This is a genomic window from Faunimonas sp. B44, assembly GCF_052655945.1.
This window is the reverse complement of record NZ_JBQYEX010000003.1, coordinates 335,076-556,944: the sequence shown is the minus strand read 5'-3', so window position 1 is coordinate 556,944 and position 221,869 is coordinate 335,076. Positions and strand designations below refer to the sequence as shown.

218 protein-coding genes, 1 tRNA gene and 4 pseudogenes (2 of these 223 only partly in view) are annotated in these 221,869 nt (G+C 69.3%); 142 read left to right on the top strand and 81 right to left on the bottom strand.

Annotated features, from left to right (window positions below):
- From tcuA to ACUN0C_RS08795, 7 genes and pseudogenes are all read left to right on the top strand, one after another.
- Positions 1 to 173 carry the final stretch of an FAD-dependent tricarballylate dehydrogenase TcuA gene (tcuA, locus tag ACUN0C_RS08825; RefSeq protein ID WP_445465960.1) on the top strand. Its footprint begins 1,342 nt before the window's first position, so the window shows 173 of its 1,515 coding nt (coding positions 1,343-1,515); its start codon lies beyond the left edge, outside the window; its stop codon occupies positions 171 to 173.
- A gap of 75 nt (positions 174 to 248) precedes the next feature.
- Positions 249 to 1,346: a Bug family tripartite tricarboxylate transporter substrate binding protein gene (locus ACUN0C_RS08820; RefSeq protein WP_445465959.1), complete on the top strand. Its 1,098-nt coding sequence runs from the start codon at positions 249 to 251 to the stop codon at positions 1,344 to 1,346.
- A 91-nt stretch (positions 1,347 to 1,437) separates the two neighbouring features.
- Complete coding sequence (locus tag ACUN0C_RS08815; protein ID WP_445465958.1) at positions 1,438 to 3,423, top strand: tripartite tricarboxylate transporter permease; 1,986 nt, start codon at positions 1,438 to 1,440, stop codon at positions 3,421 to 3,423.
- Positions 3,424 to 3,433: 10 nt separating this feature from the next.
- A complete protein-coding gene (locus tag ACUN0C_RS08810; RefSeq protein ID WP_445465957.1) occupies positions 3,434 to 4,510 on the top strand; it encodes an ornithine cyclodeaminase family protein in 1,077 nt (358 codons plus the stop codon).
- A gap of 10 nt (positions 4,511 to 4,520) precedes the next feature.
- Positions 4,521 to 5,390, top strand: coding sequence for an isocitrate lyase/PEP mutase family protein (locus ACUN0C_RS08805; protein WP_445465956.1), 870 nt, complete (start codon positions 4,521 to 4,523; stop codon positions 5,388 to 5,390).
- Positions 5,387 to 6,763: an MmgE/PrpD family protein gene (locus ACUN0C_RS08800; RefSeq protein ID WP_445465955.1), complete on the top strand. Its 1,377-nt coding sequence runs from the start codon at positions 5,387 to 5,389 to the stop codon at positions 6,761 to 6,763. The genes ACUN0C_RS08805 and ACUN0C_RS08800 overlap by 4 nt, the downstream gene beginning before the upstream one ends.
- An 86-nt stretch (positions 6,764 to 6,849) precedes the next feature.
- Positions 6,850 to 7,110 (top strand): annotated as a pseudogene (locus ACUN0C_RS08795) (integrase core domain-containing protein); the annotation flags it as partial.
- Between the two features lie 318 nt (positions 7,111 to 7,428).
- Here the strand turns inward: ACUN0C_RS08795 and ACUN0C_RS08790 are convergent.
- A complete protein-coding gene (locus tag ACUN0C_RS08790) occupies positions 7,429 to 8,736 on the bottom strand; it encodes a DHA2 family efflux MFS transporter permease subunit (protein WP_445465954.1) in 1,308 nt (435 codons plus the stop codon).
- 159 nt (positions 8,737 to 8,895) lie between these two features.
- Between ACUN0C_RS08790 and ACUN0C_RS08785 the strand changes: the two genes are divergently transcribed.
- Positions 8,896 to 9,513, top strand: a complete 618-nt coding sequence (locus ACUN0C_RS08785) for a TetR/AcrR family transcriptional regulator (RefSeq protein ID WP_445465953.1) — start codon at positions 8,896 to 8,898, stop codon at positions 9,511 to 9,513.
- Between the two features lie 192 nt (positions 9,514 to 9,705).
- Here the strand turns inward: ACUN0C_RS08785 and ACUN0C_RS08780 are convergent, their stop codons facing one another.
- From ACUN0C_RS08780 to ACUN0C_RS08760, 5 genes are all read right to left on the bottom strand, one after another.
- Positions 9,706 to 10,842 carry a 2OG-Fe(II) oxygenase gene (locus ACUN0C_RS08780; RefSeq protein ID WP_445465952.1) on the bottom strand — a complete coding sequence of 379 codons (1,137 nt, stop codon included), beginning with the start codon at positions 10,840 to 10,842 and terminating at the stop codon, positions 9,706 to 9,708.
- Positions 10,843 to 11,101: 259 nt separating this feature from the next.
- Positions 11,102 to 11,779: an isopentenyl-diphosphate Delta-isomerase gene (locus ACUN0C_RS08775; RefSeq protein WP_445465951.1), complete on the bottom strand. Its 678-nt coding sequence runs from the start codon at positions 11,777 to 11,779 to the stop codon at positions 11,102 to 11,104.
- Complete coding sequence (locus ACUN0C_RS08770; RefSeq protein WP_445465950.1) at positions 11,776 to 12,324, bottom strand: TIGR02444 family protein; 549 nt, start codon at positions 12,322 to 12,324, stop codon at positions 11,776 to 11,778. The genes ACUN0C_RS08775 and ACUN0C_RS08770 overlap by 4 nt, the downstream gene beginning before the upstream one ends.
- Positions 12,321 to 12,809, bottom strand: coding sequence for an Rrf2 family transcriptional regulator (locus ACUN0C_RS08765; protein WP_445465949.1), 489 nt, complete (start codon positions 12,807 to 12,809; stop codon positions 12,321 to 12,323). Before ACUN0C_RS08765 ends, ACUN0C_RS08770 begins: the two co-directional genes overlap by 4 nt.
- A 37-nt stretch (positions 12,810 to 12,846) precedes the next feature.
- Complete coding sequence (locus tag ACUN0C_RS08760; protein WP_445465948.1) at positions 12,847 to 13,332, bottom strand: GNAT family N-acetyltransferase; 486 nt, start codon at positions 13,330 to 13,332, stop codon at positions 12,847 to 12,849.
- A gap of 274 nt (positions 13,333 to 13,606) precedes the next feature.
- Between ACUN0C_RS08760 and ACUN0C_RS08755 the strand changes: the two genes are divergently transcribed.
- The 7 genes from ACUN0C_RS08755 (at position 13,607) to ACUN0C_RS08725 (ending at position 21,284) form a co-directional block, all read left to right on the top strand.
- Complete coding sequence (locus ACUN0C_RS08755) at positions 13,607 to 16,582, top strand: xanthine dehydrogenase family protein molybdopterin-binding subunit (protein ID WP_445465947.1); 2,976 nt, start codon at positions 13,607 to 13,609, stop codon at positions 16,580 to 16,582.
- The gene (locus tag ACUN0C_RS08750; protein ID WP_445465946.1) at positions 16,579 to 17,400 is read left to right on the top strand and encodes an FAD binding domain-containing protein; all 822 of its coding nucleotides are present in this window, start codon (positions 16,579 to 16,581) and stop codon (positions 17,398 to 17,400) included. The genes ACUN0C_RS08755 and ACUN0C_RS08750 overlap by 4 nt, the downstream gene beginning before the upstream one ends.
- On the top strand, positions 17,400 to 17,927 hold the full coding sequence (locus ACUN0C_RS08745) for a (2Fe-2S)-binding protein (RefSeq protein WP_445465945.1): 528 nt from the start codon (positions 17,400 to 17,402) through the stop codon (positions 17,925 to 17,927). The genes ACUN0C_RS08750 and ACUN0C_RS08745 overlap by 1 nt, the downstream gene beginning before the upstream one ends.
- On the top strand, positions 17,917 to 18,987 hold the full coding sequence (locus tag ACUN0C_RS08740; protein ID WP_445465944.1) for an MBL fold metallo-hydrolase: 1,071 nt from the start codon (positions 17,917 to 17,919) through the stop codon (positions 18,985 to 18,987). Before ACUN0C_RS08745 ends, ACUN0C_RS08740 begins: the two co-directional genes overlap by 11 nt.
- A 32-nt stretch (positions 18,988 to 19,019) precedes the next feature.
- Positions 19,020 to 19,490, top strand: a complete 471-nt coding sequence (locus ACUN0C_RS08735; RefSeq protein ID WP_445465943.1) for a cupin domain-containing protein — start codon at positions 19,020 to 19,022, stop codon at positions 19,488 to 19,490.
- 32 nt (positions 19,491 to 19,522) lie between these two features.
- The gene (locus tag ACUN0C_RS08730; RefSeq protein ID WP_445465942.1) at positions 19,523 to 20,311 is read left to right on the top strand and encodes an alpha/beta fold hydrolase; all 789 of its coding nucleotides are present in this window, start codon (positions 19,523 to 19,525) and stop codon (positions 20,309 to 20,311) included.
- A gap of 70 nt (positions 20,312 to 20,381) precedes the next feature.
- Positions 20,382 to 21,284 (top strand): alpha/beta fold hydrolase, encoded by a 903-nt coding sequence (locus ACUN0C_RS08725; RefSeq protein ID WP_445465941.1) that lies wholly within the window; start codon positions 20,382 to 20,384, stop codon positions 21,282 to 21,284.
- Between the two features lie 52 nt (positions 21,285 to 21,336).
- Here the strand turns inward: ACUN0C_RS08725 and ACUN0C_RS08720 are convergent, their stop codons facing one another.
- The 5 genes from ACUN0C_RS08720 to ACUN0C_RS08700 all read right to left on the bottom strand — a co-directional run bounded on the left by ACUN0C_RS08720 (position 21,337) and on the right by ACUN0C_RS08700 (position 26,493).
- Positions 21,337 to 22,140 (bottom strand): enoyl-CoA hydratase/isomerase family protein, encoded by an 804-nt coding sequence (locus tag ACUN0C_RS08720; RefSeq protein ID WP_445465940.1) that lies wholly within the window; start codon positions 22,138 to 22,140, stop codon positions 21,337 to 21,339.
- Between the two features lie 8 nt (positions 22,141 to 22,148).
- Positions 22,149 to 22,784 carry a UbiX family flavin prenyltransferase gene (locus ACUN0C_RS08715; protein ID WP_445465939.1) on the bottom strand — a complete coding sequence of 212 codons (636 nt, stop codon included), beginning with the start codon at positions 22,782 to 22,784 and terminating at the stop codon, positions 22,149 to 22,151.
- Complete coding sequence (locus ACUN0C_RS08710) at positions 22,781 to 23,272, bottom strand: MaoC family dehydratase (RefSeq protein WP_445465938.1); 492 nt, start codon at positions 23,270 to 23,272, stop codon at positions 22,781 to 22,783. Before ACUN0C_RS08710 ends, ACUN0C_RS08715 begins: the two co-directional genes overlap by 4 nt.
- Positions 23,269 to 24,831, bottom strand: a complete 1,563-nt coding sequence (locus ACUN0C_RS08705; RefSeq protein WP_445465937.1) for a class I adenylate-forming enzyme family protein — start codon at positions 24,829 to 24,831, stop codon at positions 23,269 to 23,271. The genes ACUN0C_RS08710 and ACUN0C_RS08705 overlap by 4 nt, the downstream gene beginning before the upstream one ends.
- A 66-nt stretch (positions 24,832 to 24,897) precedes the next feature.
- The gene (locus tag ACUN0C_RS08700) at positions 24,898 to 26,493 is read right to left on the bottom strand and encodes a UbiD family decarboxylase (RefSeq protein WP_445465936.1); all 1,596 of its coding nucleotides are present in this window, start codon (positions 26,491 to 26,493) and stop codon (positions 24,898 to 24,900) included.
- Between the two features lie 240 nt (positions 26,494 to 26,733).
- On the opposite strand from ACUN0C_RS08700, the gene ACUN0C_RS08695 reads away from it, so the two are divergent.
- The 8 genes from ACUN0C_RS08695 to ACUN0C_RS08660 all read left to right on the top strand — a co-directional run bounded on the left by ACUN0C_RS08695 (position 26,734) and on the right by ACUN0C_RS08660 (position 35,145).
- Positions 26,734 to 27,576, top strand: a complete 843-nt coding sequence (locus ACUN0C_RS08695) for an ABC transporter ATP-binding protein (protein WP_445465935.1) — start codon at positions 26,734 to 26,736, stop codon at positions 27,574 to 27,576.
- Positions 27,576 to 28,346, top strand: a complete 771-nt coding sequence (locus ACUN0C_RS08690) for an ABC transporter permease (protein ID WP_445465934.1) — start codon at positions 27,576 to 27,578, stop codon at positions 28,344 to 28,346. Before ACUN0C_RS08695 ends, ACUN0C_RS08690 begins: the two co-directional genes overlap by 1 nt.
- Positions 28,347 to 28,400: 54 nt before the next feature.
- Positions 28,401 to 29,441, top strand: coding sequence for an ABC transporter substrate-binding protein (locus tag ACUN0C_RS08685; protein WP_445465933.1), 1,041 nt, complete (start codon positions 28,401 to 28,403; stop codon positions 29,439 to 29,441).
- A gap of 34 nt (positions 29,442 to 29,475) precedes the next feature.
- A complete protein-coding gene (locus ACUN0C_RS08680; protein ID WP_445465932.1) occupies positions 29,476 to 30,462 on the top strand; it encodes a tripartite tricarboxylate transporter substrate binding protein in 987 nt (328 codons plus the stop codon).
- A gap of 87 nt (positions 30,463 to 30,549) precedes the next feature.
- A complete protein-coding gene (locus ACUN0C_RS08675; RefSeq protein ID WP_445465931.1) occupies positions 30,550 to 30,996 on the top strand; it encodes a tripartite tricarboxylate transporter TctB family protein in 447 nt (148 codons plus the stop codon).
- On the top strand, positions 30,987 to 32,528 hold the full coding sequence (locus tag ACUN0C_RS08670) for a tripartite tricarboxylate transporter permease (protein ID WP_445465930.1): 1,542 nt from the start codon (positions 30,987 to 30,989) through the stop codon (positions 32,526 to 32,528). Before ACUN0C_RS08675 ends, ACUN0C_RS08670 begins: the two co-directional genes overlap by 10 nt.
- Positions 32,525 to 33,589 carry an ornithine cyclodeaminase family protein gene (locus ACUN0C_RS08665; RefSeq protein WP_445465929.1) on the top strand — a complete coding sequence of 355 codons (1,065 nt, stop codon included), beginning with the start codon at positions 32,525 to 32,527 and terminating at the stop codon, positions 33,587 to 33,589. The genes ACUN0C_RS08670 and ACUN0C_RS08665 overlap by 4 nt, the downstream gene beginning before the upstream one ends.
- Before the next feature lie 26 nt (positions 33,590 to 33,615).
- On the top strand, positions 33,616 to 35,145 hold the full coding sequence (locus tag ACUN0C_RS08660; RefSeq protein ID WP_445465928.1) for a UbiD family decarboxylase: 1,530 nt from the start codon (positions 33,616 to 33,618) through the stop codon (positions 35,143 to 35,145).
- 66 nt (positions 35,146 to 35,211) lie between these two features.
- Here ACUN0C_RS08660 and ACUN0C_RS08655 read toward each other — a convergent pair whose 3' ends face one another.
- Positions 35,212 to 35,808, bottom strand: a complete 597-nt coding sequence (locus ACUN0C_RS08655) for an SAM-dependent methyltransferase (protein WP_445465927.1) — start codon at positions 35,806 to 35,808, stop codon at positions 35,212 to 35,214.
- Between the two features lie 319 nt (positions 35,809 to 36,127).
- Between ACUN0C_RS08655 and ACUN0C_RS08650 the strand changes: the two genes are divergently transcribed.
- Both ACUN0C_RS08650 and ACUN0C_RS08645 read left to right on the top strand, forming a co-directional pair.
- Positions 36,128 to 37,669 (top strand): UbiD family decarboxylase, encoded by a 1,542-nt coding sequence (locus ACUN0C_RS08650; protein WP_445465926.1) that lies wholly within the window; start codon positions 36,128 to 36,130, stop codon positions 37,667 to 37,669.
- A gap of 69 nt (positions 37,670 to 37,738) precedes the next feature.
- On the top strand, positions 37,739 to 38,485 hold the full coding sequence (locus ACUN0C_RS08645; RefSeq protein WP_445465925.1) for a TSUP family transporter: 747 nt from the start codon (positions 37,739 to 37,741) through the stop codon (positions 38,483 to 38,485).
- 3 nt (positions 38,486 to 38,488) lie between these two features.
- On the opposite strand, the gene ACUN0C_RS08640 is transcribed toward ACUN0C_RS08645, so the two are convergent.
- The gene (locus tag ACUN0C_RS08640; RefSeq protein WP_445465924.1) at positions 38,489 to 40,123 is read right to left on the bottom strand and encodes a benzoate-CoA ligase family protein; all 1,635 of its coding nucleotides are present in this window, start codon (positions 40,121 to 40,123) and stop codon (positions 38,489 to 38,491) included.
- Positions 40,124 to 40,460: 337 nt separating this feature from the next.
- Here ACUN0C_RS08640 and ACUN0C_RS08635 point away from each other — a divergent pair, with 337 nt between their 5' ends.
- The 11 genes from ACUN0C_RS08635 to ACUN0C_RS08585 all read left to right on the top strand — a co-directional run bounded on the left by ACUN0C_RS08635 (position 40,461) and on the right by ACUN0C_RS08585 (position 51,851).
- Positions 40,461 to 42,425, top strand: coding sequence for a TRAP transporter permease (locus tag ACUN0C_RS08635; protein ID WP_445465923.1), 1,965 nt, complete (start codon positions 40,461 to 40,463; stop codon positions 42,423 to 42,425).
- Positions 42,422 to 43,438 carry a TAXI family TRAP transporter solute-binding subunit gene (locus ACUN0C_RS08630; RefSeq protein WP_445465922.1) on the top strand — a complete coding sequence of 339 codons (1,017 nt, stop codon included), beginning with the start codon at positions 42,422 to 42,424 and terminating at the stop codon, positions 43,436 to 43,438. Before ACUN0C_RS08635 ends, ACUN0C_RS08630 begins: the two co-directional genes overlap by 4 nt.
- A 61-nt stretch (positions 43,439 to 43,499) precedes the next feature.
- Complete coding sequence (locus tag ACUN0C_RS08625) at positions 43,500 to 44,690, top strand: ABC transporter substrate-binding protein (RefSeq protein WP_445465921.1); 1,191 nt, start codon at positions 43,500 to 43,502, stop codon at positions 44,688 to 44,690.
- A 13-nt stretch (positions 44,691 to 44,703) separates the two neighbouring features.
- Positions 44,704 to 45,582 carry a branched-chain amino acid ABC transporter permease gene (locus ACUN0C_RS08620; RefSeq protein ID WP_445465920.1) on the top strand — a complete coding sequence of 293 codons (879 nt, stop codon included), beginning with the start codon at positions 44,704 to 44,706 and terminating at the stop codon, positions 45,580 to 45,582.
- Positions 45,579 to 46,577, top strand: a complete 999-nt coding sequence (locus ACUN0C_RS08615; RefSeq protein ID WP_445465919.1) for a branched-chain amino acid ABC transporter permease — start codon at positions 45,579 to 45,581, stop codon at positions 46,575 to 46,577. Before ACUN0C_RS08620 ends, ACUN0C_RS08615 begins: the two co-directional genes overlap by 4 nt.
- Positions 46,574 to 47,320: an ABC transporter ATP-binding protein gene (locus ACUN0C_RS08610; protein WP_445465918.1), complete on the top strand. Its 747-nt coding sequence runs from the start codon at positions 46,574 to 46,576 to the stop codon at positions 47,318 to 47,320. Before ACUN0C_RS08615 ends, ACUN0C_RS08610 begins: the two co-directional genes overlap by 4 nt.
- A complete protein-coding gene (locus ACUN0C_RS08605) occupies positions 47,313 to 48,011 on the top strand; it encodes an ABC transporter ATP-binding protein (RefSeq protein ID WP_445465917.1) in 699 nt (232 codons plus the stop codon). The genes ACUN0C_RS08610 and ACUN0C_RS08605 overlap by 8 nt, the downstream gene beginning before the upstream one ends.
- Positions 48,012 to 48,142: 131 nt before the next feature.
- The gene (locus ACUN0C_RS08600; RefSeq protein WP_445465916.1) at positions 48,143 to 49,363 is read left to right on the top strand and encodes a S41 family peptidase; all 1,221 of its coding nucleotides are present in this window, start codon (positions 48,143 to 48,145) and stop codon (positions 49,361 to 49,363) included.
- Between the two features lie 74 nt (positions 49,364 to 49,437).
- Positions 49,438 to 50,484, top strand: a complete 1,047-nt coding sequence (locus ACUN0C_RS08595) for a serine hydrolase domain-containing protein (RefSeq protein WP_445465915.1) — start codon at positions 49,438 to 49,440, stop codon at positions 50,482 to 50,484.
- Positions 50,485 to 50,724: 240 nt separating this feature from the next.
- Positions 50,725 to 51,153: a c-type cytochrome gene (locus ACUN0C_RS08590; RefSeq protein ID WP_445465914.1), complete on the top strand. Its 429-nt coding sequence runs from the start codon at positions 50,725 to 50,727 to the stop codon at positions 51,151 to 51,153.
- Positions 51,154 to 51,161: 8 nt separating this feature from the next.
- A complete protein-coding gene (locus ACUN0C_RS08585) occupies positions 51,162 to 51,851 on the top strand; it encodes a hypothetical protein (RefSeq protein ID WP_445465913.1) in 690 nt (229 codons plus the stop codon).
- A 49-nt stretch (positions 51,852 to 51,900) separates the two neighbouring features.
- Here ACUN0C_RS08585 and ACUN0C_RS08580 read toward each other — a convergent pair whose 3' ends face one another.
- The 3 genes from ACUN0C_RS08580 to ACUN0C_RS08570 are packed head-to-tail and all read right to left on the bottom strand — an operon-like array spanning position 51,901 to position 54,508.
- Entirely contained in the window at positions 51,901 to 52,335 is a 435-nt protein-coding gene (locus ACUN0C_RS08580; protein ID WP_445465912.1) for a hypothetical protein, read from the bottom strand.
- 41 nt (positions 52,336 to 52,376) lie between these two features.
- Positions 52,377 to 53,351 (bottom strand): YVTN family beta-propeller repeat protein, encoded by a 975-nt coding sequence (locus ACUN0C_RS08575; protein WP_445465911.1) that lies wholly within the window; start codon positions 53,349 to 53,351, stop codon positions 52,377 to 52,379.
- Between the two features lie 26 nt (positions 53,352 to 53,377).
- Positions 53,378 to 54,508 (bottom strand): ABC transporter substrate-binding protein, encoded by a 1,131-nt coding sequence (locus ACUN0C_RS08570; RefSeq protein ID WP_445465987.1) that lies wholly within the window; start codon positions 54,506 to 54,508, stop codon positions 53,378 to 53,380.
- 667 nt (positions 54,509 to 55,175) lie between these two features.
- On the opposite strand from ACUN0C_RS08570, the gene ACUN0C_RS08565 reads away from it, so the two are divergent.
- The 7 genes from ACUN0C_RS08565 (at position 55,176) to ACUN0C_RS08535 (ending at position 65,415) form a co-directional block, all read left to right on the top strand.
- Positions 55,176 to 58,805, top strand: a complete 3,630-nt coding sequence (locus ACUN0C_RS08565) for a class I SAM-dependent DNA methyltransferase (RefSeq protein ID WP_445465910.1) — start codon at positions 55,176 to 55,178, stop codon at positions 58,803 to 58,805.
- A gap of 44 nt (positions 58,806 to 58,849) precedes the next feature.
- Positions 58,850 to 60,472, top strand: coding sequence for an ATP-binding protein (locus ACUN0C_RS08560; RefSeq protein WP_445465909.1), 1,623 nt, complete (start codon positions 58,850 to 58,852; stop codon positions 60,470 to 60,472).
- Positions 60,473 to 60,485: 13 nt separating this feature from the next.
- The gene (locus tag ACUN0C_RS08555) at positions 60,486 to 61,184 is read left to right on the top strand and encodes a response regulator transcription factor (RefSeq protein ID WP_445465908.1); all 699 of its coding nucleotides are present in this window, start codon (positions 60,486 to 60,488) and stop codon (positions 61,182 to 61,184) included.
- A 71-nt stretch (positions 61,185 to 61,255) separates the two neighbouring features.
- Positions 61,256 to 62,407: a DNA recombination protein RmuC gene (locus ACUN0C_RS08550; protein WP_445465986.1), complete on the top strand. Its 1,152-nt coding sequence runs from the start codon at positions 61,256 to 61,258 to the stop codon at positions 62,405 to 62,407.
- A gap of 91 nt (positions 62,408 to 62,498) precedes the next feature.
- The gene (locus ACUN0C_RS08545; RefSeq protein WP_445465907.1) at positions 62,499 to 62,726 is read left to right on the top strand and encodes a hypothetical protein; all 228 of its coding nucleotides are present in this window, start codon (positions 62,499 to 62,501) and stop codon (positions 62,724 to 62,726) included.
- Positions 62,727 to 62,944: 218 nt separating this feature from the next.
- On the top strand, positions 62,945 to 63,586 hold the full coding sequence (locus tag ACUN0C_RS08540) for a LysE family translocator (protein WP_445465906.1): 642 nt from the start codon (positions 62,945 to 62,947) through the stop codon (positions 63,584 to 63,586).
- A gap of 173 nt (positions 63,587 to 63,759) precedes the next feature.
- Positions 63,760 to 65,415: a histidine kinase N-terminal 7TM domain-containing protein gene (locus ACUN0C_RS08535; protein ID WP_445465905.1), complete on the top strand. Its 1,656-nt coding sequence runs from the start codon at positions 63,760 to 63,762 to the stop codon at positions 65,413 to 65,415.
- Positions 65,416 to 65,425: 10 nt separating this feature from the next.
- Here the strand turns inward: ACUN0C_RS08535 and efp are convergent, their stop codons facing one another.
- Positions 65,426 to 65,992, bottom strand: coding sequence for an elongation factor P (efp, locus tag ACUN0C_RS08530; protein WP_445465904.1), 567 nt, complete (start codon positions 65,990 to 65,992; stop codon positions 65,426 to 65,428).
- Between the two features lie 83 nt (positions 65,993 to 66,075).
- On the opposite strand from efp, the gene epmA reads away from it, so the two are divergent.
- The 4 genes from epmA (at position 66,076) to ACUN0C_RS08510 (ending at position 70,709) form a co-directional block, all read left to right on the top strand.
- Complete coding sequence (gene epmA, locus ACUN0C_RS08525) at positions 66,076 to 67,188, top strand: EF-P lysine aminoacylase EpmA (RefSeq protein ID WP_445465903.1); 1,113 nt, start codon at positions 66,076 to 66,078, stop codon at positions 67,186 to 67,188.
- Positions 67,185 to 68,252 (top strand): lysine-2,3-aminomutase-like protein, encoded by a 1,068-nt coding sequence (locus ACUN0C_RS08520; RefSeq protein WP_445465902.1) that lies wholly within the window; start codon positions 67,185 to 67,187, stop codon positions 68,250 to 68,252. Before epmA ends, ACUN0C_RS08520 begins: the two co-directional genes overlap by 4 nt.
- 98 nt (positions 68,253 to 68,350) lie before the next feature.
- On the top strand, positions 68,351 to 69,229 hold the full coding sequence (locus tag ACUN0C_RS08515) for an ImuA family protein (protein WP_445465901.1): 879 nt from the start codon (positions 68,351 to 68,353) through the stop codon (positions 69,227 to 69,229).
- On the top strand, positions 69,147 to 70,709 hold the full coding sequence (locus ACUN0C_RS08510) for a Y-family DNA polymerase (RefSeq protein WP_445465985.1): 1,563 nt from the start codon (positions 69,147 to 69,149) through the stop codon (positions 70,707 to 70,709). Before ACUN0C_RS08515 ends, ACUN0C_RS08510 begins: the two co-directional genes overlap by 83 nt.
- A 10-nt stretch (positions 70,710 to 70,719) precedes the next feature.
- Here the strand turns inward: ACUN0C_RS08510 and thpR are convergent, their stop codons facing one another.
- Positions 70,720 to 71,256 (bottom strand): RNA 2',3'-cyclic phosphodiesterase, encoded by a 537-nt coding sequence (gene thpR / locus ACUN0C_RS08505; protein WP_445465900.1) that lies wholly within the window; start codon positions 71,254 to 71,256, stop codon positions 70,720 to 70,722.
- Positions 71,257 to 71,607: 351 nt separating this feature from the next.
- On the opposite strand from thpR, the gene ACUN0C_RS08500 reads away from it, so the two are divergent.
- Complete coding sequence (locus ACUN0C_RS08500) at positions 71,608 to 71,985, top strand: DUF2794 domain-containing protein (RefSeq protein WP_445465984.1); 378 nt, start codon at positions 71,608 to 71,610, stop codon at positions 71,983 to 71,985.
- Between the two features lie 72 nt (positions 71,986 to 72,057).
- Here the strand turns inward: ACUN0C_RS08500 and ACUN0C_RS08495 are convergent, their stop codons facing one another.
- From ACUN0C_RS08495 to ACUN0C_RS08485, 3 genes are all read right to left on the bottom strand, one after another.
- Entirely contained in the window at positions 72,058 to 72,798 is a 741-nt protein-coding gene (locus ACUN0C_RS08495) for a Bax inhibitor-1/YccA family protein (RefSeq protein WP_445465899.1), read from the bottom strand.
- 118 nt (positions 72,799 to 72,916) lie between these two features.
- The gene (locus tag ACUN0C_RS08490) at positions 72,917 to 75,466 is read right to left on the bottom strand and encodes an ABC transporter permease (RefSeq protein WP_445465898.1); all 2,550 of its coding nucleotides are present in this window, start codon (positions 75,464 to 75,466) and stop codon (positions 72,917 to 72,919) included.
- Positions 75,463 to 76,176, bottom strand: coding sequence for an ABC transporter ATP-binding protein (locus ACUN0C_RS08485; RefSeq protein ID WP_445465897.1), 714 nt, complete (start codon positions 76,174 to 76,176; stop codon positions 75,463 to 75,465). The genes ACUN0C_RS08490 and ACUN0C_RS08485 overlap by 4 nt, the downstream gene beginning before the upstream one ends.
- A 48-nt stretch (positions 76,177 to 76,224) precedes the next feature.
- Here ACUN0C_RS08485 and ACUN0C_RS08480 point away from each other — a divergent pair, with 48 nt between their 5' ends.
- Positions 76,225 to 76,872, top strand: a complete 648-nt coding sequence (locus ACUN0C_RS08480; protein WP_445465896.1) for an arylesterase — start codon at positions 76,225 to 76,227, stop codon at positions 76,870 to 76,872.
- A gap of 33 nt (positions 76,873 to 76,905) precedes the next feature.
- On the opposite strand, the gene ACUN0C_RS08475 is transcribed toward ACUN0C_RS08480, so the two are convergent.
- Both ACUN0C_RS08475 and acnA read right to left on the bottom strand, forming a co-directional pair.
- Entirely contained in the window at positions 76,906 to 77,637 is a 732-nt protein-coding gene (locus ACUN0C_RS08475) for a DUF1223 domain-containing protein (protein WP_445465895.1), read from the bottom strand.
- A 124-nt stretch (positions 77,638 to 77,761) separates the two neighbouring features.
- The gene (gene acnA, locus ACUN0C_RS08470) at positions 77,762 to 80,464 is read right to left on the bottom strand and encodes an aconitate hydratase AcnA (RefSeq protein WP_445465894.1); all 2,703 of its coding nucleotides are present in this window, start codon (positions 80,462 to 80,464) and stop codon (positions 77,762 to 77,764) included.
- A 226-nt stretch (positions 80,465 to 80,690) separates the two neighbouring features.
- Between acnA and ccmA the strand changes: the two genes are divergently transcribed.
- The 6 genes from ccmA (at position 80,691) to ACUN0C_RS08440 (ending at position 84,278) form a co-directional block, all read left to right on the top strand.
- Positions 80,691 to 81,290, top strand: coding sequence for a heme ABC exporter ATP-binding protein CcmA (gene ccmA / locus ACUN0C_RS08465; RefSeq protein ID WP_445465893.1), 600 nt, complete (start codon positions 80,691 to 80,693; stop codon positions 81,288 to 81,290).
- Positions 81,290 to 81,958 (top strand): heme exporter protein CcmB, encoded by a 669-nt coding sequence (gene ccmB, locus ACUN0C_RS08460; protein ID WP_445465892.1) that lies wholly within the window; start codon positions 81,290 to 81,292, stop codon positions 81,956 to 81,958. The genes ccmA and ccmB overlap by 1 nt, the downstream gene beginning before the upstream one ends.
- Positions 81,959 to 82,015: 57 nt before the next feature.
- Positions 82,016 to 82,786, top strand: a complete 771-nt coding sequence (locus ACUN0C_RS08455) for a heme ABC transporter permease (RefSeq protein WP_445465891.1) — start codon at positions 82,016 to 82,018, stop codon at positions 82,784 to 82,786.
- The gene (ccmD, locus tag ACUN0C_RS08450; protein WP_445465890.1) at positions 82,783 to 82,944 is read left to right on the top strand and encodes a heme exporter protein CcmD; all 162 of its coding nucleotides are present in this window, start codon (positions 82,783 to 82,785) and stop codon (positions 82,942 to 82,944) included. Before ACUN0C_RS08455 ends, ccmD begins: the two co-directional genes overlap by 4 nt.
- Positions 82,941 to 83,549 (top strand): DsbE family thiol:disulfide interchange protein, encoded by a 609-nt coding sequence (locus ACUN0C_RS08445; protein WP_445465889.1) that lies wholly within the window; start codon positions 82,941 to 82,943, stop codon positions 83,547 to 83,549. Before ccmD ends, ACUN0C_RS08445 begins: the two co-directional genes overlap by 4 nt.
- 99 nt (positions 83,550 to 83,648) lie before the next feature.
- A complete protein-coding gene (locus ACUN0C_RS08440; RefSeq protein ID WP_445465888.1) occupies positions 83,649 to 84,278 on the top strand; it encodes a hypothetical protein in 630 nt (209 codons plus the stop codon).
- Here the strand turns inward: ACUN0C_RS08440 and ACUN0C_RS08435 are convergent.
- From ACUN0C_RS08435 to dapF, 4 genes are read right to left on the bottom strand one after another with little or no spacing between them, the layout of a single operon-like run.
- Positions 84,247 to 84,837: a septation protein A gene (locus tag ACUN0C_RS08435; protein ID WP_445465887.1), complete on the bottom strand. Its 591-nt coding sequence runs from the start codon at positions 84,835 to 84,837 to the stop codon at positions 84,247 to 84,249. The genes ACUN0C_RS08440 and ACUN0C_RS08435 overlap by 32 nt on opposite strands.
- Positions 84,834 to 86,036 (bottom strand): signal recognition particle-docking protein FtsY, encoded by a 1,203-nt coding sequence (gene ftsY / locus ACUN0C_RS08430; RefSeq protein WP_445465886.1) that lies wholly within the window; start codon positions 86,034 to 86,036, stop codon positions 84,834 to 84,836. The genes ACUN0C_RS08435 and ftsY overlap by 4 nt, the downstream gene beginning before the upstream one ends.
- Positions 86,036 to 87,304, bottom strand: coding sequence for a tRNA (N(6)-L-threonylcarbamoyladenosine(37)-C(2))-methylthiotransferase MtaB (gene mtaB / locus ACUN0C_RS08425; RefSeq protein ID WP_445465885.1), 1,269 nt, complete (start codon positions 87,302 to 87,304; stop codon positions 86,036 to 86,038). The genes ftsY and mtaB overlap by 1 nt, the downstream gene beginning before the upstream one ends.
- Positions 87,301 to 88,188 (bottom strand): diaminopimelate epimerase, encoded by an 888-nt coding sequence (gene dapF, locus ACUN0C_RS08420; protein ID WP_445465884.1) that lies wholly within the window; start codon positions 88,186 to 88,188, stop codon positions 87,301 to 87,303. The genes mtaB and dapF overlap by 4 nt, the downstream gene beginning before the upstream one ends.
- A gap of 180 nt (positions 88,189 to 88,368) precedes the next feature.
- Between dapF and ACUN0C_RS08415 the strand changes: the two genes are divergently transcribed.
- From ACUN0C_RS08415 to rplS, 7 genes are all read left to right on the top strand, one after another.
- Positions 88,369 to 89,598 carry a YihY/virulence factor BrkB family protein gene (locus tag ACUN0C_RS08415; protein WP_445465883.1) on the top strand — a complete coding sequence of 410 codons (1,230 nt, stop codon included), beginning with the start codon at positions 88,369 to 88,371 and terminating at the stop codon, positions 89,596 to 89,598.
- 156 nt (positions 89,599 to 89,754) lie between these two features.
- Entirely contained in the window at positions 89,755 to 91,269 is a 1,515-nt protein-coding gene (gene ffh / locus ACUN0C_RS08410) for a signal recognition particle protein (RefSeq protein WP_445465882.1), read from the top strand.
- A 104-nt stretch (positions 91,270 to 91,373) separates the two neighbouring features.
- Positions 91,374 to 91,754 carry a 30S ribosomal protein S16 gene (gene rpsP / locus ACUN0C_RS08405; RefSeq protein ID WP_445465881.1) on the top strand — a complete coding sequence of 127 codons (381 nt, stop codon included), beginning with the start codon at positions 91,374 to 91,376 and terminating at the stop codon, positions 91,752 to 91,754.
- Positions 91,755 to 91,793: 39 nt separating this feature from the next.
- Entirely contained in the window at positions 91,794 to 92,303 is a 510-nt protein-coding gene (rimM, locus tag ACUN0C_RS08400) for a ribosome maturation factor RimM (RefSeq protein ID WP_445465983.1), read from the top strand.
- A 30-nt stretch (positions 92,304 to 92,333) separates the two neighbouring features.
- On the top strand, positions 92,334 to 92,633 hold the full coding sequence (locus ACUN0C_RS08395) for a putative quinol monooxygenase (protein WP_445465880.1): 300 nt from the start codon (positions 92,334 to 92,336) through the stop codon (positions 92,631 to 92,633).
- A 9-nt stretch (positions 92,634 to 92,642) separates the two neighbouring features.
- Positions 92,643 to 93,335: a tRNA (guanosine(37)-N1)-methyltransferase TrmD gene (gene trmD / locus ACUN0C_RS08390; protein ID WP_445465879.1), complete on the top strand. Its 693-nt coding sequence runs from the start codon at positions 92,643 to 92,645 to the stop codon at positions 93,333 to 93,335.
- 169 nt (positions 93,336 to 93,504) lie between these two features.
- Entirely contained in the window at positions 93,505 to 93,975 is a 471-nt protein-coding gene (gene rplS / locus ACUN0C_RS08385) for a 50S ribosomal protein L19 (protein WP_445465878.1), read from the top strand.
- A gap of 84 nt (positions 93,976 to 94,059) precedes the next feature.
- Here the strand turns inward: rplS and ACUN0C_RS08380 are convergent, their stop codons facing one another.
- A complete protein-coding gene (locus ACUN0C_RS08380) occupies positions 94,060 to 95,091 on the bottom strand; it encodes an aspartate-semialdehyde dehydrogenase (RefSeq protein ID WP_445465877.1) in 1,032 nt (343 codons plus the stop codon).
- A gap of 356 nt (positions 95,092 to 95,447) precedes the next feature.
- Between ACUN0C_RS08380 and ACUN0C_RS08375 the strand changes: the two genes are divergently transcribed.
- The gene (locus ACUN0C_RS08375) at positions 95,448 to 95,825 is read left to right on the top strand and encodes a DUF6152 family protein (RefSeq protein WP_445465876.1); all 378 of its coding nucleotides are present in this window, start codon (positions 95,448 to 95,450) and stop codon (positions 95,823 to 95,825) included.
- A 9-nt stretch (positions 95,826 to 95,834) separates the two neighbouring features.
- The gene (locus ACUN0C_RS08370; protein ID WP_445465875.1) at positions 95,835 to 96,314 is read left to right on the top strand and encodes a DUF6644 family protein; all 480 of its coding nucleotides are present in this window, start codon (positions 95,835 to 95,837) and stop codon (positions 96,312 to 96,314) included.
- A 55-nt stretch (positions 96,315 to 96,369) separates the two neighbouring features.
- Here ACUN0C_RS08370 and ACUN0C_RS08365 read toward each other — a convergent pair whose 3' ends face one another.
- The 6 genes from ACUN0C_RS08365 to ACUN0C_RS08340 form a co-directional block, all read right to left on the bottom strand.
- The gene (locus ACUN0C_RS08365) at positions 96,370 to 97,125 is read right to left on the bottom strand and encodes an outer membrane protein (RefSeq protein WP_445465874.1); all 756 of its coding nucleotides are present in this window, start codon (positions 97,123 to 97,125) and stop codon (positions 96,370 to 96,372) included.
- Between the two features lie 448 nt (positions 97,126 to 97,573).
- Positions 97,574 to 98,323, bottom strand: a complete 750-nt coding sequence (locus ACUN0C_RS08360; protein WP_445465873.1) for an outer membrane protein — start codon at positions 98,321 to 98,323, stop codon at positions 97,574 to 97,576.
- 269 nt (positions 98,324 to 98,592) lie between these two features.
- Complete coding sequence (leuB, locus tag ACUN0C_RS08355) at positions 98,593 to 99,702, bottom strand: 3-isopropylmalate dehydrogenase (protein ID WP_445465872.1); 1,110 nt, start codon at positions 99,700 to 99,702, stop codon at positions 98,593 to 98,595.
- Positions 99,703 to 99,789: 87 nt separating this feature from the next.
- The gene (locus tag ACUN0C_RS08350; RefSeq protein ID WP_445465871.1) at positions 99,790 to 100,299 is read right to left on the bottom strand and encodes an OsmC family protein; all 510 of its coding nucleotides are present in this window, start codon (positions 100,297 to 100,299) and stop codon (positions 99,790 to 99,792) included.
- A gap of 51 nt (positions 100,300 to 100,350) precedes the next feature.
- Entirely contained in the window at positions 100,351 to 100,956 is a 606-nt protein-coding gene (gene leuD / locus ACUN0C_RS08345; RefSeq protein WP_445465870.1) for a 3-isopropylmalate dehydratase small subunit, read from the bottom strand.
- A gap of 49 nt (positions 100,957 to 101,005) precedes the next feature.
- Positions 101,006 to 101,431 carry a metallopeptidase family protein gene (locus ACUN0C_RS08340; RefSeq protein WP_445465869.1) on the bottom strand — a complete coding sequence of 142 codons (426 nt, stop codon included), beginning with the start codon at positions 101,429 to 101,431 and terminating at the stop codon, positions 101,006 to 101,008.
- A gap of 214 nt (positions 101,432 to 101,645) precedes the next feature.
- Here ACUN0C_RS08340 and ACUN0C_RS08335 point away from each other — a divergent pair, with 214 nt between their 5' ends.
- The gene (locus tag ACUN0C_RS08335) at positions 101,646 to 102,023 is read left to right on the top strand and encodes a hypothetical protein (protein WP_445465868.1); all 378 of its coding nucleotides are present in this window, start codon (positions 101,646 to 101,648) and stop codon (positions 102,021 to 102,023) included.
- Between the two features lie 88 nt (positions 102,024 to 102,111).
- Here the strand turns inward: ACUN0C_RS08335 and leuC are convergent, their stop codons facing one another.
- The 5 genes from leuC to ACUN0C_RS08310 form a co-directional block, all read right to left on the bottom strand.
- Complete coding sequence (leuC, locus tag ACUN0C_RS08330; RefSeq protein WP_445465867.1) at positions 102,112 to 103,527, bottom strand: 3-isopropylmalate dehydratase large subunit; 1,416 nt, start codon at positions 103,525 to 103,527, stop codon at positions 102,112 to 102,114.
- Between the two features lie 62 nt (positions 103,528 to 103,589).
- Positions 103,590 to 103,757, bottom strand: coding sequence for a hypothetical protein (locus tag ACUN0C_RS08325; protein WP_445465866.1), 168 nt, complete (start codon positions 103,755 to 103,757; stop codon positions 103,590 to 103,592).
- 69 nt (positions 103,758 to 103,826) lie between these two features.
- On the bottom strand, positions 103,827 to 104,519 hold the full coding sequence (locus ACUN0C_RS08320) for a carbonic anhydrase (RefSeq protein WP_445465865.1): 693 nt from the start codon (positions 104,517 to 104,519) through the stop codon (positions 103,827 to 103,829).
- A gap of 74 nt (positions 104,520 to 104,593) precedes the next feature.
- Entirely contained in the window at positions 104,594 to 105,466 is an 873-nt protein-coding gene (locus tag ACUN0C_RS08315; RefSeq protein WP_445465864.1) for a PfkB family carbohydrate kinase, read from the bottom strand.
- Positions 105,466 to 106,647, bottom strand: a complete 1,182-nt coding sequence (locus ACUN0C_RS08310; RefSeq protein ID WP_445465863.1) for an NAD(P)/FAD-dependent oxidoreductase — start codon at positions 106,645 to 106,647, stop codon at positions 105,466 to 105,468. The genes ACUN0C_RS08315 and ACUN0C_RS08310 overlap by 1 nt, the downstream gene beginning before the upstream one ends.
- A gap of 102 nt (positions 106,648 to 106,749) precedes the next feature.
- On the opposite strand from ACUN0C_RS08310, the gene ACUN0C_RS08305 reads away from it, so the two are divergent.
- From ACUN0C_RS08305 to ACUN0C_RS08275, 7 genes are all read left to right on the top strand, one after another.
- The gene (locus ACUN0C_RS08305) at positions 106,750 to 107,628 is read left to right on the top strand and encodes an HpcH/HpaI aldolase/citrate lyase family protein (RefSeq protein WP_445465862.1); all 879 of its coding nucleotides are present in this window, start codon (positions 106,750 to 106,752) and stop codon (positions 107,626 to 107,628) included.
- A complete protein-coding gene (locus tag ACUN0C_RS08300; protein ID WP_445465861.1) occupies positions 107,625 to 107,843 on the top strand; it encodes a DUF1737 domain-containing protein in 219 nt (72 codons plus the stop codon). Before ACUN0C_RS08305 ends, ACUN0C_RS08300 begins: the two co-directional genes overlap by 4 nt.
- A gap of 99 nt (positions 107,844 to 107,942) precedes the next feature.
- The gene (locus ACUN0C_RS08295) at positions 107,943 to 108,464 is read left to right on the top strand and encodes a superoxide dismutase family protein (protein WP_445465860.1); all 522 of its coding nucleotides are present in this window, start codon (positions 107,943 to 107,945) and stop codon (positions 108,462 to 108,464) included.
- Positions 108,465 to 108,606: 142 nt separating this feature from the next.
- Entirely contained in the window at positions 108,607 to 109,005 is a 399-nt protein-coding gene (gene sdhC / locus ACUN0C_RS08290; RefSeq protein ID WP_445465859.1) for a succinate dehydrogenase, cytochrome b556 subunit, read from the top strand.
- 13 nt (positions 109,006 to 109,018) lie between these two features.
- Complete coding sequence (sdhD, locus tag ACUN0C_RS08285) at positions 109,019 to 109,393, top strand: succinate dehydrogenase, hydrophobic membrane anchor protein (RefSeq protein ID WP_445465858.1); 375 nt, start codon at positions 109,019 to 109,021, stop codon at positions 109,391 to 109,393.
- A gap of 1 nt (position 109,394) precedes the next feature.
- The gene (gene sdhA, locus ACUN0C_RS08280) at positions 109,395 to 111,230 is read left to right on the top strand and encodes a succinate dehydrogenase flavoprotein subunit (RefSeq protein WP_445465857.1); all 1,836 of its coding nucleotides are present in this window, start codon (positions 109,395 to 109,397) and stop codon (positions 111,228 to 111,230) included.
- A gap of 3 nt (positions 111,231 to 111,233) precedes the next feature.
- On the top strand, positions 111,234 to 112,010 hold the full coding sequence (locus tag ACUN0C_RS08275) for a succinate dehydrogenase iron-sulfur subunit (protein ID WP_445465856.1): 777 nt from the start codon (positions 111,234 to 111,236) through the stop codon (positions 112,008 to 112,010).
- On the opposite strand, the gene ACUN0C_RS08270 is transcribed toward ACUN0C_RS08275, so the two are convergent.
- Positions 111,979 to 112,506 (bottom strand): hypothetical protein, encoded by a 528-nt coding sequence (locus ACUN0C_RS08270; RefSeq protein WP_445465855.1) that lies wholly within the window; start codon positions 112,504 to 112,506, stop codon positions 111,979 to 111,981. The two genes, ACUN0C_RS08275 and ACUN0C_RS08270, sit on opposite strands and share 32 nt — an antisense overlap.
- Positions 112,507 to 112,758: 252 nt before the next feature.
- Between ACUN0C_RS08270 and ACUN0C_RS08265 the strand changes: the two genes are divergently transcribed.
- A complete protein-coding gene (locus ACUN0C_RS08265) occupies positions 112,759 to 113,151 on the top strand; it encodes a VOC family protein (RefSeq protein ID WP_445465854.1) in 393 nt (130 codons plus the stop codon).
- A gap of 10 nt (positions 113,152 to 113,161) precedes the next feature.
- Here the strand turns inward: ACUN0C_RS08265 and ACUN0C_RS08260 are convergent, their stop codons facing one another.
- Both ACUN0C_RS08260 and fabI read right to left on the bottom strand, forming a co-directional pair.
- Positions 113,162 to 113,632 (bottom strand): PaaI family thioesterase, encoded by a 471-nt coding sequence (locus tag ACUN0C_RS08260; RefSeq protein ID WP_445465853.1) that lies wholly within the window; start codon positions 113,630 to 113,632, stop codon positions 113,162 to 113,164.
- Between the two features lies 1 nt (position 113,633).
- The gene (gene fabI, locus ACUN0C_RS08255) at positions 113,634 to 114,455 is read right to left on the bottom strand and encodes an enoyl-ACP reductase FabI (RefSeq protein WP_445465852.1); all 822 of its coding nucleotides are present in this window, start codon (positions 114,453 to 114,455) and stop codon (positions 113,634 to 113,636) included.
- 125 nt (positions 114,456 to 114,580) lie between these two features.
- On the opposite strand from fabI, the gene ACUN0C_RS08250 reads away from it, so the two are divergent.
- The 5 genes and pseudogenes from ACUN0C_RS08250 to ACUN0C_RS08230 all read left to right on the top strand — a co-directional run bounded on the left by ACUN0C_RS08250 (position 114,581) and on the right by ACUN0C_RS08230 (position 117,820).
- Positions 114,581 to 116,005 carry an FAD-binding oxidoreductase gene (locus ACUN0C_RS08250; RefSeq protein ID WP_445465851.1) on the top strand — a complete coding sequence of 475 codons (1,425 nt, stop codon included), beginning with the start codon at positions 114,581 to 114,583 and terminating at the stop codon, positions 116,003 to 116,005.
- A pseudogene (locus tag ACUN0C_RS08245) lies at positions 116,002 to 116,403 on the top strand (NUDIX domain-containing protein); the annotation flags it as partial. The gene ACUN0C_RS08250 and the pseudogene ACUN0C_RS08245, both read left to right, overlap by 4 nt.
- A 153-nt stretch (positions 116,404 to 116,556) precedes the next feature.
- Complete coding sequence (locus tag ACUN0C_RS08240) at positions 116,557 to 116,937, top strand: PRC-barrel domain-containing protein (RefSeq protein ID WP_445465982.1); 381 nt, start codon at positions 116,557 to 116,559, stop codon at positions 116,935 to 116,937.
- Between the two features lie 109 nt (positions 116,938 to 117,046).
- The gene (locus ACUN0C_RS08235; RefSeq protein ID WP_445465850.1) at positions 117,047 to 117,481 is read left to right on the top strand and encodes a TIGR02301 family protein; all 435 of its coding nucleotides are present in this window, start codon (positions 117,047 to 117,049) and stop codon (positions 117,479 to 117,481) included.
- 81 nt (positions 117,482 to 117,562) lie between these two features.
- On the top strand, positions 117,563 to 117,820 hold the full coding sequence (locus ACUN0C_RS08230; RefSeq protein WP_445465849.1) for a hypothetical protein: 258 nt from the start codon (positions 117,563 to 117,565) through the stop codon (positions 117,818 to 117,820).
- On the opposite strand, the gene ACUN0C_RS08225 is transcribed toward ACUN0C_RS08230, so the two are convergent.
- Entirely contained in the window at positions 117,812 to 118,450 is a 639-nt protein-coding gene (locus tag ACUN0C_RS08225) for a LysE family translocator (protein ID WP_445465848.1), read from the bottom strand. The two genes, ACUN0C_RS08230 and ACUN0C_RS08225, sit on opposite strands and share 9 nt — an antisense overlap.
- Positions 118,451 to 118,558: 108 nt before the next feature.
- Here ACUN0C_RS08225 and ACUN0C_RS08220 point away from each other — a divergent pair, with 108 nt between their 5' ends.
- A complete protein-coding gene (locus ACUN0C_RS08220) occupies positions 118,559 to 119,590 on the top strand; it encodes a hypothetical protein (protein ID WP_445465847.1) in 1,032 nt (343 codons plus the stop codon).
- A 3-nt stretch (positions 119,591 to 119,593) separates the two neighbouring features.
- Here ACUN0C_RS08220 and ACUN0C_RS08215 read toward each other — a convergent pair whose 3' ends face one another.
- Together ACUN0C_RS08215 and ACUN0C_RS08210 are read right to left on the bottom strand one after the other, a co-directional pair.
- Positions 119,594 to 121,015: a lipopolysaccharide biosynthesis protein gene (locus tag ACUN0C_RS08215; protein WP_445465846.1), complete on the bottom strand. Its 1,422-nt coding sequence runs from the start codon at positions 121,013 to 121,015 to the stop codon at positions 119,594 to 119,596.
- Positions 121,016 to 121,100: 85 nt separating this feature from the next.
- Entirely contained in the window at positions 121,101 to 122,432 is a 1,332-nt protein-coding gene (locus ACUN0C_RS08210) for a dihydroorotase (RefSeq protein WP_445465845.1), read from the bottom strand.
- 84 nt (positions 122,433 to 122,516) lie between these two features.
- Between ACUN0C_RS08210 and ygfZ the strand changes: the two genes are divergently transcribed.
- From ygfZ to glgP, 11 genes are all read left to right on the top strand, one after another.
- Positions 122,517 to 123,362 carry a CAF17-like 4Fe-4S cluster assembly/insertion protein YgfZ gene (gene ygfZ, locus ACUN0C_RS08205; protein ID WP_445465844.1) on the top strand — a complete coding sequence of 282 codons (846 nt, stop codon included), beginning with the start codon at positions 122,517 to 122,519 and terminating at the stop codon, positions 123,360 to 123,362.
- On the top strand, positions 123,362 to 124,003 hold the full coding sequence (locus tag ACUN0C_RS08200) for a hydrolase (RefSeq protein ID WP_445465843.1): 642 nt from the start codon (positions 123,362 to 123,364) through the stop codon (positions 124,001 to 124,003). The genes ygfZ and ACUN0C_RS08200 overlap by 1 nt, the downstream gene beginning before the upstream one ends.
- Positions 124,004 to 124,026: 23 nt before the next feature.
- A complete protein-coding gene (locus ACUN0C_RS08195; RefSeq protein WP_445465842.1) occupies positions 124,027 to 124,545 on the top strand; it encodes a tyrosine phosphatase family protein in 519 nt (172 codons plus the stop codon).
- Complete coding sequence (locus ACUN0C_RS08190) at positions 124,538 to 125,542, top strand: NUDIX hydrolase (RefSeq protein ID WP_445465841.1); 1,005 nt, start codon at positions 124,538 to 124,540, stop codon at positions 125,540 to 125,542. Before ACUN0C_RS08195 ends, ACUN0C_RS08190 begins: the two co-directional genes overlap by 8 nt.
- A complete protein-coding gene (locus tag ACUN0C_RS08185) occupies positions 125,539 to 125,892 on the top strand; it encodes a hypothetical protein (RefSeq protein WP_445465840.1) in 354 nt (117 codons plus the stop codon). The genes ACUN0C_RS08190 and ACUN0C_RS08185 overlap by 4 nt, the downstream gene beginning before the upstream one ends.
- Before the next feature lie 78 nt (positions 125,893 to 125,970).
- Positions 125,971 to 127,506, top strand: a complete 1,536-nt coding sequence (locus ACUN0C_RS08180) for an FAD-dependent oxidoreductase (RefSeq protein WP_445465839.1) — start codon at positions 125,971 to 125,973, stop codon at positions 127,504 to 127,506.
- A gap of 100 nt (positions 127,507 to 127,606) precedes the next feature.
- Positions 127,607 to 128,782, top strand: coding sequence for a 4-hydroxybenzoate 3-monooxygenase (locus ACUN0C_RS08175; RefSeq protein ID WP_445465838.1), 1,176 nt, complete (start codon positions 127,607 to 127,609; stop codon positions 128,780 to 128,782).
- A 93-nt stretch (positions 128,783 to 128,875) separates the two neighbouring features.
- Positions 128,876 to 129,409 carry a methanogen output domain 1-containing protein gene (locus ACUN0C_RS08170; RefSeq protein ID WP_445465837.1) on the top strand — a complete coding sequence of 178 codons (534 nt, stop codon included), beginning with the start codon at positions 128,876 to 128,878 and terminating at the stop codon, positions 129,407 to 129,409.
- Entirely contained in the window at positions 129,399 to 130,430 is a 1,032-nt protein-coding gene (locus ACUN0C_RS08165; protein WP_445465836.1) for a histidine kinase dimerization/phosphoacceptor domain -containing protein, read from the top strand. Before ACUN0C_RS08170 ends, ACUN0C_RS08165 begins: the two co-directional genes overlap by 11 nt.
- Positions 130,430 to 131,020, top strand: a complete 591-nt coding sequence (locus tag ACUN0C_RS08160) for a response regulator (RefSeq protein WP_445465835.1) — start codon at positions 130,430 to 130,432, stop codon at positions 131,018 to 131,020. Before ACUN0C_RS08165 ends, ACUN0C_RS08160 begins: the two co-directional genes overlap by 1 nt.
- Before the next feature lie 82 nt (positions 131,021 to 131,102).
- Complete coding sequence (gene glgP, locus ACUN0C_RS08155; RefSeq protein ID WP_445465834.1) at positions 131,103 to 132,794, top strand: alpha-glucan family phosphorylase; 1,692 nt, start codon at positions 131,103 to 131,105, stop codon at positions 132,792 to 132,794.
- Here glgP and folK read toward each other — a convergent pair.
- Both folK and folP read right to left on the bottom strand, forming a co-directional pair.
- A complete protein-coding gene (gene folK, locus ACUN0C_RS08150) occupies positions 132,782 to 134,245 on the bottom strand; it encodes a 2-amino-4-hydroxy-6-hydroxymethyldihydropteridine diphosphokinase (RefSeq protein ID WP_445465833.1) in 1,464 nt (487 codons plus the stop codon). The two genes, glgP and folK, sit on opposite strands and share 13 nt — an antisense overlap.
- A complete protein-coding gene (gene folP / locus ACUN0C_RS08145; RefSeq protein WP_445465832.1) occupies positions 134,242 to 135,150 on the bottom strand; it encodes a dihydropteroate synthase in 909 nt (302 codons plus the stop codon). Before folP ends, folK begins: the two co-directional genes overlap by 4 nt.
- Positions 135,151 to 135,256: 106 nt before the next feature.
- On the opposite strand from folP, the gene ACUN0C_RS08140 reads away from it, so the two are divergent.
- From ACUN0C_RS08140 to phoB, 9 genes are all read left to right on the top strand, one after another.
- Positions 135,257 to 136,465 (top strand): glycosyltransferase family 4 protein, encoded by a 1,209-nt coding sequence (locus tag ACUN0C_RS08140; protein WP_445465831.1) that lies wholly within the window; start codon positions 135,257 to 135,259, stop codon positions 136,463 to 136,465.
- Between the two features lie 68 nt (positions 136,466 to 136,533).
- Positions 136,534 to 137,184: a class I SAM-dependent methyltransferase gene (locus ACUN0C_RS08135; RefSeq protein WP_445465830.1), complete on the top strand. Its 651-nt coding sequence runs from the start codon at positions 136,534 to 136,536 to the stop codon at positions 137,182 to 137,184.
- Positions 137,185 to 137,238: 54 nt separating this feature from the next.
- Entirely contained in the window at positions 137,239 to 138,543 is a 1,305-nt protein-coding gene (locus tag ACUN0C_RS08130; protein ID WP_445465829.1) for an ATP-binding protein, read from the top strand.
- Positions 138,544 to 138,681: 138 nt separating this feature from the next.
- On the top strand, positions 138,682 to 139,725 hold the full coding sequence (locus ACUN0C_RS08125) for a PstS family phosphate ABC transporter substrate-binding protein (protein WP_445465828.1): 1,044 nt from the start codon (positions 138,682 to 138,684) through the stop codon (positions 139,723 to 139,725).
- Positions 139,726 to 139,790: 65 nt separating this feature from the next.
- Positions 139,791 to 141,170 (top strand): phosphate ABC transporter permease subunit PstC, encoded by a 1,380-nt coding sequence (pstC, locus tag ACUN0C_RS08120; RefSeq protein ID WP_445465827.1) that lies wholly within the window; start codon positions 139,791 to 139,793, stop codon positions 141,168 to 141,170.
- A complete protein-coding gene (gene pstA / locus ACUN0C_RS08115; protein WP_445465826.1) occupies positions 141,163 to 142,443 on the top strand; it encodes a phosphate ABC transporter permease PstA in 1,281 nt (426 codons plus the stop codon). The genes pstC and pstA overlap by 8 nt, the downstream gene beginning before the upstream one ends.
- Before the next feature lie 23 nt (positions 142,444 to 142,466).
- Positions 142,467 to 143,342, top strand: coding sequence for a phosphate ABC transporter ATP-binding protein PstB (gene pstB / locus ACUN0C_RS08110; protein WP_445465825.1), 876 nt, complete (start codon positions 142,467 to 142,469; stop codon positions 143,340 to 143,342).
- A gap of 14 nt (positions 143,343 to 143,356) precedes the next feature.
- Entirely contained in the window at positions 143,357 to 144,064 is a 708-nt protein-coding gene (gene phoU / locus ACUN0C_RS08105; RefSeq protein ID WP_445465824.1) for a phosphate signaling complex protein PhoU, read from the top strand.
- 1 nt (position 144,065) lies between these two features.
- Complete coding sequence (gene phoB, locus ACUN0C_RS08100) at positions 144,066 to 144,767, top strand: phosphate regulon transcriptional regulator PhoB (protein WP_445465823.1); 702 nt, start codon at positions 144,066 to 144,068, stop codon at positions 144,765 to 144,767.
- Positions 144,768 to 144,802: 35 nt separating this feature from the next.
- On the opposite strand, the gene ACUN0C_RS08095 is transcribed toward phoB, so the two are convergent.
- Positions 144,803 to 145,309: a GcrA family cell cycle regulator gene (locus tag ACUN0C_RS08095; RefSeq protein ID WP_445465822.1), complete on the bottom strand. Its 507-nt coding sequence runs from the start codon at positions 145,307 to 145,309 to the stop codon at positions 144,803 to 144,805.
- Positions 145,310 to 145,715: 406 nt separating this feature from the next.
- Here ACUN0C_RS08095 and ACUN0C_RS08090 point away from each other — a divergent pair.
- The 3 genes from ACUN0C_RS08090 (at position 145,716) to ACUN0C_RS08080 (ending at position 148,362) form a co-directional block, all read left to right on the top strand.
- Positions 145,716 to 145,801 (top strand) — tRNA-Leu (locus tag ACUN0C_RS08090).
- Between the two features lie 165 nt (positions 145,802 to 145,966).
- Complete coding sequence (locus ACUN0C_RS08085) at positions 145,967 to 146,797, top strand: endonuclease/exonuclease/phosphatase family protein (protein WP_445465821.1); 831 nt, start codon at positions 145,967 to 145,969, stop codon at positions 146,795 to 146,797.
- A 41-nt stretch (positions 146,798 to 146,838) separates the two neighbouring features.
- Entirely contained in the window at positions 146,839 to 148,362 is a 1,524-nt protein-coding gene (locus ACUN0C_RS08080; RefSeq protein WP_445465820.1) for a phospholipase D-like domain-containing protein, read from the top strand.
- 13 nt (positions 148,363 to 148,375) lie between these two features.
- On the opposite strand, the gene ACUN0C_RS08075 is transcribed toward ACUN0C_RS08080, so the two are convergent.
- The 13 genes from ACUN0C_RS08075 to ACUN0C_RS08015 all read right to left on the bottom strand — a co-directional run bounded on the left by ACUN0C_RS08075 (position 148,376) and on the right by ACUN0C_RS08015 (position 161,187).
- Positions 148,376 to 148,639 carry a hypothetical protein gene (locus tag ACUN0C_RS08075; protein ID WP_445465819.1) on the bottom strand — a complete coding sequence of 88 codons (264 nt, stop codon included), beginning with the start codon at positions 148,637 to 148,639 and terminating at the stop codon, positions 148,376 to 148,378.
- Positions 148,581 to 149,621 carry a class I SAM-dependent methyltransferase gene (locus tag ACUN0C_RS08070; protein ID WP_445465818.1) on the bottom strand — a complete coding sequence of 347 codons (1,041 nt, stop codon included), beginning with the start codon at positions 149,619 to 149,621 and terminating at the stop codon, positions 148,581 to 148,583. Before ACUN0C_RS08070 ends, ACUN0C_RS08075 begins: the two co-directional genes overlap by 59 nt.
- Positions 149,618 to 150,613 (bottom strand): GNAT family N-acetyltransferase, encoded by a 996-nt coding sequence (locus ACUN0C_RS08065; protein WP_445465817.1) that lies wholly within the window; start codon positions 150,611 to 150,613, stop codon positions 149,618 to 149,620. The genes ACUN0C_RS08070 and ACUN0C_RS08065 overlap by 4 nt, the downstream gene beginning before the upstream one ends.
- Positions 150,610 to 151,665: a glycosyltransferase gene (locus tag ACUN0C_RS08060; protein WP_445465816.1), complete on the bottom strand. Its 1,056-nt coding sequence runs from the start codon at positions 151,663 to 151,665 to the stop codon at positions 150,610 to 150,612. Before ACUN0C_RS08060 ends, ACUN0C_RS08065 begins: the two co-directional genes overlap by 4 nt.
- Before the next feature lie 34 nt (positions 151,666 to 151,699).
- A complete protein-coding gene (locus ACUN0C_RS08055; RefSeq protein WP_445465815.1) occupies positions 151,700 to 152,629 on the bottom strand; it encodes a beta-xylosidase in 930 nt (309 codons plus the stop codon).
- Positions 152,626 to 153,399: a TIGR04290 family methyltransferase gene (locus ACUN0C_RS08050; protein ID WP_445465814.1), complete on the bottom strand. Its 774-nt coding sequence runs from the start codon at positions 153,397 to 153,399 to the stop codon at positions 152,626 to 152,628. The genes ACUN0C_RS08055 and ACUN0C_RS08050 overlap by 4 nt, the downstream gene beginning before the upstream one ends.
- Before the next feature lie 4 nt (positions 153,400 to 153,403).
- Positions 153,404 to 154,219, bottom strand: a complete 816-nt coding sequence (locus ACUN0C_RS08045) for a nucleotidyltransferase family protein (protein WP_445465813.1) — start codon at positions 154,217 to 154,219, stop codon at positions 153,404 to 153,406.
- A gap of 2 nt (positions 154,220 to 154,221) precedes the next feature.
- Positions 154,222 to 155,325, bottom strand: a complete 1,104-nt coding sequence (locus tag ACUN0C_RS08040; RefSeq protein ID WP_445465812.1) for a CgeB family protein — start codon at positions 155,323 to 155,325, stop codon at positions 154,222 to 154,224.
- A gap of 16 nt (positions 155,326 to 155,341) precedes the next feature.
- Positions 155,342 to 155,941 carry a histidine phosphatase family protein gene (locus ACUN0C_RS08035; protein ID WP_445465811.1) on the bottom strand — a complete coding sequence of 200 codons (600 nt, stop codon included), beginning with the start codon at positions 155,939 to 155,941 and terminating at the stop codon, positions 155,342 to 155,344.
- Positions 155,938 to 157,035, bottom strand: a complete 1,098-nt coding sequence (locus ACUN0C_RS08030) for an inositol-3-phosphate synthase (protein WP_445465810.1) — start codon at positions 157,033 to 157,035, stop codon at positions 155,938 to 155,940. Before ACUN0C_RS08030 ends, ACUN0C_RS08035 begins: the two co-directional genes overlap by 4 nt.
- Before the next feature lie 201 nt (positions 157,036 to 157,236).
- The gene (locus ACUN0C_RS08025) at positions 157,237 to 159,297 is read right to left on the bottom strand and encodes an amylo-alpha-1,6-glucosidase (RefSeq protein WP_445465809.1); all 2,061 of its coding nucleotides are present in this window, start codon (positions 159,295 to 159,297) and stop codon (positions 157,237 to 157,239) included.
- Positions 159,284 to 160,945 (bottom strand): alpha-amylase family glycosyl hydrolase, encoded by a 1,662-nt coding sequence (locus tag ACUN0C_RS08020; protein WP_445465808.1) that lies wholly within the window; start codon positions 160,943 to 160,945, stop codon positions 159,284 to 159,286. Before ACUN0C_RS08020 ends, ACUN0C_RS08025 begins: the two co-directional genes overlap by 14 nt.
- Positions 160,870 to 161,187 (bottom strand): hypothetical protein, encoded by a 318-nt coding sequence (locus ACUN0C_RS08015; RefSeq protein ID WP_445465807.1) that lies wholly within the window; start codon positions 161,185 to 161,187, stop codon positions 160,870 to 160,872. The genes ACUN0C_RS08020 and ACUN0C_RS08015 overlap by 76 nt, the downstream gene beginning before the upstream one ends.
- Positions 161,188 to 161,293: 106 nt before the next feature.
- On the opposite strand from ACUN0C_RS08015, the gene ACUN0C_RS08010 reads away from it, so the two are divergent.
- The 7 genes and pseudogenes from ACUN0C_RS08010 (at position 161,294) to ACUN0C_RS07980 (ending at position 169,527) form a co-directional block, all read left to right on the top strand.
- Entirely contained in the window at positions 161,294 to 161,791 is a 498-nt protein-coding gene (locus ACUN0C_RS08010) for a YciE/YciF ferroxidase family protein (protein ID WP_445465806.1), read from the top strand.
- A gap of 54 nt (positions 161,792 to 161,845) precedes the next feature.
- Positions 161,846 to 162,769 (top strand): annotated as a pseudogene (puuE, locus tag ACUN0C_RS08005) (allantoinase PuuE); the annotation flags it as partial.
- Positions 162,770 to 162,786: 17 nt separating this feature from the next.
- Positions 162,787 to 164,037 (top strand): allantoate amidohydrolase, encoded by a 1,251-nt coding sequence (locus ACUN0C_RS08000; protein ID WP_445465805.1) that lies wholly within the window; start codon positions 162,787 to 162,789, stop codon positions 164,035 to 164,037.
- Entirely contained in the window at positions 164,034 to 165,269 is a 1,236-nt protein-coding gene (locus ACUN0C_RS07995; protein WP_445465804.1) for an ArgE/DapE family deacylase, read from the top strand. The genes ACUN0C_RS08000 and ACUN0C_RS07995 overlap by 4 nt, the downstream gene beginning before the upstream one ends.
- Before the next feature lie 126 nt (positions 165,270 to 165,395).
- The gene (locus ACUN0C_RS07990) at positions 165,396 to 167,582 is read left to right on the top strand and encodes a malate synthase G (protein WP_445465803.1); all 2,187 of its coding nucleotides are present in this window, start codon (positions 165,396 to 165,398) and stop codon (positions 167,580 to 167,582) included.
- Between the two features lie 118 nt (positions 167,583 to 167,700).
- The gene (locus ACUN0C_RS07985; protein WP_445465802.1) at positions 167,701 to 168,381 is read left to right on the top strand and encodes a hypothetical protein; all 681 of its coding nucleotides are present in this window, start codon (positions 167,701 to 167,703) and stop codon (positions 168,379 to 168,381) included.
- A 66-nt stretch (positions 168,382 to 168,447) separates the two neighbouring features.
- Complete coding sequence (locus ACUN0C_RS07980) at positions 168,448 to 169,527, top strand: AI-2E family transporter (RefSeq protein WP_445465801.1); 1,080 nt, start codon at positions 168,448 to 168,450, stop codon at positions 169,525 to 169,527.
- 34 nt (positions 169,528 to 169,561) lie between these two features.
- Here ACUN0C_RS07980 and ACUN0C_RS07975 read toward each other — a convergent pair whose 3' ends face one another.
- On the bottom strand, positions 169,562 to 170,971 hold the full coding sequence (locus ACUN0C_RS07975) for a ferredoxin reductase family protein (RefSeq protein WP_445465800.1): 1,410 nt from the start codon (positions 170,969 to 170,971) through the stop codon (positions 169,562 to 169,564).
- Positions 170,972 to 171,183: 212 nt separating this feature from the next.
- Between ACUN0C_RS07975 and ACUN0C_RS07970 the strand changes: the two genes are divergently transcribed.
- The gene (locus tag ACUN0C_RS07970; protein ID WP_445465799.1) at positions 171,184 to 172,269 is read left to right on the top strand and encodes a polyheme membrane-associated cytochrome C; all 1,086 of its coding nucleotides are present in this window, start codon (positions 171,184 to 171,186) and stop codon (positions 172,267 to 172,269) included.
- 50 nt (positions 172,270 to 172,319) lie between these two features.
- Here the strand turns inward: ACUN0C_RS07970 and ACUN0C_RS07965 are convergent, their stop codons facing one another.
- Entirely contained in the window at positions 172,320 to 172,940 is a 621-nt protein-coding gene (locus tag ACUN0C_RS07965) for a L,D-transpeptidase (protein ID WP_445465798.1), read from the bottom strand.
- Positions 172,941 to 173,164: 224 nt separating this feature from the next.
- Positions 173,165 to 173,983 carry a L,D-transpeptidase family protein gene (locus tag ACUN0C_RS07960; protein WP_445465797.1) on the bottom strand — a complete coding sequence of 273 codons (819 nt, stop codon included), beginning with the start codon at positions 173,981 to 173,983 and terminating at the stop codon, positions 173,165 to 173,167.
- A gap of 181 nt (positions 173,984 to 174,164) precedes the next feature.
- Between ACUN0C_RS07960 and ACUN0C_RS07955 the strand changes: the two genes are divergently transcribed.
- The 5 genes and pseudogenes from ACUN0C_RS07955 to hisG form a co-directional block, all read left to right on the top strand.
- A complete protein-coding gene (locus ACUN0C_RS07955) occupies positions 174,165 to 174,800 on the top strand; it encodes a DNA-3-methyladenine glycosylase I (protein WP_445465796.1) in 636 nt (211 codons plus the stop codon).
- A gap of 41 nt (positions 174,801 to 174,841) precedes the next feature.
- The gene (locus tag ACUN0C_RS07950; protein ID WP_445465795.1) at positions 174,842 to 175,201 is read left to right on the top strand and encodes a GFA family protein; all 360 of its coding nucleotides are present in this window, start codon (positions 174,842 to 174,844) and stop codon (positions 175,199 to 175,201) included.
- A 124-nt stretch (positions 175,202 to 175,325) separates the two neighbouring features.
- Complete coding sequence (gene hisS / locus ACUN0C_RS07945) at positions 175,326 to 176,852, top strand: histidine--tRNA ligase (protein ID WP_445465794.1); 1,527 nt, start codon at positions 175,326 to 175,328, stop codon at positions 176,850 to 176,852.
- 10 nt (positions 176,853 to 176,862) lie between these two features.
- Positions 176,863 to 177,969, top strand: a complete 1,107-nt coding sequence (locus ACUN0C_RS07940) for an ATP phosphoribosyltransferase regulatory subunit (RefSeq protein ID WP_445465793.1) — start codon at positions 176,863 to 176,865, stop codon at positions 177,967 to 177,969.
- A pseudogene (gene hisG, locus ACUN0C_RS07935) lies at positions 177,966 to 178,649 on the top strand (ATP phosphoribosyltransferase); the annotation flags it as partial. The gene ACUN0C_RS07940 and the pseudogene hisG, both read left to right, overlap by 4 nt.
- Before the next feature lie 65 nt (positions 178,650 to 178,714).
- Here hisG and ACUN0C_RS07930 read toward each other — a convergent pair.
- Positions 178,715 to 179,176, bottom strand: a complete 462-nt coding sequence (locus ACUN0C_RS07930; RefSeq protein ID WP_445465792.1) for a DoxX family protein — start codon at positions 179,174 to 179,176, stop codon at positions 178,715 to 178,717.
- A gap of 264 nt (positions 179,177 to 179,440) precedes the next feature.
- Here ACUN0C_RS07930 and ACUN0C_RS07925 point away from each other — a divergent pair, with 264 nt between their 5' ends.
- Positions 179,441 to 180,325 (top strand): hypothetical protein, encoded by an 885-nt coding sequence (locus ACUN0C_RS07925; protein WP_445465791.1) that lies wholly within the window; start codon positions 179,441 to 179,443, stop codon positions 180,323 to 180,325.
- A 72-nt stretch (positions 180,326 to 180,397) separates the two neighbouring features.
- Here the strand turns inward: ACUN0C_RS07925 and groL are convergent, their stop codons facing one another.
- The 4 genes from groL to ACUN0C_RS07905 form a co-directional block, all read right to left on the bottom strand.
- The gene (gene groL, locus ACUN0C_RS07920; RefSeq protein ID WP_445465790.1) at positions 180,398 to 182,035 is read right to left on the bottom strand and encodes a chaperonin GroEL; all 1,638 of its coding nucleotides are present in this window, start codon (positions 182,033 to 182,035) and stop codon (positions 180,398 to 180,400) included.
- 30 nt (positions 182,036 to 182,065) lie between these two features.
- Positions 182,066 to 182,380, bottom strand: a complete 315-nt coding sequence (groES, locus tag ACUN0C_RS07915; RefSeq protein WP_445465789.1) for a co-chaperone GroES — start codon at positions 182,378 to 182,380, stop codon at positions 182,066 to 182,068.
- A 160-nt stretch (positions 182,381 to 182,540) separates the two neighbouring features.
- Positions 182,541 to 183,542, bottom strand: coding sequence for a bifunctional riboflavin kinase/FAD synthetase (locus tag ACUN0C_RS07910; protein WP_445465788.1), 1,002 nt, complete (start codon positions 183,540 to 183,542; stop codon positions 182,541 to 182,543).
- A gap of 43 nt (positions 183,543 to 183,585) precedes the next feature.
- Positions 183,586 to 184,443 carry a TIGR01459 family HAD-type hydrolase gene (locus ACUN0C_RS07905; protein ID WP_445465787.1) on the bottom strand — a complete coding sequence of 286 codons (858 nt, stop codon included), beginning with the start codon at positions 184,441 to 184,443 and terminating at the stop codon, positions 183,586 to 183,588.
- A 206-nt stretch (positions 184,444 to 184,649) separates the two neighbouring features.
- Between ACUN0C_RS07905 and ACUN0C_RS07900 the strand changes: the two genes are divergently transcribed.
- From ACUN0C_RS07900 to ACUN0C_RS07890, 3 genes are all read left to right on the top strand, one after another.
- Positions 184,650 to 186,020, top strand: a complete 1,371-nt coding sequence (locus tag ACUN0C_RS07900) for a M16 family metallopeptidase (protein ID WP_445465786.1) — start codon at positions 184,650 to 184,652, stop codon at positions 186,018 to 186,020.
- Positions 186,020 to 187,330: a M16 family metallopeptidase gene (locus ACUN0C_RS07895; RefSeq protein WP_445465785.1), complete on the top strand. Its 1,311-nt coding sequence runs from the start codon at positions 186,020 to 186,022 to the stop codon at positions 187,328 to 187,330. The genes ACUN0C_RS07900 and ACUN0C_RS07895 overlap by 1 nt, the downstream gene beginning before the upstream one ends.
- 170 nt (positions 187,331 to 187,500) lie before the next feature.
- Positions 187,501 to 188,034 carry a hypothetical protein gene (locus ACUN0C_RS07890; protein ID WP_445465784.1) on the top strand — a complete coding sequence of 178 codons (534 nt, stop codon included), beginning with the start codon at positions 187,501 to 187,503 and terminating at the stop codon, positions 188,032 to 188,034.
- 72 nt (positions 188,035 to 188,106) lie between these two features.
- Here the strand turns inward: ACUN0C_RS07890 and wrbA are convergent, their stop codons facing one another.
- Positions 188,107 to 188,706 carry an NAD(P)H:quinone oxidoreductase gene (gene wrbA, locus ACUN0C_RS07885; RefSeq protein ID WP_445465783.1) on the bottom strand — a complete coding sequence of 200 codons (600 nt, stop codon included), beginning with the start codon at positions 188,704 to 188,706 and terminating at the stop codon, positions 188,107 to 188,109.
- Positions 188,707 to 188,994: 288 nt separating this feature from the next.
- Here wrbA and ileS point away from each other — a divergent pair, with 288 nt between their 5' ends.
- From ileS to mutL, 4 genes are all read left to right on the top strand, one after another.
- Positions 188,995 to 191,934 (top strand): isoleucine--tRNA ligase, encoded by a 2,940-nt coding sequence (gene ileS / locus ACUN0C_RS07880; protein WP_445465782.1) that lies wholly within the window; start codon positions 188,995 to 188,997, stop codon positions 191,932 to 191,934.
- Positions 191,935 to 192,420: a signal peptidase II gene (lspA, locus tag ACUN0C_RS07875; protein WP_445465781.1), complete on the top strand. Its 486-nt coding sequence runs from the start codon at positions 191,935 to 191,937 to the stop codon at positions 192,418 to 192,420.
- Positions 192,421 to 192,507: 87 nt separating this feature from the next.
- Positions 192,508 to 193,140: a hypothetical protein gene (locus tag ACUN0C_RS07870; protein ID WP_445465780.1), complete on the top strand. Its 633-nt coding sequence runs from the start codon at positions 192,508 to 192,510 to the stop codon at positions 193,138 to 193,140.
- Between the two features lie 72 nt (positions 193,141 to 193,212).
- On the top strand, positions 193,213 to 194,994 hold the full coding sequence (gene mutL, locus ACUN0C_RS07865) for a DNA mismatch repair endonuclease MutL (protein ID WP_445465779.1): 1,782 nt from the start codon (positions 193,213 to 193,215) through the stop codon (positions 194,992 to 194,994).
- 126 nt (positions 194,995 to 195,120) lie between these two features.
- Here the strand turns inward: mutL and rsmD are convergent, their stop codons facing one another.
- Together rsmD and ACUN0C_RS07855 are read right to left on the bottom strand one after the other, a co-directional pair.
- On the bottom strand, positions 195,121 to 195,675 hold the full coding sequence (gene rsmD, locus ACUN0C_RS07860) for a 16S rRNA (guanine(966)-N(2))-methyltransferase RsmD (RefSeq protein ID WP_445465778.1): 555 nt from the start codon (positions 195,673 to 195,675) through the stop codon (positions 195,121 to 195,123).
- The gene (locus tag ACUN0C_RS07855) at positions 195,650 to 196,768 is read right to left on the bottom strand and encodes a pseudouridine synthase (RefSeq protein ID WP_445465777.1); all 1,119 of its coding nucleotides are present in this window, start codon (positions 196,766 to 196,768) and stop codon (positions 195,650 to 195,652) included. The genes rsmD and ACUN0C_RS07855 overlap by 26 nt, the downstream gene beginning before the upstream one ends.
- A gap of 63 nt (positions 196,769 to 196,831) precedes the next feature.
- Here ACUN0C_RS07855 and ACUN0C_RS07850 point away from each other — a divergent pair, with 63 nt between their 5' ends.
- Complete coding sequence (locus ACUN0C_RS07850; protein WP_445465981.1) at positions 196,832 to 197,260, top strand: nucleoside deaminase; 429 nt, start codon at positions 196,832 to 196,834, stop codon at positions 197,258 to 197,260.
- 2 nt (positions 197,261 to 197,262) lie between these two features.
- Here ACUN0C_RS07850 and ACUN0C_RS07845 read toward each other — a convergent pair whose 3' ends face one another.
- The 4 genes from ACUN0C_RS07845 to purD form a co-directional block, all read right to left on the bottom strand.
- Positions 197,263 to 198,129 carry a patatin-like phospholipase family protein gene (locus ACUN0C_RS07845; RefSeq protein ID WP_445465776.1) on the bottom strand — a complete coding sequence of 289 codons (867 nt, stop codon included), beginning with the start codon at positions 198,127 to 198,129 and terminating at the stop codon, positions 197,263 to 197,265.
- Between the two features lie 71 nt (positions 198,130 to 198,200).
- Positions 198,201 to 199,298 carry a phosphotransferase family protein gene (locus ACUN0C_RS07840; RefSeq protein WP_445465775.1) on the bottom strand — a complete coding sequence of 366 codons (1,098 nt, stop codon included), beginning with the start codon at positions 199,296 to 199,298 and terminating at the stop codon, positions 198,201 to 198,203.
- Positions 199,291 to 200,208: an alpha/beta fold hydrolase gene (locus tag ACUN0C_RS07835; RefSeq protein ID WP_445465774.1), complete on the bottom strand. Its 918-nt coding sequence runs from the start codon at positions 200,206 to 200,208 to the stop codon at positions 199,291 to 199,293. Before ACUN0C_RS07835 ends, ACUN0C_RS07840 begins: the two co-directional genes overlap by 8 nt.
- On the bottom strand, positions 200,201 to 201,478 hold the full coding sequence (purD, locus tag ACUN0C_RS07830; RefSeq protein WP_445465773.1) for a phosphoribosylamine--glycine ligase: 1,278 nt from the start codon (positions 201,476 to 201,478) through the stop codon (positions 200,201 to 200,203). Before purD ends, ACUN0C_RS07835 begins: the two co-directional genes overlap by 8 nt.
- Positions 201,479 to 201,662: 184 nt before the next feature.
- On the opposite strand from purD, the gene ubiA reads away from it, so the two are divergent.
- Positions 201,663 to 202,595 (top strand): 4-hydroxybenzoate octaprenyltransferase, encoded by a 933-nt coding sequence (ubiA, locus tag ACUN0C_RS07825; RefSeq protein WP_445465772.1) that lies wholly within the window; start codon positions 201,663 to 201,665, stop codon positions 202,593 to 202,595.
- Between the two features lie 6 nt (positions 202,596 to 202,601).
- Here ubiA and ACUN0C_RS07820 read toward each other — a convergent pair whose 3' ends face one another.
- The gene (locus ACUN0C_RS07820) at positions 202,602 to 203,336 is read right to left on the bottom strand and encodes a DUF6101 family protein (protein ID WP_445465771.1); all 735 of its coding nucleotides are present in this window, start codon (positions 203,334 to 203,336) and stop codon (positions 202,602 to 202,604) included.
- Between ACUN0C_RS07820 and ACUN0C_RS07815 the strand changes: the two genes are divergently transcribed.
- Genes ACUN0C_RS07815 through lpxK form a run of 6 tightly spaced genes read left to right on the top strand, consistent with a single transcriptional unit; the run spans position 203,319 to position 209,233 of the window.
- The gene (locus tag ACUN0C_RS07815; RefSeq protein WP_445465770.1) at positions 203,319 to 204,134 is read left to right on the top strand and encodes a 3'(2'),5'-bisphosphate nucleotidase CysQ; all 816 of its coding nucleotides are present in this window, start codon (positions 203,319 to 203,321) and stop codon (positions 204,132 to 204,134) included. The two genes, ACUN0C_RS07820 and ACUN0C_RS07815, sit on opposite strands and share 18 nt — an antisense overlap.
- An 18-nt stretch (positions 204,135 to 204,152) precedes the next feature.
- Positions 204,153 to 204,407 (top strand): DUF4170 domain-containing protein, encoded by a 255-nt coding sequence (locus tag ACUN0C_RS07810; protein ID WP_445465769.1) that lies wholly within the window; start codon positions 204,153 to 204,155, stop codon positions 204,405 to 204,407.
- Entirely contained in the window at positions 204,394 to 206,232 is a 1,839-nt protein-coding gene (locus ACUN0C_RS07805; RefSeq protein WP_445465768.1) for an ABC transporter ATP-binding protein, read from the top strand. The genes ACUN0C_RS07810 and ACUN0C_RS07805 overlap by 14 nt, the downstream gene beginning before the upstream one ends.
- Positions 206,233 to 206,240: 8 nt before the next feature.
- On the top strand, positions 206,241 to 206,933 hold the full coding sequence (locus tag ACUN0C_RS07800; RefSeq protein ID WP_445465767.1) for a lysophospholipid acyltransferase family protein: 693 nt from the start codon (positions 206,241 to 206,243) through the stop codon (positions 206,931 to 206,933).
- Entirely contained in the window at positions 206,926 to 208,230 is a 1,305-nt protein-coding gene (locus ACUN0C_RS07795; RefSeq protein WP_445465766.1) for a 3-deoxy-D-manno-octulosonic acid transferase, read from the top strand. Before ACUN0C_RS07800 ends, ACUN0C_RS07795 begins: the two co-directional genes overlap by 8 nt.
- Positions 208,214 to 209,233, top strand: a complete 1,020-nt coding sequence (lpxK, locus tag ACUN0C_RS07790; RefSeq protein WP_445465765.1) for a tetraacyldisaccharide 4'-kinase — start codon at positions 208,214 to 208,216, stop codon at positions 209,231 to 209,233. Before ACUN0C_RS07795 ends, lpxK begins: the two co-directional genes overlap by 17 nt.
- On the opposite strand, the gene ACUN0C_RS07785 is transcribed toward lpxK, so the two are convergent.
- From ACUN0C_RS07785 to ACUN0C_RS07775, 3 genes are read right to left on the bottom strand one after another with little or no spacing between them, the layout of a single operon-like run.
- Positions 209,230 to 209,460, bottom strand: coding sequence for a DUF2093 domain-containing protein (locus ACUN0C_RS07785; RefSeq protein ID WP_445465764.1), 231 nt, complete (start codon positions 209,458 to 209,460; stop codon positions 209,230 to 209,232). The genes lpxK and ACUN0C_RS07785 overlap by 4 nt on opposite strands.
- 58 nt (positions 209,461 to 209,518) lie before the next feature.
- Positions 209,519 to 211,354: a monovalent cation:proton antiporter-2 (CPA2) family protein gene (locus ACUN0C_RS07780; RefSeq protein WP_445465763.1), complete on the bottom strand. Its 1,836-nt coding sequence runs from the start codon at positions 211,352 to 211,354 to the stop codon at positions 209,519 to 209,521.
- Between the two features lie 55 nt (positions 211,355 to 211,409).
- Positions 211,410 to 211,910 (bottom strand): invasion associated locus B family protein, encoded by a 501-nt coding sequence (locus ACUN0C_RS07775; RefSeq protein ID WP_445465980.1) that lies wholly within the window; start codon positions 211,908 to 211,910, stop codon positions 211,410 to 211,412.
- A 282-nt stretch (positions 211,911 to 212,192) separates the two neighbouring features.
- On the opposite strand from ACUN0C_RS07775, the gene coxB reads away from it, so the two are divergent.
- From coxB to ispH, 9 genes are all read left to right on the top strand, one after another.
- Positions 212,193 to 213,116 (top strand): cytochrome c oxidase subunit II, encoded by a 924-nt coding sequence (gene coxB, locus ACUN0C_RS07770; RefSeq protein ID WP_445465762.1) that lies wholly within the window; start codon positions 212,193 to 212,195, stop codon positions 213,114 to 213,116.
- 41 nt (positions 213,117 to 213,157) lie between these two features.
- Positions 213,158 to 214,807: a cytochrome c oxidase subunit I gene (gene ctaD / locus ACUN0C_RS07765; protein ID WP_445465761.1), complete on the top strand. Its 1,650-nt coding sequence runs from the start codon at positions 213,158 to 213,160 to the stop codon at positions 214,805 to 214,807.
- Between the two features lie 90 nt (positions 214,808 to 214,897).
- Positions 214,898 to 215,815, top strand: coding sequence for a heme o synthase (locus ACUN0C_RS07760; protein ID WP_445465760.1), 918 nt, complete (start codon positions 214,898 to 214,900; stop codon positions 215,813 to 215,815).
- Complete coding sequence (locus ACUN0C_RS07755; RefSeq protein WP_445465759.1) at positions 215,812 to 215,955, top strand: hypothetical protein; 144 nt, start codon at positions 215,812 to 215,814, stop codon at positions 215,953 to 215,955. The genes ACUN0C_RS07760 and ACUN0C_RS07755 overlap by 4 nt, the downstream gene beginning before the upstream one ends.
- A complete protein-coding gene (locus ACUN0C_RS07750) occupies positions 215,952 to 216,533 on the top strand; it encodes a cytochrome c oxidase assembly protein (RefSeq protein WP_445465758.1) in 582 nt (193 codons plus the stop codon). The genes ACUN0C_RS07755 and ACUN0C_RS07750 overlap by 4 nt, the downstream gene beginning before the upstream one ends.
- 47 nt (positions 216,534 to 216,580) lie before the next feature.
- Positions 216,581 to 217,417, top strand: coding sequence for a cytochrome c oxidase subunit 3 (locus ACUN0C_RS07745; protein WP_445465757.1), 837 nt, complete (start codon positions 216,581 to 216,583; stop codon positions 217,415 to 217,417).
- 41 nt (positions 217,418 to 217,458) lie between these two features.
- Entirely contained in the window at positions 217,459 to 217,848 is a 390-nt protein-coding gene (locus tag ACUN0C_RS07740) for a DUF983 domain-containing protein (RefSeq protein ID WP_445465756.1), read from the top strand.
- The gene (locus tag ACUN0C_RS07735) at positions 217,848 to 218,627 is read left to right on the top strand and encodes an SURF1 family protein (protein ID WP_445465755.1); all 780 of its coding nucleotides are present in this window, start codon (positions 217,848 to 217,850) and stop codon (positions 218,625 to 218,627) included. The genes ACUN0C_RS07740 and ACUN0C_RS07735 overlap by 1 nt, the downstream gene beginning before the upstream one ends.
- A 19-nt stretch (positions 218,628 to 218,646) precedes the next feature.
- Complete coding sequence (gene ispH / locus ACUN0C_RS07730) at positions 218,647 to 219,606, top strand: 4-hydroxy-3-methylbut-2-enyl diphosphate reductase (protein WP_445465754.1); 960 nt, start codon at positions 218,647 to 218,649, stop codon at positions 219,604 to 219,606.
- Positions 219,607 to 219,615: 9 nt separating this feature from the next.
- Here ispH and ACUN0C_RS07725 read toward each other — a convergent pair whose 3' ends face one another.
- On the bottom strand, positions 219,616 to 220,509 hold the full coding sequence (locus ACUN0C_RS07725) for a DMT family transporter (protein WP_445465753.1): 894 nt from the start codon (positions 220,507 to 220,509) through the stop codon (positions 219,616 to 219,618).
- Between the two features lie 118 nt (positions 220,510 to 220,627).
- On the opposite strand from ACUN0C_RS07725, the gene thrB reads away from it, so the two are divergent.
- Positions 220,628 to 221,593 (top strand): homoserine kinase, encoded by a 966-nt coding sequence (thrB, locus tag ACUN0C_RS07720; RefSeq protein ID WP_445465752.1) that lies wholly within the window; start codon positions 220,628 to 220,630, stop codon positions 221,591 to 221,593.
- Positions 221,593 to 221,869: the 5' portion of a ribonuclease HI gene (rnhA, locus tag ACUN0C_RS07715; protein ID WP_445465751.1), read on the top strand. The gene runs 200 nt beyond the window's last position; 277 of the gene's 477 nt are visible here — the first part of the coding sequence; its start codon is at positions 221,593 to 221,595; its stop codon lies beyond the right edge, outside the window. The genes thrB and rnhA overlap by 1 nt, the downstream gene beginning before the upstream one ends.

The following is a 221,869-nucleotide window of genomic DNA, read 5'->3' as shown; positions in this document are numbered from 1 at the left end:
TGGAGGACCTCTACGGGCGGCCGATCCCGGGCCTCTTTGCGGCCGGCGAGATCGTCGGAGGGCTCTTCTTCAACAACTACGCCAGCGGCACCGGCCTCATGTCCGGGGCCACGTTTGGACGCCTGGCGGGACGATCCGCGGCCATGGCCAGCGCACGGCAGGCAGCGGCCTGAGACCCGAACCTGCCCCTTCGGCGCGGGCAGGACAGCGCGAAGAACAGCCGAGGGGAAAACAGAATGGAGGAAATGATGTTAGGCAAGGCCATCCGCCGCATGGCGCTCTTCGGGGCGGGCATTGTCGGCGTCGCGATGTTCGGGGCGCTCGGAGCGGCGCACGCGCAGGAAACCACGTTCGACGAGGTCCAACTCATCGTCCCGTATCAGGAGGGCGGCGGCTCGACGATCCACGCCCGCCTGCTCGCCCCGGCGCTCGAACAGGCCCTTCCGGGCAATCCCAAGATCCTCGTCCGCAACATACCGGGCGCGGGATCGGTGAAGGGCATCAACGAGTTCTACAACGCCGCCAAGCCCGACGGGAGGATGATCGCCTCGCTCGGCACCGGCACTTTCTTCCAGTACCTCCTGGAGGATCCGGCGGTGAAGTACCCGCTGGCCGAGTTCCGTCCGTTCCTGACCTCGCCCTTCGGCCTCGTCGTCTATGCCCGCAAGGACCAGGGCCTCAAGGGCGATCCGATCGCCGACATCAAGAAGCTCCGCGAAGGACGGCCGGTCTATGGCGGCGCGAACGCGACGTCGTCCGACCTTCCGGCGCTGCTCGCGATCGACCTCCTCGGCATCAAACCGCAGTACCTCTTCGGCCTCTCGAACGCGGAGGCGCAGGCGGGCTTCGACCGCGGCGAACTCACGCTCAACTACGACAACATGGCCTCCTGGGCGAACTCGGTGAAGCCGATGATCGACGAGGGCACGGCCGTCGCCCTCTTCACCTTCGGCTTCGAGAACGAGAACGGCGACATCGTGCGCGACCCGATGGCGCCGGAGCTGCCGACCTTCCTCGAGGTCTACGAGGAAATCAACGGCGAGCCGCTCGAGGGAACGGCCTACGACGTGTGGAAGACGCTGTTCGACATCCGCGTCATGGGATCGAAGATGTTCTCGCTGCCGCCCGGCACACCCGACCACATCTACAATGTCTATGCCGAGGCGATGAAGAAGGCGCTCGAATCCGATCGCCTGAAATCCGAGCAGGCCGAGGCCGTGCTCGGCAACTACCCGCAAACGGTCGGCACGCAGGCCGAGAGGACGCTGGCCGGCGCGACGAAGATGGAGGGCGAGCAGCGGGAGTGGCTGAAGACCTGGCTCAAGGAGACCCACGACGTCGACTGAGACGGAGGGCTGACGGGCGGGATCTCCGCCCGTCACCCGCCCGCCGTTACGGCGAACGCCACCGCCCCAGCCGCGCCCCCTGGAACGCCCGATGGACCTCACGCTCTTCGACTTCGCCATGCAGGCCCTCGGACAGCTCCTGGGGCCGCATCTCGTCTATCTGCTGCTCGGCGTGGTCCTCGGCCTCGCCGTCGGCATCCTGCCCGGGCTCGGCGGCATTTCCGGCATGGCGCTCATCCTGCCCTTCGTCTACGGCATGGACCAGGGCGCCGCGCTCGCGATGATGATCGGCCTGACCTCCGTCACCACGACCTCCGACACCTTTCCCTCCGTCCTCCTGGGGGTGCCCGGCAGCTCAGGCTCGCAGGCGACCGTGGTGGACGGCTTTCCCCTCGCCAAGCGGGGCGAGGGCGCGCGCGCCCTTTCGGCGGCCTTCGCCTCTTCCCTGCTCGGCGGCGTGTTCGGCGCGCTCCTCCTCACCTTCGCCTTCGTCTTCGCGCGCCCCCTGCTCCTGGCGGTCGGCTTCGCGGAACAGATGATGCTGGTGCTGCTCGCTCTGTCGCTCGTCGGCATGCTTACCGGCCAGAGCATGCTGAAGGGCCTTGCCTCCTGCGGCCTCGGCCTGCTGATCGGCACGATCGGCGCTTCGGTGGCCACCGCCGAGTACCGCATGACGTTCGGGTCGGTCTACCTGACCGACGGCCTGCCTCTGCTCATCATCGGCCTCGGCCTGTTCGCGGTGCCGGAGATCCTCGACGTGCTGCGCCATCGGATCGCCATCTCCGATCGCGGCAGCATGGGGCATGGTTGGATCCAGGGCCTTAAGGACGTCATCGCCAACAAGTGGCTCGTGCTGCGGTGCTCGGCGATCGGGTCGATCATCGGCGCGCTGCCGGGCCTCGGCGGCACGGTCATCGACTGGATCGCCTATGCGCACGTGGTGCAGACCTCGAAGGACAGGTCGAAGTTCGGGCACGGCGACATACGCGGCGTCATCGCGCCCGAATCCGCCAACAACGCCAAGGAGGGCGGGGCGCTGATCCCGACGCTCTTCCTCGGCATACCGGGCTCCGGCACGATGGCGCTCCTGCTCGGTGGCCTCGTTCTCATCGGGGTCACGCCGGGGCGCAACATGGTCAACCAGCACGTGGACCTCGTCTACGTGATCATCTGGTCGATCGCGCTGGCGAACGTCTTCGGCGCAGTGATCTGTATCGGCCTCGCCCGGCCGATTGCCTCGCTGACGGCGGTGCCCTACGCGCTGATCGCGCCCTTCATGATCGTGCTGATCTACTTTGCCGCCTTCCAGACCTCGCGCGACTGGGGCGACCTCGTCGCCCTTCCGGCGCTGGGGCTGCTCGGGGTCTTCATGAAGCGCTTCGGCTGGTCGCGCGCGGCGCTGCTGATCGGCTTCGTCTTATCGCAGTCGCTCGAAGATTCCGTCTCGCGGACGGTCCAGATCTACGGCTTCTCGATCCTGCAGCGACCGGTCGCGCTGGCGATCCTGCTCGCCGCCTTCGCCTCGGCCTATCTCGCCTGGCGCAGCCGCGCCTCGACGGCCCTGGGCGAGGCGGCCGCCAGCGTCCTGTCGCGCCGTCGGAAGGGGCCACAGCTGGCCTTCACGCTCTTCGTCCTGGCCTTCGCGGTGGTCGTGATCATCGACACGGTGGACCTGCGGTTCCTGGCCTATGTCTTCCCCGTCACGGCGGCCGTCGTGACCCTGGCGCTGGGCCTCGGCATTCTCGGCTTCATGCTCCTGCGCCCGGCCACTTCCGGCGTCCTCTACGACGCGGAGGCGGAGCGGCGCGAGGGAGAGGGGCAGACAGGCTCCACGACCTATTACTTCGCTTGGTTCCTCGCGCTGCCGGCCCTCACTCTGGCGGTCGGCTTCTTTCTCGCCTCGCCGCTCTACATCGCGGCCTTCCTGCGCATCCTCGGGCGGCGATCGTGGCTTTCCTGCGCCGCGGGCGGGGCGGCGGCGGCGCTGCTGTTGTGGGTCCTCGCCCGCTTCCTGTCGCTCCACTACCCCCAGGGCTGGATCGAGACGATCGTGCCGGTCTCGCGATGGCTTCTCTGAGGTGACCGAAATGCTCCTTCTGGACAACGAGGCGATCGAGCCGCTGCTCGACCCCCGCGAGATGGTCGACGTGATCGAGAACGCGTATCGTGCCTATGCGGGCGGCGAGGGCGTGTCGGCGCCACGCAATGACCTCCAGGCGCCGGGTCCCGGGCGCGAGACCTACCAGCTCGGCACGGTCGCTGCGGTCGCCGGCCCTTACGCTTGCGTGCGCATCAAGTCGGATATGACCTATTTGCGCGAGGTGGACGGTCTCCCGCGCAAGGAGAAATACGCCGTCGAGCCCGGCCGCTATTGCGGGCTCGTGCTTCTCTTCTCGGCCGAGAACGGCGCCCCGCTCGCCATCCTCCACGACGGCCATATCCAGCACATGCGGGTGGGCGCCGACTCCGCCATCGGCATCCGCCTGATGGCGCGGCCGGGCTCGCGCGTTCTCGGGATACTCGGCGCCGGCGGCATGGCCCGCTCCCACCTTCGCACCATCGCCGCAACTAGCCCCGTCCGTCAGTTCCGCGTCTACAGCCCGACGGTCGGGAACCGGGAACGGCTGGCCGAGGAGGCGCGCGCGCTGGGTCTCGACGCGGAGGCCGTCGCACGTCCCGAGGAAGTGATGGAGACAGCCGACATACTCTGCTCCTGCACGAACTCGGTCGAGGAGGTGGTGCTCGGCCGGCACCTGCGGCCAGGCACCCACGTCACCGCTATCGGCGGAAGGCTCGACCAGGAAGCCTCCGACCGCGTCGACCGCTGGCTCAGGCTCGGCCTCGCCATTGCGGCGCCGGAGTGGGGCGGGCAGAAGATCGAGGAAGAGTGCCTCTCCTTCTCCGCCAGCGGCGAGAAGAGCCGCTCCGGCGGCACACGGCGCTTCGCCAGCATCCCTCTCGGGCGGCGCATCATGCTCGGAGATCTCCTGGAGGATCCTTCGCTCGGGCGGACGGGCGACGCCCAGATCACCTTCTCCGACCGCGGCAACGTGCAGGGGCTCCAGTTCGCCGCCGTCGCCGGCCGCGTTTACGAGAAGGCGATGCAGGCGGGGCTCGGCCGGCCGTTCAGCAGCGACGACTTCACCCAGACCGTCCGCAACTGAAGGGGCCGGCATGCTTCGCGACCACCTGTACGGCGACACGATCCTCGTCACACCCGGGGTCTACGACTGCTACAGCGCGCGCCTCGCCGAGGCCGCCGGCTTCAAGGCCGTCTCGACCACCGGCGCCGGCCTTGCGAATGCCCGCACGGGCGTGCCCGATGTCGGCATCTTCTCCCTGCGCGACAACGTCGACGCCTGCCGCGTTATCGCGCGCAGCGTCTCGGTGCCGGTCTCGGCCGACGCGGAAACCGGCTACGGGAACGCCGCGACCGTCCACCATGTCGTCCGCGAGTTCGAGGCGGCCGGCGTGAACGCGCTGTCGATCGAGGACCAGACGATCCCGAAGCGCTGCGGACACATACCGGGCAAAGGGGTGATCCCGACCCGGGAGATGGTCGGTAAGATCGAGGCGGCGGTCTCCGCGCGAGGATCCGGCGACTTCCTTATCATCGCGCGGACCGACGCGATCGCCACCGACGGGATCGAGGAGGCGTGCCGCCGGGCACAAGCCTACCGGGACGCGGGCGCCGACGTCATCTTTCCCGACGCGGTGCGCGGGCCCGACGACATCGAGCGGATCGTTAGCGCGGTCGACATCCCCATCCGGATCAACATGGGCTTCGGCCTGCGCACCCGGGACACCACGCCGCTGATGTCGATGTCGGACCTCAAGGCGATCGGCGTCCGCTGGGTGAGCCTGTCGCGCCTCCTGCCGGCTGCCGCGATCCGTGGCATGACGAACGCGCTGGCCGCGATGCGGGAGTGCGTCGAGACGGGCGAGATGCTGGAGCGGCCCGACCTCGTCGCCGACATGAGCGACATCCAGAAGCTGATGGACTACGAGAGCTATTTCGACATCGAGCGTCGGTTCGTGCGATGAGCACGGCAATCGGAATGGGCGCAGGCGGCGAGAGCGCGGCCGCCACGCTCGCGCGCCATGCCTGTGATCTCATGGCCGCAGACCTGCCGGAGCCGGTCTGGACAGCCGCCGAGACTTGCCTGGTCGACACGGTGGGCTGCATTCTGCTCGGCAGCCGGTTTCCCTGGTCGCAGATCGTGCGGGACCACGCGCTGGCCTCGGGCGCGAGCGGAAACTGCTCTCTGCCCGGGCTCGACCTGCGGGGCCTGCACGCCGAGCAGGCGGCACTCATCGGCGGCGCGTACTGCCACGCCTTCGAACTCGATAGCCTGCGCAAGCCGGGGGCGGGCGTTCATCCCGGCGCCACCGTGGCGGCGCCGGCGCTCGCCGTGGCGCAGGAAGTCGGGGCGAGCGGCCCGGATCTGCTGCGTGCCATCGTGGCGGGCTGCGAGGTCATGTTCCGCATCGGCGACGCCACGCTTCATTCCGCCGAGAGCCGCGGCTTTCACGCCCCGGGCATCACCGGTGTCTTCGGCGCCGCCGTGGCCGCCGGCCTGCTGCGCGGGCTCGACGCTCCCGCTTTGGCGAACGCGATGGGGGTGGCAGGCTCGTTGGCGGGCGGTCTCCTCGCCTTCGCCGGATCAGGCGAAGGCGGCATGGTGAAACGCCTGCATCTGGGCCGTGCCGCGCAAGGCGGCATCATGGCCGCCGACCTCGCGGCACGCGGCTACGAGGGGCCCGGAGCTGTGCTGGAGGGCCGGTACGGCGTGCTCGAGGCCTTCTGTCCGAAATCTGACCCTGCAAGGCTAACCGCGTCGCTCGGCTCTGTCTTCGAGATCGAGCGAATCTGCATCAAGCGGTATGCCTGCCACGTCACCGCGCAGGCGCCGATCCAGTTCCTGCGGCAGGCGATGGGAGAGCACGGCTTCGCGGCGTCCGACATCGAGGCGATCGAGCTCGGCGTGAGCTCCAAGATCCTGTCGCATCACGCGAGCATCAGCCCGCGCGACGTCGCCGGTGCGCAGTACAGCGTGCCGTTCGCGCTCGCCACCGCCGCCTGCCACGACCCGGACGACCCTCTGAGCTTCGCGCGCGACAACATATCGGACCGCGAGGTCGCCGCGCTCGCCGGACGCATATACCTCTCGCCTGCCGAGCCTGGCGGCGGGAAATGGGGTGCCGATGTCACGGTCAGATTACGGGACGGCCGTTCCGTTACCGGCCGGCAGGAGACGTTCCGAGGATGTCCCGAGGACCCGATGTCTCCCGACGAGGTGGCGGGGAAGTTCGTGAGGCTCGCCGCGGCCTCCGGCGTCGGAAAGCCCGCGACGCTTCTTGCGGATTTGCGGGGGTTGCGCGAAGGCGGCTCCCTTGAGGCGTTGTCCCGGCGCTGAGGGCCGGGACACGTGGCCTGGCTGCAGCGGAAGAACGGTTCTCGCATAAGGGAGTACTGGTTTTCCGCGGCGACGCTGTACGATTGGGCAGGATGCGCGAGCTGCTCAACGAGAGCCTGTTCTTCGGCCTCGATCACGCCGGGAATGCCATCGCCGAGTGGGTCAGCGACTGCAATACCGAGAGGCCTCACTCGGCCTTGGCCTACGCCACCCCGGCCGAGTTCGCCACCACCATCACCGCGACCGACACCGACGCTCCGCCGGATGAAAGCTCTGCGACGGCGCCGATTGCTCAGCCCGAGCCGAATGGTGCATCAACAGTCGAGACTCCAGTCGCCGCTGGATGAATGTTCAGTGGCAGGTCACGTCCTCGCAAGGCCGTGATGTCGCCCTCGTTCAGAACTGGATTCTGTTCTCGTTGTGGTCCGATCTGGACCGGGTTACGAACTCGTCCGAGGTGAGGCCGCGCAGGCTCGTCTGCGGCCGGTGCTCGTTGTAGTCGGTTCGTCGGGAGCCTCAAGGCCGTGCCCGTGATGAAGTCCTGGACGAGCAAGACATCCGCCAATCCAGGTCAGTAGTAAAGATAACAGCGGACGTGAACACATCTTGGCGTGCTGTTTAGATCCGTTGAATACGTAGTGAACGCCGTCGGTGCACGTTTCCGATCATAAGCAATCACGATCGTGGTGTGACGCCGCTATTCGTGTTGCCGCGAACAGCGCGCCAGCTGCAAGGGCGACCAGCATACCGAACGCGACCCGGTAGGCCGTTGCCGAAGCCGAGTGTCCGACCTGCTCGATGACGGCGACCACCGTAATTGCCCCGATTGCACCTCCAAGGCGTTGGGCAATGTTGATCAAGGTCGCTGCGTCGCCGGTTTCAGTCTTCTCGACTTCGTTATATGCAGCTGTAATCGCGGGCATTTGGGCGAGAGCCAGCCCCGCCCCTCGTGCCACCAGTAGGACTGCGAGGACTCCATAAACAAGCGGCGCTGATGCGAGAAAGGGAGCGGTCGTCAAGGTCAGCAACGCTCCCCCGGCCAGTGAGACACGCTTCGGTCCAAAGCGATCCGTCAGCGTCCCGGCGACAGGCAGAACGAAGGCCGAACCGAGCCCCATTGCCAGAAGCATGAACCCGGCCGCGGTTGGCGTTTGTCCAACGCTGCGTTGCAAGAAGATCGGCAGGAGAAGCAATCCCCCGTACATCGCGGCGCCGGTTAATCCTGCGGTGATAACCGGGGCGGAAAAACCTGTCCGCATCAGCAGTCCGATATCAATCAGCGGTTCATCGGTGCGAACGGAATGAACAACAAATAGGGCCGATAGGCTGGCACCGAGGGCTGAACTGGCCGCGGTCAGCATGCTGACGTTGCCCGATCCCATCTCGGCAGCGCCGTAAAGCAGGAGCGGGAGCCCCAGACCAATCAGCGCGAATCCTAGTGTATCGATCTGGGCCTCCGAGGACCCCTCGCCAAACGCGACGAGGCGCTTTGCGCCGACCAGAGCAGCCATTCCCACCGGGACGTTTATAAGGAAGAGCCACCGCCAGGAGGTGGTATCGATCAGAACACCACCGAACGCGGGTCCCAGTGCTGGTCCGAGCGCAACGGCGAAACCCAAAGCACCCATGAGCCGACCCAATTGGCGCCGATCCGCGGTGGCGGCCAGGATCGCCTGTCCGGCGGGCACCATGAGCCCCGCAGCGAGACCTTGCAAGCAGCGCGACGCAATCAGCAGCGCCAGATCGTGGGAAACCGCGCAGAGGATCGAAGCCAGAACAAAGATCAGGACGCTGCCCGCCCACAGGCGGCCATATCCGAACCGTCGGCCCAGCCAGCCCGTCAGGGGTAGCGAGACGGCAAGCGCTATTAGGTATCCGGTCGCCACCCACTGCACGCCGGACAACGAAGCGTCGAGGTCGGTCCGGACCGTCTCCAGGGCGAGGTTGGCTATGGTGGAATCAAGCATGGCCATGAAGGCACCTGAACCGGTGATGGCGGCTATGGCCCAGAGACGGCTAGGGATTTCGGGAGGAGACAGCGACATAGGGTCCAACGCTGCGCAGATGGCAGGGACGACGTTTTATGATACGTGCGTACCATAAAAGGCCATGCGAAGCGAGACTCCTCTCCGATGCCGCGAACCGTCGACCACGACCAACGTCGCTCTGTCATCCTGAAAGCCTTTATCGCGGTGGCGGCGCGTGCGGGGCTCCATGCCGTTTCGCTGCGGGCCGTTGCCGCCGAAGCCGGTGTCTCGCTGCGGCTGGTGCAGTACTACTTCGATACAAAGGCAGGATTGATGCAGTCGGGCCTCACCTATCTCGAGGATGTGAGCAACAAGCGCCTGATGGTGCGACTTCAGTCGTCCGGGCGGTCTCCCACTGCTCGTCGGACGCTTGAAGCATTGTTTGCCGTGGCGCTTCCCACCGATGTTGAGAGCCGCCAGTTCCATCTGCTCTGGACGTCATATGCGATGCTCGCAATGACGGACCCGGATATCTCGGATCGAACTTTTGTCGATAGCCCCATGCGGCTGCACGAGCGGATCGCGTCAATATTGGAGTACGGTAAGGCTGAAGGGGAGTTTTCTAATCAAATCGATCACACCGCCGAAGCCAGTATACTTGTGGCTCTAATTCACGGTCTCGGCACTGCTGTTCTTGTAGGGCAACAGTCTACGGATACCGCATACGCCAGCTTTACCTATCATCTCGACGGCCTGGCCGCCAAGAGATCAGCCCATGAGTGAGCCGAACGGCGATAGAGGTCGGCCAATCCCGGTGCATTGTCGCTGCGGCGGAGAATGAGCGTTTCCGACGAGCCGCAAGTCGCTGCGGCTGCCGCAGTCCAGCGTCAGCCCCCGTCCGCCGCCGGCTCGCGAGGCGCTCGCTGAGCAGGGCAAGCCCGGCCGTTCCGGCCGGATCGGCGGGGCGCATCGCCCTCACGCCTCGGCGGGCGCCAGTCCGCTCCGGTAGCCGGACCTTTCTTCGCTGAGGAAGCGCGCATTCGCCTCTCTCACCCGGGCAGCGTCGTCGTCGTAAAGGAACGGGAGGAAGGCATAGCGTCGTCCGCGCGTGACGGTGGATACGGCGTGCAGCAAGGAACAGGAGAACACGACGGCACCGCCGGCAGGCGCCTTGAAGCTCCGTTCGCCGAATTCGGGGAAGCTCACTTCGCCGCCCTCGAAATCGTCGTTGAGATTGACCGAGACGGCGAAGCGCCGGTGCGCGGTGCCCTTGGTGGTGTTGTCGCGGTGGGCGCGAAAATGGGCCGCGTCTTCGGCCGCGTAACAGGACACGATGTAGCGCTCCATGCGCGTCGCCTTGAACTGGTACGCGCGTTGAACGAACGGGACGACGCGGCGCATGAAGCGGGCCTGCGCCTCTCGGATCACGTCCGGATCCTCGATCGTATGGTCCCTGCGGCGCTTGTGCCCATGGTCGTGAACGGCGACGGTCCGACCGTCGACTTCGCGCATGAAGCCCGATTCCTGACCGCCATCCGCCTCGTAGAGGCCGATCAGCTTTCGACAGAATTCGGGCTCGAAGACGTTCGGCAGCACGAGAATTGGCGCTTGGACGTCGATGCCCGCGAACCGCGCCGGCGGGGGCAACGCGTCCAGACAGGCGAGCAGCTCCGCAAGATCCGACCGATCTTCGGCGAAGGGGATCACCTTCACGACGCGCAGCGTCGGATCGAGCACGACCCACAATCGTCGAACGGCCACGCGCGTGTCTTCGATCTCGCGCGGCACCGCGCCGTAGAGCCGTCCGACCGTGCCGTCGAAATCCCAGAAATAGCGATAGCCGGGATATTGGTCGGCAACCCGCTTCTCGCTCTCGTCGCGCGCGTCGAGGCTCACGCCGAAGAAGGAGGCCGTCACATCGTCGAAGAAGGCCTGGCGCCTGCGCACTGCACCGATTGCGGCCTGGGCATGGGCGTCGCCGGCGGAGCCGAAGAAACAGAGGACGATGTAGCGGCCGGCCGCAGTGTCGAAGGCATAGCGCGGATTGGCGTAGGACCGCTGGTGAAACCAGGGAGCCGGGTCGCCGGGCGTCAGTTGCACATAGCTCGGCACAGCGTCACTCCTCTCCCTGCCGCGCGTTCTGCCCGCCGGAAGACCAGCGTAGTCGAACGCGCGCGACGGCAAGTCAAAGCGCGGATGAAATCCCATTCGTACCATAACACCGTCGGCGAAAAGCGTCGATCCGTGGAGGAGAAGCGCGTGCCGACGGGCATTCTCGGTCCCCGCCCAACGGATCGACAGATCGCTTCCGGACAGCGACGTGGGGTGCAAGCCGCGAAAGGATCTGAAGAGATCCGAATCGTGCGATGCCTCAGGTCAGGTCGAAGAAGCCGCGATCCGCAATGCTGCCGGCCTTGCTCATGGCCTCGAGGGCCGCGCCGTCCCCCGATCCGAACAGCTCGGCATAGAGCCTGAACCACGGCGTCGTCTGACCGGAGGCGACCGCCCGTTCGATTTCGGCGGCGGACCACCAGCCTGCCGCCTCCACCTCGTCCGGATCCGGATCGACCGCGCCGGCATACCGGCCGACGAAGAGATCGACGCGCTCGTGCTCGGTCAGGAACGTCGCCGGCCCCGGGGCGGCTGCGAGCCCGGGCCGAGCGGCGGCGGGTGGCGTGGGTGGCGCCTCGCCGCCCACAATTGGATCGGCGGCGCCGGCCGGCACCCGCGCCCGATACCTGACGGTGCCGATCGCGGCGAGCTGCGCCGCGATGCCGAGCTCCTCGCGCAGCCGCCGCACGGCCGCTGCGGCCGGCGCCTCGCCGGGGCGCGGATGGCTGCAGCAGGCGTTCGACCACAGCCCCGCCGCGTGATACTTCCCCGCGGCTCGCCGCTGCACGAGCTGGCGGCCCTCGCCGTCGAAGATGAGGACGGAGATCGCCGCGTGGTAGCGGCCTGCGCGATGTGCCTCGAGCTTCTCCATCGTGCCCGTCGCGCGATCGGTTTCCGGATCGAGCAGGACGACCATCTCCGGTGCCGGCGCGCTCACGCCGGCACCGCGTCGGCGGCTTCGGCGATGCGCGCCACGGCTTGCTCCAGCGCGGCTGCGGCGGGGTCGTCCGCGCCGGCCGAATAGAACGCGACCACCGCGCGGATCACGGCCGCGCTGTCGGCCGGCCCTTCGCCGGGCGCCATTGCGGCGACCGCGCCGGCGAGCACAGCCTGCTCGAGCTGCTCGGCGGCGAGCTCGGCGGCCTTCACCCTGTTGCGGACCATCTCGCCGTCGCCTCCGAAGACCGCAGCCTCGCTCTTCATCGCACGCCGTACGACCCTGAGCGGCCGGACCACCTCCTCGCGCCAGCGCGCGATGGCGGCATCCGCCGCCGCGATCCCGGAGGGGGAGAGCGGGCGCCCGGCCCGCGCCGAGAAGAGAGCGACGAGCAGGACGTTCACGTCGACGCCGCAGGAGTCCTGGAGAAGCAGACAGGCTTCGGCGACGCCGGGCCTGCCGTACACGGCCAGGGCGAAGCGCCAATGCGGGCCGGCGAGGTCGAGGCTCGCCGCGCCCCCGGCGATGCGGTGGTCGCCGGTCATGCGCCGCGCGCCCTGGCCTCGGCGAAAGGCGCCGCCGCCGCCTCTTCGAGCGCCTGCTGCTCGGCGGCCTCCCGCCGCCGCCGCCGCGCGGCATTGTTGATCAGCGTCTGGATGGTGACGGAGCGGAGCGTCGCCGAGGTGATCCGGTCGATCTCGCCGAGCACGCGGGCGACTTCGTCGGCAACGCTCGTTCCGCCGCCCTCGCGGCTCGCGCCCTCGCTGTTCCACCAGTCGTTCTCGAAGAGGGCGACGATGTCGTAGAGGGTGAGGCGGCGCGGATCCGCGATGAACATGCAGCCTCCCGCCGGGCCGCGCGTGGAGCTGACGACCTTGGCGAGCGCGAGCGTGCGCAGCACCTTGGCGAGATGGTGCTGCGAGACGCCGAATTTCGCCGCGAGGTCGCCGGCCGAGACGAGTTCGCCCGGACGCGAGGCCGTTTCCACCGCGGCCCAGATTGCATAGCGCGTGGCCTGTTGAAGCTTCATGCGTCGCCTCCCGAGCGGTCAGGAGTCCTCGAAGATCTCATGTCTCGTCCGCCGCCATCTCGAGCTCGATGAACGGACCGGCCGCCATGCCGTGCGTGCGGAAGAACGACATCAGAAGATGGTCGTCGATGTGGAGCATGGTCCGGATCGTGCTGCCGCCGGCGCTGCGCAGGAACTCGACCATGTCGGCGAAGAGGCGCGTGCCGACGCCGTGTTTCCGCCCCGCGGGATCGACGCCGATCGCGTGGATCCAGCCCGAAGGCGGCGAACCGAACTCCCAGGCGCGCACCGTGCCGATAATGTAGCCGACCACGACGCCGTCGAGGCGCGCAACCAGAAACGCCCGTCTCGGGTTCGACCCTTGCCCGCTGAAGAAGGAGTACCAGAATTCGCCCTTGGGCTCGCCCGTGATCCTTGCATCGATCTCGATCACCCGCGGAACGTCCTCGAGAACGGCCGGGCCGATCTGGACTTCGTCGGGGCCGTGGCTTCGAACGGCTCTTGCAGGGTGTTGCACCGCCATCGGGCACGCGCTTTCGTTGTATTCGGTTCCGGTAAGATAGCCAGCGCGCATGCGCCTCACAATGGGGATTGGCTAATTTGGTGTTTAATTACGAAAATCCCTTTACGGCCGGTGCCGCTGTTGGTAGGTCTTGCGGCAACTGGCCGCCGCCTGACGGCCGGATCGACAAGACGGGAATGCCGAGGTGAACGACAGGGCGAGTGCGCATTCCGGGGCCGGAGACTTCGGTGGAGGTCCGTTCCAGCCAGTCGGACGCGCCGACGGATCGGCGCGATTGCTCGGAAAGCCTGTCCCGCGCATCGAGGACGCGGCGCTCCTCATGGGCAAGGGGCGCTATGCGGACGACCTGAGTGCGCCGCCCGGGACCTTGCATGCCGCCATCGTCCGTTCGCCGGAGGCGCATGCCCGCCTGGCGCGGATCGACGTCTCCAAGGCCGTCGCGCATCCCGGCGTTGTGCGGGTCATCACCGGCGAGGAGATCCGGGCGATCTCCGATTCCTTCCTCGTGGCCGTCAAGCAGCCGATCGACCAGTGGAGCCTCGCGGTGGACCGCGTGCGCTACGTCGGCGAACCGGTCGCGCTGGTGCTCGCGCAGGACCGCTATGTCGCCGAGGACGGCGCCGACCTCGTGGAGGTGGAGTACGAGCGGTTGCCGGCCGTCGTCCGGATTGCGGATGCGATCGCGCCCGGGGCGCCGCTCGTCCACGAGGAGGCGAAGAGCAACGAGCTCTCCGCGCGCAGCTTCGTCTACGGCGATCCGGCGGGCGCCTTCGCGCGCGCCCACGCTCGGGTCGGGCTCACGGTCGAGTTCCCGCGCAGCTCCTACACGCCGATGGAATGCTTCGTCGTCGTTGCCGAGCATCTTCCAGGCGACGGCAGCTACGACGTGCTGGCGAACTTCCAGGGGCCGTTCAGCGCGCATCCGGTCATGGCGCGTGCGCTGCGGGTGCCGAGCAGCAAGCTGCGGCTCCGTACGCCGCCCGACAGCGGCGGCAGTTTCGGCATCAAGCTCTCCGTCTTTCCCTACATCGTCTTGATGGCGCTGGCCTCGCGGCTCGCCGGCCGGCCGGTCAAGTGGGTCGAGGACCGGCTCGAGCACCTCGTCTCCGCCAATTCCAGCCCGAACCGCATCACGGAGGTCGAGGCGGCGGTGGAGGCCGACGGCCGCATCATCGGCCTCAGGATGGACAATCTGGAGGATTACGGAGCGTATCTGCGCGCGCCGATGCCCGGGCCGCTCTACCGCATGCACGGCGCGGTGACCGGCGCCTACGACATCCGCAACGTGGAGGTCGTCAACCGGCTGGTGCTGACCAACCGCATGCCGGCGGCGCTGGTGCGCGGTTTCGGCGGGCCGCAGCTCTATCTGGCGCTGGAGCGCCTGGTGCAGCGGATTGCGGTGGAACTCGGCCTCGATCCTCTCGACGTGATCCGCCGCAACCTCGTGCGGAAGGACCAGTTTCCCTACAAGGCGGCGGCGGGCGCGCTCTACGATTCCGGCGACTACGGGAAGGCGGTCGAGCTGACGCTCGCCGACGGCCGGTTCGACGACCTCAAGCGCCGCCGCGACGAGGCCCGCGCGGCCGGTCGCCTCTATGGCATCGGCTTTGCCGCAATTGTCGAGCCGGGCATGTCGAACATGGGCTATCTCAGCACCATCATCCCGGCCGCGGTCCGGGAGCGTGCGGGCCCGAAGAACGGCGCCGTCTCCATGGTGACCGTGAACATCGATCCGCTCGGCTCGGTGAGCGCGACGGCCGACGTGACGGTGCAGGGGCAAGGGCACCGGACGGTGCTCGGCCAGATCATCGGCGAGCAGCTCGGCCTGCAACCCTCCGAGATCCAGGTCAACCTGGAGATGGATACGCAGAAGGACCAGTGGTCGATCGCCGCCGGGACCTATTCCTGCCGCTTTTCCCCGGGTACGGCCGTCGCCGCCCACATCGCGGCCGGAAAGCTGCGCGAGAAGCTCGCGCGGATCGCCGCAAAGCAGCTCAACATCCTGCCGGATGATGTCGATTTCGGCGACGGCCGGATCTTCTCCAGGACGAACCCCGACAACGGCATGCCGTTCGGCCGGGTCGCCGGCACAGCCCACTGGTCCCCGGTCCTGATGCCCGAGGGCGACGATCCGGGCCTGCGCGAGACCGGGGTCTGGTCGCCGCCGGAGCTCGAGCCGCCGTCGAGCAAGGACGAGATCAACACCTCGCTCACCTACGGCTTCGTGTTCGACGTCTGCGGCGTGGAGATCGATCCGGTGACCATGGAGGCCCGCGTCGACCGCTACGTCTCCATGCACGACGCCGGCCGGATCCTGAACCCGCTCATCGCGGAGGGGCAGATCCGCGGCGCCTTCGTCCAGGGCGTGGCGACGGCGCTCTACGAAGAGTTCGTCTACGACGACGGCGGGTCGTTCCTCTCCGGGACCTTCGCCGACTATCTCATCCCGACCGCCTGCGAGATCCCGGAACTCGAGATCCTGCACATGGAGAGCCCGTCGCCCTTCACGCCGCTCGGCGCCAAGGGCCTTGCCGAAGGCAATTGCATGAGCACGCCCGTCTGCATCGCCAATGCGGTGGCCGATGCGCTCTCCATCCGCGACGTGCCGCTGCCGATCACGCCGAACCGGCTGAACGCGATCATGGGCGGAGAGGAGCCTGCCGCTCCGCAGCGGCTCAGGCGCGCGACTGCGCCGGTCCCGGAGGCGGCTTCCGGAGGCCGCGCCCTCACGGGCCAGGGCACCTTCGAGGTGGCGGCGCCGCCATCGGCGATCTGGAACGCGCTTCTCGACCCGGAGACCCTGCGCAGGGTCATCCCGGGCGCACACACGGTCGACGTCGTCGGGGAGAACCACTATCGCGCCGAGGTTTCACTCGGCGTCGGCCCGATCAAGGGCCGGTTCGTCGCCGACGTCCGGCTCAGCGATCTCGAGACGGAGCGCTTCGCACGCCTTGATGGCGGCATGAGCGGCCCCCTCGGCGGGTCGACCGGATCGGGCGAGGTGACGCTGACGCCGACCGCGGACGGATGCAGGCTCGACTACACCTATTCCGTGGTGGTCAACGGCAAGGTCGCGTCCGTCGGCGGGCGCATGATGGAGCGGGCCGCCCAGATCGTCATCGGGCAGTTCTTCGAGCGTCTCGCCGGGACGGTCGGCGCGCCGGTGGCAGGCCGGTCGCCCGGGGCCGGAGGGGGCATCTTCGCCCGGGTGGCGGCGCTGCTGCGCGGGCTGTTCGGGGGTGGTCGATGAAGCCCAGGGCCTTCACCTATGTCCGGCCGGATTCGGCCGAGGAGGCAATCGCGCTGCTCGCCGAGCATGGCGACGAGGCGCGCGTGCTGGCGGGCGGCCAGTCGCTGATGGCGATGCTCAATCTCAGGCTGGTGGAGCCCGGGATCCTGGTCGACATCGCGCGGCTCGAGGAACTCTCCCACATCCGCGTTAGCAACGGAGCGATCGAGGTCGGCGCCGCCGTCACCCAGGCACGCCTGGAGGCCTGGCCGGAGCTGCGGGAACAGGCGCCTTTCATCGCGCTCGCGTTGCCCTGGGTCGGCCATTTCCAGACGCGCAACCGCGGCACCGTCTGCGGCTCGATCGCCCATGCCGATCCGAGCTCGGAACTGCCGCTCGCCCTTCGCCTTCTCGGCGGCGAGGTGGTGCTGCGCTCCCGAAAGGGCGAGCGGGTCGTCGGCGCCGCCGATTTCCAGCACGGCCTGCTGACCACTGCGCGCCGCCCCGATGAGCTGGTCACTGCCGTGCGCTTTCCCGTCGGCGTCGGGCGCGAGGGCTCGGCGTTCCGGGAGGTGGCCCGCCGCCACGGCGATTTCGCCATCGCCGCCATCGGCGCGGTCAGGCTTTCCTCCGGGATGGTGCGGATCGCCGTCGGCGGCGTCGCCGACCGGCCGCACGTGCTCGAGCTGCCCAAAGGGCAGCCGGAGGAGGATCGGCGCCAGGCGATCGAAGACTTCGCCTGGGAGCTCGGCGGCTACGACGACATCCACGCGAGCGCCCGCTATCGCCGCGACCTGTTGCGGCGGCTCGCGCCCATCGTGATTGCAGAGGCTGCCTGATGCGCCGGATCGAACGCGACGAGATCGTGCCGGTCACGATCGAACTGAACGGCAAGCGCATGGTCGGGAACGCGCAGCCGCGCACGCTGCTGTCCGATTTCCTGCGCCAGACGCTCGGCGCGACCGGCACCCATGTCGGCTGCGAGCACGGCGTCTGCGGCTGCTGCACCGTGATGATCGACGGCATCGCGCAGCGGTCCTGCCTGACGCTTGCCGTGCAGGCGGACGGCCGCCGCGTCGAAACCGTGGAGTCGCTCGCCGACGACGAGGGCCGGCTCGACGCGCTGCAGCGCGCCTTCAACCGGCATCACGCGCTCCAGTGCGGGTTCTGCACGCCGGGCATCCTGATGTCCTTCACCGATTATCTCCGGCGCAACCCCGATCCTGCCGAGCAGGAGGTCCGGGAGGTGCTCGGCGGCCACATCTGCCGCTGCACCGGCTATTCGGGGCTGGTGGCGGCGATCATGGACGCCGCGCGGGAGATGCGTGGCGAGGCCGGACCGGAAGAGGAAACGGATGCCGCCTGATCCCGCAAGCGGCACCCTGGCGAGGGACGCAGCGCCGCCTTCCTTCGAGGCCGAGGTCCCGATCGGGCATTGGCGCGAGATCGCCGACGGCCTCTTCCGCATCAGCATACCCGTGCCGTTCCGCGGCCTGCGGCAGGTCAATCTGTGGCTGCTGGCGGATCGCGGCGGCTGGACGATGATCGATTGCGGCTGGGGCGACGAGCAGACCCGCGATCTCCTGTCCGACGCCTGGCGCGACATCCTCGGCGGCAGGCCGGTCACCCGGCTGGTCGTGACGCATTTCCATCCCGACCACATGGGGAACTGCGGTTGGATCAGCGGGCAGTGGAAGCTGCTGCCGCAGGTGACGCAGACCGAGTGGATGGCCGCCAACCTCGCAGTCCGGAACCTCTACAGCGACGACACGGAGACGAGGGCGCGCTTCTTCGTCCAGAACGGGATCCCGCCCGAGCTGCTGCAGGTCTTCCATGAGGGCGTGATCCTCTACCATCTCGGCGTCGATCTGCCGGAGCAGTACTGCCGCATTCGCGACGGCGACCGGATCGGGATCGGCGGAGCCGACTGGCGCGTCATCACCGGCTCCGGGCACTCGCCGGAAATGGCGACGCTCTACGACGCTGGCCGCGACGTCTACATCGCCGGCGACCAGGTGCTTCCGAAGATCACCAGCAACGTCAGCGTCTGGCCGTGGGAGCCGCTCGCCGACCCGCTCGGGGACTTCCTGTCCTCGCTGCGCCGCATCGCGGGCATCGTCCCGGACAGCGCGATCGTGCTGCCGTCCCACCGCGATCCGTTCCGCGGCCCGCGCCGGCGCATCGACGAGCTCGAGCGGCATCACGAGCATCGCCTCGCGAACCTCAAGGCGGAGATCCGCCGGCGTGGCGAGGCCTCTGCCGGCGAATGCCTCGGCGCGCTCTTCCAGGGCGAACTCGACGGGCACCAGGTCGCCTTCGCCATGGCCGAGGCGCTCGCCCATCTGAATTACCTGGTGCGTGGCGGGGAGGCGGAGCGGATCGAGCGCGCCGACGGCTCCGTCCGCTTCAGGCTGACCACAGGCTAGAACGCGCTCGTTCACAAAGACGGAGGCTAGAGATGAGCAACACCCCGACCCGCGAACTCGTCACGATCGACGGCGTGAACGTCGTCCTGCAGCGCGACCAATCCCCGATGATCAACGGCGGCGTGCTGGAGATGGCGGAAGCGCTCCGCCTCTTCAACATCTTCGACCCGAAGTTCCAGCCGAGCAATCTGAACCTCGCCGACGGCAAGCCGCTCCGCCTCTACGACGGCAAGACGGTGAAGGTCGACCTCTCCAAGCGCAGCAAGGAGGACATGGGCTTCTGGCACCGGAACATCGACGCGCACGAGATCATCTTCTGCGTCAAGGGCGCGCTCGACTGGGAGACTGAGATGGGCGAGCGGACGGTGCGCCCCGGCGACATGCTCTTCATCCCGCGCGGGATCGCCCACCGCTCCAAGCTGTCCGCGGAATCGGCCGACGAGAACGTGCTTCTCGAGCTGAAGATCAGCGAGCCCGTGACCTACGTCGCCGAGAACAAGTGAGCCCGGCGGCCTCTGCAAGGGAAAGTCGCAACATGTTCGTGGAATCGAATGGCGTGAAGTTCCATTGCGAGCTGTCCGGCCCGGTCGGCGCGCCGTGGGTCACCTTCTCGCATGCGCTCGCCAATAATCTGACCCTCTGGGACGACGTGGCCGAGAGGCTGAGCGACCGCTACCGTGTGCTGCGCTACGACCATCGCGGCCACGGCCAGACCGAGGCGGTGCCCGGCCCGTACACGTTCCCGATGCTGATCAAGGACGTGCTCGGCATCTGGGACGAACTCGGCGTCGACCGGAGCCACTGGGTCGGGCTCTCGATCGGCGGCATGATCGGCTACGGGCTCGGCATCGAGCATCCGGAGCGGCTGCGCTCGATCGTGGCCTGCGACTCGCGTCCGGACGCGCCACCGGACTACGCCGCCTACTTCCAGTCGCGCATCGACAAGGCTCGCGAGAAGGGGATGGAAGGGGTCGTGGAGCCGACGATCGAGCGCTGGTTCACGCCGGAGACCCGCGCGAAGAACCCGCCGGTGCTCGACAAGGTGCGCGACATGATCCGCACGACCAACCCGGTCGGCCACGAGGGCTGCTGCGAGGCGCTGAAGACGCTTTCGTTCGGCCCGAGGCTCCACGAGATCAAGGTGCCGACGCTCATCCTAGGCGGTGCCAAGGACAAGGGCGCCCCGCCCGAAGCGCTCGCCGAGGCGGCCGCGAAGATCCCGGGCGCCGAGCACGTCGTGATCCCCGACGCCGGGCACATCACCGCGCTCGAGAACCCGGACGCCTTCATGGCCGCGCTGGAAGCGTTCCTCGCCAGGCACTGAGCCGGCCGCCTTGCCACTGTCGCCGCCTGCGTCATTCGCGGGCGGCGGTCCTCCAGAAACGGAAGCACGAATGCCGGCACCCGCACCGATCGAGACACTGACCGCCACCATGAGCGACGGCCTGGCGGTGCCGGTCCGGCGCTATGGCAGGCCGGGCGCGACACGCCTCGTCGTCAGCCACGGCAACGGCTTCGCCGTCGACGGCTACCGCGTGTTCTGGGAGCCGCTCGCCGAGCGCTTCGACGTCCTGGTCTTCGACATGCGCAATCACGGTCGCACCGAGCCGAGCGGCGCCGACGGCCATCACTATCAGCAGATGGCGCGGGACATCCAATCGGTCGCCGCCGAAATCGAGGCCGCGCTCGGGCCGGGCCGGACCGTGGGCGTGTTCCACTCCATGTCCTCGCGCGCGGCGATGAAGCAGGCGGTGGAGCGCGGCTCGCCGTGGGACGCGCTCGTGCTGTTCGATCCGCCGAACGTCCCGCCGCGCGACCATCCGCTCTACGAATCCATGCGCGTCTTCGAGCTGAGGCTGCTCGACTTCGCCGCCAACCGGCCCGACCGCTTTCAGGCCGTCGACGATCTCGCGCAGCTCTTCCGGGACAACAAGGCGAGCAGCCGGTGGGACGACGGGGCGAAGCAGGACATGGCCGAAGCCGTGCTCCGGCCGTGCGCGGACGGCGGCTACGAGCTGGCCTGCCGGCGCGAGCTCGAGGCCTCCATCTACCTCGCCGCGCTCACCCTCGATCTCTGGCCGAAGGCGACGGAGTTCGGCGGCCCGATGAAGATGATCGGCGCCGATCCCGAGCTCGTCCCGAACACGGCGACCGCCAAGGCGAACCACGCGCTCGCCACCGAGAACGGCTACGAATACGAGGCGGTGCCGCAGACGGGACACCTCCTCCAGATCGAGCGGCCCGAGGCCTGCCGCGCCGCCATGCTCTCGTTCCTTGAAAGGCTGAAGCTCGCCTGAGCAGGGCCGCAGGGCTGGATGGGCGCCGCGGAGCGCGCGCCCTCGATCTCCGTCAGCGGCCGGTGAAGTTCGGCGGGCGCTTCTCGAAGAACGAGGTCACGCCCTCGCGGAAATCCTCCGACGAGCGCAGGCGGCCATAGGCGCCGCCCTCGAGCTCGATCGCGCCGCGCACGGAGAGGTGCTGGCCCTCGTTGAGCGTCCGCTTGATCGTGCGCTGCGCGAGCGGGGAGAAGGCCGTGAGCTCCGCCACGAGTCTGTCCACGGTCGCCTCGAGATCCGAATCTGGCACGCACTCGGTCACGAAGCCGTAGGCCTCCGCCTGCCGGCCGGACACGCGCCTGGAGCGCATCACGATATCCTTGGTGCGAGCGATCCCGATCATGTGCAGGAGCCGCGCCGAGCCGCCCGAGCCGGGAATCATACCGATGCGCATCTCCGGCAACGCGAAGAGCGCCGTCTCCGAGGCGATCCGGAAGTCGCAGGCGAGCGAGAGCTCGAAGCCGACGCCGAAGCAATAGCCGCGCACCGCGCAGACGACCGGCTTGCGGCAGCGTTCCGGCGCCGCGACGTTGTCGGCGAGTTCCGCCACCACCTCCGGCGGTGCCTCCAGGAAGCCGCGGATGTCGCCGCCGCTCGAGAAATTCTCGCCGTTGGAGCGGAGCACGATGACGCGCACGCTCTCGTCCGCGTCCAGCGCCTCGAAGGTGCGGCGCAGCTGCGTCCGCTCCTTCATCGAGATCACGTTGAGCGGAGGGCGGTCGAGGACGATGTCGGCACGCGGACCGGAGCGCTCGACGCGGAAGCCGTCTAGCGCTTCGTCCTGCGGGCCCGCCGCCGCGGGTGCTGCCTCGGTCATTTCGGTCCTCAGGTCTTGCCGTGAAGTGCGGGTTCGGGGCGGGCAGCGGCGGCGTCGCCCGCCGCGCCGCCCGCGCCGTCCGTCTCTTCCTTCCAGCGTTTCACGATGTGCGCGTCGATGTCGAAGAGGTCGAGCGCGCGGCCGACCGTCTGGTTCACGATGTCGTCGATCGTCTGCGGCCGGTGGTAGAAGGCCGGGACCGGCGGCATGACGATCGCGCCGTTGCGTGTCGCCTGCTCCATGAGCGCGATGTGTCCGGCATGGAGCGGCGTCTCCCGGAAGAGGAGCACCAGGCGGCGGCGCTCCTTGAGGCAGACGTCGGCGGCCCTGACGACGAGTTCGTCATTGTAGGAATTCGCGATGCCGCTCAGCGTCTTGGCGGAGCAGGGCGCGACGAACATGCCGAGCGTCTTGAACGAGCCCGACGAGATGCCGGCGCCGATGTCGCGGAACTGGTAGAGCCGGTCGGCGAGGCCGCGGACTTGGTCGAGGCCGTAATCCGTCTCCTCCGTGATGGTCCGTGCCGCCGAGGGCGAGATGATGACGTGGCTTTCGATGTCCTCGATCATGCGGAGGACCTGGAGCGTGCGGATGCCGTAGATGACGCCGGACGCCCCGGTAAGCGCCACGATAAGCCGTTTCATGCTGCCTCACCTGCGCGCGGAACGAGAAGGGTGGGGCGCATCCGCTGCACGAGCGCGCCGTTCTGGTTGAAGGTCTCGACCCGCAGCACGACCTTGCCCATGTCCGGGCGCGAGCGCGATGCCAGCATCTCCTCGACCGTTACGGTCACCGTCAGGACGTCTCCCGGACGCACCGGGCGCGGCCAGGCGATCTCGCCGACGCCCGCGCCGATCAGGCCGCCTGCGATCGGTAACGCCTCGACGAAGAGCCGCATGGTGACGGCGGCGGTGTGCCAGCCGCTCGCCACCAGCGTTCCGAAGAAGCTGTGGGCGGCCGCGTCGGGATCGGTGTGGAACGCCTGCGGGTCGTAGGCCCCGGCGAAACGCCTGATCTCGTCGAGCCGCATCTCGTATGCCGAGGACGAGAAGGTCTGCCCCACGGACAGGTCCTCGAACGTCAGCGCTCCGCCCGCGCCCGCCGTCTCGGCGGATCGGTTCGCCGCGCTCATGCCGTCGCTTGGAGGCTCGGCAGCGTCTCGCGCAGCTTGTCGCGCAGCACCTTGCCCCGGTCGTTCTTCGGCAGCGACTCGGCGATGTAGACGCGCTTCGGCACCTTCGCGTGCGGCAGCCGGCTCTTGCAGTACTCGGCGATCTGTTCGGCGGTGACGTCGGCCCGCTTCGGGACGACGACGCAGACCACTTCCTCGCCATAGATCGGGTCCGGCACGCCGACCGCCGCGCCTTCGAAGACGAGGTCGCTCGCCATCAGCACGTTGTCGATCTCCACCGGAGAGATGTTCATGCCGCCGCGGATGATGAGGTCCTTGGTGCGGCCCGTGACTGTGATGAAGCCCTCCTCGTCGCGCACGGCGAGGTCGCCGGTCTTGACGCGCAATCCGCGGACGGGATCGATGCTGCCGTCGTCGCGGAGCGTGCCGAGCGCGGTCTGCGGCCCGCCGATCGTCACCTCGCCCTCCACGCCCGGCGGGCAGACGTTTCCGGCCTCGTCGACGATGGCGAATTCCTGGTGCTTGGCGGGCAGGCCGACGGTGCCGCGCTTCCACCTGTAGTGGCGGTTGCCGCAGATCCAGCCGGCTTCCGACATGCCGTAAAGCTGCAGCAGCTTCACCCCATACATTGTCTCGAACTTCGTCCATTGCTCGGGACTGAGCGGCGCCGTCGAGCAGGTCATGAGCCGCAGCGTCGGGATGTCGTCGCTCGTATAGCCGAGCGGCTTGTTGAGGAGCATGTTCACCACCGTCGGCACGCCGGCGGAGAAGGTGATGCCGTGCTTCTGGATCCACTCGAAGAAGCGGCTGTGCGAGAAGCGCTTGGCGATGTGGAGGGTGAGCCCGGTCTCCAGGAACGGCATCAGGCTCAGGACCTGCGCCGAGTTCCAGCCGAACGAGCGGTATTCGAGCGTGCGGTCGTCCGCGGTGAGGCCGAGCATGTCGAGCGTCGAGAGCCCGCTCAGCCAGTAGGCGGCATGGTCGTAGACCACCATCTTCGGCCGGCTGGTGGTGCCGGAGGTGCAGAAGATGCAGGCGAGGTCGGCCGGCTCGTTCCGCTCCGGCAGGCTGGCCGGCTCGGTGCCGGCCGGCAGGGCCGCGAAGAACTGGTCGGCCTCGTCGGGCGGGCTGGCGCCCCAGCGGCCGAACCGGATGCAGCGGGCCTCGGCGGCGAGCTCGCTGCAGTCGAGATCCTTGTGGTGAAGCACGAGCTTGGGCTGCACCAGCCGGGACAGCTCCACGAGGTGCTCGCGGTTCAGCTCGATGTTGAGCGGACAAACGACGGCGCCGATGCGCCAGATGCCGAACCAGATCAGGAGTTTCTCGAGGCACTCGTCGGAGAGGAGCAGGACGCGGTCGCCCTTCGTCACGCCGAGCGCCTTCAGATGGGCGGCGATGCCGTCGACCACCGTCTCCAGGGCTCCGAACGTGATCTCGCTCTCCTGATCGAGATCGACGATCGCCGGCTTGTCCGGGTCGCGCGCCGCATAGCGGGCGAGGAGGTCGGCGAGCGACTGGAAGGGAATGTCCAGCTGGTGGTCGCCGAAGGGGCTCTGCATTCCTTGTCCTCCCAAAGGGGCCAAGAAGCGGCCGGGCGGCATTTCTCCGCCGGCCGCGTTCCCGCCTCAGTAGCCGGTGCGCGCGAGAATTTCCGTCCAGCCCTTCATCCGGCCCTTCACGTTGGCGATCTGCTCCTGGGACAGGAAGTCCTCGAGCTTCACCTTGTCGACCGGATATTGCGGCCGCAGGAAGTCCTGCTCGTAACCGTAGGGGACGGTCGCGTCGATGCCCATGCCGCCCTCGTAGCTCGTGTTGGTCGCCGTCCATTCCTTGTCGCCCGCCGTCATGCGCTCGGCCGGCATGAAGGTCTGGCCGCGGCCGCCCGGCGTCGGGTTCAGGATGTCGGTGCGCGGATTGACCCGGGTGGTGAGGCACCACATCACGTCGTCCATGGAATAGATGTTGGTGTCCTCGCTCACCGCGATCGCCACCCGCATGCCCTGCGAGGTGGAGAGCAGCGCGGACAGGAAGTTGCGCTGCCAGCCCTCCTCGATGCGGTTGCGCTTCTTCACCTGGATGATGACGCCGCCCCAGTCGGTCATGCAGTAGGGGATGTTCACGTCCTGCACGATGCCCGGCTGCATGCGGTTGCAGAGCTCGAACATCGCCGCCTCGCGGATGGAGGTGTCGATGTTGTGCTCGTCGAGCGTGTGGGCGCCGAGCGCGAAGATGATCGGCTTCGATTCCGGCTTGCGGGTCGTGACCGCGGTGACGTGGAAGGTGGGCGCGCGGTAGGACTTGCCCATGTAGCCGGCCCATTCCGGATGGAAGTGATGGCGGCCCTGGGTCTGGTCGGCCTCGGCCTCGGCGGTCTCGTAGCGCTTGTCGCGCGGGTCGATGTAGCCCTCGATCACCACCTCGGCGTCGGCGAGCGCCCAGGCGTCGACCGTGCGCGCCTTCACGACGCGGACGGGGAAGCCCTGCGCCGCCCCGGCAACGCCGATCTCGTCGCAGCCATAGGGCAGGATCACGTAATCGAAGGCGGCGCCGGCAAGCAGGGTGCAGGCGGCCGGCACGCCGAAGCAGAAGGTGAGCGGCACCCGCTCGTTCCGCCGGTACGCCTCGCTCACGACCTGCCACATGTGCGAGCCGGGCGAGATCTGGAAGGTGCCGACATTGCCCCAGCGGAAGTTCATCCGGTTGTAGCCGAGATCGGTGCCGCCGCCGAAGGCGGCGCCGGAGACGACGCGGATGCCGGAGCCGACCGTCATCTCCTTCTCCAGATCCGTGTGCCGGATCGGGACCAGGAACGGATTCACGTCGTCCGGCTTCTCGATCACCACCTCCTGGCAGGGCGCCTCCGACTGCGGGATTTCGCGCGGCGGCATCGGGTGCGACAGCGCGTAGGCGAGCTTCTGGGTGCGCTCCTTGTCGGAGGCCCAGCCAAACATCTTGTTGATGACGTCGATGTCGCCGAAGAGGTTCGTCAGCAGGCGATGGTTCGGCTTGCCGGTCACGTTGTTGAAGAGCGCCGGGCAGGAGCCGTCCATCAGCTTCTGCAGGCCGGTCAGCTCGAGGTCCGGGTCGACCTCCTTGTCAGTGACGACGAGATCGCCCTGCGCCTGCAGCCAGTCGAGCGTGCTGCGCAGATCCTGAAGATGCCGGTTCGGGTGCGTCTGGGCTCCTTCAGGGGCCGCTGTTTCCATGCGTACGATGCTCATCGGTCAAGCCTCCCGCTATATCCGCAATTTCGCGCCTGTTTACCCGTAAGCGCGCTTCGGCGCAACGTCTCCAGCGTCCGGAAAGCACGGTGGGCAGATCGGAAACTCGATCTGCGCTCCGCCTCCCTGGAGGCAATTCTTTCCGCCGACAGTACCGGGAAGCAGGATCGCGCTCTGGACCGTACAAGAATTTCGGTATAGATATGCGTGAAAAGGAACCACAGGGGAGGCGACAGCTTGATGGCTGCTGCGCGCAGAGGGCTGCAGGTCATTCCGGGCAGTGCCGGCGGCAGGCGCGAAGCCGTGCGGATCGCGAGGCTCAGCTATCGCCTTTTCGACCGGCAGAAGCGCCCGCTCCCCATTCTCGCCGAGGTCGACCTCACCCTCGGCGAGGGAGAGTTCGTCTCCATTGTCGGGCCGAGCGGCTGCGGCAAGAGCACGCTCCTCAATTTCGTGGCCGGCCTCCTGCCGGTCCAGTCGGGCACCGTGGAGGTTTTCGGCAAGGCTCCCGGGGCGCGCGACGCGGCAATCGGCTACGTCTTCCAGCAGCATGCCCTGCTCCCCTGGCGCTCGGTGCTCCACAACACCGAGATCGCGCTCGAGGTGAAGGGGGTCCCGAAGGCCGAGCGGCAGCGCCGCGCGCGGGAGATGCTCGGGGTGATGGGGCTCGACGGCTTCGAGGACCATTATCCGCGGGAGATCTCGGGCGGCATGCGGCAGCGCGTCTCGCTCGCCCGCACGCTCGTGGACGATCCCAACCTTATCCTGATGGACGAGCCCTTCGGGGCGCTCGACGCCCAGACCAAGCTCCTCATCCAGGAGATGTTCCTCGCCTATTGGGAGGAGCACCGGAAGAGCGTTCTGTTCGTGACGCACGACCTCGCCGAGGCGATCGCGCTCTCCGACCGGATCCTCGTCATGAGCTCCCGGCCCGGCCGCATCATGGCGGAATACGATGTCGGCATCCCGCGGCCCCGCAAGCTCGACCAGGTCCGCCACATGCCCCGCTTCACCGAACTGCATGACAGCATATGGGAGAACCTCCGCGGCGAGGCCGTCAAGGCGATGCAGGGGAGGGCGTGATGGAGCCGGACCGCTCGCGGCAGATCGCGCTGCTCAAGGTCTTCATGCTTGTCTTCGTGCTCGGCGGCTGGGAGCTCGGCGCCCGCACCGGCTTCATTCCCACCTTCTGGACCAGCAGCCCGTCGCTGATCGCGGCCAATTTCTGGAAGTCGCTGCTCGCCAACGAGATCTCCTATCATACCTGGGTGACCATGCAGGAGGCGCTGGCGGGGCTCGCCGCGGGCGCGGTCGTCGGCATCCTGCTCGGCCTGCTCCTCGGCGTCAGCCGGGTGTTCGGGGCGGCGCTCGAGCCGTTCGTGATCGCGCTGAACAGCCTTCCGCGCGTCGCGCTCGCGCCCCTCATCGTGATGTTCGTCGGGATCGGCTTCGCCTCGAAGTTCCTGCTCGCCTTCTCGCTGGTCGTCGTGCCGATCATGCTCAACACCTATGAGGGCATCAAATCCGTCGATCCGCAGCTCGTGAACATGATGCGGGTCGTTCATGCGCGGCGCGACCAGGTCTTTTTCAAGGTGCTCCTGCCGAACTGCGTGCCGTGGATCTTCTCCGCGCTGCGCGTCTCGATCTCGTTCGCGATCATCGGCGCGATCGTCGGCGAGTTCATCTCGGCGCGCGCGGGCATCGGCTACATGATCGACACCGCCGCCGGCGGTTTCGACACGACCGGCATGATCATGCCGCTGTTCGTCCTGATGATCATCGCCTTCGCGCTCGACCGCGTGTTCGTCGCATTCTCGAACAGGCTCCTGCGCTGGCGGGAAGACGTCCGGTAGGCGCCGGGGCGGGGACCCGGGCGCTCGGGAAACGATAAGGAAAGGGAGGTGGACATGTTCTCGAAAGATCGTGTGAAGCGGAGGTCCGTGCTGGCGGCCGCGCTGGCGCTGGGCGTGGTGGCGCTGGCCGGGCCGAGCGGGGCGGAGGCGCAGGAGAAGCTGAACGTCGGCATCTCTGTGAAGTCGATCTTCGGCCTGCCCCTCGTCGTGGCGCGCGACAAGGGCTTCTTCCAGGAAGAGGGCCTCGACGTCACGGTCGAGTACTTCGCCGGCGGGCCGCCGGCCACGGCGGCGCTGATGGGCGGCTCGCTGCAGTTCCTGAACGCGGCGTTCGAGAACAACGTGAAGACGGTGAAGCTCGGCCAGCCGATCGTCACCATCATGAACATCCAGTCGGACTTCGCCGGCGCCGTCATCATGCGCAAGAACGTGGCCGAGAAGCTCGGCCATGATCCGAAGGTCGAGGATCTGCGCGGAATGCGCCTCGGCACACTCGCGCGCGGCGGCTTCACCGACGTGTCCTCCCGCTACATCCTCAACGCCGCCGGCCTGGAGCCGGAGAAGGACGTCGAGCTGATCCCGATCCGCGGTGCCGACCGGCAGATCGCCGCCGGCCAGGCGGGCGAGATCGACGCGGCGATGGTGACCGAGCCCTGGGGCCCGATCGCGGTCGAGGGCATGGGCGACTGGGTCTACGTCGTGAACATGACGGTGGGCGAGGGCCCGGACGTGTTCCACGACATGGGCTACGTCACCCTGCAGACCACGAAGACCTACCTCGAGCAGAACCGCGAGACCGCCGAGAAGGTCGTCCGCGCCGTCGTCAAGGCGCAGAACTACATCGCCGATCCGGCCAATCTCGACGAGCTCACCGAGATCTCTAAGAAGGAGTACGGCGACCTCGGCGGCGACGCCATGCGCATCTCCGTCGAGCGCCAGGCGACGTCCTACGTGCCCTTCATGCACGAGGACATGGTCACGAAGACCATGGAACTCCTCGTCCCGAACGGGCTGATCGAGGAGCCCGCGCCGGCCTATGCCGACGTCGTCGACACCGGCTTCGCGCCCCTGTGGGATGCCTACGAGAAGAAGTAGGACGGCAGGCAAGACAAGAGTCGAGGAACACCTGATGAGAAAATCTCTTTCGATACGTATCCGGGCTGCGACGGCCGGGTGCCTGATGGCTGCTTCGGCGGCCGTCATGGCGGCCGCGCCCGCAGCCGCGGAGTTTCCCGAAAAGCCGATCAAGCTGGTCGTGCCGTTCGCGCAGGGCGGCGCCACCGACCAGGTCGGCCGCATGATCGCGCAGCCGCTCGAGCAGGTCCTCGGCCAGCCGGTTGCCGTGGTGAACCAGGCGGGGGCGGGTGGCGCGGTCGGCCTGGCGAACCTCGCCAAGACCCGCGCCGACGGCTACACGCTCGCGATCGGCTCCGATTCGAGCCTGGCCGCCCGTCCCCTGATGACGGAGAGCGGCTACACGATCGAAAGCTTTGCTCCGATCGCGCGGCTCGTCGAAGCTCCGACCGGGATCGCGGTTGCAGCCAACAGCGAGCACCAGGACCTCAACAGCCTGCTCGAGGCCATGAAGTCCGGCGAGCTGACCTGGTCGAGCCCCGGCGTCGGCTCGGGGCCGCACCTCGCCATGGAGATCTTCTTCGACCAGATCGGCGCGCGGGCGACCCACATCAACGCGCAGAGCGGCAAGGAGGCGCTGGTCAAGCTGCTGTCGGGGGAGGTCGACTTCGTCTCCGCCGCCGGCTCCAACTTCCCGGCCATGGTCTCCGAGAACGAGGGTGCGATCAGGGTCTTGGGCCTCGCCGGCGAGGAACGCTGGCCGCGCATGCCGGACGTGCCGACCTTCAGGGAGCAGGGCGTGGATTACGTGCGTGCGCAATGGTTCGGCCTGGTCGCGCCGGCTAAGACGCCGCAGGAGGCCGTGAACCGTCTCGCCGAGGAAATCGAGAAGATCATGAACGATCCGAAGAGCGACGAGCTGCTGGCGAAGTTCCATTTCAGCAGTGCGTTCCAGGGTCCGGAGGCCTTCGCCGAGCAGCTGCGGGTCGAGAGCGAGCAGCTCGCTCCGGTGCTCGCGCGGATCGGCATGGCGAAGAAATAGGGGGGCGGGCGTGCCCACCTCCGCATCGGCGCCGCAGGCCTTGTCGGCGGCGCCAATACTGCATCCGGGAGAGGATCTGAGAGCGGGATGAGAAGGCTCCTTCATCACCCGGATTCCGTCGCCGGCCTGGCGCTCGTCCTGGTCGGCGGCGTCGCGACGTACCTGTCGTTGCAGGTCGACGCGGGTCCTTCGGCCCTGACCCTGCCGCCGAACTTCTTTCCCCTCCTGTGCACGATCGGCACGGTTGTGATCGGGGTCGCACTCATGGTTCAGGCGGCGCGCGCCGAGCCGCAGCCGCAGCCGAGCCTGCTTGACCGGCGGGTGGCTGCGGTGCTCGGCCTCATGCTCGTCTATTTCGTCACGTTCGAGCATGTCGACTTCAGGGTCGGGTCGTTCGTCTTCGTGCTGGCGACGATGCTCGTGATGGGCTGCAGGAGCCTCGCTCAGCTCGCCCTCGTGCCGCTCGGCGTCGTGGCGGCCGTCTACTTCACCTTCACCTCCCTCTTCTCGATCCTCCTTCCGACATGGAACTGATCTCCGGTCAGGATCTGACGGCCGGCCTCTCGGTCCTGCTCGATCCCTACGTCCACGTCTTTCTCGTGATCGGCGCGATCGTCGGGATGATCTTCGGCGCGGCGCCGGGGCTGACCGCGCCCGCCGCGGTCGCACTGATGCTGCCGCTGACCTATGGCCTGGGGCTCAATTCATCGCTCGCGCTGCTGCTCGGGATCTATTGCAGCGGCTATTTCGCGGGATCGATCCCGGCCATCCTGATCAACACGCCCGGAACGCCCGGCAACGCCGCGAGCGCCCTCGACGGCTACCAGATGGCGAAGCTCGGCGCCGGCGACCGTGCGATCACCACCGCAATCATCGCCTCCTTCATCGGCGGGCTCTGCTCGATGCTGCTCCTGTCCGCGGTCGCTCCGGCGCTCGCCCGCGTAGCGCTGAGCTTCACGTCAGTGGAGTACTTCTCGCTGGCACTGCTCGGCATCGTCTGCGTCGCCGGCATCTCGACGGGCTCCTTCCTGAAGGGCTGCGCCGGGGCGCTGATCGGCATCTTCATCTCCACGATCGGGCTCGACCCGACCAGCGGCGTGCCGCGCCTGACCTTCGGCATCCCGGACCTCCTCGCCGGCATTCCCCTCATCCCGGCGCTGATCGGGCTCTTCGCCATCTCGGAGATGCTGACGAAGTCGTTCCGCAATCAGCCGGTCCAGCACTTCCTCGCGATGGACCGGCCGACGCCGATTGCGGCCGTCCTCGCCGATTTCGCCCGAAACAAGTGGCTCACCCTCAAGTCGGCCCTCATGGGCACGTTCATCGGGCTCCTGCCCGGGACCGGGCCGGCGATCGCGTCCTGGGTCGCCTATGGCGATGCGCTGCGCACCCGCAAGCCGGGGGACAAGTTTGGCAAGGGCGAGGTGAAGGGTGTCATCGCCTGCGAGGTTTCCAACAACGCGGTGACGGGCGGGGCGATGATCCCGCTCCTGACCCTCGGCATTCCCGGCGATCCGGTGACCGCGATCCTGATCGGGGCCCTGATGATCCAGGGAATCGAGCCGGGTCCGTTCTTCATCCGCGATCACGGCTCCGTCTTCATCGCCATCCTGATCCTGCTGTTCGTCTCGAACATCTGGATGGTCATCATCGGCCTGCTCTCGCGCCGCGGCGCCGCCAAGGTCGTGCGCGTCCCGGCACACGTCCTCGTCCCGACCATATCGGTGCTCGCCGCGGCGGGCGGCTACGCGATCAACAGCAGCAGCTTCGACGTCATGCTCACGGTCCTCTTCGGGGTCGCGGGGTTCCTGATGGCCCGCTACCACTTCCCGGTGGCCACCGTCGTGCTGGGGCTGGTGCTCGGGCCGATCCTCGAATCGAACCTCCGGAATGCGCTGATCGGCAGCAAGATGGATCCGACCGTGTTCGTGACCCGTCCGATCAGCGCCGTGATCCTCGCCGGCATCGTGCTCCTGATCTGGGTCTGGGGGCGCGAGGACCGCCGGCAGAGGCGTCTGGTGGCGGCGCAACTCGGCAAGGATGTAGCGGAGGCGCGGGACAGGTGAGCGAGATCTTGTTGCTTCGTCCGCACGAGCTCCTGGGGCTCGTCGGAATGGCGGAGGCCATCGATGCGGTAGCGGCCGCTTACGCAGGCGGATCGGAATATCCCGTCATCAATGCGCCGCGGCGGCGGGTCCATTCGCCGGAAGGCGTGCGCGTGAGCAACTTCCCCGGCGGGGTTCACGCGCTCGGCGTGATCGGCTCCCAGACCCGGGCCGAGCTCGTCGGCCACGGCGAAGGCCATCAGCACTATCTCCGGCGCGAGCCGCCGGTCTTCGTCCTCAACGATTCCCATACCGGCGAGCTCCTCGCGATCCTGATCGGCGAGATCCCGGAGAAGGATCTCGGGCCGTCCAGCCTGATGGCGATGCGGACAGGCGCGACGAGCGGGGTGGGATTCCGCCACCTGGTGCGCGAGGACGCGCGGGTCGCGGGCCTGTTCGGCTCCGGCGGCCAGGCGGCGCACCAGCTCCAGGCGCTCCTCACGGTGCGCCCCGGCATCGAGCGGGTCCGCGTCTTCAGCCGGGATGAGGACAACCGCGCCCGCTTCGCCGAGGAATACGGCGCCCGGTTCGGCGTCGAGATCGAGCCCGTCGCCGCCGCCGAGGCCGTGATCGACGGCGCCGACGCGGTCCTGTGCGCCACCAACACCTCGACCGTGCTGTTCGACGGCGATCTGCTCCAGCCCGGCCAGCACGTAACCGGCATCATCGGCTCGAACATGCAGCTGGTGGAGGGCGGCTTCCTGAAGACGGTTCGACGCGAGCTCGACGACCGCACGGCGGAGCGCGCCGAATTGATCGTCGCCAATCTCCGGGATTCCGTGATCTCCGAGAAGCAGGGCGACCTTTACCAGCCGCTCGCGAAGGGCCTGATCCGCCTCGAGGACATCGTCGATCTCGGCGAGCTCGCCCTCGGGCGTCACCCCGGCCGCACCGCGCCCGGGCAGCTGACCTACCACAAGAACAACAACGGCACCGGCGCGGCCGATCTTGCGGTCGCCATGCTGGCCTATCGGAAGGCGCGCGAACTGGGGCGCGGCACCATCATCGACCTTGCGGCCTGAGCCGAACGCGACAGGAGACATCACACATGGCAGTGGAACGCAGGCCGGTCGCCTTCGGCGACAAGCGCGGCTGGATCGAGGCACTCAAGGCGGCCGGCGAGCTGCGGGAGGTCGACGCCGAGGTCGACTGGAACTGCGAGATCGGGACGATCATGCGCCTCGCCCAGGGCGCCGGCGACGGGCCCGCGCTTATGTTCAACAACATCAAGGACTACAACGGCCCAGACAGCCGCTGCCGCCGCATCTTCGGCGGCGGTCTCGGCTCCTACGGCCGGCTCGCCATGATGCTCGGGCTGCCGAAGGACACGCATCCCCGCGAGCTCGTGAAGCTTGCGCGCACCGTCACGCAGGAGCGCCTGCCGCCGGTTCAGGTGGACACCGGGCCGGTCAAGGAGAACATCGTCCTCGGCAACGACATCGACCTCTACGACTTTCCGAGCCCGCACTGGAACAAGGTCGACGGCGGCCGCTACATCATCACCTATGCCGGCTGCGTGACGCGCCACCCGGTCACCGGCGTGATGAATGTCGGCATCTACCGCGGCATGGTGGCGAGCCGGAACGAGATCCCCATCCTGCTCTGGCGGGCGCAGAACATCGGCCACCATTTCACGGCCTACGAGCAGGCCGGCATCAAGGAGATGCCGATCGCCTTCGTCATCGGCTGGGAGCCGGTCATGGGCTTCTGCGCGGGGCAGCCGATCCCGGCGGGCGTATGCGAGTATGACGTGATGGGGGCGATGCGCGGCAAGCCGGTCGAGCTCGTCAAGTGCGAGACGGTCGACCTCGAAGTGCCGGCCGGCGCCGAGATCGTCATCGAGGGCGTGATCAGCACGGACCCGAAGGACTTCGTGATGGAGGGGCCGTTCGCCGAGTTCACCGGCTACGTGGCCGGCGACCGTTCGCCCAAGCCGACCTGCCGCGTGACCTGCATCACGCACCGCAACGACCCGATCCTGCGCGGGACGATCGAGGGATCGCTGCCCGGCAGCTTTTCGGAGAACGCGATCTGCAGCTCGGTCATGCGCTCGGCGACGGCGTGGAACGTGCTCGACCGGGCCGGCGTGCCGGGCGTCACGGACGTGTTCTGCCCGCCGGTCCATGCCGGCATCAACCTGCTCGTCCAGATCAGGCAGACCTACCGCAACCAGGCCAAGCAGGTGGCGAACGCCATCTGGGGCTCCTCCGCCGCCCATGTGCGCTACAAGCACGTGACCGTCGTCGACGACGACATCGACATCCACGACTACGCGGCCGTCGACTGGGCCATCGCCTATCGCGTGAACGCCGGCGAGGACGACGTCATCATCATGCCGTCCACCTTCGGCGCGGGCCTCGACCCCTCGACCCGCCGCCGCGACCGGAACGCCGCCCTGTTCGGCACGGGCAAGTGGAACCGGGTGCTCATCGACGCGACGATCAACCTCGACTACGACCCCGACCCCGATCTCGGCGGCGCGCGGTTTCCCCCGACGGTATGGCCGTCGCAGGAGGACCAGGACCGCGTTCTCGCCCGCTGGGAGGAACTCGGGCTTGGCGAGCCGCGGCGCGACTGACGCGGCGGCAGACCGGGACGCGTGCAAGCGCGCGGCGGGCCGGCCGGAACGGCCCGCCGCCGAGGCTCAGCCGCGCTTGCGGGCGACGAGGTCGATCAGCGCGGACATGCCCGCGTGGCGGGTTCCTTCGGCCATCCAGCTCTCGTGTTCGTCGAGCAGCAGGATGTCCATGTCGGCGAAGGATTCCTCCAGAAGTTCGCGCGTGTAGAGCTTCTCCAGCTCGCTCGGGCCGCCGGTCCTGTATTCGAGCTGCTTCGGCCCGTAACCGGTCATCAGGAGCAGCCCGCCGGGCTTCAGCGTCCTCTTGAAGCCTTCGAAGCAGCGTGCCCGGAGAGCGGGCGGCGCGAACTGGATGAAGATCACCGCGACGACGTCGAACGCGCTCTCCTCCCAGGCCCAGGATTCCAGGTCGCCCTGGACGAAGGTGAGCTCGACGCCGCGGGCGGCGGCGAGCTTGCGCGCCTTGGCGAGCCCGACGGCGGAGGAATCCATGGAGACCACGTCGAGGCCCTGCTCGGCCATCCAGACGCCGTTCCGGCCCTCGCCGTCGGCGACCGCGAGCGCCCGCTGGCCGGGCCGCAGGCGGTGAGCCTGCGCCTTCAGGAATGCATTCGGTTCGGTGCCGAAGAGATAGTCCTCCCCGGCATAGCGCTCGTCCCACATGTCAAAGGCTCCCCAGGCTGCGCAAGGATGCTGTCCTGTGCCGGCGCGCCCGCTGTACCAGGTTTCTGCGGTGGGAGGAGAGGCGGAGCCGAATCCGCCCCGCCCAGCCGCCTAAACCGCGTGGACACAAATCCATCTTTTGGTATATGTATGCAAGAATGTGGGCCGATCTCCTGCCGGGTCCGCATGATCTGTATACAACAATCCAGAGATCGCCGCTCCTCGGACACGACATGACGGTCCCGAACCGCTCGATGGGGGGACGGGATTTCAAGCGCGAGGCCGGCCGTCCGGGAAGGAAGCACGAGTGAGAGGAGCCATGAACGCCACCCCCGACATCAACAACCGCATCCGGCCGAGGGCCTTCGGCGACCTGCGCGGATGGATCGAGGCGCTCCGCCAGGAAGGCGAACTGCACGAAGTCGACGCCGAGGTGGACTGGGACGGCGAGATCGGCGCCATTGCGCGCCGGGTCTTCGGCCAGGGCAAGGGGCCGGCGCTCCTCTTCAAGAACATCAAGGGCTACGGGCCGGACGACGACGTCTGGTCGCGGCAGCTCTTCACCGGCGGCCTGTCCAACTATTCGCGCGTCGCGATGATGCTCGGCCTGCCGAAGGACGCTCCGGTGACGGACCTCGTCCTCGCCACCCAGCACTATTTCTCGCAGCGCGTGAAGCCGGAGACCGTGCAGACCGGGCCGGTCAAGGAGGTCGTCCTCAAGGGCGACGACATCGATCTCTACAAGCTGCCGGTGCCGCGCTGGCACGGCCTCGACGGCGGCCGCTACATCAACACCTACCAGGGCACGGTCACGATCGACCCCGATACCGGGCAGCACAATATCGGCATCTACCGCGGCATGATCGGCCAGCGCGACACGCTGCCGGTGCTGCTGTGGCGGGCGCAGAACTGGGGCGTGCATTTCCAGAAATGGGCCGACCGCGGCATGAAGATGCCCGTCGCGCACGTCTATGGCTGGGAGCCCTGCCTGCCCTATTGCGCCTCCGCGCCGATCCCGACCGGCGTCTCCGAGTACGAGGTCATGGGCGCCATCCGCGGCGAGCCGGTCCCGCTCGTGAAGTGCGAGACGAGCGACATCATGGTGCCGGCGAGCGCCGAGCTCGTGGTGGAGGGCTTCATCGATCCCGATCCGTCGACCTTCGAGATGGAGGGGCCGTTCGGCGAGTACACCGGCTATTTCGGCGGCGACCAGGGGCCGAAACACGTCACGAAGGTGACCTGCGTGACCATGCGCCGGAACCCGATCTATCGCGGCACGCTCGAGGGCACGCTGCCGAAGCGGCTCAACGAGAACTCCATCACGAGCTCCGTGCAGCGCGCCGGCGTCGCATGGAACGTGCTGAAGGCTGCGGGCGTGCCCGGCGTCACCGACGTCCATTGCCCGGCCGCCAACAACGGCACGACGCTCGTCATCCAGCTGCGGCAGACCTATCGCGGCCAGGCCAAGCAGGCCGCGGCCGCGATCTGGGGCTCGAACGCGGCGCACCTGCGCTACAAGAACATCTGGGTGGTGGACGACGACATCGACATCCACGATTACGGCTCGATCGACTGGGCCTTCGCCTATCGGGTGAACGCGGCGGAGGACGACATCGTCTTCTTCCCGGCGACCTTCGGCTCGCTGCTGGACCCGTCGACCCGGCTGGAGTACCGCGACCCGATCAAGTTCGGCACGGGCAAGTGGTGCCGCGTCCTGATCGACGCCACGCGGAACCTCGATTTCGAGCCGCAGAAGCAGTATGGCGGCGATCGCTTCCCGCCGACCGTGGTGCCCCTGCCGGAGCACTCCGACATCGTCGAAAGGCGCTGGAAGGAGTACGGGCTGGACGACAAGGCCTGATCGGCGGAGAGGGCGCGGCGGCGCAACGCCGCCGCCGCCCGCTCGTGCGGCGGCGCAGGGAAGGGAGCGATGGCCGATCTCCACGTTCTGGCCGCGATGGCGCTCGCCCTCGGCCTCGGCAGCATGGTGAAGGGCGCGACCGGGATCGGCATCCCGGTCGTGGCGCTTCCGATCCTCGCCACCTTCCTCGGCCTGCCGCACGCGATCGCCGTGCAGACGATCCCGGTGCTCTTCACCAATGCCTGGCAGGTCTGGTACTACCGCAAGGTCTGGCCCGAGCTCGCGCAGATCAGGCTGCTGTTCCTGGGCGGGCTTCTCGGCATCCCGCTCGGCACGGTGCTGCTGACGCAGGTGCCTGAGCGCGTGCTCTCCGTCTTCCTCGCAGCCTTGCTCATCGTCTACATCGTCCTGCGCGTCGCGCGGCCGGCGTTTGCCGTGACCATGCGTGCGGCGCGGCGGCTCGCCCCGTTCATGGGCGTGGCGGCCGGGACGCTGCAGGCGGCGACGGGCGTGTCCGCGCCGGTCAGCATCACCTTCCTGCACTCGCTCCGCCTCAGCCGCGAAGGCTATCTGCTCGCGGTCGCCACGCTCTTTGCCGGGTTCTCGCTCATCCAGGTGCCCGCGCTGCTCGTCGCCGGCATCATGACGGGCCCTGTCGCGCTCCAGGGCGTCCTCGCCTTGGCGCCGGTTCTGCTCTGCATGCCGCTCGGAGCCTGGATCGGCCGTCGCCTCTCGGCCCGGACCTTCGACGTGATCGTGCTCGGCCTGCTCGCCTTGATCGCCGTCCAGCTTCTCGTCGACGCGCTTGCCTCGTGAGCCTCACCTGCCGCTGCGCAAGGCGCGCCGGTCGATCTTCATGAGCGTCGTCCGCGGCAGCTGGTCGATGAAGCGGATGTCGGCCGGCACCTTGTAGCCGCCGAGCCGCCGCACGCTCTCCTTGAGCTCCTCGACGAGGCGCTCCGTCGCCTCGGCGCCCTGGCGCAGGACCGCGAAGGCCCGCGGCTTGGTCAGCCCGTCGGCATCCTCGAAGCCGACAACGGCCGCCTCGAGGATCGCCGGGTGCTCGGTGATCGCGGCCTCGATCTCGATCGGCGAGACCCACATGCCCTTGACCTTGAAGACGTCGTTGTCGCGGCCGGAGAACCAGAAGAAGCCGTCCTCGTCGAAGGTGAGGTTGTCGCCGGTGCGGGTCCACGGGCCGACGAAGGTTTCGCGCGACTTGTCGAACTTCCGCCAGTAGAAGAAGCACGACGTCCGGCTCTTCACCCACGCCTCGCCCGGCACGTTGGGCTCCGTGACGTCCTTGCCGCCGGGGCCGACCAGGCGGATCTCGTAGCCGAAGACCGGCTTGCCGAGGCTGCCGCGCTTCGCTTGCTTCGGCCGGTTGGCGATCCACTCGTAGGTGATCTCCGAGCTGCCGATCGAATCGAGGATCTCGAGCCCGAAGCTCTGCTCGAAGCGGTCGAACACCTCCGGCGGGATCTTCTCCGAGGCGCTGATGACCAGCCCGACCGAGCCGAAATCCGGACGGAGCTCGTTGGCGCGGCAATGTTCCAAAAGGTTCTTGATGACGGTGGGGACGGTGATGAGCTTCGTCGCCCGCGTCGAGACGACCGTCTCGATGACGGCGTCCGGCGTCGGTGGCCGGCGCTGCAGGACGGCGGTCGCCCCGAAGGCGAGCGGGATCAGGACGCCCGGCCAGAGCCCGTGGGTGAAGTACTTCTTCGAGGTGGCGAAGACGATGTCGTCCGCCTGGTACTCCCAGAACGCGCCCTGGCGCGCCGGCACGAGGAAGAAGTCGTGGCAGAGATGGGTGATGCCCTTGGCGGTCCCCGTCGTGCCGCCGGAATAGAACATGTAGCAGACGTCGTTGCAGTGGCGCAGCAGGGCCGCCGGCTCGCCCGCGGCCCCGAGCACGTCGGCGGCGGAGACGACGGCGCGCGCGCCAAAGGCCGGCGTTCCGGAAGCCGGCGAGCGGACGATGATGGTGGCGAGCCCTTGCGGCAGGTCAGCCCCGATCTCCCGCAGCTTCGGCAACTGCTCGGAATCGATGAAGAGGGCCCGGCAGTCGGTGTCGGTCAGGAAATAGAGGAGGTCCTTCGTCTTGTAGAGGTCGGAGACCACCGCCGGCACGATCCCGGCGCGCACGGCGCCGAGCCAGAGCGCGATGTATTCGAGGCTGTCGGTGCCGAAGAGCAGCATGCGCTCGCCTGCCCGGAGGCCGAGGTCCTGCAGCCCTCGCGCCGCGCGGGCGACGAGCGCGTTGAGATCGCGATAGGAGGTCGGCGCGCCGTCGACGAGCAGCGCCGGCTTTTCCGCCGTCGCGGTGCCGAGATGCCGGTCGAGGAGAACGGCAACGGGATTGAAGAACTCCGGGATCTCCGGGTCCCGCCAGGCGCGCCAGTCCGACGGATAGATCCGGTCGTCGAAACGCGTCTCGGCCCGCGTGATCATCGCCTGTTTCCCCGTTCTTGGTCCGCTTGTCGCCTGCTTGTGGCCGCGAAGGGCCGCGCCGGCAAGGGGTCCTTAGAAGCATAGAAATACGAGAATTCCAATAATCCGCTGGCGCCGGAGGTCGGCCGGCAAACTCGCGCCCCGGCTAAATAGGCATTTTGGTACTTGACAGCTTGAATGCCCCCTGACAGTCTCCGATGCGAGCCGGCCGGAGAAGCTGCGCGGGAGGTGTTCATGTCGTTCGACCGGACGCGGCCGTCGCGCGTTCACGGCCTGCCCGGCCTTTATCGACTGCTGCCGCTGGACGCGTTTTCCGTCCTCGGCCGGTAATCCTCGCATGGCCGCCAGTTCGCAGACGGTCGGCCGCGGCCTGTTCGTCACGGGGATGCTGATCGCCGGCATCTGGTCGGTCGTCCAGGTGTCCTTCGTCTTCATGGCCGGCTACGACGAACTCGTCCTGATGCCGGTTCACCTCGCCTTCGCGTTGGCGGTGACGTTCGCGCTCGTGCCGCTCGTGCCGCCCGAGCGGAAGATCGACGAGGGGGGCGACCCGCGCCCTCGGCGCAATCCGGTCGATGCGGCCCTCAGCGTGCTGGCGATCGCGGCAAGTGCGGCGATCATGGTCTTCTACCTGCTGAACGAGGATCGCCTCGCGCTGCGCATCCCGCAGGTCGATCCGCTCACCCTTGCCGACGAAGTGGCCGGGCTCGCGCTCGTCGTCCTCGTGGTCGAGGCCGCGCGCCGGACCGCCGGCCTCGGCATGACCATCGTCGTGCTCGTCTTCATCGCCTATGCCTTCCTCGGCCCCAGCCTGCCGATGGGGCTGCGCCATTCCGGCCTCTCATTCGGCGAGTTCATCGACCTGCAGGCGCTGACGACCGAGGGCATCTTCGGCGTCCCGATCAGCGTGTCGGCGACCTACGTCTTCTATTTCATCCTGTTCGGGGCCTTTCTGGACGTCTCCGGCGGCGGCCGGCTCTTCATCGACCTCGCCGTGTCCGCGACGGGGCGCTATCGCGGCGGGGCGGCCAAGGCGGCGACCACCGGCTCGGCGCTGATGGGCATGACGAGCGGGAGCGCGGTCGCCAACGTCATGGGAACGGGCATCTTCACGATCCCGCTCATGAAGCGCACCGGCTATACGCCCCAGGTCGCCGCCTCCGTCGAGGCGCTCGCCTCCACGGGCGGCCAGGTCATGCCGCCGCTGATGGGCGCGGCGGCCTTCATCATCGCCCAGAATCTCGGCGTGCCCTACAGCCAGATCGTGACCGCTGCGATCATCCCGGCGGCGATCTACTACATCGCCGTCCTCTTCGCGGTCGACATCGAGGCGCGCTACCGCCGCATCCAGCCGATCCCGGCCGAGGACATGGTGCCGGTTCGCGAGAGCCTGCTCCGCCTCCATCTCCTGCTCCCGATCGTCTACCTCGTCTATGCCGTGATGACGGGGCGGCAGCTGATGGCCGCGGCGGTGGAGTCGATCGGCGTCGTGCTGGTCGTCAGCCTGTTCAGCGCGGCCACCCGCATGGGGCCGCGGGCGGTCCTGAAGGCGCTCGCGGAGGGCGGCTCGCGCGCGATCATGGTCGCGGTGCCCTGCGCGGCGGCCGGCATCATCGTTGGCGTCGTGGTCCAGACCGGCGTCGGCGTCCGCTTCACCGAGCTCCTCGTCGGCCTCTCCCGCGACAACCTGCTGATCTGTCTGATCGCCGTCTCGTGCGGCTGCATCATCATGGGCATGGGCCTTCCGACGACCGCGGCCTACATTATGGGCGCGACCCTCTTCGCGCCGGCGCTGCACCAGCTCGGCGTGAACGCGCTCGCCGCGCACTTCTTCGTCTTCTACTTCGCCTGCCTGTCGATGATCACGCCGCCGGTCGCGCTCGCGAGCTATGCCGCGGCCTCGATCGCCGGCGCCTCCGCGTCCCGGGTCGGATGGACGACCGTGCGCTTCGGCCTGCCGGCGTTCCTCGTGCCGTACGCCTTCGTGGCGGAGCCGGCGATGCTCATGGAGGGCGACCTCTCCGATGCGGCGATCTCGTTCGGGACCGCCCTCGTCGGCGTCTACGCGCTGGCCGCCGGGAACATCGGCTTTCTCCGGCGGAAGAACCGCAGGATCGAGAGCGTGCTCCTGATCGCGGCCGCTTTCGCGCTCATCTACCCCTCCGCCTGGGTGAGCCTGGCGGGCGGGCTCGTGTTCGGGATGATCTTCTTGTGGCAGGGCCGGACCGCGGGGACCGAGGACGGTGCGCGCACGGGCGGCCCCGAGCACGAGACGGCGGTATTGAAAGGGAGGACCTCATGACAACGAAACTGACAGTCTCACGCCGGGAGTTCGTGGCCGGCTCGCTCGCCGCCTCGGCGGTTCTGGCAAGCGGTTGGCCGGCCTTCGCGCAGGCGCAGAGCATCGACATCGGCACGATGGCGGCCGGCAGCTCCTGGTACCAGTACGGCATCCAGATGGCGCAGTTCCTGCAGGCGGCGCTGCCCGCCGGCGGCACCGTGAACGTCCGGCCCTACGCCGCGGCCGTCGGCAACGTGAAGCTCATCAATTCCGGCGAGCGCATCCAGGTCGGCATGACCTTCAGCTGCAACCTGCAATGGGCGCTGCAGAACATGACCGACGTGCAGGACGCCACGGCGGAGAACGTGCGGGCGCTCGCCGGCAATCTCGACCAGTACTACCTCGTGATAGTGACCAAGGCCGGCAGCGGGTTCGGGAACCTGTCGGAGGCGCTCGCGGCCAAGAAACCCGTCCGCTTCACCTGCCTGCAGCCCGGCTCGCTCGGCGCGGTGACGACCGAGATGCTGTTGCGCGCCCACGGCATCGACGAGGCGACGCTGAAGAGCTGGGGCGGCTCCATCAACCGCGGCGCGCTCGAGGCGGCGGCCGCGGCCCTCGTCGAAGGCAAGGCCGACGTCTGGGTCCAGCCCGCCGCGGTCGGCCACCCGAAGGTGCAGGAGATCGCCTACACGCACGACATCGAGTGGTGCACCATCACCGACGAGGCCATGCAGAAGATGGTCGACCTCGGCTACCAGCGCGCCGTCCTGCCGGCGGGCTCCTTCGACGACATGAAGGGCGACATGACGTTCCCCGGCGCGACCACGGTGCTGATCGTCAACAAGGACATGCCGGAGGATCTCGCCTACGGCCTGACCAAGCAGCTCATCGAGAATGCGGAGACGCTGAAGGAGCAGAACAAGGCGCTCTCGCCTTTCGACCCGAAGATCGCCTGGAAGCCGGAGAACGTCGGCGGCGTGCCGCTCCATCCGGGCGCCGAGCGCGCCTACCGCGATGCGGGCATGATGGGCTGAAAGCGCGCGATCCGGCGCCCCTGCGCCGGATCGCCCTGACGCCGTTTCGGGAGGAAGAACAATGAATCGTTCGTATCTGGCCGTTATCGCCGCGCTCGCGGTGAGCGGCGCCGCCGCCTCCGGCGCTCATGCGCAGGAGGAGATCAAGGTCGGCTTGCTGCTGCCCTACAAGGGCGTGTTCGCCCAGCTCGCCGAAGACATCGACCGGGCCTGGGAGCTCGCGCTAGAGCAGCGCGGCGGCATGGCGGCCGGCAAGAAGGTCGTGCTCGTCAAGGCGGACACCGAGGCCGATCCGACCGTCGGCGTGCGGGCCGCCAACCGGCTGCTGCGCTCCGACGGGGTCGACATCCTCGCCGGCACCGTCAGCTCCGCGGTCGCGCTCGCCGTCTCCGATCTCTCCAAGCGCACGAAGAAGCCGCTCGTGCTGGCGCTCGCCGTCGCCGACGAGCTCACCGCGGAGAACTGCCAGCCCTACGCGATCCGCTCCGGCTTCAGCGCCCATGCGCTGCAGGAGGGCTCCGGCGCCTACTGGGCGAACGAGCTGGAGGACAAGACGGCGGTGACGCTCGGGCCCGACTACGCGGCCGGGCGCGCGATGATCCGCGGTTTCGTCGACGGCTTCACCGCCAATGGCGGGACCGTCAAGGACCAGTACTGGACGGTGTTCCGCCAGACCAAGGACTGGGGCCCGGTCTACGGCAAGGCGAAGGAATCGGGCGCCGCGATGATCTACGCCTGGTATGCCGGCGCGGAATCGATCCAGGCCGTCAAGCAGCATGCCGAGTTCGGGCTGCGCGAGGCGATGCCGCTGCGCGGCGACCAGTGGCTCTACGACGCCAACCTCTGGTCGGCGATGGGCAGGGACGTCGTGCTCGGCGCGCGCTTCGCGACCGTCTACACGCCCGCGGCCGGCACGCCGGACAGCGACGCCTTCGTGAAGGCCTACGGCGACAAGTACGGCGCGGTGCCGAACGTCACGGCCGGCCTCGGCTACGACAACGCGCTCGCCGTCCTCGAAGGCATCGAGGCCGTGAAGGGTGACGTCTCCGACGGCAAGGCCTATGTCGATGCGATCCGCGGCCTCACGATCGAAGCCCCGCGCGGCAAGATCACCTTCAGCGAGGCGAACGGGGCGCAGCTCGAGACGCTCTATCTGGTCGAGGTCGCCGAAGAGGACGGCAAGCTCGTGGAGAAGCTCGTCTCGACCATCCCGCCGGGCAAGGACCTTCCCGGCTGCCAGATGAGCGAATAGCCCGCGCCCGGCCGTGGAGAACGTCCTCGTCAATCTGCTGAACGGGCTTCAGCTCGGCATGCTGGTGTTCCTGCTGGCGCTCGGGCTGACGCTCATCTTCGGCATGATGGACTATTTGAACCTCGCGCACGGGGCGTTCTATACGGCCGGCGCCTACGCCGCCTACAGCGCGGCGCGGGCGACCGGCTCGTTCTGGCTCGCGCTCGCGGTCGGCTTCATGCTGCCGGCGCTCCTCGGCGCGCTGTTCCAGTACTTCGTGCTGAAGCCGCTCGTCCGGCGCGGGCGCTCGACCCATCTCGACATCGCCCTCTTCACGCTCGGCCTCTCCTTCGCGGTCGTCGGCTCGGTCGAGATCCTCTACGGCGTCGGCTATGAGAGCATCGTGCCGCCCGATTATCTCCGCGGGACGGTGTCCGTGCTCGGGGCGCCCTATCCCGCCTACCGCCTCTTCATCATCGCCCTCGGCCTCGCGATCGGGCTCGCGGTGTGGCTCGCCATCGACCGCTCCACGCTCGGTGCGACGATCAGGGCGGCGGTCGACGACCACGACATGACGGTCGGGATGAGCGTCAACGTCGACCGGCTGTTCGCGCTCGTCTTCGGCTTCGGCGCGGGGCTCGCCGGGCTCGCCGGCGCGGTCGCCGCGCCCGTCCTCAGCGTCTATTCGCACATGGGCATGGACATCCTCATCCTGACGCTGATCGTCGTCATCGCCGGCGGCCTCGGCTCGATCATGGGCTCATTCGTCGCCGCGCTCGCCCTCGGCCTCATCAACACGTTCGCCCAGGCCTACGTGCCCGGGCTCGAGAGCTTCGCGATGTACATCTTCCTGGCCGCGATCCTCGCCTTCAACCCGGGCGGCTTCTTCCGCACCGCGCGCGGCGCCGGATGAGCGAGGCGGGTGCAGCGGGGGCGGAGGCCGGCGCCGTCCCGGCGGGGAAGCGGCCGGCGATCGTCGGCACCGTTGCCGTTGCCGCCGTCCTGCTCCTTCTGGCGCTGCTGCCGCTGGCGGCGTCCGACTACGTGCTCGTGCTCGGCACCGAGATCCTGATCCTGGCGCTCTTCGCCGTCGGGACGAACCTTCTCCTCGGCTTCATGGGCTACGTTTCCCTCGGCCAGGCCGCCTATTTCGGCTTCGGCGCCTACGGGCTCGCAGCGCTCACGCTGCTCTTCGACTGGGCGACCCTGCCGGCCATGCTGGTGACGCTTGCCGGGTCCGTCGTGTTCGCGATCGTCCTCGGCCTGTTCTGCCTGCGCACGAGCGGCGTGCGCTTCCTTCTCATCACGCTCGCCTTCTCGCAGATGTTCTACGCCGTGCTCGTGCGCACGCCGCAGACCGGCGGCGACGACGGCATCGTCGGCATTCCCCGCCCGGATCTCGAGGCGCTCGGCATCGACCTCTGGGGGACGCCGGAGTTCTATTACTACGTGCTGGCGGTTGTGGTCGTGACGCTCTGGCTCCTCCACCGCTTCGTCCGCTCGCCGTTCGGGAGCGTCGTCATCGCGATCCGGGAGAACGAGCCGCGGGCGCGGGCGCTCGGCTACGATGTCGGCATCTACAAGCTCGCATGCTTCGTCCTGGCGGGCCTGGTCGCCGCGATTGCGGGCATGCTCCAGGCGCAGAACCTCTCCTTCGCCAGCCCCGAGCTCGCCTCGTGGCGGATCTCGGCGGAGGTCCTGCTGATGATCATCATCGGCGGGTGGCGGAGCTTCCTCGGGCCGGCGATCGGCGCGCTCGCCTTCATCGCCATCCGCGAGGGGCTGGCGATCGTGACCGAGCACTATCTGCTCTTCTTCGGCCTCTTCTTCATGGCCGCGGTCGCGCTCTTCCGCGAAGGCGTCGCCGGCGGCGTGGACGCGCTCGGCCGCTTGGGGCGGCGCAGATGAGCGCGCTCGCCGTGGCGGGGCTGTCGAAGGCCTTCGGGGCGCTGCGCGTCGCCGACGGCATCGACCTCGCGGTGCCGGAAGGCGAGCGCCGCGGCATCATCGGTCCGAACGGCGCCGGCAAGACGACCTTCTTCAACATCATTTCCGGCTGGCTCAGGCCCGATTCCGGCCGGGTCGAGGTGTTCGGCCGGGACGTGACCGGGCTCGCGCCCGACCGGATCGCCCATTCCGGCGTGCGCCGCTCGTTCCAGAAGAGCGCCCTCTTCGACGGGCTGACGGTCGCGGAGAACCTTCGCCTTGCGGTCCAGGCGACGGATGGCTCCCGTTTCGATCCCTGGCGGGGCACGGCCCGCCACCGCCGCGTGGTTGCCGCGGCGCAGGCGCTCGCCGAGCGGGTCTCCCTCGCCGACGAGCTGGGCCGGCGTGCCGGCGAGCTCTCCTACGGACGGAAGCGGCAGCTCGAGATCGCCCTCGCGCTGGCCGAGAAGCCGCGCATCCTGCTCCTCGACGAGCCCGCCGCCGGCGCGTCGCCCTACGAGCGCCGCCTGCTTGCGGATCTGCTCCAGGCGCTGCCGCGCGACATCACCATCGTCCTGGTCGAGCACGACCTCGATTTCGTCTTCAACCTCTGCGACCGGATCACCGTTCTCGTCCGCGGGCGCGTGCTGATGACCGGCACGCCCGGGGAGGTCGCGGCGAGCAGCGAAGTGCAGACGGCCTATCTCGGGACGGCCCATGCTTGAGCTGGCCGGCGTCAACGCCTTCTATGGCGACAGCCATGTGCTGCAGGATGTCGGCTTCACGGTCCCGGCGGGCGCCTGCGTCGGCCTCCTGGGCCGGAACGGCGTGGGGAAGACGACCACGCTGCGCACCATCCTCGGCTATGTGAGGGCGAGGAGCGGCTCGATCCGCTTCGAGGGCGACGCGATCGAGCGGCAGCCGACGCATGCCATCGTCCGCCGCGGCGTGAGCTACGTGCCGGAGGACCGCGGGATCTTCCGCAGCCTCACGGTGGAGGAGCACCTGAAGGTCGCCGACCGGGTTGCCGAATCAGCCGAAAGGTTCGCGATCGACGAGGCCTATCAGCTCTTCCCCAGGCTGGCGGAGCGCCGGCGCAATCTCGGCAGCCATCTGTCGGGCGGCGAGCAGCAGATGCTCGCCATCGCCCGCGCGCTCGTCGGGTCGTCCCGCTTCGTCATCATGGATGAGCCGACCGAAGGGCTGGCGCCCGTCGTCATCGACCAGATCTCGGAAGCGATCGGCCGGCTGCGCGCGCAAGGCACCACCATGCTCCTGGTCGAGACCAACTTCCACGTGGCGCGCCGCGTCTGCGACCGCGCCTGCCTGCTCGACCGCGGGCGGGTGGTCTACGAGGGCGCGATGTCTGACCTCGGCCCCGACCACGAACTCGTGAAGAGCTATATCGGCGTCTGACGTGGCCGGCCCGTGCTCGGCCCGCGCCCGTCGGCCGGCGAGGTCGCCTTGCGGGAGATGCGAATGCGTGGCCGCGGCGCCGCGCAATTGCCACGAGGGCAGGGCTTCCTGCCGCGATGATGAAGCCTGAAATGCGCGTCCTGCTTGCGGCAGGGCTCTTCCTGTCCGCCATCGGCACTGCCGCGGCCCGGCCGGTGCTCGACACTGCCGTCGCGCCGACGGCAATCATCGACCAGATCGGCGAGATCGTGCGCCGGGAGCACTTCGACCCCGTCGGCCTAGCCGCCTTCGACGCGGCCGAGGCGCGCGCGAGGGCGCGTGCCGAACGCGGCGACTTGGCGAGGGCCAGCGAAGACTGGCTCCGGGTGCTCGGGGCCTCCCATACCGGGCGCTTCACGCCGGACGGCATCGATTATTACGAGCTTTCGGAGGTGTTCCGGCGCGGAATCGCCAACATCCGCGAACTCTTCCCGCCGGAGGGCGCGGTTTCCTACCCGGGCATCGGCCTGGTCGCGGCGGAAACCGGCGATCGTCTGTTCGTCAGGCACGTCTATGACGGCGGACCCGCGGCCCGCGGCGGCATCCTGGTCGGCGACGAGATCCTCTCGGTCGACGGCGCGCCCTACGCGCCGATCGCCTCCTTCGAGGACAAGGTCGGCCGTGCGGTTCGGCTGGAGTTCCGGCGCCGCCCCGACGAGGGGCCCCGGTCGGCCGAGATCGTGGTTGCGCGCCTGCAGCCGCGCGAAATGTTCCTGGACGCGATCCGCGACAGCGTGCGGACCTTCGAGCGCGGCAACCGCCGGATCGGCTATCTGCGCCTCTGGGCCTACGCCTTCCGGGGCGTCGACGACCTCCTCGCCGAGCTCCTGACCTCCGATCCGCTGCGCGAGGCGGACGGTCTCGTCCTCGACATGCGCGGGCGCTGGGGCGGGGCGCCGGCGGACGCGGCCGAGATGTTCGTCGGGCGCGCGCCGCACATGGTGGTCACGAACCGCAAGGGTGAGAGCCGGGTCGCGAACATGCGCTGGCGCAAGCCGGTCGTCGGCATCATCGACCAGGGCTCGCGGAGCGGCATGGAGATCCTCGCCCATGGCCTGCAGCGTGCCGGGGTGCCGCTCGTCGGCACGCGCACGGCCGGCGACGTGCTGGCCGGCCGCGCCTTCAGGCTGAGGGACAACAGCCTCCTCGAGGTCGCCGTCCTCGACGTCCATGTCGACGGCGAGCGCCTCGAAGGCACCGGCGTCTCGCCCGAGATCGTCGTCCCCTTCGACAGCCGCTTCGCCGCCGGCGCCGACCCCCAGCGCGACCGCGCGCTCGACGAGATGATGTCCCTCCTGGCGGTGACCGAGTGACGCGCGAACCGGGATCGAGCGGACCGCACGTCGCGCGTCCGGCTCATGAAATTCCAGCACCCGGAACGCGGCGCATGAAGACCCTCCTCATTCTCGCCTGGCTAGCCGTGGCGCCCCTGCCGGGCGCCGCGAATGCGGAGGTCGGTTTCCCGAGCGGCACCGAACGGCCGGCGGAGGCGACGGTCCCGGAGATCCTCGGCCGCGCCGAGGCGCTCGCGCCGCTCAGGGCGGTCGTGATCCTGAAGGGCGGGGAGGTCGTGGCGGAACGCGGCTATCGCGGCCGCTCCCCGGCCGCGCCGACCAACATCAAGTCGGCGTCGAAGTCGATCGTCTCGGCCCTCGTCGGCATCGCGATCGACAAGGGCATCCTCGAAGGGGTCGACCAGAAGATCGCGCCGCTCCTCGCGGGCGACCTCCCGGCCGATCCGGACCCGCGGCTCTCGGACGTCACGATCGGGCATCTCCTCTCCATGCAGGCCGGGCTCGGGCGCACGTCGGGCGCGAATTACGGCCGCTGGATCGCGAGCCCGAACTGGGTGCGGGCGGCCCTCGCCGAGCCCTTCGTCGACGAGCCCGGCGGCGCCATGCTCTATTCGACCGGCTCCACCCATCTCCTCTCCGCCATCCTCACGCGCGTCGCGGGCCGCTCGACGCTCGCGCTCGCACGCGATTGGCTCGGCGACGTGCCGGGCTTCTCGATCGCCGACTGGGAGCGCGACCCGCAGGGCATCTATCTCGGCGGCAACCAGATGGCGATGAGCACGCGCTCGCTCGCCGCCTTCGGCGAGCTCTACCGGAACGGCGGCCGCGCCCCCGACGGCCGGCAAATCGTCCCGCCGGAATGGATCGACCGCTCGTTCGAGCTGCGCACGCATTCGCGCTTCACCGGCGACGGCTACGGCTACGGCTGGTTCCTGCGCGAGATCGCCGGACACGACGTCCGCTACGCCTGGGGCTATGGCGGGCAGATGCTCTACATCGTCCCTGCCGTCGGCCTCACAGTCGCGATCACCTCGGACGAGACGGCCCCGGCCGGCCGCACCGGCCACCGCGACGATCTCCACGCGCTGCTCGCCGAAATCATGGCAACCACCGGCGCGGCCGGGGCGGGTGACGGTTGAACGACTGCGCCTTCCGCACTGCGCTCTGCGGCATCCCGCAGTCGCGATGCTCTCCAACCCCGCACGCCCATGCAAACGCGGCTCCGCATAGTACAACTTTACATAAACACGGATAACAGTCGAAATGTATTGGGAGTTCTTGCGCGCTGTTTAAGTAGGTTCCGCCGTGGAGCAGACTTGTTGCGCAGTATCGGCGCGACTATCCTGCGGGCTTGGTCTTGCGGTTCGGGAGGTAAAGCGATGAGGATCCTGTTTCTCGCCGCAGGCGTGCTGGCGTTGGCGGGTTTGACCGCTGCGACGGGCGCGCTGGCGCAGGACGCGGCGCTCGGCAAGACGGAGTTCGAGGCGAACTGCGCGGTTTGCCACGGCATGACCGGTCAGGGCGACGGGCCGTTCGCGCAGTTCATCAAGACCGAGGTGCCCGATCTCACGGGCCTTGCCGCAGCGGAAAACGGCACGTTCCCCGCCGAACGGGTTGCCGAGATCGTCGACGGCCGGGCGGAGGTCGGCGGCCATGGTCCCCGTGACATGCCGATCTGGGGCCAGGAGTACAACCGGCAGGCCGTGGAATATTACCGCGAGGTCTGGCGCGTGCAGGATCCCGCTGCGATCGTGCGTTCGCGCGTCGACGCGCTGGTTGCGCATCTCGAAACGCTGCAGAAGCCCTAGCAGGCTTGATGCGGCGGACACTTGCGCGGGCGCTTTCTGCCTGGATGGGCGCGAGCCTTCTCGTCGTGGCGGCCGGGCCGGCCATCGCCGCCGCGTGCGGGGAGACCAGCGTCAGGATCCTGACCCCGGGCGAGAACCGCTCGCTCCCGCCCGGCACGGTCGCCGTGCTCGTCCGCGGCGCGATCGCGCCGCCGCTCGCCGAGGATTTGGAGCGGCTCCTCGAGAGGATCGAAGGCTACGACACCGTCATCCTCGACCTCGACAGCGCGGGCGGGGAGCTCGCCTATGCCGAGCGCGTCAGCGCGGTCCTCGGCGCGCTGCGCGAGCGCGTGTTGCTGCGCACCTATGTCCGCCACGGCTCGTCCTGCCTGTCGTCATGCGTGCTCGTCTTCATGCAGGGCGAGGAGCGCGTGGCGGGCGGCGCGAGCGCGTGGCTCTTCCACGGCGTGTGCCGGGCCTTCGCGACGCTGCCGCTGCCGCGGGAGACGGCGCGCTTCGTCGAGCGCCTCGCCGCCGCCGGCGTGTCCGGCGCGTTCCTTTCCTCGATCGAGGGCTATCTCAACGCGCCGGGCGAGTTCTGGCTGAGCGGCTACGAGCTCCACGCGGTGCGCGAGGCCGGCATCATCACCACGCTGCTCGCGCCCTGGCGGCCGCTCCATCCGAGCTTCCGCTCGCCGCCGGGCACGGATCCGGGCTGACGGGACCGGCGCAAGCGCTGCGTGGGCGAGCGCGCCAGGCCCCGCCGCTTCACTTCACGTTGATCGCCACCCGCTGGCTCTCGCCCGTCGTGCCCGGGATGAACAGCGCGAAGCTGCCCGGCCGGATCGTCACGAAGGTGATCTCGACCTCGCCGGCGGCGTCGAACTCGATCGAATCGACGCCGAGCGGGCGCACCTCGATGTCGTTGATGACGACCTCGTTGACCCAGACGTTGCGGAAGAATTCCGGCCCGCGGATGGCGAGCTCCGCCGTCCCGTCGGCCTCGATGACGAGCTTGTAGTGCTTGCCGGACTCGAGCTCGAGCGGGCCTTCGGCGAGCGGCTGGCCGGCGGAAAGCGTGAGCTTCGGCAGCACCTCCGCCCGCGTCAGCAGGCCGGACTGGGCATTGGCCGCGGCGGGCAGGAGCGCCGCGGCGAGGCCGCCCGCGAGCGCGAGCGTCAGGACGTTCTTTCGGATGGACATCGCTTTCCCCTTGTCGGATTGAACTTCGTGCGGCCCGCCCCTCACTCGGGCGTCGTCACCACGCCCCAGGGCAGCCGCCCGACCTGGATGGTCTTCGTCACCTTGCGGCTTGCGACGTCGATCACCGAGACGTCGTTGGAGATGCCGTTGGTGGAGAAGATCAGGCTTTCGTCCGGCGAGAAGCCGAGCTGCCAGACGCGCTGGCCGACGAGCAGGTAATCCTCGACCTCGTAGGTCTCGGCATCGATGACCGCCACCCGGTTCGCCGGCCCGAGCGCGACGAAGGCCGTCTTGTTGTCCTTGGTGATGCGCACGCCGACCGGCTGGATCGCCTCCGGCCTGAGCCCGGGGATCTCGAAGGTGATCTTGTGCTTGATCTCGTGCGTCGCCGTGTCGATCACGCTGACCGTCCCGCCGATCTCCGCCGAGATCCACACCTCTGTCCCGTCCGTCTTGAACTCCGCGAAGCGCGGCCGCGAATCGACCAGCACGTTGTGCGTGATCTCGTTCGTCGCCGTGTCGATGAAATGGGCCATGTTCGTCGTCTCCGACGTGTTCACCATGACCTTGCCGTCCGGCGAGATGCCCATGCCCTCCGGCTCGACGCCGACCGGGATCTCGGCGATCAGCGCGCGCCGCTCCACGTCCACCACGGTGACGAGGTTGTCGTCCTCGTTGGCGATGTAGAGCGGGTTGCCGGAGGGGTGCAGCACGAAGAGCTCCGGGTCCGGGCCGGACGGCAGCGTGCCGACGATCTCGTAGGTCTTGGCGTCGATCATCTGCACCGTGTCGTCGTCGGAGGCGCACAGCAGCACGTACTTGCCGTCATGCGTGATGGTGATGCCGCGCGGCCGCTGCCCGACCTGGAGCGTCGTCTCGACCTCCATCGTCTGCGAATCGATCACCGTGACGGTGTTGTCGCCCTCGTTGGATACGAAGATCTTGTAGGCCGAAGCCGGCCCCGCCGCCCCGAGCCACAGCGCCAATGCCAGCGCCGATGCCATCCCGCTCCGCATGCCAATCCTCCCGGTCCGTCGTTTCCCTAGAGCCGGCACTTCGTCTCGGGCCGGTCGTAGCCGAGCGTGTCGAGCTCGGAGTGCTGGTGCAGGAAGCCCTCCTGCGGCGAAACCGTTACCACGTTCCGCCCGTCGGAGAGCAGGACCGGCTGGCGGAGCTGCAGGTCCCAGTCGCGGATCGTGAGCTTCTGCCCCTTGAAGGCGGCGACCTCCATCTGCGGCCCCTTGATGAAGGCGATCATCGTCTCCGCGTCGGTGCCGCCGGTGCGCGTCGCCGCCTCGCCGACGAGGCGCACCGCCGTCCAGGCCTGCAGATCGTGGTCGGTCATGCCGCGGCGCGCGGAGGCGCGGAACCGGTTCTGCAGCTGGATCGCGCCCCACTGGTCGTGCGAATCCGTCCAGCTCGTCGGCCGCAGCCCGTCGGTGCCGGCGACCGGGCGCGGCATCCAGGTGCGGAACGGCATGTAGGGGCCGAACACCTCGCTCTCGTCGGCGACGACCACGACGTCGTGCTCGCGCGCGTTCTGCGTGAAGACCGGCAGCTGCCGCTGCACCTGCGCGATGCCGGAATCGGTCGTGCGCGCGCCGCCGCGGTCTTCGAAGACGCGCTCCTCCACGATGCGCGCGCCGAAGCGCTGCGCCGCGCGCCGGATCGCCTCCGCATAGCGCTGGTCCGCCTCGTGCGAGCCGACGATCAGGAACCAGCGCGGCCATTGCTTCCAGACGAGGTACTGCGCGAGCGCGTCGGCGAGCATCGCCCGGCTCGGCGCGACGTGGACGACGTTCGCCCGGCATTCCTCCATGCGCAGCACGTCGTCGGTCGCGCCGGTGTTGAAGACGAGCACGCCGTGCTCCGCCGCGCGGTCGGCGAGCGCAAGCAGCAGCGGCGCCGGCAAATCGGCGAGCACGAAGCGGATACCCGCGCCCGCCATTTCGTCGAGCGCGGAAAGCGCCTCCGCCTCGTCGGCGACCGCACGGTCGGCGAGCGAGAAATGCTGCTTGGTGAAGCGCCCGGTCGTGTTGTTGTCCTCGATGCCGAGCTGCGCGCCGGCCGCGCCCATGTCGGGCGCCGGCCGCGCCGGCAGCGAGATCGGCAGCGGCTCGGGCTTCGCCAGCCGCACCAGCCCGATCCGCACCTCCGAAGCCCCCTCCGGCACCTGCGTCTGACCCTGGCCCTGACCTTGCGTCTGGGCTTGGCCCTGAACCTGCCCCTGCTGTCCTTGCCCCTGCCGGCCTTGCGCCGGCTGTCCCTGCGCCGGCTGGCCCTGCGCCTCGCCCCCGCCGGCCTGGGCCGGAGCGGCTGCGCCTCGTGCCGGGGCGCCGGCGCCCGCGCCGTCCGCCCCCGGCTGCCCGGCTCCCGCCGCGCCCGGCTGCACGCCGCCCGGCTGGCCCGCCCCAGCCTGGTCCCCTCCCGGCTGCGCCGCCTCCGGCGCGCCCTGCGCGCCTTGCGCGCCTTGCGCGCCTTGCGCGCCTTGCGCGCCCTGCGCGCCCTGCCCGAAAGCCGGGCCGGCGAGAGGCGCGGCGAGCAGCGAGGCGGAAAGGAGCCCGGCCATCAGGCCGGGCTTCAGTCGTCGTCTGGGAGGAGAAGGAATGCGGGTCACGAGGATACGCCTCCAACGGCCGGGTCGATCAGCCGTCCCCCATCATGCCGAGATCGGGTTAGAACGGGGAGAGAGACGGGTTAGAATTTGGAGAGAGGGGGGAGCGAGCGTCCGCGGCTTTTCGCGATGGTGCTTCCCACAACAAGGGGTGGTGGAATACGATCCCTCCTCGTCGCCCCGCCCGTGAGCCTTCGCCGTTCGTTGACATGATCCGCCGCCCGACATGAACGAGGAGAAGCTCGAAAAGCTGATCAGGGAGGCGAAGGCCTCCGGCGGATCGGAGCTCGCGAACTACCAGCTCTTCGTGGTCGGGCTTTGCGAGGCGCTCGACCTCGCCCGCCCGGAAATGGCGGCGGAAGAGAACCAGTTCAACGACTACGTCTTTGAGCGGCGCGTCGACTTCAAGCACGCCGACGGTTCCCGGACGGCCGGGCGCATCGACTGCTACAAGCGCGGCTGCTTCGTCTTGGAGGCGAAGCAGTCGGGCAAGCGCGACGCGCGGCCGCTCGATGCCGACCAGCTCGCGCTGCTCCCCGAGGATGCCGCGCAGCGGAAGCTGGGGCAGGCGCGACGCGGCACGCGCGGCTGGGACCAGGTGATGATCGCCGCGCGCCGTCAGGCGGAGGATTACGCCCGCGCGCTCCCCGTGGAGCACGGCTACCCGCCGTTCCTCGTCGTGGTCGACGTCGGCCACGTCGTCGAGGTCTACGCGGATTTCTCCGGCCAGGGGAAGAACTACGCCCATTTCCCGGACCGGCAGAGCTACCGGATCGGCATGGACGACCTGCGCGATCCGGGCGTGCAGGCGCGGCTGAAGGCAATCTGGAGCGATCCGCTCTCCCTCGACCCCGCGCGCAGGTCCGCGGAGGTGACGCGCGACATCGCCGCCCGGCTGGCGCGGATCGCGCGGCGGCTCGAAAAGAAGCACGACGCGAAGGAGGTGGCGGAGTTCCTGATGCGCTGCCTCTTCACCATGTTCGCCGAGGACGTGAAGCTCCTGCCGAAGGGCGGGTTCCGCGACCTCCTCGGCCGCATGCGCGAGACGCCGGCGCATTTCGTCCCGGCGCTGGAGCATTTCTGGGGTGTCATGGACCAGGGCGGCTATTCGCCCGAGCTCAATGCCACACTCAGGAAGTTCAATGGCTCCCTCTTCAAGACCCGAAAGGCGCTGCCGCTCGATGGCGAGGACATCCACGAGCTGCACGTCGCGGCCTCGAAGGACTGGTCGGACGTCGAGCCGGCGATCTTCGGCACGCTGCTCGAACGCGCGCTCGATGCCCGCGAGCGCGCGAAGCTCGGCGCGCACTACACCCCCCGCGCCTATGTCGAGCGGCTGGTGATCCCGACCATCATCGAGCCGCTGAAGGACGATTGGGAGGATGTGAAGGGCCGCGTGAAGGAACTGCACGATGCGGGGAACGACGCCGAGGCGCTCGCGCTCGTGAAGGACTTTCACCACACGCTCTGCACCACGCGCGTCCTCGATCCGGCCTGCGGCACCGGCAACTTCCTCTACGTCTCGCTCGAGCTGATGAAGCGGCTGGAAGGTGAGGTGATGGAGGCGATGGACGATCTCGGCGAGGACGCACCGCGCTTCCTGATGCAGGGCGAGACGGTTGACCCGCACCAGTTCTACGGGCTGGAGCTCAATCCGCGCGCCGTGCCGATCGCCGAGCTCGTGTTGTGGATCGGCTATCTCAAGTGGCAGCTGAAGACGGCCGGCCTCGCCTCCGTCGTCGATCCCGTGCTGCACGCCTACGGGACGATCCGCCAGCAGGACGCGATCCTCAGCTACGATCGCCGGGAACTCGTCCGCGACGAGCGGGGGCGGCCGGTGACGCGCTGGGACGGCGTCACCACGAAGCCGCATCCCGTCACCGGCGAGGCGGTGCCAGACACCGCCGCTACTGTCGAGGTGTACCGCTACGTCAATCCGCGCCCGGCGGATTGGCCGGAGGCGGAGTTCATCGTCGGCAACCCGCCCTTCATCGGCGGCAAGGACATGCGGGCGGAGCTCGGCGAGGGCTATGCCGAGGCGTGCTGGAAGGTGCGGCCGCACCTGCCGGGCGGCGCCGATTTCGTGATGCATTTCTGGGACGAGGCGGCGACGCGCCTCTTGCGCAAGGGCGCGAAGGGCAGGCCGAACCCGCTGCGCCGTTTCGGCTTCATCACGACGAATTCCATCACCCAGACCTTCTCCCGCCGCGTGATCGAGCGGCACATGGCGGCAAAGGAGCCTCTGTCGCTCGTCTTTGCCGTGCCGGATCACCCGTGGCTGAAGGCCAGCGACAAGGCGGCCGTCCGCATCGCTATGACGGTGGCGGAGAAGGGCGAGCGCGAGGGCGTTCTGGCCGAGGCGGTGTTGGAACAAGGACTGAACACGGACACGCCACAGGTTGTGCTTGACAAGCGGGTGGGGAAAGTGACCAGCAAGCTCACCTTGGGCGCCGATCTGGCCTCGGTGAGGCCGATGCTCGCGAACGAGCTTCTTTCTAGCCGCGGAGTGTCGCTCCACGGCGCGGGCTTCATCGTGACGCCTCAGCAAGCACAGAGGCTCGGCTTGAACAGGGTCGATGGGCTCGAACGGCACATCCTCGGCTATCGCAACGGACGGGACATCGCACAGCGCCCGCGCGGCGTGATGGTGATCGACCTTTTCCCGCTCGGTCAGGACGAGGTGCGGGTGCGCTTTCCGGAGGTTTATCAGCACCTCGCCGAGGCCCTGAAGCCCGAGCGAGAAGCCAAGGTTGGCGCTTCAAAAGACATGTTGGCTTACGCAGAGAAGTGGTGGCAGTTCGGGAAGGTCCGAACGGAACTTCGAGGTGCACTGCAGGGGTTACCTCGTTTCGTCACCGCGGTCGAAACCTCGCGGCATCGCTTCTTCCAGTTTCTCGGCGCCGCGATCCTCCCCGACAACATGTTGGTCAACATCGGGTCGGATCGCTCAGATCATCTGGCCGCTCTGTCTTCCCGTCTGCATGTGAGTTGGGCGTTGGCCAGCGGCGGCTGGCTCGGTGTCGGCAACGACCCCCGCTACTCTAAGACCCGCACCTTCGATCCCTTCCCCTTCCCGCTCTGCTGCGCGCCGGAGGCGTGCGCCGCCGATCCGCGGCTTCAGGCGCAGGCGGACCGGCTGCGCGAGCTCGGCGAGCGGCTCGACGCGTTCCGGAAGGAGCGGCTCGCGGAGCACGGCTTCCTCACCATGACCGGCATGTACAACGTGCAGGAACGCCTGCGCGAGCTGGAGAACGGCTGCGAGGTGCCCCCTTTGACCGACAGGGAGAAGGCGATCCACGAGGCGGGACTTGTCTCCGTCCTCAAGGAAATCCACGACGACATCGACCGCGCCGTGTTCGAGGCCTATGGCTGGTCCGATCTCGCCGAACGCCTCGTCGGCCGCCCCGGCGCGACCATGCCTTCGCCGCACAAGTCGGCCGACCAGGAGGAGGCGGAGGAGGAGCTCCTCGTCCGCCTCATCGAGCTCAACCGCGAGCGCGCGGCGGAGGAGAAACGCGGGATCGTGCGCTGGCTCAGGCCAGACTACCAGAAGCCGCGCCTGCAGAAGAAGCTGCCGCAGCGCGAGGAACAGATCGAGGCCGAGATCGAGGTGATCGAGCTGCCGGAGAAGCCGAAATGGCCGACCGACGGGCTGCAGCAGATCCGCCTCGTCCGCGACCTACTGGCCCGCGCGCAATCGCCCGTCCATCCCGAGGCGATCGCGGCCGCGTTCGACGGCCGCAACTCGGCGAAGCGCAAGGAACGGGTGGGCGAGGTGCTGGAGACGCTCGTCGCCACCGGCGCGGCGCGGACGGGGCAGGATCGCGGGGCGACGCTCTATTTCGTGCCGCGCTGACCTCGTCCTATGATCCGCCGAACGGCCACGGCAGCGGATCGGGCATGACGGAACTTCCTCGCACCAGTGCCTTGCCCCGCCTCTCCATGCGCGGCCGCATCCTGGTCGTCCAGCTCGTCGTGGGGGCGGCGGTGGCGGCGCTGCTGGTCGCCGGACTGGTGGCGCTCCGGAGCTTCGAGCGGCACCTCGCGCTCTCCGCGCTCGCGCACCGGCAGATCGAGGCGATCGCCGGCATCGCGGCCGATGCCGACCGCTTCTCCGAGGCCGTCGCGGCGCTGCTGACGACCGGCGGCGGCTCGCCGCAGCGCGTCGCCGCCGCCTATGACCGCATCGTCGCCGGCATCGCCGCGCTCGACCGCGCGACGCGCGAGGAGCGGGCGCTGCTGGCCGCCACCGGCGCGGCGGACGAGAGCGGGCCGGCTGAGCGCGCGCGCGCGGCCCGGCTCCGCGCCCTCTTCGACGAGATGAACCTGCGCACCGAGGCGCTCTTCGCCATGAAGAATGCCGGCCAGGGCGACACCGCGCTCGGCATCTTCTTCCGCGACGTCGACGACGGGCTGGAAAGCGCCTTCGAGGCGCTCGTCGCCCGCGCCATGGAGGAGGAGCTCGCCGAGCTCGCCGCCGCCGACCAGGCTGCCGGCCGCGCCGCCCGCCGGCTCGCGCTTGCCGTCGGCGGGGTCGCGCTCGCCGTGCTCGCCGCGCTCGCGCTCGCGGGAATCCTCCTCCACCGCTCCGTGGTCGGCCGGGCCGAGCGGCTCGGCCGCGCCGCCGCGGCACTCGGGGCGGGCGACCTCACCGCGCGCGCCGGGGCGATGGGCGGCGACGAGCTCGGCCGGGTGGCCGCCGCCTTCGACCGCATGGCGGCCGAGATCGGCGCGCAGCGCGCCGCGCTCCTTGCCGCGCGCGAGGGGCTGGAGGCCGAGGTCGCCGCCCGCACCGCCGAGCTTTCCGCCGCCAATGCCCGCCTCGCCGAGGAGGACCGCGCGCGGCTGCGCTTCCTCGCCGACGTCAGCCACGAGCTCCGCACGCCGCTCACCATCCTGCGCGGCGAGGCCGAGGTGACGCTCCGCGGCCGCAGCCTCCGCCTCGCCGAGGCGCGCGCGAGCCTCCGCCGCATCCTCGACCAGGCCCGCGACATGGGCCGCCTCGTCGACGATCTGCTCGCGCTCGCCCGCGCCGAGGGCGACGGCTTCAGCTTCGAGCGCGCCGAGTTCGACCTTGCCGAGGTCGCGGCCGACGCGCTCCGCGAGGCCGCCCTCCTCGCCGCCCCGCGCGGCATCGCCTTCGAGGCCGAGCTTTCGCCCGCTTTGGTCGCCGCCGACCGCCAGCGCATGAAGCAGCTGCTCCTCATCCTCCTCGACAACGCGCTCAAGCACTCCGAGCCGGGCGCCTGCGTGACGCTCCGCCTCGCCGCGGCGGGCGGGGAGGCCGTACTGGAGGTCGCCAATCCCTCTCCCGGCCTCGCCGCGGACGCGCTGCCCGCGCTGCTTGAGCCCTTCGCCCGCGGCCCGTCCTCCGGCGAGGGCAGCGGCCTCGGCCTCGCCATCGCGCGCCGCCTCGCCGAGCGCCAGGGCGGCAGCCTGTCGCTCGCCCTCGAGGCCGGCCGCCTCGCCGCCACGATCCGCATGCCCCTCGCCCCCGCGCTTCTGGCCCGCGGCGCGGCGTGATATCGCGGCGGCCATGACCCGCGTGCTCCTCGTCGAGGACGACCCCCGCATCGCCCGCTTCATCGCGCGCGGCCTCGCCGCCGAGGGCTACCGCGTCGACCATGCCAGCGGCGGCCGCGAAGCCCTCGCGCTCGCAGAAGAGGCGCCCTATCCGCTCGTCATCCTCGACCGCATGCTGCCCGGCATGGACGGCGCCGCGCTCTGCCGTACGCTGCGCGACAACGGCGCCGACAGCATGGTGCTGATGCTCACCGCCCGCGACAGCCTCGCCGACAAGATCGAGGGCCTCGCCGCCGGCGCCGACGACTACCTGACGAAGCCCTTCGCCTTCGACGAGCTCCTCGCCCGCCTCCAGGCCCTGATGCGCCGCGCGCCGTATCGCGAGGAGGCCGGCATCCTCGCCGTCGGCGACCTCGTGCTCGACCCGGAGGCGCGCACCGTCCGCCGCGGCCCCCGGGCGATCGAGCTCACCGCGAAGGAGTTCGCGCTCCTCCATTACCTCATGCGAAACCCCGGCAAGGCGCTCAGCCGCGCCCGCATCCTCTCCAACGTCTGGGGCTACAGCTTCGAGCCCGGCACCAAGCTCGTCGACGTCTACGTGCGCTATCTGCGCGCCAAGCTCGGCGACGGCGACGCCGCGCTCATCCGCACCGTGCGCGGAATCGGCTATTGCCTCGCCGCGCCCGACGGCCCGTTGAGCGACGGCCAGTAAGCGGCGGCCCCTGAGCGGCGGCCCCTGAGCCGGGCGGGCACGCCCGGCGCGAATCGGCTAGCGTGAACATTATGGAAACGCTCGCCCATTTCCGCGACCTCGCGCTCGGCCGGCCGGACGGGCTCGCCGCCATCGCCGCAGTCGCATTGCTCGTTGCGGCGGCCGTCTTCCTCCTCGGCGCCGCGCGGCGGAGGCGACGGATTGCGCGGCAGGCGGCCGCGCAGGCGGCGCTGCTCGAGGCGCGGCTCTCCGCCGTCCTCGCCGCCCAGGCCGAGATGACCGGCCGCATGCAGACCATGGCCGAGATCTTCGGCGCGCGGCAGTCCGACCTTAACCGCGCGATCTCCGAGCGGCTCGACGGCATGGCGCACAAGCTCAATGCGTCGGTCGGCGAGGCGAGCCGCGCCACCGGCGACCAGCTCGCGCAGATGCAGGAGCGGATCGCCGTCATCGACGCCGCGCGCAAGCACATCGGCGATCTCGCCGGCCAGGTGGCGTCGCTCTCCGGCATCCTGTCGAACAAGCAGGCGCGCGGCGCCTTCGGCCAGGGCCGGATGGAGGCGATCGTCGCCGACGGGCTGCCGAAGGCCGGCTATTCGTTCCAGGCGACGCTGTCGAGCGGCGTCCGGCCCGACTGTCTCGTCCACCTGCCCAACGAGGCCCCGCCGCTCGTCATCGACGCCAAGTTCCCGCTGGAAGCCTTCAACGCCCTCAAGGCGGCGGAGACGCCGGAGGCGGTGAAGGCCGCGGAGGCGCGCTTCCGCGCCGACGTGATCCGGCACGTCAGGGACATCCGCGAGCGCTACATCCTGCCCGGCGAGACCCACGACACCGCCTTCATGTTCGTGCCCTCGGAGGCCGTCTTCGCCGAAATCCACGAACGCTTCGAGGACGTCGTCCAGCGTGCCCACCGCGCCCGCATCGTCATCGTCTCGCCGTCGCTTCTGCTCCTCTCCATCCAGGTGATCCAGGCGCTCCTCCGCGATGCCCGGCTTAAGGAGCAGGCGCACGTCATCCAGGCCGAGGTGATAAAGCTGATGGAGGACGTCACGCGGCTCGACGAGCGCGTGCGCAAGCTGCAGGCGCATTTCGCGCAGACGCAGAAGGACGTCGACCTCGTGCTCGTCTCCTCCGACAAGGTGCTGGCGCGCGGCCGCAGGATCGAGGCGATCGGGGAGGGGGCGGACGAAGACCCGTCCGGATTGCGGCTCGCCGCCGGTTGAAGCCGGCTGGTTAACGACCCGTTGACGGAAACCTTCAAGTCTGACGTCGCGGGTTGAAACGCTTGCAACATCCGGCTGCTACCAGTCGATCATGAAGGTCCTCGTCCATGTGACCGTCATCGCGTCCGCGTTCCTCGTCCTGGACTCCTGGTTCAACGGCGGGGTGGAAAGGGACGCGCTGGCCCGTCACGTCTCCGCGGGGACATTCACCTCCGCCGCAAGGCTGAGCAGCTACCACCTGGCTGAAGCGGTCCGCCGTGGCGTCGATTACGGCGGGCCGCGTCAGGTCCAGGTCGGAATGCGGGTACGGTTCGACTAGGATTAATCGTTCCCGCGCCGAGCATACCGCCCCGCCCGCCGGTACGCCCGGCCACCCCGCCTGGGCCGCACACCCGTTCGACGACTGACGCTCCGCCAGTCTCGACGGCACGCCGTTCCCGCGCCTTCTCTGCGCCCCTTGGGCGTCGTAAGAAACGCGGTGCGTTTTCGGGTGGCGGAGCACGGCGCTCGAGGCGATCGTCCGGCCGGGAGGTCGTCATGGATTTCATACCTTCACTGCCTGCCGTCGCCGCCTTCACGCTGGCCGCCGCGGTCCTGATCGTCACGCCCGGCCCGGACATGACGCTCTTCCTGGGGCGAGCGCTCACGGAGGGGCGCACGGCCGGGATCGCGGCCCTGCTCGGCGCCTCGACGGGGCTTCTCGTCCACACCATGCTCGCCGCCTTCGGCCTGTCCGCCCTTCTGGCGGCGTCTCCTCTCGCCTTCCTCGCGGTCAAGATCGCCGGCGCGCTCTACCTCGTCTGGCTGGCGGTGCAGGCGATCCGCAAAGGCTCGGCGCTCGCGCTGGAGCGCAGCGGCGGCGCGGGCCGCACCTTCTTCCAGAACTGGGCGACCGGGCTCGGCATCAATCTCCTCAACCCGAAGATCGTCCTCTTCTTCGTGACCTTCCTGCCGCAATTCGTCTCCGTCTCCGACCCGCATGCCGGCGGCAAGCTCGCCTTCCTCGGGCTCTACTTCATCGCGCTGGGGCTGCCGGCCTGCACGGCCATGATCCTGGTGGCCGATCGGTTCGCCGCAGCGCTTCGGACGAAGCCGGCCGTCTCGCGCGCGATCGACTATCTCTTCGCCGGCGTGTTCGGCGCCTTCGCCGTGCGGATCCTGCTCGCGCGCGGGCAGTGACGGCCCGCGCGGATGCGTGGCGAGGCCGCATGCGGCCTCGCCGGAACCGCCGCAAGGCCCAGCCGGAACGCGGGCGTCCGAACGCTCCCGCGGACAATGCGGGAATGCTCGCCCTTCGTTTACGAAATCGGCCTATCAGGTGGCATGACGGGCCACCGGAGGCCGGACCGCCTATGATTCCTGCAAACCCCGCACCGGTGCTTCTCCTGCTGGCGGTCCTTGCGACCGCCTGGATCGCATATCGCGGCCGGCGCCTGCCGCCGTTTCCCGGGCGCGACAAGCTCGTGATGATGCACATGGCCGCGGCCTGGTGGGCTTTCGCCGCGGGCATGGAGACGCTTGCTTCCGCGCCGGCGGAGAAGATCCTGTGGGCGGAGCTCGCCTGGCCCGGGATCGTGCTCGCGCCGGCGGGCTGGGCCTTCTTCGTCTGGAGTTACGTCAACGGCCGTGCGCCCCGGCGCGAAAGGCTGTTCATCGGGGTTGCGGCCCTTGTGGCCGCGGTCACGACCGTCGTGGCCCTCACCAATGAGCAGCATCACCTGCTCTACACCAGCACGCGCCTCGCGGGGCCCGAGCCGGGTGCCGCGGTCCTCTATGACCATGGGCCGTGGTTCTTCATCGTCACCGGCATCCTTTATCTCGTCATGCTGGCAACGGTGGTGATCACCGTCTCCGAGCTCCAGCGGGCGCCGACGCTCTATCGGATGCATTATCTGGGCCTGCTCGGCGCGGTCGGGCTGCCGTGGATCGCCAACATGCTCTACGTCGCGGGGGCGTGGCGGCTCTTCGACTTCGACCCGACACCGTTCGCCTTCCTCGTCTCCGGCCTGATCTTCCAGGCATTGCTCGGGCGCCGCGAGTTCGTCAGCCTGCCGCCGATCGCGCGGAACGCGCTGCTCGACGCCTTGCCGGACCCGGTCTTCGTGATCGATGCGCACGGCCTCGTGGTGGAGGTCAACGATGCGGCCCATGTCCTGCCGGACATGCCCGGGGACCCGGTCGGGGCGCGCGTCGCCGAACTGGGCACCCTGGTCGAGCTGGCGGGTCCGCTGCTCGGCAATCCGCTTTCACCCGTCGCCGGCTCGCGCGAGGCCGAATGCCGGTCGATCGGGCGGCAGTTCGAGATCCGGCGGATTCCGCTCGCCCATCGCGGGCGCGTCGTCGGCACCATGCTGATCCTGCGCGACGTCACCGACCGGAAGCACATGGAGGGGCAGCTCCGGCTGGCCGTCGAAACCCTGGAGCGCAGGCTCACGGCGAATGTGGACCTGCAGAACCGGCTTCGGGAGGAGACGATCCGCGATCCGCTGACAGGCGTCTACAATCGCCGCTTCTTCGACGAGGTGCGTTCCGACCTTCTTGCCGACGCGAGGCTGCGGTCGTGGCCGATCGCGGCGGTCATTCTCGATCTCGACCATTTCAAGCGGCTCAACGACGAGCACGGCCATCAGGCCGGCGACGCCACGCTCAGGGCGACTGGCGCGCTCCTGCTGAAGAGCATCCGCAAGAGCGATTTCGTGTTCCGGATCGGCGGCGAGGAATTCCTCGCGATCCTGCCGGGAATGGATGCCGGCGGGGCGGTCGAGCGTGTCGAGCGCTGGGCCGCCGCCTTCAGGCGCATGACGGCGGAAGCGCGGCACGGCGTCGTGCCGTCCACCTTCTCGGCGGGGGTCGCAGCCTTCCCGGACCATGCATCGGACTGGGAGCAGCTCATCCGCTGCGCCGATCGGGCGCTCTACAGCGCGAAGTCGGCCGGCCGGAACCGGGTCGTGTCGTTCGCGGATCTCGACGACGGGGACGACGCGGCCGAGAAGCGGGCCGTCGCCTGAAACCCGTGCCTCAGTCCTTGGCGCGCTCCACGTAGGAGCCGTCGGCGGTCATCACCACGATCCGCGTGCCGACCGCGATGTGCGGCGGCACCATCGTGCGCGCGCCGTTCGCAAGGATGGCCGGCTTGTAGGACGAGGACGCGGTCTGCCCCTTCACGGTCGGCTCGGTTTCCACCACCTCCAGCGCGACCCGCTGCGGCAGTTCGATCGACACGGCCGCGCCGTCGAAGATGGAGAGCTGGCACGCCATGCCCTCCTGCAGGTAGACGGCCTGGTCGCCGATCACGTCGGCGGAGACGTGAACCTGGTCGAACGTCTCCGGGTTCATGAAGACGTAGTCGTTTCCGTCCTGATAGAGATAGGTGTGCTCCCGGTCCTCGACATAGGCGCGCTCGACCTGCTCGGTCGTCTTGTAGCGCTGCACCGTCTTCACGCCGTCGGAGAGGCGCCGCATTTCGACCTGCGTGGTCGGGGTGCCCTTGCCCGGGAAGAAGCTTTCCGCCGACAGCACGTTGTAGAGCTGGCCGTCGATCTCGAGGATGTTGCCCTTGCGCACGGAACTGGCGATGACCTTCACGGAATGACCTCTTGGAACAGGAAACGGAACGGCGTGTCGCTTCGCCCGCAATTCGAACGCGCACCTACCCGATCCGGACGCAAATGACCAGAGATTCGGGGAGATCCGCCTGCCTCGGGAGCGGGATGCCGGCGCCGGCGCCGTCGCCCTGGTGGGAGCCGGGCGTCCATGCCGACCGCCGGCCCTACCTGGTCGCGAGGCGGAAGATCATCGCCGCGATCCGCCGGCATTTCGAAGCCGCAGGCTTCATGGAGGTAGAAGCCGGCGCGCTGCAGGTCTCGCCCGGCAACGAAACCCATCTCCACGCCTTCGTCACCGAGCTCCTGGAGACGAACGGGACGGCTCGCCGGCTCTATCTCCACACCTCCCCGGAATTCGCCTGCAAGAAGCTGCTCGCCGCGGGCGAGACGCGCATCTTCGATTTCGCCCGCGTCTATCGAAATCGCGAGCGGAGCGCGCTCCACCACCCCGAATTCACGCTGCTCGAATGGTACCGCGCCGGCGCGGGCTACGAGGACCTGATGGCGGATTGCGCCGACATTCTGCGGCTCGCCGCGGAAGCGACCGGCGTGGGGCGGTTCGTCTTTCGGGACAGGGCGGCCGATCCGTTCGAAAGGCCGGAGCGGCTGAGCGTCACGGAGGCCTTCGCCCGGCACGCCGGCATCGACCTGGCCGCGAGCCTTCCCGCCCATGCCGACGCGCATCCCGACCAGGCCGCACTCGCGGCGGCTGCCGGGGCGGCCGGGGTCCGGGTCGCCGCCGACGACACCTGGTCCGACGTCTTCAGCCGCGTGCTCTCGGAGCGGGTGGAGCCGAAGCTCGGGATCGGCCGTGCGACGATCCTCTGCGATTATCCTGCGAGCGAGGCCGCGCTCGCCCGGCGGAAACCGTCCGATCCCCGCTTCGTGGAGCGCTTCGAGCTCTATGCCGCCGGCGTCGAGCTCGCCAATGCCTTCGGCGAGCTGACCGATCCGGACGAGCAGCGGCGACGCTTCGAGGCCGACATGGACGAAAAGGCGCGGATCTACGGCGAGCGCTATCCGGTCGACGAGGATTTCCTGGCCGCGCTCGCGCACATGCCGCCGGCGGCGGGCATTGCGCTCGGGCTCGACCGGCTCGTCATGCTGGCGACCGGCGCGCGCCGGATCGACGACGTGATCTGGACGCCGCTGCCCTTGCCGGAGGAGGGCCCGTGAACCGGCATTTCACCATCCGCCGTCCGCGCGATCTCGTCGAGGCCGGCCTCGCGCCGGAGGAACGCCTGGCTGATCTGCAGGCCGTCGCGGCGCGCTACGCCGTCGCGATCACGCCGGCCATGGCGGAGATCATCGATGCCGGCGACCCGCACGACCCGATCGCGCGCCAGTTCGTGCCCGACGTCGCGGAGCTGCGGCAGACGGAGGCGGAGGACGCCGATCCCATCGGGGACGCGGCGCACGCCCCTGTGCCGGGCATCGTTCACCGCTATCCCGACCGCGTGCTCCTGAAGCTCGTCTCCATCTGCCCGGTCTATTGCCGCTTCTGCTTCCGGCGCGAGACGGTCGGCCAGAGCGGGCCGGCGAGCCTTTCCGACGAGGCGCTCGGCCGCGCGCTCGCCTATGTCGCGGAGCGGCCGGAGATCTGGGAGGTGGTGGTGACCGGCGGCGATCCGCTGGTGCTGTCGGTCCGCCGGATCGCGGCGCTGATGGCGCGGCTCTCCGCCATCCCCCACGTCAGGGTGGTGCGCTTCCATAGCCGCGTGCCGGTGGTGGCGCCGGAGCGGATCGACGCGGATCTCGTCGCGGCCCTGAGGGCGCCCGGCAAGGCGACCTGGATCGCCGTCCACGCCAACCATCCCCGCGAGATCGGGCCCGCCGCCGCCGCGGCGCTCGCGCGGCTCGTCGATGCCGGCATCCCGCTCGTCAGCCAGAGCGTGCTCCTGCGCGGCGTCAACGACGACCCCGCGGTGCTCGCCGCGCTGATGCGGGCCTTCGTCGAGAACCGCGTGAAGCCCTATTACCTGCACCAGGGCGACCTCGCGCCGGGGACCTCGCATCTGCGCACCACCATCGCCGAGGGCCGGGCGCTCGTGACGGCCCTGCGCGGCCGCGTCTCGGGCCTGTGCCAGCCGAGCTACGTGCTCGACATTCCCGGCGGCTACGGCAAGGTCCCGGTCGGGCCGGTCTATCTCTCGGAGGAGGGCGGCCGCGCCCTGGTGACGGATTTCGAGGGCCGCACGCACGCCTACCCGCCCCAGCCGGCGGCTCCCGCGGACGGGTGATCCGCGTCTCCGCATGGCGCACGCCGGGCGTGCTTGACTCCCCCGCGGCCCTCTGGAATCCATAGGAACAAATAGGAAACAAACGAACCGGGACCGCCATGGCCACCCCTGCCGCGGCGCAGGCGGAGCTTTGCCGTCTGCGCCGCGAGATCGCCCGCCTGGAAGGCAGGCTCGCCGAGGACGACCGGCTCGCCGATGCGGGCCGGCGGGACGGCGCGCGAGCCGACGGCCGTGTCCCGTTCGGCATCGCGGCCCTCGACGCCGCGCTCGGCGGCGGCCTCGCTTGCGCCGCGCTGCACGAGATCCGCACGGCGGAGACGCGGGAGGGCGCGGCCGCGGCCGGCTTCGCCGCCGCCTGCCTCGCCGCCCTCGGCGGCCCCTCCGGCCGGCCGATCCTGTGGGTGAGCACGGCCGACGGCCGGCGCGAGGCCGGCCGCCTCTATGCCCCCGGCCTCGCCGCGCTCGGGATCGACCCGGCGCGCATCGTTTTCGTCGTGGCCGAGCAGGCGCAGGATGCCCTCTGGGCCTTCGAGGCGGGGCTCGCCTGCCGCGGCCTAGCCGGTGCCGTCTGCGAGATCCGGCGCGGTGCGGCGCTCGCTTTGTCCGAGACGCGCCGCTGCGCGCTCCGGGCGCACGAGGTGGGCGTTACCGGCTTCCTGCTGCGGCTCGGCGCCGAGCCGGAGCCGACGGCGGCGGAGACGCGCTGGCGCCTCCGCTTCATGCCGGCCGGGCCGGCCGGGCCGGCCGGGCCGGCCGGCCTCCATGCCGCCGGCATCGGCCGTCCGGCCTGGCGGGTGGATCTCGAGAAGAACCGTGCCGGCCGGACCGGCGCCTACAGCCTGGAATGGAATGTCCATGAGCGACGCTTCGAGACCCCGGCCGGCGGCGAGGCCGGTGCGCATCCTGTCGCTCTGGCTGCCCCGGCTCCCGACCGACCGGCTCATCCGTCGCGAGAGGGCCGGCGGCGCGCCTCCTGAGGGCCGCCCGCGCGCCATCGTGGCGCGGGCCGACAATGCGCTCCGCGTGGTCGCCGTCGATGCCGTCGCCCACAAGCGCGGCGTGAAGCGCGGCAGCGGCCTCGCCGATGCCCGTGCCGCCGTGCCCGACCTCGTCGTCGACGAGGCCGACGAGGCCGGCGACCGCGCCTTCCTGGACGGGCTCGCCGACTGGTGCAGCCGCTATACGCCGCTCGTCTCGCTCGACCCGCCGGACGGCCTCTTCCTGGACGTGACCGGCTGCACCCATCTCTTCGGGCGGAACGGCGCGGACGGTGAGGCGGGGCTGCGCGCCGACCTTCTCGCCCGCGTCTCGGCCCAGGGTTTCGCCGCCGAGGCGGCGGTCGCCGCGACCGCCGGCGCCGCCTGGGCCGCCGCGCGGTTCGAGGGGCCGGCGCATGTCCCCGCGGGCGGGGAGGCGGACGCGCTCGGCGCCATGCCGGTCGCCGCGCTCCGGATCTCGGAGGCGCAGCGGGCGCTGCTCGACCGGCTCGGCCTGAAGCGGATCGGCCAGCTCGTCGGCCAGCCGCGCGCCCCGCTCGCCGCCCGCTTCGGGCGAAGCCTGCTCGACCGTCTCGACCAGGCGCTCGGCGCGGCCGACGAGGTGCTGTCCCCGGTCGCGCCGCCGCCGGTCCTGTCGGCCGAACGCCGTTTCGCGGAGCCGGTCACGGACGGCACGATGGTTCAGAGGATCGTGCGCTCGCTCTGCGAAACCCTCGCGCCGTCCATGGAACGCCGCGGCGTCGGGGCCCGGGCTCTACAGCTCGCCCTCTATCGTGTCGACGGCGGCGTGGCGCGCGTTTCGATCGGCACCGGCGCGCCCGTCCGGGAGCCGGCACGGATCGCGTCCCTCTTTGCAGAGCGGCTCGCGGTGCTCGGCGACCGGATCGATCCGGGATTCGGCTTCGACCTGGCGCGGCTTGCGGTCGAAGCCGCCGATCCCCTCGCGCCCGCCCAGATCGACCTCGCCGGCGAAAGGGAGGCCACGACGGATGTCGAGCAGTTGGTGGACAGGCTCGGCGCCCGGCTCGGCACGAACCGGGTCGCGCGGCTCGTGCCCGTCGAGTCCCATGTCCCGGAGCGCGCGGTGATCGAGCGCCCGCTCGCCGCGACGGCAGCCGCGCCGGCTGCCTGGCCCGAAGAGGATCCGGGCATGGAGACGCCGACGGACCGGCCGGTTCGCCTCCTCGCCAGGCCGGAGCCGGTCGAAGTGCTCGCCGAGGTGCCGGAGGGGCCGCCGCTCCGCTTCCGCTGGCGGCGGGTCGTCCACGAGGTGGCCCGCGCCGAAGGGCCGGAGCGGATCGCGCCGGAATGGTGGCGGGCGGAGGACGAGGATGCCTGGACGCGCGATTATTTCCGGGTCGAGGATGCCGCGGGCCGACGCTACTGGATTTTCCGCTCGGGCCTCTACGGCGCCGAGACGAGCGCGCCGGCCTGGTACCTGCACGGGCTCTTCGCATGAGCCGGCACGGTCAGGCGGCGAGCGGGTAGGCCTCTTCCATGATGTAGGGCCCGCCGCCGCGCGAGGCGCGCGAGGAGAGGAGTACGAAGCGCCCGACCCGGAAGCTCGGCGTCGCGAACCCGCCGCGAAGCGCGAGATAGCGGGCGACCTCGCTTTCGCTCGCATGCTTGAGCCTGGCGATGGTCACATGGGGCGAGAACCGCCGCCGCTCGGGCTCCAGCCCGATCCGCTGCATCATCCGCTCCTGCTCGGCCTGGAGCTCCTTCAGCGCCGGCGTGCACTTCACCGCTGCCCACAGCGAATGAGGACGCCGAGAGCCGAAGGTGCCGAGGCCGGACAAGGCGACCTCGAACTGCGGCCGGGATATCCGGGCGAGCTCGGAGGCGACCTCGTCTGCGGTCGGGTCGTCCACGTCGCCGATGAAGCGCAGGGTGATGTGATAGTTCTCCGGATCGATCCAGCGCGCACCGGCAAGGCCGCCGCGCAGGAGCGAAAGCGAGAAGGCGGCGTCGGCCGGAAGTTCGAGGGCGGTGAAGAGCCTGGGCATGGAAGCCTCCCCGAATCGGTCGATCCACCCAATGATAGGCGCATCGGCGTGCCGGAGAAGGCCCGGCGCGGGGGCGTACCGGAAAGGAAAAGGCCGACCTGAGCGGCCGGCCGAGTTGGTCTTTGGGGGATTGTACAAATCGTCCGAACCGCACGCCTAGCCGGGCTGGGGGCTGCCGTGCTGGTCACAGGCCGATCCGGACGGTGCTAGCCTTGACCCGGAGCGTGGCGCCGGAAAGACGGAATTCCGGCAGGATTGCGGAAATCACACCTCTCCTTTCACAGGCGCGCGCAAAGCGGTTGCCGTCCGGGTTCAGTCGGACTTTACTTGGAGGCTGCATACGGGAGGCGCCTGGTGAGCGAATCGGAAGACTGGTCTACCATCCGGCCGCGGGCCTTCTTTTCGGCGGCGGCCGTGCATCCCCCCAAATTCGTCGCCTTCACCCGACGCGAGCTCGACGTCATCCTCCGCCTCTACGGGCGGGAAGTCGCCAACGGCGAATGGCGCGACTATGCGATCGACCATCTGGCGGATCGGGCCGTCTTCTCGATCTACCGGCGCGCCAGCGAGATGCCGCTCTACCGGGTCGAGAAGGTCCCGGCGCTCGCTCGAAAGCAGGGCGCCTTCCGCGTCATCACGGCAGCGGGCGCGATCCTGAAGCGCGGCCATGATCTCGCGGCCGTCCTGCGCGTCCTCGACAAGCCGCGGCTGAGGATCGTCTCCGGCTGACGGGCTGGCCCTCCGCCAAAACGAAAACGCGGCGCCGAAGCGCCGCGTTCGCATCCCTCTGTTCCCTGTCCGCTATTCGCGGTTGCCCATGAACTGGAGCAGGAACATGAAGAGGTTGATGAAGTCGAGATAGAGCTGGAGCGCTCCGATCACCGACGCCCGTCCGGCCGCCACCGCGTCCCCGGCGACGTGATCGTAGGTCACCTTCAGCCGCTGCGTGTCGTAGGCGGTTAGGCCCGAGAAGATCAGCACGCCGATCACCGACACCGCGAACTGCAGCGCGGAGGAGGCCAGGAAGATGTTCACCACCATGGCCACGATCAGGCCGATCAGGCCCATCACCAGGAACGAGCCCCAGCCGGACAGATCCTTCTTCGTCGTGTAGCCGTAGAGGCTCAGGCCGCCGAAGGCCGCCGCCGTGATGAAGAACGTCCTGGTGATGCTCGCGCCCGTGAACACGATGAAGATCCAGGAGAGCGAGATGCCCATCACCGCCGCGAAGGCGAGGAAGACGAGCCGCGCCGTGGCGGGAGCCATCCGGTTGACGCCCGCCGAGAAGGCGAAGACGAACAGGAGGGGGGCGAACATGATCACCCAGCGCAGCGGGCTGCCATAGATCGCCTGGGCGATCGCGGCATCCGTGGACGCGAGGTAATACGTGCCCATCGCGGCGAGCCCGGTGACGACCAGGCCCATCGCCATGTTGTTGTAGACGCCGAGCATGAAGGCGCGGAGACCCGCGTCGATGCCCTCTACACGCGCTCCGGCCCCAGTGCGAACGGCAGTGGCATACCGCCGATCGTATTCAGCCATCGAACTCCTCCTATCCGTACCGGCTCCCCTCTGGAGCGTTGGACGCAATATGGCGATACGCCGCCTTAAGAACAAGTATGGCCGGGTGCCGTGACGACCTCACGAAACCGGGAGCAGCTCACAGATTCCTGAGATACGGCCCGGCCTTGACGGACAGGATCCGCCACGTGCCGGCGAGGCCGAGGCCGAGCGTGACGACGAGCGCGACCAGCGCTGCGGCCACCGCCACGGCCGGCATCAGGACGAAGTCGGTTCGCATGACATGGACGACCACGTACCAGGCGGCGGCCGAGCCCGCGGCGACCGCGAAGACCGCCGTGGCGAGCCCGAGCAGGCCGTATTCGAGCGTGAACGCGGTGAGCAGCGTGCGCCGCGTCGCGCCGAGGGTCTTCAGGATGACCGCGTCCTGGCGGCGCTGGCGGTGGCCCGCGGCGAGCGCGCCCCCGAGGACGAGCATGGAGACGATCAGGGCGAGCGAGGCGGCGATGCGCACCGCGAAGGCGAGATCGGCGACGATCGCGTTGACGGCGTCGAGCGCGTCGCGGACGCGCACGGTTGTGACGCCGGGGAACTCGGCCGTGATCGCGCGCAGGACGTTCCGGTCGACCTCGGGATCGGTCCCCTCCGGGAGGCGCAAGGTGGCGAGGAAGGCGTGCGGCGCGCCGCGGAAGGTGTTCGGCGAGAACACCATGACGAAATTGATGGAGAGCGATTCCCACTCCACGGAGCGCGTGTTCGCCACCTTGGCGGTGACGTTCCGCCCGAGCGCGTTGACGGTGATCTCGTCCCCGATCGCGAGCCCGAGCGCGTCCGCGATCTCCTGCTCGAAGGAGACGAGCGGCTCGCCCTCGTAATCGGCCGGCCACCACGAGCCGGTCACGAGGCGGGAGTTCTCCGGAAGGCTCTCCGCATAGGTCAGGCCGCGGTCGCCGCGGAGCGCCCACCGCGCCTCCTCGGGCGGGTCGACCTCGGAAGCGGGCGTGCCCTTCACGGAGACGAAGCGGCCGCGCAGCATCGGCACCATCTCGATCTCGCCGCTCGGCGCGAGCTCGGCTAGGCGCGCCCGGAAGGCGTCCTTCTCGGCGTCCTGGACGTCGACGAAGAAGAAGTCGGGCGCCTCCTCGGCGATCGTGCCGCTGATCTGCTGCCTGAGATTGCCGTCGATCAGGGCGAGCGTGACGAGCAGTGTGAGGCCCAGCCCGAGCGACAGGACGACGCTTGCCGTGAGCGCCCCCGGCCGATGGATGTTGCGGATGGCGAGGCGAAGCGTCATCGGCCCGCCCGAGCCGGCGCGGCTTGCCGCCCAGACGATGCCGGCGCTGACGACCCGCAGCACGAGGAACGCCGCGATCACGCCGCCGGCATAGACGAGCGCGAGCCGCCGGTCGGCGGAAAGCCAGATCACCAGGCCGGCAAGCGTCGCGAAGGTGAGCGCCTGCACGAGGCGGAAATGAACGGGCGGCTGCACGGGCGCATGGAGCGCCCGGTCCGCGAAGAGGCCTGCGGCCGGCATCTGGCGCGCCCGGCCGAGCGGCCAGAGCGAGAAGGCGACCGCCACCATCAGCCCGTAGAGGAGGGCCAGCGAGAGTTCGCGCGGATAGATGCTCGGGGCGGCGTTGACCGGCAGGATCCCGGCGAGCGCGCTCTTCGCGACGAAGGGCAGGATGGCCCCGACGACGAGACCGCCGGCGATCCCGACCAGCGCGAGCGCCAGGATCTGCAGGAAGTAGATGCGGAAGACGGTCGCCCGGCTCGCGCCGAGGCACTTGAACGTCGCGATCGCCGGGCGCTTCATGTCGATGAAGCTCGATACGGCGTTGGCGACGCCGACGCCGCCCACGACGAGCGCGGTCAGCCCGACGAGCGTCAGGAACTGCGCGAAGCGCTCGATGTTGCGCGAAAGGCTCGGCGAGGCGTTTTCGCGCGAGCGGATGCCCCAGCCGGCTTCCGGGAAGAGGCGCTTGGCGGTCTCCGCCGTGCGGGTGATGACGGCCGGGTTCTCGCCGCCCGGCAGGGCGATGCGGTAGTGCCAGTTGACGAGGCTGCCGGGGCGGAGGAGGCCGGTCTCGCGCAACGCCTCCATGGAGACGATGAGGCGCGGCCCGAAGCCGATGCCGGTGAAGAGCCGGTCGGGCTCGTTCACGATCGCGCCGCGGACCTCCAGCGTGCCGCCGCCGAGCGCGATGCGGTCGCCGACGCCGATGCCGAGCCGGTCGAGAAGCTCGGGGGCGGCGACCGCGCCGTGGATGCCGTCGCGCAGTTCGAGCAGGCTTGCCGCGTCGCCCGGCGGATCCGCGACGAGGTCCCCGCCATGCGGGTAGGTTTCGTCGACGGCCTTCAGCTCGACGAGCGCCTGGCCGTCGCCGTCGGTGCGCCGGACCATGGAGCGCATGGTGGCGATAGCGCCGACCTCGCCGCGCTCCCGGAAGAAGGCGAGTTCCTCCGCGGTCGCTTCCCGCTGGGTCAGAGTGAAGGCGATGTCGCCGCCGAGGATAACCCGCCCCTCGCCGGCGATGCCGTCGGTGAGGGCGCGGGAGACGGAGTTCACCCCGGCAATCGCTCCGACGCCGAGGGCGATGCAGGCGAGGAAGACGTAGAAGCCGGCCAGCCCGCCGCGCAGCTCCCGCAGCGCCAGGCGCAGCGTGACCGGCAGCGCCGCGGTGCTCACCGGTGGCTTCCGGCGGTTCGCCGCAGCACCGGCTGGACCCCGTCGAGCATCTGCCCGGACGTGATGTGGACGGTCCGGTCGCAGCGCGCGGCCAGGTGCTCGTCATGGGTGACGAGGACGAGGGTCGTGCCGTTCTCGGCCGCCGACTCGAAGATGAGGTCGGCGACGCCCGATCCGGTGGCGGTGTCGAGATTGCCGGTCGGCTCGTCGGCGATCAGGATGGCGGGGTCGACGGCGAGTGCGCGGGCGATCGCGACGCGCTGCTGTTCGCCCCCCGACATCTGTGCCGGATAGTGCGACAGCCTTTCCCCCAGCCCGACCCGCTCCAGCATGCGCCGGGCGCGGGCGAAGGCGTCGGTTTTCCCCGCGAGCTCGAGCGGGACGGCGACGTTTTCGAGCGCCGTCATGGTCTGCATCAGGTGGAACGCCTGGAACACGAAGCCGATGTTCTCGCCCCGGAAGGCCGCCAGCCCGTCCTCGCCGAGCGAGGCATAGTCGCAGCCGGCGACGCTCACGCGGCCGGAATCGATCCGCTCGAGCCCGGCGATCACGAGGAGAAGCGTCGACTTCCCCGACCCCGACGGCCCGACCAGGCCGAGCCGCTCGCCGGGGGCAACCTGCAGGTTGACCCCGCGGAGCACGTGCACGCGCGCCGCGCCGCTCCCCAGCGTCAGGTCGACATTCTCCAGTTCAATCGCAGATACACTCACGTGGGGGGCGCCTATATAGGTGGGTCGATGCGATATGGGACCGAGGGGATGAACGTCAAAGCCCGTTGTTTCGGCATTCTGTCGGCGCTGCTGTTCACGTTCTCGATACCGGCGCTTCCGGCGACGGCGGAGACGGTCGAGCTGGTGGCGCTCGGCGACAGCCTCACCGCCGGCTACGGGCTCGACCCTGGCGAGGCGTTCCCCGAGCAGCTGGAACGGGCCCTGCGCGAGCGGGGACATGACGTCAGGATCGCCAATGCCGGCGTCTCCGGGGACACGGCGTCGGGCGGACTGGCCCGGCTGGAGTGGTCGGTGCCCGAGGAGGCGGACGGCGTGATCGTGGAGCTCGGCGCCAACGACGCGCTGCGCGGCGTCGATCCCGCCGTGACCCGCCGCGCCATCGGCGAGATCGTGGCGAAGCTCAAGGCGCGCGGCCAGGCCGTGCTCTTGGCCGGGATGCTCGCGCCGCGCAACCTCGGCGACGATTATGCGCAGGCATTCGACGCGATCTACCCGGAGATCGCGGAAGCGGAAGGCGTGCTCCTCTACCCGTTCTTCCTGGAAGGGGTGGCGGCGGACGCCATCCTCAATCAGCCGGACGGGATGCACCCGACGGCCGAGGGGATCGCGCGCGTGGTGGAGAACATCCTGCCGAGCGTCGAAGACCTGATCGCGCGCATCAAGTCGGGTGGGTGACCGCGCCTACGGGTCGCGCAGCAGCCAGGACTGTCAGGATTGCGGCCAGTTGAGCTCGGCTGCTCCGAGGATTGCGCCCGGGCCGTTGCCGGTGTCCTCCTGGACGATGACCGCGCAGCCGTCGGCCTCGCCCGACATGACCTCACGCGCCGGCAGGCTCACGGTGACGGCAGGCCCCTTCCACATGCCGATCGGCCGGATGCTCGTCACGACGTTCCGGTAGTCGATCAGCTTACCGGCGTTCTCGCCGCGCTGGATGGCGACCTGCGCCTGGCGCTTGTAGAGGATGAAGCGGATCGTGGTCCGGCGTCGCGTGGTCGTGGGGTTCGCCCCGACCCGGATCTCGATCGTGGAATCGGGCGCATTGCGCATCTCCACCGGGATCGGCAGCTCGGATGCCGCGATCGCATCCGACACTTCGCCGCGGTGGCTACCGACGAAGGACCGGGAGCCGTTCACGATCATTTGCGGCGTGAACACGCGGCTGTCGCCGCGCACGCGGGCATATTCGCGCTGGCGCTCGGTGTTCTCGGGACGGCCGAGCGTGTCCTTCCAGCCGAGATAGTCCCAGTAGTCGACGTGATAGGCGATCGCCAGGACGTCCTCGCGATCCGCCAGCTCCGCCAGGAAGGCGTCGGCCGGCGGGCACGACGAGCACCCTTCGCTGGTGAAGAGCTCGACGACGGCCTTCGGCCCCGCCAGTGCCGCGGAGAACGACGTGGCGAGGAGGCCGACCGCCAGAAGGATACGACCTGCCGTGATCATCGCATCCTGACTAGTCGCCGCATGCGGACCGCTCCAGTCACGTTCGGCCGGGCCCGGTCACGAAGGGGTGAAACCGGGCCGGCCGGTCGGCTGCGCCCGCGGCGCGGGCGCAGCCTTCTTGCCGTCAGGCCGCTTCCTTGACGAGGTTCCTGAGCACGTAGTGCAGGATCCCGCCGTGGCGGAAGTAGTCGAGTTCGTCCAGCGTATCGATCCGGGCGGTCAGCGGCACGATCTCGGTGCGGCCGTCGCCGAACACGATCTTCGCCTCCATGACCTGACGCGGCCTGACGTCGGTCAGGCCTTCGATCGTGACGATCTCGTCGCCCTTCATGCCGAGCGACTGCCAGCTGGTGCCTTCCTGGAAGACGAGCGGCAGCACGCCCATCCCGACGAGGTTGGAGCGATGGATGCGCTCGAAGGACTGCGCCACCACGGCGCGGACGCCGAGGAGGCGGGTGCCCTTCGCCGCCCAGTCGCGCGACGAGCCGGTGCCGTACTCGCGGCCGGCGAAGATCACGAGCGGCACGTTCTCCGCCTGATACCTCATCGCCGCTTCGTAGATCGGCATCCGCTCGCCGGAGGGATAGTGGACGGTCAGGCCGCCCTCCACGCCCGACAGCATCTGGTTTCGGATGCGGATGTTGGCGAACGTGCCCCGCATCATCACCTGGTGATTGCCGCGACGCGAGCCGTAGGAGTTGAAGTCGACCGGCCTGACCTGGTGCGAGATCAGGTAGTCGCCCGCCGGGCCGTCGCGCTTGATCGAGCCGGCCGGCGAGATGTGGTCGGTGGTGATCGAGTCGAGGAGAAGCGCCAGGACGCGCGCGTTCGGGATGTCCGTGATCGGCTCGGGCGTCTCCGTCATGCCCTCGAAATAGGGCGGGTTCTGCACGTAGGTGGACGAATCCGACCACTTGTAGGTGAGGCCGCCTTCCACGGCGATCGAGCGCCAATGCTCGTCCCCCTTGAAGACGTCGCCGTAGCGCCGCTTGAAGAGGTCCTCGCTGATGACCTGGCGCATGATCGCGGAAATCTCGGCAGAGGACGGCCAGATGTCCTTCAGGTAGACGTCGTTGCCGTCCCGGTCCTTGCCGAGCGGATCGCGCGTGAGGTCGACCGTGAGCGAGCCCGCGATGGCATAGGCGACGACGAGCGGGGGCGACGCGAGGTAGTTGGCCCGCACGTCCGGATTGACGCGGCCCTCGAAGTTGCGGTTGCCCGACAGCACCGCGCAGGCCACCAGGTCGTTGTCGTTGATGGCGTCGGAAATCGCCTCCGGCAGCGGCCCCGAATTGCCGATGCAGGTCGTGCAGCCATAGCCGACGAGGTTGAAGCCGAGCGCATCGAGGTCGTCCTGCAGCCCGGCCTTCTCGAGGTATTCCGTCACGACCTGCGACCCCGGCGCGAGCGAGGTCTTCACCCACGGCTTCACGGTCAGCCCTTTGGCATGCGCGTTCCGGGCGAGCAGGCCCGCGCCGATCAGCACGCTCGGATTGGACGTGTTCGTGCAGGAGGTGATCGCGGCGATCACCACGTGGCCGTCGGTCAGGTCGTAGTTCGCGCCCTCGACCGGCACCGTCTTCAGGGCGCCGGATTCGGCGCCTCGGATGTCGGCAACCGCCCTGGTGAAAGCCGGCGCGGCGTCGGACAGCGCAACACGATCCTGCGGCCGCTTCGGCCCGGCGAGCGACGGCACGACCGTGGAGAGGTCGAGTTCGAGCGTGTCGGTGAAATAGGGGTCAGGCGTGTCGTCGGCGCGCCACATGCCCTGTGCCTTGGCATAGGCCTCGACGAGCGCCACGCGCTGCGGATCCCGGCCGGTGCCTTTCAGATAGGCGATCGTGTCGTTGTCGATCGGGAAGAAGCCGCAGGTCGCGCCGTATTCCGGCGCCATGTTCCCGATCGTCGCCTGGTCCTCCAGCGTCAGGTGCGAGAGGCCCGGGCCGAAGAACTCGACGAACTTGCCGACGACGCCCTTCTTGCGGAGCATCTGGACGACGGTGAGAACGAGGTCGGTCGCAGTCGTGCCTTCCGGCAGGCGCCCGACGAGGCGGAAGCCGATCACTTCCGGAATGAGCATCGAGATGGGCTGGCCGAGCATCGCGGCCTCCGCCTCGATGCCGCCGACGCCCCAGCCGAGCACGGACAGCCCGTTCACCATGGTGGTGTGGGAATCGGTGCCGACGAGCGTGTCCGGATAGGCGTAGGTGACCGTGCGGCCGTCCTCGCGCACGTCGCGCGTCCAGACGGTCTGCGAGAGATATTCGAGATTGACCTGATGGCAGATGCCGGTGCCCGGCGGCACGACGCGGAAATTGTCGAACGCCTCCTGGCCCCAGCGCAGGAACACGTAGCGCTCGCCGTTACGGGCGTATTCGAGGGCGACGTTCTTCCTGAACGCGTCCTCGCCGCCGAAATAGTCGACCATCACGGAATGATCGATGACGAGGTCGACCGGCACGAGCGGGTTGATGCGGCGCGGATCCCCGCCGAGGCTCGTGGTCGCGTCGCGCATGGCGGCGAGGTCGACCACCGCCGGCACTCCGGTGAAATCCTGCATGAGCACGCGGGCCGGGCGGTAGGCGATCTCACGGTCGGAGGAGCGCGTGTCGAGCCACGCCGCGACGGCGCGGATGTCGTCCGCCGTCACCGTGCGGCCGTCCTCGTAACGCAGGAGGTTCTCCAGCAGCACCTTGAGCGAGAAGGGCAGGCGGGATATCCCCGGCAGGCCGTTCTTCTCCGCTTCCGTCAGCGAGAAATAGTCGTAGCTTTTGCCGCCGACGTCGAGCGTCCGGCGCGCATTGAACGTATCGAGCGATTTGGTCACGCTTGGCTCCTCAGGCACGGTCCGCCGCGCCCGCTGGCCGCCAGTCGAGGCAGGCGTGGCGCCGTTGCGCGGTCGAGATCTCCGGGTGATCCCGGCGTGGAGGAGCGCCTACCATCGCCGGGTTGCCCGGCTTATAGGGGATTTCGTGAACGGAAACCAGACCATCCCCGGCCCGGAAGCCACCTTCTTGCCCAAATCGATCCCGCAGACGCCGCCGCTCCCGGCCATGACCCTGCTGGGGGAGGGCCTCTCCTGCGAAAGGGGCGGCCGGAGGGTGTTCACCGGCATCGACTTCGCAATCGGGCCCGGGGAGATCCTGGCGCTGCGCGGCCCGAACGGGGCGGGGAAGTCGAGCCTCCTCAGGATGGTCGCCGGGCTGATCCAGCCGGTCGCCGGCCGGCTGGTATTCGCCGGCGGCGATGAGGAGGGCGGGCGGCTTCACTATTTCGGGCATCTCGATGCCTTGAAGCCGGCGCTGACGCTCCGGGAGACCCTGTCCTTCTGGCTCTCCGTCTATGGCGGCTCGGGCGACGACGGGGCGATCTTCGCGGCGGCAGCCCTGACCGGCGTCGATCACGCCCTCGATCTGCCCGTCGGCGTGCTCTCGGCCGGGCAGCGCCGCCGGGCCGGGCTCGCCCGCCTTGCGCTCGCCGCGCGCCCGCTCTGGCTGCTCGACGAGCCGACGAGCGCGCTCGATCGCCAGGGCGAGGCTCTGGTCGGGGAGATGATCGCCGGGCATGTGCGTCTGGGCGGATCGGTGATCGCGGCCACGCATCTCGACCTGCCGGTGGGCGTGACGCGCACGCTCACGCTCGGAACGGCGTGATGGGTTCCTTCCCGTCCGTCCTCGGCCAGACGCTGCGCCTCAGCCTGCGCGCCGGCGGCGGCGCGATCATCGGGCTGGTGTTCTTCCTCGCCGTCATCACCGTGATCCCCTTCGGCGTCGGCCCCGATCTCAACCTGCTCGGTCGGATCGGGCCGGCGATCCTCTGGATCGGGGCTCTGCTTGCGTCGCTCCTCGGCCTCGAGCGGCTCTTTGCGGCCGACCGGGAGGACGGCACGCTCGACCTCTTCATCGTGTCCGGGGAGCCGCTCGTCACGTTCGTGCTCGGCCGCGCCTTCGGCCACTGGCTCGCCACCGGCCTGCCGCTGGTGCTCGCCGCGCCGGTGCTCGGGCTTCTGCTCAACGTCGATCCGATCGCGCTGGCCGCCGTCACGCTCACGCTCCTCGTCGGTTCGCCGGCGCTCACCCTGATTGGCGCCGTCGGCGCGGCACTCACCGCCGGGCTGCCGCGTGGCGGCACGATGATCGCAGTGCTGGTGCTGCCGCTCGCAGTGCCCGTCCTGATCTTCGGCGTTACCGCCACGAACGGCGCGATCTCCGACCCGGAGCCGTTCACCGCGCCGTTCCTTCTGCTTTCGGCCGGTACCCTCATGGCATTGGTCCTCGCGCCGCCGACCGCCGCCTTCGCGCTGCGGCTCGGGCTGGAATGAGGTGCGCCGGTTTCGCCGCATTGCGGGCCCGGGCACCGCTCGCTATTTGAAGCCGCGATGTGGAGCCTGACGCAACTTGCGAACCCGACGCGGTTCCTCGGCCTTTCCGGGCGCATCCTGCCCTGGCTCGCCGGCGCGAGCGCGGTGACGCTCGCGATCGGGCTCTATCTCGCCTTCTTCGTCGCGCCGGCCGACTACCAGCAGGGCGACAGCGTCCGGATCATGTTCATCCATGTGCCGGCCGCATGGCTCGCAATGTTCTGCTACAGCCTGATGGCGGTGTCGGCGCTCGGAACGCTCGTCTGGCGCCATCCGCTCGCCGACGTCTCGGCCAAGGCGGCCGCCCCGATCGGCGCGGCCTTCACCTTCATGGCCCTCGTCACGGGCTCGCTCTGGGGCAAGCCGACCTGGGGCACCTGGTGGGTATGGGACGCGCGGCTCACCTCGGTGCTCGTGCTCTTCATCATGTATCTCGGGCTGATCGCCCTCTGGCGCGCTTTCGACGAGCCGGCAAGGGCGGGACGGATCGTCGCGGTCCTGATCCTTGTCGGCTTCGTGAACATCCCGATCATCAAGTTCTCGGTCGATTGGTGGAACACGCTGCATCAGCCGGCGAGCGTCTTCCGGATGGACGGGCCGACCATCCACCCGACCATGCTCTGGCCGCTGATCGTGATGGCCCTCGGCTTCACGTTCCTGTTCGTGACGCTGCATCTCACCGCCATGCGGGCCGAGATCTTCAGGCGCCGCCTGCGCACGGCGCAGCTCGTCGCCGCCCACAGGCGTCCGGTCGAAAGCGGCGCGACCGCCATGCAGGGTGGCCTATGACGCATCTCGGCTACGTCCTCGGCGCCTATGCCGTCGCCGCTGCGGTGATCCTCGCTCTGGTCGCCTGGGTGACGGTCGATCATCGGGTGCAGAAGAAGCGGCTCTCGCGGCTCGAGGCGGAGCGCGCGCATCGCGGTGCGCCGGGCCGGCTCACATGAGCGAGGCGCGCACGGACACGACCGCGCAGGCCGCCGAGAGGTCGGACCGCCGCTCGCGGCGCATCTGGCTGCTCCTGCCGCTCTTTGGTTTCCTGGCGATCGCCGCCCTCTTCTTCTTCCGCCTCGGGGCGGGCGATGCCTCGCGCATCCCTTCGGCCCTCATCAACAAGCCGGTGCCGAATTTCGTCCTCCCGGCGATCGAAGGCACGGAGGGGCCGGGCCTCAGCGGCGAGATGCTCGCCTCCGGCGTCTTCGTGGTGAACATCTGGGCGTCCTGGTGCGCGCCGTGCCGGGCCGAGCATCCGCTCCTGATGGAGCTCGCTCAGGACGGTCGGTTCAAGGTCGTCGGCATCAACTACAAGGACGTGCCGGAGAACGCTCGCCGGTTCCTCGGCGCGCTCGGCGATCCCTTCGCTCTCATCGGGGCCGACCGGGAGGGTCGGGCGGCGATCGACTGGGGCGTCTACGGCGTTCCGGAGACCTTCGTCGTCAAGGACGGGGTGATCGTCCACAAGTTCATCGGCCCGCTCTCGCCCGAGGCGCTCCGCGTGGATCTCCTGCCCTCGCTCGAGCGGGCACTCGGCGCCGCGCCGGCGCCATCTTGACCAATCGTCAACCATAGCGCCCCGCCCGCGTGGAAGCGGCGCTCCGCGACTCCAAATGGGAGTCCATGACGAAACGGTACAATTCGGCGGATCGGCGCGATGGCCATGACTGAGCCGGTGTTCGGCAAGCGAGGGCGCGAGCAGATCTGGAGCCGGCTGCGGGGCCACATCGTGCTGGAAGCCTCGGCCGCCCGCTTGGGCGCCGCCCTGGCCTTGCTCTTGCTGGTCGCGCTGTTCGTGTTCCTTGACATGCTTGCGATCATCCGGAACCCCGACGCGGTGCGGCTCTGGACGGCTCCCGCCGCCATCGAGGCGGCGTTCGCCACCGTGCCGAGCATTCTCCGCCTGCTCTTCCTCGGCGGCTTGCTGGCGACCGCAGCCGGGCTCGCATGGCGCGCGGCCAGATTGCTCCTGAACCCGGAGCCGGTGGTCGTCGGCGATCAGACCAAGCTGATCGTCCGCACGGGCGGCAGCGAAGCAACGGTGCTGTGGAGCGAGGTCGTCGCCATCAGGAGCCGTCTCGGCTCGGTGCATCTCGACGTCGAGGAGCGCGCCCGAGGGCTGGGTGCGGACCGCAGGGCGGCGCGCAAGGTCTCGCTCGCCGTCCCGGCCCTGTTCATGAAAGGGGGTGTCGGCGGCACGACGGAAGCCCTGCTCGGCGCCCGCCAGACCGCCGAACGTCACGGCAACAGCGCGCCTAGGAGCGCTCTCCGAGAGCGTGCCGGCTGATCAGCGGCATCTGGCTCAGCGTGAACGCGATGGTGAGCGGCATGATGCCGAAGACCTTGAACGAAACCCAGAAATCGGTCGAGAAGTTGCGCCAGATCACCTCGTTGAGGACCGCGAGCGCGAAGAAGAAGAGGCCCCAGCGCATCGTCAGCTTGCGCCAGCCCTCGTCGTCGAGCCGGAACACGGAATCGAGCACGTAGCCGAGCAGCGGCCGGCCGAAGGCGAGCCCGCCGAGCAGGATCGCGCCGAACAGGCTGTTCACGATGGTCGGCTTCATCTTGATGAAGACGTCGTCCTGGAGGAACAGCGTCAGGCCGCCGAAGACCACCACCACCACGCCCGTCACGACCGGCATGATTGCGAGCCGCCGCGTCAGCCACCACGAGACGCTGAGCGCGATCAGCGTCGCCACCATGAAGGTGCCGGTGGCGGCATAGATGTTCCAGCGCGCGTTCACGAAGAAGAAGATGACGAGCGGTCCGAGCTCCAAAGCGAGCTTCAGGAACGGGTTGATTTCGGGTTTGCCCGGCTCGTTCGGGCCTTTCTCGAAGGCGTTCATGCGTCGAGCCCCGCGATCGCCCTGGCGAAATCGTCGGCGGAGAACGGCTGGAGGTCGTCGACCTGCTCGCCGACGCCCACGAAATGGACCGGCAGCCCGTGCTTCGCCGCGATCGCGACCAGGATGCCGCCGCGCGCCGTGCCGTCGAGCTTGGTCATGACAAGGCCGGTCACGCCGGCTTCCCGGCCGAACACTTCCACCTGAGACATCGCGTTCTGGCCCGTGGTCGCGTCGAGCGTGAGCAGCACCGCATGCGGCGCGCTCTCGTCGTGCTTGCGGATCACGCGGATCACCTTGGCGAGCTCGCCCATCAATTCCGCCTTGTTCTGGAGCCGGCCGGCCGTGTCGATGATGAGCACGTCCTCGCCGGCCTTCTTCGCCTCGACCATGGCGTCGAAGGCGAGGCCCGCGGCGTCGGAGCCGGTCTCCCGGGCGATCACCGGGCTTCCCGTCCGCTCGCCCCAGATCTTGAGTTGCTCGATCGCCGCCGCGCGGAACGTGTCGCCGGCGGCCAGCATGACCGCATGCCCGGCGGCGCGGTACTTGGCGGCGAGCTTGCCGATCGTCGTCGTCTTGCCGGAGCCGTTGACGCCGACCATCAGGATCACGAACGGCTTGCGGCCGGGCTCGAGCGCGAGCGGCTTGGCGACGGGCGCGAGCACCCTGGCCACCTCGTCGGCCAGCACCCTCCGCACCTCGGCGTCCGTCACCTGGCGGTCGAAGCGGTCGCGGCGGAGCGCCTCGGTGATCTTCGTGGCGGTCGGGACGCCGAGATCGGCCTGGATCAGGATGTCCTCGAACTCCTCCAGCGTCTCCTCGTCGAGCCGCCGCTTCGTGAAGACGCCGGTGATGCCGGACGTCAGCGACTGCGACGACTTGGACAGCCCCGACCGCAGGCGCTGGAACCAGCCCGCCCGCTCCGTCACGGCGGCCTGCGGCTCCGGCGCTGCCTCCACGAAGGGCGGCGGGGTGACGACGGCCTCCGTCGGCAATTGCTCGAGCACGGCTGTACGTTCGGGAAGAGGTTCGGCGCGGTCCGGCGCGGCGAGCGCCGGCTCCGCCTCCGGCGTCGCCTCCGCAGCGGTCGGCGCGCGCTCCTCTTCCGCCGCTTCCGCAGCGGCGACACGCTCCTTCAGCTCCTCGGGCAGGTCGGTCTCGAACAGCCGGGCGAAGAAGCCCTTCTTCTTGGTCTCGGCCATCACGCGGCCTCCATCAGCCGCTCGCCGGCCAGTTCGGCCCCGTTCATCGCAGCGATCCTGACCGGAATGACGGTGCCGGGCGTCGCTCCGGCGAGCCGAACGGGCGCGAAATGTTCGCTGCGGCCGAAATCGGGGCGCTCGGCGAGCACGCTCCGGATCATGCCCACTTCCGCGGCCAGCCGGCGGGCGAGCGCGCGGTCGCCCGCCTCGCGCAGCCGCTTCGCGCGCTCGCGGACGACCGGCTTCGCCACCTGCGGCATGCGCGCGGCCGGCGTGCCCTGGCGCGGCGAGAACGGGAAGACGTGGAGGAAGGCGAGGCCGCATTCCTCCACCAGTGCGAGGCTGTTCTCGAACATCGCCTCCGTCTCGGTCGGGAAGCCGGCAATGAGGTCGGCGCCGAAGACGACGTCCGGACGGAGCCGCCGTACCTCGTCGCAGAACCGGATCGCGTCGGCGCGCAGGTGGCGGCGCTTCATGCGCTTCAGGATCAGGTCGTCGCCCGCCTGGAGCGACAGATGGAGATGCGGCATCAGCCGCTCCTCCTCGGCGAGCGCGCGCATGAGCGCCGCGTCCGCCTCGATCGAATCGATGGAGGAGAGCCGCAGCCGCGGCAGGTCCGGCACGTGTCGGAGGATGGCGCGCACCAGCGTGCCGAGCCGCGGGCTACCGGGCAGGTCGGCCCCCCAGGACGTGATGTCGACGCCGGTGAGCACGATCTCGGCATAGCCGCGCCCGACGAGGCGCCGGGCCTGCTCGACCACCGCGCCGGCCGGCACCGAGCGCGAATTGCCTCGGCCGTACGGGATGATGCAGAAGGTGCAGCGGTGGTCGCAGCCGTTCTGGACCTGCACGAAGGCGCGGGCGCGGCCTTCCAGCCCGTCGACGAGATGCGGCGCGGTCTCGCGCACCGCCATGATGTCGTTGACGCGTACCTTTTCCTCGGCCGCGAGCCCGAAATCGGGCAGCGCATGGTAGCTTTCGGCCCGCAGCTTATCCTCGTTGCCGAGCACGAGGTCGACCTCCGGCATTTCGGCGAAGGTCGCCGGCTCGGTCTGCGCCGCGCAGCCGGTCACGATGATGCGGCGACCGGGATTGTCGCGGTGCGCGCGGCGGATCGACTGGCGCGCCTGGCGCACGGCCTCGGCGGTCACCGCGCAGGTGTTGACGAGCACGGCGTCGTCCACGCCGGCTTCCGCGGCGCGGCTCCGCATCACCTCGGATTCATAGGCGTTGAGGCGACAGCCGAAGGTGATGATTTCGACGCTCATCCGGCCGTCCTGACCGCCGGCGCGTCGCGTTCGAACGCCCCCGTCTCCGGATCGAAATGGCCGGCATATTCCGTCTCGACCGGACCCGTCATCCAGACGTGGTCGTCGTCTGCCCATTCGATTGAGAGGTCGCCGCCGGGCAGGGTCACCGTCGCGCTGCGTCCGGTCCGCCCGGTGCGCGCCGCCGAGACGAGCGCGGCGCAGGCCGCGGTTCCGCAGGCGCGGGTGAGCCCGACGCCGCGCTCCCAGGTGCGCAGCGTGATCGCGTCCGGCGCCGGGACGGCGGCGAGCGAGATGTTGGCCCGCTCCGGAAACAGCGGGTGGTGCTCGAGCAAGGGCCCGAAACGTTCAAGATCGTAGGCGGACACGTCCTCCACCCAGAAGATCGCGTGCGGGTTGCCCATGCTGGCGACCGAGGGAGAATGCAGGATCGGGCTGTCGATCGGGCCGACCTGCAGCTCGATCGCCCGTGTGTCGGCGAAGGGCTCCGAGAGCGGGATGTCCTGCCAATCGAAGCGCGGCACGCCCATGTCGACAGCAATCAGCCCACCCGGCGCGCGCCGGGCATTGAGCACGCCGGCCCGCGTCTCGATCGTTGCCGAGGCCAGGCCGGTCTCGTCCATCAGCAGGCGCCCGACGCAGCGGCTGGCATTGCCGCAGGCCGCCACCTCGCCGCCGTCGGCATTGTCGATGCGCATGAAGGCGTCGGCGCCGGAACGCGTCGCCTCCAGCGTGATGAACTGGTCGAAGCCGACGCCCGTGCGCCGGTCGGCGAGGCGGGCGATTACCTCCGGCGCCGGGCGCACGCGTCCGCCCCGCGCGTCGACGACCATGAAGTCGTTGCCGAGGCCGTTCATCTTCAGGAAGGGGATCATAGCGGGCATGGCTCTTTCCGTGCCCCGTATATGGCCGAAACGGCGGCCGCTTTCCAGAACGGCACGCGACCGTGCTCAACCGGCTGGAAAGGAACGGGAACTTTCGCGGCATCCGGCCGGTTTCCGCCGTGCCGCAATGTGGCGGTCCCGAGGCAGGCAGTCCCCATGAACCCGCGGATGGAGCATCTCGTGAGAACCGAATCCGACCGCGGGCGCGACGCCCGGCGCCCCACGGAGATCCCCGCCAAGGGATGGAAGGACATCATCTGGCGCGTCAAGGACGAGATCGTCTCCGACCGCGTCTCGATCATCGCGGCGGGGACCACCTTCTACCTGCTCCTCGCGCTCTTTCCCGCGCTCGCGGCCTTCGTCTCGATCTACGGCTTCGTCGCCGACCCGGTCACCATCGCCGACCACGTCGCCTTCCTCGGCGGCGTGCTGCCGTCCGGCGGCGTCGAGCTCATCGAGAGCCAGCTCGAGCGCCTCGCCTCCCAGGACACCTCTGCCCTTTCCTTCGGCTTCGTCTTCGGCCTCCTGCTTGCGCTCTGGAGCGCCAACAACGGCATCAAGACGCTCTTCGAGGCGATGAACATCGCCTATGACGAGACCGAGAAGCGCGGCTTCATCAAGCTGAACCTCATCACGCTCGGCATCACCCTCGGCGCGATCTTCGTCGGCATCCTCTTCATTACCGCCGTCGGCATCGTCCCGGCCGCGATCGCGCTCCTCGGTCTCGGCGGCATGACCGAGATCCTGATCTCGGTGCTGCGCTGGCCGGTGCTCTTCCTCGTCGCCGCTTTCGCTATCGCCGTGCTCTACCGCTTCGGGCCGAGCCGCGAGCGCGCCGAATGGCGCTGGGTCACCTGGGGCAGCGGGCTCGCCACCGTGGTGTGGATCGTCGCCTCGATCCTGTTCTCCTGGTACCTCTCGAATTTCGCCGATTACGGCGCGACCTACGGCTCGCTCGGCGCCGTCATCGGCTTCATGATGTGGACCTGGATCTCCTGCTTCATCCTGATCGCGGGCGCCGAGCTCAATTCCGAGATGGAGCACCAGACCGTCCACGACACCACGACCGGGCCGGAGCGGCCGATCGGCGCGCGCGGCGCCGTGATGGCCGACACCGTCGGCAAGACCGCAAACGATCCGGAGCCCGGCAAGGGCCACGCTTTCTCCGCGCGGCCCGACCGGCCGGAGGACGGCAGCGAGGGCGAGGGCATGGCCGTCGGCCGCCCGAACGGCGCCGACGGGTCGGCGGGCGACGGCCGTGCGCCGCCGGCCGGCCGCCGCGCCCGCTCCGAGCCGGTCTCGATGAAGCGCCTCGCCATCGGCGTGCCGCTCATGGCCGCCCTCGGCTTCCTCAGCGGTCGCGCGGAGCGGCGGCGCGGTAGCGGGAACGGCGGAGGGCAGGGCGGCTGAACCCGCTTTCCTTGACGCCTGCCCCTTGTTCCGGTAAGGCCTCGACCCGAAATTCCGTAGGTCCGTGAAACGACCCGCCGACCGGCGCCGCGATGCCGGAGGTCAACACCCGCCAGCGATCTTCGCCCGCGGGTGCGCTAACGCTTTGAGGTTCGCGTGTTCGAGTCCCTTTCAGACCGCCTGAGCGGCATCTTCGACAAGATCACCGGGCGTGGCGCGCTGTCGGAGGCCGACGTCAGCGAGGCGCTGCGCGAGATCCGGCGCGCGCTGCTCGAGGCCGACGTCGCGCTCGACGTCGTGAAATCCTTCACCGACAAGGTGCGCACGCGCGCCGTCGGTGCCGAGGTCATCCGCTCCGTGAAGCCGGGCCAGATGGTCGTGAAGATCGTCCACGACCAGCTCGTGGAGATGCTGGGCTCGGAAGGCGAGGCGATCGACCTCGCCGCCGCGTCGCCGGTCCCGGTCATGATGGTCGGCCTGCAGGGCTCCGGCAAGACGACGACGACCGCCAAGATCGCCAGGCGATTGACCGAGCGCCAGCGCAAGAAGGTGCTCATGGCCTCGCTCGACACGCGCCGCCCGGCCGCTCAGGAGCAGCTGCGCGTGCTCGGCGAGCAGGTCGGCGTGGCGACGCTCCCGATCGTCGCCGGCCAGACGCCGGTCGAGATCGCGCGTCGCGCCATGAACGCGGCCCGCCTCGGCGGCTATGACGTCGTGATGCTCGACACCGCCGGCCGGACCCATGTCGACGAGCCGCTGATGATCGAGATGCAGGAGATCAAGGCGGCGACCGGGCCGCACGAGATCCTGCTCGTCGCCGACGCGCTGACCGGCCAGGACGCCGTCAACGTCGCGCGCTCCTTCGATGCCCGCGTCGGCGTCACCGGCATCGTGCTCACCCGCGTCGACGGCGACGGCCGCGGCGGCGCGGCGCTCTCCATGCGCGCCGTCACCGGCAAGCCGATCAAGCTCATCGGCGTTGGCGAGCGCATGGACGCGCTCGAGGACTTCCATCCGGCGCGGATCGCCGACCGCATCCTCGGCATGGGCGACATCGTCTCCCTCGTCGAGAAGGCGGCCGAGAACATCGACGCCGAGAAGGCGAAGCAGCAGGCGGCCAAGCTCAAGAAGGGCGAGTTCGACCTCGACGACCTCGCCGAGCAGTTCCGCCAGATGCAGAAGATCGGCGGCATGTCGGGCATCCTCGGCATGATGCCGGGCATCGGCAAGATGAAGAAGCAGCTCGAGGGCGCCGGCCTCGACGACCGGCTCATCAAGCGCCAGATCGCCATCATCTCCTCCATGACGCGGAGCGAGCGGCGAAAGCCGGCGCTGATGAACGCGAGCCGCAAGAAGCGCGTGGCGACGGGCTCCGGCACCGACGTGCAGGACGTCAACAAGCTCCTCAAGATGCACCGCCAGATGGCCGACCTCATGAAGAAGTTCGGCAAGCAGAAGGGCGGCCTCGGCGCACTCTTCGGCGGCGGTCAGCCGCAGGTCGATCCGGCCATGCTGGAGCAGGTCCAGAAGGGCGGGCTCGGCGGTCTCGGCGGCGGCGGGCTGCCGGGCGGGTTCGGCAACCTGAATTCCATCGCCGGCGGGCTCGGCGGGCTGCCCGGCCTCGGCGGCGGTGGCGGCCTTCCCGGCTTCGGCAAGGGAAAGAAGAAGTAGCGCAGGGACATGGCTCCGCCCGCGGCCGTGCCGGCTTCCTCGGCGGCCGGGCGGGGCATCAATTCCAAGACACTCGAACACAGACGAACTGGAAGGACTGAACAATGGCAGTGAAGATCAGACTGGCGCGCGGCGGCTCGAAGAAGCGGCCGTTCTACCGCATCGTGGCGGCGGACGAGCGCGCCCCGCGCGACGGCCGGTTCATCGAGAAGCTCGGCACCTACAACCCGCTCCTGCCGAAGGACCATGCCGAGCGCGTGGTGATGGATCTGGAGCGTATCCAGGAATGGCTCGGCAAGGGGGCGCAGCCGACCGACCGCGTGCTCCGCTTCCTCGACGCCGCCGGCGTGGCCAAGCGCCCGGCGCGCAACAATCCGAACAAGGCCGAGCCCGGCGCCAAGGCCAAGGAGCGCGCCGAGGCCCGTCGCCAGAAGGCGGAAGCGGCGGCGGCGAGCGTCGACGGCGAAGGCGGCATCACCGAGTAGGCCGGGCCTTCGGTGGCTCCGGTGTCCGACAAGGTGCTCATGGCCCGCATCGGCGGGCCGCACGGCGTGCGCGGCGAGGTCCGGGTGAAGAGCTTCACCGGCGACCCGGCCGCGCTCGGCGATTACGGCCCGCTCTGGAGCGAGGACGGCCGCCGCTTCGTCGTGGAGCGGCTCAGGCCGGCCAAAGACATGCTGGTCGTGAAGTTCGCCGGCATAGAGCTCCGCGACGATGCGGAAGCACTGAACGGCACCGATCTCTATGTCGCACGCGAGGCCCTGCCGCCGCCTGCCGACGAGGACGAATTCTACCACGCCGATCTCATCGGCCTCGAAGCGGTCACGGCGGAGGGCGAGCCGCTCGGGCGGATCACCGCCGTCCACGACTTCGGGGCGGGCGACCTCCTCGATGTCGCGCTGGAGGCGGGCGGTTCGCGGCTCGTGCCCTTCACGAAGGACGCGGTGCCGGTGGTCGACTTCGCGGCCGGGCGCGTGGTCGTCGTTCCGCCGCCGGAGACGGAAGCACGTCCGGGACCGGACGATGATGCGTAGTCGCCGCCGGCCGGATTGCGGAGTGACGCCATGATCATCGTCGCCGGCTCGATCCGCGTTCCCGACGACCGGATCTACGATCTCATGCCCGCCATGCACGACGTCATCGCCGCGACGCGGCGGGAGCCGGGCTGCATCACCTATTCCTACGCTTTCGACGTGGAAGACCGCGGGCTCGTGCGCATCTTCGAGGAATGGGAGAGCCGGACCGAACTCGAGGCGCATTTCCGCCAGCCGCACATGGGGCCGTGGCGGCTGAAGCTCGTCGAGGTGGGCGCGAGGGGGCGCAGCCTCAGCATCTACGAGGCGGCGCCCGGCGAGCCGATCTAGGGCGCGGCGATGGCCTTCCGCGCGACCGTCCTGACCCTCTATCCGGAAATGTTCCCGGGCCCGCTCGGCGTCAGCCTTTCGGGCAAGGCGCTCGCTGCGGGGCTCTGGTCGCTGGAGGCGCGGAACATCCGCGACCACGGCATCGGCGCCCACCGCGCCGTCGACGACACGCCCGCCGGCGGGGGCGCCGGCATGGTGCTGCGCGCCGACGTGCTTGCCGCCGCCATCGACGCCGCGCTCTCCCCCGGCGATCCCCGGCCGCGGCTCCTCATGAGCCCGCGCGGCGCGCCGCTGATGCAGGCCCGCATCCGCGACCTCGCGGCCGGCGATGGAGCGCTGATCGTGTGCGGCCGCTTCGAGGGTGTGGACGAACGCGTGATCGAGGGCCGCTCCTTGGAGGAGGTCTCGATCGGGGATTACGTGCTCTCTGGCGGCGAGTTGGCCGCCATGGTTCTCCTCGACGCCTGCGTTCGCCTGCTGCCCGGCGTCATGGGGGCGGAGGCCTCCGGCGAGGAGGAGAGCTTCGAGGCGGGCATGCTGGAATACCCGCATTATACGCGGCCGTCCGTCTGGGAGGGCCGCGCGATTCCCGACGTGCTCCTCTCCGGCCATCACGGGCGGATCGCCGCCTGGCGGCGTGCCGAGGCGGAGCGGATCACGCGTGCGCGCCGCCCGGACCTGCTGGCGGGAAATGAGGGGTGAGCGCGGGTTGGGAATGCGGATTCCGCGCCCATATTACGCAGCACCATGCATCGACAGCGCGGCCGCAGCGGTGTATAGGAGCCGCGGAATCCCGATCGATGTGGATAGAGATCATGCCGCGCCCCGGCGGCGAGCACGAATGGGCGCGACGAGACGAGGTATTTGAGCGATGAACGTGATCCAGCAGATCGAGCAGGCGGAGATGGCCGCCGTTGCCGCCAAGCGCGACGTACCCCCGTTCGAGCCGGGCGACACCGTCCGCGTCCACGTCCGCGTGACGGAAGGCACCCGCACGCGCCTGCAGGCCTATGAGGGCGTCTGCATCGCGCGCAAGGGCGGCGGCATCAACGAGAGCTTCACGGTGCGGAAGATCTCCTACGGCGAGGGCGTCGAGCGCGTCTTCCCGGTCTTCTCGCCGATCGTGGAGAAGATCGAGGTCGTCCGGCGCGGCAAGGTGCGGCGCGCGAAGCTCTATTACCTGCGCGGCCGCATGGGCAAGTCGGCCCGCATCGTCGAGGCGACGAATGCGCGCGCCAAGCGGCTGAACGAGGAAGCCCGCGAGATCGCTGCCACGGCCAAGGCCGAGGAAGCCGCCGCGAAGAAGGCCGCCAAGGAAGCCGCCGCCGAAGCGCAGGCCTGAGCGGCACACGGCATCGGAGAATGCGAAAGGGCGGCGCCGCGGCGCCGCCCTTCTTCGTTCCGGCCGCGGCCGCGACGCGCCCTGTCAGGCCGCCTTGCGGCTCGCGACGAGGCCGCGATTGACCAGCAGCTCCGCGATCTGGATGGCGTTGAGCGCGGCGCCCTTGCGCAGATTGTCGGAGACCACCCACAGCGAAAGGCCGTTCTCGACGGTGATGTCCTCGCGGATGCGCGAGATGTAGGTCGCGTCCTCGCCGGCGCATTCGAAGGGGGTCACGTAGCCGCCGTCCTCGTGCTTGTCGACGACCAGGCAGCCCGGCGCCTCGCGCAGGATGTCGCGCGCCTCCTCGGCGCTGATCGGCCCCTCGAACTCGATGTTGACCGCCTCCGAGTGGCCGATGAAGACCGGCACGCGCACGCAGGTCGCCGTCAGCTTGATCTTCGGGTCGAGGATCTTCTTCGTCTCCGCCACCATCTTCCACTCTTCCTTCGTGTAGCCGTCCTCCATGAAGACGTCGATGTGCGGGATGACGTTGAAGGCGATCCGCTTGGTGAACTTCTTCGCCTCGACCGGGTCGGCGACGAAGACCGCGCGCGTCTGGTTGAAGAGCTCGTCCATGGCGTCCTTGCCGGCACCGGATACGGACTGGTAGGTCGCCACCACCACGCGCCTGATGCGGGCGCGGTCATGGAGCGGCTTCAGCGCCACCACGAGCTGCGCGGTCGAGCAGTTCGGGTTGGCGATGATGTTCTTGCGGCGGAAGCCCTCGACTGCGTCGGCGTTCACTTCGGGCACGACGAGCGGCACGTCGGAATCGTAGCGCCAGGCCGAGGAATTATCGATCACGACGCAGCCCTGCGCGGCGATCCTCGGCGACCATTCCTTTGACACCGAGCCGCCCGCCGACATCAGCGCGATGTCGGTGCTCTTGAAATCGTGGTGCTCGAGCGTCTGCACCTTCAGCGTCCGATTCCCGAAGGACACTTCGGTGCCCTGGCTGCGCCGCGAGGCGAGGGCGACCACCTCGTCGGCGGGGAAGCCGCGCTCGTCGAGGATGTCGAGCATCTCGCGGCCGACATTGCCGGTTGCGCCGATGACAGCAATCTTGAGACCCATCGGTCTACTCCTTCTCGTCCCTCTCCCGGCTCCTGTCCGACGGCAGCTTCAGGCGGCCGATGCGGATCGTCTCTCCCTTCGAGACCCCGCGGGAGAGTTGAGGGCGGAAGGGATGGCTAGCGCGTGGCCGTTTTCGTGGGATGCGTCGAGGGGCCGACAGCGAGCGCAGCCGGATCGGCGGTCGTGCGCGTGCGCAGGTCCATTGGTCGATCCTCGAACTGCCTGCTATCTATACGGAAAGGGCCGGATGTCAACGCGACCGCGCCGCCGCGGCCGCACGGCCTCACGAAGCCGTGCTTCGAAGCGTGCCCGTCCTGCTCTACATGAGCCGGGACATTGCAAACGGAGACCGCCCGATGCTGACCCGGCGCGACCTGCTCGTCCCGATCATCGCAACCGTGCTGGCGCCTGCCGCCGCCTTGGCGCATCACGGCTGGGGCTGGACGGAAGGCGCCGTCTTCGTGCTCGAGGGCACGATCGAGGAGATCTTCCTGGGCAATCCGCACGCGATGCTGAAGGTGCGCGCTGCCGACGGGGTGTGGGAGGTCGACCTCGCGCCGCCGATCCGCACGCGGCGCGCCGGGTTCGACGAAGAGGCGGCTGCGGTGGGCGACGCGGTGGTGGTGCGGGGCCACCGCTCCAGCAACCCCGGCGACCGGCACATGAAGGCCATCCGCGTGGAGGTGCGCGGCAAGACCTACGACGTCTATCCGGATCGCGTGCACGAGCTCTGACGACCGGCGGTGCCGGTGGATTGGCTCGCCTGGATTGCCGCCTGGCCGATCGCCGGGTGGCTCCGCCGATCGCTCTACGTGTATCCCTTCGTCAATGCGGCGCATCTGCTCGGGATCGCGCTTCTGGTCGGTGCGGCCGTGCCTGCCGATCTCCGCCTGCTCGGCTGCTTCAAACGCTTCCCGCTGCCCGATCTCGTCCGCTATCTCACGGGCTGGGCGGCTCTCGGCCTCGGCCTCGCGGCGGTCACCGGACTCCTGCTCTTCACGGTCAAGCCGCAGGATTACGCAGCCAATCCCGCATTCCTCGCCAAGGTCGCTCTCGTGCTCCTCGGGACCGCCAACGCCCTCGCCCTCCGACGGACGTCGGACTGGCGGTTGATGGAGAGGGGCGAGCCCGTGTCGGGCCGCATCCGCCTCGGGGCTGCGGTTTCGCTCGCATGCTGGCTGCTCGCCCTCGTCGCGGGGCGATGGATCGCCTTCCTGGATTGAGCTCCGGTTTCCGGATCGGGCAGGGCGGCTGGTACGCTTGCGATCCGCCGGCGCCTCAGAGCCCCGAGAAACGGTAGTTCAACCCGACACGCACCGTGTGGTAGCCCGGCGTCGGGACGGTGACATAAGTAGCGCTGCGCAGCGGGTCGATGCTGATGTCGATGTACTGGTACTCGCCCTTCATCGACAGGTTTTCATTGAAGGCATATTCTACACCTCCGCCCAGTACGTAGCCCCACTTGGCGTCGTTGTTCCGCATCACCTCTGTTGGCGCCGGAACCGTGACAGTGGTGCGGTAATCGACCATCGCCAAAGCCACGCCGGCGGTGCCATAGACCAGGAAACGGTCGAACGTGATGCCGGCGCGGGCGCGGAGCGTCGCATACCAGTCGAGATCGGTGCTTGCGAATCCGGTCACGGCCACGGCGCCCGAAGACACTCTCGTCGGCAGCCTGTCGTCTATGCCGGTCCACTGGAAATCGCCTTCGGCGCCGACGACGAACTGGCCGAGCTGAAGGTTGTAGCCGGCCTGCAAGCCGCCCAGCCAGCCGTTCGGGCTGAAGGTGCCGATGTTGCCGAACAGTGCCCGAACCGGCGGTGTCCCGATTCCGACGCGGTCGTCGATGCCCCAGCCGTAACCCACGCTGACGCCGAGATAGCCGCCGGACCAAGTGAAGAGCGGCACGGAGGTGATCGGCGCCACCGCGGGCGCGATCGGTTGGATCGGAAGATCTGCGGCCATCACGCCGGAACTTGCCAGCGCCGCCACCAACAGCGCCGAACCTGCCGCCACCTTCATCAGCCCCTCCATCCGAGTCGCCTCGACCCTGTCCCGGAGAAGACTCTTACTCCGCTTTATATAAAACGCTACAAGTAAACGAAAATAAAATCGCGCCGATGACCGCAGATGCAGCCCCGAGGTGCGTCTGTTCTCAAACTATACCCGCAGCGATTGCACGCGACATGTTTGGGGGGAAAAGTTGTTTTGGGAAAAACCGGAGCAAGCTCTACGTGCGAGCTGCCGCCTCCGACGGTTCAGCGGGGCCTGCAGAACGAGGGCGCCACGCAGCCGTTGAGCGATCGATGCTCCCGCAGGCAGCTGCAGCCGTCTTCGCGCGACGCAGGCTGCTGGCGCCCACACCGGAAGGACGCTTTAAGCGCTCCCTTGCCGCCACCGAGCGGTGATCCCGTTTCGCGTGCCGGACAAAAAAAGCCGCCGGCCCTGAGGCCGGCGGCTTCGCTTGCAATGGGTTCCGTTCTCAGAAGCCGGAGAAGCGGTAGTTCAGGCCGACGCGGACCGTGTGCAGCTGCGAGGTCGGAACGGTGCTGAAATTCGCGCTCCGCAGGGTCTCGTCCACGCCGAGGTCGACGAACATGTATTCCGCCTTGGCGGACAGGTTCTCGTTGAAGGCGAACTCGGCACCCGCGCCGAGCGCGTAGCCCCACTCGGTGTCGCTGCTGCGAATGGTCTGAGCCGCCGGGGCGGTGACGTTCACGCGGTAGTCCACGTTGCCGAAGGCGAGACCGCCGGTGCCGTACAGCAGGACCCGATCGATCGCCACGCCCGCGCGGGCGCGAACGGTGCCGTACCAGTCGATGTCCGTGCTGGACGAAGCGGTTGCGAAGCCCGACGGGCCGCCGTTTGTGTTGCGCGAGCCGATGCGGTCGTCGATGCCGGTCCACTGGACGTCGCCCTCGATGCCGACCACGAACTGGTCCATCTGCCAGTTGAAGCCGGCCTGCACGCCGCCGAGCCAGCCCTGCGGGTCCATCGTGCCGATGTTCCCGTAGGCGCCCGGCTGCGGGCGGGTGCCGATCCCGACGAGGTCGTCACGGCCCCAGCCGTAGCCGACGTTCGCGCCGACATAGAAGCCGGACCAGGTGAAGAGCGCGACGGATTCGATCGGCGCAGGCGCCATCGGTTCCATGGCGATGGGCAGATCGGCGGCCATGGCGCTGGTGCTCACCAGCCCACCGACCACCAACAACGAAAGAGCTGTGGACTTCATGTAAAGGTTCCTTTCCGGCCAGGCCCCCCGACCTCCGAAGCCGGCACTATGTCGCGAATGGCCCGCCCTGCCTATTGCAGAAAAGACACGGTCGCGGACAGTCGAAAGGCCGATCAGCCCTTCTAAAGGGTTGAACGCACACGAAAAGGTGATCCGGAGCATCCAGTTTACGCATTGAGCACCGGGCAGGGGCCGGACAAGGGAGTGCCCGCCGAAGCCCCAGCGGGGGCGCCGACAGCGGAGAACCTGTCGCCGCCGCCGGCCTCGGGTCACGCGCTGAGGCGCTGGAATTCCGTCAGGATCGCCGCGCCCATGCCGTTCGTGCCGACCTGCGTCATGCCCGGCGACATGATGTCGCCGGTCCTCAGCCCGCCGTCGAGCGCACTCGCGATCGCCGCCTCCAGCCTGTCGGCAAGCTCCACGAGCCCGAACGAATAGCGCAGGCACATCGCCAGCGAGGCGATCATGGCGATCGGGTTTGCGATCCCCTTGCCGGCGATGTCCGGCGCCGTGCCGTGGACCGGCTCGAAGAGCGCCTTCCGCTTCTTGCTGATCGGGTCGGGCGCGCCGAGCGATGCGGAGGGCAGCATGCCGAGCGAGCCGGTGAGCATCGCCGCCACGTCGGACAGGATGTCGCCGAAGAGGTTGTCCGTCACGATCACGTCGAATTGCTTTGGCCAGCGGACGAGCTGCATGGCGCCCGCATCGGCGAGCATGTGCTCGAGCTGGACGTCCTGGTATTCCCGGCGGTGAAGATCGGTCATCACCTCGTTCCAGAGCACGCCGGACTTCATCACGTTCCGCTTTTCCATGGACGTGACCTTGTTGCCTCGCGTGCGGGCGAGCTCGAAGGCGACGCGACCGATCCGCTCGATCTCGTAGGTGTCGTAGACCTGCGTGTCGATGCCGCGCTTCTGGCCGTTCCCGAGATCGATGATCTCCTTCGGCTCGCCGAAATAGGTGCCGCCCGTCAGCTCGCGCAGGATCAGGATGTCGAGGCCTTCGACGACCTCACGCTTCAGCGACGAGGAATCGGCGAGTGCTGGGTAGCAGATCGCCGGGCGGAGGTTGGCGAACAGGTCGAGTTCCTTGCGCAGGCGCAGGAGCCCGGCTTCCGGCCGCACGTCGTACGGCACGCCGTCCCATTTCGGGCCGCCGACCGCGCCGAAGAGAACGGCGTCCGCGCTCTGCGCCCTCGCCATGGCGTCTTCCGTCATCGCGACGCCGTACGCGTCGTAGGCGGCGCCACCGACCAGGTCCTCCTCCGTCTCGAACGAAGCCAGCCCGGCCTCATTGATGAAGGCGAGGATCTCCTTCACCTCGTTCATGATTTCCGGGCCGATTCCGTCGCCGGGCAGGAGAAGGAGCTTGTAGGTCATCGTTGTTCGATCCGCCTGAGGAGAAAAGTGGCCCTTGCTAGCGGCAGCCGGAACGCTCTGCAACCGGTCTCGGGCGGATCGTCCGCGCTATGCCCGGGCCATCCCGACCTGCAGGTCCGGTGTCGTCCGGATCGTCTGGAGCACGACGCAATAGCGTTCGGTGAGCTTCAGGAGCTGATCGAGCTTGTCCGGGGGCGCGTCGGTATCGACCTCGAAGCTCAGGCGGATGGTGCGGAAGCCAACGGGCGCCTCCCGGTCGACGGCGAGGGTGCCGCGGAAGTCGAGGTCGCCTTCGGCACGGACCCTGCCGCCCTTCAGCTCGATCCCGATCGCTGTCGCGACCGCCTTCATGGTGACGCCGGCACAGGCGACGAGGGCTTCCAGCAGCATGTCGCCCGAGCAGGCTTCGAACCCCGAGCCCCCGGTCGCCGGGTGCAGCCCTGCGGTGACGAGCGCACGTCCCGTCTCCACGCGGCACGCTATGGTGCTGTCGTCGAGCGCTCCCTCGGCGCGTAGCGTGACGAGCGCGGCATCAGGCTCGCTGCGATAGCGGTCCTTGAGCGGAGCCTGCAGGGCTCTCAGCGCTTCGGCGTCCATCCTCGTCCTCCCAGTCGCGCACGGGACCCCGCCTGAATCGACCGGACCGGGTCAGACCCAGGGGCGCTCCGCTTCCAGCCTGTTCTCGAACCCCGCGATCGCCGAGTTCTTCTCGAGCGTCAGGCCGATGTCGTCGAGCCCGTTCAGGAGGCAGTGCTTGCGGAACGGGTCGATGTCGAACGCGATCGAGCCGCCGTCCGGGCCGCGGACCTCCTGTGCCTCCAGATCGATCGTCAGCGTCGCGTTCGCGCCGCGTGAGGCGTCGTCCATCAGCTTGTCGAGGTCCTCGGGCGAGACCACGACCGGCAGGATGCCGTTCTGGAAGCAGTTGTTGTAGAAGATGTCGGCGAAGCCGGTCGAGATCACGCAGCGGATGCCGAAATCCTTGAGCGCCCAGGGCGCGTGCTCACGCGAGGAGCCGCAGCCGAAATTGTCGCCGGCGACGAGGATCTGCGCCTTCCGGTAGGCCGGCTTGTTCAGCACGAAATCCGGGTTCTCCGAGCCGTCCTCGTTGTAGCGCATCTCGAAAAAGAGCGACTTGCCGAGGCCCGTCCGCTTGATCGTCTTCAGGAACTGCTTCGGAATGATCATGTCGGTGTCGACGTTGACGATCGGCATCGGCGCCGCCACGGCGGTCAGCGTGGTGAACTTGTCCATCTTTCTTCTCCTCGTAGCCTGATAGCCGAGCGCGCCGGGGCTGGAAAGCCTAGTCGATGCTCGCCTCGATTTCTTCCATGTCCTCGTCCGAAAGGCCGAAATGGTGCCCGATCTCGTGGATCAGGACGTGGGTGACGACGTCCTCGATGCGCTCGTCCTCCTCCCGCCCGAAATCGAGGATCGGCTGGCGGTACAGCCAGATCCGGTTCGGCAAGGCGCCCGTTTCCGGAACCGCCGGCCCGTGGGCGAGCCCGACGCCCTCGAAAAGCCCGAGGAGATCGAGCGGATCATCGATCTCGAGCTCTTCCAGCGCCTCTCGATCCGGCCATTCCGCGACCCGGATCTGGACGATCCCGGTCAGTGCCAGGAACGCCTCCGGAAGCGCCTCATAGGCCCTGATCGCGAGCTGTTCGAAAGCCTCCAGGCCCATCGCTTTCCCCTCACCGGCATAAAGTCGGTCTTCGTGATCGGCCATCGCTCAGGTCCCAGCTTCTCGGCGGTGCCATGGGCGGGCGGATCGGCTGCAACAGCTAAGTTCCTGTTCCATCACATTTCTTTCAAGGAACAGTGGAGCGATCGCCACGTTCAACCGCCGAGGCACGACACGACCTCGCTCGGGCCGCATCGAGAAGCCGCTCCGCGCTTTCCACGGCCCAGGACCAACACTCGACACCCCAAGGAGTCCGTCGATGAACACCATGAAACTCGCCGCTGCATCCACCGCCGCGCTGCTGCTCAGCCTCAGCGCCGCCAATGCCGAACTGATCTTCCGCCAGGACGAGACCGGCAACCGCGTGGTCGTCAACACGGATACCGAAGTCGAGGTCCAGGCCCTCGACGCCGGCCCGGAAGGCGACCGTCCGGCGAATTGCGTCGCCGGCGCCTACTGGACCCGCATGGACGGCGAGCGCGAAATCTTCACCTCCTGCGACGATGAGAACACCCGCTACATGCGCACCGTCACGACGACCGGCAGCGTGGCGGGTGGGCCGAGCGCCGACCGCCCGACCGAGCGCATGGACCAGGCCCTCGAGCCCTTCGCGCCGGACACCGGAGGCAACCGCTAAGCCCTGGCACCGACCGGGCAAGGAGAGGCGGAGCGCACGCTCCGCCTCTCTTCTCGTCGATCGTTGCCCGCCGTCCGCCGAACGACCTCTATGCCCCGGCCGGCCACTCGCGCACATCCACGAAATGGCCGGCGATCGCCGCGGCGGCCGCCATGGCCGGCGAGACGAGGTGCGTGCGGCCCTTGTAGCCCTGTCGGCCCTCGAAATTGCGGTTCGACGTCGACGCGCAGCGTTCCTCCGGCGCCAGCTTGTCCGCATTCATGGCCAGGCACATCGAGCAGCCCGGCTCGCGCCAGTCGAAGCCCGCCTCCCGGAAGATCCGGTCGAGGCCCTCGGCCTCCGCCTGCGCCTTCACCAGGCCGGAGCCCGGCACCACCATCGCCCGCACGCTTTCGGCGACCTTGCGACCCTCGACGATCTTCGCCGCGGCCCGCAAATCCTCGATGCGGCCGTTGGTGCAGGATCCGATAAAGACCCGGTCGAGACGGATGTCCGTCATCCGCGTCCCGGGCGTCAGGCCCATGTACTTCAGCGCCCGCCACTTCGAGGTACGCTTGTTCTCGTCCGCGATCAGGTCGGGATCCGGGACGGCGCCGGTGATCGAAACCACGTCCTCCGGCGACGAGCCCCAGGTGACGATCGGCGGAAGGCTGGCGGCATCGAGCCGCACTTCGCGGTCGAAATGGGCGCCGGCGTCCGACGGCAGGGTCTCCCAGTAGGCGCGCGCCATGTCCCACGCCTTGCCGGTCGGGGCACGCGGCCGATCCTGGATGTAGGCATAGGTGGTCTCGTCGGGCGCAACCATGCCGGCCCGTGCGCCACCCTCGATCGACATGTTGCAGAGCGTCATCCGCCCTTCCATCGAGAGCGCCCGGATGGCCTCGCCGGCATATTCGATCACGTGGCCGGTGCCGCCGCCGGTGCCGATCTCGCCGATGATGGCGAGGATGATGTCCTTGGCGGTGACGCCGTCCGGCAGCCTGCCGTCCACCGTCACGCGCATGTTCTTCGCCTTCTTCTGGATCAGCGTCTGCGTGGCGAGCACGTGCTCGACCTCGCTCGTGCCGATGCCATAGGCGAGCGCCCCGAAGGCGCCGTGCGTGGAGGTATGGCTGTCGCCGCAGACGATGGTCATGCCGGGCAGGGTGAAGCCCTGCTCGGGTCCGATGATGTGGACGATGCCCTGCCGCACGTCCCGCTCGTCATAGTACTCGACGCCGAAATCCGCCGCGTTCTGCGCCAGCGTCTCGACCTGGAGCCGGGATTCCGGGTCGGCGATGCCGTGGCTGCGGTCCGAGGTCGGCACGTTGTGGTCGACGACGGCCAGCGTCTTTTCGGGGGCGTGGACCTGCCGGTGCGCGATCCGCAGCCCCTCGAAGGCCTGGGGGCTGGTCACCTCGTGGACGAGATGGCGATCGATGTAGAGGAGCGTGGTGCCGTCGGGCTGTTCGTCGACGACGTGATCCGACCAGATCTTGTCGTAAAGGGTCTTCGGTTCGCTCATGATGATACTCGCGGGAATGGGCGTTGCGTCGGGGCTCGTCCGGGCGCGGGCAGCGCGCCAGGTCAGACGGCGGTAAGGAGCGAGCCGTCGGCCGCGTGCAGCCGTGCGAAGAACCGCCAGGGCAACCGGGCATGATCGCAGATCGCGGCGAATCCGAGCGTCGTCCGCGCCTGCGCAGGAACGGGCGCAGCAGGGCGCACGCCCCTGCGGATGTCAGCGATCCAAGCCATGGCCCGTATATATCAGCGCGGCGCGGCGTCCACAATCACTGCGACCATCCGCGCCGCTCGGCAATGCGGTCAGCTTCCCGGCGCCTCGACCCGGTCCGGCTCGCTCTCGTGCCGTTCGCCGACCTCGTCCGGGCGGCTGAAGTCGCCGGAGGCCGGGTCCATCACCCAGAGCTCGCCGCTGCCGATGTCGAACCACGCGCCGTGGAGCGACAGATCCCCCGCCCGCTCGCGTTCGGCCACGTGCGGGAACGTCCGCAGATTGGAAATGGAGTTCCGCACCGAGATGCGCTCCAGCGCAGTCTCCCGCTCGGACGTAGTCATCAGGCTCGTGCCGGAGAGCGTCCGGGACGCCGGCCCGAGCAGGCTCATCCACTTGCCGATGAAGTCACCCGGCGAGAGCGGCTCGAGGTTCTCGTCGAGCGCCGCCTTGATGCCGCCGCAGCGGCCGTGCCCGAGCACGACGATGTGCGCGACCTTCAGCACCTGGACTGCGAACTCGAGCGCGGCGCTGGTGCCGTGATACTCGCCGTCCGGCTCGTAGGGCGGAACCAGGTTGGCGACGTTGCGCACCACGAAGAGCTCGCCCGGGCCTGCATCGAAGATCGTTTCCGGGGCCGCCCGGCTGTCGCAGCAGCCGATCACCATCACGCTCGGCGTCTGGCCGGCTTCGGCGAGCTTGCGGTATCGGATCCGCTCCGATTCCAGCCGCGTGGCGGCAAATGCGCGATAGCCGTCGAGAAGGTGGGGAGGGAAGTGCGTCATGGTGATCTGAGGCTCCAGTCGCGCGCGCGACTTGATGCGACAACCGCGCGTCGGACGCAATCGGGTTCGTGCGTTCAGGTCAGCGGCCGCGGCTTCAGGCTAAGGCGCGGCGCGAGGCGGCGGACGTTCACGAGCGCGCGCGGCTGGACCAGCGCGTGCTGGAACTCGGCGAGCATCATCTCGTCCGCGCCGGCCTTGGCGCTTGCCGCAACCACCTCGAAGACGCTCGCGGCCGCCATTTCCAGCGCCTTGATCGGCTTCCGCCCTTCCAGGAGGCGCGCGAGCAGGAGTGCGGACAGGAGGTCCCCGGTGCCCTTCACAGCGGTTTCGATCGCCGGATGCTCGGCCAGCACCGCGTCGCCCTCGCTCACGAGGAGGTTTCCGACATGGCCGCGCATCAGCGCCGTGGCCGAGGTGACGACCGTTGCGGCGCAGGACAGCCGGGCGGCGTGCTTCGCCTCCTCGCCGGGGGCCGCGGGAGCGCCGGCGAGCCAGGCGCATTCGAAGGCGTTGGGGGTGGCGACATCGGCGAGCGGGAGCAGGAGGTCGTGGATGGCGGCGGCGATTCCTTCTTCCACGTAGAGCCGGCCGCCGTCGCCGATGACCGGATCGCAGAGATAAAGCGCGCCCGGATTGGCGGCCTTCACGGCTTTGACGAGAGCGGCCGCCGCCTCGACCTGGCCGGCGGACGCGAAATAGCCTGTCACGATCCCGCCGACCGAGGCGAGGTCCGGGTCTTGCGCCAGTGCCGCGGCGAGAGCCGCGAAGTCGCTCTCGGCCACCGGGGTCCGCGGACCCGGCCCGTGGCCCGGATGCCGGGCGAGGAGGATCGTCGGAAGAAGCCACACCGGGTGCCCGAGCCGTTCGAGCGCGAAGCCCATCGCCCGGTTGCCGACGGCGCCGCGCGCCACCTGGCTCGAGATCGCGATGACGACGGGCCGGGCCATCAGATCACCGCCGCCTCGATGACCGGCCGGCCGGCGGCGATGCGCTCGAAGCCGAACGCGCCGAAGTCGATGCTCCGATAGGCGCCGAAGGCGACGATCTCGGCGAGCGCGCGGCCGACCGCCGGCGATTGCTGCAGCCCATGGCCGGAGAAATCGTTGGCATAGAGGAGATTGGGCACTTCGGGATCAGGTCCGAGGATGGCGTTCTGGTCGAGCGTGTTGAAGTCGTAATGGCCGACCCAGGCGCTCTTCACCTTGAGCCGCTCGAAGGCCGGGATGCGGCGGGCGAGGGCGGGCCAGAGGCGCTCCTCGAAGATCGCGTGATCCGGGTCGAAGTCGCTCGGGTCGGCAGCCGAATCCTCCGAGGCCGGCGGCGAATAGCCGGTCAGGTATCCGCTTCCTTCCGGCCGGATCCAGACGCCGGAGGGGTCCGCGACGAGCGGCAGGCTGTTCGGCCCGTCGGGGCAGTCCACGACGAAGACGGTGCGCTTGCGCGGCTCGACCGGGAGGGTGCGTCCGGCGAGCGCTGCGATCCGGGCGGCGGCGGTGCCGGCCGCGTTGACCAGCGTGCCGCAGCCGAGCGCGCTGCCGTTCGCGAGGTGAACGCCTTCGATGGCCGCGCCTTTCCTCGCGATGCCCGTGACGGCGCCGGTGACGGCCACGGCGCCGGCCGCCCGTGCGCCGTGGCGGAGCGCGCCCAGAAGCGTGGCGGCATCGAACCAGCCCTCGCCGGAGAGCCCCAGCGAGCCGGCGCCGATCGCCTCCAGCGAGAGCCAGGCAAAGCGGTTGGCGAGCCCCTCGCGGTCGAGCAGCGCCACGTCTGCGCCCTCGGCGATCTGGATGCGGTGGCTCGACGCGAGCAACGGCGCCCCCTCCGGCGTGGCGAGAATGAGATAGCCGCTCTCGCGCAGCTGCGGATCGAATTCCGGCCCGTGCTCGTCCGCGAGGCCGCGGAGGAACGCCAGCCCGAAGCGCGACGCGCGGATGTTCTCGGGCGTGGAGAACTGCTGGCGGATGGACGCTGCCGACAGCATGGTCGCCGCCCGCCGGAAGGTGGGGTCCTGCTCGACGAGCGCGACGCTGCCGGGAAAATCGAGCACGCGCTTCAGGAAATAGGCGACCGCCGATCCGACCGCGCCGCCGCCGACGATCACCACGTCGAAGTGCTTGTCGAAGGCCATTCCGCGCTTCCCGTCCTGCGCCGCAACCGCATGCTTTGTGCGACGGGAGGGTGCCGCCCGGCAATCCTTGCGCGGCTCCGGCCCTGCGGCTAAAGGCCAGCCATGACCCGATACCGCCCCCGCCGCTCCGTCCTTTACGTTCCCGCCGACAAGAAGCGGGCGATCGAGAAGGCGCGCACGCTCGCCGCCGACGCCATCATCCTCGACCTGGAGGACGCCGTCCTGCCCGAGACGAAGGCCGAGACGCGCGAGGCGCTGAGGAGCGCGGTCGGCGCGCTCAAGGGCGAGCGCGAGGTGATTGTCCGGGTGAACGGGCTCGCCTCCCCGCACGCGACCGAAGACATCCTCGCCGCGATCGGCGCCGGTGCCGACGCCGTGCTCGTGCCGAAGGTGACCGGCCCCGAGGACGTCCGCACCGCCGCAGCCGCCCTTGCCGATGCGGATTCGCCGGCGCGGCTGTGGGTGATGATCGAGACGCCGAAGGCGCTTCTCTCCGTCGGCGCGATCGCCGCCCTTGCCGAGGACCAGGCGGTGCCGCTCGACTGCCTGGTGCTCGGCACCAACGACATCGTGCTGGAGACGCGGGTCGCCTCGACGCGCGACCGCGCGGTCCTGGTGCCGTGGTTCGCTTCCGTCGTGATCGCGGCCCGTGCCTACGGCCTTGAGGTTCTCGACGGCGTGCTGAACGACTTCCGCGACACGGATCGCCTCGAGATCGAATGCCGGCAGGCGCGCGATCTCGGCATGGGCGGCAAGACCGTCATCCACCCCGCCCAGATCGAGATCGCGAACCGCATATTCACCCCGGGCGAGGCGGAGGTCGCGGCCGCGCAGGCGATCGTCGACGCCTTCGCCCGCCCCGAGAACGCCGGCCGCGGCGTGATCGCGATCGACGGCCAGATGGTGGAGCGCCTGCATCTCGACCAGGCGGAGCGACTGCTCGCGATGGCGCGGGCGATGGGCGGCGGGAGCGCGGCGTGAAGCTCTACCGCTACCTGACCGGCTTCGACGACGCCGCCTTCTGCAAGAAGGTCTCCGAAGCGCTCAACAAGGGCTGGGAGCTCCACGGCTCGCCTGCCCTGACGTTCGACACGACGCAGGGGCGCGTCGTGTGCGGCCAGGCCGTGGTCAAGGACGTCCACGGCGAGTGGACGGACGCCATGAAGGGCGACGACTTCAAGCTCTCGCAGCAATAGCCGGTCCTCCGCCACGCCGCGATCCGCCTGCAGCCCTTGCCGGAACGGCCGGCGGGTCCATTCTTCTTCGTGGGAAGACCCGACCACGGAGAACACGTCATGATTTGGAGGAGTTGGTTGCTCGCCGCGGCAGCGACGGTGCTCGTCGTGCCGGCGGCCTTCGCGCAACAGGACGGCGCCACGGCGAAGGCGGTGATGAAGGGCGCCGACGGCGCCGACCACGGCGAGGTGACGCTGACGCAGACGCCGTCCGGCGTGCTGCTCCGCGCGACGCTCACGGGCCTGCCGCCCGGACCCCACGGCTTCCACTTCCATGCCGTGGGCGCGTGCGAGCCGCCGTTTGAATCGGCGGGCGGGCACTACAACCCGGACGAGAAGAAGCATGGCTTCATGGCGGAGGAGGGACCTCACGCCGGCGACATGCCGAACGTCACGGCGGATGCCGAGGGCAATGCCACGGTCGAAATCCTCACCACGCTGGTTTCGCTCGAGAAGGACGCCGGCAACACCGTCTTCGACGAGGACGGCACCTCCCTGATGGTGCATGCCGGTCCGGACGACTACGCCACCGACCCCTCCGGCGGCTCGGGCGACCGCATCGCCTGCGGCGTCGTGGAATAAAGGATTCATTGCACCAGGAACGCCGGTGGTAACCGGCGTTCCGCAAAGCATTTTTTGCTTCTTTTTGCACCGCATCATTTGAATTCGCGCGCGGTTGCCTGTTATGAGCGTGTCCACGTTTGGATACGGCAGGAGCCGAGGCATGGCGCATTCCGATGCGAAGGCAGCGCGACCGCTGTCGCCGCACCTCACGATCTTCCGGCCGCTCATCACGATGGTCATGTCCATCGTTCACCGGATCACCGGAGCGGCACTCTATTTCGGCATGCTCCTGCTGGCCTGGTGGCTGGTTGCGCTGGCGAGCGGCCCTGAGGCGTTCGGCACGGTGGACCGCTTCCTCGGCTCATGGTTCGGGATGCTGATCCTCTTCGGCTTCACCTGGGCGCTCGTCCACCACATGCTGGGCGGGCTCCGCCACCTGGTCTGGGACACGGGCGCCGGGTTCACCCGAGCCGCCCGCAACGGGCTCGCCTGGGCCACGATCATCGGCTCCGTCCTGCTCACGCTCCTCATCTGGATCGTCGCCTTCATCGCCCGTTAGGAACTGGAAAGACATGCGCACAGCGCTCGGACAAGTCCGCGGCCTCGGGTCTGCCAAAGCGGGCACCGGCCATTTCATCGCGCAACGGCTGACCTCGGTCACCGGCGCCATTCTCATCACCGCCTTCGTCATCCTGGTCATCTCGGTGAACGGCGACAGCTACGAGGAGGTGAGGCGGACCCTCGCGTCCCCGCTCGTGACGGTGCTGGTGCTCGGTGCGGTGATCTCGACCGTCGTCCACATGCGCATCGGCATGCAGATCATCATCGAGGATTACGTTCACGGCGAACTCGCCAAGGTCGCGCTGCTCGCGGCGAACTGGATCTTCGCCTGGGCCATCGGCCTCACCTGCATCGTGGCGATCCTGAAGATCGCCTTCGGAGACTGAGATGGCCGGCAACGGAAAAGAAGACGGACTGTCCGGTCCGGCGGTGAACGGGCGCGCCTACCCGGTGACCGAGCACCAGTTCGACGTCGTCGTCGTCGGAGCCGGCGGCGCCGGGCTGCGCGCGACGCTCGGCTGCAGCGAGGCGGGGCTGCGCACCGCCTGCGTGACCAAGGTGTTCCCGACGAGGTCGCACACCGTGGCTGCGCAGGGCGGCATCTCGGCGGCGCTCGGAAACATGGGCCCGGACGACTGGCGCTGGCACATGTACGACACCGTGAAGGGGTCGGACTGGCTCGGCGACCAGGACGCCATCGAGTACCTGTGCCGCAACGCTCCGGAGGCGGTCTACGAGCTCGAGCACTGGGGCGTGCCGTTCTCGCGGACCGAAGAGGGCAAGATCTACCAGCGCCCGTTCGGCGGAATGACCACGAACTACGGCAGGGGCACTGCGCAGCGCACCTGCGCGGCCGCCGACCGCACCGGCCACGCCATGCTGCACACCATGTACGGCCAAGCGGTGCGCAACGCCGCGCAGTTCTTCGTCGAGTACTTCGCCATCGACCTTCTGATGGACGACGGCGTCTGCCGCGGCGTCGTCGCGCTGTCGATGGACGACGGCACGATCCACCGCTTCCGCGCCCATCGCACGATCCTGGCGACCGGCGGCTACGGCCGCGCCTATTTCTCCTGCACGTCGGCGCACACCTGCACCGGCGACGGCAACGCGATGGTCCTGCGCGCCGGGCTGCCGCTCCAGGACATGGAGTTCGTGCAGTTCCACCCGACCGGCATCTACGGCTCCGGTTGCCTCATCACCGAGGGCGCGCGCGGGGAGGGCGGATACCTGACCAATTCCGAGGGCGAGCGCTTCATGGAGCGCTACGCGCCGTCGGCCAAGGACCTCGCCTCGCGCGACGTCGTCTCGCGCGCCATGACCATGGAAATCCGCGACGGGCGGGGCGTCGGCCGCGAACGCGACCACATCCACCTGCATCTCGAGCATCTCGACCCGGCCGTGCTGCACGAGCGGCTGCCCGGCATCTCGGAGACCGCGAAGATCTTCGCCGGCGTCGAAGTCACGCGCGAGCCGATCCCGGTTCTGCCGACGGTGCACTACAACATGGGCGGCATCCCGACGAACTTCCACGGCGAGGTGCTGACCAAGGCGAACGGCGATCCGGACCAGGTCGTCCCCGGCCTGATGGCGCTCGGCGAGGCGGCCTGCGTCTCGGTGCACGGCGCGAACCGGCTCGGCTCCAACTCGCTCATCGACCTCGTCGTGTTCGGCCGTGCTGCCGGCAAGCGCTGCGCGGCGACGCTCACCCCCGGCGAATCGCACCCGGAGCTGCCGGAGAGCGCGACCGACATGGCTCTGATGCGGCTCGACCGCGCCCGGCGCGCCAATGGCGGCACGCCGACGGCCGAGCTCCGCGGCCGCATGCAGCGCGTCATGCAGAACAACTGCGCCGTGTTCCGCACCGGCGAGGTGCTCGAGGAGGGGCACGGCCTCATCCACGAGGTCTGGCGCGGCTCCGACGACATCCGCGTGACGGATCGGTCGCTCATCTGGAACACCGACCTGATCGAGACGCTGGAATATCAGAACCTCATCATCCAGGCGGTGGTGACGATGGATTCCGCCGTGAACCGCACCGAGAGCCGCGGCGCCCATGCCCGCGAGGACTACCCGGACCGCGACGACGTGAACTGGATGAAGCACACGCTCGCCTTCTGCGACCTGGAAGCACGGTCGGTCTCGATCGACTACCGCCCGGTCCACACCTACACGCTCACCAACGACGTGCAGTACGTCGAGCCCAAGAAGCGGGTGTACTAGAGAATGGTCCAGCTCACGCTCCCGAAGAATTCCACCATCTCCGAAGGCAAGGCCTGGCCGAAGCCGGCGGCGAGCAAGACCAGGGAGTTCCGCATCTATCGCTGGGACCCCGACGACGGGCGCAATCCGCGCATCGACACGTTCCATGTCGACACCGAGGATTGCGGGCCGATGGTCCTCGACGCGCTGCTGTGGATCAAGAACAAGGTCGATCCGACGCTGACGCTCCGCCGCTCCTGCCGCGAAGGCATCTGCGGCTCGTGCGCGATGAACATCGACGGCATGAACACGCTCGCCTGCACCAAGGGCTACGACGAGGTGAAGGGCCCGGTGAAGGTCTACCCGCTCCCGCACATGCCGGTGGTGAAGGACCTCGTGCCCGACCTCACCCGCTTCTACGCGCAGCACGCCTTCATCCAGCCCTGGCTGAAGACGGCCTCGCCCACGCCGCAGAAGGAATGGCGGCAGTCGCGCGAGGACAGGGCGAAGCTCGACGGCCTCTACGAGTGCATCCTGTGCGCCTGCTGCACGACCTCCTGCCCGAGCTACTGGTGGAACGGCGACCGCTATCTCGGCCCGGCCGCGCTGCTCCAGGCCTATCGCTGGCTGATCGACAGCCGCGACGAGGGGACCGGCGAACGGCTCGACGACCTCGAGGATCCGTTCCGGCTCTACCGCTGCCACACCATCATGAACTGCGCGCAGACATGCCCGAAGGGCCTGAACCCGGCGAAGGCGATCGCCGAGATCAAGAAGATGATGGTCGAGCGCCAGGTCTAGTTCGGGACCCCGAGCTGGCCGGCATGCCGGGCCGGGAGGCCGGCTGCGCGGCGGACGCTTGCGCCTTCTCGTGGGCGAAGCGGACGCATTCGGCGACCAGCGGCGCGCAAAGCTGATTGCGGCCGGAAATGGCGTCGTTCGCCCCGGCATAGGCGATCCGCACCACCTTTTGGCCCTCGAAGAGGACCTGCATCCGGCAGTCGCCCCCGCCGCTCATGCTCATCGATGCGCCGATCATGGTGGGCAGGACGGGGAGGCTGACGCCGGTCGCCGACGGAGTCGCCTTCTCGTAGCTCCAGATCTCCACGTCGCCCTGCCTGTGCGCCTTGGTGGGAAACCCCGCGCACATGCGGATGTCGGTGTCGCTGAAGCCGATGAGCGCGGAGCGCGCCTCCTGGACCGGGCCGAAGCGGTTGGCGACGCAGCCGGCCGTCATCAGTGCGGTGGCCACGATCGCGAGCGGCGTTCCGAGGCGCGCGAGGACTCGTGCTGTCATGGATGCCTCGTCTTCGGTTCGGCGGACGGGGCGCCGCCGACGTCGGCAGGCCCAGCTGCAGGCCCGATATGCGCGAATCCCGTGGCGAGCCCAGCGGAATGGTAGGAGTTCGTCGCGGAGGCTCAACCCGGGCGCGGTAACATTATGCTGCAGTGCAGCGGTCCGTCGGGGTTTCGGTGCCCGGCCTTGGGGCTTGAGGAGCGCGCTCGCCCGGCCCTAGCCTGGGCGCGGCTGCTCCGAAGGAGGACGCGCGTGCTCGATCATGTGGGACTCGGATTTTCAGATTACGGCGCCACGCTGGAATTCTACCGCCGCGCGCTCGCCCCGCTCGGAATCGCCGTCGTGATGCAGATCACGAAGGAGGAGACCGGCGGCGCCTTCGAGGGCGCGGGGTTCGGGCGCGACGGCAAGCCCTTCTTCTGGATTCATGGCGGCGCAAAGGTGTCGCCCGGCATCCACGTCGCATTCGCGGCAGATGCCCGCGCAGCGGTCGATGCCTTCTACGAGGCCGCCATCGCGGCGGGTGGGACGGACAACGGCCCGCCCGGCATCCGCGCCCACTACCACCCGAATTATTACGGCGCCTTCGTCCTCGACCCGGACGGGCACAACGTGGAAGCCGTGTGCCACAAGCCCGAAGGCTGATTGCGGCCGCTCAACCGCCGGGCGGGAAGACCATGCAGGTGCCGCTGCCATGCGCGAAGAGGCGGCCGTCCTCGTCGCGCAGCCACGCCTCCGCGGTGGCGATGCGGCGCCCGCGATGAACGATCCTGCCTTCGCAATGCAGGGTGCCCGTGGCCGCGGTGATCGGCCGGGTCAGGTTCACCTTGAACTCGACCGTCGTGTAGCCCTCGCCGGCGGCGAGGGTGGAGTGAACGGCGCAGGACAGTGCCGAATCGAGCAGCGTGGCCGGCCAGCCGCCGTGCACCGTTCCGAGCGGATTGTAGAACATCTGGCTGGCGCAGCCGCGGAACAGCACGCGCCCGTACTCGACCTCCGCGAGGTGGAAATCGAGCACCTCGCCGATCGGCGGCTGGGGGTGGTCGCCGGCAATGATCCGGCGCAGGAAGGTGAGGCCGTCTTCGTCCGTGACCGCCGGGGCGGCGAGGTTCTCGCCTTCGGTCATGTCAGTCCTTGACGGTGGTGATGTCCGGGGCGTCGACCGCCTTCATGCCGACGACATGGTACCCGGAATCGACGTGGTGCACCTCGCCCGTGACCGAGCGGCCCATGTCGGACAGGAGATAGACGGCGGAATTGCCGACGTCCTCGATGGACACCGTGCGGCGGAGGGGCGCGTTATATTCGTTCCACTTGAGGATGTAGCGGAAGTCACCGATGCCCGAGGCGGCGAGCGTCTTGATCGGGCCGGCGGAGATGGCGTTCACGCGGATCCCCACCGGGCCGAGGTCGACGGCGAGATAGCGAACGCTCGCCTCGAGCGCCGCCTTCGCGACCCCCATGACGTTGTAATGCGGCATCACCTTCTCGGCGCCGTAATAGGTCAGCGTGAGGATCGAGCCGCCGTCCGTCATCAGCTTCTCCGCGCGCTGCGCGATCGCCGTCAGCGAGTAGCACGAGATCTGCATCGTGCGGGCGAAGTTCGCCTCGGTCGTGTCGACGTAGCGGCCGTCGAGCTCGTCCTTGTCGGAGAACGCAATGGCGTGGACGAGGAAATCGAGCCCGCCCCATTCCTCCTGGAGACGCGCGAACACCGCGTCGATGGAGGCCGGGTCGGTGACGTCGCAATGGCCGGCGACGAGCGCGCCGAGTTCGGTCGCGAGCGGCTCGACGCGCTTCCGGAGAGCATCGCCCTGATAGGTGAGCGCCAATTGCGCGCCAGCGTTGCGTGCGGCTCTGGCGATGCCCCAGGCGAGCGAACGATTGTTCGCCACGCCCATGACGAGGCCCCGTTTGCCCCGCATCAGTCCGCTCTCTTCGGCGCTCATGCCATCCTGCCCGCTCTGCCGACGGCAAGAAAGACCACCAACCGCCGCTTCGGCCCTAATGGCATGACGAGGCACGGCCATCAAGCCGCCTCGACGAAGGCTCCCCCGCGCTTTATTGACTGCACATGCCGCAAATAGCCGATTCCGAAACCCTGCTCGCCCGGCTCGCCACGATCGTCGGTGAGCGCCACGTCATCACCGGCGAGGCGGAAAAAGCGCGCTACCTGAGCGAGTGGCGAGGCCTGTACCACGGGCGCACGCCCGCCGTCGTCAGGCCCGGATCGACGGCGGAGGTGGCGGCGGTCCTGCGTCTGGCGTCCGAGACCCGGACGCCGATCGTCCCGCAGGGCGGCAATACGGGCCTGGTCGGCGGACAGATCCCCGACGCGACGGGGCGCGAGCTCCTCGTGTCGCTCGAGCGGCTGGACCGCATCAGGGGCATCGACCTCGAAGGCGCCACCATGACGGTCGAAGCGGGCGTCGTTCTCGAGCGCATCCAGGATGCGGCCGAGGAAGCGGGCCTGTTCTTCCCGCTCGCGCTCGGCGCGCAGGGCTCCTGCCGGATCGGCGGCAACATCTCCACCAATGCCGGCGGCACGGGCGTCCTGTCCTACGGCAACACGCGGAGCCTCGTCCTGGGGCTGGAGGTTGCGCTTCCGAGCGGCGAGGTGTGGGACGGGCTCCGGGCGCTCCACAAGGACAATGCGGGTTACGACCTGAAGCAGCTCTTCATCGGCGCCGAAGGCACGCTCGGAATCGTCACCGCCGCGGTCCTGAAGCTCTTCGCCCAGCCGCGCGGGCGCGGCGTGGCGATCGTCGGCCTCGCCTCCCCGAGGCACGCACTGGCGCTGTTCCGGCTGGCCCGGGAGCGGGCGGGTTCGATGCTGACCGGCTTCGAGCTGATCGGCCGTTCGGGGATGGAATTCGCGATCCGCCACCTTCCCAACGCCCGCGATCCGCTCGCCGAGAGCCATCCCTGGTACGTGCTGGTCGAAGTGTCGTCCGGCCGGAGCGAGGCCGATGCCCAGGGCCTGCTGGAGGCCGTGCTGGCCAGCGGCTTCGAGAACGAACTGCTCTCGGATGCGGCCATCGCGGCATCCGGCGAGCAGATGGCGGCGTTCTGGCATCTGCGGCACGGGCTGAGCGAGGTGCAGAAGCACGAGGGCGCCTCGGTGAAGCACGACGTCTCGGTGGCCGTCCATCTCGTCCCGGACTTCATCGACAGGGCCATCGCCGAGGTCACGGCGGCGGTTCCGGGCTGCCGCCCGATCCCCTTCGGCCACATGGGCGACGGCAACATCCACTTCAACATCAGCCAGCCGATCGGCGACGCCCCCTCGTCCTTCATGGCGCGCGCCGGCGACCTCAACCGGATCGTGCACGGCATCATCGCCGAACTGCACGGCTCGATCGCGGCCGAGCACGGAATCGGCCGGTCGAAACGCGATCTCCTGCGAGAGGTGCGCAGCCCGGTCGAGCTCGACCTCATGCGGCGGGTGAAGGCGGCGATCGACCCGCTCGGGATCATGAACCCCGGGCGCGTGCTCTGAGCGGGCGGGCCGCGGCGGGCGGCGAATCCGGCGCGACCGGGGAAGCGGCCGCCTCGGTCGAAGGCGCGAGCGTCATCCTCCTGCGGCGCGATTCGGTCCTCCTCGTGGAGCGCGGAAAGCCGCCCGCCCTCGGGATCTGGAGCTTTCCGGGCGGCCGCGTCGAGAGGGGCGAATCGCCCGAGGAGGCCGCGCGGCGCGAGTTGATGGAGGAGACGGGGCTCCGGGCGGACCGTCTCATCCGCATCGGGCGCTTCCGGCCGCTCCCCGGCCAGTCGCCCTTCGTGCTCACCGTCTTCGCCGGGCGGGCGGCCGAACCGGCCGACCCCGCTGCGGGCGACGATGCCGCCGCCGCCCTCTTCATCCCGTTCGAAACCGTCGGCGAGCGGCGGCTGACCCCCGGCGCCATGCCTTGGATCGCGAAGGCGATCGATGCTGTCGCGTTTCAGAAACAACCCGTCGGCCGCGCCCGGAACGGCAAGGTCGAGCCGGCGTTGAGCGAGGGGACGCTTGGTCGTCCCGTCCGGGAAAGCACGGAAGTGGAGGAGGTTCCCATGGCAGTTGCGCACGGTACACCGGGCACGGTGAATTCGCCCCACCCGCTCATCGCCAGCGACCGGGTGGAAGGCACGGCCGTCCTCCGCCCGAGCGGCGAGAAGATCGGCACGATCGAGCGCGTGATGATCCACAAGATCACGGGCAAGGTGGCCTATGCCGTCATGTCCTTCGGCGGCTTTCTCGGGCTCGGCGAGCGCTACTTCACGGTTCCCTGGTCGAAGCTCGACTACGACCCGGCGCTCGATGGCTACGTCATGACGCTCACCGAGGAGCAGCTCAAGGCCTCCCCGGAGGTCGATGCCGAGGGCGAGATCTGGAACTATCGCCGCCGCGAGGAAGAGCTGCACAAATACTACGACGTGCCGCCCTACTGGTGAGGTCGCCGTCCGGCATTGGTGCACCCGAGGACTGACACGGCCGCGGATCGCGGGGGCGCACGCAAGTGCGCCCTTGCCGGGCCCGTGTCGAGCCGTGATTGTGCGCGCCATGTTGAGAGCGCTCGCCTTGATCCTCGTCCTCGCGCTTGGCGCGACTGCCGCCAGCGCACAGGCTCCGCGCCAGAAGCCTCAGGACGCGCCTGAACAGTCTTCGCCGCCGCCGACCCCGGCGGAGCCGCCGCCGCCGATCTACGATTCGCAGCTGCAGCGCCTCTCGGAGATCCTCGGCGCGCTCCATTTCCTCCGCGCGCTTTGCGGGGCAGGCGATTCGGCGCAATGGCAGGAGGAGATGCAGGCGCTCCTCGATGCCGAGAAGCCGACGCCGATGCGGCGCGCGCAGCTCGTCGCCCGCTTCAACTACGGCTTCGAGACTTACAACGCAGTCTACCGGGTCTGCACGCCGTCCGCCCAGCGCGCGATCGCGCTTTATCTCACCGAGGGCGAGCGCCTGTCCGACGAGATCAGGCGCCGCTTCGGCCAATAGCGCCGTTAACGATTTCTTACCCTTCCTCGCCCGGCAGCCGGTCGCCGTGTTATGCCGAATTCTGCCGGACAGGGGGGAATCGTGCAGCATTCGATCGAAGCGGACGAAATGGACGACATCGCCGAGCAGAAGCGGGAAGCGCTTCGGCTGGTGTTCGAAACCTGGCGCGAAGCCTCGGGGGCAGGCGTCGAGCCCGAAGTGCTCGCCCACGTCTCCCTCTTCACCGCGCTCCGCAATCTCGTGGAGATCTATGGCGAGGATGCCACGGCAGCCTTCGCCGGCCGGCTGTCGGAACGGATCCTCGGCGGCGAATTCACCGCCCCGGTCCTCCTAAACTGAGAGACGCAGCCCGAGCTGGGCGAGGATGAGCACGGCGAATCCGATAAGCACGTAGCCCGCCCAGTGGCTTAGGCGGTTGAGCCAGTCCTCGGCGAGCCTGTGCCTGTGGGTGACGATGGTCCCTGCGACCACGGTCCACCAGGCGGCGCAGCCGAGCGCCACGCCGATGACGAGCGAGAGCGCGGCCATCAGATCGCCTTCCTCGGGTGCGTAATGGCCCAGGGACGAGAACAGCACGGCCGAGCCGAGCAGGGCGCCCGGATTCGTGATCGTCAGCATGAACGCGCCGGCGAAGGCGCCGAACCCCTGCCGCTTGCTGGCGGTCCCCGGCACCCTGAGGCGCTGCGCCCGTCGCGCCATCCGCCAGCCGACGAAGACCAGCACGGCCGATCCGATCAGCTGCAGCATGACCGAATGCTCCTGGATTTCGTCCGAGATCGCCGTCACGCCGAAGGCGGCGATCGCGGCGAAGATGGTGTCGGCGAGCGCCCCGCCCGATGCGGTCACGAGGGCTGCCGCGAAGCCGTGGTGCAGGGCCCGCTCTGCGGTGAGGATCGCGACGCTGCCGACGGGGATCGAGACGGCGAGGCCGATCAGCGCACCCAGCAGTACGTGGATCAGGGGAGACATCCGGCGTCCGTGCAGGGTGACGTGTTGCTCATCCGCGCTTTCAGGATGCCGCCGCGATCGGTAACACTTTTCGGAAATGAAATGCACCAGCGTCCGCGGAGGTCACGCATGAAATCGGCACGACTGGTTCCCGCACTGACCATCGCCTGTCTCGCCTTGCATTCTGTGCACGGCAGTGCGTCCGCCGAGCCGCAGGCCGGAGCGGTCCGGCTCGCCCAGGCAGGGACGGGGCTTCCGTCGGCGCCCGCGCCGGAGATCGCGCCGGGCGGCGTCACCCCGCCGCGCGACCTCGCCCCGGAGGCCGCGCCTCCGGACGCCATGCCGCCGGACTCCGGCACGCCGGAGGGCATGTCGCCCGACGCGCAGCCGCCCGGGGAGTCCGCGCCCGACCTTGCGGAACCAGTCCCGCCGCCCGATGCAGCGCCCGCGACTCCGGACGCGCCGTCCGCTCCCGAGGACGGCGACGAAGCGGCTCCCGAGGAAGGGGTCCCCGATGTCGCGCCCGAGACGGCTCCGGGGGAGGCGGTGCCCGCACCCGAATCGTCGCCTGCGCCGGGTGACGGCCCGGGCACGCCGCAATCCTCGCCGGACGCCGGAGGACCATCCACCGAAGCGCCGCCTCAGGCCAACGATCGCATCATCGTGCAGCCGATGCCGCCGTCCGTGCCAGGCGCGCCGGAGATCCTCAGGTCGCCGGACCAGATGACGGAGGCTGCGCGCAGGACGTGGAGCGACCTGATGGAGGCGGCCCGGTCGGGCGACCTGGAAAGGCTGCGGCCGCTCATTGAACGCCAGTCCGAGCCGCCGAGCTTCGCCTTCGACGCGGAGCTCGAGGATCCGATCGAATACCTCCAGAGCCTGTCGGGCGATCCCGAGGGGCGGGAAATCCTGGCGATCCTGCTCGAGATCCTGGAGGCCGGCTTCGTCCGCGTCGAGGAGGGCTCGGCAGGGGACATGTTCGTCTGGCCGTACTTCGCCCATTACCCGCTCGACGCGCTGACGCCCGAGCAGATGGTCGAGATGTACACGATCCTCACCTCGGCCGACTATCAGGAGATGCGGTCCTACGGCGCCTACATCTTCTTCCGGGTGGGGATTTCGCCGGACGGCGCCTGGCGCTTCTTCGTCGCCGGCGACTGATGCTCACTCGGCAGGCGTGGGCGCGTCCCGCGCCGGCAGCAGCCCCTTCAGCGCCTCAGTGGAGGGTCTGGCCGAGATGATCGTGGTGTCGATGCCGAGCCGGCTGCGCGCCGCGATGGCTAGCCAGAACGCCCGCAGGCAGAGCGCTGCGGAGGTCCCGAGTGCCGCGCCCGCGATCCCGAACGGGATGATGAGCGCGACGTTCAGCGCGATGTTGACGACGATCGTCGCTACATAGGTCCATGCCGCCCATGCGGCGTGCCCGGTCATGTTGAGCAGGTCCTCGGCCGGGCCCGCCGCAACGCGCACGATGAGGCCGACGCTGAGGATGAGGAGCGTCATGTAGCCGGCGTCGTAGTCGCGGCCGAACATGCCGAGAAGGAGATGGCCGCCGGCGATCACGGCTGCGGCGACCACGACCGAGAGGGCGGTCGTCCAGAACGTGACCTCGTGCGTGATCCGCTTGAGCCGGTCGAAATTGCCGAGCGCGTGATTGGCGGAAAAGAGCTGCGCCGTTCCGACCGACGCCGCATAGGGGATGAGCTGGATCACCTGGATGATGCGCGTCGCGGCAAAGTAGACGGCGAGCTCCTCGGGACTCACGAAGAAGGAGAGCACGAGCACGTCGGCGAAGGCGAAGAGCTGCGCGGTGCCGTACATGACCGAGAAGGGGATCGAGCCCCTGATCCATTCCGCGCGGCGATAGGACCGGCCGCCCGCCTCGACCACCTTCGAGAGCCGGCGCGCGATGCTCCACCATTGCGCGGCGAGCGAGATGGCGAGCGTCGCCGTGAGGCAGACATAGGCCGTCGCCGCGGTCGCATCGGCGCCGAGCGCGACCGCGGCCACCATCAGCACCAGCAGGAGCCCATGCCGCATGATGTAGACGGGGAAAAGCGCCGGCATCGTCCAGGAATAGGCCCGCGCGACGCCTTCCAGGAATCCCTGCAGCGAGGCGAAGGGCAGGCCGACCAGCATGAACAGCATCGGCAGCACGTAGGCATGCTCGATGTACGGGTCGGCGAGCGTGATCGCGGCCGCCCCGACCAGGCCGAAACCGATCGCGGCCACCAGCACGACCACCCAGCCGAGCCGCAGGAAGCCGCGCAGGTTCTCGAGCTCGCCGCGTTCCCGGAACTCGGGGATGTAGCGGATCGGGGACTCCGCGAAGCCGAGGTTCGCGACGGTTCCGATCACCAGGAACCACACCCAGGTATAGGCGAACACGCCGTACTCGAACTGCCCCATCAGCCGCGCCAGCACGACCTGCGAGCCATAGACGAGGACGGCATTGGCCATCCGGATGAGGAAGGCGAGCGCGGTCGCCCGGCGGGCGAGCGCGGGCTCGTCCTCGGCTGTCATGGTGTGGCGGAGCACGGCCAGGAGACGTCGGCCGGTTTCCGCATAGCCGCTGCTCTGATTCAATCGGCGCCCCGGCGCTCAAGCGTCGTTTCGATCAGGCAACTTAGCAGGACGGGCTTAAGGAGCTGTAAGCTAACCGGCTGCTTGGTTACCGGTCGGGGCGCAGGCTGGCCTGGAACCGCACCGCACGGCCGATGCCCGGCGCGACGAGTTCGCCTTCCCACATGACCCGCCGGCCCCGGACGACGGTTCCGACCGGCCATCCCGTGACCGCCATGCCGTCGTAGGGGGTCCAGCCGCAGCGCGACGCGATCCAGTCGTTCCCGATCGTGACCGCGCGCCGGAGGTCGACGACGGTGAAGTCGGCATCGTAGCCGACCGCGATGCGGCCCTTGCCGACGATGCCGAAGAGGCGCGCGGGCCCCGCGCTGGTCATGTCGACGAAGCGCTCGATCGAGAGCCGGCCCCGCGCCACATGGTCGAGCGTGACGGGCACGAGCGTCTGCACCCCGGGCATTCCGGACGGCGATTGCGGATAGGGCTTCGCCTTCTCCTCGTGGGTGTGGGGTGCATGGTCGGAGCCGAGAATATCCGCCGTCCCGTCGGCCAGACCGGCCCAGATCCCGTCGCGGTGACGTGCCGCCCGGACGGGCGGGTTCATCTGCAGATAGGTCCCGAGGCGGCCGTAATCGTCGGCCGAGAGCGTCAGGTGATGCGGCGTCACCTCGATCGAGGCGTAGTCCTTGCAGGCGGCGAGGTACTGCATCTCCTCCGCGGTCGATACGTGCAGCACGTGGATGAGCGCGCCCTCCTCGCGGGCGATCGCCGTCAGCCGCTTGGTGCAGGAAAGCGCAGCCTCCTCGTCGCGCCAGACCGGATGGCTGGACGGGTCGCCGGGGACGCGCTCGCCGAGCCGCTCCTGCAGCCTGAACTCGTCTTCCGAATGGAAGGCGGCGCGCCGCCGGGTCTGGCGGAGGATCGCGCGCACGCCCGCGTCTTCGGCCACGAGGAGCTTGCCGGTGGACGAGCCCATGAAGACCTTGATGCCGGCCGAGCCGGGCAGGCGCTCCAGCTCCGGAATGTCGTGCACCGTATCGACCGTGCCGCCCACCCAGAAGGCGTGGTCGCAATGCATGCGGCCGCGGGCGCGGGCGAGCTTGTCGGCGAGCGTTTCCGCCGTGACGGTCAGGGGAGCGGTGTTCGGCATCTCGAACACGGCGGTGACCCCGCCCATGACTGCGGCGAGGGACCCCGTCTCCAGGTCTTCCTTGTGCTCCGCCCCCGGTTCTCGGAAATGCACCTGCGTGTCGATCACCCCCGGAAGCACGTGCAGGCCGGTGCAGTCCACCACCTCGCCGGCCGAGGCGGAGAGGTCGCCGATCGCGGCGATCCGTCCGCCGGCGACGCCGACATCGCGGCGGCCGACGCCGTCCTGGTTCACCACCGTGCCGCCGCGGAGAATGAGATCGAAGGAAGCCATCGTGCCGTCCAGGTCGAGTGTTTGCCGAGCCGCTCCGGTCCGCTAGCCTAGGACGACCCGCTTTGCCAGAAGAACCGGACCGCCATGCCGACAGCCTGCCTCCACGATCGCGCGGTGCTCCCGATCGCCGGGCCTGACGCCGCCGCGCTGCTCCAGAACGTGCTGACCCTCGACATGGGTGCCGTGGATCGCAGCGGCATCGGCTACGGCGCGCTCCTCACGCCGCAGGGGAAGATCCTGGCCGACTTCCTCCTGCACAAGGCGGCGGACGGCTACGCCTTCGACCTGCGCGCGGACGAAGGGGAGATGCTGGCGAAGCGCCTGAAGCTCTATCGGCTGAGGGCGCGCGTCGAGATCGGCGAGCCGACCGGGGAGCGCGCGGTCTTCGTGGCCTGGGGCGGCTCGGAAGGCGGCCGCCGCCGCGACCCCCGCCTGCCCGATCTCGGCGCGCGCTGGATCGCAGCTCCGGAAGAGGAAATGACGGACGCCGAGCAGGACGCCTGGCACGTTCACCGGATCGCCCTCGCCGTTCCGGAAGGCGGCCTCGATTTCGCGTTCGGCGACGCCTTTCCGCATGACGCGGCGATGGATTCGCTCCACGGCGTGGCCTTCGACAAGGGCTGCTATGTCGGCCAGGAAGTGGTGAGCCGGATGCGCCACCGCGGCACCGCGCGCCGGCGCATCGTGGCCGTGCACAGCGCGCACGGCGGCCGCGAGCTGCCGGAGCGCGGCGCCGAGATCGTGGCGGGCGAAAGGTCTCTCGGGCGGCTCGGCACGTCCGCGAACGGAACCGGCATCGGCCTCGTCCGCCTCGACCGCCTCCGGGAGGCGCTCGATCTCGGGCTGCCGGTCCGCGCCGGCTCGGAGGAGGTGAACGTCGCGCTGCCGAGCTGGGCCACCTACGACTGGCCGGCGGTCGGCGAACCCTGATGCCGGACCGGACCGGCGCCCCGCCGCGAGCCTGGCAGCGCATGCTGTCCGGCCGGCGGCTCGATCTGCTCGACCCATCGCCGCTCGACGTGGAGATCGCCGATATCGCGCACGGCCTCGCGCGCGTCGCACGCTGGAACGGCCAGACACGCGGCGACCACGCCTACTCCGTCGCGCAGCACTCGCTTCTCGTGGAGAAGATCCTCGTCCTCCGCCGTCCGGGCGCACTGCCGGTCGAGCGCCTCTCAGCGCTGCTCCACGACTCTCCGGAATACGTCATCGGCGACATCATCTCGCCCTTCAAGGCGGTCCTCGGCGACGGCTACAAGGCCGTCGAGCGCCGGCTCCTGAAGGCGATCAGGGTGCATCATGGCCTCCCCGCCGAGGTTCCGCCGCGCCTTGCGCTCGCCATCAAGAAGGCCGACCAGGTCGCCGCCTATCTCGAGGCGACGGAGCTCGCCGGTTTCTCCGTCGACGAAGCGCGTCGGTATTTCGGCAGGCCGGAAGGGCTGCCTCGGGCCGATCTCTCGCCTCTTTTACTGCCCTGGCCCGCGACCGAGGCCGAATCGCGCTATCTCGAGGCCGTCGCGGATGCCACGGAAGCCGGCAGGACGCCTGACGTGGCCGCAGCATCCTTGTAGAGTACGCGCCGAGAGCCCCGGTCATGAGCACGATCCACGTCTGTCCGCTGTCACGGCTGCACGACACCGTATCGGTCTGTGGGGCGCGCCGAATCGTGACCCTCATCAACAACCAGACGCAGGTCGTCCGGCCGGAGACCGTCGCCGAGCCGGACCACCTGTTCCTCGGCTTCAACGACATCAGCGAGCCGGCCGAGGGATTGGTGCTCCCCGGCGAGGACCACGTCCGGCGGTTCCTCGACTTCGTGGGCAGCTGGGACCAGGAAGGGCCCCTGGTGATCCATTGCTGGGCCGGCGTCAGCCGCTCGACGGCGGCCGCGTTCACGGCGGTGTGCGCGCTCAGGCCCGATCTCGACGAGGAGGAGATTGCCTGGCGGCTTCGCAGCCGCTCGCCGCAGGCCTCGCCGAACCGGCGGTTCGTGAGCCTCGCCGACGGGATCCTCGGGCGCGGAGGGCGGATGAACCAGGCCATCGAGCGGATCGGCCGCGGCGCGGACTGCTTCGAGGGAACGGTCTTCTCCCTCTCGGTCTCGGATGACTGAGGGGGCCGCCCCCGCCTGGCCGGCCGCAAGCCCGCCCGCCATCGAGGTCGGACTGAACGCCGCGATCGTGGCCGTCGAGAAGAACGCGCCCCTCATCCTCGTCATCGAGCCGGTGCAGCCGGAGCGCTTCGAGAGCCTGCCATTCGGCCCGTTCGACCCCTTGCGGCACCGGACGATGGAGATCGGCCTCAGGGAGTGGGTGGCCGCCCAGACTGAGCTCAGGCTCGGCTACGTCGAGCAGCTCTACACGTTCGGCGACCGCGGCCGGCACGCCGAGCCGGGCGATTCCGCGCCGCACGTGATGTCGGTCGGCTATCTGGCGCTCGCGCGCATGTCGGCCGACGCGGCCGATGCGCTCGCCCGCTCGCACGCGCAGTGGCGGCCCTGGTACGACTACTTTCCCTGGGAAGACTGGCGTGAGCACGAACCGCGCCTGATCGCGTCGATCATCCTGCCCCGTCTGGAGGCGTGGTGCGCGGAGGCGGTCGATCCGCTGCGGGCGGAAAGCCGGCGGGATCGGGTCCGGATCGCCTTCGGCGGAGACGAACTTCCCTGGGACGAGGAGCGCGTCCTCGACCGCTTCGAGCTCCTCTACGAGGCCGGGCTGGTCGAGGAGGCGATTCGCGACGGCAGGGCGCCCGCGCGGACGAGGACGGGCGGGGCGCATCTCGGTCGTCCGATGCTGCACGACCACCGGCGGATCCTCGCTACGGCGATTTCGCGCCTGCGCGGCAAGCTCAAGTACCGTCCCGTCGTCTTCGAGCTGATGGCGGAGACCTTCACGCTCACCGAGCTGCAGCGCACGGTCGAGGCGATCTCGGGCCGAAGGCTCCACAAGCAGAACTTCCGCCGCCTGGTCGAGCAGGGCGAACTCGTGGAGCCGACCGGCGGCTCGAGCCTCTCCACCGGCGGGAGGCCGGCCGCCCTCTTCCGCTTCCGGCGCGAAGTCGTGCAGGAACGGCCGGCGCCGGGTCTGCGCCTCGGTGTCCGGGCATGAGCGGACAGGCCGGATCCCACCGGTTTCGGCGCGCATTCGGGCGGACCCTCGCCGCCGGGCTCGCGCTCACCGTGCTGACCGGCTTCAACCGGGCGGATGCGCTGCATTTCCTCGATGGCCGATGGAGCGGCGACGGCATCACGCTCACCATCAACCGCTGGACGATGCAGGGGAACGACGATCCTGCGAAGCCCTTCCAGTGGGATCCGATCCGCATCCGGGACGCCACCGCGCCCTGGATCGTCTTCATGATCGGCAAGGAGGTCTACATTGTCACGATCGGCGAGGATCGGGACGAGATCAGCGTGTTCGTGCGCGGCCGGCCGGCCACGCTCCGGCGGGTGCGCTGATCCCGGCCGGGCCCGGCGCGGAACGGTTCCCTCTTCCTGCCGTTTCCTGCCCGGACCGACGAACGGCAGGGCACCAGCATGAATTCGAGTTCCGAACGGAGCACCTCACTCTGGATGGAGACGAATGCGGCCGAAGGACCGCCGCCGCTCGCCGGCGAGGACAGTGCCGACGTCGCGGTGGTCGGCTCCGGGATCGCCGGGCTCTCCACCGCCTATGAACTCGCACACGCCGGGCGGTCGGTGATCGTCCTCGACCGCGGGCCGCTGACGGGCGGCATGACCTCCCGCACGACCGCGCATCTCGCTTCGGCCTGCGACGACTTCTATCACGAGCTCATCGGAATGCACGGCCTGGAGGATGCCCGCGCGTTCCACCAGAGCCAGGTGGCGGCGATCGCCCGGGTCGAGGCGATTGTGGAGGCGGAGCAGATCGACTGCGACTTCCAGCGGGTCGACGGCTATCTCTTCGCCGCGTCGGCGGAGGATCGCGACCTGCTCGACCGGGAGCTCGCCGCCTGCCGCGAGGTCGGCGCCGAGGAGGCCGAGCTGCTCCCGTCCGCGCCGCTTCCGGGCGCCGAGGGGCGGGCGTGCATCCGGTTCCGCGGGCAGGCCCGGTTCCATCCGCGGAAATACCTCAACGGGCTCATCGCCGCGCTCCGGCGGGACGGAGCACGCCTTTACGCCAACACCGCCGTCGAGAGCGTCGACGAGGCAGAGGGCGGCGTCACGGTCCGTTGCGTCGGCGGCGCCACCGTGCATGCCAAGGCGGCGGTGATCGCGACCAACTCGCCGGTCAACGACTGGCTCGCGATCCACAGCAAGCAGGCGCCCTATCGCACCTACGTGGTCGCCGGACCCGTGCCGCACGGCTCGGTTCCGGACGCTCTCTTCTGGGACACGGCCGATCCATACCACTACGTCCGCCTGCAGCCGCGCGACGACGGCCAGGATGTCCTGATCGTCGGCGGCGAGGACCACAAGACCGGCCATGCCGGTGCCGACGAGATCCAGGACAGGCTCGAAAGGCTGGAAGCCTGGGCGCGCGGCTTCTTCCCGAGCCTCGGCGCCGTCGAGCGGCGCTGGTCCGGCCAGGTGATGGAGCCGTTCGACGGCCTGCCCTTCATCGGCCGCAACCACGGCAACGCGGAAGTCTACGTTGCCACGGGCGACTCGGGGCAGGGCATCACGAACGGGGTCGCCGCAGGCATCCTCCTGCGGGAGCTGATCTTCGGCCGGGAGCATCCCTGGGCGGCGGCGTTCGACCCGCGCCGGAAGGCCACCTCCACGGGTGCGGCCAGGGAATTCCTGAAGGAGAACATCGACGCCGCGGCCCATGTCGCGGCCCACCTCACGCCCGGCGAGGTCAGGAGCATCGACGATCTGCAGCCCGGCCGCGGCGCAATCATCCGCCAGGGCATGACGAAGGTCGCGGCCTACAAGGCCGAGAGCGGCCGCCTCTACATGCACTCGGCGACGTGCACGCATACCGGCTGCGTGCTCGAATGGAACCCGTTCGAGGTCTGCTGGGACTGCCCCTGCCACGGATCGCAATTCGCGCCGGAGGGGGGCGTGCTGAACGGCCCCGCGATCCATCCCCTGCGGACGCTGGAGTAGGTTCCAGCAGGCGGGAATTGGCAAGCGCGGTGGGGTTTGCGTCATCGCCCTCGCGTGCGGCCGCGCTTAAGGCTGGGCGCGCAGGCAAGCGGAGGAGAGGATGCGGACACAGGTCGGGATCATCGGGGCCGGCCCCGCCGGGCTCCTGCTTTCGCACCTCCTGCATCTGGAAGGGATCGAGTCGGTCGTCCTCGAGGACCGCAGCCGCAGCTATGTGGAGAACCGGATCCGCGCCGGCGTGCTGGAGCAGGTCACGGTCGACCTCCTCAACGATGCCGGGCTGGGCGGCCGGATGCGCCGCGAGGGCCTCGTCCACGACGGCATCGAGATCGCTTTCTCCGGCGTGAGGCACCGGATCGATTTCCGCGAGCTGACCGGGGGAAAGGCCGTCACCGTCTACGGCCAGCACGAGGTCGTGAAGGACATGATCGCGGCGCGCCTCGCCGCCGGCGGGCAGATCCTCTTCGAGACGCGCGCCACCGCCTTCGCCGGCATCGACACGACCCGGCCGCGCATCGCCTTCGAGCACGAAAGCGGGACGGGCGCGGTGGAATGCGACTTCGTCGCCGCCTGCGACGGGTTCCACGGCGTCGGCCGGCCGGCTATGGCCCACCGGCTGCAGGTCTTCGAACGGCGCTATCCGTTCGGCTGGCTCGGCATCCTGGCCGAGTCGCCGCCGCCCTCCGACGAGCTGATCTACGCCAGCCACGAGAGCGGCTTCGCGCTCTACAGCATGCGCACTCCCGAAATGGCGCGGCTCTACCTCCAGTGCGACCCGGACGACGACATCGCGAACTGGCCCGACGCGCGGATCTGGGCGGAACTCCACATGCGGCTCGACGACGGGGAGAGGGCGCTCCTGCAGGAGGGTTCCGTGCTCCAAAAGGGCATCACGCCGATGCGCAGCTTCGTCGTGGAGCCGATGCAGGAGGGCCGGCTGTTCCTTGCCGGAGACGCCGCCCACATCGTCCCGCCGACCGGGGCAAAGGGCATGAACCTCGCCGTCGGCGACGTCTTCGTGCTGGCGCGCGCCATCGCCGACCATGTCCGCACCGGCCGGTCCGAGCGGCTCCATGCCTATTCGCAGACCTGTCTGCGGCGCATCTGGAAGGCGCAGCGCTTCTCCTGGTGGATGACGTCCATGCTCCACCTCTTCCCCGGTGCGACCCCGTTCGAGCGGCGTGTCCAGCTGGCCGAGCTCGACTACGTCACCGGCTCGCCCGCCGCCTCGAAGGCGCTCGCCGAAAACTATGTCGGGCTGCCTTTCGAATCGTAGCCATCCACAGCCCGTCCGAGGCGCTTGAACTCGTCCGCCGCAGCGGGTAGGAGAGATCGGGCGGCATGACGGAACTGCTGACGGGTCCTTGCGATGAGCAATTCGCCGTCCGTTGCCGAGGTTGCCCTTCCCCTCGAGCGCGATTTCTTTCTCCGGTCCCTGGTGCGGGAACTGTCGGGCACGCTCGAGGAGGTCGTCGGCCTCGAGGAAGCGTCCGGCTATATCAGCATCGTGGGCGATGCGATCGGGCGGGACATGGACGCCGGCTATCGCGGTGCGCTCCAGGTCGACCGCCTGAGTGCCGACCAGGTGCGGGACGTCCTCGTCGATCTGAAGCGCCGGATCCAGGGCGATTTCTTCGTCATCGAGGAGACCGAGGACCGCATCGTCCTCGGCAACCGGCGCTGTCCCTTCGGCGAGATGGTCGCCGGGCGCCCCTCGCTGTGCATGATGACCTCCAACGTGTTCGGACGCATTGCGGCGGACAATCTCGGCTATGCGAGGATTGCTATTCCGCAATCGATTGCGCAAGGTGATCCCGGCTGCGTGGTCGTCGTCCACCTGCGACCGCCGGGTGAGCCGGAGCCGGGCGCACGGGAATACTATCGGCGTGTTCATGAGCGATGAGGCCGGTCTTCAGCGCACCATGGAATTCGAGAGACTGTTCAACTTCCTGCAGGAGCCGATCTTCGTTCTGAGCCGCGACGGATCCATTCGGAAGGCGAATGCTTCGGGGATGAGCTTCCTCGGGGGAGACTCCCCGACTGCGCTGGTCGACGCGGTCGAGGACCGTGCAGCGCTGTTGCGGCTGCTCGACGTCGCAGCCGGCGTGGCGATGCCGGTGCCGGGCGCGCTTGTGCTGCGCCGCGCGGACGGGTCGAGCCGGCGCGTTCCTGTCCGGGCGGCCGTGTTTCTCCCCGGATCTCCGGACGCCGCCCTGTTGCTTCGGGTCCTGCCGGCGCAGGACAACCAGTTCCTGACGCTGACCCGCAAGGTGCGGGAGCTGGATGCCGAGATCCGCGAGCACCGCAGGACCGAGGCGGCTCTCGCCCGCGCGCTCGATGCGAGCCGGGCGATGCTGAACGAGCTGCACCACCGCGTCCGCAACACGACGCAGATGCTTCTCGGGATGCTCGCCGGCGCGCGTCGGAATGCCGCCGAGCCGGCCGTTCTCGCCCTCCTCGCCATGCTCCGGCGCCGGCTGCTCGCCATCGGCGCGGCGCAGCAGATCCTCTACAGCGCCGACCGCATGGACGCCGTTCCGCTTCGGCCGCTCGTCGAGAACCTGACGGGTTCGCTCCTGGAGAACACGCCCGGCGTTCAGCTCGCGCTCTCGCTGGAAGACCGCGACGTCCCGAGCGATCTCGCGGTCCCGCTCTCGATCATCCTGGCGGAGCTCGCGGTCGCCGGCGCGGCCGGGATTTCGGCGCGCGGCAGCGGGACCTTGGCCCTGGCGATCCGCTCGAATGGGGATGCGGTCGAGATCGCCGTCTCGTGCTCCGGCGACGGGCTGCCGGACTGGGACCGCGTTTCAGATCGGCGGACGGTCGACGGCCTCGTCCAGCAGATCGGCGGGACGCTCGCGCCGCTTGCGGACGGGTTCGTCCTCCGCTTCCCCGATCAGGCGCGCGGGATGGTCTCGCCGTGATGCGGCGGTACGCAGCCTATGCCCCAGCGGCCGAAGGCTTCCCGGGAGTGGAAGGTCGCTGGACGAAGGCGGGAGCGGCTCCTGCCGGCTTGCTCGGGCTTTCTGCGGTCCGCCTTGCGGCGTCCGGACCCGACGGGCGCCTCCCCGCCGGCTCCCGCGCCGCGACCGAGACGCAGACGAGCATCGACGGCCAGGAAGCGCGCGTCGCGAGGCTGGCGCCCGAACCCCGGATCATGATCGTCGAGGACGAGTGGTTCATCGCCATCGAGAGCGAGGCGATCCTTACCGGACGCGGCTATCGGGTGGTCGGCACCGCTACGAGCGCCGACGAGGCGGTGGCGCTGGCCGAGCGGGAGCGTCCGGATCTCGTTCTGATGGACATCAGGCTGCGCGGGACGCGGGACGGGGTGGACGCAGCCCTGGAGATCCACCGCCGCTTCGGCATCGTTTGCGTCTTCGCGACCGCCCATTCGGAGCCGACGCTTCAGACCCGGGCGGCCGACGCCTGTCCTGCAGGCTGGCTGACGAAGCCCTTTTCCGAGCGGCAGCTGATCGAGGCGGTGGAGCGCGCACTCGAGTCGCGGGGGTGAGCGTTTCCGGTGCATCGAAGGCGGAAAAGTCATCCGACGTTCAGATAATCCATGTTTCCTCGGTGCGACCTGAAGGCACCCGATGGCCCCGCTCGACACGTTCATCCTGAGGCGACGGATCGCCTATTTCAGCATGGAGATCGCGCTCTCTCCCGCGATCCACACCTATGCCGGCGGCCTGGGCGTGCTCGCCGGCGACGTTGCGCGCTCCTGCGCCGACCTCGACCTGCCGGTAGTCTTCGTCACACTGGTCAGCCGCTCCGGCCATTTGCGCCAGGAGATCGACGCCGCCGGCCGCCAGGTGGAGCACGGCGATCCCTGGAACCCGGCGGAATGGGCGACGCCGCTCGGCGCGATGGTGGCGGTCGAGATCGAGGGCAGGCGGGTCTGGCTGAGGCCGTGGCTCCACGTGCTGACTTCCCCGCTCGGCAACACCATCCCGGTCATCCTGCTCGATACCGACGTCGAGCAGAACGCCGAGAGCGACCGGCTCATCACCGACCGGCTCTACGGCGGCGACAACGCCTATCGTCTGAAGCAGGAGATCGTGCTCGGCCTGGGCGGCGAGCAGATGCTGAGGGCGCTCGGCTTCCGGATCTCGAAATACCATCTGAACGAGGGCCATGCGGCGCTGCTGACGCTCGCGATCCTCAAGTACCAGCGCCGCCGAACCCGCAGCTGGGCCGGCGCGCTGCTCTACGAGGTCGATCCCGTCAGGGCGCGCTGCATTTTCACCACGCATACACCCGTCGAGGCCGGGCACGATCGCTTCCCCTACGATCTCGTCGAGCGGACGCTCGGCTCCTTTATCGAGATCGACCAGCTGAAGCTCCTCGCCGGCAAGGACGAGCTCAACATGACCTGCCTGGCGCTGAACCTCAGCGGCTTCGTCAACGGCGTGGCCCAGCGGCACACGGAAACGACCCAGCGCATGTTTCCCGGCTATCAGATCCGGGCCATCACCAACGGCGTTCATGCCGCGACCTGGGCCCATCCGCGCGTCGCCGAGATCTTCCAGGACGTGGCGCCCGGCTGGAGCCACGAGCCGGAGATCCTCGCCCGCGCCGACGTGATGTCGGACGAGGCCATCTGGCAGGCCCACCAGGCCGCGAAGGGCGAACTCGTGGCCAAGGTAGCCGAGCTGACCGGGAAGGCTCTCGACCCGGCGCTCCCGATCCTCGCCTTCGCTCGCCGGATGACCGGCTACAAGCGGCCGGACCTCCTCTTCTACGATGTCGAGCGGCTCCGCCGCATCGCGGCGAAGCGGCCGTTCCAGGTGGTGCTGGCCGGCAAGGCCCATCCGAAGGACTGGGACGGCAAGCGCCTGATCGAGCTCCTTCACCAGCGCATGCGAGAACTCGAAGGCGCGGTTACGGTCGCCTTCCTGCCGAACTACGATTTCGGGCTGGCGCGCTATCTCGTTTCGGGTGCCGACATCTGGCTCAACACGCCGTTGCCGCCCTACGAGGCGTCGGGCACCAGCGGCATGAAGGCCGGACTGAACGGCGTCCTCAATCTCAGCGTGCTCGACGGCTGGTGGGTGGAGGCCTGCCTGGAAGGCGTGACCGGCTGGGCCATCGGAAAGGACCACGAGAACGGCGAGCATTCCGCGATGGAGCTCTACGACAAGCTCGAGACCATCGTGCTGCCGCTCTGGTACGAGGACCGCGCGCGCTGGATCTGGATGATGAAACAGTCGATCGCCAAGATCGGCTACTACTTCAACAGCCAGCGCATGATGCGCCGCTACGCGAGCGAGGCCTATCTCGGCTGAAGCGCGGCTTCGGCCGGGTCGCCCATCTCGGCGACGAGGCGTTCCACGTCCTCGCGGCGGCAGAGCTCCGTCCCCGGCGTCAGGACCGCGGCCGCGCCGGCCGCGACTCCGAGCCCGAAAGCCGCCCGAGGCGCCATTCCGGAGGCCAGCCCGAAAGTCATCGCACCGAGAAAGCTGTCGCCGGCGCCGACAGCCGAACGGGCCTGCACGGGCGGTGCCACGAGGCGCACCGTCTCGTTCTTCGTGGCGAGGAGAGCGCCTTCGGCGCCGAGCGTGAGGGCGACCATCTCCGCCGCGCCGCTCGCGACCAGCCCGCGTGCAGCCTCGTCCTGCGCCGCGGCCGTCGGCAGCGGTTTGCCCGCAAACGCCTCGAGCTCGGAAAGGCTCGGCTTCACGAGGTGGATCCCGCCGCGCCGGAGCGCCTCCTTCAGGGCCGGTCCCGAAGTGTCGAGGATGAACCTCGCACCCGCCTTCCGCGCCGCATCCGCGATGTCGGCATAGATCCCCGGCCGCACGCCTCTGGGCAGGCTACCGCTCGCCACGAAATAGCGGCAGCGCACCTTCTCCACGAGATCGAGGCAGGCGGCGATCTCCGCCTCCGAAACCTCCGGCCCGTCCGGCACGAAGCGGTATTCGAGCCCCGTTGAGCGCTCGAAGACCATGTAGCTCACCCGCGTCTGGCCGCCGATCTGGATGAGCCGCCGCGGAATGTCTCCGCGGCCGAGGAGCTCGTCGAGCACCGCGCCCGTCGTTCCGCCGACGAGCGCGATCGCGAGCGCGTCGCCGCCGAGCTCGTGCACGACGCGCGAGACGTTTATGCCGCCGCCGCCCGGATCGAAGCGTTCCCGCTCGGTCCGGACCTTGTGCGTGGGCCGGACGCGCTCGGCTTCGCTTGAACCGTCGATCGTCGGGTTCAACGTGAGCGTCACGATCGGCGTTACCACGCCCTCGACCGCGCCCTGATGCCAGCCGGCGCGCGCGAGGCACCGCATGCCGGCCTGGTCCGCGCGGGCGAGCCACTCCCGGGCGGTGCGGTGGCCGATGCGCGCGTCGGGCCAGACGTCGACCAGAGGCGCGAGGGCAAAGGCCCGCTCCGCCAGCCGCGGGTGAGGGATCGAGAGGCCGTCCTCCTCCACATTCATCTCGCCATAGACGAGAATGTCGATGTCGATGACGCGCGGCCCCCACCGCTCGTCGCGCTCGCGGCCGAGGCTGCGCTCGACGTCCAGGACGGTGTCGAGCAAAGCGTGCGGGTCGAGATCCGTCTCGATCCGGACGGCTGCGTTCAGGAAGGCCGGCTGGTCCGTCAGGCCCCAGGGCGGCGTCTCATAGAGCGCCGATACCGCCGCCACGTGGATGCGGGGGGTGCCGGCGAGGCGCGCGATCGCCGCGCCGATATTCTCCATGCGGTCGCCGAGATTGGCTCCGAGGCCGAGAACGCTGCGGATCACGAGGTCGCTCGCTCTGCTCTTGCGCGCCGGATCGCATGGGCGATCCGTGCCGCGTCCACATGGGGAACGACGTCGTGCGCCCGGACGATCGCCGCGCCGGATAGCATGCTTGAGAAATGCGCCACCGTGCTGGCGGTGACCCGGTCCTCGGTGACGCGCCCCGTCAGCTTGCCGAGGATGGACTTCCTCGAGATCCCGGCGAGGACCGGGAAGCCGAGTGCGCCGAACTCGTCGAACCGCGCCAGCATCTGGACCTGCTGCTCCGTCGATTTCCCGAATCCGAAACCGGGGTCGAGCACGATCCGGTCCTCCTTCACGCCGGCGCACGCCGCGATCGCGAGCGACGTCTCGAAGAAGGCCAGGCACGCTTGGACCGGGTCGCCTTCGGTGCCGGTGGAGGAGCCGAGGAGCCCCGGATTGTGCATGATGACGAGGCCGGCCCCGGCCGCCGCCGCGACCGCCGCCATGTCCGGATCGCCCTGGAGGCCACGGATGTCGTTCACGATCTGCGCGCCGGCGTCGAGCGCTGCGGCGGCGACGCTCGCCTTGATGGTGTCGGCCGAGATCAGCGCCTCCCGCCCGGCGAGCGCATCGATGACCGGCAGGATACGTCGGCGTTCCTCGTTCTCCGGGACAGGTGTGGCGTTCGGGCGCGTCGATTCCCCGCCGATGTCGAGGATCGCCGCACCGTCGGCGACCATGCGACGCCCCTCGGCGATCGCCCTCTCGTGATCGGCGAACTTGCCGCCGTCCGAAAACGAATCCGGCGTGACGTTGATGATGCCCATCACGAGCGGCGGAATCTCGCCGGCGCGCCAGCGGCGGAGAAGCGAGGCGAAGCCGCCGCCGCGATCTGCGCTCGCGCCGTTCGGCTCAGGCAGGCTCTTTCCAGGGAAGGCAGACATTCCGCACCGCTAGCCGAAGGCCCGGCGCGAGGCAATCGCGCTCCGCGTTTACGCCGGCTTAGAGCGTCATGCGCTAGACGGAGCCCAATCGAGGCGGTGGACGAGCATGAACGGCCGGAAACTCACCATCCTGCACGTCGTGAGATCGCCCATCGGCGGAATCTTCCGGCATATTGCCGACCTCGCGACGGCGCAGTCGGCGGCTGGGCACCGGGTCGGCGTCATCTGCGATTCCACCACCGGCGGCGCCTTCGAGGACGAGCAGATCGCCGCGCTCGCCCCTCGCCTCGCTGACGGTGTGCAGCGCATCCCGATGAGCCGCTCCATCGGCCCTCGGGACGTGCCGGCCACGATCGAGGTTCATCGGCTGGCCTCGGCGATGCGCCCCGACGTCATCCACGCCCATGGCGCCAAGGGCGGAGTGTACGGCCGGCTCGCGGCGGCCCTTGCGCGCCGGGACGGGCGGCCTGTCTGTTCCTTCTACGCGCCGCATGGCGGCAGCCTTCATTACGATCCGGCCTCGCTCGAGGGCCGCATCTACTTCAAGGTCGAGCGCGCACTGGAGCGCCTGACGGACGGTCTCATCCACGTCTCCCGCTACGAGCAGGAGACCTATCGCAGCAAGGTCGGCCTCCCGCGCTGCCCGGCGCATGTCGTTCACAACGGTTTGCGGCCGGAGGAGTTCGAGGCGGTCGTCCCCGGGCCGGATGCCGCCGACTTCCTCTATATCGGCATGATGCGCGACCTGAAGGGCGTCGACCTCTTCATCGAGGCGCTTCGCGAGGTCGCCGCCGGCCGACCGCCGATCCGCGCGCTCCTCGTCGGTGACGGCGAAGCCGCAGACATGGCGCGCTACCGGGAGCAGGTGGACAGGGCAGGGCTCTCGGCGGCGGTGCGCTTCGAGCCGCCGATGCCGGCGCGCGTCGCCTTCGCCAGGGCCAGGACGATCGTCGTGCCGTCGCGCGCGGAATCGCTGCCCTACATCGTGCTCGAGGCCGCGGCGGCGGGCCTGCCGATGATCGCGACCAGCGTCGGCGGCATCCCGGAGATCTTCGCCGGCGAGGAGGACCGGCTGGTGGAGGCGGGGAGCGCGGCGGCGCTCGCGGCGGCGATGCGGCGTGCGCTCGACGAGCCGGGACCGATCTCGAACGAGGCCGCCGAACGGCGCATTCGCCTGAAGGGGCAGTTCTCGCTGGCCCACATGGCGGGCGCCATCGAGGCGATCTATCGCTCCGCCCTCCGCGCCCGCACGATGCGGGGCGAAATCGCCGAACGGGCCCCCGTTCCGAGCCCGGGCGGCAGCGGCCCCGCTTGACGGAACCGGCTGCGCCGGGTCTGGTTTGCCCGCAAAGCGACGGGCCCGCGACCGCCTCGGGAGAGGGAATGGCAGAAGACAGAGACGCCGCCAGAAGCCTCGATTCGACATCGGTGCGGGACGCATACCGACGCTGGGCGCCCGTCTACGACCTTGTCTTCGGAAAGGTGATGGAGAGCGGGCGGCTCGCCGCCGCCCGGGCGGTCAGCCGGCCCGGCGCGCACATCCTGGAAGTCGGCGTGGGGACGGGCATCGCGCTGCCGGCCTATGATCGCGGCTGCCGGGTCACCGGCATTGATCTCTCGCACGAGATGCTCATGCGGGCAGCGGGGCGCATCAGGGAAGATCGGCTGTCGAACGTCACCGGCGTCGCCGTCATGGACGCGGCGCGGCTCGGCTTCGCGGACGCCTCGTTCGACGCCGCCGTCGCGATGTTCCTGATTACCGTCGTACCCGACGTGCCGGGCGTGCTCGCCGAGATGGAGCGGGTGGTGCGTCCCGGCGGCGACGTCGTGCTCGTCAACCATTTCGCGGCGCGGTCCGGCCCGCGCGCGGCCATCGAGCGCTTCATGGCGCCGCATGCGCACCGGCTCGGCTGGCATCCAGACTTCCCGATCGAGGCGGTGACCGGGCAGACGCGGCTGGCGCTCGTGGAAACGACGCCGATGAGCCCGCTCGGCATCTTCACCCTGCTGCGCTTTCGCAAGAACGTCGCATAAGATCGGCCACCATGGCCGAATGCCCGACTGAGCTTCGGTCACCCGGGGGGAGGAATGGCCGACAGAAGAACGACCGGCGGCCGGGAAGAGGACCTCGTTGGCCAGATCCTCGACCGGATCACCTTCGCGCGTGCGCCGCTCGCGGCGTCGGCGCTGGTGCTGGCACTCGGATGGCTGCTCGGGCTCGCCTCCGGCGGGTTCGTGCTCGCAGGATGGATGGTCGTCCTGCTCGCCACCCTCGTGGTGCCGGTCCCGGTCCCCTCGGGCGCGAGCCAGGCTGCGGCGGAACGCGCAGCGGTCTGGCCGGAGACCCCGATGAAGGCGGTCGTCGACGCGCTGCACGACCCTGCGATCGTCCTCGACCGCACCGGCGTCGTTCGCTACCTCAACCAGAAGGCGGCATCGGCATTCCCCTCGACCCGGATCGGAAACCTGCTCGCCCTCACGTTCCGCACCCCGGAATTCACGGACGCGATCAAGGCGATCGTCGCCGGCCGGCCGTCCGCGGTTCAATTCCAGGAAGGCGGGCAGGGCGGCCGCACTTTCGCGGTCATGTTCACCCCCTTGCGGGAGCCGTCCAGTGCCGGCCAATTCGCACTGGTCACGTTCGACGACGCGACCGACCGCTTCGCCGTGGCCAGGATCAGGTCAGACTTCGTCGCCAATGCCAGCCATGAACTCAGGACGCCGCTCGCCTCGCTCACCGGCTTCATCGAGACGCTGCTGGGGCCCGCTCGAAACGACCCAGCGGCTGCCGAGCGGTTCCTGCGCATCATGCTCGAGCAGGCGAACCGGATGCGGCGCCTGCTGGACGATCTCCTGTCGCTGAGCCGGCTCGAGATGCGGGCGCACCGCCGCCCGACGGAGATCGTCGACGTTGCAGGCACCGTGCGCCACGTCGCCGACACGCTGGTTCCGGTGGCGGAACGGTTCGGGGTGGAAATCGGGATCGATCTGCCCCCGGAGAAGGTGCTCGTGACGGGCGACCCGGACGAGCTCGTGCAGGTCTTCCAGAACCTCATGGAGAACGCCATCAAGTACGGCGCGGCCGGTGGCCGGGTCGATGTGCGGCTCGCTGCGGTGCCGGCAGGAGCGGGCAAGCGCGTCCGCATCTCGGTGCGGGACTACGGGCCCGGCATCCCGCCGGAGCACCTTCCCCGGCTGACGGAGCGCTTCTACCGTGTCGATGTCGGCGCGAGCCGCGAACGCCAGGGCACCGGGCTCGGACTGGCGATCGTGAAGCACATCCTGGCCCGCCACCAGGCCCAGCTCCTGATCGAAAGCGAGCCTGGTTCGGGCGCCGAATTCACCGTCGAAATGCCGGTGGCGCCGGCCTCTAGTGCAGACCGGGCAGCCTAAGAGCCTGTTCCAGAACGGGTTCCGAAGTCATCGAAATGTCACGGCGCTGTAATATAGCCATCAAGGGCGAAGCCTACCTAAGCAGCGGCTGAGCCGACGAAGGTTCGGCGGAACGGATCAACACAGGGAGATCCCACCGTGACTAGCAAGCTTCTCACCGGCGCCGCCATCTGCGCGGTCGCTCTCGCCGGCGTATCCGGCGCCGCGGCGCAAGGCGCCCGCGACCAGATCCGCATCGTCGGCTCCTCGACGGTGTTCCCGTACAGCCAGGCCGTTGCGGAGCGCTTCGCGAGCACGACCGGCAGCCGCGCGCCCGTCGTGGAATCGACCGGCACGGGCGGCGGATTCAAGGTCTTCTGCGAAGGGGTCGGCGAGGCCACCGCGGACATCACCGGCGCCTCCCGGGCGATGAAGGAATCGGAATGGGAGCTCTGCAAGCAGAACGGCGTGACCGACATCTCTGAAGCCCAGATCGGCTTCGACGGCCTCTCGATCGCCGTGTCGCGCAACGGCGCCGATATGGACCTGAGCAAGGCCCAGATCTTCCAGGCGCTCGCCGCCGAGGTCGAGGTCGACGGCCAGGTCGTCGCTAACCCGTTCAAGCGGTGGAACGAGATCGACCCGTCGCTCCCCGACGACCAGATCACCGTGTTCGGCCCGCCGCCGACCTCGGGCACCCGCGACGCGTTCGTCGAGCTCGTCATGGAGGAGGGCTGCGCCGAGTACCAGGCCATCCAGGCGCTCGACGGAGACCGCAAGAAGCAAGTCTGCCAGCGCATGCGCACCGACGGCCCCTTCATCGAGGCCGGCGAGAACGACAACCTCATCGTGCAGCGCCTGCAGCAGGACGCGCATGCCGTCGGCATCTTCGGCTATTCGTTCCTTTACGAGAACGAGGACACGCTGAAGGCCGTGAAGGTGAACGGCGTCGAGCCGGCCCTGGAAACCATCGCCACTGGCGAATACAAGGTTTCCCGGCCGCTGTTCTTCTACGTCAAGAACGCCCATCGCGGCGTGATTCCGGGCCTCACCGAGTTCGTCGAGGAGTATGTGAGCGAGGACTCCATCGGCGAGGACGGCTATCTCGGCGAGCGCGGCCTGATCCCGCTGCCGGAGGCTGACCGCAAGACGATGCAGGACGCCGTCGTCGGCGGCGAGCATTTCAGCCGCTACGGCAGCTGAACCTAACGCTCCCGCGGCGGCCTCGGCCGCCGCGGGGCTCCCTTCGTCGCGGCAGAAGGCGGATCATGACGGGCTATCTGTTCCTGGCGATACTCCTGCTGTCAGTGACCGCCTATGTGGTCGGCCGGCGCGAGGCGTACGTATTCGGCGGCCGCAGCGCCCAGAAGCTGCATTCCCGCCCCATCTATCACGGCTTCTTCGTCGCGATCTGGGTCGGCATTCCGGCGATCATCCTCGTCCTCGTCTGGCTGCTCTTCCAGAACGCGATCATCGATCGCCTGCTGCTCGCCTCGCTGCCCTCTTCGCTGACGGACGGAGCATCGCCGGCGCAGCTCCGGCTCTTCCTCAGCGAGATCAAGAACGCCGCCGGCGGCCGCACGTTCGGCAATCCGTCGCCGGAAATCCTCGCCGCCGCGGAAACGCTCGTCCGCTGGCGCGAGATCGCGCGCTGGGCGATGGTGGTCGCCGTGGCCTGCCTGACGATCGTCGGATTGCTCGTGGCACGCAGCCGCCTCTCGCCCACCTTCCGCGCCCGCCATGGCGTCGAGCACGTCCTGACCTGGCTGATGGTGTTCTGCTCCGTCGTGGCGATCCTCACGACGACCGGCATCGTGGCCTCGCTCCTCTTCGAGGCCTGGCAGTTCTTCGGCATGGTTCCGATCGCCGAGTTCCTGTTCGGGCTACGCTGGGAGCCGCAGATTTCCATCCGCGCGGACCAGATCGCCGGCGCCGGCGCCTTCGGCGTGGTACCGGTGCTCACCGGAACGTTCCTCATAGCGCTCATGGCCATGATGGTCGCGGTGCCGATCGGTCTCCTCTCCGCCATCTACCTCGTGGAATACGCCGACAAGCGCGTGCGGACCGTCGTGAAGCCCGTGCTCGAGATGCTCGCCGGCATCCCGACCGTGGTCTACGGCTTCTTCGCCGTGCTGACGGTCGCGCCTGCGCTCCGCCGCTTCATGGCTTCGATCGGCGTCGACATGGCGCCGAACAGCGCGCTCGTGGCGGGCGGCGTCATGGGGATCATGCTCATCCCGTTCATATCCTCGCTCGCGGACGACGCGCTCACGGCCGTTCCGAGAACGATGCGCGACGGCTCGCTCGCGATGGGCGCCACGCCGGCGGAGACGATCTCCCGCGTGCTCATTCCGGCCGCGCTCCCGGGCATCATGGGCGGCGTCCTTCTCGCGCTCAGCCGCGCGGTCGGCGAGACGATGATCGTCGTCATGGCGGCCGGGCTCATTGCCACGCTCACCTTCAACCCGCTCGATTCGGTCACGACAGTGACCGTCCAGATCGTGACGCTCCTGATCGGAGACACGGAATTCGACAGCCCGAAGACGCTCGCTGCCTTCGCGCTCGGCCTCCTCCTCTTCCTGATCACGCTGAGCCTCAACGTGATCGCGTTGCGCATCGTGCAGAAATACCGGGAACGCTATGAATAGCTCGACCACCGCCGGGCACCGGCTCTCGTCCGATGCCGCCGTGCGCCTCCGGCGGAAGCGCTACGCCGCCGACCGTCGGCTGCGTTGGTTCGGCATTGCGGCGATCGGCGCGGCCGTGCTGCTGCTCGGGACGCTCGTCACATCGATTGTCGTGACCGGCCTGCCGGCATTCAAGCAAACCCAGATCGCACTCGACGTGAACCTCGATCCGGAGCGGATCGACCCCGAGAACCTGTTCAGGGCCCGGTACGAAGCGGTCCTGAGGGACGCGCTGGGCAGCCTGTTCCCGGGGATCGAGGGACGCGACCAGCGCGCCCTCAATGCCATGATCAGCGGCGGTGCGCAGTTCGTGCTGCGCGACATGGTCGTCGCCAACCCGTCCTGGATCGGGCAGACCGTGCGGGTCGAGATTCCCGTCTCCGATCCGTTCGACCAGCTCGCGAAAGGCAACATCAGCCGCGACACGCCCGAGCGGTTTCGCCGGGTGAGCGACCAGCAGATCGCGTGGTTCGATGCGCTCGAGGCAGACGGCCGCATCACCCAGCCCTTCAACTGGGGCCTGTTCTTCAACGCGGACAGCCGTTTCCCGGAGCTGGCCGGCTTGTCCGGGGCGATCGTCGGCTCCTTCTTCGCGCTCCTCGTCTGCTTCCTCCTGAGCTTCCCGATCGGCATCGCCGCGGCGATCTATCTGGAGGAGTTCGCCCCAAAGAACCGATGGACGGCGCTCATCGAGGTGAACATCAACAACTTGGCGGCCGTGCCGTCCGTGGTGTTCGGCCTGCTCGGCCTCGCCGTCTTCCTCGGCTGGTTCGGCCTGCCGCGTTCGGCGCCGCTCGTCGGCGGCATGGTGCTCGCGCTGATGACCCTGCCGACGATGATCATCGTTACCCGCGCGGCTCTGAAGGCCGTTCCGCCGTCGATCCGGGAGGCCGCGCTCGGCATCGGCGCCTCCAAGCACGAGATGGTGCTCCATCACGTGCTGCCGCTCGCGATCCCGGGCATCCTGACCGGAACGATCATCGGCCTCGCCCAGGCGCTCGGCGAGACCGCGCCGCTCCTGCTGATCGGCATGAACGCCTTCATCACGAGCCCGCCTGGCGGCATCCTGGACTCCTCGACCGCCCTGCCGACCCAGATCTTCATCTGGGCCGACAGCCCTGAGCGCGGCTTCGTCGCGCGCACCTCGGCCGGGATCATGGTCCTTCTCGGCTTCCTCCTTCTCATGAACGCGGTCGCGATCTTCCTGCGGCAGCGGTTCGAACGCCGCTGGTGAGCACAATGACGATGAGGATGACGATGACGACGGAAGAGCGGAACGCCACGATCCCGATCGGGGTGGCAGCCGAGGAGCCGGCGGACCGCGAGACGCTGATCGCGCAGGCCAGGGAGGCGGCGGCGAAGGCGCCGGACCAGGCGCCGGTGAAGCTGAAGACGCGGCAGGTCTCCGTCTTCTATGGCGAGAAGCAGGCGCTCTTTTCGGTCGACCTCGACATTCCCAATCGCGAGGTCATCGCGCTCATCGGGCCGTCCGGCTGCGGCAAGTCCACCTATCTGCGCTGCCTCAACCGGATGAACGACACGATCGACATCGCGCGCGTCACCGGCTCGGTCGAGCTGGACGGCCAGGACATCTATGCGCCGGAGGTCGACGTGGTGGAGATCAGGGCGCGCATCGGCATGGTGTTCCAGAAGCCGAACCCGTTCCCGAAGTCGATCTACGAGAACGTCGCCTACGGGCCGCGCATCCACGGCCTGGCCCGCAACAAGTCGGAACTGGAGGAGATCGTCGCCGGTGCGCTCAAGCGTGCGGCGCTCTTCGACGAGGTCAAGGATCGGCTGCACGAGCCCGGAACCGGGCTGTCGGGCGGGCAGCAGCAGCGGCTCTGCATTGCGCGCGCCATTGCCACGAACCCCGAAGTGATCCTGATGGACGAGCCGTGCTCGGCGCTCGACCCGATCGCCACCGCCCGCGTCGAGGAGCTGATCGACGAGCTGCGCGAGAACTACGCGATCGTGATCGTGACCCACTCGATGCAGCAGGCGGCGCGCGTCTCGCAACGCACGGCGATGTTCCATCTCGGCTACCTTGTGGAGGAGGGCCCGACCGACATGATGTTCACGAATCCGCACGACCAGCGGACTCAGGACTACATCACCGGCCGGTTCGGCTGAGCGGAGGACGCAGAATGAAGCAACACATCGTCACCTCCTTCGACGACGAGCTGAACGAGCTCTCCAGCCTGATCGCCACCATGGGTGGCCTCGCCGAGCAGCTCGTCGGCCGGTCGGTGAGCGCTCTGCTGAAGTCCGATCCCGAACTCGCGCAGGACTGCATCTCGGCCGACAAGAAGGTCGACGAGATGGAGCGCGAGATCGAGGAGAAGGCGATCCTCGTCATCGCCCGCCGTCAGCCGATGGCCCAGGACCTGCGCGAGATCATCGCCGCGCTCAGGATCTCGAACGACCTCGAGCGGGTCGCCGACCTCGGCAAGAACATTGCGCGCCGCGCGCTCGCGATCGACGCGCAGAAGTTCGGCCAGCGAGTCTATGTCGGGGTGGAGCATCTTTCCACGCTCGCGCTCGAGCAGCTGAAGCTGGTGCTCGACAGCTACGCCACGCGGGATGTGGAGAAGGCGCGCGAGGTCTGGGCAAAGGACGACGAGATCGACGCCGTCTATACGTCGCTTTTCCGGGAACTCCTGACCTACATGATGGAGGACCCGCGCAATATCGGCATGTGCACGCATCTCCTGTTCTGCGCGAAGAACATCGAACGGATCGGCGACCATGCCACCAACGTCGCGGAGACGATCTGCTACCTGGTCACCGGCCAGCCCTTCGACGAGTCCCGCGAGAGCAGCACCACCCGCCTGACGCAGGCGGAGCAGGCCTGAAATGCCGAAGCCGCAGGTCCTCGTGGTCGAGGACGAGGAGCCGCTCGCGATCCTGCTCCGCTACAACCTCGAGGCGGAGGGGTTCGACGTCGAGACGATCGCCCGCGGCGATGAGGCGGAAATCCGTCTGCGCGAGCGGCAGCCGGACCTGCTGCTCCTCGACTGGATGCTGCCGGGCCTGTCCGGCATCGAGCTCTGTCGCCGGCTGCGGACTCGCGGGGAGACGGCACTCCTCCCGATCGTGATGTTGACGGCGCGCGGCGAGGAGGACGAGCGCATCCGTGGCCTCGCCACGGGTGCCGACGACTTCGTCGTCAAGCCCTTCTCGGTCCCCGAGCTGATGGCCCGCATCAAGGCCATCCTCCGGCGCGTCCGCCCGGACGCGGTGAGCACCGTCCTTAAGGCTGGCGACCTCGAGCTCGACCGGGAAACCGTGCGCGTCCGCCGCGGCGGCCGCGAGATCCACCTCGGCCCGACGGAGTTCCGGCTGCTCGAATTCCTGATGAAGAGCCCGGGCAGGGTGTTCAGCCGCGAACAGCTGCTCGACGGCGTGTGGGGGCGGGACGTCTATGTCGACGAGAGAACGGTCGACGTCCATGTAGGCCGGCTGAGGCGCGCCCTGAACCGCGGCCGGGCTCGCGATCCGATCCGCACGGTCCGCGGCGCCGGCTATTCCTTCAACGAGCAGTTCGAACGCGCCTGAGCGCCGCTCCGGACGCCGGCGCGCCCGTTTTGGCCTCAGGCGTGGGCGCGCTTCGCCCGGCGGCGCGGATCGGGTGTCTGGTAGGCGACGCCCGCATGGTACTCGCAATAGGGCAGGCCTTCGAGCGACTGGTGCCCGCAGAAGTGGAAGTCGGAATGGCCGGGATCGCCGATCGGCCACTTGCACGTATGCTCGGTGAGCTTCTCGATCGGCAGGCGCTTGGCGATCGGGACCACCACGGCGTTCTTGTGCTGAACGACCGGCAGCATTTCGACGTCTTCGATCGTGTCGAGCGCGAGAGCGCCTGCGACCGGGTGCATCCTCGGTTTGCGGGGGGCAGGCGTTGCCGCAACGGCGGTCCGGCGCTGCCGCTTCACCGTCGAGGTCGGCTGACCGCGGCCGGAAAGCCCCAGCCGGTGGATCTTGCCGATCACCGCGTTGCGGGTGACGCCGCCGGCAAGTTCCGCGGCGATCTGGCTCGCGCTCCTGCCTTCCTGCCAGAGCCTCCTCAAAAGCTCCACTCGGTCGTCGGTCCAGGACATGGGGTCTCCTTGGCACCTTGTTTCCTGCCGCATCCGGACGGAATCCCGAGCTGTTCGCGAATGCCGAAGCGTCCGCGCCAAACGCTAGAACTTGATCGGAATTCTGTCCGCCGCACGACATCTCGTGCTTTGCAGCTCGGAAACTATAGGTGCCGTGACTCGCTCACAAGAGTCGCCGAATCTTTTCCAAGGCTTTCGTTGCGAGATGCGCGGAAGTGAGTCGGGAATGCCACACCAGCAGCATGCCCGGACTGCCTGCCGCGGAATCCCGTCCGTCGACGGCGAGGTGATCGAACGGGCCAGAGGCTCGCCGGTGTGCGCCCGCGCGCCTCTGAACGACCGACGCGTTGTCCGTCGCGTCATTGACGCGCGGGCGGCCGTCCGTATGATCCGCCGCGCGCCCGGGGCCCCTGTGGCGGAATGGTAGACGCGGCAGACTCAAAATCTGTTGCCTGCAAGGGCGTGCTGGTTCGAGTCCGGCCAGGGGCACCAACCGCTATCGCCTGCCGCGCAGGCGTGGCCGGGCCGGCTCAGGTCTTTGCCGGCTTCGCGGGAAGGAGCCGCATCGGCTCATCCGGCCGGCAAAGTAACGTGTCGCACGCGCGAACCTCGTCTCTGCTCTTGCGTTGATCCCCGCATCGAATATCTGGACACTGCATGCGGCTGCGCAAAAGACGATCTCCCCCCGGACTGGACGCTCTCGAACGGATCGAAGATGTCGAGCCTGCCGGCACGGTAGCCGCGCGGGATTGGTCGGCGGTGCCGGCGCTCGACGCAGACGGCTTCACGATCGCCACCTACAACATCCATTCCTGCGTCGGGCTCGACGGCCGCCGCGACCCCGAACGCGTGGCGGCGGTGCTTTCCGAGCTCGACGCCGACATCATCGCCCTTCAGGAGGTGGATTCGCGGCGGGTGAAGTCCGGCCGAGGCTGGGTCGACCAGTTCGAGTACCTGGCCAAGCTCACGGGATATCATGCGGTGCCCGGGCCGAACGTGGTCGACCATTCCGGCTCGTTCGGAAACGTGGTGCTCAGCCGGTACCCGATCCTGCGCTCGCATCGGATGGACCTGTCCTTCACTGCCTGGCGCGAACCGCGCGGCGCGATCGACGTGGAAGTCGCGCTGGGAAGCAGGCGACTGCGCGTTGTCGCGACCCATCTCGGCCTGAGCGTCCGCGAGCGCCATACCCAGGTCCAGCAGCTGCTCGCGCTCCTCAGGGCGCGCGCCGAAAGCGACACGCCTTGCGTCCTCCTCGGCGATCTCAACGAGTGGCGCCCGCGCGGGGGCAGCCTGCGGCCGCTGATGGGGCAGCTGCAGCCGTCGCCCCAGCTGGCGACGTTCCCGACCTGGCGGCCCCTCTTGCCGCTCGACCGGATCTTCGTGAACGGCACCAGCATGGACCATGTCGCCGCGCATCGCTCGGCCGACGCCCGGGTCGCTTCCGATCATCTGCCGTTGAAGGCGGTGTGCAGCTGGAATGACTGATCTCGCGGCGGAGAGCCGACTGGCCCGCAAGGAGTGAACAGATGAAATCCGAGCTGGCGCCCCCGCTTCCCGGCGCCGCCGCCGCGCCGCCGTCATCGGCTGCCTCCATCCTGGTGCCCGGCCGCAATTGCTGGCGCGTGGAGCGTGCGACGCGGGCGGCCCTGCTGGTCGACGCGATCAGCTATTTCGCGGCTGCCAAGGCGGCCATGCGCAAGGCCGAGCGCTCCATCATGCTGATTGGATGGGACTACGACCCGCGCATCCGGCTCGAGCCTCATCGAAACGATGCCGAGGAGCCCGACCGGCTCGGCGATCTCCTGGAATGGCTCGTGGCGCACAGGCCCGGCCTCGAGGTGCGCGTCCTGAGATGGGACATGCCGCTTCCGCTCGGGATCGCCAAGCATCCGAAGCTCGCGCTCCGCATCAGGGACTGGGTGACCGACGTCCGCATGAACCTCAAGCTCGACGGGACCCATCTCGCCGGCGCATCGCATCACCAGAAGCTCCTCATCGTCGACGACCGCATCGCCTTCTGCGGCGGCATGGATTTCGGCTGCAACCGCTGGGACCGGCCGGGCCACGTCGCCGACGACCCGTGCCGGATCGATCCGGACGGCTCGCCCTATCCGCCGCGCCACGACGTCACCATGGCGGTGGAAGGTCCGGTCGTGGACGCGCTGTCGGCGATCGCGCGCGAGCGCTGGCGGCTCGCGATCGGGGAAACCGTCACCACCGCGAAGGGCGAGCACGATTGCTGGCCCGACCATCTGGCAGTGGACATGACCGACGTCCCGGTCGGTATCGCCCGCACCGAGCCGGAATGGTACGGCGCGCCGGCCGTGCGCGAGAGCGGCGCGCTCTTCGTCGACATGATCCTCGATGCCCGGCGGACCATCTTCCTGGAGAACCAGTACTTCACCGGGGACCCGATCATCGCCGCCCTCGAGAAGCGCCTGGCCGAGCCGGACGGGCCGGAGGTGATCGTCGTCAATCCGGAGCAGAGCCCCGGCCGCTTCGAGCGGATCGCGATGGACACCGTGCGCACCGTGCAGGTCGAGCGGCTGCGCAAGGCCGACCGCCACGGCCGGTTCCGCATCCTCGCGCCCTACAATGACGCCGGGCAGGCGGTCATCATCCACTCGAAGGTCTCGGTCATCGACGACCGGCTGCTCCGCGTCGGGACATCGAACATCAGCAACCGGTCGATCGGGTTCGACACCGAATGCGATCTCGCCATCGAGGCGCAGCCGGGGGCGGCGAACGACGAGGCGACGCGGCAGGCGATCTGGGCGTTCGGCATTGGGATTCTTGCCGAGCACGCCGGCGCGGATCCCGCCGCTTTGGCAGCCGCCCATGCCGAGACCGGCAGCCTGATCGCCGCCCTCGAACGCGCCGCAGCCCCGGGGCGCCTGCGCCCTCTGCCCGATGCGAAGCCGACGCCCTTCGCGCGCTGGGCGACGCGGCGGCACCTTTTCGATCCGGTCGACGCGAAGGATGCGTGGTGGCTGCTGCACCGGCCCTGGCGCCCACGCGGGGAGCATTCGAGCGGGCCGGTGGCGTCCTGACGCCTCGTCCCGTTCAGGCCTTGCGGGAAGGGGGAGGCGTGGGCCGCAGCGGCCGATAGTCCGGTTCCATGCAGCCCGCCTCCTCGTCCGTCATGGCCGGGGCGGCAGCGACGTGGTGGGCGATCGGCTCGCTGCCGCCATCGCCGAAGATCGGATGATCCGTCTGCCGCTCCTCGGCCTTGTCCTGGTTCGGCGCCGGCGCGGATGGCTGCCGGAGTTCATCGGGTACGTCGAGCCGGGAGCGCCGGCTGAAGGTCGCCTTGTCTTTCCCCGCCATGGTCGTCCTCGCTTGGATGAACGGGGATAACGGACGTGTCCCCGTCGCCGTTCCCGCCGCACGCGTCCGGCGGCTTTCGGAGGCGGAAGGCGACGCCGTCCCAGAGGGTGAAAGGCCGCGTGCCGGCTTCCTCCAGCGTGAGGCCGCAACGCGCCGCGTGGCGGGCCAGGTCGCCGTGGTCGGCATCCAGGTCGCCGCGATACGAATAGTTGAGGATCGCAAGGGTGCCGCCGGGCCGCAGCACCCGCGCCGCTTCCTCGACATGGCGCTCCGCCAGCGCGCCGCCGGCGAGCACGAGATAGGGAAAGCTGTCGAGCGCCAGGACGAGATCGAACGCGCCGTCCGGGCAGATCGCAAGATCCCGCCCGTCGGTGATTTCGAGCGTCACGTTCGGCAGACCCGCGCAGGCGTGCCGCGCCGCGCCGATCATCCCGGCCGAGACGTCGATGCCGGTGACGGTGTGCACCAGCGGCGCGAGAGCCGCGGCCATCCGTCCCGCGCCGCAGCCGAGGTCGAGCACGTCGCGACGGGGCCCGATCAGCCCCCAGCCATGCAGCACGCCGACGGCCTCGGCGGTGATGCGGGCGAGAAGCGCGGCATCGCCGAGCGAATAGAGCGCGACGCCGGCCGTCGGGGAGAGCCGGGCCACCCGGTCGAACGTCTCGGCCCAGAAGCCCGCATCCTGCGCCGGGTCCCTGATGCTGTCATGCCGAGCCTCCGCAAGGACCGCCCTGATCGTGCGCCACGCATCGGGATGGGCGCGCAGCATGTCGCCGAGGGTGTTCAGCCTCTCGCGCTCCGCTCGGCCGAGACCGGCCGAAGCGATGCCGGCGAGGGCGCGCCCCGCCTCGCCCGGATGCTCCGCCTCCGCGAGCACGCGCATCAGGGCGACATTGGTGGGGATCTCCCCTGTAAGGAGCGCCCTGAGCGGCTCCCTGAACCGCTCCGCCACGTCGGCAAGTGCGGCCGCGACCGCCGTCATCGGTGTGCCCCGCGACGGAAGGTGCGCACGCAGTTCCGGCGGTCCTCCGCGCCCCAGGCGTACTTGTAGGGTTCGCCGCCGCGCAGGAAATGGAACGCGCCCGCGCCCGCCTCCGCGGCGTCCGCGATTGCTGCGCCAATGAGGATCGTGCCAGGGCTCTCGAAGGCGTCGTCCGGATCGAACCCGCCGAGATAGGCATAGGCGTGCTGCCCGGAACGCAGCCCGTAATAGGCGCCGACGGCGCGTCCGCCGATCTCAAGGATCTTCAGATGAGCGAGGCCGCGCTCCGCGAGCGCGGGAAGGGCGGCTTCGTGGAACAGGCGCAGCCGCGGATCGGCGAGGACGCCGGCCTCTCCGCGAGAGCCCCAGCGCTTGCCGTGAAGGTCGATGAGGAGATCAAGGAACTGGGAGATCTCCCCCGCTCCGACGGCCCTCGCGCGCACGCGCCCGCGGCGGCCGGCGCGGTTCTGCGCCATGCGCAGCTTCCGGAGCTGCCGTGCCGGCACGTTTCCGCCGAGCGGATCGGGTCCGGAGCCGATCGCGAGCACGGGGCAGGGATCGGAGGGCTCCACCGCTTCGCGGAAGCCGGCGGGGCAGGGCAGATCGAGGGCGGCGGATTCGGGCGGCAGGTCGGGGAAGAGCCAGTGCGGCACGCCCGACCCGGAGATGTGGCTGGAGATCGCCGTCAAGGCTTCTCCCGACGCTGCCGGGTCGATCAGGATGTCGAGATAGTCGCTGATCGAAATTCCGATCGGCAGCGCGCGCCCGCTCCCGTCCTCGATGTAGAAGGGCGCGAGGCCGACCAGCATGCCGCCGCTCCGCACCGCGAGGACATGCAGGCGGCCGGGATGGAATGCCGACCACCACGCCCCGAGCCAGGCCGGCGTCTGGAACGGGCTCGCGGCCGGCGCGCGCTCCCAGAGCGACCACCAATCCTCGACGAGGCCGGCGAGCTCATCCCGATCCGAGAGGATCTCGACGGCGCAGCTCATGCGACAGAACCGGCGTAGCGCCTGTGGTCGCGCAGGATCCGGCGGTACAGACCGATATAGCCGTCGATCATGCGCTCCGTTGAGAACCGTTGCGCCGCGGTCCTGCAGGCCTCCGGGTCGATCAGCCCTGATTGCCCGATCGCGGCGGCCATGGCTTCGAGGTCGTCGACGAGATACCCGGTCCGGCCGTTCTCCACGGTCTCGGCAAGTGCGCCGCGGTCGAAGGCGATCACGGGCGTGCCGCAGGCGAGCGCTTCGCGGGCAACGAGCGAGCTCGTCTCCGCCGCGAGCGACGGAAGGAGCAGGCAGCTTGCCGCACTCAAGAGCCGCCGCTTGCGGGCGAAGCCGACAGGACCGAGGAACCGGCAGAGCGGCCCGAGCCTCGGCGCGACCTCCTCCTCGAAATAGCGGCGATGGTCGACATAGGGAAAGACTTCACCCCCGATCAGGAGCGGAACGCCTGCGCGCGCCGCAGCGTCCATGGCGATGTGGACGCCCTTCTCGGGGCAGATCCGGCCGAGAAAGAGCGCAAAGCGGCGTCTGGCATGGCGTGCCCCAAAGAGGACGTCGGGAACGCCGTTTCCGACCGGTGGCAGGAGGTGCGGGACGCTTGGGCAGGCCTCGTGCTGCGTGGCGGAGACGCAGTTGAGGTAGGTGTCCGGGCGATGCGGCCGCAGCGCTTCCGGCGGATACAGGTCGGGCGGCAGGTGCAGCGTGGCGAGCACCGGCACGGGCCGACCGGGGAGGTAGGCATGGAAGTCGACCCCGTGCATGTGCACGAGGTCCACACGATGCGTCCGCAAGGCAGTCCCGATTGCCGCGCGGTGCCGCTCGTGGCCGCGCCGGCGCGCGGCATCGTCGAGGGCTCCGGCCGGCGCGGGCACCGGAACGAGCGTGCCGCCCGAGCTCGATCCCTCCTGGGCAACGACGATCGAGCGGTGCCCGCGCCGGACGAGAGCATGGTCGATGGCGCTCAGCACCTGCTCCGCGCCGCCGACCGCGTCCGGGCCAACGGCGGCGAACGGGTAGGCGACGCTGAGCACGGTCAGCATTGGTCCGCCTCCGGCGGGGCGCCGTCCCGCCGCGTCAGCCGGCGCTGACGCGCATCGGTTCACGCGTGGCGTTGCCGGATCCCGCATAGCGCCGGATCATGGCGGCGCAGAACTCGGCGAACTCCTCCTTCGCCTGCGGCGCGCTGGTGTGGTGCGGCGCAATCCCGCGATGCTCTGGCGTGAAGCAGAAGGTCACGGTCACGTCGAAATCCGCGAGCGCCTCCATCTGCCGGTCGAACCATGCGAGCGCGTCGGGCCGGAAGCTGTCGGCCCAGGAGAGCCCGGTCCGGAGGTGCCTCACGCCGAGCCGCTTCATCCATGCGACCGCATCGTCCAGCCTGTGGTCCTCGAAATGGAACCACTGGCAGATGCCGAGATCGGGCGTCAGTCCGGCGAAGCTCTCCGCTGCCGGCTTCGGCGTGCCGTCCTCCCGCAGCAGGCCCATGTAGAAGTGACGGTAGTAGGAAGACCCCTCCGCCTCCTTGTGCCTGGTCGTTGCCTCCCAGGCGCGCGGCAGGTCGTAGAGGCTGTACCAATGGATGCGCGGCACGTCGCCCCTGAGGAGCTCGGCCGTGCGGCGGAGGCCCCAGTCCTGCACCTCCTCGGCGCCAAAGCTCGACACCCCCACCTCGGTCACCCAGACCGGCAGATGCGTCACCGCGCGTATCTCCTCGACCCGCCGCGGCCATTCGTGGATCTGCCAGAGGTTCCAGTCGAGCGGGAAGCCGTGCAGCGCGACCACGTCGATCTCGTCGAGGACGCCGTATCCGATGAGCCGCGAGATGAAGGCCGCGTCGATCGGCGAAATGCCGCCGAGGACGCGCGGCAGGCTGCCGTTCTCGGCCCGGATCGCCTGGCCCGCTGCCTTGGCCATCTCGCCGAACAGCACCCATTCGGGATCGATCTCCGGGTCCCAGTGCGACTTGTTGTTCGGCTCGTTCCAGATCATCGCGGCTTCGATCATGCGCCCGCTCCCGTGGCGGGATAGACGGGGCCGGCACCGTAGGGCCGGTCGATACGGCGGCAGACATAGACCTCGTCCTCCGGGTGGCTCTCGATCCGGAAGCCGGCGCTGCGGAGCATGGCTTCCGCGCAGGCGCCGTTGGGGATCCACCAGTTGGTCGGGTCGCCGGCGTAATGGTGCTCGACGAAGTGCAGCTTCGGATAGCCGGGCCGGTCGAAATGGTCGCTGCTCCAGAACGGGTAGTCGCGGGCGACCGGCTCAACCTCGGCGCTGCCGCGCTGCATCGACTGGAACACGAGGATGTCCTTCGCGACGTGCTCGTGGATCAGGTCGAGCGCGAGCAGCGGATGGCGCAAGTGATAGAGGACGCCCATGAAGATCACCACGTCGAAGCGCTCGCGGAGCGCGCCGACATCGTAGACGGAGAGCTCCCGGAACTCGATGTCGAGGTCGAGGACTGCGGCGGCGAAGCGCGCCTGGCGGAGATAGTCGTCGTCGAAATCGACGCCGAGGACCCGTGCCGCCCCGCGCTTCTTCATCTCGATGGAGTAGAACCCGCCGTTGCAGCCGATGTCGAGCACCGACATTCCCGTGAGATCCGCAGGCAACGCGTTTGCGAACCGTCGCCACTTGACGCTCGGATAGTCGCCGAGGAAGTGCTCGGGCGCCGTCGCGACCCCGTTGAGGTCGATGTTGTGGAACCACGGGCCGAGCGAATCGGCCCTCCGCCGGATCTCGTCCGGCGACAGTTCGACTGTGGTCTCCCCCAAGTGCCTACTCCCCGTTGCTTGATCGGAATGCATCGCCCGCACGCCCGGCCGGCCGGCCGCGCTCGACATGATATCCGCCGCGCATCGCGTTCTCCTCGGCGGCCGCGCTGAGGAGAGCGATCGCCGAGCGGTATCCGTGCACCGTGCCGACATCGACATAGGCGTGGCCGGCGGGGACGCCGCGGGCCACGCCGCCGGCGGCCAGATAGGCGTTCGCCAGCGTCCCGAAATACTCGTCGCTCCGGCCGCGGGCCAGCCAGAGCGTGTGGAGGTCCGTCAGGACGCGGCCCGGCATGGTGAACGCGCCCCAGATCCAGCGGGTCGCCGCGGCCTGCCGCTTGACCTGGACTTCCAGGACCGCGCCGTCGGCATTCGTGACGACCGCGTCGAACAGCTCCGGCCGCTCGACCGGGAAGAGCAGAAAGGCGAGCGTATCGCGCGGCAGCTGCAGGAGCCCGTTCTCGGGGAACCAGACGGTGTCGGGCAGGCCCACGACGACCGGCTCGTCCGGCTGCACGAGGGGCATCGCCCGGAAGATGGCGTCGCACAGGCCGCTCGGCCGGGGCTGGACAACGTAGGCGATGGGCACGCCGCCATAGCCGGCGCCGTAATATTCCATGATGTCCGACTTGCCGGGCGAGATCACGAAGCAGATCTTCTCCGCGCCGCCGCGGATCATCCGTTCCACGAGGTATTCGCTGACCGCGCACGGGCGCTCGACGCCGTCGTCGAGCCGGCTGCCGACCGGCAGCAGCTCCTTGGAGAACGCCAGCGGCTGGATGCGGCTGCCGCGACCCGCCGCCGGAATGATGCCCCACATGGTCAAGCCCCTGCGTGGGCCAGCGCCGGCGCGCGGATCGGAGGCCGCGCCCCTCCGACCAGGCGCTCGAACTCGGCCGCACGCCGCTCGGACGTATGCTCGGCGAACACCCGTTCGCGCGCGCGGTTCGCGATCCGCTTCAGGTCTGCATCGGGAAGGTCGAGCGCGGCGAGCGCGTCCTCACTGCTCTCCGCGACGAGGATCTCCTCGCCCGGCGTGAAGAAGGCGTCGAGGCCGCTCCAGAGGTCGCTCAGCATGGGCGCCCCGCACGCCGCCGCCTCGAACAGTCGGCCCGACGGGCACCAGCCCATCGCCGCCATCGGACGGCGGGTGACGTTGAGCGTCAGCCGGCAGGAGGAGAAGAACGCCGGATGGTCGGCCGGCGGGACGTGGCTGACGAAGCGGATGTTCTCCGCCCAGGGATGGTCGCAAGGATATTGCGCGCCGCCGATCAGGAAGCGCTCGGCCGGCCGCCTGCGCGCCGCCTCGACTAGGAGGCGCTCCAGCGCCGGCTGCCGATCCTCGGCATAGGTGCCGAGATAGGAGAGCGCGGCGTCGAAGGCGGGATTCGGCGCCACTGGCCGGTGCATGTCCGGGTCGACGTGCCCGTAGAGCGGAGCGACCTGTCGTGCCCCGAGTGTGCGTGCGAGTCCGTCGAGGGCGGAACCGCCGGTATAGCTCAGGACCAGGTCGAAGCCCGACAATCCGTCCGGGCCGAGATAGCTCGGCCGTTGCCCCGCCTTCAGCCGGGACAGCGTCACCGGGGTATCGAGGTCGTAGAAGACGCGGAGCGCGCGCGAAGCCTGAAGCACCAGATCGGTGGCAGCGATGCCGTCCGGGCAGTACGACGTCACGATCGCCGCGTCGGCAGCGGCGATTTCCCGCTCCGCCTTGCGGCTGACGTCGTGCCAGGCCGGATAGAGGACCAGCCGGCCGCCCGGCAGTTCGTGGAGATCGCGACTGTCCGCGTAGTAGGGGACGTCGCGCTCGAAGAAGACGACATGGTGCCCGCGGCGCGCGAGCGCACGGCAGAGCCCCCGCCACAGCGTGGCGTGGCCGTTTCCCCAGGACGAGGAGACTGTCAGGCCGAAGACGACGATGCGCATGCGCACTCCTTCCGCCTCACCCGGCCGGCACCTCGTTCACAATCAGGACCTTGCCGCCCCAATCGCCCACCGCCAAAGCGCTGACGGAGGCCGGGCTGATCTCGAAGCGCAGGAGGTTGTCGAGGGGCAGGCCGAGATAGTGGGCGAGCGCCGCCCGGATCACGTCGGCATGGCTCACGACGACGACGGCGAGGCCGGCATAGGCCCGCCGCATGCTCTCCAGGGCGGAGACGGCCCGATCCTGCACCTCCTGGATGCTTTCGCCCCCCGGCGGGCGCGCCCGGGAGCGTGCCTCGTTCCAGAGCCGGCATTCCGGATCGTCCTTGAGGCTCTCGAAGCTGCGGCCCGTCCACGCGCCGAAATCGATTTCGGTGAACGCCTCGACGGGCTTCGGCGGCAGGCAGAGGGCATCGCCGAGGATAGCCGCGGTTTCGGCCGCACGCTGGATAGGACTCGTGAGCACGACGGCAATGCTGTCCCGCTTCAGCCGGTCGGCCAGCCGCCGCGCCTGGGCGATGCCGTCCTCCGCTAGAGCGATACCCGCCGCGCGGCCGCTGAGAACGCGGCCGATCTCCCCGTGGGCGGCATGCCTCACCAGCAGGAACGTCGCGGTCACGACCTCGCGCTCCCTCGGCCGTCCCCGTTGATGAAGTGCAGCGTGAGATCGCGCGCTTCGTTGTCCGTGAACTGCTCCGGCGGCGATTTCATGAAATAGCTCGACGGGCCGGTCAGCGCGCCGCCGATCTTGCGGTCGAGGCCGAGCTTGGCGCACCGCACCGCGTCGATCACGATCCCCGCCGAATTCGGTGAATCCCAGACCTCGAGCTTCAACTCGAGATTGAGCGGCACGCCGCCGAAGGCGGTGCCCTCCATGCGGATGTAGGCCCACTTGCGGTCGCTCAGCCACGGTACGAAATCGCTCGGGCCGATATGGACGTCGCCGGCAGGCAGCGGCACGTCGAGCTGGCTCGTCACCGCCTGCGTCTTTGAGATCTTCTTCGATTCCAGCCGCTCGCGCTCGAGCATGTTCTGGAAGTCGGAATTTCCCCCGAAATTGAGCTGGTACGTCCGGTCGAGCCGCACCCCGCGCTCGCGGAAGAGGTTCGCCAGCACACGGTGCACGATGGTGGCGCCGACCTGGCTCTTGATGTCGTCGCCGATGATCGGCAGCCTGCGCTCCTCGAAGCGCCGGCGCCAGTCGGGGCTCGAGGCGATGAAGACCGGAATGCAGTTGATGAAGGCGCAGCCGGCCTCCAGCGCCCGCTCGGCGTACCATTCCGTTGCGCGCTGCGATCCGACGGGAAGATAGGAGACGAGGACATTCGTGCCGGAGCGCTCCAGCACCTCCGTCACGTTCGCCACCGGCGCGTTCGATTCCTCGATTTCGTCGCGCAGATAGCGGCCGAGCCCGTCGAGCGTGTTCCCGCGTTCGACCCGCACGCCCGTCGGCTTCACCTCGGCGAAACACTGCGTGTTGTTGGGAGCCGCGAAGATCGCCTCGGAAACGTCGCGTCCGACCTTGGCCGCGCTGACATCGAAGGCCGCCGAGACCTCGATGTCGCCGACGGAATAATCGCCGATTGCAGGGCTCATGAGCCCGGGCACCGGTTCGTTCCCGTTCGCCTCGCGGTAGTAGCTCAGGCCCTGCACGAAGGACGAGGCGCAATTCCCCACCCCGATGATGCCAACCCGAACCGTCTCACCCGCCAAGGCCGTGTCCCCCGTTCAAAGCGCCGACTGTCGAGTCCGACGACCAGATGCGGCGATGATCGTCAACGGGGTATCGGTGTTCCGGCATGAGCATCGACGACCAACAGAGACGACGCAGGATGCGCCCGACAAGGTTTGCCGACGTTCAACGTGACCTGCACGGTTGGGTTCCGGAGTAGATCCTATTTTCTTTGTCGGCTTTCAAACCGGCGCGGATTCCCGCGCGGGTTGCAGATCTTCCGCATCGGCTTCGGCCGCGGCGCCTTCCGATGCCTTCGCCCAGCAGCGCAGCCATTCCGCGACGCTCCAGGCCTGCGAGATGCAGCCGCGCGCCATGAACGGCGCGTCGCCGTCGAAGATCTCGCTGATCGTGCCGATCCCGGCTTCCGAAAGATGTGTCGAATAGCCCGAAAGGAGGTCCCGCGCTGCGGGCCCGGCGGCGGGATCGATCTTCAGCCAGGCGTCGATATAGGGCCCGATCAGCCAGCCCCAGACGGTTCCCTGGTGGTAGGCAGCGTCGCGGGCGCGCAGATCGCCGAAATACCGGCGCTCGTAATCGCGATGGCCGGGATCGAGGGAGCGCAGGCCGACCGGCGTGAGGAGGCGGTCCCGCACGGTCTCGAACACAGGCCGCCAGCGCGCCTCATCGAGCACGGGATGCGGAAGCGCGATCGCGAAGATCTGGTTCGGACGGCACGCCGGGTCGTCGCCCGCCTCGCCGTCGACGACGTCGTAGAGGTGGCCGAGCCGGTCCGACCAGAACCGCTTGTTGAAGGCGCTCCGGGCCCTCTCGGCATGGCCGGCGATCGCGGCGGCGCGGTCGCCGTGGCCGGCGCGCTGCAGCCAGGATTCGAGCAGGCGCATGGCGTTGTACCAGAGCGCGTTGATCTCGACCGGCTTGCCGCGGCGGGGCGTGACGACCCAGTCCTCGACCTTGGCGTCCATCCAGGTGAGCTGGTAGCCCTCCTCGCCCTGGCGCAGCAGCCCGTCCTCCGGATCGACGCGAATGCCGAACCGCGTCCCCCGCAAGTGACAGTCCGCGATACCCTCCAGCACGGGCAGCATCCCCTGCACCGTGTTCCAGTCCCCTGTCAGGCGGAGGTAACGGTCGAGCGCATGGAAGAACCAGAGCGTCGCGTCGGCAGTGTGATAGAGGCCGTGCGTCTCCCCTTCGGGGAACATGTTCGGGATCAGCCCGTCGCGGACGTAATGCACGAAGGTCCGCAGGATCCATCCCGCCTCGCCGGGCCGCCCGGTCGTGAGCGTGAGGCCCTCGAGCGAGATCATCGTGTCCCGGCCCCAGTCGGTGAACCAGTGATAGCCGGCGATCACCGTCCGCGCCTCGTCACCCACCGCGCGTGCACGCGCCTTGTCGGCAAGGCGGCCGACCGGGTCGATCACGAAGGAATCGGCGCTGAGGACGAGCTCGGCCGCCATGCCCTCGCGCAGGCTCGGATCGGCGATGGCGATGAGCCGGCGCCGCCGCTGCCGTTCGTATTCGAGCGACTGGGCGCCGGTCAGCGAGGATATCGCATACCAGGGGTCGGTCGAGGCGCAGAAGGCGATCCGCCCGTTCTCCGGGGAAGCCGTGAAAGCGCCGGGGCTCCAAAGCAGTCCGAGCGAAGCATGGCCGCGCTGGGCCTCCTCGCTGTAGGTGAACTCGGCATGTCGCCCGCCGTCGAGTTCGAGGCGCGCCTCGTCGCCGGCGAGCATCATGCGCAGGGGCGGCAGGCCGTCCGGCGTCTCGACCTCGTAGCGCGCGCCGGATGCGCGCAGAACCGGGACCGCCCGCTCCCTGCCCTCGAGGGCGGCTTCGATCTCGCGGAAGCCGAGCCACGGGCGGAGCATCAGCGAGGCGTCCGAAGGCCCTTCGAAATCGTAGATCACGTCCACCGTGTTCTGCAGGTGGCGCATCCCGATCCGCTTCTCGATCACGATACCGTCGGCCACCTCGTACCGCCATACGGGCAGGTTGAGCTCGAGGCGGAAATGGGCCGGAAGGCAGGCGTTCTCGCCGGTGCCGAGACGCACGATGGTCCCGTCCGGGAGCCGCACGTGCTCGTCGAGCGCCGTTAGCATGACGGTCCGCCCGAACGGAGCGGGCAGCGACGAGACCAGGAGCCCGTGATAGCGGCGCGTGATGTCGCCGAGGATGCCGGCGGAGGAATAGCCGCCGAGGCCGTTCGCGATCAAATATTCGCGGTCCTGCTCCTGCCGCAGGCTGGCGGCGTCGATCGTGCGGATCGGATCAGGAGGGTTCATGGTCCGGCCTCATCAGGATTGCGCTGTGGGCAGGAAGGCGCCAGCCTTCCGGCGTCTCGACGGGCGGGGTTCCCGATCCGCCATATTGGGGCCTTTCGCTCGACCATGCGAGGCGCCATTCCCCGCCGGCCGGGGGCGCCACCAAGGGATCGGCGATCGACCGCCTGAAAAGGTCCGGCCCGAGGTTGACGAGGAGCAGCCTGTCGTCCGCCGCACTGAGGAAGCGGAGCGCGAACGCCTCCGGCCCGAGCACGGCGCCGTCGATCGCAATATCGGAATGCGAGAGCACCGGATCCTCGCGGCGCAGCCGGATCAGGTCCCGGTGCAGGGCGACCGCTTCTCGGTTCCGCTCCGCCTCGCCCCAGTCGAGCTTGCAGCGCTCGAACGTGGACCGGTCCGTGGGATCGGGAAGCGTGCCCTCCGAATCCGCTGCCGCCAGGCTGGCGAACTGCTTCACGAAATCGAGCCGCCCCGATCGCACGCTCTCGCCGAGCTCCCCATCGAAATCGACGAAATAGAGGAACGGCCTGGAGCTCCAGAAGCCTTGCCCCTGGAAAAGCAGCGGCGTGCCGGGGACGAGGAGGAGCAGGGCGGTGATCGCGCGCGCCCGGCCGGGGCTCGTCAGCTGGTGCAGGCGCCGCCCGTGGCCGAGATTGGCGATCTGGTCGTGGTTCTCCAGGTAGTTCACGAAGCGGCGGAGCGGGACGTCGAAGGCGGGCGTGCCGCGGCGCTTGCCCTGCCAGGCGTAGAACTGGCCCTGGAACAGGTAGCCGCGCCTGGCCGCCGAGACGAGCTCCTGCGGGCTGCCCTCGTAGTCCGTGTAATAGGCTTCGCGCCGGCCGGTTACGGCGACGAGCGCACTGTGGTGGAAGTCGTCGTTCCAGAGCGCGTCGAGGCCGAGGCCGCCGTCTTGGCGCGCCCGCATCAGCTCCGCCCGCTGCGGTTCGTTCTCCCCGAGGACGAGCACCTTTCGGCCGCCCGCCGCTTCCCGGCAAACGCGGACGATCTCCGCCAGGATGTGGGGCTCGGAGCCGTCGTGGAGCGCCTGGGTGGCGTCGATCCTGAGGCCGTCGAGGTGATACTCTTCGGTCAGGCAGCGGACGTTCGCGAGCACGAACTCGCGCACGCCTTCGGATCCCTCCCGGTCGAAATTGAGGGGCGCGCCCCATTCGGAATCGAGATCGCGGTTCCACCAGCTATCGGCGAAGCGGCCGTGGCATCCGCCCTTCGGGCCGAAATGGTTGTAGACGACGTCGAGGATGACGCCGATGCCCGCCTCGTGCGCGGCATCCACGAAACGGCGGAAATCGTCGGGGCTGCCGTAATTGTGGTTGGGCGCGAACAGCGCCACCCCGTCGTAGCCCCAGCCGAACCGTCCGGGATGGTCGGCGACCGGCATCAGCTCGAGCGCCGTGACGCCGAGGTCGCGGAAATGCGGCAGCCGGGTCGTGGCCGCCGCCCAGGTTCCCTCGTCCGTCAACGTGCCGATGTGGACTTCGCAGAGCACTTGCCCCGTGAGTTCCAGGCCGGTCCAGGCGCCGTCCCGCCAGCGATAGGCGTCCGGATCGACGATCAGGGACCATCCCTCAGCGTCGTCGGGCTGGCACCGCGAGGCCGGATCGGGGCAGAGCCCGTCCTCGCCCCCCAACCGGACCCATATCGGCCGCCGGGGCCGGCGCCGGGCACGAACCCGGAAAAATGGCCGCTCGGCTCCCTGGCGAGCGCGTGGTCGCCAAGCCCCTGGACGATCACGCTCACCTTGTCGCGCGCCGGAGCCCAGACGCGGAACGAAGTGCCGCCGTCCATCGGCTCGGCACCGATCGGAAGCCGCCTCTCCTCCGGCGGCACCGGCGAAAGGAGAAGCGGGTCGGAAACCCTCATGTCGGCCATTGCCGCTGAACGATGCCTGCCGCCCGCGGTTCCCGCAGCTTTCGGAACTGCGGTCCAGCGCGATGCATTTTCCTGGCGAGGAACGGCAGTGTCGAAGGAAAGGCCGATGCAGATCGAGAGGTTTCGCGAGATGTACATTGCCGAGCTGCAGGAGGCCCGGAGCGTGGAGGCCATGCTGGCGGAGGCGCTTACTCGGATGTCGGAAGCGGCGGAGAACGGCGATCTGAAGGAGGCCTTCCGCCTCCATCGCGAGGAGACCCGTGCGCATGGCGAGCAGGTCGAGGCAATCCTGAAGCGCCTGAAGGCTGCGCCGAAGGAGCACAGCGATCAGGCCATGCAGTCCATTCTCCGGGAGGCGGAGAAGATGTTGGAGATGATCGAGCCGGGGCCGCTCCGCGACGCCGCGCTGATCGCATCCGCCCAGCGGGTCGAACACTACGAGATCGCGCTCTACGGAACGCTGGCGACCTATGCCAGTTCGCTCGGGCTGGAGGAGGACCAGCGCCAGCTCGGCGATATCCTGGAGGACGAGAAGGCGACCGACGAGGAACTGTCCGATATCGCCGAAGGCATCGTGAATCCTTCGGCCATCGAATCCGGCTGAACTCGCTCGCTGCGCCGCTTGCGCGGGCAGCCGTTCTCCGGTCATCTCGCGCGCATGAGCCCCGCGCACTCCGGAAGACTCACGCCGGATTATCCCCGCGATCTCCGCGGTTACGGCCGCGAGACGCCCGACCCGTCCTGGCCGGGCGCGGCCTTCATCGCCGTTCAGTTCGTGGTCAATTACGAGGAAGGCGGCGAGAATAACGTCCTCCACGGCGACCCCTCATCGGAGGCGTTCCTCTCCGAGATCGTCGGTGCGCAGCCCTGGCCGGGGCAGCGGCACTGGAACATGGAATCGATCTACGAGTACGGCGCGCGCGCCGGGTTCTGGCGCCTCCACCGCCTGTTCGCCCGCAAGGGGATCCCGGTCTCCGTCTACGGCGTGGCGACCGCGCTCATGCGCTCGCCCGATCAGGTGGCGGCCATGAAGGAGGCGGACTGGGAGATCGCTTCGCACGGGCTGAAGTGGATCGAGTACAAGGACTTCGACATCGAGACCGAGCGCGCGCACATGCGCGAGGCGATCCGCATCCACACCGAAGCGACGGGCGCGCGCCCGCTCGGCTGGTACACGGGACGGGCCTCTATGAACTCGCTGCAGCTCGTCATGGAGGAGGGCGGCTTCCTCTATTCCGCGGATTCCTACGCCGACGACCTCCCGTACTGGGTGGCGGGCCCGACCGGGCCGCAGCTCGTCGTGCCCTACACGCTCGACGCCAACGACATGCGCTTCGCGACGCCTCAGGGCTTCAATTCGGGAGACCAGTTCTTCGCCTACTTGCGCGATTCCTTCGACGTCCTCTACCGGGAGGGCAGGGAGGGCGCGCCGAAGATGCTGTCCATCGGGCTCCACTGCCGCCTCGCCGGCCGGCCCGGCCGCGCCGCCGCGCTGGAACGCTTCGTCGATTACGTCGCCGGTCATGATCGCGTCTGGATTGCCCGACGGATCGACATCGCGCGCCACTGGCACGCGGTGCACCCGTTCCGGATGCCTGCGTGAGCCGTCCCCCTGATGCTGCCGCCCGGCGGCTGATGGAGCGGCTCGACCTGCTCGCCGGCTTCAGCGACGAACCCGACGCCCTCACCCGCCTCTACCTCTCGCCTGCCCATGCCCACGCCGCTGCCCAGGTCATGGAGTGGATGCGCGAAGCGGGAATGAGCGCCCGGATCGATGCGGTCGGAAACGTGGTCGGCCGGTATGAGGGCCGCGAAAGGAGCGCCCCGGCGCTCCTCATCGGATCGCACATCGACACGGTGCGCCAGGCCGGGCGCTATGACGGCCCGCTCGGCGTCCTGGTCGGCATTGCCGCCGTCGAGGAGGTTGCGGCGAGAGGCATCCGCCCTGCCGCCGCGATCGAGGTGATCGCGTTCGGCGACGAGGAGGGCGTGCGCTTCCCGACCACGCTCTCCGGCTCGCGCGCACTCGCCGGGGCGTTCGATCCCGCTTCGCTCGACATGCGCGACGAGGACGGCGTCACGCTGCGTGAGGCGCTCCTCCATTTCGGCTGCGATCCGTCGGGGATCGCCAGCCTGGCGCGTCGCCCGGAAGATGTGGTGGGTTATGTCGAGGTCCATATCGAGCAGGGCCCCGTGCTCGAGCGGGAAGGACTTCCCGTCGGCGTCGTCACCGCCATCGCCGGCGCAACGCGGGCGACAACGGAGGTGAGGGGCGAGCCCGGCCACGCCGGCACCGTGCCGATGGCGCTCCGCCGCGATGCGCTCGCGGCGGCAGCCGAGATGGTGCTCGCCGTCGAAGCCGTGGGGAAGTCCGAGCCGGACCTCGTCGCCACCGTCGGACGGATCGCTGCGGCCCCGGGCGCCGTCAACGTCGTTGCCGGCCGGGCGGAGTTCACGATCGACCTTCGGCATCCCGTCGATCGCCGGCGGGAGGCGGCTTTCGAGGAGGTCGGGAGGCGGCTTTCGGAGATCGGGCGCCGGCGCGGCGTCCGCGCCGAAATGCGTCTCACCCATGCGGCACCCGCCGTCCCGTGTTCCCCCTGGCTGATCGACGCGCTGGCCGCGGCGGTGACGGCGGCCGGCCTGCCCGTGCGCCTCCTGCCGAGCGGGGCCGGCCACGATGCGATGGCGCTTGCGCCGCTCTGCCCCATCGGCATGCTGTTCGTGCGCTGCCGGGGCGGCGTGAGCCACAATCCGGCGGAAGCGATCACCGCGGAGGATGCGGGTGCGGCGCTCGACGTGCTCCTGCGGCTCCTTCTTCAACTGATGGATCGGACGGAGCCGCGATGAGCACGCCTGCCGAACGGATCGCCACGTATCTCGACGCCTGGCGGGCGGAGATGGAATCCTTCCTCGCGACCCTCGTCCGCGTTCCGTCCGACAATCCGCCCGGCGATTGCGCCCGCCATGCGGAGGAGACCGCGCGCGCTCTCCAGGCGCTGGGCTTCGAGGTCGAGCGCCATCCCGTCCCGCCGGACCTCGCCCGCCGCCACGGCATGGTGTCCTGCACCAACCTGATCGTCCGCCGGAGCTTCGGGCCGGGCCCGGTGATCGCCCTCAACGCGCATGGCGACGTGGTCCCGCCGGGCGACGGGTGGAGCGAGGATCCCTACGGCGCGGCGGTGCGGGACGGCTGGATGTACGGCCGCGGCGTGGCCGTCTCGAAGTCCGACATCGCGACCTATACCTATGCGCTCCTCGCGCTGCAGGCGGCCGAGGTGCCGCTCGCCGGCACGGTCGAGCTCCACATCACCTATGACGAGGAGGCGGGCGGAGAGATCGGCCCCGGATGGCTGCTCGCCGAAGGCGTGACCGCGCCCGACCTCGCCATCGGCGCCGGCTTTTCCTACGCCGTCGTGACGGCCCACAACGGTTGCCTGCATCTCGAGGTGGAGGTGAAGGGCCGCTCGGCGCATGCCGCCATGCCGTACACGGGGATCGACGCGCTGGAGGTCGTGACCGATGTGCTCGCCGCCCTCTACGCCTACCGTAAGGTGCTCGCCGGTCGGCGCTCGGACGTGGCGGGGATCGGCTCGCCCCAGATCACCGTCGGCCTCATCCACGGCGGCATCAACACGAATGTCGTGCCCGACAGGATCACCTTCCGGCTCGATCGCCGCATCGTCCCGGAGGAGAGCCCCGCCGAGGTCGAGGCGGAACTCCGGAACCTCATCGAAGGCATCGCCGGGCGCCACCCCGGCGCGTCCGTCGAGATCCGCCGCATCCTCCTGGCGCTGCCGCTGGTCGAACTGCCGGGCGCCGGGCGCCTGGTCGAGCCGCTCTGCCGCCACGCGAGCCGCCTCATGGGCGAGCCGGTCGTCGCGAAAGGCGTCCCCCTCTACACGGACGCGCGCCATTATGCGGAGCGGGGGATTCCGATCGTGCTCTATGGCGCGGGTCCGCATACGATCGAGGAGGCGAACGCGCACCGCGCCGATGAACGCCTGCCGCTGTCCGACCTTCGGAAGGCGGCCGAGGTGGTCGCGCTGACGCTGCTTGATCTTCTCTCGCCCTCGCCTTGAACGCCTCGTCGGCAGTGTCCGACTAAAGACCAATCGTATGCAGTGGCATTTCGAACGAGGTTGCTGCTATGCAGCAATCTTGGAGGAGGCGAGCCTCTTCGCAGACCGGGTGGCAGGAGGTTCGGAATGGCGGAACGCGTGGAGATCGGAGGCCTTCGGGTCGCGCGGGTGCTTCACGACTTCGTCAACCAGGAGGTCCTGCCGAACACCGGCGTCTCCGCCGATTCCTTCTGGGCCGGCTTCGACGGGATCGTCGCCGAGTTCGCCCCGCGCAACCGCGCGCTGCTTCAGGAGCGCGACCGGCTCCAGGCCGAGATCGACCGCTGGCACCGGGATCACCGCGACGCCGGCTTCGAGTTCGAGACCTACAAGGCCTTCCTGCGCGAGATCGGCTATCTCAGGCCCGAGGGCGAAGCCTTCGAGGTGACCACCGCCAATGTCGATCCCGAGATCGCGACGATCGCGGGGCCGCAGCTGGTCGTGCCGGTGACCAATGCCCGCTACGTCCTGAACGCGGCCAACGCGCGCTGGGGCAGCCTCTACGACGCGCTCTACGGCACGGACGTCATTCCCGATGCCGACGGCGCCGAGCGGGGTGCGAAGTTCAATCCCGTGCGCGGCCGAAAGGTAATCGATCGCGCGCGGGCGATTCTCGACGAGGCGGCGCCGCTCGCCAACGGATCCCACCGCGATGCCGTTGCGTACCACATCGCGGGCGACGGCCTGGTGGTGAAGCTCGCCGACGGCAGTGCGACCCACCTCGCCGACGCCTCGAAGTTCGCCGGCTATGCAGGCCAGGCGGATGCCCCGACCGCGATCCTCCTGGTCAACCACGGCCTGCACATCGAGATCCGCATCGACCGCGATCATCCGATCGGGGCCACGGATCCGGCCGGCGTCGCCGACGTGATCCTCGAGGCGGCGGTGACCACCATCGTGGACTTCGAGGATTCCATTGCGGCGGTCGACGCCGAGGACAAGGTGCTGGCCTACCGCAACTGGCTCGGCCTGATGAAGGGCGAACTCACCGCGTCGTTCGAGAAGGGCGGCGGCACCGTGGAACGCGCGCTCAATCCCGACCGCCTGTACCGGACGCCGGACGGCGACGTGCTGACGCTGCCCGGGCGCAGCCTCATGCTGGTCCGCAACGTCGGCAACCTCATGATGACCGACGCGGTGGTCGATGCCGCCGGCAACGAGATCCCGGAGGCAATCCTGGACGGCCTGATCACCACGGCGATCGCGCTGCACGATGTCGGCGAGTACGGCCGCCGCAAGAACAGCCGCCGGGGCTCCGTCTACATCGTGAAGCCGAAGATGCACTCGCCGGAGGAGGTGGCCTTCGCGGGCGAGCTCTTCGGGCGCATCGAGCGGCTGCTCCGGCTGCGGCCCACGACGATGAAGATCGGGATCATGGACGAGGAGCGGCGGATGACGCTGAACCTCAAGGAAGCGATCCGCGCGGCAAGCGACCGGATCGTCTTCATCAACACCGGCTTCCTCGACCGCACCGGCGACGAGATCCACACCTCGATGGAAGCCGGGCCGATGATCCGCAAGGGCGACATGAAGAATGCGCCCTGGCTGCAGGCCTACGAGGACTGGAACGTCGACGTCGGCCTCGAATGCGGGCTGCCCGGCCGTGCGCAGATCGGGAAAGGCATGTGGGCCATGCCGGACCGCATGGCCGACATGCTGGCGGCCAAGGGCGTCCACCCGCAGGCCGGCGCGAACACCGCCTGGGTGCCGTCGCCGACTGCGGCCACGCTCCATGCGCTGCACTACCACCAGGTCGATGTCGCCGCCCGCCAGGAGGAGCTGCGCTCCCGCGGGCGCGCCGCCATGGACGCCATCCTCGCGATCCCGATCGCGCGCCGGCCGAACTGGTCGCCCGAGGCGATCCAGCAGGAGCTCGACAACAACGTCCAGGGCATCCTTGGCTACGTGGTGCGCTGGGTGGAGCAGGGCATCGGCTGCTCCAAGGTGCCCGACATCAGCAATGTCGGCCTGATGGAGGACCGCGCGACGCTGCGCATCTCCAGCCAGCACATCGCGAACTGGCTGCATCACGGCATCGTCGACCGCGACCGGGTCACGGCGACGATGAAGCGCATGGCGAAGGTCGTCGACGAGCAGAACGCGGGCGATCCGCTCTACCGTCCGATGGCGCCGGGCTTCGACGAGAGCGTCGCCTTCCAGGCTGCGCTCGATCTGGTCTTCAAGGGCCGCGAGCAGCCGAACGGGTATACCGAGCTCATCCTGCACGCGCGGCGCCGCGAGGCGAAGGCGAAATACGCCTGCGGGTCGAACTGAAACAGAACGGCAACACCGGCCGAGAATCGGCCGCCGGCAGCGCGCGAGCCTTTGCAGCCGCCGTGTGGGCCGCTATGCGCTTGGCATGATGAGGCCGACCACGAGGCGCTGGTCCTGCTTGCTCGTGCTCGCCGTGCCGCTGGCGGCGGCCGGGTGCGGGACGGACGACGCCATGAATATGCTGGCTCCGACCGCCTATCAGACGGTGCCCTCCATCACTGCCGAGCCTTCGGTGCTGGAAGAGATGGCGGCGAACGCTCCGTCCGCGGGCCCCGATGCACTGCCGCAGATCGTTGCGCCCGCCCCGAATCCCCGCCCGGACGCAGCCGCCGGCAGCGTCGCCCCTATGGCGCCGCCGCCGGTCGCGATCGCATCCGTCGATCCTGTCGCCGCCGCGCCGTCGACCACCGGTGCGATGTGCCGACCCGGGCAGGTTGCGGTTCCGGTCGCGCCGCCGAGGGCGGCCGCAGTGGCGGGTCGCTCCGTATCCGCGCGGCGGGGTGGAGTCTGGACCGGCTCCGATCTTCCCGGCCCCTGGCTCGCCAGCGACGGATCGCCGGGCTGCGGGTGCCAGTTGACGCTCGGTCCGGGCCCTGGCGGTGGCCCGGCGACGTCGATGGGCTGCGTCACGCCGGATCTCGGCCGCATCTCCGCCTGGCATCTGGAAAGCATCGGCTTCGGGAACCCCGACCTCCTTCTTCTGGGGAGCGACGGGCGGGTGGTGGCGCGGCTCGATGCGCGCGGATCACGCTATTTCGATGGTGCGGTCGCGGGCACACCCTTTACGTTGTGGCGTTGACGCCCGCGAGAGGCGCGCCCGTCTTGCTTTCACCCGCCGTGCCGCGGCCTCAGGAGAATCTGCTCGATGGTGCCTGAAGCCGGCCCCCCGACGAGCCTCGCTCGCTCCGCCACGCTGGTCGCCGCGGTCGTCACCGCCTTCGTGGTCGCGACTTTCGTCGTCTGGCACGCCGCGAGCGCCCTCCTGCTGATCTTCGCGGGGATCGTCTTCGCCGTGGCGCTCGATGCCGGGGCGCGCGCGCTCGGTCGGGTGATCGGCGGCGGGCGTCGGTTCAGGCTCGTGCTGACGGCGCTCGTGCTCGTTCTCGTGGTGGGTGGGGCGCTCGCCTGGAGCGGAGCGAGCCTCGCGCAGCAGGCCGGGAGCCTCGTCAGCACGCTCGGCGAGCAGGTCACCCGCCTCATGGACCTGCTCGGCCGGATCGGGCTGCGGCCTTCGGAGAACGGGGGAGCGGGCGAGCCGATGCAGGGGCTGCTGCCGAGCGCGCGCGCGCTTTTCGGCGGCGCGACCAATGCGCTCTTCGCCACCTTCGGCGCGGTCGGCAACATTGCGCTGGTGCTCTTCCTGGCGATCTTCTTCGCCTGGGATCCGGGCATATACCGGACGGCGCTGGTCAGCCTGCTGCCGCGCGACCGCCGCGAACGCGTCGCCGACGTGCTCGACGAGTCGGTCGCCTCCCTTCGGCGCTGGCTGACCGGGCAGGCGATCAGCATGCTCGTGATCTTCCTGCTCACTTACGTGCTCCTTCTCCTGGTCGGCATGCCGTTCGCCCTGATGCTCGCGCTTCAGGCGGGCCTGCTGGAGTTCATCCCGACGCTCGGCCCGATCATGGCGGGATTGGCGATCGTGCTCGTCGGGCTCTCCCACAGCCCCGAGATGGCGGCCTGGGGCCTTGCCATCTACCTCCTCATCCAGGGGGTGGAGAGCAACGTGCTGAACCCGATCGTGCAGCGCCATACGACGCGGATTCCGCCGGCCTTCAGCCTCGGCATGCAGCTGCTGCTCGGGGCGCTCTTCGGCGTTCTCGGCGTCGCCCTCGCGGTTCCAATCGCGGCGGCGGGCATGATCCTCGTGCGGGAGCTCTACATCCGCGACGCGCTGGGCGGCGAATGGGAGGAACGCGCCGCCGCGACGTCGGAGAAGCGGTAGGCGGCGAGGGAGCCGCGGCCCGCCTTCCTTCCCCTCAGGCCAGCGCGACGAAAGCCAGCACGGCCGCGGCGAGGCCGGCGCCGACGCCGAGATATTCCATCGTGCGGCGGCGATCCTGCCGCGAAGCGGCGCCGCCGCCATAATCAAAGCGCTCGTAGACGACGTTCGCCATGGGCAGGCCGAGATCGAGCAGGGTGTCGGAGACCGCCGTCACCATGCGGCCCGGCCCGCAGATGAAGGCGACGGTGCTTCGCCGTTCGAGCCCCGCCAGCAGGGTGTCGAGACGGTTCCGGTCGAGCAGGCCGACCGCGCCCGGCCAGCCGGCGGCGCCCTCCTCGCTGATGAGCAGCACCTGCAGGTCGATCGACGCCTTGGCGGCCTCGATCTCGTCGATGCAGGCGAAGTTCTCCGGCCGGCCGGCCGCATAGGCGAGCCGCACGGGTCTCGGGTCCCTCCGCGCCACCATATCGCGCAGGAGCCCCATGATTGGGGCGATGCCGACGCCGCCTGCGATGAGGAGGACGGCGCCGGCGTCGTGCGCCTCCAGCGTGAACTCGCCATACGGTCCGTCGATGCCCATCGGGGTGCCGGGCGGCAGGCCTCCCACCGTGCTGGTGAAGTCGCCGGCCTCCTTGATGATCAGGCTCAATCCGGGCCGGATCGGGCTGTCGGCGATGGAGAAGGGATGGTCGAAGAGCGGGAAGCGCCGCCGGCCTTCGGTCATCCAGACGAACTGGCCGGCGCGATAGGGCCAGGGCGGATTGCCCGGGTTCGGCCTGATGTCGAGTTCCCACATGCGATCGGCCCGCTTCGTCACCTGCTCGAGGCGCCACGGCCGGATGTGCAGCTTCAGCCAGCGCCAGCCATAAAGTGTCGTGACGACCGCCACGACGGCGGCGGCCGCAAGCCACCACAGCCAGTGGACGGCGCCGGCGGCGCTGAACCGGCCGGCCGTCAGCGCGTGATGAAGCCCGCCGGCGACCGCAATCGCCGCGAGCACGATATGGCTCGCCCGCCACACCTCGTAGCGCCAGGGCAGCCGGTCGCGCAGCGCCGAGACCGGCACGAGGAGGGCGATCGCCACGAGGGCCGCCACGCCGCTGCGATAGTGAGGCAGCGTCAGGTAGGCGGCCAGGCGCTCCCGGCCGAGGGCCGCATCGTCGACGAAGGTCGGAAGGACGTAGAGGAGCGGGTGCAGGAGCACCGCCAGCAAGATCCAGCCGGCCGCGACCTTGTGGAACGCCATGATCTTGTCGATGCCGAGCCGGCCGGACACCGTCTCGAATCGGCCGGAGGTAACGAACTGCACCGCCATGGCGGCCAGCGCGACCAGCCCGAGCCCCGCCCCCGCCTTTTCCCAAGGGTCGAGCGGAGCCACGCGCCTGCCCGCGGCGAAGACCAGGGCCGCGCCGCACACTGCGACGTAGATCAACGCAAGGGCCATGCCCGGCAGCCGCAGGCCTGCGCCCGGCGGTTTGACCGCCGCGATCCCGCTTATGAGCTTTTCTCCCTGCTCATGGCCGCCTCGACCTGCGTAGAATGGTGCTGTGCACTATTGGGGGTGACATGCCGAGCGAGGTCAAGGCCACGGGCGTCTGCTGACAACAGTGTGTCATGGGCAATTGCGACAAACAGCGGAGGAGGACGGACGTGCACATGGTCAGACGAGCAGGACGCGTCGCTGCGGCGATCGTCACCCTGTCCCTCCTTGCCGGCCCGGCGACCGCTGTGCAGGCCGACGACGCCCTGGCCGCGCTCGTCGAGGCCTGGCTCGCCTCCCCTCATGGCGATTACCATTCGCCCTCCTTCACCTATTGGAACCGGGAAGGCGCGGTGCCCCAGACCTGCGCCGCATGCCACTCGCAGCCGGGATTCATCGATTTCCTCGGCGCGGACGGCACGGCGCCGGGTGCCATCGACGGCCCGGCCGCCGTCAACGCGCCGATCGGCTGCGCCTCCTGCCACACCGGCGCGGCGCACGCGCTCGACGGCGTCACCTTCCCCTCCGGCGTCGCCGTCGACGGCCTCGGCGCTTCGGCCACGTGCAGCGTGTGCCATCAGGGCCGGCAGTCGGGGGACGCGGTCGCGACGGCGACCGCGGCGATGGGCGAGGACGACGTGTCGGCCGACCTCGCCTTCATCAACGTCCATTACGGGGTCGCGGCGGCCGTGATGCACGGGGCCGAGGTGCGCGGAGGCTATCACTATCCGGGCCGAACCTATGCCGGGCGCTTCCACCACGTGCCGAGCGCGAACACCTGCGTCGCCTGCCACGATCCGCACACGACCAAGGTCGAGACCGCCTCCTGCCTGTCCTGCCATCGCGGCGTCGACGACGTGCGCGCGATCCGCACCCGGCACGGCGATTTCGACGGCGACGGCGACGCGGCGGGCGGCATCCATTCCGAGATCGAGGGGCTGCGCGCAAAGCTCTTCGACGCGATCCGCGCCTATGCGACCGAGGTGGCCGGCGCCCCGATCGGCTATGGCGGCCGCTTCCCGTACTTCTTCGCCGACCCGGACGGCGACGGCCGGGTCGCGCCGGAGGATTCGGTCATGGAGAACCGCTACCGGAACTGGACGCCGCGCCTCCTCAAGGCGGCCTACAATTACCAGGTCGCGACGAAGGACCCGGGCGGCTTCGTGCACAATCCGGCCTACCTGCTGCAGCTTCTGCACGACAGCCTCGAAAGCCTGTCGGCAGAAGTCGCGCTCGACGTCAGCGCGATCAGGCGGCCCTGAGACGCACTGAGGCGGCGGGCGCCCGCCCGCTGCATTTCTGCCGGCAGTAGCTACTGCACGATCACCTTTGCGCCGACGGAGGCGAGATGGTGAAGCTCCACGACGTCGTGGTTCATCATCCGGATGCAGCCGGACGAGACGTTGTGGCCGATGGTCCAGGGCTCGTTGGTGCCGTGGATGCGGAACATCGTGTCCCGCCCGCCGTCATAGAGGTAGAGCGCGCGCGCCCCGAGCGGGTTGTCCGGCCCCCCGGGCATGCCGGAGGCGAACTTCGCGAGCGTCGGCTCGCGCGCGATCATCTCCGAGGGCGGCGTCCAGGTCGGCCATTCCGCCTTGCGCCCGACCTTCACGACGCCCTGCCAGCCGAAGCCCTCGCGCCCGACGCCGATGCCGTAGCGGATGGCCTGCCCGCCGGCGAGCACGAAGAAGAGGTGCTTGCTCCGGGAATCGATGATCATCGTCCCCGGCGCCTCGCGGGTCTGGAACGGCACGACCTGGCGGCGATACTCCGCCGGCGCGCTCCAGCCCCGCTTCGGGGTCGGGTCGTAGGTGAGATAGGTCCGCGTCGACGTGTCGAAGAAGCGCGTGACCTGCGCTTCGGCGACGACGGGCAAGAGTATAGAGACGGCCGCGCCCAGACAAAGGGCGCGGGCGGCGCGCGTCTTCTGCATTGATCTCAATCCCCTTCTTGCGAGAGGCCGGCCCCGGAAGTCGATCGGCTCCGCTTGTCAGTGGCAATACAATGTAAGAAGATGGATTGCGGTTCCGCGTGGGGCTTCACGCGTTCGTGCAGCGGCGCGAATGAGCGCAAGCGGTTCGGAAGGTCCCGCAGGCGCGGAAGCCCTCCCGGTGGGCTGTTCCGGGAGGGCGGACGCGGCGGAACCGTCGCGCGCGGCTAGAGGACGACCACGGTGGTCCCGACCGGCACCCGCTCGTACAGGTCGACCACGTCCTCGTTGCGCATTCGGAAGCAGCCGGAGGAGACCGCGCGTCCGATCGTCCAGGGCTCGTTCGAACCGTGGATGCGGAAGAGGGTGTCCTTGCCGTTCCTGTGGAGATAGAGCGCGCGCGCGCCGAGCGGGTTGCTTGGTCCGCCCGCCATCTGCAGCGGCAGGTGCGGCTGGCGCTTGCGCATCTCGGCCGGCGGGGTCCAGGTCGGCCATTCCGCCTTGCGCGCGACCTTCACGGTCCCCGACCAGCCGAAGCCGTCGCGGCCGACGCCGATCCCGTAGCGCTTCGCCTTGCCGTCGCCGAGCACGAGGTAGAGGTGCTTCGACTTGCTGTCGATGACGATCGTGCCCTTCTTGTGCTTGGCCCCGTAATCGACCACCGTCGGCAGGTATTTCGGGTCGAAGCTCATCGCCGGGCGGGCGGGAGCCGCAGGCGCGCGCGCCGGAACGACTTGCCGCGGCGCCACCATCTGCGGGGGGACTACCGTGGCACGTCCGCGCACGCGTGGTGGCGGGGCGACGGCATAGCCGCCCGGCGGCGGCACCACGACATAGCGCGACGGCGGCGGGACGACGAAGGTGTATCCCGGCTGCGGGCGCCTGTTGAGGTCGATCGGCACGCCGGTGCCGTGGACGGCGGGCGCGCGCCGCACCTGGGCGACCCATTGCCCGTCATATTGCGGCGCCGGGGGGACATATTGCGCGACCGCAGGGGCCGAGGACACCGCGGCCCACAGGCACGCGGCAATGATCGCTCTTCGCATGGGCGTACTCGCTACTGACCGTTGCGTGGGCGGCGGCGTTCCGGCCGCCTGGCTGCACTCCATGATGCGGGCGAGGCCGCGGAGAACCGTAAACCCGCCTGCGGAAATGTGCGAAGAAGATCATCGATCCGTCAACTTGGTGAATCGGCGCTTGCCGGCTGGGAAGCGCCTGCGGAGGAGGATGGCCGTGACGCTCGCCGACGGTCTTGCGCAGGGTTCGGACGGCCGCTGCCGGTGCTGGTGGCCCGGCGGCGACCCGCTCTACCGCGCCTATCACGACACGGAGTGGGGCAGGCCCGTCGCCGACGATGTCCGGCTCTTCGAGAAGATCTGCCTGGAGGGTTTCCAGTCCGGGCTCTCCTGGCTGACGATTTTGCGGAAGCGCGAGAACTTCCGCGCCGCCTTCGCCGGCTTCCGCCCCGCCGCGATCGCCGGGTTCGGGGCGGACGACGTCGCGCGCTGCCTCGCTGATTCGGGGATCGTGCGCCACCGCGGCAAGATCGAATCGGTCGTCAACAATGCGCGCCGGGCCCTGGACCTTGCGGAGGAGGCCGGCTCCATCGCGGCGTTCGTCTGGCGTTTCGAGCCTCCGCCGGAAAGCCGGCCGGCGCGCATGGACCGCGGCGCGATCGTGCCGCAGACTGAGCACTCGCTGGCGCTCTCGAAAGCGCTGCGCAAGCGCGGCTGGAGTTTCGTCGGGCCGACCACCATGCATGCTTTCATGCAGGCGGTCGGGATCGTGAACGATCATCTCGAGGGCTGCTTCTGCCGCGCCGAGGCCGAGGCTGAACGGCGCGCCTTCGTGCGACCGGCATGAGCGCCGGCAGACGAACGACCAGGACGGGGAGGACGAGTGAAATGGCCGAGGCGACGATCCATACCGGCGGCTGCCATTGCGGCCGCGTGCGGTTCGAGGCGACGACCGATCTCGCGTCGGTTATCTCCTGCAACTGCTCGATCTGCTCGAAGAAGGGGCTGCTGCTCACCTTCGTGCCGGACGACGCGTTCACGCTGCTCGCAGGGTACGATTTCCTCGTCGACTACCGGTTCAACAAGCATGTGATCCGCCATCTCTCCTGCGGCCGCTGCGGCGTCGAGCCCTTTGCGCGCGGGACGGCGCCGGACGGCAAGGCGATGGTCGCGGTGAACGTGCGCTGCCTCGACGGCGTGGATCTCGACGCACTCGCCCCGACGCCCTTCAACGGCCGGGACAGTTAGACCGTCGGGCCGCCTGCGGCAGGTTGTTGCCTGCGGCCATCTGGGCTAGAGGAGGGCGCGCCCGCCGGACCGGCGGGCTTTGCGTATTTCCGCGGCCGCATCGCCGCCAGACAGCACGAACGCCATGGCCGGGTCCACCAAGCCGAACAAGCTCCAGCCGCGCCTCCCGCGCGGCTTCGCCGACCGCACGCCGGAGGAGATCCGCGCCGTCGAGCGCATGATGGTGACGATCCGCGGCGTCTACGAGCGCTACGGCTTCGAGCCGGTCGAGACGCCGATGGTCGAGTACACCGACGCGCTCGGCAAGTTCCTGCCCGACCAGGACCGCCCGAACGAGGGGGTGTTCTCGTTCCAGGACGACGACGAGCAGTGGCTCTCGCTGCGCTACGATCTCACCGCGCCGCTCGCCCGCTACGTCGCTCAGAATTTCGAGGCGCTGCCGAAGCCCTATAGGAGCTATCGCGCCGGCTGGGTGTTCCGCAACGAGAAGCCGGGCCCCGGCCGCTTCCGCCAGTTCATGCAGTTCGACGCGGACACGGTGGGCGCGCCGTCGGTCGCCGCCGATGCCGAGATCTGCATGATGGCCGCCGACACGATGGAGGCGCTCGGCGTCCCGCGCGGCCAGTACGTCATCAAGGTCAACAATCGGAAGGTCCTCGACGGGATCATGGAAGTGATCGGCCTGGAGCGGGTCGAGGACAGCGCCCGGCGCCTCACGGTGCTGCGCGCGATCGACAAGCTCGACCGGCTCGGCCCGGACGGCGTGCGCCAGCTTCTCGGCGAGGGCCGGAAGGACGAGAGCGGCGACTTCACCAGGGGCGCCGGCCTCCGCCCGAACCAGATCTCCGCCTTGATGAACCTCTTCGAGCTGGCCGGCATCGACGAGATGATGGACTTCTCGAGCCGCTACACGCTCGTCGAAGGGTTCAGGACCGAGTTCGCGCTCAACGAGCATTTCGAGAAGGGCCTCGAGGAGCTGAAGCAGATCTCGGACCTGGTCCTTGCCGCGGGTTACGATGCCGGGCGGATCCAGATCGATCCGTCGGTCGTCCGCGGCCTCGAATACTACACCGGCCCGGTCTTCGAGGCGCAGCTGACCTTCGAGGTGCCGGGCGAGGACGGACGCCCGGTCGTGTTCGGCTCGGTGGGCGGCGGCGGGCGCTATGACGGCCTTGTCGGCCGCTTCCGCGGCGAGGACGTGCCGGCGACCGGCTTCTCGATCGGCGTCTCGCGGCTCGCCGCCGCGCTGAAGGCGATCGGCAAGCTTGGCGACGAGCACGCTTCGGGGCCGGTGGTCGTCACCATCATGGATCGCGACCGCGTCGCCGACTACCAGCGCATGGTGTCGGACCTCCGCAATGCCGGCATGCGGGCCGAGCTCTATCTCGGCGGCTCCGGCATGAAGGCGCAGCTGAAATATGCCGACCGCCGCAACGCGCCCTGCGCGGTGATCGCCGGCTCCGACGAGTTCGCCGCCGGGCGGCTGCAGATCAAGGATTTGCTGGCGGGCAAGGAACAGGCGGCCTCGATTGCCGACCACCAGACCTGGAAGGACGAGCGGCCCGGCCAGTTCGAGATCGCCGCCGGCGAGCTCGTGACCGAGGTCCGTGCGCTCCTCGACCGTCAGCGCCAGGGCGGCGGGCGAGGCTGACCCCGTCCCTATGCGTCCCGAGAGCCCCGCATCCGGCCGTCTGCTCGGCCTCTTCGCCGAAGCCGGCGCGCAAAGGCTCGACCTTCCCGTGCTGCATCCGGCCGACCCGTTCCTGGAGACGGCGGGCGAGGACGTGCGCCGCCGGATGTTCGTCACCGAGGGCCCGCGCGGCGAGCGCCTCGCGCTCCGCCCCGACTTCACGATCCCTGTCTGCCTCCACCATCTCGCGGCGGCCGCCGGACCAGCGCGTTACTGTTATGAGGGGCTCGTCTTCCGGCGGCACGACCGCGGCTCGCCGGAGCGGCTCGAGACCGGCTACGAGGATATCGGCCATTCCGATCGCACCGGCGCCGATGCGGAGGCGCTGGCGCTTGCGATTGCAGCGGTCAAGGCCATGGCGGGGACGTCCATCGGCGTCCGCGTCGGCGACATCGGACTGTTCGCGTCGCTCCTGTCGGCGCTCGGCTTGCCGGAGCCCTGGCGACGGCGCCTCAGGCGCTCTTTCGGGCTGCACGATCTGATGGCGGCCAATCTCGACCGGCTTGCGGCACCCCGCGAGCCCGCTCGCGGTCATCTCGAGCCGGCGCTTTCCGAAGCCGCCGACCGGCACGACCGGGGCGCAGTCGTGACCCTCCTTGCCGAAAGCCTGCGCGAGCAGGGCTATGCGGAAGGGGCAGGGCGCACTGCGGCCGAGATCGCGGACCGCTTTCTCGACCAGCGCGCCCTTGCCGAGACGCGCCTCGATTCGGCGACGATCGCCGTGTTGCGGCGGTTCCTCGGGCTGCGATCCGATCTTCGCGACGCGGCCGAACGCGTCACGCGGTTCGGCCGGGAAGCGGGTCTTGATCTTGGGGAGAGCCTCGACACCTTCGCGGCGCGAAACGAGGCGGTTGCAAGCCTCTCCAACGGTTCGCCGATCGCCTTCGAGGCGAGCTTCGGCCGGCCGCTCGACTATTACACCGGCGTGGTCTTCGAGATCGTCGCGGCCGGCGAGCAGCGCCCGCGCGCGGGCGGCGGGCGCTACGACCGGCTGATGGAGATGCTGGGCGCGCCGTCCCCCGTTCCGGCGATTGGCTTCGCGATCCGTCTGGACGAGCCGGACGGAGCGGGCTCATGAGCACGCCGCTCGTCGTCGCGATTCCCTCGAAGGGCCGGCTCCAGGAGCAGACGGAAGCCGTTCTCGCCGCGGCCGGCTACGGGGTCGAGAAGCGCGGCGGCCAGCGCAACTATCGCGGCACCGTCGCCGGGCGCGACGACGTCGAGATCGCCTTCCTGTCGGCCTCGGAGATTGCGCGCGAGCTCGCCGCCGGCTCCGTGCATTTCGGCGTCACCGGCGAGGATCTCGTGCGCGAGACGATCCTGGACGCCGACCGCCGGGTGGCGCTCGTTGCGCCGCTCGGCTTCGGGCAGGCGGACGTCGTGGTCGCCGTGCCCGATGTCTGGGTCGACGTCTGGACGATGGAGGACCTCGACGACGTCGCGGCCGAATTCCTGCATCGCCACGGCCGGCGCCTGCGCATCGCCACGAAGTACTGGAACCTGACCCAGAGCTTCTTCGCGCGTCACGGCATCGCGCTCTACCGGATCGTCGAGAGCCTCGGCGCGACGGAAGGCGCCCCGGCGGCGGGGCTGGCCGACGTGATCGTGGACATCACCACCACGGGATCGACGCTGAAGGCCAACCATTTGAAGGTGCTCGAGGACGGCGTCATGCTGAAGAGCCAGGCGAACCTGGTCCTGTCGCTCGGCGCCGGCTGGGATGCCGAAGCCGGCGCCGCGGCCCGAGCTCTTCTGGAGGCGCTGGGCCGCTCGGGGATTCCGGCGGGCCTGCCGGAGCCTGCCCGCCGGGTCGTGGAGACCACTTAGGCGCGGCCGGCCGCCGGCGCGGTGCCGACTCCGCCGGTGCGCCGGGCGCGCCACGCGTCCAGCGACCAGGGGCCGGGACCGAACGTGGCGAGCAGCAGGAAGCCGCCGACGATCGAGATGTTCTTGTTGAACAGGATCGTCTGCATGCTGTCGCTGAAATCGGAATGGAAGAGGAGGGCGGCAATCGCCGTGAAGCCGGCGAGCGCGAGCGCGGCGAGGCGCGTCTGGAACCCGAAGACGATCATCAGCCCGCCGGCGAGCTCGACGAGGATGACGAGCGGCAGGAGCGCGCCCGGCACGCCGACCGCCTCCATGTATTGCTGCGTGCTTTGATAGCCGCCGATCTTCGACCATCCCGACGTGACGAACATGAGGGCGAGAAGTATGCGCCCGGCGAGCGCGGCGAAGGCGTGAACCTGTGTCATCGAATGCTCCGAAGGTTGGCTGGGCCCTTCCATAGCGGAGCGGCGGCGGGATGGGCGGCCATCGAACGCAGCGTTCACCGCCGCGGCGGCTCGGTTCGCATTCCGTCGCCGCCAGATCCGGTAAAGACCGGACCAGGAATTCTGTCGCAGGTTGTTACCCGACAATAACCATCGGATTAGTCGAATGCCGATGCTCGGAACGGCGTTACCTCCCCGGACCTTCTCCCGCCGACGAAACCCGGCGGATTCCGCCAGACCAGCGGGAGCGAACCACTGGTCGAGCAGAGGGAGATCTCGATGCGAAATGTCTTCATGCCTGTCGTAGCGGGCGCGGCGCTCCTGACCTCGGTCGCCGCCTTCAGCGATTTCGCCGACGCCCAGGGGCGCACGGGCGGCGGTGGTCTCGGAGCCGGTGACGGCGGCGGTATCGAGGTCGGCGCCGGTGCCAGCGTCGGCGGCGGCGACGGCGTGGATGTCGGCGTCGGTGCGAGCATCGGCGGCGGCGGCGGTGTCGATGCAGGCGCCGGAGCCTCGATCGGCGGCGGCAGCGGTGTCGATGCGGGAGCCGGAGCCTCGATCGGCGGCGGCAGCGGTGTGGATGTGGGCGCCGGAGCCTCCATCGGCGGCGGCAGCGGTGTGGATGTGGGCGCCGGAGCCTCCATCGGCGGCGGCAGCGGTGTGGATGCCGGAGCCGGAGCCTCGATCGGCGGCGGCAGCGGTGTCGATGCCGGCGCGGGTGCCTCGATCGGCGGCGGCGACGGTGTGGAAGCGGGCGTGGGCGCAAGCATCGGCGGCGGCAGCGGTGTCGATGCCGGCGGCGGTGCCTCGATCGGCGGCGGTGACGGCGTGGAAGCGGGTCTCGGCGTGTCGATCGGCGGGGGGTCGCCGACCGCGCCGGACGGCACGGGAACCGGCGGCGTTCCCGGTGCTGCGCCGTCGGTGGGGACCGACGTTCCCGGCGCACCCAATGCGCCCGGAACGGTCAACGGCAGCCCCTCCGGCGCCGCGATGAACATTTCGGCGCTCGCCTCGATGAGCCCGGATTCGCTTCGCGGCGCGCTGAACTCGATCAGCGCCGCCGATCTCCAGAAGCTGAAGGCGAGCTGCGGCGAGATTCTCGCCGCGCCGAGTACCCATCCCCAGAACGCGGTCGCGGTGTGCCAGGTGGTGGCCTCGATCTGAGCGGGATCGGCCGCAGAACGCAGAACGGGGCCCCGCGGGGCCCCGTTCGCATTCGTTCAGGTCTGGCGGACCTTAGAAGTCCATGCCGCCCATGCCGCCGCCCGGCATCGCCGGAGCCGCGGACTCCTTCTTCGGCATCTCGGCCACCATCGCCTCGGTGGTGACGAGCAGGCCGGCGACCGAAGCCGCGTCCTGAAGCGCCGTCCGGACCACCTTGGTCGGGTCGATGATGCCGGCCTCGATCATGTCGACATACTCTTCCGACTGGGCGTCGAAGCCGAAGGTGTCGGACGTGCTGTCCATCACCTTGCCAACCACGATCGAGCCGTCGACGCCGGAGTTCTGCGCGATCTGGCGGATCGGGGACTCGAGCGCCTTCAGGACGATCTTGATGCCGGCCTGGACGTCGGGGTTGTCGGAGGTGAGCTCCCTGATGGCGCGCTTGGCGCGCAGCAGCGCCACGCCGCCGCCCGGGACGATGCCTTCCTCGACGGCCGCACGGGTCGCGTTGAGGGCGTCGTCGACGCGGTCCTTCTTCTCCTTCACCTCGATCTCGGTCGCGCCGCCGACGCGGATGACCGCGACGCCGCCGGCGAGCTTCGCCAGCCGCTCCTGCAGCTTCTCGCGATCGTAGTCGGAGGTGGTGTCCTCGATCTGCGCCTTGATCTGGGCAACGCGGCCTTCGATCTCGGACTTCTCGCCGGCGCCGTCGACGATCGTCGTCTCCTCCTTGGAGATCGACACCTTCTTGGCGCGGCCCAGCATGTCGAGCGCGACGTTCTCGAGCTTGATGCCGAGATCCTCGGAAATCACCTGGCCGCCGGTCAGCGTGGCGATGTCCTGCAGCATGGCCTTGCGGCGGTCACCGAAGCCCGGCGCCTTGACGGCCGCGACCTTCAGGCCGCCGCGGAGCTTGTTGACCACCAGCGTCGCAAGCGCCTCGCCCTCGACGTCCTCGGCGATGATGAGGAGCGGACGCGACGACTGCACCACGGCTTCGAGGACCGGGAGCATGGCCTGCAGATTGGAGAGCTTCTTCTCGAACAGGAGGATGTAGGGGTCCTCCAGATCGGCGATCATCTTCTCGGCGTTGGTGATGAAGTAGGGGGAGATGTAGCCGCGGTCGAACTGCATGCCCTCGACGACCTCGAGCTCGGTCTCCATGGACTTCGCTTCTTCGACCGTGATGACGCCCTCGTTGCCGACCCTCTGCATGGCCTCGGCAATCATCGCGCCGACGGTCTTGTCGCCGTTGGCGGAGATCGTGCCGACCTGCGCGACTTCGGCGGAGGTGTTGATCTTCTTGGACTGGCTCTCGAGGTTCTTGACCACGGCGGTCGTGGCCTGGTCGATGCCGCGCTTCAGATCCATCGGGTTCATGCCGGCGGCGACGTACTTGGCGCCTTCCTTCACGATCGCCTGGGCGAGAACGGTCGCCGTCGTGGTGCCGTCGCCGGCGATGTCGTTGGTCTTCGAGGCGACCTCGCGGACCATCTGAGCGCCCATGTTCTCGAACTTGTCCTCGAGTTCGATCTCCTTGGCGACCGTCACGCCGTCCTTGGTGATGCGCGGCGCACCGAAGGACTTGTCGATCACGACGTTGCGGCCCTTGGGGCCGAGCGTCACCTTCACCGCATTGGCGAGGATATCGACGCCGCGGAGCATCTTCTCGCGGGCGTCAGCCGAAAAACGTACGTCTTTCGCAGCCATTGTCGTCTACCTCTGTGTCTGAACGGGGAATCAGGCGGCGGCGCGGGCGGAGGCGCCCTGCTCGATCACACCCATGATGTCGGACTCCTTCATGATGAGGAGCTCTTCACCGTCGACCTTGACCTCGGTGCCGGACCACTTGCCGAAGAGCACGCGGTCGCCGGGCTTCACGTCGAGCGGCTGGATCTGGCCGCTCTCGTCGCGGGCGCCGGGGCCGACGGCGACGATCTCGCCTTCCTGCGGCTTCTCCTTGGCGGTGTCCGGAATGATGATGCCGCCTTTGGTCCGCTCTTCGGACTCGACGCGGCGCACGACAACACGGTCATGAAGCGGGCGGAATCTCATGATGTCCCTCTCGTCCCTTCGGCGCTTTGCGCGCCCCTCTGAATGGAGCTGGTAGCACTCAGCCGTAGCGAGTGCTAATGCGGCGTGGAGATAGATGCGGCGCCCGGACTTGTCAACGGGTGGAAGAGCCGCAGGGGTATGGGAAGCGGACCGGGGCTACCTATTCCGCGGCCGCCCAGGCCGCCCGCACCTTTGCGTCGATGTCGCGATCGGGCTCCGTCGCAAGCATGGCACGGGCGTCGATGGAATCCTGGTCAATCCGGGCGACGAGCGCTTCCACGCTTTCGAACTGCAGTTCCGGCCGGATTCGGTCGATGAGGGTGACGAGCACGGTCTCGCCGTAGAGGTCCCCCGAAAAATCGAACAGGAAGGTTTCGAACAGCGCACGGCCGTTGTCGAAGGTCGGCCGCCGCCCGAAGCTCGCCACGCCTTCGCGAACGCTGCCGTCCATTCGGGTCAGCCGCACCGCATAGATGCCGTGGGCGAGCTCCACCGACGGGTCGAGCGCCATGTTCGCGGTCGGATAGCCGAGATTGCGGCCCCTTTTGTCGCCGTGGACGATTTCGCCCGCGGCCGACCATCGCCAGCCGAGGAGCCCGTTCGCCTCCCGGAGCGCGCCTTCGCGCAAGGCGGAGCGAATGCGCGTCGAGGAGACCGGCCGGCCCGCTTCGTCGTACTCGCCGACTACGGTGACGCCGAAGCCGTGGCGGGAGCCCGCCTCCTGAAGGAAGGCCGGCGTGCCCAGCCGGCGATGGCCGAAGTGGAAGTCGTAGCCGGTGGCGGCGTGCCTGATGCGCAGGCGGTCGACCAGCATGTCGCGAACGAAATCCTCGGCGGAGACGGCGGCGAGGCTCTCGTCGAAGGCGAGCACGAGCGAACCGTCCATTCCGAAGGCGGCGGCGACCGCGGCCTTGAGCGGTGGCGGCGTGAGCCTGAAGAGCGGCGCGCCCCTGCCGAAGAAGGTGCGGGGATGCGGCTCGAACGTCAGGATCAATGCCGGCACGCCTGCCTTGTCCGCCTCTGCCCTCGCGGCCGCCAGCACGGCCTGATGGCCCCGGTGAACCCCGTCGAAATTGCCGATCGCGACAACCGCGCCGTGCCAGTCCTCCGGCAGCGTGTCGAGGCTGCGGACGACCGGCCGCGCTGCGCGCTCGGCCCTCATGCGCCCGCTTTCCCGACCGCGTCCGGGGCTTCCGCCGCCTGCCTCACCGCGCACCCCCGTTCCGCCAGGCGAGATGCGGCATGAAGCCGACGGCGTCGAGGTCCTCCGCCGCGAAATGGGCGGAGATCCGCTCCGGGTCCGGCGCGCCGGCGGGGCCGAAATCGGCCTCGTGGATGCCGCTGCTGATGAACAGGAGGTCGAGGCCAGCATTCTTCGCGCCGCGCGCGTCGGTCGGCAGCGCGTCGCCGATCGCCAGCACCCGCTGCCCGTCCTGCAGCCCCGCGGCACGAAGGGCGGATCGATAGATCGGCGGATGCGGCTTGCCGGCGAGCACCGTCGTGCCGCCGAACTCCTCGTAGAGGCGGGCAAGCGCGCCGGCGCAATAGATGAGCGTGTCGCCGCGCTCCACCACGATGTCGGGATTGGCGCAAACCATCGTCAGGCGGCGTGCGACGAACCGCCCGAGCATCTCCCGGTAGTCCTCGGGCGTCTCGGTGTAGTCGTCGAAAAGGCCGGTGCAGCTGACGAGCTCCGCCTCGTCCTCGCCGACGAGCTCGATATCCAGGCCTTCGTAGAAGGGCAGATCGCGCGGATGCCCGAGATGGAACACCTTCGTTCCCGGCCGCTCCGCCACGAAGGTGCGCGTGACGTCGCCGGAGGTGACGATGTGGTCGTACGCGTCATCCGGCACGCCGAGCTCGCGGATCTGCTCGATGACCGGACCCGCCGGGCGCGGCGCGTTGGTCACGAGGACGACGGGACCCCGGTTCTTCCGGAACCGGACCAGGGCGTCGACGGCACCGGGGAAGCTCTCCACGCCGTTGTGGACGACGCCCCAGACGTCGCAGAGCACCGCCTCGTAATCCTCCGCGAGCGCCGCCAGTCCGTCTATCCGCTTCACGATTGCTCCGCCCCCGCGCCCGTCGCCGATCGGCTATCCCTCCCGGACCGGTGCGTCAACGGGGACGGCAAGGTCGGGCGCGCCTCAAATATGACCGATTGTTCACTCGTTTGAGCTACCTGCATCTCTATATTCGCGGCAAACGTCACGGAGGCCCCGCGCCGATGTCGAATTTGGCTGCCGTCATCCTTTCATGTGGAGTTCTCATGGCTGCCCTCCCCGCACGCGCCGAAACGCCCGCGGCCCGGGACCCGGCGCCGCCGGCCCAGTCGGAAGCTGCGCAGGCGGAAATTCCGAAGATCGCGCCGAACGCCACCGAATTCACGCTCGACAACGGGATGCAGGTGGTCGTCATACCGGACCGGCGCGCGCCGGTCGTGACGCACATGGTCTGGTACCGGGTCGGCTCCGCGGACGAGACGGCAGGCCAATCCGGCCTCGCCCACTTCCTCGAGCATCTCATGTTCAAGGGGACCCGGAACCACCCGATGGGGCAGTTCTCCGAGCGGGTGTCGCAGATCGGCGGCGAGGAGAACGCCTTCACCACGACCGACTACACCGCCTATTTCCAACGGGTGGCGAAGGAGAACCTTCGCGAGATGATGGCCTTCGAGGCCGATCGGATGACCGAGCTCGTGCTCACGGAGGAGGTCGTCGCGCCGGAGCGGGACGTCGTCCTGGAGGAGCGGCGGATGCGGGTCGAGAACGACCCCGGCTCGCTGCTGGGCGAGGCCCTCACCTCCATCCTCTACCGCAACCATCCCTACGGACGGCCGGTGATCGGCTGGATGCACGAGATCGAGGCTCTGACCGGCGCGAAGGCGCTCGACTTCTACCGGCGCTACTACACGCCCAACAACGCCGTGCTCGTGATCGCCGGCGACGTAACCCCGGAGGAGGTCCGCAGGCTTGCCGAGGAGACGTACGGCACCATCGAGCCGCGGCCGGAGGCCGTGCGCGGCGAGCGCCCAGCGGAGCCCCCTTCGGTCGGCGCGCGCACCGTCACGGTGAAGGACGAGAAGGTCCGCGAGCCCCAGCTCACGCGCACCTACGTCGTTCCCTCGCAGAACACGGCCGACGGCAACGAGGCCGAGGCGCTGCGCGTCCTCGCCGAGGTGATCGGCGGCGGCTCCACGAGCCGGCTCTACGACACGCTCGTCCGTGGCGACGGGCCGGCGACCTATGCCGGCGCCTACTACCAGTCGAACGCCGTCAATGACGGCCGCTTCGCTGTCTATGGGGTGCCCAAGGAAGGCGTGACCCTCGCCGCGCTCGGCGATCGCATCGAGAGCGTCATCGCCGAGGTCCGGGACAAGGGCGTCACTGATGAGGAGATCACGCGCGCCAAGAACGCCGTGATCGCCCAGGCGATCTATGCCCAGGACAGCCAGCAGGCGATGGCCCGCATCATCGGGACCGCGCTCATGACGGGCAGTTCGCTCGGGCAGGTGCAGACCTGGCCCGAGCGGGTGAGCCGCGTGACGGCCGAGGACGTGCGTTCGGCCGCCCGCAAGTATCTCCTCGAGGAGCGGTCGGTGACCGGATACCTCGAGCCGAAGCCGGAGGAGCGGAGCTGATGATCGCCCGAGCCCTCGCATTCGCCATCGGAGCCGCCATGACCGTCGCCGTCACCCTGCCGAGCCGGGCCGAAGCCGTGAACATCCAGGAAGTGACCAGCCCGGGCGGAATCACGGCATGGCTCGTCGAGGACTACACCGTCCCGATCGTGACCATGAACCTCGCCTTTCGCGGCGGCGCCGCCCAGGACGGCGACGACAAGGCGGGCCTTGCCAACCTGATGTCGGGGCTGCTGGACGAAGGGGCGGGGGACCTCAATTCGCGCGCGTTCCAGACGCGCCTCGAGGATCTCAACATCGATCTCTCCTTCGATGCCGGCCGCGACGCCTTCTACGGCAACATGCGCACGCTCACGACCAATCTCGACGAGGCGATCGGCCTGATGCGCCTGGCGCTGACCGAGCCGCGCTTCGACGAGGAGGCGGTCACGCGCATCCGCGGGCAGGTCGTCTCCAACCTTCGTCGCGGCGAGACGGATCCGAACGAGATCGCCAGCCGCGCATTCATGCGGACCCTCTACGGGGAGCATCCGTACGGCAGGCCGACGGAAGGCACGCTGCAGACCGTCTCCGGTCTGGGCGCCGACGACCTGCGCGAATTCCACCGGCGCATCATGGCGCGCGACAACCTCCTGGTGGTGGTCGTCGGTGCGATCGACAGGGCCCGGCTTGCGGCCGCACTCGACGAGGTGTTCGGCGGCCTGCCGGAGAAGGCCGACCTCGTGCCGATCCCCGAGGTGACGGCGCGTTCCGGCGTCGCGGACCATGCCACGATCGGCGTGCCGCAGACGGTGATTCGCCTCGGCGGACCAGGCATCAAGCGCGACGATCCGGATTTCATTCCCGCCTTCGTCGCGAACCACATTCTCGGCGGCGGCACGTTTTCGTCGCGCTTCTACAAGGAAATCCGCGAGAAGCGCGGGCTGTCCTATTCGGTCGGCACGAGCCTGCTCGCCTTCGACCATTCCGGCGCGTGGATCGGGGCGGCGGCGACGCGTGCGGACATGGCGCAGACGGCCGTCGATCTCATGGTGGCCGAGACGAATCGGTTCGCCGAGGAGGGACCGTCCGAGCGCGAACTCACGGAAGCCAAGGACTTCCTCGTCGGCAACTATGCGCTGCGCTTCGATGCCTCGCAGAAGATCGCCCGCCAGCTCCTGGGCATCCAGCTCGATCGCCTCGGCATCGATTACGTCGACAGGCGGAACGACCTCATTCGCGCCGTGACCGCCGAGGACGTCCAGCGCGCGGCGCAGCGCGTGTTCGGCCAGCAGCCTTCGGTCGTGACGGTCGGCACCGCCCAGTCCTGAACCGCCGGACCGGCTCTTCCCGCCCGGCGCGGCGGCCGGTTACCATTTCCGGCCGCAGCGCTTGCGCCTGCCGCCCAATTGCTCCCTAGTCCCCGGCAGATGGTGAATTCTCGGTAAACGGGGCGTTTGGAATGCGGTTCGGTGCGGCGGTCCTGGCAACCGCGCTTGTTATGTGCGGTCTTGGCTCGGTCGGCAATGCGGAGCCGATCTCGGCGGCGGCCGCCGAAGCGGAACGGCTGTCGGCGGCCGGGGAGCACATGCGTGCGCTGGAGGCGCTGGATGCCGCGACCGACGCCCTCTGGAGCCGTGCTCCGCTTGATTTCCGGACCGCACTCTTCGTGTCCGAAGCCGCGGGCTTCGGCGTCTATTCCCCGCGAGCAGACCGGGCATTCCGCGCCGGCGAGGCCGTGACGGTGTACGCCGAGCCGGTCGGCTTCGCCTATGGCCGGTCCGGCGCCTTCCACACCATCATGCTCGGCGCCGGGCTCGCGATACGGAACAGCACCGGGCAGGTTATCGCCGAGGCCGAGGAGCTCTTCGAGGTGGCGCTGCAGTCGCTTGCGCGGAACCGCGAGTTCAACATGGCGCTGTCCTTCGCGATGCCCGACCTCAGGCCCGGCGACTATGTCGGCATCTTCACCGTCCGCGACCGCAACTCGGCCAAGACCGCGCGGTTCGAGCTGCCGTTCTCGATCGTCGAATAGGGTCGAACAGGGGGGAACAGACGAGGCGAAGGCGGTCCGCCTCCCCCCTCGGGCTCCGGTGTTCGGAATGGATCAGCGGGCGAGCTTTCCCGCGATCTCGGCGACGTGCCGGCCCTGGAAACGCGCGCCCTCGAGCTCGTTCCGGCTCGGCTGGCGCGATCCGTCGCCGCCCGAGAGGGTGGTCGCGCCGTAGGGCGAGCCGCCGGTGATCTCGTCCATGCGCATCTGGCCCTGGAACGAATAGGGCAGGCCCACGATGACCAGCCCGTGGTGAAGCAGCATGACATGGGTCGAGAGGATGGTCGCCTCCTGGCCGCCATGCTGCGTTGCAGTGGACGCGAACACCGATCCGACCTTGCCCACGAGTGCGCCCTTCGCCCAGAGGCCGCCGGTCTGGTCCCAGAAGTTCTTCATCTGCGCCGCCATCACGCCGTAGCGGGTCGGCACGCCGAGGATGATCGCATCGTAATCGGGGAGTTCGTCGACGGTCGCGACGGGGGCGTCCTGATCGAGCTTGTAGCCGGACTGCCGGGCGATCTCCTCGGGGACGAGCTCCGGAACGCGCTTGATTTCGACGTCGGCGCCCGCCTGGCGCGCGCCTTCGGCCACGGCCTTCGCCATTGCCTCGATGTGGCCGTACGAGGAATAGTAGAGAACCAGAACCTTGGTCATTTCGCATCTTCTCCGGGGATAGCGGCAGTTGCGCCCAACCTAGGGTTTGCGGTGGCCCCCACCAGCGGGTGAACAATCCGTCTTCGCATGGGCGAACGGTTGGCAAGCGGAGCTCGGCGGGCGCCTTCCCTTGCGCCGCGGCCTCCGCTAGAAGCGCGGCAATGCTGCCCTTATGTGCTGCCGGGTCACGAATTGTCCGCGCGGTTCCGGCCCCTGCCGGAGCCGGGTGACGCGCTGAATATCCAGCGCCTGCAGACCAGCGCCGTTTCGAGCCTTGAAGGCGATATGATGAACGACAAGAGAGAGGCCGCCCCGCGCCGCGAGGGGGAGGCCGATTACTCGAAGACCCTCTTCCTGCCCAGGACCGACTTTCCGATGCGTGCGGGCCTGCCGCAGAAGGAGCCCGAGATCCTGAAGCGCTGGGAGGAGATGGACCTTTTCGCCCGGCTGCGCGAGGCGGCGAGGGGGCGCGAGAAGTACGTCCTCCACGACGGCCCGCCCTATGCCAACGGCAACATCCATATCGGCACCGGGCTCAACAAGATCCTGAAGGACGTGGTGGTCCGCTCGCACCAGATGCTCGGTTACGACGCCAATTACGTCCCCGGCTGGGACTGCCACGGCCTGCCGATCGAATGGAAGATCGAGGAGGAGTACCGCGCCAGGGGCCGCAACAAGGACGCGGTGCCGATCAACGAGTTCCGCCGCGAGTGCCGCGAGTTCGCGAGCCACTGGATCGGCGTGCAGGCGGCCGAGTTCAAGCGGCTCGGCGTGGTCGGCGACTTTGCCGACCCCTACACGACGATGAGCTTCCCGGCCGAGGCGAGGATAGCGGGAGAGTTGATGAAGTTCGCTGCGAGCGGCCAGCTCTATCGCGGCTCCAAGCCCGTTATGTGGTCGGTCGTGGAGAAGACGGCGCTCGCCGAAGCGGAGGTCGAGTACCAGGACTACACGTCCGACACGATCTGGGCGAAATTCCCGGTGACGTCCGGGCCGCGCGCGCTGCGTAGCGCCGCGATCGTGATCTGGACGACGACGCCCTGGACCATTCCGGGCAACCGCGCCGTCGCCTACTCGCCACGGATCGCCTACGGCCTGTACGAGGTCACGGCCGCGCCGGCGGACAACTGGGCGCGCGCCGGCGACCGGCTGATCCTCGCCGACAGCCTTGCCGCCGAGGTGATGGCGCAGGCGCGGGTGGATTCGTACGCGCGGCTGGCCGACGTAAGCGCGGACGATTTCGGCACCATCGTCTGCGCGCATCCGCTTCGCGGGGCCGGGCTCGGCGGCTACCAGTTCGACGTCCCGCTGCTCGCCGGCGAGCATGTCAGCGAGGATACCGGCACCGGCTTCGTCCATACCGCGCCCGGTCACGGCCGCGAGGACTTCGAGATCTGGATGGAGCATCGGCGGGAGTTGGAGGAGAGCGGCGTCGACACGACGATTCCGTACACCGTCGATGCCGACGGCGCATTCACCGTCGACGCGCCGGGTTTCAAGGGCAGGCGGGTCATCACCGACAAGGGCGAGAAGGGCGACGCCAACCAGGCGGTGATCGCCGCGCTCGCCGAGGCCGGCATGCTGATCGCGCGCGGCCGGCTCAAGCACCAGTACCCGCACTCCTGGCGGTCGAAGAAGCCGGTCATCTTCCGCAACACGCCGCAATGGTTCATCCACATGGACCGCGACATCGAGGGCAGCGGCGACACGCTTCGCGCCCGTGCGCTCGACGCGATCGCGCAGACCCGCTTCGTGCCGCCGGCCGGGCAGAACCGGCTGCGCGGCATGATCGAGAACCGGCCGGACTGGGTCGTCTCGCGCCAGCGTGCCTGGGGCGTTCCGATCGCCGTCTTCGTCGAACGGGAGAGCGGCGCGGTCCTCGTCGACGAGGCCGTGAACGCGCGCATCCTCGACGCCTTCCGGGCGGAGGGCGCCGACGCCTGGTTCGCCGAGGGCGCCGCGGAGCGCTTCCTCCGCCCCGACCACGATCCGGCGAGGTTCGACAAGGTCGACGACATCCTCGACGTCTGGTTCGATTCAGGCTCGACCCACGCCTTCGTGCTGGAGGACCGGCCCGGCCTCAGATGGCCGGCGGACCTCTATCTGGAGGGCTCCGACCAGCACCGCGGCTGGTTCCATTCCTCGCTGCTGGAAAGCTGCGGCACGCGCGGCCGCGCGCCCTACGACGCCGTGCTGACGCACGGATTCGTCATGGCCGAGGACGGCCGGAAGATGTCGAAGTCGCTCGGCAACGTGGTCACGCCGCAGCAGGTCATCGAGCAGTCGGGCGCCGACATCCTGCGGCTCTGGGTCGTGTCGTCGGACTACAGCGAGGATCTCCGGATCGGGCCCGAGATCCTGAAGACGAACGTCGATTCCTACCGCAAGCTCCGTAACACGATCCGCTGGATGCTCGGGTCGCTGGCGCATTTCCGCGAGGGCGATGCCGTCGCGCCGGCCGAAATGCCCGAGCTCGAGCGGCTGATGCTGTCGGAACTCGCCCGTCTCGACGCGCTCGTCCGCGACGCCTATCGGGCCTTCGACTACAAGCGCATCTATTTCGCGCTGTTCAACTTCATGACGGTCGACCTGTCCGCCTTCTATTTCGACGTCCGCAAGGATGCGCTCTACTGCGACCCCGCCTCCTCGCTGAAGCGGAAGGCCGCGCTCACCGTCATCCACCGGCTGTTCGAGTGCCTCGTCACCTGGCTCGCGCCGATGCTGCCTTTCACCTGCGAGGAGGCCTGGACCGAGCGCCACGGGTCCGGCCCTTCGGTGCACGTCCGCCTGTTCGCGGACGTGCCGGCGGACTGGCGGGACGAGACGCTGGAGGCGCGCTGGGACCGCATCCGGGCGCTCCGCCGGGTCGTCACCGGCGCGCTGGAGATAGAGCGGCGCGAAAAGCGCATCGGCTCGTCGCTCGAGGCGGCGCCGGTCGTCCACGTTTCGGACCCGGACCTCATGGCAGCGATGGACGGCGTCGACCTCGCCGAGATCGCGATCACGAGCCAGGCGACGCTCCTGCAAGGCGAGGGCCCGCAGGACGCCTTCCGTCTGCCCGACGTGCCCGGCGTCGCGGTCGTTCCAGCGCTCGCCGAGGGGCGGAAATGCGCGCGGTCCTGGAAGATCCTGCCGGAGGTGGGCAGCGACCCGGACTATCCGGACGTGACGCTCCGCGACGCCGCCGCGCTGCGGGAGTTCGAGGCGGCGCGGCAGGCGGCGGAATAGATGGCGGTGTCGCCGCGCGCCGTCGGGGCCGCGGTCGCGCTCGCGGCGATCGCGGTCGACCAGGCCCACAAGGCCTGGATGCTCGGGCCGTTCGATATCGCATCGAAGGGGCGGATCGAGGCCGCACCCTTCCTCGACCTGGTGCTCGTGTGGAACCGCGGCGTGAGCTACGGGCTCTTCACGCAGGACGCCGACGCCGGTCAGTGGATCCTGATCGCGCTCGGCCTCGCCGGCGCCGCGCTGTTCTCCTGGTGGCTCAGGGACACCGACCGGGTGCTGCCCGCCGTCGCGCTCGGCCTCATCATCGGGGGCGCGCTCTCAAACGTGATCGACCGCATCGTCCACGGCGCTGTCGCCGACTTCTTCCTGCTCCATGCCGGCAGCTTCGAGTGGTACGTCTTCAACATCGCCGACGTCTGGATCACGGCGGGGGTGATCGGGATCATGCTCGCCTGGCTGACCGAGCGCCGTCAAAATGCCACGTAACCGTGAGAGCGGCAGGCGGGCGGCGCGAGGGTCGCGCGGCCGGGCTGCCGATGCTATAGACCGACCGCTCGGGCAAGGGGACCTGGAATGAGATTTTCGACCTCGGCGGCCAGGATGGTGCCGACGGCCTCCGTCGTATGGCTGGCGCTCGTTGCCGCCGGCTGCAGCCCCACGACCTACGGGACCGGCGAAGCGCCCGAGATGGCGATCTTCGGCGAGGTGACGGGAAACATCACCGGCCGAAGCGGCAAGCAGCCGATCGACTACAAGCCGCGGGCGCCGCTGGTGGTGCCGCCGCAGAACCAGCTGCGCGCGCCGGTCCAGGCCGCGGCCGCTTCCAGCCCGAACTGGCCGCAGGATCCCGATCAGCGCGTGCGCGGCGACCGGACGGCGGATCCCGGCCGGCCAGGCGGCGCGGACGACATGTCGCCGGAATACGTGGCGCGGCTGAAGCCGCTCGCCGAGCTCAACCGCGACCGGCCGCGTGTCGCCGAACCGAGCCCCGGCTCCGAGAACGCTCCGCGCGAGCTGATCGTCAACCGCAACCAGCGCCAGACCTTCCAGGCCGCGGTCGCGGACGCCGAAGGGACGAGCACGACCGAGCGCCGGTTCCTGACCGATCCGCCGCAGGAGTACCGTCAGCCGTCGGCCGACGCGCAGCAGGAATTCCAGGACATCCAGCCCAAGAAGCAGGGCTTCTTCAGCCGCCTGTTCAACTAGCGCCGCGCGCCGGCGCGGGCTTCACAGCCCCGCCGGATTCGGCAGAATCAGACCGATTCGCCGGAGGGACGATTGGCCATCCGCGTGCTGCCCGACCACGTCGTCAACCGCATCGCCGCGGGTGAGGTGGTCGAGCGCCCGGCGAGCGTCGTCAAGGAACTGGTCGAGAACGCCATCGACGCCGGCGCGCGCCGGATCGAGGTCGTCACGGCCGGCGGCGGCAAGAGCCTCGTCCGGGTTGCGGACGACGGCTGCGGCATCGCGCGCGCCGACCTGCCGCTCGCGCTCGCCAGGCATTGCACCTCCAAGCTCCGCCGCGACGACCTGAGCGAGATCGGAACGCTCGGCTTCCGCGGCGAGGCGCTCGCCTCGATTGGCGCGGTCGCCCGGCTCGCGATCACCACCAGGCATGCCGACGAGCCGCACGCCTGGACGATCGCCGCCGACGCCGGGCGCGTCGCGGAGCCCCGGCCGGCGAGCCATGCCTGCGGCACCACGACGGAAGTGCGCGACCTCTTCTTCGCCACGCCGGCGCGCCTCAAGTTCCTGCGCTCCGACCGCGCCGAGGCCTCCGCCGTCGCCGACGTGGTGAAGCGGCTGGCACTCGCCCATCCCGGTATCCGCTTCATCCTCGCCGGTGCCGACCGCAATCCGGTCGACTATCCGGCGCTCGGCGGGACCGGCGCCACGCTCGCGCGCATGGGCCAGGTCCTCGGGGCGGATTTCGCCGACAACGCCATGCCGGTCTTCGGCGAACGCGACGGTGTGCGGATCGAGGGCTTCGCCGGCCTGCCGACGCTGAACCGCGCCAACAGCCTCAGCCAGTTCGTCTTCGTGAACGGCAGGCCGCTCCGCGATCCGACGCTCGCCGGGGCGCTGCGCGCCGCCTATGCCGACGTGCTGGCGCGCGACCGCTATCCCGTGCTCGCCCTCTTCCTCGACCTGCCGCCCGCTGAAGTGGACGTGAACGTCCACCCCGCCAAGCTGGAGGTGCGCTTCCGCGATCCCGGCCTCGTCCGCGGCCTGATCATCGGCAGCATCCGCGACGCGCTGGCGAAGGAAGGCTTCCGGGCGGCGACGAGCGTCGGTGCGGCGACGCTGGAGGCGCTTCGCCCCGGCGCGCCGCAGGCGCGCGCGCCCACGGCCGACACCTGGCGCGGCTGGGCGGCCGAGCCGGCGCTTGCCGGCTTCGCGGAGGCCGGCCCCGCTCCATTCGCCCCGGCCGCGCCCCAGGCCGATGCCCATGCCGGCGAAGGGGAGCCGCCGCCTGCCGACTATCCGCTCGGGGCGGCGCGTGCCCAGATCCACGGCAACTACATCGTCGCCCAGACCGCGGACGGGCTCGTCATCGTCGACCAGCACGCCGCGCACGAGCGGATCGTCTACGAGAAGCTCAAAGCGGCGCTCTCCGGGCGTGCGGTTCCGCGCCAGATGCTGCTCATCCCGGAGATCGTCGACCTGCCGGCGGACGACGTCGACCGCATCCTCGCCCGCGCCGGTGAACTCGCGGAGGTCGGGCTCGCGGTGGAGGGTTTCGGGCCGGGCGCCGTGGCCGTGACCGAGACGCCGGCGCTCCTCGGCGCGGTCGACGCGCAGGCGCTCCTGCGCGACATCGCCGACGATCTCGCCGCCTGGGACGCCTCGACCCGGCTCCGCGAGCGGCTCGACCACGTCGCCGCGACGATGGCCTGCCACGGCTCGGTGCGGTCGGGCCGCCGTCTCAAGCCGGCGGAGATGGATGCGCTGCTGCGCGAGATGGAGGCGACGCCGCAGGCCGGCCAGTGCAATCACGGCCGCCCGACCTATGTCGAACTGAAGCTCTCCGACATCGAACGCCTGTTCGGCCGGCGGTGAGCCGATCCCCTCTCGGCGCCAGGAGCCGTAGGCAACTCTGAGGCATGCGGAGTTCCCGACCGGGACCGGCGCACGGGGCTCGCCGGCGAAGCCCAGGGAGCCGGCATCGCCGCCCGTCCGAGCCGGTCAGACGTTCCGAAGCACGAGGATCTGGCTGTCGCCCATCGCGCGCCGGTCGAGCGGCTCGAATCCCTCCGGCGGCGCGATCTCGGCGGCGGCCCGTTCTTCGAGAATGCAGACCGCGCCGGGCTCGAGCCATCCGCCTTTGCGCGCGCCGGCGAGCGCGCGCTCGCCGAACCCCTTGCCGTAGGGCGGGTCGCAGAAGACGAGGCCGAACGGCGCGATCGTGCCGGCGGAGCCGAGATCCGTCGCATCGCGGCGCAGGATCTTGGTGTGGCCGGTGAGCCCGAGGGCCTCGACGTTTTGCCGGATCAGCCCGCGCGCCCCGACGCCGGTTTCTACGAAATGCGCCTGCGCCGCGCCGCGCGACAGCGCTTCGAGGCCGAGCGCGCCCGTTCCGGCGAAGAGATCGAGCACGCGCGTTTCCGGCTCCGGCAGCCCGTAGCCGTGGGCGAGGATGTTGAAGAGCGTCTCGCGCAGCCTGTCGCTGGTCGGCCGGATGTCGTTCGAGCGCGGCCCGGCGAGGCTCCGGCCCCTAAGACGGCCGCCGACGATTCGCATGTCCGGGTCCCGGTTTGGCGCCGCGCCGGGCCGGCGTGCGGCTGCGCTTCGCCGGAGCGTCCGAATCGTCCGCCCCTTCTCCGCGTCCGCGGTCGGAGCGGGGCTTCCGCGTCGGAGCCTCCTCGGTCTGCCGCATCTTCCGTGCCGGCCTCTTCGCCGCTGCGCCGTCCTCGCTTCGCCCGGACCCGGCCTTCCTTGCAGGCACGTCGCGCTTGGCCGCGTCGCCCCTCGCAGGCCGGCCCGCAGCGCCTCGGCCCGCGCCTCCGGCGGGGCGGTTCGGCCGACCGGCCGGCCGGGGCTCGGTTTCGAAATCCACGCCTGCGGCGCGGGCGAGCTTCTCGCCGAGCTGGTCGCGCAGCACCCGGCCGCGCACCTCGCGCGCTTCGCCGGGCTCGAGATCGCCGAGCTGGAACGGGCCGTAGGAGATCCGGATGAGCCGGTTCACGGCGAGCCCGAGATGCTCGAGCACGCGCTTCACCTCCCGGTTCTTGCCTTCGCGCAGCCCGAGCGTCAGCCAATGATTGCCGCCCTGCGTCCGGTCGAGCGTCGCCTCGATGCCGCCGTAGATCATGCCGTCGATCGTCACGCCGCGCGCCAGCGCGTCGAGCGCCTGCTGCGTCACCTCGCCGTGCGCGCGGACGCGGTAACGCCTGAGCCAGCCCGTGGAGGGCAGCTCGAGCACGCGGGCGAGCCCGCCGTCATTGGTGAGGAGCAACAGGCCCTCGGTGTTGATGTCGAGGCGGCCGATCGTGACGACCCGCGGCATGTCCGCCGGCAGCGCAGAAAACACCGTCGGCCGCCCCTCCGGGTCGCGGTTGGTGGTGACGAGCCCCTTCGGCTTGTGGAAGAGCCAGAGGCGCGTCCGCTCCCGCGCCGGCAGCAGGTTGCCGTCGACCACGATCCGCTCGCTGCCGGCGATCGTGAAGGCCGGCGTGGCGAGCACCTTGCCGTCGACGCTCACGCGCCCTTCCTCGATGAGCCGCTCCGCGTCGCGGCGCGAGCAGAGCCCGGAGCGCGCGATCACCTTGGCGATGCGCTCGCCCTTGGGCGCCTCGCCGCCGCCTTGCGTTTTCCCCGATCCACCGCCACTCATGCCGGTTCCCTAGCAGAAGGGCGGAGGCGAGGCGAGGTGAGCGACGGCCGGCCGGCGAGTTTCATGGATCTCGCCCTCGCCGAGGCGCGTGCGGCGGCGGCGCGCGGGGAGGTGCCGGTCGGCGCGGTGCTCGTCTGCGGCGGCGAGGCGATCGCCGCCGCAGGCAACCGGACGCGCGAGCTGAACGACGTCACCGCCCATGCGGAGATGCTGGTGATCCGGGAAGCCTCGCGGTCGCTCGGGACCGAGCGGCTCTCGGGCTGCGATCTCTACGTCACGCTCGAGCCGTGCGCGATGTGCGCGGCGGCGATCGCCTTCGCCCGGATCAGGCGGCTCTATTTCGGCGCGGGCGACCCGAAGGGCGGCGCCGTCGAGCACGGCGTGCGCTTCTATGCCGACCCGACCTGCCATCATCGCCCGGAGGTCTATTCCGGTATTGGGGAAGGCGAGGCCGGGCGGCTTCTGAAGGCCTTTTTCGCCGAGCGGCGATAGCCTCAGTTCACGAGCTCCAGGCGGGGATCGGCGAAGGGCGAGTCGAGCGCGTGCTCGAGCCGCCGTTTCAGGTCGTCCTTGAAGGCGCCGTTCATGGCGAGGATCGCCTCCGACTTCAGGAAGTCGAGGACGAAGATGCCGTTGATCTCCGGCCGGACGAGGATGTCGGGCTGCTGGCGCAGCAGCTTCTCGGCGATGATCGACTGCATCGAGATCTGCGCCGCACCGACGACCGTCTCCAGAAGGCCGGGCTGGCGGTCCGGGTCGCCGGACGGGCCGCCCGCGACGTCGCAGGCGATCACCAGCTCCGCTTCCGACACCAGGTCGAAGGGCAGCGGATTGCAGGCCCCGCCGTCGATCTGGATGCGGTCGTTCAGCTTCATCGGCCGGAAGATGGCGGGAATGGCGATCGAGGCGGCGAGGGCCGGCCTGAGCGGCCCCGTCTCGATCACCGATTCGGTCCAGCCGTAGAAGTCGCAGGCGACGATCTTCAGCGGGATGGCGAGCTCCTCGAAGGTCGCCGGCACGCATTCGATGCCCGGCACGAAGGTCTCGATGATGAGCTCGGGGTCGAATTGCGGCGAGAGCTGGCGGCCGCGCAGGAGATCGGCGATGGCGAGCGGGCGCGCGCGCCACAGCCGCGCCAGCACCTCCTTGCGCTTGCCGAAGAAGGCGCAGGCGCCCTCGCGCATGTCGCGGCCCGAGAGCCCGGCCGCATAGCCGGCGCCGACGATCGCGCCGATCGATGTGCCGGCGATGACGCTCGGCTTCACGCCGAGCTCGTCGAGCGCCTCGCAGACCAGGATGTGCGCGATGCCGCGTGCGCCGCCGCCTCCCAGCGCGAGGCCTATCCGTTTGTCGGAGCTCATGAATCTCCCTTCCCCCGACGAGGATGCGGCGGACCCGCCGCCGAAACAAGGGCAGTATTGATCAAGCTCCGTTACGGTCCGGTAACAGTGCCGGCGCGATCGGCGAAGGACCAGGCGCGTTCGGCGAGCGGCCGGACCTGCCAGGCGGAGAGCGCGGCCTGCTCGCTGGCGGCGTTCCCGGCCCGCGAACGCGCCGCGACGCCGGCGAGGATGGCCGCCATCCGGAAGAAATTGAAGGCGAGATAGACGTCGAGATGCGCGCCCACTGAGAGCCCCGTCCGCGCCTCGTAGCGGGCGACGTAGGCGGAAAGGTGCGGGATGCCGAGGGCGGCGAGATCGCGGCCGGCGAGCGAGGCCGTGCCGGCGCCGCGGGCGTCGGGCGGCATGTGCCACTGCATGAGGTGGTAGGTGAAATCGGCGACGGGATCGCCCAGGGTGGCGAGCTCCCAGTCGAGCACGGCGGCGATCCGCGGCCCGTCGGGCGCGAGGACGAGGTTGTCGAGCCGGTAGTCGCCGTGGACGATGCGCGCGGGCCCCTCCGGCGGCAGATGCTCCGGCAGCCACTCGATCAGCCGATCCATCGCCGCCACCGGCTCGGCTGCGCTCGCCTGGTACTGCTGCGACCAGCGCTTCACCTGGCGCGCGACGTAGCCGGTCGGGCGGCCGAAATCGCCGAGGCCGAGGGCTTCCGGATCGAAGCCATGCAACTGCGCCAGCGTCGCGTTCATGGCGTCATAGGTCGCCGCGCGCTCCTCGGTGCTCGCGCCGGGCATCCACGGCTCCCAGACGATCCGGCCCGGAACGTGGTCCATCACGTAGAACGTCGTGCCGAGCACCGCGGCGTCCTCTTCCAGCGCATGGACGCGTGCCACGGGAAAGCCGGCGGCGCCGAGGGCCTTCTGGACGCGGAACTCGCGGTCGACGGCATGTGCGGAGGGAAGCAGAGCGCCCGGCGGCTTGCGCCGAAGCACGTACCGGCCGGACGGCGCGGTGACGAGGTAGGTCGGGTTCGACTGCCCGCCGCGGAACTGGGCGATCTCCGCCGGGCCGCGATAGAGCGGCACATGCGCGGCCATCCAGCCGTCGAGCCTCGCGGCGTCGAGCGCGAGGCGCTCGGGGACCGACCGCGTGCCGGAGAAGGCCTCCTGCCGATCCTCCGCCTCAGCCACCCGCGTCCCCGGCCAGGAAATCGAGGAGCGCGGCGGCGGTGGACTCCGCATTCTCCTCCTGCGGAAAATGGCCGCTCACGACCGACGAGACCGTCACCGCACCCGCCCATTCCCGCCATATCCCGGCGACGTCGCCGGTCGCCGCCGGGAAGCCGTCGCCGCCATGGACGACATGGAGGGGGCAGGCGATCCGCCGGCCGGCCTGGTAGTCCGCCTTGTCGGCCTCGTAATCGCAGGTCGCGCCGGCGCGATAGTCCTCGCACAGCGCATGGATGCGCGCCGGATCCTCGAAGAGCGCGCGGTAATGCAGGAGAGCGCCCGGATCGAAGGAAGAGAGGTCCTTGGCGCGCGTCCAGCTCGCCAGCGTGTGGTCGCAGAAATGGTAGCCCGCCGCGCCGGCGAGCAGGCGTTCGGGGAACGGCTCGGGCCGGGCGAGGAAGGCCCAGTGATAGGCCTTCAGCGCCAGCGTCCTGGAGAAGCGCTCCCACATGACGAAGGTCGGCACGATCTCGACGACCGCGAGGCGCGTGAGCACGCCCGGGCTGTCGAGCGCGAGCCGGTATCCGACGCGGCCGCCCCTGTCGTGACCGACGAGCGCGAAACGCTCGTGACCGAGCGCCCGCATGACCTCGACCACGTCGCGCGCCATCGCCCGCTTCGCGTAGCCGCGGTGATCGGGCCCGGCGGGCGGACAGCTGCTGGCGCCGTATCCGCGGAGGTCGGGGATCACCAGCGTGAAGCGGTCGGCGAGACGCGGCGCGACGCGGTGCCAGGTGACGTGGGTCTGCGGAAAGCCGTGGAGAAGCACCACGGGCGGGCCGGAGCCGCCGATCCGCAGGGCTATTTCCGCCTCGCCCGTATCGACGGTTCGGCTCTCGAAGCCGGGAAAGAGATCGGCCCCCTCAGGCATCGGTCCCGCGCTCCCGCGCGACCGCGCGCCAGCCGATGTCGCGCCGGCAGAAGCCGTCCGGCCACTCGATCAGGCCGACGGCTTCATAGGCGCGCGCCTGCGCTTCCGCGACGGTGCGTCCGCGTGCGGTCACGTTGAGCACGCGCCCGCCCGACGCGAGCACGCGCTCGCCGTCGCGCTTCGTCCCGGCATGGAAGATCTCGACGCCCTCGACCGCTGCCGCCCGCTCGAGCCCTCCGATCTCGCTGCCGGTGGCATAGCCGCCCGGATAGCCGCGCGCCGCGAGCACCACGGTCAGCGCCGGGTCGTCGTGCCAGCGGATGCTGGTGCGCGCGAGCTCGCCGTCCACCGTCGCGTTCATCAGCGTCAGGAGATCGTCCTTCAGCCGCATCATCAGAACCTGGCACTCCGGGTCGCCGAAGCGGACGTTGTACTCGATGAGCTTCGGCCCGCCGGCGCCGATCATCAAGCCCGCATAGAGCACGCCACGATAGGGGATACCGCGCGCGGCGAGCGCATCGACGGTCGGCCGGACGATCCGCGCCATGGTTTCCTCGATGAGCGCGGGCGTCATCACCGGGGCGGGCGAGTAGGCGCCCATGCCGCCGGTATTGGGCCCCTCGTCGCCGTCGAAGGCACGCTTGTGGTCCTGCGCGGTCGCGAGCGGGATGACCGTCTTGCCGTCAGAAAGGGCGAAGAAGCTCGCCTCCTCGCCTTCGAGAAAGTCCTCGATCACGAGCGAGCCCCCGCCCGGCGCGGCAAAGACCGCATTCACCGCGGCGATCGCCTCGGCGTGGTCGAGCGCAACGGTCACGCCCTTACCGGCGGCCAGGCCGTCGGCCTTGACCACGATCGGGAGCGGCCTGCCTTCCAGATAGGCGAGGGCGGGTTCCCGCTCGGAGAAGGCGGCATAATCAGCGGTGGGGATGCCCGCGTCGCGGCAGAGGCTCTTGGTGAAGGCCTTGGAGCCCTCCAGCTGCGCTGCCGCCCGCGTGGGGCCGAACGCGCGGATCCCGGCCGCCGCGAGATCGTCGACCAGCCCTGCCACGAGCGGCACTTCGGGGCCGACCACGACGAGGTCGATCGCTTGATCGCGGCAGAAGGCGGCGACCGCCGGGTGGTCGGCGACATCGAGGGGGGCGCACTCGGCGAGCGCGCAGATCCCGCCATTGCCGGGCGCGGCATAGAGCTTGGTCAGGAGCGGGGAGGCGGAGAGCGCCCAGGCGAGCGCATGCTCCCGTCCGCCCGACCCGATGAGTAGCACCCGCATGATCCGTCCCGTCCGCCCCGCCTCAAGAAGGGTCGATTACCACGAGCGGGCAGGGTTACAAGCACGCAGGGCCGGGGCAGGGGGCAGGGGGCAGCCGCCGCCGTCGGGCCGGCGGCGTCGTCGGCTCCTCGGCCGCGCGTTGCGCAGCCTTGACCCGGCGGCGCCTTCGCGCGAGCACTTCGCAATGACAGCCCGCGCGGACAGCCTTCCCGACGCCGCCCCCCGCAACTGGGTCGACCGCCATGCGCCCGGTTGGCTGAGGCCTTATGCCAGGCTCGCGCGCTGGGACCGGCCCATCGGCTGGTGGCTCCTGCTCTGGCCGTGCTGGTGGTCGGCGGCGCTCGCGGCGATCGCGGCGGGGAGGAGCTTTCCCGTCCTCTGGCACCTCGCTTTCTTCCTCGTCGGCGCGATCGCCATGCGCGGCGCCGGCTGCACCTACAACGACTTCATCGATCGCGACCTCGACGCGCAGGTGGCGCGGACGCGGATGCGGCCGATCGCGTCAGGCGCCGTGAGCGCGCGGCAAGCTGCCGTGTTCCTCGTGCTTCAGGCGCTGGTCGGCCTGGCCGTGCTCCTGCAATTCAACGCCTTCACGATCTGGCTCGGCCTCGCGTCGCTCCTGGTGGTCGCCTTCTACCCCTTCGCCAAGCGGGTGACGGACTGGCCGCAGGTCGTGCTCGGCTTCGCCTTCTCCTGGGGCGCGCTGATGGGCTGGGCGGCGCTCTTCGGCGGGCTGGGCTTCGCGCCGCTCGCCCTTTATGCCGGCGCGATCGCCTGGACGATCGGCTACGACACGATCTACGCCCTGCAGGACCGCGAGGACGACGCCGTGGTCGGCGTGCGGTCGACGGCGCGACTCTTCGGCGGCCGGGCGCGGCTCGGGATCGCGCTCTTCTTCGCCCTGGCGATCCTGCTCTTCGGATTGGCGTTCGTGGCGGCCGATGCCGGCATCTTCGCGTTCGGGGGCCTTGCAGCCGCGGCGGCGCATTTCGCCTGGCAGGTGGCGACGCTCGATCCCCGCGACACCGCGAGCGCGCTGCGCCGCTTCAAGGCGAACAGCACGACGGGCTGGATCCTCTTCGTCGGGCTTCTGCTCGACGCCGCTCTGCGGTTTTGAGCGCGCTCAGGTCCGGGCGATGATCTCGCGCCCGCTCAAGGGGGGCGCGAGCGGCGCCCCGCCGACGCGGCGGCGGGCCAGGAAGCGCGGCCTGGGACGCAGCTTGGTCCGCCTCCCCTCCGGGGTGGCGGCCCAGGAGGCCGGGCGAAGAAGCTGCGTCTCGAAGGTGCCGTCGGGCGCCAGGATCACCACCGGCAGGTTCAGGTCGGCCGCGATGCGGTCCCGCACGGCGATCGCTTCCTCGCGGTCCGCACCGTCGCCCACGTCGAGGGTCAGGCCGGGGTCCCGGTGGAGCATGCGCACGCGGTAGCCGGTCTCGGCCTCGACGGCGGCAATGCCGTGGAAGGCCGAGGCCGCGACCCTGATCAGGCACGGCAAGCCCGCGATGCGACGCGACAGCATCACCGATCGGCGGTCGGCCACGGCCGTGAACGGCGCATCGTCGCCGGCGCGGCCGGCAAAGCGCAGAGAAGGCAAGGAAGCGAGCCGCCCGATCGGGCGACCCGCGCCTTCGAAACCCCTGTCCAGTTCTGATCGACGCATCGTGCTCTGTCTCTCGAAGCCGTTCGGCTCTCCGTTGGAAGAGACTAGACGCCAATCCGTCTGAGACTGCTTAAACGGTTTGGTTAAGGGATGGTTTGCGCCGGAACAGGGTAACGGCGCGCTGAATTGACGGCTCGATGCTGGCGTTTTCGCACTGCGATCACCATATTGCAGAGCAACATGACCGATACCTTCCATTCCGATCGAACCCTCCTCGAGGAGGCGGCACGCGAAGCCGGCGCACTCGCCCTCAGCTTCTTCCGGCGGGACTGCCAGTCCTGGTCGAAGGAGGGCGGCTCGCCGGTGACGGAGGCGGACTTCGCCGTCGATCGCTTCCTCAACGAAACCCTTCTCGCGGCCCGGCCGGATTACGGCTGGCTGTCGGAGGAAACCGCGGACGACCCGGCCCGCAGGGACTGCGACGCGGTCTTCGTCATCGACCCGATCGACGGCACCCGCGGCTTCATGGCCGGCGACGAGCGCTGGTGCGTGAGCCTCGCCGTCGTGAGGGATGGGCGGCCGGTCGCGGCCGCGCTCTATGCGCCGGCCCTCGATCGCCTCTACACCGCGACCGCAGGCGGCGGCGCCCACGCCGAAGGCGAGGCGATCGCCGTTTCTTCCCGCCGCGAAGTGCGCGAGGCCGCCATCGGCGGGCCGAAGGGCTGGTTCCGGCACGATACGATGCAGCGGCTCGGCGCCCGCCACGCGCCCTACCTGCCGTCGCTCGCCTACAGGTTCGCACTGGTGGCCGACGGAAGCCTCGACGGCGCGTTCGCCAAGCCGCGCGCGCACGACTGGGACCTTGCGGCTGCGGACCTTTTGGTGCACGAAGCCGGCGGGCGGTTGACATCCGTGGACGGGCAGTCGCTCCTGTACAATCGCGAGTCGTTGCGCCACGGCGCGCTGGCAGCCGGCAACGCCGTGCTCCATCCGGAACTCCTGGCCGCGGTTCACGGCGTCATCCGCGACGAGGAGCGCGCCGGCCAGGCGGCCTAAGGACCCGGAGCAAGGACGATGGTGGTCGAAGAGAGCAGGCCAGGCGACCAGCTGCTTCATCTCGTCTTCGGCGGAGAACTGGAATCGCTCGAACGGATCCGGTTCCGGGACCTCAAGAAGCTCGACATCGTCGGCATCTATCCGAACTATGCCCAGGCCTACGCGGCCTGGAAGGAGAAGGCGCAGCTGACGGTCGACAACGCCCAGATGCGCTACTTCATCGTCCATCTCCACCGTCTGCTCGAGCCAGGCGGGGCCGATGCAACGGGTTGACGGTCCCACCCTGCCGATCGCGGATGGAACGCGGCCGCAGGAGGGCTGGTCCGTCGCCGAGGACGCCACCTGGCCGGTGCTGTCGCGGCTCTTCCGGGAAAGCGTGGCGCCGAACTGGAAGGTGCTGACGGTCGCGATCGCGGCCATGGTGGCGACGGCGGCGACCTCGGGCGTGCTGCCCTTCCTGATGCAGATGGTGGCGGACGAGGTCTTCATCGCGAAGGACGAGCGGCTGCTCTTCGTGCTGCCGGGGCTCGTCGTCCTGGTGATGACGTTCCGCGCGGCCGCCGACTGGGTGTCGCAGGTCGCGGACGCGTGGCTGGGCAACCAGGTCGTCGCCGATCTGCGCATCCGCATGTTCGACACGCTCGCCCACGCCGATCTCGGCTGGATCCAGCGCACGCATTCGGGCCGCTTCGTCTCCGCCTTCGTGAACGACACGCCGATCGTGGACCGGGCGGCGGCGAAGACCATGACCGCGCTGGTGAAGAACGGCCTCAGCGTCGTCTTCCTCGTCGGCGCGATGTTCTACATGGATTGGCGGCTGGCGTTCCTCGTGGTCGCCGGGCTGCCGTTCGCGGTCCTGTTCCTCGGCCGGCAGAAGAAGCGGATCAGCGGCTCGGTCCGGCAGTCGCTGCAGGAGGCGGGCGACCTCGGCTCGATGCTGACGCAGACGCTCCAGGGCATCCGCGTCGTGAAGGCCTATCGCCAGGAGGCCGAGGAGGCGAAACGCTTCCGGAGCATCGTCGGCAACATGGTCAACTACCTGATGCGCACCGCGCGCTCGCGCGCGGCGGTCGGGCCGGTGACCGAAGCGCTCTCCGGCATCGGCTTCGCGGCCGCGATCCTCTACGGCGGCTGGCAGGGCATCAACGGCACCGTCAGCCTCGGCCATTTCATGGGCTTCATGACCGCCGCGATGCTGACCTACCAGCCGCTCAAGGCGCTGGCGAGCACGCAGGCCTCCCTCAGCGAGGGCGTCACGGCGGCGAGCCGGGTGTTCGCGATCATCGACTACGCCTCGCACGTGACGGAGGCGCGCAACGCCCGCACGCTCAGGGTCACGAGCGGCGCGATCGCCTTCGAGCACGTCCATTTCGGCTACGATTCCGGCAAGCCGGTGCTGGCCGATTTCGACCTCGAGATCGGTGCGGGCCAGAAGGTGGCGCTGGTCGGTCCGAGCGGCGCCGGCAAGAGCACGGTCATCAACCTCCTGCTGCGCTTCTTCGATCCCTCGGCCGGGCGCATTCTCATCGACGGCCAGGACATTCGCGGGGCGACGCTCGCCAGCCTGCGCAGCGCGACGGCGCTCCTGACGCAGGAGCCGATCCTCTTCGACGACACGGTGGCCGCGAACATCGCCTACGGGTCCGAGGGTGCGCCCATGGAGGCGATCCTGGCCGCCGCCGAAGCCGCCGCCGCCCACGATTTCATCATGCGGCTGCCGGACGGCTACGACACCCGCGTCGGCGAGGCCGGCGGGCGTCTCTCCGGCGGCGAGCGCCAGCGCATCGCCTTCGCCCGTGCCATGCTGCGCGCAGCGCCGATCCTGCTCCTCGACGAGCCGACCAGTTCGCTCGACGCCGAGGCCGAGGCCAAGGTGCAGGCGGCGATGGACAGGCTGCTCTCCGGCCGCACGGTGGTCATGATCGCGCACCGCCTGTCCACGGTTAAGAAGGCGGACATGATCTGCTTCATGGACCAGGGGCGGATCGTCGAGCTCGGCACGCACGCGGAGCTGCTCGCCAGGAACGGCGCCTATTCGCGAATGTTCGGGACGCAGTTCGCGACCGACGGGCCGGCCCTCGTGGCGCTCGGCGGCTGATCCTCCTGATGGCGAGCCGGAACGTGCGGTCCCGCCCGCTCGCCGCGACTGCCGGGCGCGCGCTCGCCGCCTATCTCAAGTTCTGCCGCCGCACGAACCGCTTCGTGTTCGAACCCGACGATGCGCAGGCGATCGTCGACGAGAACCAGCCCGTCATCGTCGGCTCGTGGCACGGGCAGCATCTCCTCGTGCCGCTCATGCGCCGGCCCGACCAGAAGTTCGCGGTGCTCGTCTCCCGCTCGAAGGACGGCGAGATCAACGCCGCGGCTGCGCGCGCGATGGGCCTGCACGTGATCCGCGGCTCGGGCGGGCGCAACCGCCTCAAGACGGCGCAGAAGGGCGGCGCGCGGGGCTTCCTGGCGATGCTCGCGGCGCTTCGCAGCGGCCTCAACGTCGCGCAGACCGCCGACGTCCCGCGCGGCGAGGCACGGCGCTGCGGGGAAGGGATCGTGGCCCTGGCGAAGCATTCGGGGCGCCCGATCCTCCCCGTCGCGGTCGCGACCGAGCGCGCCCTGACCTTCGAGAGCTGGGACCGGGCGCGCCTGCCGCTCCCCTTCGGTCGCGGCGCGATGGCGATGGGACGCCCGATCCGGGTCGCCGCCGACGCCGACGAGGCGGGTCTCGAGGCGGCACGCCGCGAGGTCGAAGCGGAGCTGAACCGGTGCCAGGCGCGGGCCGAGGAGATCGCCGGCCGTGGCTGACCGGATGGGAGACATGGCGCTGGCGCTCTATTCGGGCCTCGGCCGGGGGATCGAGCCATTTCTCGGGACGGTGCTGGAACGCCGGGCGCGGCGCGGCAAGGAGGATGCGGCACGGCGCGGGGAGCGCTTCGGGTTCGCGTCGCTGCCCCGGCCCTCCGGACCGCTGGTCTGGGTCCATGCCGCGAGCGTGGGTGAAACCAACGCCGTGCTGCCGCTCGTCGACCTAATCGTCGCGCGCGGGCTCGCCGTGCTGACGACGACCGGAACCGTGACCTCCGCGGAGATCGCGGCGCGTCGGCTGCCGCAAGGCGCCTTTCACCAGTACGTGCCGGTCGACACGCCGGGAGCCGTCCGGCGCTTCCTCGCCCATTGGCGCCCCGACCTCGCGATCTTCGTGGAATCGGAGCTCTGGCCGCAGGCCGTGGCGAGCCTTCATCGGAGCGCAGTTCCGCTGGTCATCGTGAACGGCAGGCTCTCGGAGCGTTCGTTCCGTTCCTGGCAGCGGTTCCGGGCCGGCGCCCGGGCCATCTTCGGCAAGGTGGCGCTCTGCGCCGCCCAGACCGATGCCGACGCGGAGCGGTTCCGGGCGCTGGGCGCACCGCACGTCCTGGCGGTCGGCAACCTGAAGTTCGACGCGCCGCCGCTCCAGGCCGAGCCCGCCCCGCTCGCGGACCTCCGAAAGGCCATCGGTGAGCGCCCCGTCTTCTTTGGCGCGAGCACGCATCCGGGCGAGGAGGCGGCCGTCGTTTCCGCGCTCCCCCGGATGCGCGAGGCGCGCGCGGACCTGCTGACCATCATCGCGCCCCGTCACCCGGAGCGCGGGCCTGCGGTCGCCGAGGAGGTCGAGGCAGCCGGCCTGTCCGTCGCATTGCGCAGCGCAGGCGCGCTGCCCGGCGGCGGCACCGCAGTCTATGTCGCCGACACGATCGGCGAGATGGGCCTGTGGTTCCGACTGGCCCAGGCCGCCTTCCTCGGCGGATCGATGATGCCGCGGGGCGGGCAGAACCCGATCGAGGCGGCCCAGCTCGCGGTCCCGGTGCTGCACGGACCGGGCGTGGAGAACTTCGCCGAGATCTACGCCGAGCTCGATAGAGCGGGCGGCGCCTTTGCGGTCTCCGACGCGGCCGGGCTCGGTACCCGTGCGGCCGAACTGCTCGACCGTCCGGACCTGGCGCGCGCCGCCGGCGCCGCCGCCCGGAACTGCGTGGCCCGGTTCGAAGGCGCGCTCGACAGGACGATGGCGGCGCTCGCGCCGATCGTCACGACCATCCGGGGCGGCCATGCCGACCGCGCCTGAGTTCTGGGCGCAGCGCGGGGCGAAGGCGTGGGCGCTCTGGCCCGCCTCGCTCCTTTACGGCGGCGTCGCCCGCTGGCGCATGCAGAGGCCCGGTTCGGTCGCGCCGATACCGGTGGTCTGCGTCGGCAATTTCACTGCGGGAGGGAGCGGCAAGACACCCACCGCCCTCGCGCTGGGCAGATTGCTGGCCGCTCACGGCCGTCGCCCGGGGTTCCTCACCCGAGGCTATCGCGGCCGCGAGTGCGGACCCCTGCTCGTCGATCCGCTGAAGCACGATGCCGCGGCCGTCGGCGACGAAGCGCTGCTGCTCGCCGCGACGGCCCCGACGGTGGTCGCGCAGGACAGGCCGGCCGGCGCGCGCCTGCTGACCGGCATCGGAGCCGATGTCGTCATCATGGACGACGGCTTCCAGAATCCCAGCATCGCAAAGGACCTCTCCATCCTCGTCGTCGACGCGGTGCACGGGCTCGGCAACGGCTTCGTCATGCCGGCCGGGCCCCTGAGGGCCCCGCTGTCGACCCAGCTTCGGCATACCGACCTCCTGCTGGTGATCGGCGAGGGCCGCGCCGCCGCCGATCTCGTCCGCCGGGCAGCCCGCCGCGGCATTCCGATAAGCGAGGCCTCGGTCGCGGCAGAGGCCGATGCGGGCCTGAACGGCCTGCCCGTGCTCGCCTTCTGCGGGATCGGCCAGCCGGACAAGTTCTTCCGGTCGCTGGAGCGATGCGGCGCCGACCTGCGCCGGACGATCGCGTTCCCCGACCACCATGCCTATTCGGACTCCGACTGCCGCCGCGTACTGGACGAAGCCGGCGGACACGGGCTGGTTCCGGTGACCACGGAGAAGGACCATGTGAAGCTGCGCGGCCGGGAGGGCGATGCGGCGCGGCTCGCCGCGGCCTCGCGCGTCCTGCCCGTCAGGCTGCTGTTCCGGGAACCGAAGAAGGTCCTCGCCCTCGTGGAGGGCGCCGCCGCGCGCAGGCTGACCGGCGACCCGCGGCGCTAGGCCGGATTGGCGGTTCCGGCCAGCTGCCGCTCGCGCTCGAGCGACGCTCCGGCGTCGACATAGGGCTCCTGCCGGTCGACGCTCCAGTAGCGAAGGCTGGAGAGCGGGATCTTCGCGCCGGTCACCGCGCAATGGACGAACGAGCCGGGCACGACGACCTGATAGTCGCCGTCGAGATAGCGCAGCTGGGCCTCACCGTCCCGGCCTGTTCGTTCGAGCCTGTTCATGCTCGATATCTAGCGGGCGATGCCGAACCCGCCAAGCGGCACGGGGCGCGACGCTCTGTCATGCGGCGTCGGAGCGCGATCCGATCGGCCTTTCGCCGCCCGGATCGCTTCCCGGCGCCGAAGCGCTTCGCGGGGGAACGAGCGGCTCCGGCTCGACGCGGCCGCGCCCGTCCGCCCCGGGCCGCCTGCCCCGCCGCTGCAGCGAAAGCCGGTCGGCGTCGCGGCGGCGGACGTCGGTGACGGTCGCCTCGACCTCGTCGCCGTCGAATCCGAGGGCGCGCAGCGTCTCGGCCCCGAATGCCATCGCCGATTCGAACGTCTCCCGGACCTCCAGGTCGACGCCTATTTCCAGGAGCTCGAGCGTGTGGTTGCGGTCCCAGGAGCGCGCGAAGATGCGCGCGGTCTCGAACTCCGCGATCGCCATCTCCACGATCGCCGTCGTGGTCTTCGGATCATCGACGCAGACGCAAATGACGGCGGCCTTTTCCGCACCGGCGGCCCGGAGAACGTCGCGCCGCGTGCCGTCGCCGAAATAGATGCGGAAGCCGAACCGCGCGGCCTGCCGGATGCGCTCGGCCGACGCGTCGATGATGGTGACGGGAATTCCCCGGGCAAGGAGAACCTGCGAGACGATCTGCCCGAAGCGGCCGAAGCCGATGACCAGCACGTCGCCGCCGGCGCCTTCGAAATCCTCCTCCAGCACCTCCGGCGCGTCCTGCCGCACGAGCCGGCCGGCGAGCCAGACGGAAAGCGGCGTGAGCGCCATCGTCACGGTCACGACCGCGGCCACGAAGGACGTGTCGGACGGCCACAGGGCGCGCACGGATGCGGCTGCGGCGAAGAGGACGAAGGCGAACTCCCCGGCCTGGGGCAGGAGACCTGCGACCCGCACCGCATCGTTGTGGCCGGCGCGGAAGAACCGCGCGAGCCCGTAGAGGATCGCGGCCTTGACCGTCATGACCAGAGCGACGGCGACGAGGATCGCCAGCCAGCTGTGGGCGAGAGCGTCGAGGTTGATGGACATGCCGACGGCCATGAAGAAGAGTCCCAGCAGGACGCCGCGAAACGGCTCGATGTTCGCCTCGAGCTCATGGCGGAAGGAGGAATCCGCGAGGATCACGCCCGCCGCGAAGGCGCCCATCGCCATCGACATGCCGCCGAGATGCATGAGTGCGGCCGCGCCGAGCACGACCAGCAGGGCGGCGGCGGTCATCGTCTCCTTCGCCTTCACATAAGCGAGCAGGCGGAACATCGGGTTGAGGAGATACCGGCCGGCGAGGTAGAGCGCCGCCAGCGCGCCGGCGGCCGCCGCGATCCCGCCGAAGAGCCCGCCGGCCGTCAGGGCGCTGCCCGCGTTGGTCGGGGAGAGCAGGGGGACGATCGCAAGCAGCGGCACGATCGCGATGTCCTGGAACAGCAGGATGGCGACCGACTTGCGCCCGTGGGCGGTCGTCGTCTCGTTCCTCTCCTGCAGGATCTGCATGCCGAACGCGGTCGACGACATCGCCAGGCCGAAACCTATGATGATGGCCGGCTCCATCCGCCAGCCGGCCGCGCGGAGCCCGAGGGTCAGGACCAGGCCCGTGACCGCCACCTGAGCGAAGCCGAGGCCGAAAATGTCGGCGCGCATGGCGCGCAGGCGTGCCGGGCGGAGTTCCAGCCCGATGATGAAGAGAAAGAGGACGACGCCCAGCTCGGCGACGTGGAAGATCGCCTGCGCATCGCTGATGACACCGAGCACCGGGCCGACCAGAACGCCGGCGGCGAGGTAGCCGAGGACCGAGCCGAGCCCGAGCCGCTTGAAGAGCGCGACGAAGAAGACGGCGGACGCGAGCAGCAGGAGCGGCTCGGCGAAGATCAGCGTCCCGAGGCGGCCGGCTGCGTCATCGGGCATGGCTGCTCCTCACCTTCGATCGGCCGCGGCTCCCACATGCCGCGGAAGGCGGAGATCAGGGCAGGGCGTCGAACCCTTCTCCGAAACCTGCGAGCGAGATCGGGATGCCGATCCCTTCCTCGGGCGTCTGGAAGATGATGAAGGTCGCCTGCGTCCCGTTGCGCATCTGGTCGACGAGCTGGTCTTCCATGATGACCTCGGCGACGCAGCCGTTCGGCAGGCAGCGGACGAAACCGGCCGAGCCGAGATCGGTCTCGTCGATCCTGAGGCCGAGGCCCCGCGGCAGGAGTACGCCGAGGGGCGCGAGCACGCGCAGGATGCGCGCCTGCCTGTCCGCCGTCTTCAACACGATGACGGTCAGGCCGACATTCTCCCGGTCCTCGGCCGTCACGAACTGCATGATGACGCACTGCTCCGCCTGTGCGCCCGGCGGCGTGTCGCAGCGCAGCTCCCAATCGCCGTGCTTCGACTTGACCGTACCTTGCGCGAGCGCCGCCGTCGGCAGGAGAAGGCAGAGGGCGAAGAGCGCGCGGGCGAGAATCGGCACGTGGGGCATCTCCATGAAAACGCCCGCGCGCGCCGCTCGGCCGGGCAGGCGAGGGGTAGCAGACCGCCCCCTCATGTCAAGAAAGTGGCGCGCAGGGCACTCCGAGGGCGCTCCGCCGCGCCTGCGGGCGGCGCGCAAATTTGCCGCATTCCTGCTCATTGGCAGTGCGTTGCGCCGCTTGCGGCACTGTGGTTACTCGACACGATCATCAGAATGCGGGTATCGGCAGTCGGGCGAAGGCGCCGTGCGGTCGCCCGACGCATTCGGCCCGAGGCGGAGAAACGGAATCCAATGGCGATACTGGCGAGAGGGCTCGCGGTCCTGACCTGGTTTGCGGCGCTGGCCGGCATGGCCGCCGCTCAGCAGGTCGATCATCCAGGCCCCTACCCCTGGCAGATGAACCTCCAGGCTCCGGCCACCCAGGTGATGGAGTTCATCAGCTGGTTCAACTGGTACACGCTCATCATCGTGACCGCGATCACGCTGTTCGTGACCGTGCTGCTCGGCTGGTGCATCTACCGGTACCGCGCGAGCGCGAACCCGACGCCGTCGCGCGTCTCGCACAACACCCTGGTCGAGGTGCTGTGGACGGTCGTCCCGGTGCTGATCCTGGTGGCGATCGCGATCCCCTCCTTCCGCCTGCTCTTCGGCCAGTACGATCCGGCCAAGATCTATGCGGATTTCGACCCCGAGAACACGCAGTTCCTCACCGTCAAGGTCACCGGCTTCCAGTGGTACTGGGGGTTCGAGTACGGCGCCGACGAAGACAGCGTGGCCAACGGCGCGCCGGCCGACGCGCTGAGCTTCGACGCCATCATGGTGCCCGACGCCGATCTGCCTCCGAACGGCATCCGCAACCTGTCCGTCGACAACGCGATGGTCGTGCCGGTCGACACCTTCGTCCGGGTGCAGGTCACGGCGGGCGACGTGCTCCATTCCTTCGCGATCCCGCCCTTCGGCATCAAGGTCGACGCGGTCCCCGGCCGCCTCAACGAGACCTATTTCAAGGCCGAGCGGGAAGGCATCTTCTACGGCCAGTGCTCCGAGCTCTGCGGCAAGGACCACGCCTTCATGCCGGCCGCCGTCCAGGTGGTCTCGCAGGAGCAGTTCAGGGCTTGGGCCGAGGCTGCCGCGGTCGATCTCGAGGGCGCCTACGAGCAGCTCGCACGCTCGATCGAAGCCGAAAAGAACAACACCGAGGTGGCCGCCCGCTGAGGGCGCCGCCGCGACGCGATGCAGGCTAGGAGTTGATCCGAATGGCAACCGCTGCGACTCACGAAGCGCACGCCGCCCACCCGACCGGGTGGAAGCGCTATCTCTATTCGACGAACCACAAGGACATCGGCACGATGTACCTGATCTTCGCGATCATCGCGGGGATCATCGGCGGCGCGCTGTCCGTCGCCATGCGCATGGAGCTGCAGGAGCCGGGGATCCAGATTTTCCACGGCCTCGCGCAGATGGTCTACGGCGTCGACGAGGGCATGGCGCTCGACACCGGCAAGCACATGTACAACGTGTTCACGACGGCGCACGGCCTCATCATGATCTTCTTCATGGTCATGCCGGCGCTGATCGGCGGCTTCGCCAACTGGTTCGTCCCGATCATGATCGGCGCGCCGGACATGGCGTTCCCGCGCATGAACAACATCTCGTTCTGGCTGCTGCCGCCGGCCTTCATGCTGCTTCTGATCTCGCTGTTCGTCGAAGGGCCCCCGGGCGGCTTCGGCGTCGGCGGCGGCTGGACGATCTATCCGCCGTTCTCCACCTCCGGCCAGCCGGGCCCGGCGATGGACTTCGCGATCCTGTCGCTCCACATCGCGGGCGCGTCCTCGATCCTCGGCGCGATCAACTTCATCACCACGATCTTCAACATGCGCGCGCCCGGCATGACGATGCACAAGATGCCGCTGTTCGCCTGGTCGGTGCTGATCACGGCGTTCCTGCTGCTCCTGTCGCTGCCCGTCCTCGCCGGCGGCATCACAATGCTGCTGACCGACCGCAATTTCGGGACGACCTTCTTCGATCCCGCGGGCGGCGGCGACCCGATCCTGTTCCAGCACCTGTTCTGGTTCTTCGGGCATCCCGAGGTCTACATCCTGATCCTGCCGGGCTTCGGCATCATCAGCCACATCGTGTCGACCTTCGCGCGCAAGCCGATCTTCGGCTATCTCGGCATGGCCTACGCCATGGTGGCGATCGGCGTCGTCGGCTTCATCGTGTGGGCCCACCACATGTTCACCGTCGGCCTCGACGTCGACACGCAGGCCTATTTCACGTTCGCCACGATGGTGATCGCGGTGCCGACCGGCGTGAAGGTGTTCTCGTGGATCGCCACCATGTGGGGCGGCTCGCTCACCTTCCGCACGCCGATGCTGTGGGCGATCGGCTTCATCTTCCTGTTCACGGTCGGCGGCGTCACGGGCGTCCAGCTCGCCAATGCCGGCCTCGACCGCTCGCTGCACGACACCTATTACGTGGTGGCACACTTCCATTACGTGCTGTCGCTCGGTGCCGTGTTCGCGATCTTCGGCGGCTGGTACTACTGGTTCCCGAAGATGACGGGCTACATGTACAATTCGATGGTCGCGAAGACCCATTTCTGGGTCACGTTCATCGGCGTGAACCTGGTCTTCTTCCCGCAGCATTTCCTCGGGCTCGCCGGGATGCCGCGCCGCTACATCGACTATCCGGACGCGTTCGCCGGCTGGAACCTGATCTCGTCGCTGGGCTCGTACCTCTCGTTCATCGGCGTGTTCATCTTCCTCTACGGCATCTTCGAAGCCTTCTCGAAGAAGCGCATCGCGGGGCCGAATCCCTGGGGCGAGGGCGCCACGACGCTCGAATGGCAGCTGCCGTCGCCGCCGCCCTTCCACCAGTGGGAAGAGCTGCCGCGGATCCGCTGACCGGGGTCGGCAGACGCAAGAACGGGTCGCGGCCTTCCGGCCGCGGCCGTCTTTCCGGGGAAACCTCCCCACGAACGAACGAGGACTGGCGTGGCCTTTGAAGTGACGAAGACGGAGGCGCTGGACGGCGGCGAGGTGCGCGATTTCGTGGCGCTCCTGAAGCCGCGCGTCATGTCGCTCGTCGTCTTCACTGCGGTCGTGGGCATGCTCGCGGCACCGGGCGGCATTCACCCGGTGCTCGGCGTCGTCGCGCTGCTCGCGATCGCGGTCGGCGCGGGCGCGTCCGGCGCGCTCAACATGTGGTACGACGCCGACATCGACGCCGTCATGCGGCGGACGTCGGCACGCCCGATCCCGGCCGGCCGCATCCAGCCTGCGGAGGCGCTCGGCTTCGGCCTGACGCTCGCCGGCATCTCCGTGATGGTGCTCGGGCTCGCCGCGAACTGGCTGGCCGCAGGCCTGCTGGCGTTCACGATCTTCTTCTACGCCGTCATCTACACCGCCTGGCTGAAGCGCTGGACGGCCCAGAACATCGTGATCGGCGGCGCCGCCGGCGCTTTCCCGCCGGTGATCGGCTGGGCGGCGGTGACCGGCGACGTCTCGCTCGCGCCGGTCCTGATGTTCCTCGTCATCTTCACCTGGACACCGCCGCATTTCTGGGCGCTCGCGCTGTTCGCGCGCGACGATTACGCGCGCGCCGGGATCCCGATGATGCCGAACGTGGCGGGCGACGCGTCGACGCGCCGGCAGATCTTCGCCTATGCGCTGCTGCTCGCCCCCGTCGGCCTCGCTCCCTACCTGTTCGGCTTTGCCGGGCCGGCCTACGGCATCGCCGCGGCGTTGCTCGGGGCGGAATTCGTGCGCCGCGCCTTCGTCCTCCTCCGCCGGGGCGATGCCGAACGGCACCGGGCGGCGAAGGCGCTGTTCGGCTTCTCGATCGTCTATCTCTTCGCTCTCTTCGCCGTGCTCCTCGGCGAGGCGCTGCTGCGCCCGTGGGGATGGGCATGACCATGGCCGAGGGCATCCGCCTCACCCCCGAGCAGAAGAGGCGCCGGCGCACCCGCTCGGTCGCCCTTGCGCTGCTTCTCGCGGGACTCGTGATCCTCTTCTACGTCATCACGGTGGTGCGGCTGGGAGGCGGCACATGAAGACCTCCGGCGCGCGCAACCGGTTCCTCGCGATCGGCCTCGCCTCCGTCGTGCTCGGGATGATCGGCATGGCCTATGCCGCCGTCCCGCTCTACGACCTTTTCTGCAAGGTCACGGGCTACGGCGGCACGACGCAGGTAGCTTCGGGCGAGTCCGACCGCGTCCTCGAGCGCGAAGTCTACGTCCGGTTCGACGCCAATGTCGTCGGGCTGCCGTGGCGTTTCCGTCCCGAGGTGCCGCAGGTGAAGGTCCGGCTCGGCGAGACCGCCACCGTCGACTTCATCGCCACCAACACGTCCGACGTGGCGACGGTGGGCACCTCGACCTTCAACGTCACCCCGGACGCGGCCGGCTCCTACTTCAACAAGATCGCCTGCTTCTGCTTCACCCGGCAGGACCTTGGGCCGGGCGAGTCGATCCGCATGGGCGTGCAGTTCTTCGTTTCGCCCGACATGGTGGACGACCGGAACATGAAGCCGGTCCGGGCGATCACGCTGTCCTACACGTTCTTCCCCGCCGAGCCGGCGGGACAACCCGTCGCGCGCTCGGAAGCCGACGGGGCGAGCAAACCACTTTAGGAGCATCGGGGCGCGCAGGCGCAACGGAAGTCTGGGAAGGCATGGCAATGGCTGACGCTCACGCGAAGCACCACGATTATCACCTCGTCGACCCGAGCCCTTGGCCGTTCATCGGCTCGATGTCGGCCTTCGCGCTGGCGCTCGGCGCGATCTACGCCATGCACGGCGGCAGCTGGCTCTGGACCGCCCCCGGCTTCATCGGCGTGCTCTACACGATGTTCGCCTGGTGGGCGGACGTGATCAAGGAATCGCATCGGGGCTACCACACGCGGGTCGTCCAGCTGCACCTCCGCTACGGCATGCTGCTCTTCATCGCCTCCGAGGTGATGTTCTTCGTGGCCTGGTTCTGGGCGTTCTACGATGCGAGCCTGTTCACCAACGAGGCGATCCAGTACGGCCGCCTCGAGGCGACCGGCGGCCAGTGGCCGCCCGCCGGCATGGAGGTGCTCGATCCCTGGCACCTGCCGCTGCTCAACACGCTGCTCCTCCTGACGTCCGGCACCACGATCACCTGGGCGCACCACGCGCTGCTTCACAACGACCGCCAGGGCCTGAAGTACGGGCTGATCCTGACGATCGTGCTCGGCCTCATCTTCACCGCCGTGCAGGCCTACGAATACATGCACGCGCCGTTCGCCTTCTCCGGCAACATCTACGGCGCGACCTTCTTCATGGCGACCGGCTTCCACGGCTTCCACGTGATCGTCGGCACGATCTTCCTGATCGTCTGCCTGATCCGCGCCATGCGGGGGGACTTCACCCCGACGCAGCACTTCGGCTTCGAGGCCGCGGCCTGGTACTGGCACTTCGTCGACGTGGTCTGGCTGTTCCTGTTCTTCTCCATCTACGTGTGGGGGAATGCGGGCGCGGTCTACGGCGGCTGAGCAGGCGCCGGCGCGCCTGCGCCGGCTTTAGATCGGCGATCATGAGCGAAGACCGCGCACTCCACCCGCCGCAGAACCCGTTCTCGGTGGGCCTGCGCGGCCGCTGCCCGCGCTGCGGCGAGGGGAGGCTGTTCGCCGGGTTCCTGAGGCTCGAGCCGCGCTGCCGCGTCTGCGGCCTGGACCTCGCCTTCGCCGATTCCGCGGACGGGCCCGCCGTCTTCATCATCCTGATCGTCGGGTTCGTGGTCGCGGCTGCCGCCCTCCTCGTCGAGGTATCCTTCGAGCCGGCGGCCTGGGTTCACGTCATCCTCTGGGGGCCGCTCGTCGTCTTCCTGTCCCTCGCGCTGCTCCGCCCGTTCAAGGGCGTGCTGATCGCGCTGCAATACGCGCACAAGGCGCAGGAGGGCGAGATCGACCGCCCGCCGGTGTGATGGAGCGCAGGGTCGGCTTGGTCCGCATCGTCCTCGGCGCGGTGGCCGTGTTCGCCGCGCTGGCGGTTCTCGTCTCGCTCGGCAACTGGCAGATGCGGCGGCTCCACGACAAGGAGGCGCTCCTTGCGGCGGTGGCGGAGCGGCCCGGCCTCCCGGTCCTCGACCTGCCGCCGCCCGGCGCGTGGGGCGGGCTCGACCTCCAAATGCTCGAATACCGGCCGTTCAGGCTGGAGGGCCGCTTCCTGCACGAGCGCGAGGTCCGGGTCTTCACCAACCTGCCCGACCCGAACGGTCCGCTGCGCGGCCCGGGCTACTGGATCGTCACCCCGTTCGTTCTCCACGGCGGCGGCACCGTCCTCGTCAACCGGGGCTTCGCGCCGCAGGACAGGTTCCGGCCCGCCGAGCGCGGCGAGACGCTGAGCGATGCGCCGGCGACCGTCGTCGGCCTCCTCCGCCCGGACGACGTGCGGACCGTCTTCACGCCCGAGGACAAGCCGGAGAGCGGGCTCTTCTTCACCCGCTCCATCGGCCCGATCGCCGCGGCGGCCGGGCTCGACGGGCCGGTGGCACCCTTCTCGATCGACCTCGTCGCGGCCGAGACGCCGCCGGGGGGGCTCCCGCAGGCCGGCGAGACACTGATGCGCTTCCCGAACAACCACCTGCAATACGCCGTCACCTGGTACGGCCTCGCGGCGGCGCTCGTGGCGGTCGTCCTCGTGTTCCTCTGGGGGCGGCGTCGTTCGGCCAAGGGGCCGGCTGCGCTTGACGGCGACGGCTGAGGGTCCCTATCTCCCGCCGATGGACGGTTCCCCCAGATGGCGCATCCTGCTGTGCGCGCCCCGCGGCTTCTGCGCCGGCGTCGACCGCGCCATCCAGATCGTGGAGGAGGCGCTGGAGCGTTACGGCGCGCCCGTCTATGTCCGCCACGAGATCGTGCACAACCGCTACGTGGTCGAAGGCCTGAAGGCCAAGGGGGCCGTGTTCGTCGAAGACCTCGACGAGATCCCCGACACGCGCCAGCCGGTCGTCTTCTCCGCCCATGGCGTACCGAAGAGCGTGCCGGAGAACGCGGCCGCGCGCGGCCTGTTCTTCTTCGACGCCACCTGCCCGCTCGTCTCCAAGGTCCACAAGGAGGCGGTCCTGCACCATCGCCGCGGCCGCGAGATCGTGCTCGTCGGCCATGCCGGCCATCCGGAGGTGGAGGGCACGATGGGCCAGCTGCCGCCCGGGTCGGTCACTCTCGTGCAAACCCCGGACGACGCGCGCAGCTTCGAGCCGGCGAATGCCGAGAACCTCGCCTGGGCGACGCAGACGACGCTGTCGGTCGACGACACCGCGGAGATCGTGAAGGTGCTGGAGGACCGGTTCCCGAGCATCGTCGGCCCGCACAAGGAGGACATCTGCTACGCGACGACGAACCGGCAGGAGGCGGTGAAGGCGGTGGCGCCGCGGGTCGACGCCCTGATCGTCGTCGGCGCGCCGAACTCGTCCAACTCCCAGCGCCTGCGCGAAGTCGCCGAGCGGGCCGGCTGCCCCAGGGCCGTGCTGGTCCAGCGCGCCGCCGACATCGACTGGGCCGATTTCGAGGACGCGCGCACGATCGGCCTGACGGCCGGGGCTTCGGCGCCGGAGGTGCTGGTCGAGGAGATCATCGACGCCTTTGCGGAGAAGGGCGGCGTCGAGGTCGAGCTCGTCCGCACGGCGACCGAGACGGTCACCTTCAACCTGCCGAAGTCGCTGCGCGAAGCCGCCGCCTGAGCCGGCCGCTCATGTGGCGAGGAGGATCGCCACGCCGAGGATGATGAGCGTCATGCCGCCCACGTCGCGAAAGGTCGGCGTCTGCGCGAAGACGCGGCGCGAGATGAATGCGGCGACGATCATTTCCACCAGCCCCAGCGTCCGCACGCGCGCGACCGATTCGAGCGCGAAGGCGAGGAACCACATCTGAGACGCGAATGCGCCGAGAAAGCCGACGCCGAGCGACGGCCGCCACGCCTTGGCGATCGCCGGCAGGACGGCCGGCCGGGTGAGGAGCAGCCATGCGGTGAGGAGAACGGTCTGCGTCGCAAGGGACACGCCGAGCGTGAACGTGGCGGCGGGCAGGAAGTCGGCGCCAAGATTCGTGACCGCTCCCCGGAAGCAGACCGCCGCGAACGCGAAGAGCCCGCCGGAGGCGATGCCGAGCACCGCCGGCTGCCAGGAGAACGCTTCGCCGCCCGACCGCCTCGGCCATGACGTGAGCATGACGCCTGCCGTGGCGATCAGCACCGCCGCCGCCAGCATGACGGTCACCGGCTCGTGCAGGACGAGGAGGGCGAAGATCGCGACCTGGACCGGCTCCGTCTTCGAATAGGCGGTCACGACGACGAAGGAGCGGCGCTGCATCGCGGAGAGGAGCGCCGCCATCCCGCCGATCTGCGCCACGGAGCCGAGCGCCGCCCAGCCGAAGAAGACGAGGTTCGGCCGCGGCATCGGGAAGCCCAGCAAAGGGAGGGCGGCCACCGCGAGCAAGGCGAAGGGCAGCCCGAACAGGAAGCGGATGTGGGTCGCGCCGGCGGTGCCGATCTCCGCGACGAGGCTCCGCTGCGCGGCGTTCCTTATGGTCTGCGCGGTCGCGGCGAGGATGGTGCACACCACCCAGAGCCAGTCGGGAGGGTTCATGGGAGCTCGGAAACGGCGGGGACACCGCGCCTGGCGGTTTGACGGTGCCTCGGCCCACCGGTAACACGGCCACGCGCGCGGTCAATCGCGCATCCCGCAGGAAGGATCATCACGGCCCATGGCGGTCTATACCGACGTCACCGACGGCGAGCTGGAATCCTTTCTGGAAGCCTTCGACCTCGGCGCGCTGCTCTCGTTCAAGGGCATCGCGGAGGGGGTCGAGAACTCGAACTTCCTGGTCCATACCGAGGCCGGCCATTTCATCCTGACGCTCTACGAGAAGCGGGTGGCGGAAGCCGACCTGCCTTTCTTCCTGGGCCTCATGGAGCATCTGGCGGAACGCGGCGTGAGCTGTCCGCTTCCGGTCCGGGCGCGGGGCGGCCAGGCGCTCCATCGCATCGCCGGCCGGCCGGCCGCGATCGTCTCCTTCCTGGAAGGCCTCTCGCTCCGCCGGCCGCAGCCGGTCCACTGCCAGAGCCTCGGACGGGCGCTCGCCGAAATGCACGAAGCCGGCCGCGACTACGCGCTGAGGCGGGCGAACGCGCTCTCGCTCGGCGGCTGGCGCCCCCTCTTCGAGCTCACGGGCGAGCGGGCGGGCGTGGTGGAGCCGGGCCTCGGCGTGCTGATCGTGGCGGAGCTCGACTTTCTCGAGCGCGCCTGGCCGGAGGGGCTCGCCGAGGGCGTCATCCACGCCGACCTCTTCCCCGACAACGTGTTCTTCCTGAGCAATCGCGTCTCGGGCCTGATCGACTTCTATTTCGCCTGCAACGACCTGCTCGCCTACGACATCGCGATCTGCCTGAACGCCTGGTGCTTCGAGCCCGACCGCACCTTCAACGTCACGAAGGCCCGCGCGCTGATCCAGGGCTATGAGAGCGTCCGTCCGCTCTCCGGCGAGGAGCGCGCGGCGCTGCCCGTGCTCGCGCGCGGCGCGGCGCTGCGGTTCCTGCTGACGCGGCTCTACGACTGGCTGACGGTTCCCGACGGCGCGCTCGTCACGCCCAAGGACCCGCTCGAATATGCCCGCAAGCTCCGCTTTCACCAGAGGGTCCGGAGCGCGGCCGAATACGGCGTGGACCTGTGATGGCCGAGGATATCGTCATCGTCCACACGGACGGCGCCTGCTCCGGCAATCCCGGCCCCGGCGGCTGGGGCGCGATCCTCGAGTTCCGCGGAACGGAGCGCGAGATCTGCGGCGGCGAGCCGCACACCACCAACAACCGCATGGAGCTCACGGCCGCGATCGAGGCGCTCTCGACGCTGAAGCGGCCCTGCACCGTCGAGGTCCATACCGACTCGCAGTACCTGCGCGACGGCATCACCAAGTGGATCCACGGCTGGAAGCGGAACGGCTGGCGCA

Coding starts and splice junctions, on each gene's coding strand:
- ACUN0C_RS08820 (WP_445465959.1), top strand. CDS start 249: ATGTTAGGCAAGGCCATCCGCCGCATGGCGCTCTTCGGGGCGGGCATT.
- ACUN0C_RS08815 (WP_445465958.1), top strand. CDS start 1,438: ATGGACCTCACGCTCTTCGACTTCGCCATGCAGGCCCTCGGACAGCTC.
- ACUN0C_RS08810 (WP_445465957.1), top strand. CDS start 3,434: ATGCTCCTTCTGGACAACGAGGCGATCGAGCCGCTGCTCGACCCCCGC.
- ACUN0C_RS08805 (WP_445465956.1), top strand. CDS start 4,521: ATGCTTCGCGACCACCTGTACGGCGACACGATCCTCGTCACACCCGGG.
- ACUN0C_RS08800 (WP_445465955.1), top strand. CDS start 5,387: ATGAGCACGGCAATCGGAATGGGCGCAGGCGGCGAGAGCGCGGCCGCC.
- ACUN0C_RS08790 (WP_445465954.1), bottom strand. CDS start 8,736: ATGGCCATGCTTGATTCCACCATAGCCAACCTCGCCCTGGAGACGGTC.
- ACUN0C_RS08785 (WP_445465953.1), top strand. CDS start 8,896: ATGCCGCGAACCGTCGACCACGACCAACGTCGCTCTGTCATCCTGAAA.
- ACUN0C_RS08770 (WP_445465950.1), bottom strand. CDS start 12,324: ATGACCGGCGACCACCGCATCGCCGGGGGCGCGGCGAGCCTCGACCTC.
- ACUN0C_RS08765 (WP_445465949.1), bottom strand. CDS start 12,809: ATGAAGCTTCAACAGGCCACGCGCTATGCAATCTGGGCCGCGGTGGAA.
- ACUN0C_RS08760 (WP_445465948.1), bottom strand. CDS start 13,332: ATGGCGGTGCAACACCCTGCAAGAGCCGTTCGAAGCCACGGCCCCGAC.
- ACUN0C_RS08750 (WP_445465946.1), top strand. CDS start 16,579: ATGAAGCCCAGGGCCTTCACCTATGTCCGGCCGGATTCGGCCGAGGAG.
- ACUN0C_RS08745 (WP_445465945.1), top strand. CDS start 17,400: ATGCGCCGGATCGAACGCGACGAGATCGTGCCGGTCACGATCGAACTG.
- ACUN0C_RS08740 (WP_445465944.1), top strand. CDS start 17,917: ATGCCGCCTGATCCCGCAAGCGGCACCCTGGCGAGGGACGCAGCGCCG.
- ACUN0C_RS08735 (WP_445465943.1), top strand. CDS start 19,020: ATGAGCAACACCCCGACCCGCGAACTCGTCACGATCGACGGCGTGAAC.
- ACUN0C_RS08730 (WP_445465942.1), top strand. CDS start 19,523: ATGTTCGTGGAATCGAATGGCGTGAAGTTCCATTGCGAGCTGTCCGGC.
- ACUN0C_RS08725 (WP_445465941.1), top strand. CDS start 20,382: ATGCCGGCACCCGCACCGATCGAGACACTGACCGCCACCATGAGCGAC.
- ACUN0C_RS08720 (WP_445465940.1), bottom strand. CDS start 22,140: ATGACCGAGGCAGCACCCGCGGCGGCGGGCCCGCAGGACGAAGCGCTA.
- ACUN0C_RS08715 (WP_445465939.1), bottom strand. CDS start 22,784: ATGAAACGGCTTATCGTGGCGCTTACCGGGGCGTCCGGCGTCATCTAC.
- ACUN0C_RS08710 (WP_445465938.1), bottom strand. CDS start 23,272: ATGAGCGCGGCGAACCGATCCGCCGAGACGGCGGGCGCGGGCGGAGCG.
- ACUN0C_RS08705 (WP_445465937.1), bottom strand. CDS start 24,831: ATGCAGAGCCCCTTCGGCGACCACCAGCTGGACATTCCCTTCCAGTCG.
- ACUN0C_RS08700 (WP_445465936.1), bottom strand. CDS start 26,493: ATGAGCATCGTACGCATGGAAACAGCGGCCCCTGAAGGAGCCCAGACG.
- ACUN0C_RS08695 (WP_445465935.1), top strand. CDS start 26,734: ATGGCTGCTGCGCGCAGAGGGCTGCAGGTCATTCCGGGCAGTGCCGGC.
- ACUN0C_RS08690 (WP_445465934.1), top strand. CDS start 27,576: ATGGAGCCGGACCGCTCGCGGCAGATCGCGCTGCTCAAGGTCTTCATG.
- ACUN0C_RS08685 (WP_445465933.1), top strand. CDS start 28,401: ATGTTCTCGAAAGATCGTGTGAAGCGGAGGTCCGTGCTGGCGGCCGCG.
- ACUN0C_RS08680 (WP_445465932.1), top strand. CDS start 29,476: ATGAGAAAATCTCTTTCGATACGTATCCGGGCTGCGACGGCCGGGTGC.
- ACUN0C_RS08675 (WP_445465931.1), top strand. CDS start 30,550: ATGAGAAGGCTCCTTCATCACCCGGATTCCGTCGCCGGCCTGGCGCTC.
- ACUN0C_RS08670 (WP_445465930.1), top strand. CDS start 30,987: ATGGAACTGATCTCCGGTCAGGATCTGACGGCCGGCCTCTCGGTCCTG.
- ACUN0C_RS08660 (WP_445465928.1), top strand. CDS start 33,616: ATGGCAGTGGAACGCAGGCCGGTCGCCTTCGGCGACAAGCGCGGCTGG.
- ACUN0C_RS08655 (WP_445465927.1), bottom strand. CDS start 35,808: ATGTGGGACGAGCGCTATGCCGGGGAGGACTATCTCTTCGGCACCGAA.
- ACUN0C_RS08650 (WP_445465926.1), top strand. CDS start 36,128: ATGAACGCCACCCCCGACATCAACAACCGCATCCGGCCGAGGGCCTTC.
- ACUN0C_RS08645 (WP_445465925.1), top strand. CDS start 37,739: ATGGCCGATCTCCACGTTCTGGCCGCGATGGCGCTCGCCCTCGGCCTC.
- ACUN0C_RS08640 (WP_445465924.1), bottom strand. CDS start 40,123: ATGATCACGCGGGCCGAGACGCGTTTCGACGACCGGATCTATCCGTCG.
- ACUN0C_RS08635 (WP_445465923.1), top strand. CDS start 40,461: ATGGCCGCCAGTTCGCAGACGGTCGGCCGCGGCCTGTTCGTCACGGGG.
- ACUN0C_RS08630 (WP_445465922.1), top strand. CDS start 42,422: ATGACAACGAAACTGACAGTCTCACGCCGGGAGTTCGTGGCCGGCTCG.
- ACUN0C_RS08625 (WP_445465921.1), top strand. CDS start 43,500: ATGAATCGTTCGTATCTGGCCGTTATCGCCGCGCTCGCGGTGAGCGGC.
- ACUN0C_RS08615 (WP_445465919.1), top strand. CDS start 45,579: ATGAGCGAGGCGGGTGCAGCGGGGGCGGAGGCCGGCGCCGTCCCGGCG.
- ACUN0C_RS08610 (WP_445465918.1), top strand. CDS start 46,574: ATGAGCGCGCTCGCCGTGGCGGGGCTGTCGAAGGCCTTCGGGGCGCTG.
- ACUN0C_RS08605 (WP_445465917.1), top strand. CDS start 47,313: ATGCTTGAGCTGGCCGGCGTCAACGCCTTCTATGGCGACAGCCATGTG.
- ACUN0C_RS08600 (WP_445465916.1), top strand. CDS start 48,143: ATGCGCGTCCTGCTTGCGGCAGGGCTCTTCCTGTCCGCCATCGGCACT.
- ACUN0C_RS08595 (WP_445465915.1), top strand. CDS start 49,438: ATGAAGACCCTCCTCATTCTCGCCTGGCTAGCCGTGGCGCCCCTGCCG.
- ACUN0C_RS08590 (WP_445465914.1), top strand. CDS start 50,725: ATGAGGATCCTGTTTCTCGCCGCAGGCGTGCTGGCGTTGGCGGGTTTG.
- ACUN0C_RS08585 (WP_445465913.1), top strand. CDS start 51,162: ATGCGGCGGACACTTGCGCGGGCGCTTTCTGCCTGGATGGGCGCGAGC.
- ACUN0C_RS08580 (WP_445465912.1), bottom strand. CDS start 52,335: ATGTCCATCCGAAAGAACGTCCTGACGCTCGCGCTCGCGGGCGGCCTC.
- ACUN0C_RS08575 (WP_445465911.1), bottom strand. CDS start 53,351: ATGCGGAGCGGGATGGCATCGGCGCTGGCATTGGCGCTGTGGCTCGGG.
- ACUN0C_RS08565 (WP_445465910.1), top strand. CDS start 55,176: ATGAACGAGGAGAAGCTCGAAAAGCTGATCAGGGAGGCGAAGGCCTCC.
- ACUN0C_RS08560 (WP_445465909.1), top strand. CDS start 58,850: ATGACGGAACTTCCTCGCACCAGTGCCTTGCCCCGCCTCTCCATGCGC.
- ACUN0C_RS08555 (WP_445465908.1), top strand. CDS start 60,486: ATGACCCGCGTGCTCCTCGTCGAGGACGACCCCCGCATCGCCCGCTTC.
- ACUN0C_RS08550 (WP_445465986.1), top strand. CDS start 61,256: ATGGAAACGCTCGCCCATTTCCGCGACCTCGCGCTCGGCCGGCCGGAC.
- ACUN0C_RS08545 (WP_445465907.1), top strand. CDS start 62,499: ATGAAGGTCCTCGTCCATGTGACCGTCATCGCGTCCGCGTTCCTCGTC.
- ACUN0C_RS08540 (WP_445465906.1), top strand. CDS start 62,945: ATGGATTTCATACCTTCACTGCCTGCCGTCGCCGCCTTCACGCTGGCC.
- ACUN0C_RS08535 (WP_445465905.1), top strand. CDS start 63,760: ATGATTCCTGCAAACCCCGCACCGGTGCTTCTCCTGCTGGCGGTCCTT.
- epmA (WP_445465903.1), top strand. CDS start 66,076: ATGACCAGAGATTCGGGGAGATCCGCCTGCCTCGGGAGCGGGATGCCG.
- ACUN0C_RS08515 (WP_445465901.1), top strand. CDS start 68,351: ATGGCCACCCCTGCCGCGGCGCAGGCGGAGCTTTGCCGTCTGCGCCGC.
- thpR (WP_445465900.1), bottom strand. CDS start 71,256: ATGCCCAGGCTCTTCACCGCCCTCGAACTTCCGGCCGACGCCGCCTTC.
- ACUN0C_RS08495 (WP_445465899.1), bottom strand. CDS start 72,798: ATGGCTGAATACGATCGGCGGTATGCCACTGCCGTTCGCACTGGGGCC.
- ACUN0C_RS08480 (WP_445465896.1), top strand. CDS start 76,225: ATGAACGTCAAAGCCCGTTGTTTCGGCATTCTGTCGGCGCTGCTGTTC.
- ACUN0C_RS08475 (WP_445465895.1), bottom strand. CDS start 77,637: ATGATCACGGCAGGTCGTATCCTTCTGGCGGTCGGCCTCCTCGCCACG.
- ccmA (WP_445465893.1), top strand. CDS start 80,691: ATGACCCTGCTGGGGGAGGGCCTCTCCTGCGAAAGGGGCGGCCGGAGG.
- ccmB (WP_445465892.1), top strand. CDS start 81,290: ATGGGTTCCTTCCCGTCCGTCCTCGGCCAGACGCTGCGCCTCAGCCTG.
- ACUN0C_RS08455 (WP_445465891.1), top strand. CDS start 82,016: ATGTGGAGCCTGACGCAACTTGCGAACCCGACGCGGTTCCTCGGCCTT.
- ccmD (WP_445465890.1), top strand. CDS start 82,783: ATGACGCATCTCGGCTACGTCCTCGGCGCCTATGCCGTCGCCGCTGCG.
- ACUN0C_RS08445 (WP_445465889.1), top strand. CDS start 82,941: ATGAGCGAGGCGCGCACGGACACGACCGCGCAGGCCGCCGAGAGGTCG.
- ACUN0C_RS08440 (WP_445465888.1), top strand. CDS start 83,649: ATGGCCATGACTGAGCCGGTGTTCGGCAAGCGAGGGCGCGAGCAGATC.
- ACUN0C_RS08435 (WP_445465887.1), bottom strand. CDS start 84,837: ATGAACGCCTTCGAGAAAGGCCCGAACGAGCCGGGCAAACCCGAAATC.
- ftsY (WP_445465886.1), bottom strand. CDS start 86,036: ATGGCCGAGACCAAGAAGAAGGGCTTCTTCGCCCGGCTGTTCGAGACC.
- mtaB (WP_445465885.1), bottom strand. CDS start 87,304: ATGAGCGTCGAAATCATCACCTTCGGCTGTCGCCTCAACGCCTATGAA.
- dapF (WP_445465884.1), bottom strand. CDS start 88,188: ATGCCCGCTATGATCCCCTTCCTGAAGATGAACGGCCTCGGCAACGAC.
- rpsP (WP_445465881.1), top strand. CDS start 91,374: ATGGCAGTGAAGATCAGACTGGCGCGCGGCGGCTCGAAGAAGCGGCCG.
- rimM (WP_445465983.1), top strand. CDS start 91,794: ATGGCCCGCATCGGCGGGCCGCACGGCGTGCGCGGCGAGGTCCGGGTG.
- ACUN0C_RS08395 (WP_445465880.1), top strand. CDS start 92,334: ATGATCATCGTCGCCGGCTCGATCCGCGTTCCCGACGACCGGATCTAC.
- trmD (WP_445465879.1), top strand. CDS start 92,643: ATGGCCTTCCGCGCGACCGTCCTGACCCTCTATCCGGAAATGTTCCCG.
- rplS (WP_445465878.1), top strand. CDS start 93,505: ATGAACGTGATCCAGCAGATCGAGCAGGCGGAGATGGCCGCCGTTGCC.
- ACUN0C_RS08380 (WP_445465877.1), bottom strand. CDS start 95,091: ATGGGTCTCAAGATTGCTGTCATCGGCGCAACCGGCAATGTCGGCCGC.
- ACUN0C_RS08375 (WP_445465876.1), top strand. CDS start 95,448: ATGCTGACCCGGCGCGACCTGCTCGTCCCGATCATCGCAACCGTGCTG.
- ACUN0C_RS08365 (WP_445465874.1), bottom strand. CDS start 97,125: ATGGAGGGGCTGATGAAGGTGGCGGCAGGTTCGGCGCTGTTGGTGGCG.
- ACUN0C_RS08360 (WP_445465873.1), bottom strand. CDS start 98,323: ATGAAGTCCACAGCTCTTTCGTTGTTGGTGGTCGGTGGGCTGGTGAGC.
- leuB (WP_445465872.1), bottom strand. CDS start 99,702: ATGACCTACAAGCTCCTTCTCCTGCCCGGCGACGGAATCGGCCCGGAA.
- ACUN0C_RS08350 (WP_445465871.1), bottom strand. CDS start 100,299: ATGGACGCCGAAGCGCTGAGAGCCCTGCAGGCTCCGCTCAAGGACCGC.
- leuD (WP_445465870.1), bottom strand. CDS start 100,956: ATGGACAAGTTCACCACGCTGACCGCCGTGGCGGCGCCGATGCCGATC.
- ACUN0C_RS08340 (WP_445465869.1), bottom strand. CDS start 101,431: ATGGCCGATCACGAAGACCGACTTTATGCCGGTGAGGGGAAAGCGATG.
- ACUN0C_RS08335 (WP_445465868.1), top strand. CDS start 101,646: ATGAACACCATGAAACTCGCCGCTGCATCCACCGCCGCGCTGCTGCTC.
- leuC (WP_445465867.1), bottom strand. CDS start 103,527: ATGAGCGAACCGAAGACCCTTTACGACAAGATCTGGTCGGATCACGTC.
- ACUN0C_RS08325 (WP_445465866.1), bottom strand. CDS start 103,757: ATGGCTTGGATCGCTGACATCCGCAGGGGCGTGCGCCCTGCTGCGCCC.
- ACUN0C_RS08320 (WP_445465865.1), bottom strand. CDS start 104,519: ATGACGCACTTCCCTCCCCACCTTCTCGACGGCTATCGCGCATTTGCC.
- ACUN0C_RS08315 (WP_445465864.1), bottom strand. CDS start 105,466: ATGGCCCGGCCCGTCGTCATCGCGATCTCGAGCCAGGTGGCGCGCGGC.
- ACUN0C_RS08310 (WP_445465863.1), bottom strand. CDS start 106,647: ATGGCCTTCGACAAGCACTTCGACGTGGTGATCGTCGGCGGCGGCGCG.
- ACUN0C_RS08305 (WP_445465862.1), top strand. CDS start 106,750: ATGACCCGATACCGCCCCCGCCGCTCCGTCCTTTACGTTCCCGCCGAC.
- ACUN0C_RS08295 (WP_445465860.1), top strand. CDS start 107,943: ATGATTTGGAGGAGTTGGTTGCTCGCCGCGGCAGCGACGGTGCTCGTC.
- sdhC (WP_445465859.1), top strand. CDS start 108,607: ATGGCGCATTCCGATGCGAAGGCAGCGCGACCGCTGTCGCCGCACCTC.
- sdhD (WP_445465858.1), top strand. CDS start 109,019: ATGCGCACAGCGCTCGGACAAGTCCGCGGCCTCGGGTCTGCCAAAGCG.
- sdhA (WP_445465857.1), top strand. CDS start 109,395: ATGGCCGGCAACGGAAAAGAAGACGGACTGTCCGGTCCGGCGGTGAAC.
- ACUN0C_RS08275 (WP_445465856.1), top strand. CDS start 111,234: ATGGTCCAGCTCACGCTCCCGAAGAATTCCACCATCTCCGAAGGCAAG.
- ACUN0C_RS08270 (WP_445465855.1), bottom strand. CDS start 112,506: ATGACAGCACGAGTCCTCGCGCGCCTCGGAACGCCGCTCGCGATCGTG.
- ACUN0C_RS08260 (WP_445465853.1), bottom strand. CDS start 113,632: ATGACCGAAGGCGAGAACCTCGCCGCCCCGGCGGTCACGGACGAAGAC.
- fabI (WP_445465852.1), bottom strand. CDS start 114,455: ATGAGCGCCGAAGAGAGCGGACTGATGCGGGGCAAACGGGGCCTCGTC.
- ACUN0C_RS08250 (WP_445465851.1), top strand. CDS start 114,581: ATGCCGCAAATAGCCGATTCCGAAACCCTGCTCGCCCGGCTCGCCACG.
- ACUN0C_RS08240 (WP_445465982.1), top strand. CDS start 116,557: ATGGCAGTTGCGCACGGTACACCGGGCACGGTGAATTCGCCCCACCCG.
- ACUN0C_RS08235 (WP_445465850.1), top strand. CDS start 117,047: ATGTTGAGAGCGCTCGCCTTGATCCTCGTCCTCGCGCTTGGCGCGACT.
- ACUN0C_RS08225 (WP_445465848.1), bottom strand. CDS start 118,450: ATGTCTCCCCTGATCCACGTACTGCTGGGTGCGCTGATCGGCCTCGCC.
- ACUN0C_RS08220 (WP_445465847.1), top strand. CDS start 118,559: ATGAAATCGGCACGACTGGTTCCCGCACTGACCATCGCCTGTCTCGCC.
- ACUN0C_RS08210 (WP_445465845.1), bottom strand. CDS start 122,432: ATGGCTTCCTTCGATCTCATTCTCCGCGGCGGCACGGTGGTGAACCAG.
- ygfZ (WP_445465844.1), top strand. CDS start 122,517: ATGCCGACAGCCTGCCTCCACGATCGCGCGGTGCTCCCGATCGCCGGG.
- ACUN0C_RS08200 (WP_445465843.1), top strand. CDS start 123,362: ATGCCGGACCGGACCGGCGCCCCGCCGCGAGCCTGGCAGCGCATGCTG.
- ACUN0C_RS08195 (WP_445465842.1), top strand. CDS start 124,027: ATGAGCACGATCCACGTCTGTCCGCTGTCACGGCTGCACGACACCGTA.
- ACUN0C_RS08190 (WP_445465841.1), top strand. CDS start 124,538: ATGACTGAGGGGGCCGCCCCCGCCTGGCCGGCCGCAAGCCCGCCCGCC.
- ACUN0C_RS08185 (WP_445465840.1), top strand. CDS start 125,539: ATGAGCGGACAGGCCGGATCCCACCGGTTTCGGCGCGCATTCGGGCGG.
- ACUN0C_RS08180 (WP_445465839.1), top strand. CDS start 125,971: ATGAATTCGAGTTCCGAACGGAGCACCTCACTCTGGATGGAGACGAAT.
- ACUN0C_RS08175 (WP_445465838.1), top strand. CDS start 127,607: ATGCGGACACAGGTCGGGATCATCGGGGCCGGCCCCGCCGGGCTCCTG.
- ACUN0C_RS08170 (WP_445465837.1), top strand. CDS start 128,876: ATGAGCAATTCGCCGTCCGTTGCCGAGGTTGCCCTTCCCCTCGAGCGC.
- ACUN0C_RS08165 (WP_445465836.1), top strand. CDS start 129,399: ATGAGCGATGAGGCCGGTCTTCAGCGCACCATGGAATTCGAGAGACTG.
- ACUN0C_RS08160 (WP_445465835.1), top strand. CDS start 130,430: ATGCGGCGGTACGCAGCCTATGCCCCAGCGGCCGAAGGCTTCCCGGGA.
- glgP (WP_445465834.1), top strand. CDS start 131,103: ATGGCCCCGCTCGACACGTTCATCCTGAGGCGACGGATCGCCTATTTC.
- folP (WP_445465832.1), bottom strand. CDS start 135,150: ATGTCTGCCTTCCCTGGAAAGAGCCTGCCTGAGCCGAACGGCGCGAGC.
- ACUN0C_RS08140 (WP_445465831.1), top strand. CDS start 135,257: ATGAACGGCCGGAAACTCACCATCCTGCACGTCGTGAGATCGCCCATC.
- ACUN0C_RS08135 (WP_445465830.1), top strand. CDS start 136,534: ATGGCAGAAGACAGAGACGCCGCCAGAAGCCTCGATTCGACATCGGTG.
- ACUN0C_RS08130 (WP_445465829.1), top strand. CDS start 137,239: ATGGCCGACAGAAGAACGACCGGCGGCCGGGAAGAGGACCTCGTTGGC.
- pstC (WP_445465827.1), top strand. CDS start 139,791: ATGACGGGCTATCTGTTCCTGGCGATACTCCTGCTGTCAGTGACCGCC.
- pstA (WP_445465826.1), top strand. CDS start 141,163: ATGAATAGCTCGACCACCGCCGGGCACCGGCTCTCGTCCGATGCCGCC.
- pstB (WP_445465825.1), top strand. CDS start 142,467: ATGACGACGGAAGAGCGGAACGCCACGATCCCGATCGGGGTGGCAGCC.
- phoU (WP_445465824.1), top strand. CDS start 143,357: ATGAAGCAACACATCGTCACCTCCTTCGACGACGAGCTGAACGAGCTC.
- phoB (WP_445465823.1), top strand. CDS start 144,066: ATGCCGAAGCCGCAGGTCCTCGTGGTCGAGGACGAGGAGCCGCTCGCG.
- ACUN0C_RS08095 (WP_445465822.1), bottom strand. CDS start 145,309: ATGTCCTGGACCGACGACCGAGTGGAGCTTTTGAGGAGGCTCTGGCAG.
- ACUN0C_RS08085 (WP_445465821.1), top strand. CDS start 145,967: ATGCGGCTGCGCAAAAGACGATCTCCCCCCGGACTGGACGCTCTCGAA.
- ACUN0C_RS08080 (WP_445465820.1), top strand. CDS start 146,839: ATGAAATCCGAGCTGGCGCCCCCGCTTCCCGGCGCCGCCGCCGCGCCG.
- ACUN0C_RS08075 (WP_445465819.1), bottom strand. CDS start 148,639: ATGGCGGGGAAAGACAAGGCGACCTTCAGCCGGCGCTCCCGGCTCGAC.
- ACUN0C_RS08070 (WP_445465818.1), bottom strand. CDS start 149,621: ATGACGGCGGTCGCGGCCGCACTTGCCGACGTGGCGGAGCGGTTCAGG.
- ACUN0C_RS08065 (WP_445465817.1), bottom strand. CDS start 150,613: ATGAGCTGCGCCGTCGAGATCCTCTCGGATCGGGATGAGCTCGCCGGC.
- ACUN0C_RS08060 (WP_445465816.1), bottom strand. CDS start 151,665: ATGCTGACCGTGCTCAGCGTCGCCTACCCGTTCGCCGCCGTTGGCCCG.
- ACUN0C_RS08055 (WP_445465815.1), bottom strand. CDS start 152,629: ATGATCGAAGCCGCGATGATCTGGAACGAGCCGAACAACAAGTCGCAC.
- ACUN0C_RS08045 (WP_445465813.1), bottom strand. CDS start 154,219: ATGTGGGGCATCATTCCGGCGGCGGGTCGCGGCAGCCGCATCCAGCCG.
- ACUN0C_RS08040 (WP_445465812.1), bottom strand. CDS start 155,325: ATGCGCATCGTCGTCTTCGGCCTGACAGTCTCCTCGTCCTGGGGAAAC.
- ACUN0C_RS08025 (WP_445465809.1), bottom strand. CDS start 159,297: ATGAACCCTCCTGATCCGATCCGCACGATCGACGCCGCCAGCCTGCGG.
- ACUN0C_RS08015 (WP_445465807.1), bottom strand. CDS start 161,187: ATGGCCGACATGAGGGTTTCCGACCCGCTTCTCCTTTCGCCGGTGCCG.
- ACUN0C_RS08010 (WP_445465806.1), top strand. CDS start 161,294: ATGCAGATCGAGAGGTTTCGCGAGATGTACATTGCCGAGCTGCAGGAG.
- ACUN0C_RS07995 (WP_445465804.1), top strand. CDS start 164,034: ATGAGCACGCCTGCCGAACGGATCGCCACGTATCTCGACGCCTGGCGG.
- ACUN0C_RS07990 (WP_445465803.1), top strand. CDS start 165,396: ATGGCGGAACGCGTGGAGATCGGAGGCCTTCGGGTCGCGCGGGTGCTT.
- ACUN0C_RS07980 (WP_445465801.1), top strand. CDS start 168,448: ATGGTGCCTGAAGCCGGCCCCCCGACGAGCCTCGCTCGCTCCGCCACG.
- ACUN0C_RS07975 (WP_445465800.1), bottom strand. CDS start 170,971: ATGGCCCTTGCGTTGATCTACGTCGCAGTGTGCGGCGCGGCCCTGGTC.
- ACUN0C_RS07970 (WP_445465799.1), top strand. CDS start 171,184: ATGGTCAGACGAGCAGGACGCGTCGCTGCGGCGATCGTCACCCTGTCC.
- ACUN0C_RS07965 (WP_445465798.1), bottom strand. CDS start 172,940: ATGCAGAAGACGCGCGCCGCCCGCGCCCTTTGTCTGGGCGCGGCCGTC.
- ACUN0C_RS07960 (WP_445465797.1), bottom strand. CDS start 173,983: ATGCGAAGAGCGATCATTGCCGCGTGCCTGTGGGCCGCGGTGTCCTCG.
- ACUN0C_RS07955 (WP_445465796.1), top strand. CDS start 174,165: ATGGCCGTGACGCTCGCCGACGGTCTTGCGCAGGGTTCGGACGGCCGC.
- ACUN0C_RS07950 (WP_445465795.1), top strand. CDS start 174,842: ATGGCCGAGGCGACGATCCATACCGGCGGCTGCCATTGCGGCCGCGTG.
- hisS (WP_445465794.1), top strand. CDS start 175,326: ATGGCCGGGTCCACCAAGCCGAACAAGCTCCAGCCGCGCCTCCCGCGC.
- ACUN0C_RS07940 (WP_445465793.1), top strand. CDS start 176,863: ATGCGTCCCGAGAGCCCCGCATCCGGCCGTCTGCTCGGCCTCTTCGCC.
- ACUN0C_RS07930 (WP_445465792.1), bottom strand. CDS start 179,176: ATGGAAGGGCCCAGCCAACCTTCGGAGCATTCGATGACACAGGTTCAC.
- ACUN0C_RS07925 (WP_445465791.1), top strand. CDS start 179,441: ATGCGAAATGTCTTCATGCCTGTCGTAGCGGGCGCGGCGCTCCTGACC.
- groL (WP_445465790.1), bottom strand. CDS start 182,035: ATGGCTGCGAAAGACGTACGTTTTTCGGCTGACGCCCGCGAGAAGATG.
- groES (WP_445465789.1), bottom strand. CDS start 182,380: ATGAGATTCCGCCCGCTTCATGACCGTGTTGTCGTGCGCCGCGTCGAG.
- ACUN0C_RS07910 (WP_445465788.1), bottom strand. CDS start 183,542: ATGAGGGCCGAGCGCGCAGCGCGGCCGGTCGTCCGCAGCCTCGACACG.
- ACUN0C_RS07900 (WP_445465786.1), top strand. CDS start 184,650: ATGGCTGCCCTCCCCGCACGCGCCGAAACGCCCGCGGCCCGGGACCCG.
- ACUN0C_RS07895 (WP_445465785.1), top strand. CDS start 186,020: ATGATCGCCCGAGCCCTCGCATTCGCCATCGGAGCCGCCATGACCGTC.
- ACUN0C_RS07890 (WP_445465784.1), top strand. CDS start 187,501: ATGTGCGGTCTTGGCTCGGTCGGCAATGCGGAGCCGATCTCGGCGGCG.
- wrbA (WP_445465783.1), bottom strand. CDS start 188,706: ATGACCAAGGTTCTGGTTCTCTACTATTCCTCGTACGGCCACATCGAG.
- ileS (WP_445465782.1), top strand. CDS start 188,995: ATGAACGACAAGAGAGAGGCCGCCCCGCGCCGCGAGGGGGAGGCCGAT.
- lspA (WP_445465781.1), top strand. CDS start 191,935: ATGGCGGTGTCGCCGCGCGCCGTCGGGGCCGCGGTCGCGCTCGCGGCG.
- ACUN0C_RS07870 (WP_445465780.1), top strand. CDS start 192,508: ATGAGATTTTCGACCTCGGCGGCCAGGATGGTGCCGACGGCCTCCGTC.
- rsmD (WP_445465778.1), bottom strand. CDS start 195,675: ATGCGAATCGTCGGCGGCCGTCTTAGGGGCCGGAGCCTCGCCGGGCCG.
- ACUN0C_RS07855 (WP_445465777.1), bottom strand. CDS start 196,768: ATGAGTGGCGGTGGATCGGGGAAAACGCAAGGCGGCGGCGAGGCGCCC.
- ACUN0C_RS07850 (WP_445465981.1), top strand. CDS start 196,832: ATGGATCTCGCCCTCGCCGAGGCGCGTGCGGCGGCGGCGCGCGGGGAG.
- ACUN0C_RS07845 (WP_445465776.1), bottom strand. CDS start 198,129: ATGAGCTCCGACAAACGGATAGGCCTCGCGCTGGGAGGCGGCGGCGCA.
- ACUN0C_RS07835 (WP_445465774.1), bottom strand. CDS start 200,208: ATGCCTGAGGGGGCCGATCTCTTTCCCGGCTTCGAGAGCCGAACCGTC.
- purD (WP_445465773.1), bottom strand. CDS start 201,478: ATGCGGGTGCTACTCATCGGGTCGGGCGGACGGGAGCATGCGCTCGCC.
- ubiA (WP_445465772.1), top strand. CDS start 201,663: ATGACAGCCCGCGCGGACAGCCTTCCCGACGCCGCCCCCCGCAACTGG.
- ACUN0C_RS07815 (WP_445465770.1), top strand. CDS start 203,319: ATGACCGATACCTTCCATTCCGATCGAACCCTCCTCGAGGAGGCGGCA.
- ACUN0C_RS07820 (WP_445465771.1), bottom strand. CDS start 203,336: ATGGAAGGTATCGGTCATGTTGCTCTGCAATATGGTGATCGCAGTGCG.
- ACUN0C_RS07810 (WP_445465769.1), top strand. CDS start 204,153: ATGGTGGTCGAAGAGAGCAGGCCAGGCGACCAGCTGCTTCATCTCGTC.
- ACUN0C_RS07805 (WP_445465768.1), top strand. CDS start 204,394: ATGCAACGGGTTGACGGTCCCACCCTGCCGATCGCGGATGGAACGCGG.
- ACUN0C_RS07800 (WP_445465767.1), top strand. CDS start 206,241: ATGGCGAGCCGGAACGTGCGGTCCCGCCCGCTCGCCGCGACTGCCGGG.
- lpxK (WP_445465765.1), top strand. CDS start 208,214: ATGCCGACCGCGCCTGAGTTCTGGGCGCAGCGCGGGGCGAAGGCGTGG.
- ACUN0C_RS07785 (WP_445465764.1), bottom strand. CDS start 209,460: ATGAACAGGCTCGAACGAACAGGCCGGGACGGTGAGGCCCAGCTGCGC.
- ACUN0C_RS07780 (WP_445465763.1), bottom strand. CDS start 211,354: ATGCCCGATGACGCAGCCGGCCGCCTCGGGACGCTGATCTTCGCCGAG.
- ACUN0C_RS07775 (WP_445465980.1), bottom strand. CDS start 211,910: ATGCCCCACGTGCCGATTCTCGCCCGCGCGCTCTTCGCCCTCTGCCTT.
- coxB (WP_445465762.1), top strand. CDS start 212,193: ATGGCGATACTGGCGAGAGGGCTCGCGGTCCTGACCTGGTTTGCGGCG.
- ctaD (WP_445465761.1), top strand. CDS start 213,158: ATGGCAACCGCTGCGACTCACGAAGCGCACGCCGCCCACCCGACCGGG.
- ACUN0C_RS07755 (WP_445465759.1), top strand. CDS start 215,812: ATGACCATGGCCGAGGGCATCCGCCTCACCCCCGAGCAGAAGAGGCGC.
- ACUN0C_RS07750 (WP_445465758.1), top strand. CDS start 215,952: ATGAAGACCTCCGGCGCGCGCAACCGGTTCCTCGCGATCGGCCTCGCC.
- ACUN0C_RS07745 (WP_445465757.1), top strand. CDS start 216,581: ATGGCTGACGCTCACGCGAAGCACCACGATTATCACCTCGTCGACCCG.
- ACUN0C_RS07740 (WP_445465756.1), top strand. CDS start 217,459: ATGAGCGAAGACCGCGCACTCCACCCGCCGCAGAACCCGTTCTCGGTG.
- ACUN0C_RS07735 (WP_445465755.1), top strand. CDS start 217,848: ATGGAGCGCAGGGTCGGCTTGGTCCGCATCGTCCTCGGCGCGGTGGCC.
- ispH (WP_445465754.1), top strand. CDS start 218,647: ATGGACGGTTCCCCCAGATGGCGCATCCTGCTGTGCGCGCCCCGCGGC.
- ACUN0C_RS07725 (WP_445465753.1), bottom strand. CDS start 220,509: ATGAACCCTCCCGACTGGCTCTGGGTGGTGTGCACCATCCTCGCCGCG.
- thrB (WP_445465752.1), top strand. CDS start 220,628: ATGGCGGTCTATACCGACGTCACCGACGGCGAGCTGGAATCCTTTCTG.